Genomic DNA, 230,686 nt, shown 5'->3' on the forward strand with positions numbered 1-230,686 from the left:
GAATGAAGTCATTATGAAGAATAAGTGGGGATTGGGAATAAGCGGTGACTGCGAAGTCTTCCGATGTATCACCATTAACATCGGCGAAAATGTTTATAACGTAATACCCACCGATCTTATTATTTGCAAAAGGAGTAAACCCTTCGCATTCGTACCATATGGAATGAGGTTGTGCTTGATTTCCGTTGAAGGTCAGCGTTTGGTGTCCTGCCTTGTTAATGTCTGCATCCACGTGAGACATCTCAAAGCGATCTCCCTCTATTCTGTTGAAATCGGCTATCCAGTCCTTTTGGTCTGGCGTTGAGTCTCGGAACGACCTGTAAACAAAGGTGTCAGCACCTGCTCCCCCTGAAAGGGCATCAACAAACCCCTTGCCTTCAAGAATGTCGTCACCATCCCCCCCAAATAGAAGGTTATAATCATCGGTTCCAACAATATAATCGTTTCCCGACCCTCCGATTATATTTTCGATATTGATCAGGGTATCCTCAGCCATTCCATTTACATAAACAATAGATGGACTATCTGATGATAGCTTAACCGCAATGGGGAGAGATCTATCCGTGTACTCTGCAAAGTCAAGCCCCTCTCCTCCATCCAAGGTGTCTTGTCCTAGTCCTCCATTAAATTTATTTGTTTGTGTGTTTCCAGTGAGATGGTCATCACCAATTCCCCCTGTAATGTCATCTATATCTATCAGTACATCACGGGGCTCTGTTCCAACATATACGATGGACGGATCTAACCCGTCATGGAGCTTGACTGTTATGGGTTCCTTGAGCGCGGAGTAGTCAACGCGATCAATCCCACCATTGCCGTTGATAAAGTTTGCGCCATATTCTGGCGAGAAGACTTCGTCTTTGGCTGTGCCTGTTGTGAAAATAGCCTGCACAGATTTCCCTCCTGATCCAGTGTGGCTTTCGAGGCCGCTAACTGGTTTATCATTCCGGATGGACTGCAATGCTTACAAGTAAAAGTTGTTGTTCCTAGGGATACATTTTCTAATATGTATGCACCGAAAAAGGTTTTGGATAGGTTTTCCTGGTTCTTGTCTAGACGAATTCGGGCCTATCCGGTCTATAGACCACTTTATTAGCTCGTTCGTATGACTGGATAAATTGCATCAGATCACGCTTTCTGGCCATAGCCGCTGCAACCTGAACGGCTGTGATGGCGCCGCCGTATGATTTGTTTTCCTCAACCATTTGCTTGACGCGTTCCAGAAACACCTTCAAATTCAGAGCCTCGATTGCATCCGCGCAAAAGTTGATAAATCCGGAATAACGAACGGGTCTGCCGGGTTTGGGTGGATGGTAAGCTGATGTTGCAAACGACCCTGTGCGTCCGCCTCTCCGTTCTAGAATAGCAGCGCGATGGTATTCCTTGAATGGGGTGAAGACGACAGCTGTTTGGCTGTCGTGTTGGGTGACAACATCTTCGATAGCCCCGACGATGGACTGGGAAACCTTCTTGATGTGGCTGTCATTAATGTCCCCACCCAAGGCGATGCGCTCTATTTCATCAATATGTGCCGACGGGTTGGTACTGAACAGTGTGCCGCCTTCATGGTAAATGGATATCCATGATTCTTCCATAAACTGGCGCTCGTAGCTTGAAACACGGCTTTTCCAGTGTTCAGCCCAGTCAAAGCTGGTTGTATGATCTTCTGTGAACAGGGCTGGGTTACGGTTGAACTGCTCAACAACAAGTGCCGTCATTCGTAGCGTTGTTGGTATATTCTGGCCACGTATAATCACATGTTCTGTGACAGGACCAGACTTCAGAATCAACGATACTCGGTTGGAGCGGACTTGGAATATGGCATCCTCATCTCTGTGTTCACCAGAGAAGTCAAACCGGTGAACCGTGCTCTTTTCGCGGTAGAGCGTTATGCCGGAAATAACAGCAGCCATTGCTTCCTGTGTCTCTTTATGTTGCGGTGCTTTGCGGCAGGACTGTAGATACTTCTCTATACTTCAATGATCTTGGAAGGAAATTGGTAACTTGTCCATGCCCCACATTCATCGCGGGAGAAAGGCTTCATTGACGTCAGGTCAACCATCTTCTGGTGTGCATATGAAATCAGGAGGTGCGGTTGCCTTGGTTGCTGGGGCACGGGTTTATCTTGACGGGACACCGTCCTTGGCATTGTATCGAAGAGTGGAGGCGGTTTACGATCTGTGGAGAGAAGGGAAGGTCTCTACGATGATCCTGTCTGGCGGTGCTGTGGGGAGCTCTGTGCCGGAATCCGCTATCATGTCTTCCCTTTTAATTGAAAAAGGTTTACCGGTGCACCGGATTGTACAAGAAGACAAATCCAGAAACAGCCGTGAGAACATCCAGTTCAGCCTGCCTCTTTTGGCTGGCATGATGCCCCCCAAGGTTATTCTGGTAAGCGATGTCTGGCATATTCCCCGCTTATGGATGTTATTGCGTCTTCTGGGATATAGGCATAGGTGGAGAATTGGTTTCAAGCCATCAAAAAGCGACGCCACCAGACTGAGCTGGTGGCGTTCTGCTGTACGGGAACTTCCTGCGTTCTTTGCAGATTATTTATATGCGCTAAGGATTGGCCCTGTTACACGGAGCCAATTGCCTCAGGTTGGACCTTCTGCTCTGGAAGAAGACCGATCAAACCGGGAAACGCGGGAAACGGATGGGTAACCAGCCAAGTCGGGATGTCCCGGACCCAGGACGATAGTCGTCCTTTGTTTTCAAAACGATTCCGGAACTGAGATTCCTGAAGGAAATCGACCATCCGGGGGAGTATGCCGCCAAGAACATAAACCCCCCCCAAGGCTCCTGTTGTAAGCGCCAAGTTCCCGGCAAGGGTGCCCAGCATAGCGCACATAATTTCCAGGGCTTCACGGCAACATGGGTCTCTTTCTCCCAAGGCTCTGGCCGCAATCTCGGATGCAGACAGGTTCAAGGGCTCCAGACCATCCAGATCGCGTATTGCACGGAATAAGGATTCCAGGCCACTGCCGCACACTGTACTTTCACCTGACACATGAGAGCTGCGTTGGCGAAGATGGCAGATAATATCCCATTCCCTTTGGTTCGAGGCTGCCAATGTGACATGCCCCCCTTCTGAAGCAACGGGAATCCAGCCCCCCTTGTTGTCCGGCACCAGCGTAGCCGTGCCAAGGCCCGTGCCAGGCCCGATTGCAGCGATGGGATAACCAGTCCGGGCTGTTGCACCCTGACCTATCTGCACCAGGGAACTGGAGGGAAGTCGTGGGCAGGCCAATGCGTTTGCAACGAAATCATTGACGACATTGAGGGTTTTAACACCCAAGTCACGTCGCATGGCTTCGATAGAGAAATGCCATCCTAAATTGGTAAAGGCGGCATCATCACCCGTAATCGGACCTGCAACGCACAGCGCAACATGGGGGGGCAAGGGTACGCCTGTATCTCTCTGGAAGGTACGGACAATTTCGGTTGGGTTGGAGTATCCCTCGCACCGGTAGACCCGCTCTTCGGACCAGCTGTTGTCAGCGTGGGCAAAGGCAAGACGTACGTTTGTTCCACCAACATCGGCAATCAGGCCAACAATGGGTGCATCTGTGGTGCAAGCAGGATGTGAAGAGTTTTTCATGAGAATGAAGACCGGGCTACGGTTGAACCTATTGTCTCAACGCTCCGCGATCTCAATCCTTCCGAAAGCCACGGGGGCCGAAATGGATGTGTCCGGCGGAGCGGTTTCGCGCTTTTCATCGACGTCCGGCGCAGGGGGTGCACCTGCATTTGATCCGGGTGTAGTCGATGCGCGGCGACTGCCAAGGTATTCTGTCAGTCTATGACTCCGCCAGTTTTCTGCAAAGTCATTTGCATTCCTGCGACTATATCTCTCCCTGGCATGGATACTCTCCGTTTTTGTATTTCTCAGGCCAATGGCCTTCATCTGTGGGTAGGGGTATATCATACGTTTCACAGGAGATGGAAGCGCCAGGTGGCGTCTTGTCTCTTTATGCCATTGCCTTGTATTTGCACGTGACTGATTGTTCAGTTTGGACCATGCCCGGGTCAGAAGTCCGCCATAGCGTGTTGCGCGGACGGGGGTGGCTGAGTGATAACGTGTTGCTGCCTTGGCCCATGATCCGGTTTCGGTGTACAGGCGGGTCAGGAAATCAGCGGCATAGGCCACGTTTCGTGCGGGATCAAAGGCATCTTCAAGGGTTCTGAACGCGTCGGGATGATGCTTGAGGTTAATTTGCATACACCCGACATCAATATTGCGTACGCCCCTTGATTGCAGGGTACGCACTTCTCGTATGGCTTCGGCCTTTGTCCTGAAATATCTGCCGTTTCCCTCGGCCATAACGGTCCAGGGCCAGGCAATTTTTTCCTGCTTGGCTGTATCCCAGCGTCCGGATTCTACATGAGACAGGGCTGTCAGCATGTTCTGGGGTAAGCGCAGGCGTGTTTCATGGTATTCCGTATGAAGACGACACACATCAGAAGAGTTTTGTGCATAGTACCCACGTGATATAGCCCCTGCCGGAGAGGGGGAAGACGCCGAGGCTGCTCTGTCTGCTCCCGGCAGCAAGGTTATGAGAAGAACTGATAAACATAGGGTGCGCATGCTATATCTCTGGTTTGTGGGGATCAGATACCAGAGTCAACAGCAAGGTTCGTGCCACAGTTGGAGGGGGTGTGTCTAACGAAGTATAGTGTTGGGGACTTCTCAATTTTGGATACGCGTTATGTGTGATCTCTTTCTTTCTTGCCATCTTTGGTGATGCATGATGTCATTGTGCGTCGCAGCAACCCGTCTGTGGTGTAAAGCGGGGTGCTGCTGTAGTGGATGTTTTCTCCCTGAACTCAGGCCGCGATCTCATGTGTCGCGGCCTTTTTTTGTGTGGGAGAGCTTATGGCATGGTCGCAAGTGGCCAATCCTTTATCAGGGACTTGGTGCCTGTTTCATCTAGGATGTGGATCCATTCCGGTGATTGCTTCAGATCTGTTATGGCTTGATTGAATCGGTCTACGTCTTCCGTGCTGAAGAACGTTTTGGACAGGGCAAAGCCCAAGTCTACCCGCCCTATAGACAGAGGCAGTAGCTCAACCTCGTTGGCCAGCCCACTTTGTTCCAAGGTGTGAAGTCCCCGTATTGATGACAAAATTGCGCCATCAAGACGTTTGGCTGCGACCTTGCGTATGTTGTCTTCTTCGTTGTGGACCCGTTCCAGGATAAGATCTGTGACGGAGTGGAGAGTCGGGAATTCAAAGCCAGCAATAGCACCCAGCCGTTTTCCAGAGAGCTGGCTCAGATTCTCGAAGGGGAAGGCATCACCCTTATGAACGATGATGACATTGTATTCGGTCAGCAAAGGAATGGTGTAGTGGGCGAGCAGGCTGCGCTCAGGTGTCTTCATCGTGCTGCCGGCAATTTCTATGGCCCCCCTGTGTATGCTTTCATAAAGGCGGGAGAACGGAAGTTGCAAGGCTGTGGGATTATAACCCATTGTTTTCAGGATATGTGTCCCGGTAATGCCAAATACTCCGTCGGCTTGTCCGTTATGGACGCCACCAAGCGGAGCGTTGTCAGCCAGCCCAAACTGGACATCCCTGTTTTGTGCGTGAGCGGTAAAAGAAAGAAGTGCTATCCAAAGCCATGCGAAGACGGCTGTAGCGCGCGGCAACATGGCTGTCTCCATCGTGTTGGTTCCGGAGCCGTATTCTAGCTGATGTTGTGTGTACCCGCTACGCCGGGACGGCGCATGGCGGCGATCTTGTCTCTACTGGCACCTGTGCAGCAGATGTTCTTAGCAAGATCCAATCTTTTGCGCCGGTGCATTGTGGCCCAAGGCAAGGATCAGATCTTCCATGTGTCCGGCTATCGTGTGGAACGCTGGAATCTTTGCGTACGTATCTTCCTGCATATAGAGCGCTCTGTTGATCTCTATTTGTAAGGTATGAATGCCCTGTTTAGTCTGACTGTAGTGCCGGGTTGTATAGCCCCCGGCATAAGGTGCGTTACGGGCTGTATTCCATCCGGTTCCTGCCAGTGTACGGTGGGCTGTATCCGTGAACGTGCGATCGCATGTCTTGCCATGCCCATCCCCCAGGACAAACCCGACTTTTCTGTTTGGCCCGGACACAGCAATAGAGGGCATGGAATGGCAGTCCAGGAGCAGGCAGTGACCAAAAAGGGCGACCGTATCAGCGATCAGCTTCCGCAGCGCAGCATGGTATGGGCGATAGAAAAGCTGGATACGTTGTTCTGCTTCTTCAATTGGTAGTCTTGTCTTGTAGATGAGAGCCTTGTTGGCAACGATTCGTGCAATGGTTCCCAAGCCGGCGGCAACGCGAACAGATGTTGTGTTGATATGAGCGGGCAGGGGACCATCAAACATGTCGGGGTCCAGTTCATATGGCTCACGGTTGACGTCAATGTATGCACGCGGAAATGTGGCCCGGATCATCGGAGCTCCCAGCCGTGGTGCCGCTGCAAAGAGCTCGTGAACATAGAAATCCTCTGATTGGCGGATTTCGTGGGGATTCAGCTGTGATGTTGCGAGAAATGCGGGAGGGTAATAGTTTCCCGAGTGGGGAGATGCCAGAACGAGAGGCAGTGTTTGCACGTCAGGTTTAATGATTGCAAAGGGAGACGACGGGGGAGGCTGCCTGTCAGTCTCCAGGTTGGGGGTGCCTGTTGTGTGATCGCCCTGTTTTGCTTTCATAAGAGGAGGTTACACCAACAGGTCTTCCCTCGCCAAGATACCTGTTAAAGGGCTTTTGCAAGAGCAAAGCCCCGACATCTCAGTCGGGGTTTTGATGGTGGGCGCGGCAAGGATTGAACTTGCGACCCCTGCGATGTCAACACAGTGCTCTCCCACTGAGCTACGCGCCCTGCTCTGGGTATGTTGCGGTGCAACTTCTGTCACCAAAAGCGAGGAACGCGCTTATAAAGCCCCTTTTATCATCTGGCAAGGCATTTATCTGTCAAATGTTGCAAAGGGTTCCGGGAAAAAGACAAAGCCCCGACATTTCAGTCGAGGCCTTGATGGTGGGCGCGGCAAGGATTGAACTTGCGACCCCTGCGATGTCAACACAGTGCTCTCCCACTGAGCTACGCGCCCTTTATCTGCCCAGTTTCGGATCCTGTCAGGAAACCCTCAGGAGCAGAGGAGGACCTTATAGAAGGCCTTTTGCCGTCTTGCAAGTCCTTTATCTCTCAATTGCGTTCCTTTCAGCTGGAGACAAGTTCACCCCACAGGTCGTAGTCATCAGCGTGCTCAATCCGTGCCGTGACAATATCGCCGGCCTTCAGGTTTACTTCGCCGTTAAGAAAAACATTGCCGTCAATATCCGGTGCATCACCGGTGGATCGTCCAATGGCGCCATCTTCATCCACTTCATCGATGATAACCTGTTGCAGGCTTCCGATCTTGCGGGCCATGCGCTGTTCGGAAATCTGACGCTGGTGCTCCATAAACCGGGCCCAGCGCTCATCCTTGGTCTCTTCGTCCACAGGGTCGGGCAGGGCGTTGGCTACAGCGCCTTCGACAGGCTCGTACTTGAAGCAGCCAACCCGGTCAAGCTGGGCCTGTTCCAGCCATTCCAGCATATCCTCGAAGTCTTCTTCCGTTTCACCGGGAAAGCCGACAATGAACGTCGAGCGAATGGTCAGCTCGGGACAGATGTCGCGCCATGCCTTGATCCGGTCCAGAACCTTCCCGTTGTTGGCCGGACGCTTCATGGCCTTGAGGATTCCCGGGGAGGCATGCTGGAAGGGAATGTCCAGGTAGGGTAGTATTTTGCCTTGTGCCATCAGTGGGATGACATGATCAACCGATGGATAGGGGTAAACATAGTGCAGGCGCACCCATACCCCCATGTCTCCCAGCGCACTGGTCAGTTCCAGCAGGTTGCTTTTGCGGGTCTGCCCTTTCCAGTCAACGTCGGCATAGCGGGTGTCAACGCCATAAGCGCTGGTATCCTGTGAAATAACCATCAATTCCCGTACGCCCGCCTTGACCAGTTTTTCTGCTTCAGCCAGAACTCGGTTCATCGGTCGACTGACCAGGTCCCCGCGGATAGAGGGGATAATGCAGAAGGTACAGCGATTATTGCAGCCCTCCGAGATTTTCAGATAGGCATAGTGGCGGGGTGTCAGTCGGATACCCTCTGGTGGAACCAAGTCGACAAAAGGCTCATGCTGCGGGGGCACCGCGTCATGAACGGCGTTGATGACCGCTTCATACTGGTGGGGACCCGTAACAGACAGAACCCTTGGGTGAATAGTGCGGATGCCATTTTCGTCCTTTCCCATGCAGCCGGTGACAATAACCTTGCCATTCTCGGCCAGCGCATCGCCAATAGCCTCCAGGCTTTCGGCCTTTGCCGAATCCAGGAACCCACAGGTGTTGACAATGACCGCATCCGCTCCCTCGCTGGTTGGTGCCAGTTCGTAGCCTTCCGCACGCAGGCGTGTCATGATTCGTTCTGAATCAACCAATGCCTTCGGGCAGCCGAGGCTGACCAGTCCGATCCGTGGGGCAGGCTTGAGGATTTTGGCTGTGCCGGTCATACAGGTGTTCCATAAACAAGACCGGCTCGTATCATGCATCCTCCCGGTATGTCGGGAGAGGGCACGTATCCGGTCGGGACGGTATCAGGTGATGCCGTGAGGTACAGGGTTGTGCCCGGAATTTCAAGATCAGAACGTGTCTGTAGCAAAGGCTCCCGGGAAGCAGGATGGCTTTATGCCGGTCTGTTCCAGTAGTTCCTGGCAGGCTGTGGAGGCAAGCCAGGCGAATTCCCTCTCCCGTGGCCAGGTCAGGGCATCCCGTTCACAGAGCGATGAATCCACCCAGCCGGGGTGACAGTGCAAAAGGGCCGTTGCCGCTGGTTTCGCAAGAAATTTGTGAAAAAGGCTTTCGTAGCTTCGGCGTGTTGTAAACGGATACAGACCGCGAAAACTGTCATTCATGCGAAATCCCAGTGCTCTGGCCTTGGCTGCCATGCGGCGGCCAATAACGGACAGGTAGGCTTCTTTTGCCGGTGAACTGTTGTAGCGGTTCCATTCATGCAGCGGTGCCGCGCAGTTCCGGATCCACGGTCGTGTTCCGTAACGGCTTTTGACCTCACGCAGGAGCTCGTCGCAGATAACCGGCAGGCAGTGGATGTGCTGATGGCCGTCTATATAGTCAGGGCCTTGGCCCCAGGCATCTTCAAAGGCATCAAGCTGGGCCCGTATTTCAACGCGAATCGGCCCAGATTCCAGACGTCGGGTCAGGGCACGATGGGAGAGGGCATGCAGGGATTCCGGCACGGTTCCACAGAACGCTGTCAGACGCCACGGGCCGGTCAGGGTCAGGTGGAGGCCAACCTCGACGGGATAGCCTTTCGTCAATGCCTTCAGTGTTCGTGCCCGCTTGGGCCATTCAGGCATAACTGCCATGGCACTTGTCGCGGATACTCTGCCCCGTTCTATCAAGTTTTCTATGGCGTCACAGACACCGGGAGAGAGACCGTAGTCGTCCGCACAAATAATGATGGAGTGTTCTTCTTGCGCTTTGTGTCCTGTCTCGCTCATGATCATTCTCCGTCACCGCTCAGACATGATGAAGCGGAGACCTTGGTGCTTCTCGTTGTTCCGGGCACAATCAAGCCCGTATCCGCCGCGTTCTTTGATCCAAGATCCAAGGTGATGCCGTGCCTGATGTCCAGAGTGGTCCTGAAGAACAAACAGCATATCTCCTTTCCATTGTCATCCCTGTCTATAATGAATCAGAATCCCTGATCTCCCTGTCTCGTCGTCTGGCAGAGGTTCTGGAGCGTGCCGGATTGCTACGATATGAGATCATTATGGTGGATGATGGCAGTCGCGACAGCAGTTATGCCACGATCCGGGAGTTGGCACGTGCAGACAGCCGGGTGCGTGGTATTCGTCTGGCGCGTAATTTTGGCAAGGAAGCCGCCGTAGCAGCTGGCCTGCAGGCTGCGTGCGGTGACGCTGTTGTGCTGATGGACGCCGATCTGCAACATCCCCCCGAGTTGATACCGGAATTGCTTGTTTGCTGGAAAGCTGGTGCCCGTATGGTTACGGCGGTGCGGCGTTCCCGCGACACAGATCCGGCTTTGCGCCGCTTGGTATCCCGTCTTTTTTATCAGGTGTTCCGCTGTATTGCGAATGTTGAGATTCCCGAAGGAGCCGGCGATTTTCGACTGTTCGACCGGCGTGTTGTACAGGCCGTCAACAGTTTGCCCGAGCGCAACCGCTTTCTGAAGGGTATTACAGGGTGGGTTGGCTTTACGCAGGGTTTTATCCCTTTTGATCCAGAACCAAGGGCAGGTGGGTGCTCTACATTTTCTTTCTTCCGTCTTTTGCGCTACGCGGTTGATGGGTTGACGGCGTTCTCGGTTGTGCCATTGCGTGTCTGGTCCCTTCTGGGATTGGTACTGGCTGCCGGATCCATGCTCTACGGAAGCTGGCTCATTGTCCGTACGCTTGTTCAGGGGGTTGATGTGCCGGGATATACATCGTTGATGGTATCAATCCTGTTCCTGTCCGGAGTGCAGCTGACAGGTCTTGGGGTATTGGGGGAGTATATCGGGCGGATTTTCCGTGAAGTGAAGGGGCGCCCCCTGTTTCTGGTAGCCGAACAGACGGAAGCTGAACAAGAAGACGAGATTCCTGCAGGCAGAGGTGTAGCCCGGTGATGATGGATGGCGGATGCAATGTTGACACCCGTTGTGTTGCAACTGGTGTTCCGACCAAAAAGCAGGGGATGTGGGAGTACCGTCTCTCCATTCTTTTTTATTGGAGCATGGTTGCCTTTGTTGTCCTGACATTCCGGCGTCATGGAATCAGCAATGACGAGCTGGTGCAGCATACGTACGGCGATATGCTGTGGCGTTATTATGCGTCCGGCCTGACAGATACTTCCCTATTTTCCTATCGTAACCTGTATCTTTATGGGGGAGCGTTTGATCTTCCCGTGGTGGCTCTGCTGAAGCTGGTACCATCTGCCTCTATCTGGGACCTGCGTCACCTGCTGTCGGGGCTGGTTGGTGTGGTTGGCCTGGTTGGTACAGGCCGTCTGGCAACGTATCTATACGGACCACGTATGGGTTTGCTGGCAATCGTTCTTCTGGCCTTGTGCGGGATATGGTCGGGGGCCATGTTTACCCACACCAAGGATATTCCCTTTGCAACGGCAATGATTTGGGGCGTTTATACTCTGACGCGGATTGTATCCTGCTTGCCTCGGGTTCCCTTGTCGCTGGGTCTTGGTTTCGGTCTGTCTACAGGTTTGGCCTTGGGCTTGCGGGTTGGGGGGGGGCTGTTGGTCTGCTATGCAGCGTTGGTTATCCTTGTCCGCGGCGTTTCATATTCTGGTTTATGGAAGGGCAGGGCTCTGTTCTGGTTCCGGTCTGCTTGTTCCCTTTTTCCCGGAATGTGTCTTGCGTTTGTACTGATGGCTTTCTTCTGGCCGTGGTCAGTGCAGCAGTTCGATCATATTCCGCTTGCCATAAAAGCGTTTTCCAATTTTTCTTTCGAGATCGATACGATTCTATCCGGGATAGTCTATCAGGTCGATGATGTTCCACGCACCTACCTGCCGATTTACCTTCTGGTCAAGATGTCCGAACCTGTTTTGCTCGGCCTTGTTTGCGGTGTCCTGGTGTTTGCTGTCCGTTGGCGTACCTTGGTACAGGCGCGGCAATCCATTCTGTGGGTTCCTGTTGTGGCGGCTGCGGTGTGTCCCGTTCTTCTTGCCTTGATAACAAACCCGCCGCTGTATAACGGTGTTCGTCACTTCCTGTTTGTGGTTCCTCCCCTTGTCATTCTCTCTGCAGCTGGTTTGTATACTGTCTGTATCCGTGTTGCGGCTGTTTCGTCTGTTGCTGCAAGAAGGCTCTTTCTTGCTGTTTTCGGCGCTGTTTGTCTTCTGTCAGCGGTTCCGTTGGTCCTGATTCATCCCTATGGATATGTGGGTTACAATATTCTTGCCGGGGGGCTTTCCGGCGCTGTTGGGCGGTGGGAGATGGACTATTGGTCAAGCAGTGTGAAGGATGCTCTTGTCGGGCTGCAACAGTATGCTCTACCTCGTGATACAGGTGGAGAATACCGGGTTGCTGTTTGTGCTGAACTCGTGCAGGCCGATGCTGTTCTTGGGCCGGGATTTCGCGTTGTTGCCGATTGGCTGCAGGCTGATTTTTTTGTCTCGGCGACCCAGATGGGGTGTGATGCGGCCATGGACGGGGATGTTGTTGTTGAGGTGCGCCGTCTCGGGGTTCCTTTGGCTGTGGTCAAGGATCTGAGGCCTGTGCAGGATCGCCCGGCCGGGTATCCTGTGATTGTTCGGTGATCTGTGGTGTTGTCCTGGCGCCAGTTCATGCTGTTTGCTGTTGCTGGCGGCTTTGGTACTGTCGTGCACTATTGTGTTCTGGTCGGTTTGGTCGAACTCCTGTCTTTTGATCCTGTTTCTGGATCTGTTGCCGGTTTTCTGTGCGGTGCCCTGACGAATTATGGAGCCGGACGTGTCATTGTGTTCCGCAGTACCCGGCCCCATGTCGAGACATTGCCACGTTTTTTCATGGTAGCCGGGACCGGGTTTTTGTGGAACGGAGTGCTGATGACCGCTCTGTCAGGCTTCTTGCTCTGGCCCTATCTGGTTGCCCAGGTTGCGGTCACCGGCTTCCTCCTTGTATGGCACTATGTGCTTAACGCGCTTTGGACATTTCGCTGTTCCTGATTCTGGCTGATGCGTAGTTTACGCGCGGCTGCAACCATATTGAGCAGGGCAGGCTGTATGTCATCCCATGCTCTTGTTTTCAGGCCGCAGTCCGGATTGACCCACAGCTGTCGATCGTGCAGATACTGTCGTGCCATGGCAAGGCGTGCGACAATTTCATCGGTTCCCGGAATGCGTGGAGAGTGAATATCGTACACGCCCGGGCCAATGCTGTTTGGGTAGCGGTACGTCCTGAAAGTCTCAAGAAGGTCCATGCCCGATCGGGAGGCTTCTATTGATACAACATCGGCATCCATGGCCGCGATCGCTTCCATGATGTCGTTAAATTCTGAATAGCACATATGGGTATGTATTTGCGTATGGTCTGAAACGCCTGATGAGGTCAGGCGAAAGCACGCAACGGCCCATTCCAGATAGGCATTCCATTCTGTTTGTCGCAGTGGCAACCCTTCGCGCAGGGCAGCCTCATCGATCTGGATGATGCGGGCACCGGCCTTTTCCAGGTCAAGCACCTCGTCCCGCAGAGCCAGTGCCAACTGGCGGCAAGCCGTACTGCGGGGAATATCGTCCCGCACAAAGGACCAGTTCAGGATAGTGACCGGCCCTGTCAACATGCCCTTGACCGGGCGTGCTGTGACAGCCTGTGCGCACGACCACCATTTGACGGTCATGGATTCGGGGCGGGATATATCGCCATAAAGGATGGGAGGACGGACGCAACGCGAGCCATAAGACTGCACCCATCCGTGCCGCGTGAAGGCAAATCCTGACAGTTTCTCCCCGAAATATTGGACCATGTCATTGCGTTCAAACTCGCCGTGAACCAGAACATCCAGTCCCGTTTGTTCCTGCCAACGAACAACCCGCTCTGTTTCCTTCCTCAGGAAGATCTCGTAGTCTTCGGTCGTCAGTATTCCTTTGCTATGGGCTGACCGTGCCTGCCTGACCTTCCCGGTTTGAGGAAACGAGCCGATCGTCGTGGTTGGAAAGAGAGGGAGGGCAAGGTCTTTCTGTTGCTGTGATGCCCGCACAGCGTACGGACTTTTGCGTTTGGTCATGTGTGGCTTTATGCCGTTGACCCTGTCCTGGACGGTCTTGCAATGTATCTTGTCTGAAGTCTTGCGGGCACGGGTAGCCAGTGATGCAGCCTCCAGCTGACCACGTACGGATTCCCTGCCGCGGGCAAGGGCCGTTGCCAGAACCGCCAGTTCGTGGATCTTCTGGTCCGCAAAGGACAGCCAGCTTTTGATATCGCTGTCCAGATCAGTCTCCACGCTGATATCCAGTGGCACGTGGAGCAATGAGCAGGAAGGGGCGAGTTGAATGTGCTCTGCGCCTTTTTGTTTTACCACGGGCTCCAGCTGATCCAGTATGGCCTCCAGATCAGCGCGCCATACGTTGCGTCCGTCTATGACCCCCAAGGACAGGATCTGCTCACGCCTTGACCTGCGTATGACTTCAGGCAGCTGTTCCGGGGCGCGCACAAGATCCAGGTGCAGCCCAGCTACGGGGAGCTGTGTTGCCAGATCAAGATTATCCCCCAGTCCGCCAAACCATGTAGTTAACATGATGTTCAGATTGGGGAGTGCGCGTGCAAAGGCCTGATATGTTGTTTGCAATGCGGTTCGGGCTTCATTATCCAGATCGGTAACCAGGCAGGGTTCGTCGATCTGGATCCAGTCTGCTCCTTCAAGTGACAAGCGTGTCAGGAGGTCGATGTACACCAGCAGTAACGAATCAAGATTCCGAAGAGGGGAGACAATGGGGTCGGTGCTCTTTCCCAGTTTGAGGAATGTAACAGGCCCGAGAAGAACCGGTCGTGTTCTGTACCCCAGAAGGCGTGCTTCCCGATACTCGTTGACAGCCTTCAGACATGAAAGACGGAAGGATTGTCCGGGTGTGAATTCCGGAACCATGTAATGGTAGTTGGTATCAAACCACTTTGTCATATCTTGGGCTGGTATGCCGGCCCCTGTATAGGCCGGGTTGCAGGCATTGTGGCATTCCCTTCCTGCGGTGCCCCGTGTTCCGCGGGCCATGGCAAAGTATGTTGTCAGTCCCGGCGGGCCGCCTTGCCAGTCATATCGCTCCGGTATGGCACCAACCATGGCGCTGGTATCAAGGACATGGTCATACAGGGAAAAATCATTTGATGGCAGAATGGTCGCGCCTTGTTCAACCTGTCGCGCCCAATTTCTGGCCTTGAGCTTGGTTGCGGTGTGTACAAGTGCACTTTCCGCTATATTACCTTTCCAGAAGTCTTCCAGGGCAAACTTCAATTCCCTGTGCCGACCGATACGCGGCATGCCAAGGGTTGCTACAGAAAGAGAAGAAACAGTCACGGCTTGACCCCCATGGTGTTGGGGCAAGGTAGAGCGGACACGCAGAAAGGCGACTGGTACAGAGCGACCCGTACACCCTCAGGCGTACCACCGGGACACCCCGCCCGAGGACGTTATAAGTCGGGGCAGGTCTCCTGGCTTGCGAGTCCTCGTGGTCGTCTGGCCTTCCCGGAACGTGATAGTCCCAGTGACACGTAGCGACGGCCTACTCTTCGCCTACAGTTGCGGGGGCAGCTCCGGATTAGTTTGGAGAACGTACCGGATTCCCTCTTAGCTTCGGGCGTTGTCCCGAAGAACCTCGACCATGAGACGATAGGTGGGAGGTGATACAACTGTCAATAAGACATAAAGATATGTTTATGCTTTCTGGTTCGGAAGGAGGGGTGTTGTGCCGAGAACATCCTGTGCCTGGACTGTGCGCCATTGTCCGGATTCAAGATCACCGAGTGCAAGATGGCCGATCTGCACGCGTACCAAGCGCAGAGTCGGAAATCCCGTTGCGGCGGTCATTCGGCGGACCTGTCGGTTCTTTCCTTCGGTCAACGTCAGGCGTAGCCAGGCGGTGGGAACTGATTTGCGGTAACGTACCGGCGGGTTTCTTGGCGGCAGATCAAAATCTTCGGGCATCAATTCAACGGTGGCCGGTCGTGTTCGGTATATCCGGCTCCCCACCCTTATATCTGTTCCGGTGCGGAGCATGGTGAGAGCCTCTTCGTCCGGAATGCGCTCCACCTGTACCAAATAGATACGAGGGTGTGCATGGCTGGGTTCCAGCAACTGATGCACAAGCCGACGATCCGAGGATAGAATCAGCAAGCCTTCACTGTCCTGGTCCAACCGACCCGCTGCATATACCCCGGGGGGAAGGCCGAAATCAGCTAGTGTCCTTTGCCCTGATGCCTCGGGTGTAAACTGACTCAACACGCCATAGGGTTTATGAAAAGCAATTGTTTTTGAACGAGCGGGACGTGTCATGATGCGTCTTCAGAGGCAGGAATGCAGCGTGGGGAAAAAGACATATAACAGCATACACATGGCATGGATATGCCTTCGGACGTCTTGGCTCCATAAAGATCAGAACCCTTGATTGCGTAATTGTATGACCTGGGCTAGATTTCAGAGAATGAAAGAAATGTGTACATTGTTCTCTTGCCTGGTGTGTCTCTGCCGGTGCCTTGGCTTTTATGTCCCGGCCCTTGTCGTTCCGGTGTGTTGCTTGGTGGGTTTGGGAATGTATGTGCCGGGGGCTTTATAACAGAGCAGGGTGCACTATGGGTTTCGGAAATCCGACAACAGTGACTTTTGTCGCTTATCTCCTTCTAACGGTTGGCATCGGCTTTTTTGCATGGCGCTATACACGTAATCTCTCCGATTATATTCTTGGTGGGCGCAGTCTTGGGTCGTTTGTTACGGCCCTGTCGGCAGGCGCATCGGATATGAGCGGATGGCTTCTGATGGGCTTGCCGGGTGCTGTTTTTGCCTTTGGACTTTCAGAAAGCTGGATTGTTGTTGGGCTGGTGCTGGGGGCTTGGCTGAACTGGGGCGTTGTTGCCGGGCGGTTGCGTGTTTACACAGAGCTGACAGACAATGCCCTGACGTTGCCGGATTATTTCACAGCCCGCTTCGAGGATGACAGTCGTGTCCTGCGGGTAATTTCATCTGTACTTATCCTGTTATTTTTCACGATGTACTGTGCATCAGGCATGGTCGCCAGTGCCCGTTTGTTTGAAGGAACATTTGGGCTGTCGTACGAGGTGGCGCTCTGGGCCGGTGCTGTAGCAACCATCGTCTATGTGCTGGTTGGCGGTTTTCTGGCTGTCAGCTGGACGGATACCATTCAGGCATCCTTGATGATCATGGCGCTGCTGCTGGTTCCATTTGTTGTGGTCGGAGAGCTGGGTGGGTTGGAGAGTGCTGTTGACAAGGTTCTACAGGTCAATGCGCAAGCTACCGATATGTTTGGTAATATGACCGTCGTTGGCATTGCATCCCTGCTGGGCTGGGGATTGGGTTACATGGGGCAGCCCCACATTCTCGCCCGTTTTATGGCCGTTGACTCGGTTCGCTCCATTCCCAGGGCCCGGCTTATTGGTATGACCTGGATGATCCTGTGTCTGGTGGGTGCGGTACTGGTTGGCTTCTTCGGGTCGGCCTATTTTGCTGAACATACAGGCAGTTCCGGCCCTGTTACCGAGAACAGGGAGCGCGTTTTCATCCAGCTGTCACAGGTACTGTTCAATCCTTGGATAGCAGGTGTTTTGTTGTCTGCTATTCTGTCTGCCGTCATGAGCACCTTGTCCTGTCAGCTTCTGGTTTGTTCATCTGCCCTTACAGAGGATTTGTACAAGCCATTCGTGCGTAAAAACGCCAGCCAGGCAGAGCTGGTCTGGGTTGGGCGTGCCATGATCTTGGTTGTCGCCGTTGTGGCAATCTTGATTGCCCGTGATCCGCAAAGCCGTGTTCTGGGGCTGGTTGGTTATGCCTGGGCTGGTTTTGGTGCGGCTTTTGGTCCTGTTGTCCTCTTGTCCCTGTTGTGGCCCTCCATGACACGCTATGGCGCTCTGGCCGGGATGGTGACAGGGGCTGCGACCGTGATTGTGTGGAGCCATGGCGAATGGTTTGGTGCTGCTCCGGGTCCGTTGTTTGGCCTTTATGAACTGGTGCCCGGTTTTGCATTTTCTGCAGTGGCAGTTGTTGTCGGTACATACCTGTCTCCGGTTCCATCATTGGGCATGATTGGTGCTTTTGGATCCATGCGTGAGCAGGTTATGGCAGGGCAGGAGGCGCGTTAGCCTCTGGCCTTACTGTTTTATGATGCAGGTCATTTCTTTTGATTGAATATTATGCGGAGTATTTTGTATAAATAGGTTTTCGTGACGTATCCGGGGCAAGTGTGCTGTGTCTTGTTACAGGGGATTCTGGAAGGCTGTTTGTTTGGTCTTCTTTCTGTTCGTGCCTGTACAATCGGTTCGCTCTGCCCCTTCGCAGGGGTATACGAGGGTTCTGAATGCTGTTGAGGCTGGGGATGATACGGCTGTTCTGGACTCTGTCCTGACATTATCGGAGCAGGCCCCTGAATTGGGGCCGGACTTGGTTGCCTTGGTTGTACGTCTGGCACCATGGCTGGCAGCCCCGGTTGCCAGTGTTGCTGTTATGCGTACCTTACCCGAACAGCAGGCCCGCTTGGCTGCAGCCGTTCTGGCTGCTGCTCTTGCTGCCTCAGAAGGACGTCATGCTGCTGATATTCTGGCCGCAGTTCGTACAGCAGCTCCGCATGCGGATGTTCGTGTCCTCCAACGCATTGTTGCCCGTTTGGGGAAGGTGGAGGCTGGTTCATGGGGCACGGTCTATGCCCTGCGTGATGTTCCGGTGGACCAGCCAGATGATTACAAAGCCATGAAACATGGGATGGCAGCATTGCGCCGTGTCATGCTTGTCATAAGGCAGGCAACGCTGGATCCCTTACCAGACAGCATACAGAACATTCCGGATCCAAGCCGGATCATGGTGCGTGATCATGACCTTCGTCTCGGCAGTCTTATGGATGGTGACTCATCTCCATCACGTTCGTACGAGGGGTTTGAGCTTCTGTACAGGCTGTTTCTGTTTCCGCCGCCACATGTTCCTTCCCTCCTTTTGCCAAGCCCGTCATGAGACGCGTTTTGTTATGGTTTTTTTTTCTTTTTGCCATGCTGGTGCTGGTACCGGCACATGCTGGCATTGGTGACCTTGCGACCCATTCAGGGCTTCCCGCCATAACAACAGCCGCGAAAGAGGCAGATGAACGCCGGCGCCTTTACCAGCCTCCGGGGTGGGAGGGGCATGGTATGCACCTGGACCTTGGTATGCATGAGGCTGTTTTGTGGGACAGCAACCCGCAGTCCCGCTCATCTTCACAGGCTGACGGTATTAGCAGTCTTGTGACGTCGGTTGATGCCAGGGTCAGGGCAGGACCCGATGTCTGGCATCTGACAACAGGTGGCGAACTGGAGTATGTGCAGCCTGTGTCTGGTTTTTCCGGTGCGTGGTACAATGCAGGGGCCTATACATCCCTGACCGGACGGGCATGGGATCGTTCCTGGATGACCGGGGAACTGTCTGCCCGCCGTCGTCATGAGATGCCGGGGGATTCCTCCCGGTCACGTGTTGCGGCTGAGCCCATTGCCGTTGACATATACAAGGCGGAAGCGCGCGCTCTTATCCGCCACGTCCGTGCCTTCAGCATGGTGGGGGGTAGTGTGCAACGTGATGACTATCATGATGGCACCATGTTCGATGGCCGCTTGCTTGAACAGGATGACCGGGACCGGCATGACATTCGTACCTCTTATCGTGCCGGGTTTTCTCCGATTGACCAACTTGACCTTTTTGTCGGTGAGGACCGTCACTACTCAATTAATGACATGCGTCAGCCTTATGGCATGGAGTTCGGGTTTGGTGAAGCACGGCGCTTCATTGGTATCGGGATGGATATCAACGAGCGCCTGATTGCTGAAATCACCACGGGGCGGGCCTCGGTTCACTGGTTGTCCCCCAGTTTTCCGTCGGTAAACCGTTCTGTTCGGTCGGCATCCTTTGCCTTTGCGCCAACACCTCTGACAACCCTGTCCGGTTTGTATGAGCACAGGGTCCGTGAAGGTGCTGTTTATGGATGGGCCGGTGCCCTGTCCAAGGAGGCAAGGCTTGGGATCAGCCATGAGGTACTGCGCAATCTGGAGATTGGTCTGCGTGTATTCCGCCAGACGTCGGACTGGCAGGCTGCCCCGTGGCTGTCCTGGTTTGGCCGCGAAAGGCGCGATGTTCTGCAAAGTATTGAGGCCGAGGCGCGCTTTGCTTTTGGGCCACACTGGTATCTCAGCCTTCATGTCAGGGATGACGACCAGGCGTCATCCCTGCCGGAGTACAGCTATCAACGGCTCCGGTTGTCCACACGTCTGGGAGTACGTTTATAATGCGATGCTTTGTCGTGTTGTTTGCGCTGATGTTTCTCATTCCTGTTCATGTCACGGCAACCGACATGTTCCGCTTGGGGCCGGGCGATGTGGTGCGCGTAACGGTTTTTGGTGAAGAGAATCTTTCCGGGACATTCTCGCTGGATAGCGACGGGCGCCTGGCGATGCCTCTGCTCGGGCCTGTTATGCTGGGCGGGCTGAGCCTCAAGGAAGCGGAGGAAACGCTGGTCAGTTGCTTGGCAGATGGGTGGTTGCGTCAACCCAATGTGGCGCTTGAGGTCACAACCCATCGTCCATTCTACATTCTGGGAGAAGTACAAAAGCCGGGTGCCTATCCATGGGCCAGCGGGCTGTCTGTTATGGGAGCGGTTGCCTTGGGCGGTGGCTTTACCTACCGCGCGGACGAGGATGATATCAGCATTCGCCGTGATGATGCCAAAATCCGGCGAGTTTCCTTGACGGTGCCGGTTCAGCCCGGAGACATCATTCATGTTCACCAGAGATTTTTCTGATCATCCCCCGGGGTGGCATGTGTGGCTGCCATGCGTTCTGGTGGGTCTTGCCCTGTGGGTACCGCTTCCTTTTGGCAGTAATCGTCCCTGGGTTTGGCACTTGCCAGGAATCATCGCCGGTGCCTGCATGATGGCAGTTCTGGCACGCTGTGATGTTCCGGTGCGTTTGCAGCGTTCCTTATTTCTTTTTTCGGGCGTTCTGGTGTGGATGCTGCTGCAGGCCTTGCCGATCTGGCCTGGTGCTGTTGTGAGCTATCCTGTGACGGGTTCTCTGGTGCCGTTGGCCGTGCAGCCTGTGACGGCAGTTGAGCATGCACTGCGTCTGGCTTCCCTTGGTGGCGTTTTCTTTCTCGGGTTTGTCTTGGCCCGTGATACAGCTTATGGTGCCGTGTGGGTTCTGCGTGGTATGGCTGTAGGTGGTCTGATCTGGGCTCTTGTCTCCATTTTTCTTGAAATGCTGTCGCCGGGGCGGTTGTTGGTCCTGTGGGAGAAGGAAGCTTATATCGGGGTGCTGACGGGTCCGTTTATAAACCGTAATGCAGCGGCTTGTTTCTTTGGCTTGGTTTGTCTGGTGGTTTTAGGATCTGCTGATCGTATGTCGGGCCTGTACAGGTCTGTCATGGTTTCCATTCCCTTTGTTGCTGTGTTGATGGCAGGGAGCCGTGGCGGGTTTGCAGCCTTGGTTGTTGCCTTGGTGGTACTGGTCTGGTTGCGCCGACCACAGCATAAAGACAGCGCAAAAACCCTTTTCCTTTTCTTGATTCTGATCTTGGTGTCCGGGCGTGTTGTTACGGACCGCTGGCTTGCAACAGATCCCGATCACATTGACCGTTTCTATGTGTGGCATTGTCTTGTGCGCGGAATAGCGGATCAGTGGTGGTCTGGTGTCGGTGGGGGTGGGTTTGACCATGCCTTCACGGGCTGGCGCGATGTTGTAACGGTCCAGCATTGGGATCGGGCTCACAACATGTATCTGGAACTGGCAGTCGAGATCGGGATACCCGCTTTCCTAGTTCTGGCTTTTGTGGTTCTTGGCCAAGTGCGCATCTGTTGGCGTCAGGCCCGGGCTGTACGCACTGACCTGGCTCCGGCTGTTGGGATTTCGGCTCTTGCTCTGGCTGCTGTTCAGGGGCTGATTGATTTTGCACCCCAGATTCCAGCCAACAGTCTATGGGTTGCCCTGTTACTTGGTTTAGGGTGTGGAACGCAGGGTCATCGCTTCCGTAAAAGCCGCAGTGCCCGACAAGGCGCGACTGTACAGGGGCCAAGCTTTGCTCACGGGCAGGGATTGGGTCAATCCAGTGCGATCCCACCGCCATAGCATGGCAAGGTCGTTCAGTGCCATGTCCCGTACAGGATGTTCTTGCCTGTTCCACTGTGTTACGGTTTCTAACAGCCTTGGCAGCATAAGCTCACGTTCGTGGCGTCCGGTTCTGAACGCCATCGCCAAGGCATAGGTTGATGTGTCTGTATCCTTTGCCATGCTGGCGATGATGCTCAGGCGCAGGTATCCATAAGCATCGGCGGGCGAAAGGGCAAGCCACTGTTCCTGCTGTTGTTGTGCTTGATCCCACTGTCCAAGCAGGGTAAGGCCGGCCGCGCGCTGTCTCGCTGCCTCGGGGATATGGCCGGGCATAGTGGCCAGAAGGTGTGCCTGTGATTTTGATACAGGATGATTGCGGGACAGGTCCTCCATTAAGCTATATCCGGGCAGGACCAGGATCCACTCCACCATCATGACCGTTGACCCCAGCAGCAGTATCAGTCCATAGGCCATGGCAGGAAGGCAGTTCTTCCTAGTATGCATAGTATTCCTGATAGGCAGAATAATGCTGACAGTACCCGCCATAGCCATACGTTGCCTGTTTACGTAGGTCGATCATGGTCATAACAGCCATCAGGGGGACACCGGCACCGGAGGCATCGAGCAATTCCAGGGCTTGCTGGATTGCGTCGCTGGGTGTGCTTTCCCAGCGCATGGCAAACAGCATGGTTTGGCAGAAGCGCGCCATAACCCGTGCATCTGCAACCGGCATAACGGGGGGCGCATCAAGAAGTACGATGTCAAAGTTATCCTGCATATAGCGGAGCAGGGTCATAAAGCCCGGCCCCTCGAGCAGATCAGGTGCTACGGCCCCGGCAATGGCACCGGGTAAAAGGAACAGGCTGGTCTGTTGCAAGCGGATAATGCTGCTTTCCGGAGTCTGTGTGCCTGCCAGCACAGACATCAGATTTGGTGTTGAAGAATTATCCGGATCCACGGGGTTTCCCGTTGCCAGCGGCGTTAGTGCCGGGCGGCGCAGGTCGGCGTCAACAAGCAGAACTTTGCGCCCGCTGCGCGCAAGGACCTGACCAAGACGGTACACCAGCGTTGTTTTGCCCTCGCCGGGCAGGGTCGATGTTACCCCCAGTATTGATGGTCCGGGGGTATCACCGGCTGGCCATATCCGGGCGATCAGGGCTCGTAATTCCTCGGCTGTGTTGCCCGGTGGCATGGTATTGCGTGGTGCTGCGGTTTCGCGGGGCATCAGTCCGGCCAGGTGAAGGCCAAGCTTCTGTGGGATATCACGTGGGTGACGCAGCCTGCGATCAAGGCGTTCGACCAAAATGGCCAGGACGAGGCCGGGGAGGAGACCGACAAAGAAGGACGCAACAACCAGCGCACCGCGTGGTGTGCCGCCGGGTCGATCAGGAACCGGAGCGCTGGAGACAACCCGTGTATCCGGTATGTCGAGCCCAGCCTGGCTGCCGGTTTCCTTCATGCGCGTCAGAAACGTTTGGTACAGGGCACGACTGGTTTCGGCTTCCCGTTCCAGTTCCCTGAGCCGGATCATGGCTTCGCCTTCTGTCTGCCGCTGGTTTTCCAGGTCCCGAAGCTCTGCTGTCAGGCTGTGTTCGCGGATGCGGGCAATGGATGCTTCGTTTTCCATGCTGCGTAGAATGGTAATAGCCTCGCCGGTTATGCGTCGGCGCAGATCTTCTATTTGCGCCTTGGTATCGCGGATATAGGGGTGTTTCTCTCCATAGCGTGCATTGAGATCGGCCAGTGTGCGGCTGAGTTCTGCCTCTCGCGCTTTCAGATTCTGTACTGTGGGAGACAGCAGGACATCAGGCATGTTTTCCAGATCATCATGGTGTGCAGCCAGGCGCAGGCGTTCCAGGCGCGCTTCCGTACTGACCCGGGCTGTACGCGCCTGTACCAGTTGGTTGTTGAGATCTGTGCGCTGCTGTGCGGCCAATGAAATCTCCCCGTTCTGGCCAAGGCCATGTGTACTCCGGAATGCGGTGACTTTGGCGTCGGCGTCGTTGACAGCCTGACGCAGGGTTTCCAGACGATCATTGAGAAAGCCGGATACCGACATAACGGCTTCTGTCCTGGCTTGGCGTTGATGTTCCAGGTACAGCTCGACCAAGCGATTGGACAGCCGTGCTGATTTGCTTGGCTCTCGGGTGCTGACAGAAATGCCGATAACCAGGGCACGGTTCATCTGGTTGACAGATATTGCCTTGCGCACGGCATGCAGTGCTGGGGATGCACCTGCCGGTATGGGATCGGGTTCTGGTTTCAGCGCGGCCAATAATCCATCCAGCCATGCTGTTGATTCTGATGATGCGAGGGCTGGAACAAACTCTGGGTCATTTTCCAGATCTTCAGCCTTTATCAGGGCAGAGATAAGGGCCGGAGAACGCAGAACCTCGATTTCCCCAAGTATGGAGACAGGCTCGCGCGGCAAAGCAGGATTTACACCCGCAACACCTGTTACGTTTTCTGGCTGTCCCCGGTCCAGCATGATGACAGATGTTGCGGTGTAATGCCGTGGCATGACTGTGCTCGCTATCAGGGTGATCGTCATCAGACCAAATGCGGGCGACATGACAGTGCGCCACCGCCGCCACAGTAGCCTCAGGATGGTGTCGAATGCACCATCATCCCTGTGTTGTCCTGTCGCCTGAATACCGCGCACGCGTTACATCTCTGTGGTAGAAAATAGACGGATTTGTTATCACAATGATGGTGAGTGGTGAAGAATTGTGTGCCGGAATAACAGACAATGAATTCATATGGATGGACGAAACATGAACGTCACGGTTTGAACTTTCGCAAAAGATTTTTCCCGGATTCATTTCACGTTATGCGCGTTGTGTTTTTGCGCCATGGAGCCCTTCTTCCGCGGTCGATTCTTTTCCATGTCTGTAGTGGCTGTATTGTCTTTGGCTTGTCTGTCTTGGCTGTTGCTGTCTTTTCTCCAGAAGATCATGGGCGGTTTGCCCTTTTGCTGTCGGGAATGTGGGTGGGTGTTTCGATTCTAACCGCCGTGTTTCTGGATCCCTTCAGCCAGCGCGGGCGGTGCGGTCGCACGCATGGACGCATGTTACAGGCTATCTTCGGCTGGTTTGGTCTTTCTGCATTCCTGCCTGGTATCCTGATGGTTGGGTTTTCAGATACGCAGTGGTTTGCCCTGCCGGTTTCCGGTTTCTTTCTTTCCCCCGGTCTGGCGACTGTTTTTTTGCACCGCCGCCTTATGCAGGCTGGTATCTGCACAGGTCCAAAGGTGTGGATCTGGGTGGGGCTGTGTCCACTGGCCACCTGTATTCTTGTTCTGTCGGGTGATCTTACGCCGCATAACCTGGTCTTGGTTCTGTCAATAACGAGCATCGGATGTCTGGCCCATTTTTCGCCTTTGCGCGTGCGTGTGCTGAAGAGTGTATTGGCGTGGCATGTGCGCAAGGGGATTTGCCTGGTGCTCGCGTTGCCTGTTGCCTTGGTGGTGCAGCAAGGGCCTGTGCTGGTTGTTGCAGTTTTTCACGGTCCGGAAGGGGCTGGCGACTGGCGACGTGTTCAGCTTCTGATGATGCCTGTCCTGCAGGGCATGGCATTCCTTGGAGGGTATCTACAGCCACGCCTTGCCCGGCTGGTGCGTGAAGAACAGAAAAGATTGGCCAAGGCACGTGCGCTTGTCTTTGGAGTGAGCCTGTCTGGATTATCCTGTCTGTGGTGCATTGGTCTTTGTTTCGCCGGAGATGATCCAGGATCCTTGCGTGTCCTGTTGCCAGCCCATGGCATTGGCGTGGCAGATGGTGTTCTGGCTTGTACCTACCTGGTGGCTGCTTCACTGGCAGCTGCTGCGGGTATCTTTGTGCGTGCCAAGCAGGATAATGCACGGGTTTTTCTGGCAACCCTCTGTGCTGGCGGTATCTGCATGGCTGGTTTGCCGCTGTGTGCTCCTTATGGCATCGCTTGCCTCCTTGCTCTTCTGGCGTTGTCGTACGCTACAAACGCGGTGGTGTTGGCATGGCCATGGCGATAGTGTTGCTGATTGGCTTGGCGTACAGCAGCCTGTTGTTGTACGCGGCCTGCGGTGAAGGACACCGTTTCAGTGCAGCGTTGACAGGCTTGGCCATCAATTATGGTTTGCGTCGTCTTCTGTTTCTTGACCCGTGGCTGGGGCAGAGCGAGCTGGCTTGGTATGTTCTGATTGTAGTAGCGGATGCCTTTATTGTGCTTGTGTTCTTTCTGGGAACGGTGAGCGGCAGATCTGTTCCCGCAGATTGCGTAACAGATTATTTGGTCTTTGCCCTTCTTGCCTTGACCTTGGGGCTTGCTCTGCTGGATCCCCGCGTCCCATGGATGGTGCGTTTTGCGCACTGGAAAGAAGAGTACGGTTGTCTGATTTTTTATTTTCTGGTCCGGCAGTGTGGACCAGCAGCCGGAACACGTTACGGCTTGCCCCTGTTTCTGGTCATTGCGGGGCTTGTTTGGGGGGCATTCAGATGATGGACGGGCCGGGTATGCTGGATCTGGCCTGGATTGAATCCGGACGGTCCGTTCTGGCTCGTGGTGGTGCCGTTGGCGTGACGGGCGCTCATGGCCTGGGGAATCTGGAAGCCGGGTGGTTACGCCCGTATGCCTTTTTTGGCAATGGAACGGATATGGGCGTCTTTATGGCATTTTCCTGGGTTTTATGTCGCCCCCGTCCCGGCGGGGTGGTTGAGATTCTGGCACGCACAGGGTTGGCTGCTTTGTGTGCGGCCGGTACGGTTCTCACCATGGTGCGCTTTACATGGGTTGTGCTGGCTGGTGCCATGCTGGGCAGTATTCTGGGGCGGTTACGATCTGTCCTGGTTCGTGTACTGGTGCTGCTGCTGATCGGGATGGTATCTGTTCCCGGTCTTGAGGCTATGCAGGCTGTTGCGTTCCGGTGGGAACATACCCACAGCCTTGTGGGCCGGATCTTTGTAACGGGAACCTATCTGCAGCGTTGGCATGCGCAGGTGGCTTGGCTTGAGCATGTGCTCCATAATCCGGGTGTCCTCCTTGTTGGGTACGGGTTTGGAGCCAGCGGCTCTGCCATGACCAAGTTCGCCCCGGAACAGAGTCCGCATGCGGGAGAGGTCTACCATCACAGCCGGGCCATGGATCTTGTCGAAGACGGAGGAATGGCCCTGCTGGTTCTGGTGATGGCTATATTGGTATCAGCCAGTCGTGGCAAGGGGCGTGATGCCTTGGGGCAGGGCATGGTGTCCTTTGCCTGGTCGCTGATGCTTGCATCTGTGTTCCTGGGGGGTAAATCTGTTGTGTTGGCAGCCTTGTTCTGGAGTGCGCTGGGTTTGGCGGTCAACCGGCGGCGCTGCACGATTATGCCATGCGTCTGATGTTGGTTACGCAATCCCTGCGCCCCTTTGGATCTGGGCAGGATGTCGCTGTCTGGCGCTTGGTGCGGGCTTTGGCGTCACATCCAGCAGTACGCCTGACGGTTGTCACGGCTGTTGCCGACAAGACCACCCTGCCGCCGGGAATACGCTTGATTCGTTTACCCACTCTTCCGGTCTGGCATGGATCCTTACGATTTCTGACTTTCTTGCTTGTCTGGTGGATGGCCCGTCGCTGGCTGCGGCGGGGAATGGACTATGTCCTGCTCGACAGTCCCCTGTACGGCGGGGGAGATGCTGCTCTGGTCCATTTTCTGTCATCAAGCTGGTATCCACGTCTTGCTGTCATTTCTGGTCTTGCCGGATGTGTCCGCTATTCTCACGAGCGGTGGCGCCACTGGATCGCCATGACGCTGGAGCATTTTGTCCTTCACCCGTCCCGGGCTGTCTTTCTGTTCCCTGTGTCTACATCCTTGGCCCTTGATCTAGTCCGGAAGCACGGCATATCTCCGGACCGGATACACGTTGTGCCGAATGCATCGGATCCGTATTGCTTTGTTCCCGCAATATCTCCTCCCAAGGGATCAACACGCATTCTGTTTGTCGGTGGAGCTTGGCATCGCAAGCGTCTTGACCTCGCCATTATGGCTATCGTTCCGTTGGCAAATGATGTGGTTCTGGATGTTGTCGGGGCAGGTCCTGTATCGCGCTGGATGGCTTTCGCTGAACGTGCTGGTGTTGGGCATCGTGTTATTTTTCACGGATTACAGCGCGATGTTGTTCCGTTTTACCAGCAGGCTTCGGTTGTGCTGATCCCGTCGGATTATGAAACTGATGGCCTGGTTGGCTGGGAAGCCCTGTGCTGCGCAGTTCCCGTGGTGGCAACACCATCCGCTGCGGTTGGTGGTTGGCTTGTGAATGGCGTAACAGGAATAGTGGCAGAAACCGTTCCCGATATGACCCGTGCCGTGCAGCAGCTTCTTGCCAATCCGGATCGTTGTCGCCGTATGGGCCGCGTCGGGCGCTGGTTGGCTTGTCGTCGGGCACCGGATCGCGTTGTTACCCGTTTATTAGCCAGGATCAGGCTACACACGTGACACGTGTTCTAATTGCACGGGTTGGGGGTATGGGGGACAGCTTGGCCTTGTTGCCTGTTCTTCTGGCCTTGAAGAAAGATCGTCCGGATCTGGATATAACCGTCTTGTTATCGCCTATTGGAGAAACTGTCCTGAATCCGGTACTGGATCGTGTGCGCGTTGTCACCGTGCCACGGGCTTCCCTGTCCGGCATAGCGGGTTTGCGTTGTCTTCCCGCACTGGTGAAGCAGGTTGGGCGTCAGGATAAAGCGTTGTTGTCGTATGATGAAACAGCGGCGGTTCATGGTGTTGCGGCATGCGTTTCTCCATGCCGTATCGGCTTTGATTCTGGCATCAGCCGGGGAGAATACCTGCTGACACATCGCTTGCCATTTGATCCGCACCGCCCTGTTTATGACATGCTGTATGACCTGGCCCGTTTCATGGGGGGCGTGTGCCCTGTTATGCGTTTGGCCCGTTTGCCCGGACGTGTGGAGGGTACTACTGCCTATGGGGAGCTTCATGTACGAGCCGCCACGTCCTTGCAGGAATGGGATGGCATGCATCAGCTTGCCCCGTATCTGGAAGCTGTGACGGGATTCCATTGGCTTGTCCGTCGTGGTGTTGATGACAGGCGTCCCCTTGGTGACTTTCTGGCCGGGATAGCCGGTGCCCGTGCTGTGGTCAGTGTGCACAGTGGCCCGCTGCATCTGGCATCCGCGCTGGGTGTACCGGTTGTAGGGATTGCTGGCCCGACAGCACGGGCTTGGGATCCCCCCGGTGTTCCTGTCCTGCGTCTTGGGCCAAAGTGTCAGCCCTGTGGTTTGCCTGGTGCACCGGCAAGAGTTTGTTGGCGTGGTGATCATGCCTGTTTGTCGCAGCTCTTGCCCCGCATGGTCATGAAGTCCCTGTTACCGGTTTTGCATGCACAGCTCCAAGGTACGGTGTCGCCATGCACGTTTTGATGTTTCATGCCCGCTATCGCCTTGCGGGAGGCGAAGATGTTTCGGTTGAGCTTGATGCCACACGTCTGCGCTCTGCCGGTGTTCAGGTTACGCAGATGATTGCACCCGCCCTGGGGCGTTGTGGAACGGTGTGGCCCGGCGTATGGGGGCATCGTGTTGCCCGTATGCTGGAGCACGGTTCATTTGATCTGTTGCACGTCCAGAATTTCTTTCCGGCAGCGACAACGGCCGTACACCATGCTGCTTTTCATCGTGGCATTCCCGTTGTCCAGCATCTGCGTAATGCCCGTCTGCTGTGTCCATCTGCAACATTGTGGCGGGGTGAAGGCTTGTGTGTGGCTTGTCGCGCTTCCCCTGTTCCGGGGATTTATCATGGTTGCTGGCGTAACAGCCGAATGCAGACTTTGTTGTCTGCGTGCATGGTGCGTTGGCAGCGCAAGACTTGGGACCAAGTTTCTGCTTTTGTTACGCCCTCGGCTTTTTTGCGCGACATTCTGGCCCCGGTCCTTGATCACAGCAAAGCGGTTGTGGTGCTGAATAGTGCGCCGGATCTGGTGCCCTGTCCCCCTGCACAGCGCAGCGGAGTTGTGTATGCAGGGCGCTTGTCACCCGAGAAGGGGGTTGATGTTTTTCTTCAGGCTGTTCGGGCACTTGATCCCTCTGTCCCTGTTAGCATCTACGGGACCGGACCGATGGAGGCTGAGGTTCGGGCCTGTGACCGGATCAAGGTCTATGGGCATGTACCGCTTGAAGACATCTATCGTGCGATGGAGAAGGCGCAGGTTGTTGTGGTTCCCTCTCTCTGGCCGGAGCCTTTCGGGCGTGCGGCACTGGAAGGCATGGCTGCCGGTGCAGCTGTTGTTGCCTCGGCTGTCGGAGGGCTGCCCGAGGTTCTTGGTCCCACAGGTTTCCTTGTTCCACCCGGGGACCCAGATGCCTTGGGCGTGGCGATTCAGATGGCCTTGGTTGAGTATGCTGCCGTCGGGACTGATGGTTATCGACGTGCGCGATCCTTGTTCACCAGTATAGATCCGTTGCTGGAGGTTTATCGGCGCTGTATTGAACAGAGTTCCAGCAAGGCCAGCCAGCTGAACCGCGGGACAGTTTTGACATAGCGGGGTATCAGGCGTCTTGGTTCCATGGCCATCCGCCACAGCCATTCCAGCCCGAGTGGGTGTAAAAAGCGCGGTGCTTGGCGTACTGTGCCAGCCAGAAAATTGAATGCGGCACCAACCCCCAGGATCACCTTCGCATTCAGGTAAGGGTGATGGGCTGCAATCCATATGTCCTGTTTGGGCGTTCCCAGGCCAACCCACAACAGGTCGGCATTCATGGCATTCAGCTTTTGGATCAGCCCGAAATCCAAGCGTGACCCATCCGTAATATCCGGTGTCAGCATGCCGGCGACAGACAGGTTCGGGAAGGATGTGGCAAGCTTTTCCGCAACGCCCGGTGCTCCACCCAGAAAAGCATGTCTGAGCGGGGTCTGTGTTTTAAGAGAACACAGAATGTGCATGATATCCGGTCCATAGGCGCGCTGGGCGGAGGCATATCCCCGTGCGCGGGCGATCCAGACCAAGGGCATGCCATCGGGCAGGACCAGATCGGCCGCGTGCTCCAGTTGGCGTATGTCTTGTATGTCCCGCCCGGCAAGCAGGCTGTGTGCATCTCTGAACAGGACAAGAGCCGGATATTCTTGTTTGCCTTGTGCCCAGAGCACGATCTGCCGTGCGGCCTGATGCGGAGAGAGAAGTGACAGGGGGCACCCCAGAATGGACAGCTGTGTCCGTGGTGTGGAAACCGGCATAGGCAGCACGGCATGACTCTTGTTGAATTGTCTCGGAAACACGATACTGCGCAGATTATATTGATCCGGCAACAATTTTGCCCGACTGTAGTAGTGTTTCTGTTTCAGGGCATGAGATACAGATACCCGGAGCGGAGCGGGCAGGAGGTGTCATGACCGATAATGTGCAATCGGACGAGCGCGAGGCAGGAGAGATCTGTGTTGATCCGGTCCAGCCGCGGATCGTGCACTTCAAGCTTCAGGCTCCGCATCCCGGTGCGCCTTCTTCCGGGCAAGGTCAGGGTATGGATGGAGCGGGTACCGCAGGTGCGCAGTCCGTTGGTGGCAGTGTGGATGCACCAACGCCTGTTCGTCCGGCTCTCCTGCCTGATACCGGTTCTGCCCCTGAATTGTCTGCAGCGTCTGCCCTGTTATCCGATGAGCCGGAATCCCCGTTTGCTATACGGTTTGCCACCCTGATCAGTCTGGTGTGGACATCGGTTGGGGCTTGGTGGGGCAGTGGTGTTTTCGGTCCCGTTCCGGATCTGGGGCGTTTGCCGCCAATTGAGGTGGCGGCCTTGTCGGCTGTTTATGTTCTGCCTTTGATGTTTTTGTGGCTTCTGGTCGCTTTCTTCCGGCGTGGTGCGCAGATCCACCGCGAGGCACAGGTTCTGCGTGCCCAGTTGGCCTTGCTGACGTACCCGGCAGACCATGCGAAGAACCAGGTTGCGACGGTGGCCGGTGCTTTACGGGCGCAGGCCATAGAGTTGTCGGAAGCAACCTATGCCGCAGCAAGCCAGGCTTCTGTCCTGCGCGATATCCTGGGGCGCGAAACGCGCGAGCTGGCGCATATGATCCAGGACGTTGATACCCGAACAACTCCGGCGCTGGAGCGCGCAGCCAGCCAGGTCCGCCAAGTTTCGGAGCTGGTGGAGAAGGTCCGGGACGTCACGGCCACTCTGGATTCCTCCCTGTCACATCACTACGCGAGTTTGACTGAAGCTGCCCGCCAGGCCGACACCTCGGCGGAGGGATTGGCAGCGTCACTGGGGCGTCAGTGTGAGCAGTTGGCCGTTCTTGGTACAGATCTGGCCGAGCGCAACCGGGTTGTTGATGATCTGGTAACGCGTCAGGATGCGTTACTGGCTTCTGCCAAGGTCTCTGCAGATACCTTCAATCACGCTGCAACCACTCTGATGGTGGGTGCCGCCAAGGCAACGCACGGCCTGACCAAGCGGGCAGAGGCAATTGACAACGTTATCCTGACCATGACGGAGCGGGCGCGTTCCCTGGCTGACGCCACCGCTGTCGTAATACAGCAGATGAATGAGCTGGGTGATGGTGTGGACCGCAGGGCGGATGTCCTGCACAATCGCCAGCAGGACATTACCCGCAGTGCACATGCCGCTGCTCAGGAACTTGATGCAGCGGCTGCTACGGCGATTGGCGATTTCAATGCATTCCGTGATGTGACAACGGATGCTCTGGAGGGAGCCCACGCCGCTGCGGCGGCCATTCGTGATACGGCAGCTCATGCAGAAGGCGTGCGTCGCCTTTTGCATAACCAGGCCAAGGGATTGGAGGATGCCGCCCGTCGTATGGGAGAAGAGGTCCGCAATACGGGTGTAGCCTGTGACGAGCAGGGGCAGATGGTATCGCAGGCAACGGATCGGGCAACAGAGCGGATTCGTCACTTGGCTGATCTTCTCAGTCGCAGTGCTGTTGATATTACCCGGACAACAGCGCGTTCGGTTGTCGAGATCGAGACTGTGACCGAATCCATGAAGCAAAGTGGCGGCGCGGCCATAGATGCCTCGCGGGAAATCCAGGAAGCGACGCGTGCCGTTGCAGCTGAGTCTGATCATGCTGTCAGCCGTGTTCGGGCTGCGACCGATGGTATGGCAAGCGGGGTCAGTGCCCTTGCTGCTGCCGGGCAGGCATTTGGTGATGAAGCTGCCCGGATTGGCGAGGCTGCGAATGCCACAATTGTGACCATTCGCACGCTTGCTGCTGACTTGTCTGCTGAAACCCGCCGGTTTGGCGAGACGGCGGATGGTGCCCTGTTGCGTGCTGATGCCGTTCGTGGTGCCTTGGCTGCGGCCTTGGCCAGTTTTGAGGCCACCATCGATGGTGGTGTTGAAAGGGTGGAAACGGCTGGTGTTCGTCTGACCAGCGGAGCGAATGACTTTGCTGTCTCTGCCCGCACAACGATGGAGACCCTGAACGGAGCCGGGGGTACGTTACGGGCGCAGGTTGATGCCTTGAGCCGTGCAACCGATGAGGCGGCGGACAGGTTGCAGGGTGTCACCCGCTCACTGGGGGAGAGCGGTGATATTGTTGCCCGGATCAGCGCTACGGTGACTGAAAAAGCAAGTCGGGCCGGTGATGAGTTTGCGCGACGCGCAAGTGCGCTGGCCGCTGCAGCCGAGGAGGCCAAGGAGCGCGCCAGCGAGTTGATGGTTGTGCGTCAGGATGTTGATGTTCAGCGATTCCTGACCGAGACATCGTATGTGATTGAGCGCCTTCAGGCTACGGCGGTGGACATTACACGACTGTTTACGCCATCGGTGGAAGAAGATCTGTGGAAGCGTTTTTACAAGGGCGAGCAGAACGTTTTCCTCCACCATGCTGCCCGCACGATTACGCGTTCACAGGTTCAGGCCATCAAAAAGCTGTACTCCGAGAACCGCGAGTTTCGTCAGTACGCATCCCGTTATGTCACCGAGTTTGAGTCTCTTCTGAAGGGGGCAAGAAGTAATGATCGTGGTGATGTGCTGACGGCTGTCTTCACCAGTTCCGATATGGGGCGTCTTTATATCGTGCTGGCGCGTGCGATTGGTCGTATAGGTGGGGATTGATCAAGAGTGAACAGGGTCTGATGGACCCTGTTTTATATTTTGGGGATCTTCGGGCGATCAAGGTAGGGAAAGTCAGCGCACAGATGGTCCAACGTCACTTCCAAGGCTGATTTGCTCTCGATAATGATCAGAATGGTGTCATCACCGGCAATGGTCCCCAGGATTCTTGGGTGGTCGCTGTCCTTTCCTGATGAGGGCTGTACGTATTTCTGATCAAGGGCATAGGCAATGCTGTTTGCCTGTCCTGGGTGTGTGTGCAGGACGATAAGCCCAAGGGCCGAGACCTGTATGCCCTTGATGACAGGAAGGGTTCCATGAAAAACCTCAAGGCTTTTGTACTGCCCTGATACTTTTGCAATGTTCAGCTTCTTCAGCCGCCGTGAAAGGGTGGCTTGCGGAATCCTGTAGCCTCTTTTCTCCAAGATCTCCTGAATTTCACTTTGTTCATAGATGGAATGGCTTTGGATAATATTCAGAATATGCCCATCAAGGGCGGGTTCATGCGTCATGTTGCGGTCCTTTTTTGACTTTGCATTCATGTTTTTGGAATTATAGCCGAATTGCCCTTGACGCCGCAATGACCGCACTCCTATAGTCATAAAATGAATATATAATGAGTGATGCTCCGTTGTGAGTAAGGTGCTGTCTGCCGTTTTTATTGCTTTATCCCTTATTTCAGCATGTTCTGATGAGGACCAGTCTGAAGTAATGCGCTTCGCAACCTCTGCGGAATATCCACCTTTTGAATACAGGGAAGGTGATGAAATAAAGGGTTTTGACATTGATCTGGCCCGCGCTGTTGCTGCCAAGCTGGGCAAGACTGCTGTTTTTGAGGATATGCAGTTCAGTACTGTTCTAGCCGCGCTTCAAAGTGGAACTGTCGACGCGGCTATCTCGACCATCAGCATTACAGAGGAACGCAAGAAAAGTTTCGATTTCTCAAGAAGCTATTATACGGAAAGTCTGTCGGTTGTTTATCCTCTGCAAACGCCTGTTTCTTTTATTGAGGCCTTGAATAACAAGACGATTGCCTGCCAGCTGGGCTCGACTATGGAGATCTGGTTGAGAGAGCATGTGCCTGGTGCTGACATCGTGGCAATGGATAACAACAACCAGGCAATAGAAGCCTTGAAGGCCGGGCATGTTGATCTGGTTTTCATTGACAGTATCCAGGCGGTGGAATTTGCTACCAGAAACCCGGTTTTGGGATCTTCGGTGATCAGTCGCTCCGATACGGGCTATGGCATTGCCTTCCCAAAGGGGTCGCCCCTTCATGCGCGGGTTGATCAGGCGCTGACAGAGCTGGAAGAAAGCGGCGAGCTTGCGCGGCTGAAACAAAAATGGCTTGGGGATTCAGCATGGAAGAGCTGATGTCCCATGTCCTTTTTATCGGCAAGGGCGTTGCCCTGACCCTGCAACTGCTGTCAGGGGGGCTGTTGCTGGGTTTTTCACTGGCCGTTGCGATCAGCATCCTGAGGTTCAGGGGCTTCGGGGTTGTGGTGATTGACCGGTGGGTTTCCGTTCTTCGGGGGACACCACTTATCCTGCAGCTTGCTTTTGTCTACTTTGCTCTCCCGGGTGTCCTTGGGATCAAGTTCAGTGTGCTGACGGCTGGGATAGTGACCTTTGGCCTGAATGCATCCGCTTACATCGCCGAAATTTTGCGCTCGGGTATCGAGAGCCTGCCCCCCGGGCAGTTCGAGGCATCTCGCGCCTTGGAAGTCCCGACTTTCTACATGTGGAAAGATATTATTCTCCCTCAAGTTCTGCGCAATGTTTTCCCGGCCTTGGTGAACGAGGTCATTGCCCTGCTCAAGGAAACGGCGCTGATTGGTACGATCAGTGGCCTGGATATCATGCGGATGGCCCAGATTCTGGGGGCAGAGCGTTTCACCTACTTCCTGCCGCTGTGTATTGCGGGTGCCTATTACTACCTTCTGGTTCTCTTGATCGAGTATTTGGGCCGCAAGGTCGAGAAGAGAGGCTTTTATGCTCAGGCTTGAGACCGTATCGAAATCCTTCGGGAGTGCAGTGATTCTGGATTGTTTGGATCTGGACATTGAGAAAGGCAGTATTGTCGGCTTGGCAGGCCCGTCGGGTAGCGGGAAATCAACCTTGCTGCGTCTTCTCCAGAATCTGGAGAAGCCAGATTCCGGTGTCATTCACTGTAATGGCCGGACAGGATTCATGTTTCAGGATTTCCAGCTTTTTCCGCATATGACGGTTCTGGACAATGTTCTTTATGCACCACGGTTACGGGGAAAGGGGGCTGCGTGTCTTGAGCGTGCCTCCGTTCTGCTGGAACACTTGGGGCTCACGTCAAGGATTGCAGCGTATCCACGCCACTTGTCCGGTGGGCAGAAGCAAAGAGTTGCGTTGGCCCGTACCTTGATGATGGAGCCGGATATTGTGCTGTGCGACGAGCCGACGTCTGGTCTTGATGTGGCCTCGACATCCGGCGTGGCGGAGTTGCTTGGCTCTGTCCGGGATATGGGTGTGACCATGGTTATTGCATCCCACGACCTTGATTTTCTGACCCGTGTTGCCGACCGGGTTGTGCTTCTGAGAAACGGCAGGATTGCCGTGGATACCCTTACCTCCGATCTGGGTGACCTCGTTGGGTATCTGGAATCTTTTTATCAGGAACAGGAAGAATGAAAGACAATCCGGACAAAATCGTTCTGGCCTATTCGGGCGGCCTTGATACCTCTGTCATGATTCCGTGGCTGAAGGAGCATTACCCGAATGCCGAGATCACCGCTGTTACCGTCGATCTGGGGCAGGGGGAAGACTTGCAGGCCATCCGTGACAAAGCATTGCGGACAGGGGCTGACCATGCCGTTGTTGTGGATGTTCGCAAGGCGTTCGTAACGGATTATGTGTGGCCCCTTGTCAAGGCAGGTGCTTTGTACGAGGAGCAGTATGTCCTGGGGACTATTTCCCGCCCCCTGATTGCGCAAAAGCTGGTCGAGGTGGCCCGTTCCACCGGTGCATCGGCTATTGTGCATGGCGCGACCGGGAAGGGAAACGACCAAGTTCGGTTTGAGTACACCATTAATGCGCTGGCGCCGGACATCAAGGTCATTGCCCCCTGGAGGAGTTGGTCCATCACATCCCGCCAGGATGCCATTCGCTATGCCCGGGCACATGGTGTTGAGGTGTCGGTCAGCCCGTCATCGCCTTATTCCCGCGACCGGAACATCTGGTTTGTCTCTCATGAAGGGGGATGCCTGGAAAGGCTGGATACGGGGCAGCCCGATGACGTGTTGCTGATGACAGAGGTATTAGAGAAAGCGTCTGCTGATGCAGAGTTTCTTTCTCTTGAGTTTGTGCAGGGGGTGCCGGTTTCGCTGGATGGTGTTCCAATGGATCCCGTATCCCTTCTTTCTGCCTTGAACGTGCGTGCGGGCAGGCACGGCATCGGGGTCGCTGACATTATTGAAAGCCGCCTGGTTGGCATGAAGGTAAGGGGCATTTACGAATCACCTGCTGCTGCCGTTCTGTACAAGGCTCATCATATCCTGGAAACAGCCTGTCTTGACCGGGCCATGCTGCGCTTGAAGCAATCCATGAAGCCTGCCTATGCTGATCTGGTATACGAAGGGCAATGGTTCTCCCAAAGTCGGGAGGCACTGGATGCCTTTTTCAGTGAAACCCAGAAGAACGTGACAGGGACCGTCACCGTGCGCCTGTACAAGGGGAATGTTCAGTATGCGGGCTTGAAATCTCCCTGCAGTCTTTATAATGCGGACTTGGCTACGTTCGAGGAAGACAGCCTGTATAACCAGGCCGATGCGCAGGGGTTCATCAATCTTTTCTCCTTGCCGGCCAAGGTGTATGGAATGGTGCACCGGCAGTCCAGAACGCGGGAGGAGGTTCCGGTATGACCAACGCAGTCTGGGGTGGGCGTTTCCGCAAGCCGATGGACCCGAATGTTGCCCGTTTCAATGCATCCCTGCCGTTTGACTGCCGCCTGTATCGGTTTGATATCGAGGGCAGCCGGGTTCATGCGCGCATGTTGGCCCGGCAAGGGCTAATTACGCAGCAGGATGCTGACGACATAGATGCAGGTCTGGTTGAGATCCTTGTGGAACTGGAGCAAGGGGGAATTCCATCTGATTCCATGGCTGAAGACATTCACATGTTCATCGAGCAGCGCCTGATCGAAAAGACTGGTGATACCGGCAAGAAGCTGCATACCGGGCGGAGCCGTAATGATCAGGTTGCGCTGGATTTGCGCCTGTATGCCCGTGATGCCGGACAAAAGGTACAAGGATATCTACAGGCCGTACATGCAACCTTGTTGGAGCTTGAGAAGCGTCACATCAACGATGCCATGCCGGGGTATACGCACCTGCAGCAGGCCCAGCCTGTACCGTTGGGGCGGTGCTTCGGGGCGTGGGCTGCCATGTTCGGGCGTGATCTCGGGCGGTTGAAGGATTGGACAAGCCGGATGAACCAGTGCCCCCTTGGGGCAGGTGCCCTGGCTGGTAGTACCTTGCCGCTGGACCGTTCCTTTGTTGCATCCGAGCTTGGCTTTGATGGCGTTATTGAAAACACGATTGATGCCGTCAGCGACCGCGACTACATCATCGAGTTTCATGGCGTGGCTGCTCTCGTGATGATGCATCTGTCACGGCTTGCCGAAGACATGATTGTATGGGCCAGCACCGAGTTTGGTTTTGTTGTCCTGGATGATGCTTTTTCAACCGGATCATCCTTGATGCCCAACAAGAAAAATCCCGATGTTTTCGAGCTTGTTCGCGGAAAGAGCGGGCGGGTGTTCGGGAACCTTATGGGTATGCTGACGGTGATGAAGGCCCTGCCGCTGAGCTACAACAAGGATATGCAGGAAGACAAGGAAGGTTTGTTTGATACCGTCGATACCTTGGTCGCATGCCTTGGGATCATGCCGACCCTTCTGAAGTCTCTTACCTTCAGGACGGATGCAATGGGCCGCGCGGCAGAGTCAGGTTATCTGGATGCAACCCGCATTCTTGAGGACTTGGTGCGACAAGGCGTTCCCTTCCGTGATGCCCATCACCGCGTTGGTGCCTGGGTGGCTGAGGCAATGGACAAGGAATGCCCCTTGCGTGAGGTTATGGAAAAGAAGCAGATGACATCCTGATCATGGCAGGTATGAAACAGGTGGGCGGGCTTGCAGGCCCGCCCTTTTTTCGACCAGGTTTCAGGTGGCACTCGCCAGGATGGGATAGGTAAACAAGCTAAAGTGGATGAGGTTCAGGCCAAAGTGAGTGGCCACAGCAGACCGTAATCCCCCCGCACGCCATGCCAGGCCATAGCCAATGCCGGCGACAGTTGCCAAGCTGATCCAGACCATTCCACCGCGGTGGTAGGCAAGCCCGAACAAGAGCGCGGCAAGAACCAGAGCCAGTGTTTTTCCGTACCGTTTGTGGCCCCAGAGGCGTTCCATCCCTCCCTGTACAAAGCCTCTGAAGAAAGCCTCTTCGGCCATTGAAACCAGAAGAAGATTGTTCAGTGCCCACAGCCATCCCCATTCAGGCCATTTGGGTGCCCAGGTTATACTGTCGGTGATAAAGCCGAGGCCCAAGCATACGGATACCGTTCCAGCCAAGACCAAAGCTGTCTGTATCACGGGATGTTTTGTATGGGGTCCGGCAAGGCACCAAGGAAGAAACAGCATGAGCCAGAACCCGACCAGTGGCTTGTCCAGGTTCAGCCACAGGCTTGCCGGGGCGGCTCCCTCTGACAGCACATCAGCCGTGATGACTTCAAGGTTCTCGAATCCCGGTGCCCTGTGCAGGGCAAGGACCGTTGCTGTGAGTGTAAACAGGACGAAGCCGGCGGCCCGGATCCAGCGTTCCCGTTGAATCAATACAGCGCTAAGTCCCAGAAGAAGGACAGGAACCAGAGCTGGAAAGTCAAGGTGCCCGTTCAGGGCTGCTGCACCATAGCCCGCAATCAGCAGGGCATATGACAGCGGGCGGAAGCGGTCGGGTAGCCATAGCAACGCCGCACCGGCAAACAGAAAAAGCCATGGAATGAGGATCATCAAAAGATCGTGCCTTGCTGTGGTCTGGTGAACAAATACGTGGGAATCGAAATCTTTTACCATCAATGATTGACCCCGCAAGGGGGATTCTGTCCCGGTATTCTCACAGATGTCTTGAATGCAGCTGTGCCTTTGCTTCACCTTGCAGCGATGGCAGCAGAAAGGTGGTACTGTGATACGTTCTCCCGGTTATATCATGTTCCGGAATGTGGTGTTCCTGACGGTGGGGTTGGTCCTCGCGATGTTTGCCCTTGCCTGGTTCTCGGCGGTGGGTGGCCGTCATCAGGGATCACCGGAGCCAGAACAGGTTGTGCGGCTTTTTGATTCCGTTGCCTTTTCCGGGTTTGGGGAGCAGGGCCCGACGGGGCAGGGGCCTGTGCTTCGGCGCTGGACGGTCCCGGTTACTGTAGGTGTACGGGGTCAGCCGCTGGGGCGTGATGATGACGAGCGTCCCTGGACTATGGCGTTGCGGGAGTATGTCACAGCGTGGAACAGCGTTCGTGGTCTATCTCTTTCCGTGGTTAATTTGCCTGTTACAGAGGATTCTCGTCGCCTTCTGGAAGACCCGTCCGATGCCTCCTTGCGTATCCTGGTTCTGCCAGAGCAAGCCTTGGTCGATCTGGCGTTTCAGAATGTGATCCCGCGTACCCATGCGGCTGAACTGGCTGATCGTCGCCGTGGTTGTACCGTACTGGGCGCAGAAGGGCCTGCCTTGAGCAATGTTGTTCTGCTGGTTCGCGATGATGTGGGGCGTTCAGCGCGTGCCACATGTCTGGGGCATGGTTTGGCCAAGGCCCTAGGATTTGGGATTGATGCCCGCACGGCATCTGATGTATTCCGCAGTCGTCCTGACGGGCTTGGATTTCTTCCTGCCGGTCGCATGGTGGCAGAGCTGGTCTATGACCCCGCTTTTGTGCCCGGGCAGCCCCGGCATGATATTTTGCCGTTGATACCGGAATTATTGGAGCAACGAGGAATGATCGACCATGAGTGATATTCCGGCCGAGGCTGGATGGCGGGAACGCGGCAGGGCCTTGTTGCCAAAGGATGTAACGGCTGCACGGGGGGTGACGCCGGCCATTATCCTGGTGGAGCCCCAGCTTGGAGAAAATATTGGGACCTGTGCTCGCGCCATGGGGAATTGTGGCTTGGGTGATTTGCGTCTGGTGCGTCCCCGGCCTGATCATTTGACGGAACGGGCCCGGGCGGCGTCTTCCGGTGCCGATGCGGTTCTGGAGCAGGCCCGTATCTATGATTCGACCGAAGATGCCGTGGCTGACCTTGTACACGTTTATGCAACGACAGCGCGGCGGCGTGACATGATGAAGCGTCTTGTAACCCCGCGTCAGGCCGGGGCTGAGATGCGTCTGGCATTGGCAGCCCAGCCATCCCAGCCAGCCGGGATTTTATTTGGCCGGGAACGGACAGGGCTGGAGAACGACGATGTTGCACTGGCATCTGCTGTCATGGAAATCCCCCTTAATCCGTGGTTTTGTTCCCTGAACTTGGCCCAGGCAGTTTTGCTTGTCGGGTATGAATGGTTTACGGGCCTTGATGAAACCCCGTCCGAGCGCCCCCCTGAACGGCAGTCTTCCTTGGCGACACAAGAGGAACTGTCGGGTCTTTACCAGCATCTGGAGCGGGAGCTTGATGCCAGCGGCTTTTTACGCGTTCCCGAGAAGCGTCCGGGTATGGTGCGGAATATTCGTTCTATCTTTGCCCGCAATGGCCTGAGTTCGCAGGAAGTACGTACTCTGCATGGCATCGTGCGGGAGCTGCGCTGGGGGCGTCGTCCCGATCGTCCGCCCCGCAACAGCAACGGAAGCAACACTCCACCGGACTTTCATTCCGGGGCAGGTGATGCAGAGCCTGAATAGGGTCAGGTTGCAGCGCTGCTACTTTCTGAGGCGCCATAGCCGGCGCCCCCCTCGCTGGTCAGGCGGCCGAGCATGTAATCGCGCAGGATATTGGCGCCAAGCTGTTCCCATGGCGGCAGGATCAGGTTTTGCAGGGGAAGATCGGGCAGCATGCTGAACGAGTGGGAAAGCGGCATCTCGGCCTTGCCGATCAGGATCAGGGTGCGGGGCAGGGCCGGGGCTGCCGCTACAAGGCGTTCAACCAGCTGTGCATGGCGGTCCCGTACCCCGGTCAGAAGCAGGGGTTGGACGTTGCTTTGGCCCATTGCATCGATAATTTGCTCCAGCGTCATGTTGGCCATGGCCCGTATTGGCGCAAAGACAGGGCTTGAGAGCTTGCACAGCAGCGTCGGGTAGAGAAGCTCGACGTCAAAATACCAGATCCCCGGGCCTGTTTTGGGAACAGGCAGCATGGCCTGAAACATCAGGTCTTTCCAGACCGTGGACAGCATTTCCCTATGTGGCTGTGCAGCCGATACGGCGTGGACCGGAATCGCGTGATTACAGCGGTCTTCGCGGGCAATGCCCTGTACCTGTTGTGCTGGTTTGTCGGCCAAGGTTGTCGGTTCGCCGCCCTGGTGCAGCCAGGCAATACCATCGGTCCAGTGAACGCCATAGCAGTCTGCTGTCTGTGTCATGGAAGTACCCTGCCGCCCGGTTCTGCCTGCATAGAGCTGAAAGAGTACCATTTCCCCGGTTTGTCCTCATAGCGGGGTGTCAAGCCGTTGTCCGTCTGGTCACGGCTTGGCGCATGGGGGCATTGCTTGTTCTGCAGGTTTCCTTTCCCGCAGCCCGGATTAATATGCCCAAAAATAATCCGGGTATAGCATTCCATGCTGTACCCCTCTTTTTGAGTGTTCCACGGAGAGTATTCCATGAACCACACCGTTCAGGCTGTCAGTCCCACAGCTGTCAATGAGCAGATCCCTTGTGTGCCTTTGTCCTCATCCTACTCGACGCCTGATGTCTTGCCTCCGGACCTGCTCGCCCGGCAAAACGAGGACCTTGCATACAAGAAAGCGGTGAACAGTCTGTCGGGAAAAATGATCCAAGGGATCCTGGCGGGTATTTTTATCGGGGTCGGTGCGCTTTTCGCCACGGTTGTCATGTCGGGTGATCCGCATTCAGCCTTGCCCTACGGGGTTACCAAAATGCTGGGAGGCATCTGTTTTACCGTCGGGCTTTCCCTAGTTATGCTGGGGGGCGGTCAGTTGTTTACCAGTGATTGCCTGATAACCATGCCTGTTGCCAGCAGGCGTCTGAGTTTTGGGCATATGGTGCGTTCATGGACAGTGGTGTGGTGTTCCAACTTTGTCGGTGCTGTGGCCTTTGCCGGTCTGATCTTCCTTGGTGGACAGTACATGCAGGGGCATGGTGTTGTCGGTGCAAATGCTCTTTATATTGCATCTGCGAAGGCATCTCTGCCAGCCAGCCAAGCTTTTTTTCTGGGCATTCTGTGCAATATCATGGTGTGTATGGCTGTCTGGATGGCCAATGCAGGTCGTACAGTAGCTGACAAGATTATGGTGATTGTGTTGCCTATTGCCGGCTTTGTCGCCGCAGGGGGAGAGCACTGTGTAGCCAATATGTACTTTATTCCCATGGGGTTGATGATCGAGTACGGAGCTCCTGATTCCTTCTGGATGGATATCGGACAATTGGCCGTGGACAGCCGCCCCCACATTGATGTGGTTAGCGCCCTGCAGAATCTTGGTGTCGTGACATTTGCCAACATAATTGGTGGTGGTGTTTTTGTGGGTGGCGTATACTGGAAGCTGTTCAGATCAGCCCGGAACCGGTCTTGCGGCTGATTCATCATTTGACATCCCGATATCGATCGCGATAATGCCAGCCTCCATTTCCGAGAATGTGGGCATGGTTTTTGGTTTGGATGCCTTGCCCCGCCGCCCGTTTCGTATGTATCCGGGGCCGGACTATCGGGACAACAACGTATAGATTTTAAAAGGGCAACGACCTGTTATGTCGAAGCGTCATTCCGCAAAGTACAAGATAGACCGCCGCCTTGGCGTCAACCTCTGGGGCCGCGCCAAGTCTCCGATCAACAAGCGTGAGTATGGTCCGGGGCAGCATGGCCAGCGTCGCAAGAAGCCTTCGGATTATGGCACTCAGCTGATGGCCAAGCAAAAGCTGAAAGGCTACTACGGTAATATCAGCGAGAAGCAGTTCCGCAAGTATTACGCCGAAGCCGTGCGTCGCAAGGGAGATACCTCCGAAAACCTGATCGGTCTTCTGGAGCGTCGTCTGGATGCCGTTGTGTACCGTATGAAGTTTGTGCCGACCGTGTTTGCGTCGCGCCAGTTCATCAACCACGGCCATGTGCGCGTGAATGGCCGTCGGGTCAACATCCAGTCCTATATGGTCCGTGAAGGTGACGTTGTGTCCGTCCGTGACAAGTCCCGTGAAATGGCTTTGGTCATGGAAGCGGTCGCTTCATCTGAGCGTGATGTTCCTGAGTACATGGAAGTGGACGCCAAAGCGCTGAAGGGTACGTTTGTTCGTACGCCGAAGCTGGCTGATGTTCCTTACCCGGTGCAGATGGAGCCCAATCTGGTGGTCGAATTCTATAGCCGCTAAGGCATTCGACCCACTTGATGCAAAAAAGCCACCCGGAAGGGTGGCTTTTTTTTATGCGCGGGACCACAAGAAAACCGGGCGCTGCTGGTATTGCGGCAACCCGGTTCAATGTGAATCAGGAATTGATGGATATTCCCTTGTCCTGGAGCACCTTGACCAGTTCGCCGTTTGTTGCCATTTCGCGCACGATGTCACAGCCGCCGATGAATTCGCCCTTTATGTACAGCTGGGGAATGGTCGGCCAGTTGCTGAACTCCTTGATTCCCTGACGAAGTTCATCGCTATCCAGAACGTTGATTCCTTTAAAATCAACGCCGAAGTGATTGAGAACCTGAACGACAGCAGCGGAAAAACCGCACTGCGGAAAGTTTGGGGACCCTTTCATGAACAGAACGACGGCGTTCTCGTCGATGTCGCGCTGGATGTCCTTGAAAATCGGATGATCTGACATGATATCGTCCTTGTCTGGCGTGTTTGCGCCGTTTTCCAAACAGATGTGGTGTGAAGGATATGAGGTGATGCGGCGGTTCCGTCAACAGGGTAAACAATACGTTCCCCCTGTTTGGGTTGCCCGTATTAAAAAGGTTGATAGAACGTCACTGATTTCCCCCTGCTTGGGGCCGTAATCTGGTCGGAGTGAGAGGATTCGAACCTCCGGCCCCTGCCTCCCGAAGACAGTGCTCTACCAGGCTGAGCTACACTCCGTTACATTGCAGCGCCAAGGCGTGTGCTTATAACGTTCCCGAATTTCCCTGGCAAGAACAATTATCAGGGGGCGTGTCCCTCATTCTGCAAAAAAAAGCACCGCTTGAAGGCGGTGCTTTTAGAATGGTCGGAGTGAGAGGATTCGAACCTCCGGCCCCTGCCTCCCGAAGACAGTGCTCTACCAGGCTGAGCTACACTCCGCTATCCATGCACCCCTGAGGCTATCAAGGAAGGTGCTTGTAACCTTACCGGAACAGTGCAGCAAGGCCTCATCGTTTGCATGTTGCAGATTTCCCTTTACCAAGCCCGGCTGATACAAAAGCCAATAATATCGTGGAGTGCTTGATGCATAGGAGAGGGTGGGAAAATCTTCAGGGCGGCCTTTGCCTGGTCGCCGTATGTACGTGCCCGCTGTGCGGTAGCTTCCAGGGCACCATGGCGTTGCATCAATGCCATGGCCTGCTCCAGATCTCCGTCATGCTGCTGTAGCTCCCCGAGCGTCCGGCTCCAGAATGCACGTTCGTCACTGTTGGCCTGTTGCAGAGCCAAGATAACCGGCAGGGTAATTTTGCCCTCACGGAAATCATCGCCAACGGTTTTGCCCAGGCGCTCTTGGTCGGCGGAGTAATCCAGGCAATCGTCTACAATTTGGAATGCCAGCCCCAAGGCCATGCCATATGCGTAAAGAGCATTGGCCTCGGCATGTGTGCGTCCGGCAACCTCTGCGCCAACCTTGCATGCGGCTGCAAACAGTTCTGCCGTCTTGCCGCTGATGACCTCCAAATAAGATTCCTCGGTTGTGTCAATATCATTGGTGGTGATCAGCTGCTGTACTTCGCCTTCGGCAATGACGGCAGAGGCATGGGACAGGATGCCCAGGACGGGTAGGTTGCCAACTTCGACCATCAGCTCGAAGGCCCGGGAGAACAGAAAGTCCCCGACCAGAACGCTGGGCTTGTTACCAAAAAGGGCGTTGGCGCTGGCTTGGCCACGACGGAGGATGCTCTCGTCCACCACGTCATCATGCAGTAGCGTGGCTGTGTGGATGAACTCTACACAGGTTGCCAGGCGAATGTGGTCTTCTCCATCCTCATAGCCGCACAGACGCGCGCTTGCCAAGGTCAGCATCGGGCGCAGACGTTTGCCCCCGGCCGCAACAAGATGGCCTGCCAACTGGGGGATGAGGGCAACCGGGCTTTGCATGCGCTGGACAATTGTTTCGTTGACGCGTTTCATGTCATCGGCAACAAGGTCGCTCAGCACATCCAGTGCGTTGGTATCTACCGTCTGCGGACAGGCTATTGTTTCGGCGTTTGGTGGGTTGGTCACGGCCAATCCTGAATAATCTGGAGGAGTTACAGTGTGCGCCGGAGCATAGGATTTCAGCGCTGTTGCGGTCAAGGAGCAATGCCTCTGTGGTCATAAATGCTTTTTGTGCGGTCTGATGCCGGTGATGGTTTCCGGTCACTTTGTCAGGATATAAAACGGTAACCAGAATGATAAAGGCAATGGTGGAAGAGAATAAGTTGCTGGGAGGGCGTGTGCGCCTTCTTCAGCCTTTGGAGGGTTATCGTGTCGCGCTGGATCCTTTATTTCTGGCTGCGGCTGTTCCCGGGTCCGGCTGCGGGAAAGTTCTGGATGTAGGAATGGGAACAGGGGCGGCGGCCTTGTGTTTGTTGGCGCGTCTGCCGGTTGATTCCCTGTGTGGTGTTGAACTTGTTCCGTCCCATGCCGATCTGGCGCGACAGTCGGTTCTTGCCAACGGGTATGAGGACCGCTGCAGCGTCCTGTGCGCAGATTTGCGCAGCAGACCTGCCCCCGTTCCCGGATCGTCGTTCGATGTTGTAATTTCCAATCCCCCGTATCACGGACAGGGTACTTTTCCTTCCGATCCAGGGCGCGCGCATGCCCACATGGAGGATGTGCCCCTTCGGGACTGGATTATCTTTTGTCTGCGCTGCCTGAAGCCAGGTGGGTGGCTGGTCGTTGTGCATCGTATGGATCGTCTGGGGGAAATGCTGGCAACCTTGCAGGGGCGTGCTGGTGGAGTGGAGATCATTCCCTTGTGGCCCCGCGTTGGTCAGGAGGCAAAGAGGGTGTTGGTCCGTGCCCGCAAGGGGTCCGGTTCGCCGTTGCGTCTTTTGCCCGGTCTGGTCCTGCACCATGCTTCCGGTGACTTTACCGATGCGGCGCAGGCTGTCCTGCGTGATGCTCTTTCTGTGGATACGGCTATGGCCTTGTCGTAGTACGCGGGAAAGCGCGAATGGACCCCGTCTCAAAAGGGATTTGACCGTATGTGTCGGGGCAGGTAGTTTTCAGGTTCCTTTCAACCCTGTGGTATTGTACCCCCCGGAACCTTGTCGTATGCCCGCACTAGGCCCTTTGTCCAAATCCCCCAGTTTCCAGCAGCTTGTTCTTACCCTCCAGCAATTCTGGGCCGGTCACGGCTGCGCAATCCTTCAGCCCTATGACATGGAGGTGGGTGCGGGGACTTTTCACCCCGCAACAACCTTGAGGGCTCTGGGTCCAGACCCTTGGAATGCCGCATATGTTCAGCCTTCACGCCGTCCGACGGATGGGCGCTACGGCGAAAATCCCAACCGCTTGCAGCATTACTATCAGTTTCAGGTCATCATGAAGCCGTCCCCGGACAATATCCAGGAGCTTTACCTGGACTCTCTCCGGGCACTGGGCATTGATCCTATGAAACATGACATCCGGTTTGTCGAGGATGACTGGGAAAGCCCGACGCTCGGGGCTTGGGGCCTGGGGTGGGAAGTGTGGTGTGACGGGATGGAGGTGACCCAGTTTACCTACTTCCAGCAGGTTGGCGGCTTCGAGTGTAACCCGGTTCCGGCCGAGATTACGTACGGTCTGGAGCGCTTGGCGATGTACATCCAGGGGGTCGAGAACGTCTATGACCTGGATTTCAATGGAGCTGGCGTAACCTATGGCGACATTTTCCACCAGGCCGAGGTCGAATATTCAGCCCATAACTTTGAGTATGCCGATACCACCATGCTGTTAAATCACTTCCGTGACGCTGAAAAAGAGTGTCAGTCCCTGTTGGCTGTCGGGTTGCCGTTGCCGGCCTATGACCAGTGCATCAAGGCATCCCACCGCTTTAACCTTCTGGATGCGCGCGGGGTCATTTCTGTAACAGAACGGGCGGCCTACATTGGTCGCGTACGGGCTTTAGCCAAGGCGTGCTGCGAAGGGTGGCTGAAAGCGCGTGGTCATCTTGTTGCGGCGGAGGGCTGATATCATGGCGCAGTCCCTTTTGCTTGAGCTTCTGTCCGAGGAAATACCGGCCCGTATGCAGGCTACTGCGGCTGAGGCCCTGGAGCGTCTGGTTTGTGACGGGCTGCAGAAAGCGGGCTTCTCTGCTCCGGAGCCCCGGACATACGTGACACCACGCCGGTTGACGCTGGTTATTGATGGCCTGCTCGAGGCCACGCCGGATGTCTCGGAAGAGCGGCGCGGGCCGCGTGTTGATGCACCGGAAAAGGCGATACAGGGTTTTCTGGCGGCCAACGGTGTAACTCTGGATCAATGCGAGAAGCGTGAAACGCCCAAGGGAACGTTTTTGTTTGCTGTTGTTTGCAGCCGCGGGCGGCCTATGTCATCGGTCCTCAAAGAGGCTATTGAAGGAGCTTTGGCTTCTTTTCCGTGGCCAAAGTCGATGCGCTGGGGGACTGGGCCGCAGCGCTGGGTGCGTCCGCTGCATTCTATTCTGTGTCTCTTCGGGGCCGAGGTGGTTCCAGTCTCTTTTGCCGGTCTCGTTGCCGGTAACGTAACGCGGGGGCATCGCTTCCATGCGCCTGCCGTTTTTTCGGTTACAGGTCCTGCGGACTATTTTGAGAAACTGGCCGCCGCCAAGGTTGTTCTGGATCCGGCGCACCGCTCTGCCTTGATCGAGGCTGCGGCCACAGATCTGGCCAATCGTCACGGGGTTCGCCTGAAAGAGGATGCCGCCCTTTTGCGGGAAGTCACGGGGTTGGTTGAATGGTCTGTTGTGCTGAGCGGGGCTATCGAAGATGTCTTTATGGATCTGCCGGCCGAGGTTCTGACAACGTCCATGCGGGCACACCAGAAATATTTCTCCACTGTTCAGGATAATGGTTCGCTTGCTCCACGGTTTATTGTTGTCTCCAATATCGAAACAGAAGATGGAGGGCAGCAGATTATCGCTGGTAACGAGCGTGTTCTCCGCGCGCGGTTGTCAGATGCCCGTTTTTTCTGGGACCAGGATCGCAAGGTCCGTCTGGAGGCACGTGTTGATACGCTGCGGGAACGGATTTTTCATGCCCGTCTTGGCACAGAGTGGGAGAAGGTAGGGCGTATCCGTTCCTTGGCTGCAATGATTGCCGGGTATGTGGGGGTAGACTGCGCTCTTGTTGATCGTGCAGCTCTTCTGGCCAAAGCTGATCTGTCTACGGGTATGGTCGGTGAGTTTCCCGAGCTACAGGGTGTCATGGGGCGTTATTATGCCCGGGCTGACGGAGAGCCTGATGCTGTGGCTGATGCCGTTGCGGAGCATTACAGCCCGCAGGGTCCGTCGGATCGTTGCCCGTCAGCTCCGGTTTCGGTATGCATTGCCTTGTCGGACAAGATTGATACCTTGGCTGGCTTCTGGAGCATTGACGAGAAACCAACCGGATCAAAAGACCCGTTTGCCCTGCGCAGGGCAGCTCTCGGGGTTATTCGGCTTGTTCTGGAGAATGGCTTGCGCCTGCCGTTGCGTGCTGTATTCCTCAAGGCGCTGGATGCTTACAGTGTGCCGCGTGTTGCGTCGTCGGATGTCTTGGCCACAGATCTGATGGCGTTCTTTGCGGAACGATTAAAGGTTTTTCTCAGAGAGAAAGGCTTGCGGCATGACTTGGTGTCAGCGGTTCTCTCCCTTGGTCACGAGGATGATCTGGTCAGGCTTGTGAAGCGGGTGGAAGCCCTTTCCGGTTTGTTGCGTTCGGATGATGGTGCCAACCTGCTTGCTGCGTGGCGGCGTGCGATGAACATTGTCCGTATAGAAGATCGGAAAGACGGGCCGCACACCGGGCCTGTTGATGTTCGGTCCTTGGTTATGGATGAGGAAAAAGCCCTTGCTGCTGCGTTGTCGGTGACGGAACCTGAAATTCATCAGGCTCTGGATGACGAGGATTACCAGAAGGTGGCTGTCTTGGTTGCGGGATTGCGTGGACCGGTTGATGCTTTCTTTGAGAATGTGACGGTGAATGATTCTGATCCTGATTTACGCCGCAATCGGTTGCGACTTTTGTCAGCCGTCGGTGCGGTAACGGTTGGTCTTGCAGACTTGGCATTGGTCGAGGGAAGTGGCCCGGTTGCTGAGGCCGTGGTGTAGAGAAGTGGCCGGGCTTGTCCCGGCCATTTGTTCAAGGTGAAGCCCGGGTGTCATACCGGGTAGACAAGAAGTCAGACAGGACAAGGGGCGCAAGGATGTCCAAGTGGGTCTATGTGTTTGGTGGTGGACGGACCGAGGGACGTGCCGGCATGAAGGATCTGCTGGGCGGCAAGGGTGCCAATCTGGCCGAGATGGCTGTGATCGGGCTTCCGGTTCCTCCCGGTTTTACCATTACGACTGATGTGTGTACATTTTACTATGCCAATGGTCGCACGTATCCTGCTGGCCTGGATGATGCGATCGAGGCAGGGGTTGCCCATATTGCCTCGGTTATGGGGGTGTCTTTCGGGGACCGGAAGCAGCCGCTTCTGTTGTCGGTTCGGTCGGGGGCCCGTGCTTCCATGCCCGGCATGATGGATACCATTCTTAATCTTGGTCTGAATGACGATACGGTTCTTGGTCTGATTGAGACATCTGGCGATGCGCGTTTCGCATGGGACAGCTATCGCCGTTTTGTGCAGATGTATTCCGATGTCGTTCTGGGGATTGGACACCATTATTTCGAGGAGTTGCTGGAAGATCTCAAGGCTGATCGCGGGTATGTCCTTGATACCGATCTTCAGGCAGGAGACTGGAAGGAACTCTTGGGTTCCTATAAGGCATTGGTTATGCAGCGCTCTGGCGCGCCTTTTCCGGATGACCCGTACGATCAGCTACGCGGCGCAATCGGTGCCGTCTTCTCCAGCTGGATGAACCAGCGCGCCATAACGTACCGTCGTTTGCATGATATTCCGGAAGCGTGGGGAACGGCTGTCAATGTGCAGGCTATGGTGTTTGGCAACATGGGGAGTGACTGTGCGACCGGTGTTGCCTTTACGCGTGATCCCTCGACCGGTGACGATACGTTTTTCGGAGAATATCTGGTCAACGCCCAAGGAGAGGATGTCGTGGCTGGCATCCGGACGCCACAGCATCTGACAATTCGGGGAAAACAGGCCAATCAATCTGATCTTCCTGCCTTGGAAGAGCTTATGCCAGACGTATTTCGTCAGCTGGATGCGATACGCCGTATTCTGGAAAAGCATTATCGCGACATGCAGGATATTGAGTTTACAGTCCAGCGCGGGGTGCTGTGGATGCTGCAAACCCGCACAGGCAAGCGTACACCTGCTGCTGCCTTGAAGATTGCGGTTGATCTTGCACGTGAGGGGCTGATCACGCGTGAGGAAGCCGTTATGCGGGTTGATCCGGGGCAGGTTGACCAGCTTCTGCATCCGATGCTTGATCCACGGGCTGTCCGTGATGTTCTGACAACAGGCTTGCCGGCCAGTCCCGGGGCTGCTTCGGGTAAGCTGGTTTTTACCGCAGCCGATGCAGAGGCATGGGTTCGCCGGGGGGAGAAAGTTATTCTGGCGCGTGTTGAAACCAGCCCGGAAGATATAGGCGGTATGCATGTGGCCGAAGGTGTTCTGACATCCCGTGGGGGGATGACCAGTCATGCGGCTGTGGTTGCCCGTGGCATGGGGCGTCCCTGCGTTGCCGGGGCCGGAGCTGTGCGGATCAATATCACGGATCGTGTGATGACTGTGTTGGGACGTGAAATCCGGGAGGGAGATATCCTGACGCTGGATGGCTCGACCGGTCAGGTTATTTACGGAGCTGTTCCCATGGTTCGTCCGGATCTGGGGAAAGACTTTTCCCTTTTGATGGAGTGGGCGGACAGCATCCGCCGTATGGGCGTCCGTGCCAATGCGGAAACACCTGCTGACGCGCGCGTGGCTCGTAGTTTCGGGGCTGAAGGGATTGGCCTCTGTCGTACAGAACATATGTTCTTTGAGCCTGGACGCATTGTGCATGTACGTCAGATGATCCTGGCCCGGGATGAGGATGGCCGACGCCAGGCGCTGGATCTTCTGCGTCTGTACCAGAGGGCTGATTTTATCGAGATCTTCCGTATTATGCACGGGCTTCCGGTCACGATACGCTTGCTGGATCCACCTCTGCACGAGTTTTTGCCCCATACAGATGCCGATATTCAGGAGGTAGCTGACTCTGCGGGCGTTGACGTGCGTACTGTACGCCAGGCCATTGCCCAGATGGCTGAGTCCAATCCTATGTTGGGGCATCGCGGCTGTCGTCTGGGGATTACTTTCCCTGAAATTTATGCAATGCAGTGTCAGGCTATTTTTGAGGCTGCTATTGAGGTTTCTCCCAAGGATGCACCGTCCATGGTGGAAGTGATGATTCCCCTTGTTGCAACCCGTCGCGAACTGGAGCTGACAAAAGCGATTGTTGATCAAGCTGCCAAGGATGTCTTTGCCCGGTGTGGGAAGACGATTCCTTACAAGGTTGGCACCATGATAGAGCTGCCACGCGCAGCTCTACGTGCAGGTGATCTTGCTGATGATGCTGAATTCTTCAGTTTTGGAACCAATGATCTTACCCAGACTGCTCTGGGAATCTCGCGCGATGATGCAGCTCACTTCATGGATGCCTATCATCGTCATGGCGTTTATGCCAAGGATCCATTCGTATCGATTGACTGCGAAGGAGTGGGTGAGCTTGTCAAGATTGCAACAGTTCGTGGGCGTGCAGCTCATCCCGGGTTGAAGGTTGGTGTGTGTGGTGAACACGGCGGCGATCCGGATTCGATAGACTTTTTCGAGGGCATTGGACTTGACTACGTGTCGTGCTCTCCGTATCGCGTTTCCATCGCACGCTTGGCTGCAGCACGTTCAGCCTGTCGTCGTATAGGGAACGGGCATAAGGAGCTTGTAGACAGTACGGCGTGATGGGGTGATCATGACCAGAGGGTGTGCTGTGTTGTCTTGGCGGAATAGTCAAGCTGGCATACGTCCCGTTTGTCGCTTGGTTTCCGCTGTGTCACAGTGATTTCTGCGGGTGGGTATTGTACCTGCACCTTGGCGCGTGGCAGTAAAGCGGGCACCTGATATGACAAGTCTTTCCAGTCATAAAGGCACATTGGGTACAGAGGCATGGGTTACAGAACGCGGATTGCAGGATGCAGCGCGTGTTGTACCTGCGGTTTCTGATGCTGTTTTGGCCCATATTTCATCTGATGCGGTGGATGGATCTTCGGGTGTGTCGTCCTTCCGCGCTCGTTGGGATGGGCTGTTGTCGGTTGGTGTGACGGAGTATCCCGAACCGCATCTTCCGCAGGATCCGGTTTATCGGTTGGCTACGTCCATGTTTTTGTCCATGGCCTCGTCTGCCCTTGCCCGTCAGTTCCGTTTTCGTCCATCCCGTTGTGATGCTGCGATCCGTAGCCTGCATGGACGTGTTGTGCCTGATCTTATGGAGACCTCAGGCAGCGAGAGTGTTCAGGCTATACCTTCTGCAGCAAAGGATGCGCATTCCATTCTTATTCTGCGGCAGATGGCTGATACAGCAGCTGATGTCAATGATGCAGCCGTTGTTCTGGCGTCACTATCTCGTAACTCGCATATTACCAGCAGTTCGGGTGAAGCTATTTCCTCTGCTGCGACCGAACTGCTGGCCAGTGTCGAGGAAATTGCCCGCAACAGCGGCACTGCCTCGGGTGAGGCATCTGCCGCGGACGCCTTGGTCAGGGAAGGGGTCAGTGATGTCGAAAGAGCACGGAATGCGATCAGGGATATTGCGGGGGCCGTTGAGCAAACAGCCTTGAGTGTGAGTGATCTGTCGACGGCTTCCGAGCAGATCGGTGAAATTCTGGTTGTGATTGAGGCCATTGCAAGCCAGACGAATCTGCTTGCCCTGAATGCTACGATCGAGGCAGCCCGTGCCGGTGAGATGGGCAAGGGCTTTGCTGTCGTGGCAAACGAAGTGAAGACGCTTGCCAATCAGACAGCGCGGGCGACGGAAGATATTACCCGTCGTATTGATGCCTTGCGTGTTGGCATGACAACTATCCGTGAAACGATGGCGCGTTCGACGCGTGCTGTTGACATGGGGCGTTCTGCGATTGAGTCCATCCAGGAGAAAATGCACGCCGTATCGTCACAGGTGACAGAGGCAGCACGGCAAATGCAGGAGATCAATACAATACTGGGGCAGCAGAAGGAGGCAACTGGTGAAATTGCCCGCAGTATTACCGCCGTTGCAGAAATGTCGCGTGACAATGTAAGCTTGGTGACAAAGGTCGCAGACAGTATCCACTCCAGTAATGATGCTGTCAGCAAAAGCGCCAAGGAGTGGTTCGTCGAAGGATCAGCACAAGGATTGTGCGAAATGGCCCGCGTTGACCATATTCTTTTCAAGAAGCGGGTTGTTGATGTTTTGATGGGCAATGGGGAGTGGCAGCCCACAGACGTTCCGGATCACCATAGCTGTCGCCTGGGGCGTTGGTACGATGCCTTGAATGATCAAAGAATCAAGGCGCTTCCGGAGTATGCTGCCCTGGAGGGGCCTCACGCCGCTGTTCATGCTGAAGCCCGGAAAGCGCTTCAGGCGTGGTATTCCGGAGAGCGCGACAACGCTCTTGTGCACCTTGACGAACTGCATGAGGCAAGCCGGGCCGTCATTTCCCTTCTCAATGCCTTGTCACGCAAGCTGGATTAACCAGCCTTTGTTAACCTTGCCTCAGCGGTTGTCCGGAAGGCGCAGCCAAGCGGGAGGGCAGGGTTTCAGGCGCATGGTGTCGCAGCGTAAATCATCCGCCTGGATGGCATCCAAGCGTACAATGCCCATGGCAAGAAAGCCTGTTCCGGTCTCGTCAGTCGTGCTGCTGCGTATAGCGCCAACTACCTGACCATCAGGCAGAGTTATCGGGCTGTTGCTTTGTGGAATGGTCTTACCTTCCCCGCGCAGGGGGACAAGGCGTTTCTTTGTCAGGTGCTTCCACTTCATGCGGGCGGTTGTTTCCTGGCCAACGTAGCAGCCCTTGCGAAAATCAACACCGCCCAGTTCATCGAAGCCATATTCCAGCAAGAAGCCTTTCTCGGGTTCTATGTCCCGGCTACCATCAGGCAGGCCGTTGCGTATGCGGTTTTGCTCCCATGCGGCTTCGGTCATGTCAGTTGTGGTCAGCCCTGTCTCTGAAATGGCCTGGCGCGATGCAACGATGCGTATACCACCGGCTGGCAGGCGCGGGTCCATGCAGGCGATGCCATCCCCGAATGTGATTGTATCGCCTGCGTGGCTCAGGTTCTTCAGTGGCCCATGAAATGGTGGCAGGGTACCAAAGACGGCCAGGTCCGGTGCGGATTCCAGGATGACCTTGGCGCGAAGCCGATAGCGCAGGAGGCGTGTCCGCAGGTCTTCCAGTCGCTCCCGCTCTCCCTCCAGCAGCAGGGTGTTTCCAAGCTGGTAAATGAAGAAGTCATGCAGGAATTTTCCCTGTGGGGTCAGCAGGGCTGTCCACGCGCTGTGGTTCTCCGTAACCGTACGAATGTCGGCAGAAACCAGCCCCTGCAGGAAGGCGCGATGGTCATCGCCGGACAAGATCAGGGCGCCTCGGTGAGCAAGCTCATGAAACGGAGCAGTTTCTGGTGACATTCGTGGTCTCAGGCCTGTCAGTTCTGTGATTATGCCCCGATTATGTGGGCGGGCTTATGGAGTCAAGCAAGAGAAAAGTCCTGTCGGCCGTGTTTTTCAGTCGGTTGGTTGACCGGGGCTGGTAATCTGGTGTGCAACCTCTTATAAGCGAAAGCATTCGTTGGTCGCCCGGCTGTTTTCTTGGACATGCGCTTTTGCTTTCTTGATGGCACTGCTGATTACAGTGTTTTCTCCCCCGATCATCATGCTTTGGGTGGTGCGGAGAAAGCTTTGCACGGGCTGGCTGATGCCTTGTCAGCTCGTGGGCACGGGGTTTCTGTTGCCTGTCGTGTATCCCGGCGCGTTGAGTGCAACGGGATAGCCTACGTTCCTGTAGCCGAGGCGACGGATCTTGTTGCAGATGTTTCTGTTGCCTTCCGGGATCCGGGCTTGCTGGGGCAGGTGTCGGCGCGTCGGCAGTTGCTCTGGGTTACGGCATCACCTGAATATATGGCGCATCCGGCTGTGCAGGCGCGTATCCTGGCTACGAGGGCGGGCGTTCTGTTTTGTGGTGCTGCTCAGCATTGCCGTTGGAGTGGAGACGATCCCGCTTGGATTATGCCGGTTGGGGTTCGCTCCCCCTTCTTGGGCCGGGGTACGGGAGTGCCTGCCTCTATTGATCCTGTCGCGGTTGTTACCACGCATCCGCAGCGTGGGCTGGACCGCCTTCTGGATATTTGGTGTGACCAGATCAGGCCCCATGTTCCCGGGGCAAGGTTGTTGGTCGTGTCACGTCTCCTTGGATCCGGTCCGGATTATGTGCCTGTGGTTCTGATGCCCCTGTTTGAGCGCGTCAAGGCTTTGGCCAGTAAGGGCGTTGAAGTCTGTCTTCCGCCCGGCGATCTGGGTCTGTCCACCCTCTGGTCCCGTGCACGGTTGCATCTTTACCCTACGTGTGATGATGACATGTGCTGCTGGACACTGGCCGAAAGCCAGGCATGCGGCGTTCCTGCCGTTGCTGGTCCAGCTGGGGGGGCTGTTGACCGTGTAGAGAACGGTGTATCCGGGTATTGTGTCCCCGATGATGCGGCACTGGCTGGTGTGGCTGTGCAGATTTTACAGGATGATGGTGTGTTTTCTGGTTTGTCTGCAGCAGCAGGGGCGTCGTTCCGCCATCGATCATGGAATGATGCGGCTGTTTTTCTTGAGACTCTTGCCGCCGAGGTTTGTGTATGAGCCGTTTGTTGTTTGTCACCTCGACCCGGATCGGGGATGCGGTTCTGTCTTCCGGTCTTCTGGCTCATTTGGTTGGGGTCATGCCGGGGGTTCGTGTCACTGTTGCCTGTGGTCCTTTGGCGGCTCCACTGTTCTCGGGTTTGCCTGAGCTGGAACGCCTGATCATCATGGATAAACGCCGTTGGGGCGGGCATTGGCTGGATTTATGGCGACAGGTTGCCACAACCCGCTGGAATGTCGTGGTTGATCTGCGTCGTTCAGCCTTGGCATGGTGCCTTCCCGTTGCAGGGCGGCGACTGGTTCCCGGTCGTGATACCGCAGCGCTCCATCGGGTTCGGGCTGCCGGTGCTCTTGTCGGTTTGGTGGATGATCCCCCTTCGCCTGTTTTGTGGACTACAGGCGATGATGAGCAGGAAGCATGTCAGCTCATTCCTGATGGTTCACCGGTTCTGGCCGTCGGGCCAGCTGCAAACTGGCCTGCCAAGATCTGGCGTGCTGAGCGTTTCGCGGAACTTGTTGCGCGCCTGACCGCACCGGATGGCATCCTGCCGGGTGGGCGCGTTGCCCTTTTCGGTGCACCGGATGAACGCCACCAGGCAGAGCAGGTTGCCCGTACCCTTCCATCGGATCGTTGTCTTGATCTTGTTGGCCGTTTGTCTCTTCCTGTTGCGGCGGCCTGCCTCCGGCGCTGTTCTCTCTATGTTGGCAATGACAGCGCGCTGATGCATATGGCTGCTGCTGCCGGTATCCCGACACTTGGTCTCTTTGGTCCCAGTGACGAGTGCCTGTATGGTCCATGGGGGCCAAATGCGGCGTTTGTTCGTACGCCGGAAACCCTTCAGACCATCTATCCTCCCGGGTTTGACCATCGCAAAACGGGGACCCTGATGGATGGCCTTGCTGTCGAGAGTGTTTTTAATGCCGCCTGTCAGCTATGGAGGCGTACCCGGTCATGAAGGAATTGCCCCGGCTTTCAGCCTTGGTTGTCGTCCATAATGAGGAAGAGCGTCTGCCAGCGTGCCTGGAGCGCTTGACATTTGCTGACGAGATTGTGGTTGTTCTTGATCGGTGTACCGATCGTTCGGCTGATATTGCCCGTTCTGCCGGGGCCAGGATGATAGAGGGCGCCTGGCCGGTTGAAGGCGATCGTCGGAATGCGGGCATAGAAGCATGCCGTGGAGACTGGATTCTGGAAGTGGATGCAGACGAGCACGTATCGCCAGCCTTGGCTGCGGAGGTTCGTGCCGTCATTGCATCCTCCCTTTTCGACTGGCACGTTGTTCCCGTCGACAATTACATTGGCACACGCTTGGTCCGTCATGGGTGGGGATCCAGTTTCGGTAAGGCAGGGTGCCCGGCACTTTTCCGGCGTGGCGTGAAAATATGGGGCCGCCAGAGGGTTCACCCGGCTCTTCAGTGGTCTGGTACGCGCGGTCCGGCTCTGACAACTCCGCTGTTGCACTATGTTGATCGCAATATTTCCGATATGCTGCACCGTCTTGACCGGTATACTTCAGCGCGTGCTGTTGACCTGCGGGAGTCCGGCCAAGCAGGATCTCTGGCCGGGGCTATCCGCTCGGCACTATCGCGTTTTTTACGGGTCTATCTGTTCCGCAAGGGGTATCGTGAGGGGCGTATGGGGTTGGTTGTGGCCTTGTGTACGGCGCTGTATCCGCTGCTTTCGTACATAAAGGCCATGGAGGAAACGGAAGAGGTTTAAACGTCTCTTGCAGGAGGCGAGCCGTCCGTATGATGACAGGAGTTGTGTGCCACAGATGGTAAATCTTCGGATCCTGCAGGCTATGGCCGGTGCCCCGAATGGTGGAGCGGAGCTGTTTTTCGAGCGGCTTGTTCTGGCCCTTCATCGTGCCGGTGTCCAGCAGCACATACTCTTGCGTCCGGACAGCAACAGAATGGCCCGCCTGCGTGAGGGGGGGCTTGATCCGGTGGCTCTTGGCTTTGGCGGACGGTTTGATTTTTCTACACGCCGCGCTTTCCGTCGGGAAATTGAGAGATTCCAGCCAGCAGTTGTGCTGACCTGGATGAACAGGGCGACGTCTTTTTGTCCGTCCAGAACGCAGATCTCTGTTCCGTTCGTGCATGTTGGTCGCTTGGGTGGTTACTACGACCTGAAGCATTATCAGTCGTGTGATCATCTAGTGTGCAATACCCGTGATCTTGTTGACTATGTGACAAGTCACGGCTGGCCGGTAGAGCGAGCCCATTACCTACCCAATTTTGTTGATGAACGTACGGCGCCGCCGGTCAATCGTGCTGAATTTTATACCCCTGACCGTGTGCCTATTGTTTTTGCACTGGGGCGGCTGCACGAAAACAAGGGGTTTGATACCCTGATCCGTGCGTTTGCGCGTTTGTCAGACGTGTATCTGTGGATTGCCGGTGATGGGCCGGAGCGGGAACGCCTGGAAGCACTGGCTTATGAAGTCGGTGTACGCCCGCGTGTCCGTTTCTTGGGATGGCGCGATGATGCCCCGGCTTTTCATGCCTCGTGCGATCTGTTTATATGCCCTTCGCGCCACGAACCCTTGGGGAATGTTGTGCTGGAGGCCTGGGCGCAAGGTCGGCCTGTTCTTGCGGCGGCAAGTCAGGGACCGGCAGCACTGATCAAGCATGGCGTGAATGGGCTTTTAACCCCGGTGGATGATGTTGATGCGATGGCGGATGCTATTCGTCAGGCCTTGCGGGATCGTGATCTTCTGGCGCGTCTTGCCGAAGAGGGGCGGAAAAGCTTCACGGAAGAGTTTACCGAAAGTATTGTTGTCGGCAAGTACAGGGACTTTTTTGCCCGGGTGTCGGCCTGATGTGTGGCATAGCAGGTTTTTTTGCCGCCCATGGGGCGGTGCCGGAGGCTGGGCTGAGAGCTATGGCCGATGCCTTGGCTCACCGTGGTCCCGATGGTGTTCATGTGCATGTTGATGGCCCTGTCGGGTTAGTACACACTCGCTTGGCCATTATTGATCCTGCTGGTGGTGACCAGCCACTGTTCTGGCCCGGTGGCCGCATTCTGGTCGCCAATGGCGAGATTTACAATGATCCATCTGTCCGCAAGGATATGCCAGCTGCTCCTTTCCGTACGGGTTCGGACTGCGAGAGTCTTCTTGCCCTGTATGATCGCCAGGGTCTTTCATTTCCGGCGTCTTTGCGGGGCATGATTGCCTTTGCCTTGTATGATTCTGCGGAAGACATACTACTGCTTGGGCGGGATCCATTCGGGATCAAGCCATTATACGTGGTTGAGCATGCTGATGGCGTCGCCTTTGCGTCCGAGGCTCAGGCGCTGGTTGCGGGTGGTTTTGTGGCTCCGTCTCTGTGTGCAGATGCTGCTGGTGAGTTACTTAACCTTCAATTCACAACGGGAAGTCGGACGTTGTTTGACGGTATTCGTCGTCTGCTTCCCGGCGAGATGATCATGATCCGCAAGGGGCGTATTGTTGACAGCTGCCGTCAGCCCTTGCCATTACGCAGCAGCCAGCCTCCTCTTGAAACGGAAAGAGAAGCTCTTCGGGCTTTGGATCAGGCTTTGATGGACAGTGTTGCCGTGCACCAACGGTCTGATGTGCCTTATGGCATGTTTCTGTCCGGAGGTGTTGACAGTGCGGCTCTCCTGGCCTTGATGTCCCGTCTAAATGAGCGCCCGGTTCTGGCCTTTACGGCGGGTTTTCCGGAAACGGGTGTACACGATGAACGGGATCATGCGCGTTCTCTTGCCCAGGCTGTCGGGGCGGAGCATATCGAACTGTCGGTAACCGATCGGGATTTCTGGGACTGTTTGCCCCGGATTGTTGCCTGTATGGATGATCCGGCGACCGACTATGCCATTATCCCTGTTTGGTTGCTTGCCCGGGCAGCACGTCCCTATGTAACGGTTGTTCTGTCTGGTGAAGGAGGGGATGAGCTGTTTGCCGGTTATAGCCGTTACCGAGCAGCTTCACGGTCGTGGCCTTTTACCCGGGCGATGCGTCGTCGTGGACTGTTTGAAGGGTTGGGCGGAAATCTCGGTCGTTTCCCTTCATGGCGTACCGGCTACCAGGCATCCGAGGAAGATGCGGCTCGTACGGTTCATGACCGTCTGTTGCGTGCGCAGTATATTGATTGCGCGGATTGGCTTCCCAACGATCTTTTGACCAAGCTTGATCGTTGTTTGATGGCTCATGGTATGGAAGGACGCGTGCCGTTTCTGGATCCGGTCGTGGCCGAGGTCGCTGCCCGTCTTCCACGGTCCCTTAAAATACGTGGAGGGCAGGGGAAGTATATTTTGCGCCGTTGGCTGGAGAATGCCTTGCCTCAGGCCAATCCGTTTGCACCCAAAAAGGGGTTTACGGTGCCTGTCGGGGAGTGGATAGCGGCCCGTGGGCAGGAATTAGGGGCCTTGGTTGCCAGGGGAGAGTTGGCCAGCCGCGTGGCTGATCCTGCTGTTGTCCGCTCCTTGTTTATGGCACCTGGACGGCGGGAGCGTTTTGCCGCTTGGTCTTTGTTATTTCTGGACTTGTGGTATCGCCGCCACATTATGGGGCAGGCTGTGGATGGTGATGTTTTTCATGTTTTATCATCTCCCCCCTAGAGGCGTATAAGGAAGGTTATCTGGCCTGTAGACAACCTTGGGTATATATGCTACCTGTGGCTACTTACAGGCAACAATCAATCCTCCGGGTGTTGTGATGATCCATAACAGCGAACTCTTTGACCTTGTCCTGTCCGGCGGGACCGTCTGGATGCCGGGTGGCCCTGTCCTGACTGATATCGGTATCCGGGACGGGCGGATTGCGGCTTTTGGTTCCTTGGGGACCCGGGGGGAGCGTATTGTTGACCTAGATGGCCTGACCGTCTTGCCCGGTGTTATTGATAGTCAAGTTCATTTCCGTGAACCCGGACTGGAGCACAAGGAGGATCTGGAGACAGGAACCCGTGCCGCTGTCCTTGGCGGTGTAACCTCTGTCTTTGAAATGCCCAATACGCAGCCGGGTACCGTCAGTGCCGAAGACTTGGCTGACAAGTTGTTCAGGGCTGTGGGGCGTTCATGGTGCGATCATGCCTTCTACATTGGTGCGACGGCGGGCAACCTGCAGGACTTGGCAGAGCTGGAACGTATCCCCGGCTGTGCAGGGATCAAGGTTTTTATGGGCTCTTCAACAGGCTCCCTGCTGGTAGCTGATGATAACACCTTGGCCGATGTCTTGTCGCAAGGTTACCGTCGGATAGCTGTTCATTGCGAGGATGAGGAGCGTCTGAAAGAACGCAGGGGCATTGTTGGCGGCGGCGCCGATGTTGCCATGCACCCTGCGTGGCGTGACGAAGAAACTGCCCTTCTGGCAACAACTCGCCTGTTGAAACTTGCCAGAAAAGCACGCCGACTGGTTCACGTGTTGCATGTGACAACGGCAGCAGAAATACAGCTTCTGGCAACATGCAGGGATTTTGCCACCGTCGAAGTGACTCCCCAGCATCTGATGTTTGCCGGCCCCGGTGATTACGAGAGACTTGGAACGCGTCTACAGATGAACCCTCCGATCCGTGACGCAGCGCATCGCGAGGCCCTGTGGCAGGCTGTATCAGATGGTGTTGTCGATGTCATCGGGTCTGATCATGCGCCCCATACCCTGGAAGAAAAGGCACGCCCTTACCCCGACAGTCCATCTGGTATGACCGGTGTCCAGACACTGGTCCCGGTTATGCTGACCCATGTTGCCAGTGGCCGTTTGTCCCTTGCGCGGTTTGTGGATCTAACCAGTGCCGGGCCGGCGCGAGTCTTTGGAATAGCCGGGAAGGGACGGATTGCACTTGGCTATGATGCAGATCTGACGATTGTAGACTTGAAGCAGCGTTGGACGATCAGCGATTCCTGGATTGCCAGTCGCTGTGGATGGACGCCCTTTGACGGGTTTCACGCAGCGGGGCGTCCTGTTCATACGGTTGTACGTGGTGCTTTTGCCATGCGCGATACGATGGTCAGTGGCATTCCTGCCGGGAGCCCCGTTCGTTTCTGTGGTGTACCGGCGCGGTCTTCGGTTCCCGTTGCCTGATATCAGGGCGGGTTCAGGCCCATTTGCCAGAAGTTGCTTTCCAGCACGCAGGCGGTATTGAACGTTCTGACCAAGCTGGCCCAGCGTGGTGATGTTTCAGGCTGATCACCCAGTGCGTTATAGGCAACCCGGTCCAGAAGAGTACTGACCGCGTGGCATACATCCTGATATTCGGGACTGGCGTAGGTCCTTATCCAGTCTGCATAAGGATGCTGCGACAGCATAGCCTTGTTCTGTACTGCCAGTGCATTCCCGATGGCGCCATACCCGAAGACGCACGGAGCCAATGCCACCAGAAGGTCGAGAAGATCACCGCGTAGACCGCAATCCATGACAAAGCGGGTATAGGCGATATTGGCAACCTCTTCATCCGTCTTTTCCAGATCGGACAGGGTAATGCCCTCTGCCTCGCACGTTTGCACATGCAACGGCATTTCGTGTGTGGTCAGGGCATGAACAGTTGAAGCGCATTGGCGTATATCCTCGACGGTTTCAGCCTTGAATGCAGCCAAGGACCATGCCCGCGAGAAGTGAACCAGAAAGATGTAATCTTGCCTGAGATAGTGCAGGAAAGCCTTGCGGGGCAGAGTTCCATCGCCCAGTGCCTGAACAAAAGCATGCTGGGTATAAGCATCCCATGCCTGGCGTGACCGATCCACAAGGCTGTCAATCAGTGGGGGGGGAGCGACTTCAATTTTGGCAGGGTAATGCACGGTGTCGGATCCAATATTGACGTGTTCTCTTCAAGATGCAGCCGCTACGCTGCCTACGCCCTTGTCGCGGTGGGCAACGCGCTTGGCACCCAGCCACAAGCAGAGGGCAACCCAGCTTGTCACAACAGACAGTGACATCAGGTATTCAGGGTTTGACAGGCATTCAGCAGCCGTTTGATAAAATGGAATGCGCATAATGGTCAGGGCATGAGCAACCGGATTGGTGAGCATGATAATTTGCAGCCACAGCGGAGAACCTGTAACCGGAAACAGGGCTCCCGACAGAAGCCACAGTGGCATCAGAAAGATCATCATAATGGCGTGGAAGCCTGATGTTGATTTCATGGTCCATGCAATGGCAAAGCTGAGAGCGGCGTAGCCCAGTGCGGATAACACCATAGCCAGCAAGACCAGAAGCAGTCCGCTGGCGGTAATGGGGAGATCCAGAAACGGAACCGCCAGCAGCAAAATAACGCTTTGGAAAAGGGCAATGCTGGTTCCGCCACCAACCTTACCCAGCACAATTGCCATCCGTGGCACCGGCGCGGTTAACACCCCTTGAAGGAAGCCATGCTCCCGGTCCTCGATGACTGTAATGATCGAGAAGATCGAGGCAAACAGGATCAGCATCATCAGCACGCCGGGATAGAAGTATTCCACATAGCTGATCCCATCCATGCCTGGGGGGCGGAAGGAGGGAGAGAACCCGGTTCCAAGAAACAGCCAGAACAGAAGAGGTTGTCCCAGGCTTCCGACAACGCGGTGCGGTTGGCGTATGAAGCGGATGAACTCACGGTGAGCCAGATAAAAAGCGGGAAGAACCAGTGCGTTCATGGAACTTTCTCCAGGGTGGGGGAGCTGGTGTGCTCAACCACTTTCTTGCCGGTCACGTGTACGAAGACATCCTCAAGATCCGGCTGACGAACCCCGATCGACAGAACCTCGGCGTTGTAATGTTCCAGAATACCACTGATCAAGGATGCTGCTTTGTCGGCATTTGTATTGTCGATGCGCAGTTCATCGCCATAGCGCCATGATGTTTGCCCGAATTGCGAGGACAGGATGGTTGCAAAGGCTTGTGGGTCACGTGGGGTCATCACCACCATGGTTGCCCCGACCCGGGCTTTCAGCATATCCGGGCTGTCATGGGCCAGAAGCCTGCCATTGTGCATGATGGCCACGGTATCAGCATAATCAGCATCGGAGAAGACATGGCTGGTCATCAGGATTGTTATGTTTTCGTCCTGCTGCACGCGTTTGAGTGTGTTCAGGAAAGAGCGCCGGCTGGCTGGATCCAGCCCTGTTGTTGGTTCATCCAGCAAAAGAATGCGAGGGCGTGTCAACAAGCACTTTGCAAGCTCGACCTGCCGGGCCAGCCCACCGGAAAGGGTCTCTACCCTCTCATCCAGTCGATCGCCGAGGTCTGTCCATGCCAATGCTTGAGCACAGCGTGTCCTGTAGTCCTCTGTCCCCAAGCCATGCAGACGCGCATGCAGGCGAAGGTTCTCGGCAACGGACAATTGTTTGTCCAGTGCGGGGCTCTGGAAAACCACCCCTGTTATACGCCGGGCAGCCCCGGGATTGGCCAGTACGTCGGATCCGTCAATACGGATTGATCCCGAAGACGGCTGTGACAGCCCGCACAGCATGCGAAAAAGACTTGATTTTCCACTGCCGTTCGGGCCGGACAGAATGCACAGGGTGCCCATTTCAACGGTAAGATCCAGGTTGTCCAGCGCCATTCGCTGCGGCTGGCGTCGTGATCCCGGATAGGTATGACAGAGGTTGCGAACAACAATCATCCGTGTAGGTGTTCCGTACAATGTTGGGCGGCTGTCGCGGCAAGAGTACCCGTTATTTCATACTCGGTTTCGGGCCGCAACAGTGGGGTATCGCCATTTATCTTTGCTCTTGTGCCCTTGGCCCTGATCGGCCACCCTGATCGCCTTGTCCTGTATGTGGAGAGGGATGGAGTGTGAGAGCGCGTCAAGACCTGTTCAGTATTGGATATTTGGCTAGGCAGAGTGGCTGCAAGGTGCCAACAATCCGGTACTATGAGCAGATCGGTCTGATGCCTGTTCCGAATCGTACAGCTGGTAATCAGCGTGTTTACGGACCTGCGCATCTGGACCGTCTCAGCTTTATCAGGCACAGCCGCGAGCTTGGTTTTACCCTCGATGACATTCGCGAGCTTCTGCGTTTGTCCGATCATCCGGAAAAACCTTGCCATGAAGTGGATCGTATCGCCATGCGCCACCTGCACCGCGTGCGCGACCGCATTGCCAGGTTGCAGCGTTTGGAGCAAGAGCTGGAGCATATGTCCGAGCACCCGAATGGCCATACAGTCCGTGCCTGCCGTGTGATTGAAGTCCTTTCAGACCACAGTCACTGTCTGTCACCCAGTCATACCTCTTCAGAGGATCCGTCAGGGCTTGGGTAAGTGATCGACAGGACTTCCAGTGTACTGATGCCGGCAGGGGTACGAACGGTTACGGTGTCGCCGATGCCCGTTTTCATCAATGCCCTGGCAACGGGGGACTGCCAGCTGATTGAGCCGGTAGCCATGTCTGCTTCGTCCTTACCCAGAATGGTGACGGTTTTTTCTTCATCGCGTTCATTGACAAAGGTCACCGTGGCACCAAAAAAAACCTGCGACCGGTTTGTTTGCCGTGATGGATCGATTACTTCTGCGCAGTCTATCCGTTTCAGCAAGAAGCGGACCCGTCGGTCAATCTCCCGCAGGCGTTTCTTGTTATACAGATAGTCACCATTCTCTGACCGGTCGCCATTTTGTGCAGCCCGCCATACGGCCTCTACGGTCTTGGGTCTCTCAACGGTCCACAGGTGGCGGTACTCTTCTTTCAACGCCTTCAGGCCATGCGGGGTGATCAGGTTCCGTTCCGTTTTTCCGTCTGTGGCAGGTGTGTTTGCAGACCGGATCATGACCGGGGTTCCTTTTTGTTCGGCTTTGTCTTCCAGCCGGCTTTGGTCAGGGCATGGGCGAGCGCATTGTCAGTATTTTGACCCGTTGTGTTACCCTTGTCCTTTGAATGTGCCCGTGGTGTTTTCCGGGTTTCATCCATTCCGGGTGTCCGGGGCTGGTTACGTGGCTTGCCGGGTTCTTCATCCATCCGCCGTGTCAACGCGATACGCTTACGTTGCAGATCAACATCCAGAACCTTCACTTTCACGACGTCGCCGACCTTTACAACACTTCTTGGGTCTTTGACGAAGCGGTCGGACAAGGCAGAAATGTGGATCAGCCCGTCCTGGTGTACACCGATGTCCACAAAGGCCCCGAAGTTGGCAACGTTGGTAATGGTTCCTTCCAGAATCATGCCGGGCTCAAGATCAGCCACTTTCTCCACGCCATCACGGAACTGCGCTGTCCTGAATTCCGGTCGCGGGTCGCGTCCTGGTTTTTCCAGTTCCTTCAGAATGTCAATGACGGTCGGAGTACCAAAGCGATCGTTGGCAAAGGATTCCGGCCTCAAGGTGTGGAGCAGGGAAAGGTTGCCAATCACATGCGCGATGGTCGTTTTGGCAACGGTCAGTATGTTTTGCACAACGGAATAGGCTTCCGGGTGGACCGCCGATGCATCCAGGGGTTCGTCGCCATTGAAAATGCGGAGGAAGCCAGCGCACTGTTCAAAGGTCTTTGGCCCCAGCCCTGTTACTTTCAGCAAGGTCCGACGGTTCCTGAATGCACCGTTGCTGTCGCGGAAGGCGACAATATTCTCGGCCAGTCGTTCCGAGATGCCGGCCACACGACTGAGGAGAGGGACCGATGCTGTATTCAGGTCCACGCCAACGGCATTAACTGCATCTTCAACAACCACATCCAGCGCCCGGGCCAGTTCCGGCTGAGACAGATCATGCTGGTACTGGCCGACGCCGATACTTTTGGGGTCGATCTTGACCAGTTCTGCAAGGGGGTCCTGCAGGCGTCGTCCTATGGAGACCGCACCGCGGAGCGAAACATCAAGATCCGGCAGTTCCCGTGATGCCCAAGCCGAAGCAGAGTATACGCTGGCACCGGCCTCGCTCACCGTAACCTTGGTAACCCGCTGTTCCGGTAGCTGTCGGATCAGTTCAGCGGCCAATGCATCGGTTTCACGGCTTGCGGTGCCATTGCCAACTGCAATCAGCTGTACCTGATGTTTGATGACCAGGCGGCCCAGCATTGCCAACGCTTCATTCCATTGTTTGCGGGGCTCATGCGGGTAAATTGTTGTTGTTTCAAGTACTTTTCCGGTCTGGTCGATAACCGCGACCTTTACCCCTGTACGGTACCCGGGGTCCAGGGCCAGTGTTGCCCGCATACCTGCCGGGGCTGCCATCAATACATCCTTCAGGTTGGCAGCAAAGACCTGTATCGCTTCTTTTTCCGCTTTCTCACGCAGGCGTGCGGTTATGTCCGTTTCAATATGCCCGGACAGCTTGTTTTTCCATGTGGCCCGCACGGTCTCGACAAGCCACGGATCACCGGGGCGTCCCTTGTTGCCAATGCCGAAACGGCTGGCAATATAACGCAGGCATGTTTCACTGTCTCCTGTCTTCTCATCACTGTCTGGATGACGTAATGACAGGCGGAGAACACCTTCTGCCGCGCCCCTGAACATGGCCAGCGCACGGTGACCTGCTATGTGGCGTACGGGTTCGCGATGGTCAAAGTAATCGGTAAACTTGTTTCCTTGGTCATTTTTCCCTTTGATCACAGTGGAGAATAAAATCCCCTCAGACCACATCAACTCCCGCAGGGTTCCGACGAGTTCCGCGTGTTCAGCGAACCGCTCGATCAGGATGTGGCGTGCCCCTTCCAGCGCTTCTGCAGGGTTCGCAATTCCCTTGTCAGCATCAACAAAACTGCGGGCCTTGATTTCAGGATCGTGTCCCGGGTTTTCAAGAAGAGCATTGGCCAATGGCTCAAGCCCGGCTTCGCGGGCTGTGGTGGCTTTGGTACGGCGCTTGGGGCGATAGGGGAGGTAGATATCCTCCAGCTTGGCTTTTGTATTGGCACCGTCAATTCTGGTGCGCAGGTCAGCGGTCAGCTTGCCTTGGCTGTCGATGCTCTTGAGGATAGTGTCTCGCCTGTCCTCCAGATCACGCAAGTATCCCAGTCGCTCTTCCAGAAGGCGGAGCTGTGCATCGTCCAGCCCGCCTGTTGCTTCCTTGCGGTAGCGGGCAATAAAAGGAACGGTTGCTCCTGCGGCAAGAAGATCAATTGTAGCATTAACCTGAGATTCCCGACAGCCGAGATCCTGTGCAATCAAGGAGGCAATAGTCGACATGGGCGTAGTTGTCCGTTGTTCTGCTGTTTCCCGTTTGCCGGACCCTAGCCTGCTTTCATGGTGCAGAGAAGGGTCAGGGTATTCGCGCACATTATCTTTTGTGTATGAGTGTATCCATATCTGTCTGCCTGGATACAGTTTCTGTGGCGATGGAATGTATTTTTGACTGTCAATGAGAGTATGGACACCGTCTCATACAGGGTATCGGGCGGGGGCGTCATGTTTTTCTCCAGATATGACAATGATTTTATCCAGATGCTGTCGCGTGCAACGCTGGATGCACTGCCCGATGCCGTCATGATTGCTGACAGTGAAACCCTGACCATTCAGTTTGCCAACAAGCGCAGCATGGAGATTCTCGCTCCTTTGGAGAGGTGGTTGCCGGTTCCTCTCGGTAGCCTGGTCGGCACCAGTATTGATGCGTTTCATAAAAACCCCGGGCATCAGCGTACCTTGCTTGCAGACCCGGGGAATCTTCCACACCGGGCTATCGTATCTTTGGGTGCGCACAAGCTGGAACTGAAGCTTTCAGCTATTTACGATGGCAAGGGACGCTATGTTGCAGTGTGCCTGACGTGGTCTCTGGCGACCGAGCATCTGCGTGTGGAAGCAGAAAACAACGCGCGTTTGCAGATGCTGGATCTCATGCCCGTGAACATCATCCTCTGCAACAAGAATGGAATTATAACGTATACAAACAAAAGGAGTCGAGAGACCCTGAAGAAAATAGAACATCTTCTGCCCTGTAAGGCCGAGGAGGTTATCGGGAAGAGCTATGACATCTTCCACCGTCGCCCGGAATATCAAAGGCAGATTATAGAAAAGCTTGGTGACCGCCAGCATCGCGCGGTTGTCCACGTCGGGGACGAGGCGATGGATCTTCGCGTCAACCCGGTCAAGGATCATGCAGGGGCCGTGATCGGCACCATGGTGACGTGGTCGCTTGTCACCGAGCAAGAGCGTCTTGCCAACATGGTTATGGAGCTGGCCTCCAAGGTTAATACCATATCGACAGACCTGAAGGTTCAGGCGACGGAAGGGGCTGCTGCTGCGGAGGAAACATCCAACCAGGCGGCGTCTGTGATGGCGGCTGTGGAGCAGCTCAGCGTGTCCATCAATGAAATCAGTGCCCGTTTGTGTGATGCGGCCCGCATCAGCCATGAAACCAAGGAAGAAATGCGGCAGATGCTGGATCAAGTGTATGCCATGGATGAGGCATCGACACAGATTGATGCGGTTATTTCCATGATTGCTGCGATTGCCGCTCAAACAAAAGTCTTGGCGTTGAATGCTGCCATAGAGGCATCGCGTGCTGGTTTCGAGGGCAAGAAGTTTGCCGTTGTTGCGGAAGAGGTTCATTCCCTGGCGCACCAGGCAGCGGAATCTGCAGTCTCTGTTGGTGATCGCATTGGCCTCCTGAAGGATACAACAAAAGCATGCCAGGATATTGCCCATCATCTGATGGGGCAGGTTGAGAACCTGTCGGAGATCTCTGCGGCCATTGCGGCCTCTGTCGAGGAGCAGAGTGCGGCTACATCAGAAATCAGCGGTAACGTTGCGCATGTATGCACCGCGACCGATACCACCAGCAAAGCCTCCAGCTCTACACTGGCAGCGGCCAGGGAGCTGGATCAGCGCAGCGGGAAGCTGGAGGGGATTATCAAGGACCTGATGAATATGGACGAGCGCTGATTTCCTTCAGAACATGTCAAAAGCCGGAACAGGCACAGGTGCCGTTCTTGGTCCCGGTGCCTCTTTTTCCAGTGTTTGCAGCACGGCTCTGACTGATGTGGCCACCTTTTCCATCTGATCATTGGTGATGCAGTACGGTGGAAGAAGGTAGACCGTGTTGCCCAAGGGGCGGATGAGCATGCCGGCTTGCAGGAACAGTTCTCTCAATCGCGGTGCCAAGGATGATGCATAGCCGGGATCAGGGCATTCCAGATCAAAGGCTGCGATGGTCCCGGTAACCCGGAAGTGCCGCGTCAACGCGCTTTCAGCCACAATGTCTGCCAATGTGCTGCGGTGGAATGTTTCAATCTGGTGGCGCGCATCCTTGCAGGCATCTGTTATCAAAAGATCCAGCGATGCCAAGGCGGCAGCACATCCCAGCGGGTTTGCCGTAAAAGAGTGCCCGTGCAGGAAAGCGCGGTCTACGGACTCGTCCAGAAAAGCCTGGTAGACAGCATCACTGGTTACCGTGGCGGACAAGGGCATAAAGCCACCGGTCAAGCCTTTGGACAGGCATATGAAGTCGGGTGTAACCCCTGCCTTTACGCATGCAAACAGATCTCCGGTTCGTCCGAAACCTGTCATGACTTCATCAAAGACAACCATAATACCGTGATGGTGCAGGCGCTCTGTGACAGCACGCAGGAAGGCCGGGCGGTGCATACGCATGCCGCAGGCCCCTTGAACCAAAGGCTCGATCAGAGCCGCGACCGTTGTCTGTCCATACTGGTCAAGATGGGCTTCCAGTGCTTTCAGGGCACGCTCTTCCCCATTCTCGACCAGGTCATGACCCATGGAAGAATCATGGCAGGCAATCGGCATAATATCTACTGGCAACAGAAGTTGCTTCCAGGCCCGGAAGAAGTTTGACGAGGCCCCGGCTGACATGGCCCCAACGGTGTCGCCATGATATCCGCCCTCGAAAGCCAGGAACCGGGTCCGCTGCTTTTCTCCTTTGTTGGCCGCATGCTGGAAAGCCATTTTCATCGCGACTTCTACTGCGGTTGAGCCATTGTCAGAAAAGAAGACACGGGATAATGGGTCTGGTAGCAGTGTGGCAAGGCGGCTGGCCAGGCGTATGGCTGGCTCGTGCGTAAATCCCGCAAAAATCACGTGTTCCAGTGTGGCGGCTTGCTCTGCAACGGCGCGGGCTATGGCGGGATGTGCATGCCCATGCAGATTGACCCACCACGATGAAATCAGGTCCAGGATATGGCGCCCATCCGTTGTTGTCAGAACGGCCCCTGATGCGGACCGTACGGGTATGGCATCCGGGGCTGTCATGGCCTGGGTGAAAGGATGCCACAGATGAGCACGATCCAGGGCAATCAGACTGCTGGTTTCCATATTCATCATCATGGCTCCGCTTTATATCCAGGCCGAAAGGTCAAGGGTTTCTGCCGCGTGCCGGATGGATGTCTTGTCCAGTGGGGAGAGCACGGGAATATGGCCGATTACGGGAACCTGTCCAAGCCGCTTGATCGTGCTGATGTTGTCAGGATTGTCCGGCCCGCAGAACAGAACTCCTGCAACAGGGATATGGCGTACCTTGAGTGCTTCCAGGCTGAGCAGGGTATGGTTGATGGTTCCCAGTTCTGTCCGGGCGACGATGATAACGGGTATCCCCAATCTTTTCATGATATCGATCATCAGGACCCGATCGGTCAAGGGTACCATCAGGCCACCGGCACCCTCAACGATCAGGGGGCTTTCGGAGGGAAACCTGTTCTCCAGGTGTGCTGGTTCAATGATCTTCCCTTCAAGCCGTGCGGCCTGATCCGGCGACAGGGCAGCCCTGAAGGCGAAAGCTGGTGCCGGGAAATCATTTGGGTAATGGCCAGTCAGGCTGGCTACCGTTGCGGTGTCTCCGCCCGGTAGATCATCGGTGCCGGATTGCACCGGCTTCCAGTACAGGGCACCTGTTGCTTTGACCAGGCAGGCACAGGCAACGGTTTTCCCCACATCCGTATCGGTGCCGGTGACAAAAAAGCCGCGGAATGCCGTCTTCATGGCCGGCTCCATATAACAGTCAGGATTTCATAGGTCATGGTCAGGGGGTGCCCCTGCGTTATGCGCATCAGGTGACGCATCTGGGACACGGTCATGGGGGCAGCTTGTTGTGGTGCTGTACGGGCCCCGGTATGGCGCAGATGGTCAAGAAACTCGAACAGGTTTGCACAGTGCATCGGCACATCATGTGCGGAGATGCGCGCATGGGGCAAATGTATGGCCAATGTATCCCGGTTTGGCCCAAGGGGTGTGGGCGGTTGCATGCCGGCCTGACTGCACAGGGATCTCCACTCGACAAATGTTTGCGATCCGGGCAGGGTCATTGTCAGAATTCCTCCGGGACGCAATAAGCTGTAAAGCCGCCGTAAAGCCGAGGGACAATCATAGAACCACTGTGCTGTCATGTTCGACACCACAAGGTCGACTGATTGCGGGGGAAGGTCCGGCCATTCCCCATCCATGCACCGGCCATTCAGGTTTATGGCATGGGGCTGCATGCGACGCAGACAGGCTTGAACCATGGAAGGCGCAATATCCGTGGCATGCCAAAGGGCAGGGCGAAGGACCGGTGCAAGCTGTTTAGTCAGGAAACCGGTTCCACACCCAACTTCCAGAACAACAGGGCAGGAGGGCAGGTTAATAGCCTTCAGGCTTTCAGCAAGGGTTGTTGCAATGTGGCGCTGGATGGCGGCGGCGGCATCATAGGTTGTTGCTGCATCATTGAAACGCCGGGCAACCTTCTGTTTCCAGGCGATCGTGTTCATGACCGGATGATCCTGACAATAGCGTTGGCAACAATGTGTGGGTGGGTATGTAATAGCCTGTGTCCGCCCTCTTGGATGATCGCGGCGGAATCACCAAAGCATGCCCGGCTGTGTGCAACAGATACAAGAGGATCCCTGTCTCCAGCCAGCGCAAGGGCAGGCTGTGCCGGGCGTCTGTCTGCCTCAAGAAGGCGGGTCAACCCGGCAGACAAGGCTTTGTGGTTATAGGTTACGCTGTCATCCAGGAAACGGGAAGCCCCGATACTGGATAGAAAGGTTATGACCGTTGATGCTGTATCTTCATCCAGTTGTTTCCGCATGCGTTGGAGAATGCGTACAGGCACTCCCTCCGGGAAATCTGTCCCCGCACAGAACCGCGTGAATCCATTGACCGCTATCCATGGAATGCCGTTCAGGTCCGGATAACCCAATGCGTCCAGGCATCCAAGGGAATATCCCACAACAAGGTCAGGCCTGTGTCCGGACCATGGCTTCTGTTGGCCGAAATACCCTGCGTCGGGGCATTCTGTTTCCAGGTCGTTCGGTAGATTGGCCTGCACCCCTTTCCAGTCTTTAGCAGATCCGGCCCAGCCATGAAGCAGAAGAATGCGTGTCATGCGCCGCACCGTGCAAAGGCCTGAAAAGCGTCCAGCAGCCGATCAACTTGGTCATGGGTGTGTAGCGCCGACAGGGCAATCCGCAGGCGTCCCGTGCCGGGTGGAACGGTTGGTGGACGGATGGGAACCACCAGAAAGCCCCTGTCTTCCAGCACACTTGCTGCGGCCAGTGTGTCGTGGTCATTGCCGATGACGGCGGGAATAATCTGGGTATCGGAGTCCAGTGTATCAATCCCGATCTGTCTCAACCCTGATCGCAGTGTGTTGCCGATCTCCAGCAGGTAGCGGCGCTGGTTCTCAAGGGAAGGCAGGATTCTCAGCGCGGCCAGTGCTGCGGCCAGAACCGGTGGCGGCAGCGCGGTTGCATAGATAAACCCTCTACAATGGTTGATGAGCCACTCGCGCAGAAGGGGAGAGGTTGCAACAAACGCTCCATAGCCGCCCAGCGCCTTGCCAAAGGTACCCATCACAATGTCAACCTTGCCCTTGACGTCGGGGTCAGCACACAGTCCGGCTCCATCCGGCCCCAGAACGCCTGTGGCGTGTGCTTCGTCAACGTACAGGAGAGCGCCATGTTCCTGGGCCAGCTTTACCAGTTCCGGCAGGTTTGCACGGTCACCGTCCATACTGAACACGCTTTCCGTAATGATGATCCGTGTCTCGCTCTGGTGGCCGTATTGCTTCAGCAGATCAGAGAGATGATACAGGTCATTGTGACGAAATCTCAGCTGACGTACCCCGGCCAGCTTGAGACCATCGTGGATCGAGGCATGGGCCAGGCGATCCACCAAAACAAGCGGAGCGGTCTTTGTCGTGCCCTGATCCAGCAGGGCAGCAAGAACAGAGGCATTGGTCTGGAATCCTGATCCTGTCACCAAGGCAGAGCTTGTGCCCTTCAGCGTGGCCAGTTGGTCTTCCAGCATGTCATGCAAGGGCAGGGTGCCACAGATCAGGCGTGATGCCCCGGCGCCACACCCGTTCTCCTCCACCGCGTGGGTGACAGCCTCTATCAGGGCAGGATGGCGCGACAGGCCCAGATAGTCATTTGACGACATATTGACAAGGTTGCATCCGTTGCGCTTCACGGACATGCTATTTTCTGTCTCTGTGGTGCGCAGGGAACGGTATCGCCCCTGTTCTTTCAGGGCCTCCAGTGCATGCGCGATACGGGTATGCCAAGCAGGATCAATCATGGCTCTCAGGTATTCCCACGTGGTTTCGCCCTGTTGGTTGGCGTTGCGGTCAGGGGATCGTCAGGCCAGGGGTGGCGGGGATACCGTCCACGCATTTCTGCCCGTATGGCCGGGTAGCTCCCGGTCCAGAATCCCGGCAGGTCACGGGTTATCTGCAATGGTCGTCCGGCCGGGGACAGCAGATGAACCGTCAGGGGTATCATGCCTTCTCCTGTCGAGGGGTGTGTGCGGCATCCAAACAGCTGCTGGATCCGCACCGACAAGACCGGTGTCTCACCGCCTGTATAGTCCAGGGGGATTCGCTCCCCTGTTGGAACCGTGAAATGGGAGGGTGCGGTGTGCTCCAGTTGCTGGCGTTGTGTCCAGGACAACATGGCTGTCAGGGCAGACAGGAGATCAAGGCGCTTCAGATGTTCCAGCCGGGTAATTCCACTGGCAAACGGGACGAACCAGTCCGACAGGCTGTCCAGAAGCCCTGTATCTGTCATATCGGGCCAGTTGTCCTTGTCCTGTTGGGCCAGAAAGGTGACACGGGCACGGAATTGCTGGCTCTGTTTATCCCATGGTAGGCAATGCAGGCCTGTTTGACGGACGCCTTCAGCCATGACCAGTGCCGCTGTGTGCGAATCAAGGGCGTTGTTGACCTTCTCGCCAAGGACCAATGCACCCAATCGCTGTTGTACCCGGGACAGAACACTGCCAGTTCGTGAGTCCCAGCAGGTTATGGCCTGTTCTTCGATGGAATCAGCAAACAGGGATTCCAGATCCTGCCGCTCAAGGGGGGCGGCCAGGAAAATACGTCCGTTGGCTCCTCGGCCATCAAGGTCCATGACAACCAGGAAATCATGCACTGCAAGCGGGTCATCCGGGGGCAGGGCCGCGCTGCGCCCACCAGATAGCGTATAGGTACCTCGTGCCCTCTGTTTTCCAATCCGGTCAGGGAAGGCCAGTGCGGCCACCAGGCCAGCCTTGGTTATTCCGGATTCGTCTTTCAGGCCCAGTTTTTTTCGCCATCCGGATGCCAGGTCGCGAATACGCGACAGTGCGCGGTGATCGACTGACACGTCCTTGACCTTGCCCTGAAGCAGCTCCAGGCGATGCCGTAGATCGGCATTACGACAGGCGCGGGCGGGATCCCGTTCGGCAAGCACGGCTGCTATGGTGCAGGCCAGCCCACCCAGATCCAGAGGCTGAGCCGACAGGACCATATGGGACAAGCGTGGGTGCAGCGGTAAGGCTGCCATTGCCTTTCCGTGTTGTGTTATCCGTCCATCCTGATCAAGAGCCCCCATGGCCTGCAGAAGATCTTCGGCACGCGCCAGAGCCGGGGCCGGGGGAGCATCCAGCCACCGAAGCTGCTCTGCCCGTGCTCCCCAGACGGCAAGGTCCAGGCGCAGCGGTGTCAGGTCTGCTTCGGTAATTTCCGGCGGTGGGAAGGGTGCCAAGGCCCGATCTTCCGCTTCGCTCCACAGGCGGCATCCCAGGCCCGGTCCCAGTCGCCCGGCACGCCCCTGGCGCTGGGCAGCTTCAGCGGCACTGACCCGGGTGGTGACCAGATGTCCCATTCCGCTGCCGACGTCGAAGCGGGACCGGCGTGAAAGACCTGAGTCCACAACAATATGTATGCCATCGATAGTCAGGGATGTTTCTGCAACCGATGTTGCAAGCACGATTTTGCGACGTCCTGTGCCCGCCGGTGCAAGGGCACGGTCCTGCTCGTGAGGCGGCATGGCTCCATAAAGCGGGTGTACATCAATGTGACCAGGAAGATCCGCTGATGACAGGATATGTGCGGTACGACGTATTTCCTTCTCACCAGGAAGAAAGACGAGAATGGATCCCTGTTCTGCTGCCACAAGAGTCTGAATGGCTTCGGCGCAGGCATGCTCTGTGCCTATCCCGCGCCGTGGTGGCAGGAAACGGGTGGATACAGGAAAGCTGCGTCCTTCCGATGTTATGATGGGGGCATTGCCAAGAAGGGAAGACAACGGCCCACTGTCAAGGGTAGCTGACATGACAAGAAGACGCAGATCTTCACGCAGTGCTTCCGAGATGTCCAAGCATAGGGCAAGGCCAAGGTCAGCCTGCAGGGAGCGTTCATGAAATTCGTCAAAGATGATCAATCCGACACCGGTTAACCCCGGATCTTCCAGGATCATGCGGGTCAGAATGCCCTCGGTCACAACTTCGATCCGTGTACGACTTGATACGCAGCGGTCCTGACGAATACGGAAGCCGACGGTTTCGCCCGCTTTCTCACCCAGCATGGACGCCATGCGGGCGGCACTGGCCCGTGCGGCCAGGCGACGGGGTTCAAGCATGATGATCTTTTTGTCGGCTAGCCAAGGCTCAGTCAGCAGGGCCAAGGGTACGGATGTCGTTTTTCCGGCACCGGGTGGTGCCTGCAGGACCGCACGTCCTGTTTTCTCCAGTGCCGCCCGTAAGTCCGGAATAACAGCGCTGACAGGAAGGTGTGCAAAAACAGTATCGGGTACAGGGGTCTTCATGAGCCGCTGATTGCCACCTTTCCAGCCTGGCGGCAAGGATGAATTGCTCAGACTCTGGACATTAATCTGCCTGAACGAAGTGGGAAAAGGCATGAATGGGGGGCCATTTCTGTTGTATTTCATCTTGTTGTTTTGGGATGGTATGGTCCATCGTTCTTTGGGGTAATCCAATGGTCAATGCCAGAACAGGGGGTCTGCCATTGTGATGCAGGATGCTGATCTTGCGGACTTGTTGTGTACGCGTCTGTGCCATGATCTGGCCGGGCCTGTCGGGGCCGTTGTTGCTGGCATGGAGCTTATGGCAGATGAAGATGATCCACGGTTGGCCCGTGAAACAGTTGCCCTTCTGAAAGGATCGGCTGATGCGGTTTCAAGCCGGCTGCGATTCCTGCGCACGGTTTTTGGTATGTCGCTGGCAGGTGAGCGCGATCTTGCCGATTTAGCCACACTCTGTGACGAATGGATCCGGGCAACAAAAAGCGGCATCACCCTTCTCTGGGGTGATGACTTTGACAGGCAATCCACTCCTGGTTACGTCGGGCGCATGATTCTCTGCATGATCATGCTGGCGGCTGATCATCTTGTTCGTGGTGGGTCTATTTCTGTCCGTTCCGGGGGAGAGCACTCCGGTAGGGGTGTTGTGGTTGCGGCTACAGGGACACAGGTTACCCTTATCCCGGATCTTGACGATCTTTTGTCTGGCCAGCCCGTTGTTCCCGGACCACGCAATGCCCCGGTTGTCCTGCTTCATCAGCTTGCCATGCGGGCTGAGTGGCGCTTGTCCCATGCTTTTTCGAAGCGGGAAATAACCCTTTGCGCAACACCAATGCGTTTATAATGGCATAGCTTATAATCCTAGAGTTTTCTATTTGATGGCGCTGTGGCAATGGACAGCAAGAACCCTTCTGGTCCCGTTTTTTCCGTGTTACAAAAGCGTTCTGGGTGCCGGATTATCCGGTCAGGGAGGGGCGTTGTGCGCCGCACCGCCGGATATGGTGGTTTTTGACGGCTTCGTTCTCGGCGCTCTCGTGGAAGAGCATTGGGGAGATACCAATGGACGACCTGCTCAGTGAATTCCTGACCGAAACAGCGGAAAGCCTTGCCACGCTTGATATTGAGTTGGTGAATCTGGAGCAGAATCCCAACGACACGGGCATCTTGTCCAATATCTTTCGGTTGGTTCACACCATAAAAGGCACGTGCGGGTTCCTTGGATTGCCACGCCTTGAGTCGTTGGCCCACTCGGGGGAGAACGTTCTGGGCAAGTTCCGTGACGGTGAGCTGACCGTCACGGCCGAAGCTGTCACCCTTATTCTGGCTTCTATTGACCGAATCAAGGAACTTCTGGGACATCTGGAAGCCAACGAGACAGAACCCGAAGGAAATGACCGCGATCTGATCGACCAGCTGAACGCCATGGCCGAGGGGAATACCTCGGGCGGTGGTGCTTCGGCTGCTGCGGCTCCACCACCGCCTCCTCCTCCTGCGCCTGAAGCCCCCCCTGCTGCAGCGGAAGCATTTCCGGTGGCTGCGGAATTGCTGGCTGAGGTCCAGCAGGCTGTATCCCAAGGCAAGAAAGCAACCAGTCAGGCAGAGCTTGATGCCCAGATGGCTGCCGAGCGTGCCAAGGAGGCTGCGTCTGCCAAGCCTGCTCCGGCTGCTGAAGAGCCTGCTGCTGCCCCACCTGAGGCTGAGAAGCCTGCAGCGGCCAAGCCTCCTGCTGCGGCAAAAGAGCCACCGAAGGAATCGGCCAAGGCTGCTGCTCCCGCAGCTCCTGCAGGGGGTGGCGGCGGCGGTGGGGGTGAAAACTCTATCGCGGCGCAGTCTATCCGCGTCAACGTGGACCTGCTTGAAAATCTAATGACCTTGGTTTCCGAACTGGTTCTTACGCGCAACCAACTTTTGCAGATGATACGTGGCCGCGATGATAGCGAATTTGCGGCTCCGCTGCAGCGGCTGTCGCACATTACGTCTGATTTGCAGGAAGGCGTGATGAAGACCAGGATGCAGCCTATCGGTAATGCTTGGTCAAAGTTGCCTCGTATTGTTCGCGATCTGGGGATTGAAACCGGCAAGAAGATCGATCTTCAGATGTATGGTGCTGAAACAGAACTCGACCGCCAGGTTCTGGAGCTGATCAAGGATCCTTTGACCCACATGGTTCGCAACTCCGCAGACCATGGGCTGGAAGATACCGAAGGCCGTCGTAACGCCGGAAAGAGCGAAGTCGGGATTATCAAGCTGAATGCGTTCCACGAAGGTGGGCACATCATTATCGAGATTTCTGATGACGGTCGCGGGCTGAATATCAACCGTATCCGGGAGAAAGCCATTGCAAATGGCCTGGCTTCCGAAGCCGATCTTGACTCGATGAACGAACAGCAGATTGCGCAGTTTATCTTCAAGGCGGGATTCTCCACGGCCGAGAAGATTACCAGCGTGTCGGGCCGTGGTGTCGGTATGGACGTGGTTCGCACCAATATCGAAAAGATCGGCGGTACCATCGAGCTCAAGACCATCTATGGAAAGGGTACGACGTTCACCATCAAAATCCCGCTGACCCTTGCGATCGTCTCGGCCTTGATTGTGGAATGTGCGGCAGAACGGTTTGCCATTCCCCAGATCAGTGTGCTGGAACTGGTCCGGGTGACAGCAAATTCCGAAACCAAGATCGAGAAGATCAACCGGGCACCTGTGCTGCGGTTGCGTGATCGTTTGCTGCCCCTTGTCTCCTTGGGTAATCTGCTCAAGCTGCGTCAGGATGATATCCATGACCTTGCCGCGCGTTTGGCGGACGAGGACAACGACCTGAACGAAACATTTATCGTTGTCACGCAGGTGGGGACCTACACCTTCGGGATTATTGTCGACCGCGTGTTTGATACCGAGGAAATCGTTGTCAAGCCGGTTGCTCCCATTCTCCGTCATATTTCCATGTTCTCCGGGAATACGATCCTTGGGGACGGGTCTGTGATCATGATCCTGGATCCGAACGGTATTGCCACAGCAACCGGCGAAGTAACGATGAATTCCGCTGGTGGCGAGGGGGCATCTGCCTACGAGGGTACCCGTGTGGATGACATGACCAGCTTGCTTATCTTCCGCGCAGCGACAGCCGAATTGAAAGCTGTTCCCCTGGCGCTGGTTGCCAGGTTGGAAGAGATTGAGCTTGAAAAGGTCGAATACTCCTTTGGCAAGCCCGTTGTGCAGTATCGCGGGCAACTGATGCCATTGGTCACGGTTACCGATGGCATTGAGTTCCGGAAAGAAGGGCGCCAGCCTATTCTTGTCTTCTCGGATCGCGATCGTTCCATGGGCTTGATGGTGGACGAGATCGTCGACATTGTCGAGGATCGACTGAAAGTCGAGCTGAAGGCTGAAACCCAAGGCATCATTGGTACAGCCATTATTGGTGATCGTGCAACAGATGTGATCGATACCGGTTACTACCTGACACGGGCCTTTGGTGACTGGTTCGGCAAGCCGCAGCTTCCATCCAGTCAGGATCGTGTCGCTGGCGGTCCTTCAGTGTTGTTGGTTGATGACAGCCCGTTCTTCCGTAACCTTTTGACGCCACTTCTGTCGGTGTCGGGTTACGATGTCACAACAGTCGACAGCGCTGAAAAAGCGATGGCTGTCCTGAATTCAGGTGTACGCTTTGATGCGGTTGTCTCGGATATCGAAATGCCTGGCATGAATGGCTTTGAGTTTGCGGAAGCCTTGCGCAAGGATGAGCGGTTCGCGACAATCCCGCTGATTGCCCTGAGTTCGCGGGCAACAGAGCGTGACCTTGAGCGTGGCCGCGAAGTAGGATTTGACGATTATGTTGCCAAGTTTGACCGGGATGCCCTGATTAATACTTTGGGACAGATTCTTGGTGCGGCTGCGGCATAAGACAGGCAAGCTGTATTCAGGCAGAGAGTTGTTTCCTGCCATGGAATGGTGGTTTGTCAGAGTGCAAGGTCCGGCGCGGGTGCCGGCTGACAGGGAACCCTGCAAGGAGGGGCACGGAGAAGCATGAAATCGTGTCTGATCGTCGATGACTCCAAGGTTATCCGCATGGTAGCCAAGAAGATTCTTCAGGAAATGTCGTTTACGACCCTAGAGGCCGAGGACGGCCAAGGTGCCTTGGACATATGTCGCAAGGAGCTTCCTGATGCCATTCTTCTGGACTGGAACATGCCGGTTATGAGCGGTATCGACTTCCTGCGGGAGCTTCGGCGGCTTCCGGGGGGGCAAAAGCCTGTTGTTGTTTTTTGTACAACAGAAAACGACATTGCCCACATTCAGGAAGCCATAGAGGCCGGTGCCAACGAGTACATTATGAAGCCATTTGACAGTGAAATCCTGCAGGCCAAATTTTCCCAGGTTGGTCTTCTTGACTGACGCGTGGTGTCCTTGGGACTTTTGAAGGAGATGGGGTTTGGCCTTTGCGCAGGACACAGGAGGGTCGGGTTCTTCAGGCGGGGATGGGCCGTACCTCGTGATGGTTGTCGACGACTCTGCGGTCGTGCGTGGTCTTGAGACCCGCATGCTTGAGGCTGATCCGGAAATCAAGGTTGTTGCATCGGTTGGTAATGGTCAGGCTGCGCTGCAGGCCCTGGATCGTATCGATGTCGAGGTTGTTGTGCTGGACATCGAAATGCCGGTTATGGATGGCCTTACAGCACTTCCGAAAATTATTGAGAAGAAGCCTGGTATTCGTGTTCTGATGTCATCGACACTGACGCATAAGAACGCAGAAATCAGCATGAAAGCAATGGAGCTTGGTGCAACGGATTATATTCCGAAGCCCAGCTCTTCCAAGGAACTGACGGGGGCCGGTGACTTTCAGGAACTTCTGGTCAGCAAGGTCAAGGTTCTGGGTGCATCGGCGCGCCGGGGTACAGGTCTCCGGCGTACATTCGGGGCTGGTCCGGCGCCTTCTGCGGCTGCGCCCTCTGCACCGGCAGCGCCCGCAGTGGCCAAGCCAGCGGCGGCGGCCCCTGCTGCAGCACCGCGTGTCAGCCTGTTGTCTCCTACAGCGCCGATTCAGTTGCGCCAAGCATCGACCGAACGCCCTGATGTTATAGCTATTGGTAGTTCGACTGGGGGGCCGCAGGCCCTGTTTACGGTGTTGACAGCGCTGAAGGCAGCCGGGGGTGTGGAGCAACCCATCCTGATTACCCAGCATATGCCGCCAACATTTACGGCTATTCTGGCCGAGCACATTACCCGTATTGCCGGCCTTGCTGCAAAAGAGGCGACGCAGGGTGAGAAGATAAATGGTGGCATGATCTACATTGCCCCTGGTGACTGGCATATGTTGATCGACAGCAAGGGGGGAGAGCGCTACGTCCAGCTCGAACAAGGCGAGCCGGAAAACTTCTGTCGGCCTGCTGTCGACCCCATGTTTCGCTCCATTGTCAAGGCCTATGGCAAGAAGGTTCTTGCCTGTGTGCTCACCGGTATGGGGGCTGACGGTGCCAAGGGCGGGAAGGTGGTTGCCGAGGCCGGAGGCACTGTCATTGCGCAGGACGAGGCTTCCAGTGTTGTTTGGGGTATGCCGGGCGCAACGGCACAGACAGGTGTGTGTTCTGCTGTCCTTCCGATTGATGAGATCGGTTCCTACATCCAGAAATTCGCCACAAGGCGAGCATGAGCATGAAACCAGAAGACTTCGAATATCTCGCCAAACTCCTTAAGGACCGCTCCGGGCTTGTCCTGAATGCAGATAAATCGTATCTGCTGGAAAGTCGGCTGATGCCCATTGCCCGCAAGCGCGGATTCAAGGGGATTGAGGAGCTTACAGAAAAGCTGCGGGCTAATGATGAAGCCTTGGCTTCTGATGTGACCGAAGCCATGACAACAAATGAGTCCTTCTTTTTCAGGGACCAGAAGCCGTTTGATCAGTTCAAAGATATTGTGCTTCCGAATCTTTTGCGTACACGCGCAACCAAGAAGTCCTTTCGTATCTGGTGTGCTGCGGCATCTTCGGGGCAGGAACCATATTCCCTTTCCATGATTCTGAAGGAAGAGGCAGCAAAACTGGCAGGATGGAAAACAGAAATTATTGGCACAGACCTGTCCAAAGAAATTTTGGAAAAGGCAAAGACAGGCCTTTACAGCCAGTTTGAGGTCCAACGTGGCTTGCCCATCACTTTGCTCGTCAAATATTTCCACAAGCGTGATGACCAGTGGGAGATTGATGCGGGTATACGGGCAATGGTTAATTTCCGGGAATTCAACCTTCTGAGTGACCTCAGCTCGCTGGGAGGGTTTGATGTCGTCTTCTGTCGCAATGTCCTGATATATTTTGATCAGGCAACAAAGGGCCGTGTCCTTGAAGGCATCGCCAAGTTGATGTCTGACGATGGCGTTCTTTACTTGGGCGGTGCCGAGACTGTTCTGGGCATCACGGACAAGTTCAAGCCCGTTCCCAACCAGCGTGGTGCTTATGCCGTTGTCAAAGGGGCAGGCAATGTTCCGTGTCTTGGTGCAGAGCCTGCCAAGTAATGCACGGACTTATTCTTCGACCGATAGGCTATGTGTCGTAGTCTACCAGCGTTGCAACCGGAACATCCAGTCTATCTCGTCCCTTGAGAAAATTCAGTTCGATGATAGCGGCCAGTCCCACAACTTCAGCGCCGACCTTTCTTAACAGGTTTACAGCGGCGTTGGCCGTTCCCCCTGTCGCCAAGAGATCATCGAGAACAACGACACGCTGGCCAGGCTGTATGGCATCAGCCTGTATTTCGATGGTGTCAGTGCCATACTCCAGATCATAGGAATAACTGATTGTTGGCCCAGGCAACTTGTTGCGTTTGCGCACCATGACAAACCCGCATCCCAGCTTCAGTGCCAAGGGCGCTGCGGTCAGGAAACCACGCGACTCAATGCCGGCCAATACATCCGGCCTCCAAGCCCCGACAGCTTTGGCCAGCCGCCCCATGGTGACCTGCCAAGCATCGGGATCACGCAGCAAGGTCGATATATCGTAGAAGTTTATGCCCGGTTTGGGAAAGTCCGGGATTGATCGTATATGGCTCCGAATGTCGATGGGCATACTTTTTCCTTGGGTATTGGGTCTGAAGCATTCCAAGGGCACCCCACCTCTTCGGAGGTAGGCATTTCAAGCCGTTCTGAAGAGGAACCCAATGGTAGCTGATTGCCAAGGTAATAGAAAGGGTTGCGTTTAACGTCAACAAAATAAGGCATTTTTTAATGGATCAGTCTTGATCGGGAAACGTAGAAGTGCCACCCTGACCCGTGGTATACAGAAAGAAGAAAAGCAGGGACAGGTCCTTTATTTTTCTGTACTTTTTGTGCAAGTGCGAAATAGCGCATGGTGCGGCCAGCTCCGTAACAAGGCAGATAGGCAGGATGCAATGGCAGATATTCAGCTGACAGCCGAAGATGTACAAAATCTGTTGCGGGAGCCGTCCCCTGAGATCCGGGTGGATTTGGCGTCCAAGGTCGCCCGTCAGTTTGATGCGGTTGATCTTTCGGAATCCGAGCGTGAAATTGCCGAGGAGATTTTTCGTATCATGGTGCAGGATGCCGAGGTGCGTGTCCGTGAAGCGCTCGCGCTGAATCTCAAGGACAATTCGATGGTGCCGCGGGATGTTGCCCTGTCATTGGCCCGGGATGTAGACAGTGTGTCTTTGCCCCTGTTGCAGTTCTCCGAGGTACTGACCGCCGAAGATCTGGTTGAAATTGTCCGAAGTCAGAAAAGTCAGGATGTTCTCAAGGCTGTCGCCAAGCGCCGGGTTGTTGAGGCAAATGTTGCTGATGAACTGGTGAACCGGGGTGATGCAGACGTGGCAGCCACGTTGGCGGGAAATGCCGGTGCCGAGCTGACCGAAAAGTCCATGCTGAAAATTGTGGAGCGGTTTGGAGACCATGAAGTTGTGCATGGGCCATTGGCAACCCGTGCCTATTTGCCGGTAACGGTTACGGAGCGCTTGGTAAACCGTGTGTCGGAGGCACTGAAGGAGCATATTCTTCACCGCCATGAATTGCCCCCTGACCTCGCTGCCGATCTGGTGATGCAAACGCGGGAACGTGCGGTTATTTCACTGTCATCCGAATCATCGGAAGATGATGTAGAGCGTTTGGTACGGCAGATGTCAGATCATAAGCGTTTGACGCCGTCGATCGTTGTGCGCGCCATCTGCATGGGTGATCTGGTTTTCTTTGAATATGCGATGGCAGCCCGTTCCCGCCTTCCTGTTGTCAACGTACGTCGCTTGATCCATGATAGTGGTGCCTTGGGCCTGAAAGGTATTTTCCAGAAGTGCCGCATGCCGGAAAATATGTATCCTGCCGTTCGCGCTGCCATTGATGTCATTGCCGAAACAGACTTTGACGGCGAGGATGGAGATATTGAGCGTCACCAGCGCCGGGTTCTGGAAAGAATTCTGACCCAGTATGGTGATCTGGGTGTTGATCTTGAGAAGTCCGATCTTGAATACCTTCTGGCCAAGGTCGAAAAGCTGCCTCATCCCACGGGTGGCATTTCGTAGCCTTTGCCTCTGTATTTCTGTAGAAAAAAGCTCCCCGGATAATTGCCGGGGAGCTTTTTGTTATTTCATCAGGTCTCGCAAGTTTCTGGCAGAGGCCTCAAGACGAGTGCCCCTGCCAGTCTTCTTCCAGGATCAGAAGTTGATACGTCCGGTCAACATGCCATTATGCGATACATAACCGGCGCGCATTTCCGCATCGTAATCAGCACGTACTTCCCACACACCATCAGACGTCGTATAGCCCATGCCGGCACCGACAGTACCGCCCAGTTTCGACGGCTTGAGACCCGGTGTCTGGATGGTTGCGCCGGCTCCGGCATACTTGGCTGTAGCCGTGGCATCATCACCCAAGAATTCATACAGGGCCGCAGCCCGTAGTTCCGGCCGCAGCTCTGCCCCGGAGCGCATCGTATGATCATAGGCAACAACACCCCCCAAGCTTCCTTCCAGGATTTGGGTGGAGGGTGGGTTGATCGTCAGGTTTGACCCTTCAGCCCCGGTTTCCGTGTAGCTGGACGGGCTGTTGTAGCTGTAGAACATCCCGGCCTTCGGAGTCAGGGTTACCGCCCCCTTGTGCAGAGGCATGCCGACAGCAGTACTGGCCGAGTACTGGTGCGCATCGTATTCACCGTTTGCGGTACGGTTCAGGCCGCCAAAGGTGATCCGGCGCGATGTCTTGATGGTATTGTAGGCCCAGGCCAGTTGACCTTCGACAAAATACCGGCCCGGCTCGTAAGATCCGTACAAGGCAACCTGATAGGAGTTGATGTCGGTCTTGGATTGGCCGCTGTCCTTTCCTTTGACATCGGACTGAGCATAGCTGAGTGCCCCGCCCAGACGAAGCGTTTCCGTTACCTTGTTGTCCAACCCGATGGTGGCCCCATAGGTGTTGGTGCGGTTCCCGGCGACACCATTGCGGGCCTTCTGGGTGGCAATTCCGCCAGTCACTTTCATCCACGCCCCGTTGCGACGGGTATCATCACCGGCGGCGATACCGCTTTGCTGAAGGCCGGCGGTCTGGGCTTCCCCACGGGTTGCTGCCAAGCGTGTTGAGACAGCTCCGGCCGCTGCGCGCGAAGCGCCTGTAATGGCTTGGGTTGCGGCAACATTGCTGCTGGTGGTGCTTTGCTCGGCGGCCAGCTTGATATCGGCAGCATTACCCGATAGCACAACCTTTTCATAAGCTTGGCGCAGGTCACCGTCTCCGGTCTTTTCAGCGACAGCCAGACCGGAGGCAAACGCCTTGGCCACGGTTGCACTGGCTCCGCTTCTGGATACCAGATCTGCCGTTTTTGCACTGCTGGAAGATCCAATCAGGTAAGAGCCGTCGCTTTTGTTGGTCATCCTGTAATCAAGAATGTTGTTATAGGCATTGTTTTCGATCTTCAGGATGATTTCCTTCAGTTTGTCCTCGGTGACAGTGCCTTCAAACACGCGAATAGCTTTATTGACGACGCCGGAAACGTTAAGGGTTGTTTGGTCAAAGTCGAAGCTATTGGCCTTGATCCAAGCATTCGGGTTTTCTGCCGACAGATTGATCCTGGAGCCGTCTTTAGACTCAAACTTCCCGGCAACGTCCAGCTGATTATCCAGGTTCAGCGTGCTTCCGGCATCATTGGTATAGTCACGCTCAACTTTCATCGCGGCGTTGATGTTGTGGGTGCCTTGGTTGGTGTAGTTTCCTTTGACCGTTGTTGCGGCTTTGGTGTTGTGGATGCCTTCGTTGGTAACGTTATCGGAATACGTTACGGCGATGTTGTCTTCAAACACAGTGTTCCCGCGGATGAAAATGTCCCGCACGTAGTCGTAAGATGGTGCCCCTGCACCTTCTCTTTTGTGGGTACCGCCACTGTATTCAACCCGCCCCAGGCGTTTCCCGGCTTCACCCAGCCGGGTATTAAGGATCTTCGTTTCGCCAAGGTTAGCAGAGAACCGGAAGGTTCCATCCCCGTCGTTCTCGCCAACCACCTTTTTCAGGCCGGTTGCATCGCCGCGCATGTCAACTGTTATTCCCTTGGCAACGGTCCATATACCACCGCTGGCGTCTTCCGTGATTTCTAATGTTGCTTCGTCATCGGGGTTTGTTGGCTTGAACAGCGCATTCTTTGCATGGAATTGGGTGTAGGACAGGGTATTCCCCGTTACGATATCAATCCGAACATTACCAACCTGCTTGCTGGCCTCACCGATACTGCCCCCGGAGTTGTCTGCAGTGGCATTCTTGATATGAAAATTGCCGGCACCGTCATTTTCAACGCGCAGGCGCCCCTTCAGGGCATCAAATTTTTTCAGCTCATTATCTTTCAGCCAGATGTCCTTCTTTGATGCAACCTTCATCAAGTCCATTCGGCCTGTCAGGAAGATATCCTCTTCATTATAGATATCGCCTTTGGCCTTCCCGATAACACCAGTGTCACGGGTTTCCAGATGGAGCGTGCCGCCTGTGCGATAGGCGTCTGCACGGCCATATGCGGGGAATTTGTCGGCATCGTCCGCTACAGTTTTTGCAGCTTCTGCGGCCTGAATATCCCGGTGGGCGATGGCCTTGGCGATGGTTACGTTGGCTATGCGTTGCAGATATTCTGCTTCTTCTACAGGGGTAGCTTTTTTACTGTCCAGAGTTACGCCAAGGGTAACCAATTTGGACCGCAAGGCGGCGTTGGCCGTTTCCAAGGTCGTTTTTGCTGTATGCGCTGTTTGTATGGCATGGTGGTTGTTGATTGCGGCCTGAAGGTCATCAATTTCCGTCTGAAGGTCATCAATTCCTGCGCTGTCGCCTGGGGTGTACCCTGCAATAGCGGCAAGGTTTGCCGGTTTGTTGCCGCCTGCCAGGCCGTTTCCTTCAGCCACATTTATGATCGCGGTGGGTGATGCATTCCCGAGCTTGCTGAAAACATCAACAGTCCTCTTCTGCGCTTCCGCCGCTGTTTTCTGCGCTTCCAGAGTGTTGGATGGCGTTGCAACGGCTTCTTCGTCTCTTGTTTCGGCTGTTTCCAGAACCGCCCGCACATCTCCCAAGGTGGGTTGATCGCCCAGAGCAAGTCCAGCTGCTGCTACCTTGTCTTTGATATCTTGTTTTTTAGCCTCTATCGCCTTCAGGTCCCGATAGGCTTTGGTCAGGATCTCGAGGCGCGTGCTTGGTGTATCCGGCAAAGCCTGCCCATTATCCGTCCAGTTGTTATTGCCGCTGAGCCGTTTTATTTCAGCTTCAATCTGTGCCGTAGTCAAATCCGCAAGTTTGGTGGTGGTGGCCCCCGTCAGAACAGTCCCCCCGGTTTGCAATTCGGCCCCGGTCAGGCCAGTGGACAGAACTTCCACATCACCCCACGTTTCTTCTGTTGTGTCTGCCAGATCGGACAGGGCGTTGACCTTGTCATCCTGTGCATAGCCCTCAAGAGCAGAAAGCTGCATGGTATTGGTTTCTTGCAAAGCATTATCAACAGCCTTGAGCTTTGTATCAAGATCTGTTGCATCCAGATTGCCTTCCAGGGCTTTGGCTTTTTCCCACACGGTGTAGGCCGCTCGTTGCTCAGGAGTCCAACCGTTCCGGACGCTCTCGGCGACCGCAGTGGCTTCATCCCAGTCATTCTTTGCAACCTTTACAGCAGCAACAGCCTTTGCCTTGGCTGTGCCCAGTGTGCTCCGCAATGCGCTGAGTGTGGGGTCGCCTATGGCCAAGAGATTGTCGTCATCATCCTTTAGCCCTGCTGTGCCCAGAGCAGTTCTCAGTGCAGCGATATCGCTACTTATTGTTCCGATTGTCGTTCTGAGGGTTTTTGCGGTAGCGCCTTTTGTTTTTGCGTCAGCTTTGACCGTAGTAAACTCTCCGGTCAGGCCCGCCGTGTTGATCTTGCCAAGGGTGCCTTGAACGGCAGTCTTTTTGTTACTATCGCCCAGCAGAGCAGACACAGCCCGGGCGCGTGCCTCGACGCTACCATCTGTGAATCCTGTTCGCGGTGCCGTCAGGCCGTTGGTTATGGCTTCCGCTTCCGCTTTGATGACGTCAAGGGCAGGGGCATTCGCGCCAATCAGAGTGCCGAAGGTGACAGCGGTGCCCCCGGTTCGTACCCTCAACCCACTCAGGCCATCAATCCGGGCTTTCAGGTCTTGTACGTCTTGCGTCTTCAGGGCTTGTAGCGCGGTATTCCGTCTTTCGGCTGCTTGCGCAGTCCTAATTTCCCCTTCAAGGCGGGCAATGGCAGTATCAGGCGTTTCTCGCTGTCCCTGTATTGTCGTGTTTCGTGCTAGTAATGCATCCAGAACCGCAGCGTATCCCGCCGTGTCGGTTGGCACAGTGCTTTGTCCTGCCAAGTCCCTGTAGATTTTCTCCTGCGCCAGAAACTGTCTGTAGGTACCTGTCTGGCCTGTCAAACCTGCGGCAGTCCACAGATTGCTTGGGGCCGTTTCCCCCAGCTTCTGTTCCAGCCAAGCTTGTGTATCAGCTTGAGCTTTGTTTAATTCTTTGGTGGCCTTTAGGCTATTTTTAGCGCTCCTCTCTCCCTCAAGAGCAGGTTTTCCCTTCAGCGTTCCTCTATCAAAAGCCACGGGGTGTGCAACCAGAATGCCCGCATCAAAGTTTCTCGGGGTTGTGGCCACAGCATTGGCCAACTCGGGCAGCTTTTTCTGCCCCGCTGCACTTGCGGAGCCGGTGAAGGTCTGGGTGCTAGCTGTTCCTGACCATCCTGTATGGAAATCAAAGCCTTCTACCTGTGACGCAAGCCCCGGCAAAGGTGCAGTATTTGCTTTTTCCCCGACCACAGCATCGTAGCCCGCTGCGGTTATCCCTGCCTTTGCCAGCGCATTCTGTGCCTTGGTTGTTGCATCCGTCAGCTCACGCTTTTTGCCATCTATCCTGGCTTTAGTAACGCAGACTTCGATATTACCTGCCTTGTTTGGGTCAAAGGCTTCATCAGTGTCGCAGTTTGTCGCATACGCGATGCCGGGCAGGGAAAGGGCAGCGGCCAAAGCGGTGGTGGCCAGAAGGTTTGTACGGATTTCAGACATAACGGGGGAATAATCCTTGTGTATGAACGCCAGACAAAAACGGCACACGAACCGCGCACCATGACAGATCGCCAAGAGCAATCATTAAATATCCGGGCATTTATACGAAAATTATCTGATAAGATGAAATATATTTTATTATTTTTTTATAAAAAAGCGTGCACAAGCACGACCTGTGCTTCTCAGGATTACAGGCCCGTCTTGCGACGAAATAAAAAACAGGATGCGCTAGAACAAACGCTCACCACGCTGGATGGCCAGCGCCATGCGGAACGATGCGGCCATGCGTTCCGCGCGTATGCACAATTGTTCCGCCGGTTCAGGGCAGAACACATCAGTTGTGGTGGCGCGGAACAGGGCCAGCCACTGGGTAAAGTGATGATCCTGCAAATCAGGCAAAGCCAGATGCGCGGGCAGTGGGCGCCCGTCATAAGTGCGGGTGCCCAGCATCATGGAACACCAGAACTCCACCATCTTGTCCAAGTGTGGTTGCCAGTTGCCTTGGATTGTGCTCTCGAACACTGGCCCCAGATCAGGGTGTGCTTGTACGCGGTCGTAGAAAGCCAGAACCAAACGGCGCAGGGAATCCCGGTCGATCACCGCAGCCCGTTCCTGCGGGGTCCACGCGTGCCAGTGGGGGTGATCGACCGGTGCCATGGCGTTTATTCCGGCACGGCGGTTTGCAGTGCCAGGGCGTGTAACTCTCCGCCCATTTTGCCCTTCAGTGCCGCGTACACCATCTGGTGCTGTTGCACGCGGCTTTTGCCGGCAAACGCGCGGGATATAACCCGGGCAGCATAATGGTCACCATCTCCGGCCAGATCTTCAATCACCACGTCGGCGTCGGGAAAAGCCTCGCGGATCAGGGCTTCGATATCAGCGGCGTGCATGGCCATGGTCTATCGTGTCCTTTCGCTGTGTTGTGCTGCTTTCAGCCGGCCATGTAATCCGGCAGCCAAGCTTCGTGGGTATGGTGGAGATCTTTCACAGTGGGACCATGTTGATTGTTAACGATGATGCGATCACCGCCGGTGCGCCCGATCACGCGGGCTGAAACCCCGGCCCCGGCAGCCCTCGCCAGAATGGCGCGTGCGGGTTCACCATCGTCTGTCACCACAACATAACGGCCTTGATCTTCACCGAACAGGGCTGCATGCAGCGGGCCACCAAAGTCAAGCGTCAGCTCTGCCCCGATGCTTGATGCCATCGCCATTTCGGCAACTGCGGCCAACAGGCCTCCATCCGAGACATCGTGCACCGTACGGGTATGGCCACACTGAATCACCGAGCGCACAAAGTCACCGGTCTTGCGTTCATGGTGCAGGTCAACCGGCGGCGGGGCACCGTCTTCCCGGCCAAGGATTTCGCGCAGGTAAAGAGACTGCCCCAGCCAGCCCCGCCGTTCTCCCTGACCAACCAGGATAATCGTTTGCCCTGGTGCCTGGAATGGAATGGTTGCTGTTCGGTCCAGATCCTCGATCAGCCCGACACCGCCGATAGCTGGTGTTGGCAAGATCGCTTGGCCACTGGTTTCATTATACAGGGACACGTTACCCGAAACCACGGGGTAGTCCAGCGTGGTACAGGCTTGCGCAATACCCTGGCAGGCCCCGACGAACTGCCCCATGATGGCGGGTTTCTCCGGGTTGCCGAAGTTCATGTTGTCGGTAATGGCCAGAGGGCGTGCGCCAGATGCCGTCAAGTTCCGCCAGCTTTCGGCCACAGCCTGTTTCCCGCCTTCAACAGGGTCAGCCTTGACATAACGTGGCGTGCAGTCGGTTGTCATGGCGAGGGCGCGATTTGTGCCGTGCAATCTGACAACAGCCGCATCGCTACCCGGGCGAACCACGGTGTCGCCCATCACCATGTGGTCGTACTGTTCCCATATCCACCGGCGACTGGCCATGTCCGGGCAGGAGAGAAGCTTTGGCAGAACTCCTGTCCACGCATGTTCCGGTACGTCATCGGGGGGCAGCTCTGGCTGTGGTGGGGTAGGGACCCACGGACGATCATATTCCGGGCTGGCTTGGGCCAGGGGGTCAATCGGCAAGTCACCAACCACTTCGCCGTGCCACTTCAATACCATGCGCCCGCTATCGGTCAGGGTGCCAATAATAGCAAAATCCAGTTCCCATTTCTCGAAGATACGGCGGGCCATGTCTTCCTTGCCCGGAACCAGTACCATCAGCATACGTTCCTGGGATTCAGACAGCATCAGTTCGTAGGGAGTCATGCCGGGTTCACGCATGGGAACCTTGTCCAGTTCCAGCTCCACGCCCATGCCACCCTTGGAGGCCATCTCAAAGGAAGATGACGTGAGGCCGGCAGCCCCCATGTCCTGAATAGCCACAATTGCATCGGTGGCCATCAGCTCCATACAGGCTTCGATCAGGAGTTTTTCCGTGAACGGATCACCAACCTGTACAGTCGGTCGCTTTTCCTCGGCCCCTTCACCAAATTCAGCCGAGGCCATGGTGGCGCCATGGATGCCATCGCGCCCGGTTTTGGAGCCAACGTAGACAACTGGATTTCCCACCCCTGCTGCGGCAGAGTAGAAAATACGGTCTTGGCGGGCAACGCCAACCGTCATGGCATTGACCAGAATGTTACCGTTGTAAGACGGGTGGAAGTTAACCTCGCCGCCGACAGTGGGCACGCCAACACAGTTTCCGTACCCACCAATCCCCGCTACAACACCTGATATGAGGTGGCGTGTCAGGGGATGTTCCGGAGCACCGAAACGCAGGGCATTGAGATTGGCGACAGGACGGGCACCCATTGTGAACACATCCCGCAAAATGCCGCCGACGCCCGTTGCTGCCCCTTGGCAGGGTTCGATAAAGGACGGGTGATTATGGCTTTCCATCTTGAAGACAGCGGCCAAGCCTTCGCCGATATCAATGATGCCGGCATTCTCACCCGGGCCGCAGATCACCCACGGTGCTTTGGTTGGCAGTGTTTTCAGCCATTTCTTGGATGATTTGTAGGAACAGTGTTCCGACCACATGACCGAGAAGATCCCCAGCTCGGTCAGGTTGGGTTCCCGCCCCATGATCTCCAGAATCAGCGCATACTCGCCTTGGTTCAGGCCATGGCTTGCAATAACATCCGGGGTCAATGCGGTCATTGTGACAGGGTCTCCACCAGGGAATCAAACAATGGCTTGCCATCCACGCCGCCGAGTTTCTCGTCAGCTAGTCGTTCAGGATGGGGCATCATGCCAAGGACCGTTTTGCTTTCATTAAGGATGCCGGCAATGTTGTTACGGCTGCCGTTGATGTTTGCGCGCTCACCCACAACGCCATCAGCAGTGCAGTAACGGAAGGCGACCTGCCCATTGTCTTCAATTCGGGCAAGGGTTTGGTCATCTGTGAAAAAGTTTCCATCATGATGGGCAACCGGGATGCGAATGACTTGTGCCGGCGTGTACCGCCCCGTGAACGGGCTTTGGTTGTTTTCTGTTCTCAGAAAGACATCACGGCAGATAAAGGCCAGGTTGCGGTTGCGCATCAAGGCACCGGGGAGAAGGCCAGCTTCGGTCAGGATTTGGAATCCGTTACAGATCCCCAGAACACGGGTTCCCCGTGCGGCCAAGCGTTTGACTTCACGCATGACAGGGCTTTGTGCAGCCATGGCACCACAGCGCAGATAATCCCCGTACGAAAAGCCGCCGGGGATGGCAACAAGGTCAAGATGATCAGGAAGCTGGCTTTCACGGTGCCAGATCATGGCCGGAGCCTTGCCCGAACTTTTCTCCAGGGCGACAGCAAGGTCTCGGTCGCAGTTGGAGCCGGGAAATACAATAACGGCGGCTTTCATCGGATATCCTGCTATATGTCAGGAGACGGGGTGGTGTTCAGGTCACCCCGGTCAGGGGCGCACCTGATTCCGGCTTATGGCTCTATGGTGATTGTGTAATTTTCCATAACGGTATTTGCCAGCAAGTCCCGGCAGGCTTTTTCCACCAGTGCACGGGCTTCTGCTGGATCCGTTGCGCCGAGTTCCAGCTCGATATACTTGCCTTGGCGAACATTGTCGATACCGGCAAGCCCCAAGTTTCTCAGCGCCCCTTCAATAGCCTTGCCCTGTGGGTCCAGAACCCCGTTTTTCAGGGTGACGTGTACTTTTGCCTTCACGGATTTTAGTCCTTCCGCAGAAATATCGGGGAGAGTCTGTCCCTGCCTTATTGCATGGTTGCGGGGCCGGGCATGTCTCGTGGGCCACCTTCGGGCAGGATCCCGAGGCGGCGCGCCACTTCCTGATAGGCCTCTTCCACAGAACCCATGTCACGGCGGAAGCGGTCCTTGTCCAGTTTTTCGTTGGTCTTTACATCCCACAGACGGCAATTGTCGGGGCTGATTTCATCGGCCAGGATGATCTGTGGCTCGCCGCTCTCGTGATAAATCCGGCCAAATTCAAGCTTGAAGTCAACCAAGCGTAGCCCGACCCCAAGAAAAAGACCCGAGAGAAAGTCATTAATGCGCAGGCTGACGGAAAGAATTTCGTCAATGTCCTGAATCGTGGCCCAGCCAAAAGCGGTGATGTGCTCTTCGGAAACCATGGGATCCCCCAGCTCATCATTTTTGTAATAATACTCGACGATTGTGCGGGGGAGCAGCGTGCCTTCGGGAATGCTCAGCCGCTTGGAAAGGGAGCCGGCGGCGCTGTTACGAATAACAACTTCGATCGGTATGATTTCTGCGGCTCTGACCAGTTGCTCCCGCATGTTCAGGCGTCGGATAAAGTGTGTCGGGACCCCAATGTCACCCAGTTTCTGGAACAGGTATTCAGAAATCCGGTTGTTCAGAACACCCTTGCCGGTAATGGTACCCTTTTTCTGGTTATTGAAAGCGGTTGCATCATCTTTGAAGTACTGAACCAATGTTCCGGGCTCGGGACCCTCGAACAAGATCTTGGCTTTTCCTTCATAAATCTGTCTGCGACGTCCCATCGTGAGCGATTGTCCGTTCGTGGCTCCACCCTGCCGTACGGCAGGAGAGCGGAATAGGTACAAGGATGAAGCCGTCCGCCAAGAAGCAGGGCAGGCCGGGGTTCTTCCGGTTCGGAAGCGGTATAGCAGGCGCCATCGTTACCGACAATGGTGAACTGACAGTCTTCCGGGCCTTTGTCAGGGTGGGGTGCGTGGGGAAGGGCAGTGTGCCCGTGTGAGTATGAGTACGATGCACTACGTTATAATTCCTTTTTATATCATATAATTATCTTGTCCCATGAGCTTGTCCTTATGCATCGGGGTCTGTTGCAATAGGTTTTGTAGAGCTTCGGGATCTTTGGTGGGTAATGAATTGGGGATGGATATAAATCCCCGGGTTTTCTTGATTGACCAGATTCTCCTTTTACGGGGTCTTGGTCCGTGATCTCTGGCCGCAATGGGGGATATGTTCAGCATGGCTGAGGTTTTTCGTGATCGTGAGAAAGCATTTGAGGCCCAGTTCGGGCATGATCAGGATCTGGCGTTCCGGATTCGGGCCCGGGGTAATAAAATGCTGGGTCTGTGGGTAGCTGAAGCCTTGGGAATAGCCGGTGGTGGGGCCGAAGAGTACGCGCGCAACCTTGTTACGGTCGCTCTGGAGAAAGCCGGTGAGGAGGGTGTGATCAGGAAGATACTCACTGACTTTCAGGAGCGTGACGTGGATATGACGGAGGCACGTCTGAAAGTGAAGGTCGAGAAAATAATGACCGAGGCAAGGGATAGCATCTTGCATGATGGGTAGCGTCTTGTTTGCTTGTTGCTTGACAAAAAGCCCGGCGTAGTGCCGGGCTTTTTGGTGTGCCTTTGACTTCAGGCAATTTTTTCCCCGAAAACCCGGCGAAATATGGTGTCAACGTGGCGTGTGTGGTAGCCAAGGTCGAACAGTTTTGTCAGGTCTGCTTCCGGTATATGGGTGGTGATGTCCTTGTCCTGCTTGAGAATGGACAAAAGATCACCGTTTCCTTGCCAGACCTTCATGGCATTGCGTTGTACCAGTGCATAGGCATCTTCCCGGCTGACACCCGCCTGTGTAAGCGCCAGAAGGATCCTCTGGCTGAAGATAAGACCACCCATCTGGTTGAGATTGCGTTCGATAGCTTCGGGGTAAATGAGCAGGTTCCTGACAACGCTGGTCAACCGGGCCAAGGCAAAATCAAGGGTTATGGTAGCGTCCGGTGCAATCATCCTTTCAACGGATGAATGACTGATATCGCGTTCATGCCACAAGGCTACGTTTTCCATCGCGGGGATGACATAGCCACGTACCAGACGCGCCAGTCCTGTCAGGTTTTCTGTCAGGACCGGGTTGCGTTTATGGGGCATGGCAGAGCTGCCCTTTTGTCCTTCCGAGAAGAATTCTTCAGCCTCACGCAGTTCTGTCCTCTGGAGATGACGTATTTCGGTTGCAACCCGTTCGATGGAAGAAGCAATGACTCCCAAGGTCGCAAAGTATTCGGCATGCCGGTCACGGGGGATAACCTGGGTGGACAGAGGTTCAGGCTTCAGTCCCAGTTTCTCTGCGACGTATTCCTCAACAAAAGGATCAATGTTGGCAAAGGTCCCGACAGCCCCGGAAATAGCGCATGTTGCTATATTCTCCCGTGCCTGGAGCAATCTGGCGCGTGCTCTCTGGAACTCGGCGTGGAAGCCTGCAAACTTCAGCCCCATTGTGACAGGTTCTGCATGAATGCCATGGCTTCGCCCCATGCAAACCGTCAACCGGTGCTCCAGGGCGCGGGTCTTGAGGGCATCCAGAAGGGCATCGATATCTTTCAGAAGAATGTCTGATGCCTGTGCCAGCTGTACAGCCAGGCAGGTATCCAGAACATCGGAAGATGTCATGCCCTGGTGCACAAAGCGGGCATCCTCACCAATATGTTCGGCCAGCTCTGTGGTGAAGGCAATCACGTCGTGCTTTGTTGTTTGTTCTATGGCATCGATCCGTGCGATCCGTTCAGGCGTGTACGGTTTGTTGCCGTATGTGCGGACAGACTCAGCGGCTTTCTGTGGAATGATTCCCAGTTTTGCCTGAGCATCGCAAGCGTGAGACTCGATCTCAAACCAGATGCGAAACCGGTTGGCAGGTTCCCAGACAGAAACCATTTCGGGGCGGGAGTAACGGGGAATCAAGGCTTTTCTCCTGATAGGATTGGTGTATGGGGGCTTGGACCTGTATGAAGGGGACGGAAGAAGCATCCGGAAAATCCAGTCGGGGCGTATTCCTGTCAAGGAATTCCTGTGATCATGACTACCCGGGCGTTCCCCCGTCGGCGGAGTTGCCAAGTGGATAGCCCTTTTGGCAGTGTAGAAAAGGGTTGTAGCAGGGGAGCGTTGCGGTGCGTACCTTAAGGTTTATTGTCGTCTTCTTATGCATGTTTCTATGGTTTTTCTCTGGTCCAGTAATGGCCCAAGCCTTCAGGATGCCTTGGGAAGATGAAAAGGCAAAAGCACCCGTTATCAATCCGGACAAAATTCATGACGTGAAGGTGGTGAGGGATTCTCTGGAAATCATTCGCCTGCCGGCTGGAGGGAAGATTATTATTTCTTCGGCTCCGGAGGTTGCCAACCTTTACCTAAGAGATCCCGACATGTTGTTTATTGTCGGGCGTCTAAGGGGATCAACCAGTGTCGTCGTTGCTGATGAGGGGCTTGCTCCGGTTTGGAGCGGTTCAGTTATCGTCACAGACGTTGAAGAAGAGGAAGAATGATGGGTTACTTGGGGGGGGCGGAGACTGTCAGGTCCAAGGCGACGGTTTTGTCCCGGGTTATACGGGCTGCCTTGTGAGCCTTGCGCGCAATTGGAATTTTTTGGTCCATACACCAAGCAATCAGGGCAGAGCACAGCAGGGCTGCATCGTAGCTCTTGGATACCTGCCGTCCGCTTTGCATCTGAATGACGCCGCGCACATTGACCGGATCACTGTTGATAATTTCTATGCCAATAACAGTGCCGCTTTCATCTTCTTCATGGCGATCAGCCATGTCTATAGTCATGGCCTTGCATACTTCATCTTGTGTGAAAAGCAGCCTGCGAACCTCTGTTGGCATACTTACTGTCCCCCCCCCTGAGATAGCGCCCTTCATTAAGGCTGGTTGGGTATTCTGTTCCCGTATTCGTGGCGTTGCAAGAGCCGTGCTGCATACTGTGCCGGATTATCTCATTGTTTCGGTATGCTGATGGGTTGTCTTGCTTTACCCTGGACATGAGGGCCTTGAGTCGATTTGCAATCCATGATTGATCTCTTTCTGGTATACCTTGGCGTTATAATGTATGCATACATATTTGCTTTTGGGATAGAAAAGCTACTTGGGATGGCTATTTCATAGTCCTCTTGTATGGTGTGTGGCGCGGGTAATTGACCTTCTCTGCAAGGTTGTGCTTTATAAGTGCTATCGAGTTGTTGAGAGGTGTCTAACGTGAATAGTGAAAAAGATCCTGATCCGATCGACATCCATGTCGGTTCGCGGATGCAGCTGCGTCGTACCTTGATGGGCATGACGCAGGAACAATTGGCTAAAGCCATTGGTGTGTCATTTCAACAGGTTCAGAAATATGAACGAGGTCTGAATCGATTGAGTGCCAGTCGTCTTTTTGATGTGTGTCAGGCGCTTGGTGTTTCGATGCTCTACTTCTTCGAGGATATTACCGAAGAAGTGTTGCGTTCCCGTAAGCGCAACGCTGATGTTATTGATCCTGCTGCCCTTGGTGGGCGGGGTCGGCGACCGGTTGGCGACCTTATGAACAAGACAGAGAGTCTTGAGCTTGTCCGGTCTTATTGGCATATGCCGGCCAATCAGAGAGAGAAAATCAGGGCCTTGGTTGATACCTTGGCAAGAGCTAATCGGGAATGATTGAGACAGGCGCGGTTGAGAGACTCTTCCGCGCCTGCTGCTTGTTTTTTTGATTTTGTTTTGTCTTTGGGGCTTTGATCCGGTATCCCCATTCCTTATAGTTGGTTTTCGAAGCAGATTTACCCTATTGGTTGAGTTTCTGGGTGCATTCAATGCAGGTTCCTGCAGGGTGCCCTTCGGGGTTTGTGTCGGGGCTTCTTTCGCCGTCTTGTTTTGTATGCTTGCCTGGCAAAAGGAAGCGTGCAGTTGATTCTGTATCTGTGTAGTCCGGCTTTTGCCACAGGGGTTGCTCAAGCTGGTTTGGCGTAAGTTTTTGGGGGACTTGCCTGTGTTGACAGATCGTGAAGCTGAGGTGCTCACTTGGGTTGCGCGAGGAAAGAGTACCTGGGAGATCGGTCAGATTCTTAGGTTGGCCGAGAGAACGGTCCTCTATCACATAGAAAATGCGAAAAAGAAGATGGATGCCACAAGCCGGACTCATCTGGTTGTGAAGGCAATGATGGCCGATCTGATCGATCCTTGATCGGACAGGGGGCACATACTTGCGTGCTGAATGGCAGATGAGGAGCCCCCGCACCAAGTGTTTCGGAATATCGAGTTGCCGAGAGCGTCCTTCAGAGCCGAAGCTCCATGCGAGGCGAGAGAGGGGCGCTCACACCCGGTGCAGGGGCATGTGCCCTCGAACAGGAGAGCACGAATGCATACTACACCCTCATTGAATGGCATGCCCCTGTAAAAACACGCAACCCCATAATTTAACGATGATTTTTTCTGGATGATCCTTCCTGAAGCAGGGGGAATGCTTAACATTTTTTACTGGCAGTATCGATTCGTCAGAAACCCTCTGTCTGTATATGGGTCTTTGGTATTGTGTCTTTCCAGAAAACTTTTCAGGCTGTTTTTGCATCTGTTCTGGATGCATGCATTGGAATAACGCTCGCTTTCCTGTCTGTGGCACTTGCAAGCAGGGCGAGCAGTGTGGTTCCGGCAAGCCCGGTCACAATATGGGCGACAGGGCTGTTTCCCGCCGCGTAGGCCGGAATGGTCAGGAAGGGAGTGACGATAACGCCGGTACCAAAAACAAATAGAGAGTGACGGCCCATTCTTCTCAGGCAAACAGAATACGTGTGATCCAGCCATGGTCCCGAGGGGATCACCACGATGCTAAACCAAGCGAGGGCAAGAAAGTGAAGGATGCGCATAGGGTCTGGTAGGCTTTTGTCGATGGGATAAAGCCATGTTGCCAACGTTTGGGGTACGAAGGCGTCGTGCAGTTCCGGAAATTTCCAGCTCCAGGCAAGCAGGAAGCCGGTGCCGAGAATCAGCAGGGCCATGGTGCGGGTGCGTGAGGAGTGGGAGGACGGAAGAAAGCAATCACTGTATAACGCGCACAGACCGCCCAGACAAAAAAGAAACTGCCACCCAAGAGGGTTGAAAAAGAGGGGATTTGCAGCCGTTCCCGGAATAGAAAGTTCAAATAGCAGGGTTGAGGCATACAGGCATGCCGACAAGGCCCCGAGAACAAGCGGGCGGTAGACAAGAAGCGGTAGTGTAAGAGCCATGCCAAGCAGAAGAACAATATAGAGCGGCAGTGGATCAAGAAGCGGCAGGCAGTATTGCAGGGTTACAATGCCCCACCAGGCTTGTGTATCATTCAGCCAGACGGGCAGTTGGCTCCATTCCCCTTTATACGCCGATGATTGTGGCAGGAGCTGTAGGGCACAGGCATTGGCAACGAGCAATCCTGTCAGGAGAAGATACGTTCCGTAGAGCGTTATGGCCCGTTTCAGTATGCGCCTTGCCGCAATCCAATACCCTTTCTGCCGCAGAAGGTTCCCCCATGCCATGGCTGCAGAGTATCCAGCGAGAAAGACAAAGATTTCAGCAGCATCGCTCAATCCGAAGTTCCGGATTGTTATCAGGCCCAGAGGATTGTCCGGCAGGTGGTCCCAGAACATGAATACCAGCGCCAGGCCCCGGAAGAAATCAACCCTGGGATCGCGCCGTTTGGTTGTAGGCAGTGTGGGCGTGACAAGGCCCATGGTGGTATTCTTCTCTCATTTGTGGAAGCAGGCTCGGGCGCGGATGTATAGAAGTGAAACGTTGTCCTTTCAATCGGGATATTTTTCTGTTCAGGCCAATATGTAGACCGATATCTGTTATATGCTTTGTTCCATAGTGATGGTCTTCTGACCGGGGAAGAGTAAAGGGCATCGATTGTGGCTATTGTGCATACTGTTTTTATCAGTGGCGCCAGCCGTGGCATTGGCTTGGCAACAGCTTTGCGTTTCTGTGCCGAAGGATGGCGGGTTATAACCTGTGCCAGGGGGGCTGTGTCTGTGCCGCGTCCCGGGGAATGGAGCGAGCACCTCTGTGCCGATTTATCCTGCCCTGATTCTGTCGAGCGTTTGGTGGAGCAGGTGCATTCGGTCTTGGGTGGTGATCCGTTGCATGCCTTGGTCAATAACGCCGGGATCTCCCCAAAAACGCCTTTCCGTGAGCGTTTGGGGGTCCTGAATGGTGATCTCGATGGGTGGCGCTCTGTTTTCGAGCTTAACTTCTTCACCCCCCTGCGTTTGGCCCGGGGGTTCGCTGCTGATTTGCACCGGGGGCAGGGGGCAATCGTCAATATTACCTCGATTGCCGGGCATGCTGTGCATCCCTTTGCTGGTTCTGCCTACTCCACAAGCAAAAGTGCCTTGTCGGGCTTGACCCGGGAGATGGCGGCTGAAATGGCCCAATTGGGCATCCGGGTTAATGCTGTTGCCCCCGGAGAGATAAAAACAGAAATGGTGTCGAGCGAGTATGAGGCTCTGATTCCACGTATTCCGCTTGATCGTATGGGAACACCCGAGGATGTCGCCTCTTGTGTGTTTCGGCTTTGTTCGTCAGAGTTTGGTTATATAAATGGCAGCGAAATTTTTGTGACCGGCGGGCAGCACTTGTATTAAGTCTGCGCAGGCAAAAGGAGCTTTCGCATGCAGACCAATCCCATCATTCTGCCGTGGCGTGGTGTGACTCCGGCTCTTGACCCTACGGTTTTTGTTGCCCCGGGCGCTAGTGTGATTGGTGACGTGGTGATTGGTGCGGGATCTTCGGTTTGGTTCGGGGCTGTGGTGCGGGGGGATGTTCACCAGATCCGGATCGGGTGCCGCTCCAACATTCAGGACGGGACGGTTGTCCACGTCTCGCGCGGGAAGTCTGGTACCGCGATAGGGGATGATGTTCTGGTCGGTCACAACTGTATTATCCATGCCTGTACCTTGCAAAGTCGCTCCTTCATAGGCATGGGGGCCGTTGTTATGGATTTTGCCGTGGTGGAAAGCGGGGCTATGGTTGCTGCCGGTGCATTGGTACCCCAAGGGCGCAGGATACCGTCCGGAGAATTATGGGGAGGGAGTCCGGCCCGTAAAATGAGGGATCTGACGCCGGATGAGACAGACTTTATCGTCAGCCAGTGCGCGCATTACTCTGCACTGGGAAAAGAGTACCGGGAGATGATCGTCTCACTTTGAGAGACTCTCAGCCGGCACGGATGCGGACATACTGGCCCGGTGCGGGTTCAAGCGGTGTCATTGGGCCATGTTCGGGGTCTCGGGCCGGTATGTCTTCACCACTTTGTGGCTTGAGCCATGCCATCCAGTCCGTCCACCAGCTTCCTTTATGTTCCTTGGCTTTCTGCAGCCAGTCATCCGGTGTTTTGGCCTTCTGGCCATTGGTCCAGTATGCATATTTACCGGCTGCCGGGGGGTTTATAACGCCGGCAATGTGTCCTGATGCGCCCAATACAAAGCGTACCTTGCCCGTGAAAATATGTGTTGCGGCATAGGTCGCTTTCCATGGGGCGATGTGATCCTCGCGGCAGGACAGCATATAGACCGGGGTATCGATGCAGCGCAGGTTTATCGGTGTTCCCTTCAGGGTAATGCCGCCTGGTTTGATCAGGTTGTTTTCCCTGTACATGTTGTGCAGGTAGAAGCTGTGCATGGATGCCGGCATCCGGGTGGAATCGCTGTTCCAGTACAGAAGATCAAAAGGGAACGGTTCCTTGCCAAGCAGGTAGTTATTGACGACAAAAGACCAGATCAGCTCGTTGGAGCGCAGCATGTTAAAGCTGTTCGCCATGTCTGCGCCATCAAGATATCCTGTCCTTGACATCTTGCTGTCAAGAACCTCCAGCTGCTCGTCATCGATAAATACGCTGATCTCACCGGGATCAGAAAAATCGGTCAGGGCTGCCAGAAGGGTGGCAGAGGTTATGCACCTGTCCTGTCCGTTGGCTTTGAGCCATGCCAATGTACTGGCCAGCAGTGTGCCGCCAAGGCAATAGCCCAGGGCATGGATGGATTCCGTGTGTGTCTGGGCCTTGATTGCCTCTATTGCAGCCAGTGGGCCTTCGGTCATGTAATCTTCAAAAGACTTTGCCGCCAGATGTTCATCCGGATTGACCCACGAGATGACAAAGACACTGAAACCCTGATCAACACACCATTTGACGAGGCTGTTGTTCTCTCTCAGGTCAAGAATGTAGTACTTGTTTATCCAAGGCGGAATAATAAGAAGGGGTACATGTTTCACAGTTTCTGTTGATGGCGCGTACTGAATAAGCTGGATAAGGTCATTCTGGAAAATGACCTGTCCCGGGGTGGATGCAACATTCCGGCCGATATCGAAAGCATTCTCGTCGGTCATGGAAATCCGCAGCCGTCCGCGCCCGCGTTCAAGATCAGACAGAAGGTGTTCAAGTCCCTTGATCAGGTTCTCACCGCCAGTCTCAGCTGTAATACGCAGAACTTCGGGGTTGGTCAGAACGAAGTTGGAGGGAGCCATCGCGTCAACAAACTGGCGTGTGTAGAAGTCAACCTTGCGGGCTGACTGTTCATCAAGTCCTTCAACATCCTTGACGGTGCTGCGGATCCAGCGCGCTGTCAAAAGATACGACTGTTTTATGAAGTCGAAGAGCTCGTTATCTTGCCATGCCTCGTCACGGAAGCGTTTGTCGCTCTTGTCAGGCTCTACCACGGGAGGGGCTTTTTCACCCATCATGCGCAAGGCTGTGTTCTGCCAAAGATTGACGTAGTCCTGCCAAAGAGACACCTGAGCTTCGACAAGTCTGGCTGGGTCAGCCATCAGGCGGGTTGTCATTTCCAGGAACGCACCGGCGATATTAAGAGGGTCGAGCGTATCCGGTTCTGCATTTTCGGGATGACGCCGGATAAATTCCTGAATCAGGCGCTGACTGCGTTCTGCAATACTGGACAAGGCCCGGGATATGTCCGTGGGGTCCGGGATCTGGGCGTCCGGGCGCGCTGGATGATCAGGGATCTTGTCCGGCATGGGCGTTTTCTTTCCTGGGTCCTTGATCGTTCAGGTCTTGGTGATGGGGTACAAATCAGGCAGACGAGAGAGGATGGCCCAGAAATCAGGATCTGGGGAGGGAACAAGTAGATGCTATCATGAAGATAGTTTCTGTGAATTTCACTACCTTTCAGTAGATTGTTTTTCTTGGGAGTTATAATAAACCCGGGTGGGGTATGGAACGGGTTTCTCGCAAGGGGAGGATTCAAGACATGTTCAGGGCCTTCTATGTGCACCCTTCGGTCATTTCTCGGTTTCTTGCTGTGCTGATCTGCTGCTTGGAAGTGGTTATGCCTGCCAAGGCTGACGGGACGAATCCGGACCTTGTGCGTGATCAGGCTCATGGATCTGAAGGCCTGGTCTCTGCTCCATCTCATCCAGAGTATGTGCTGGATAGGAAGAGAGAGCAGCCTTTCGAGCAAAAGATTCTGAGCCGCTCTGCTGCTGCGTCTGATGTTTCTGTCGATACAGCACCTGCCCCTGCTGTACCAAAGCCGGTTGCTCCTGTGAAAGCGGAGTCTGTTGTTGATGACGTTGCTCCATCAGCAACGCCAAGTAATGGGGACAGAGCCTTCGTGGCAAAGCCTGTTGTTGATACGCAACCGGAATTTCCAGTTACCGTGCTTGTTGATTCGCAAGGCGTATCTGCTGTCTCTCCCGACAGGGTGAGTATTCCTGAAAGGGCAGCCCAAGAGTCCGGGAAAACCACGTTGGTAGCAACCATTGAATATCAGCCCGCATCTTTTTCTCTCGACCGTACAGACCATGACATTCTGCGCCAAGTAGCACGCCTCAGGCATCAGCGGGGGGCAGATGAGACCGTCCACGTGGTTGGTCACGCTGCATCTTATAGTACAGCCTTGCAACGAGCCCGCAGTGTGGTCAGCGTTCTACAGGCCCAAGGAATTCCTGCTACAGCTCTCTATGCATCGGCTATTGTCATAGGTGACAGGGAGGAGCATGAATCGGAGACTTCTTCGGATGAAGGGGGGCGTTATACCCGGATTTGGTTTGGTTATTGATATTCTATGTTTTTCCTTTTTTTGTTATGAATGTTCCCGAAAATTGCTTTGATCGTATTTTGATCACTGGAAAGCTGTTTTCTGAAAAACAACTATCGCTTCCGTTTGTGTGACGCGGTAAACAGTGCAGTATCAAGTGCGCAGTGTTTTTTCCGGAACGGGACATGGACCAGGAATTTCATCGTATAAAACGCCTTCCGCCCTATGTTTTTGCTGAAGTCAACGCGATGAAAGCAAAGGCTCGTGCTGCCGGGGAAGACATTATTGACCTTGGCATGGGGAATCCCGACCAACCGACGCCACCCCATATTGTTGAAAAACTGATCGAAGCTGCCACCAATCCAAGGGCGCACTGCTATTCCCAGTCGCGGGGTATACCTGGTCTGCGCAAGGCATTGGCGGGGTATTACCGTCGTCGGTTTGATGTCAGCCTTGATCCCGAAGATGAAGTGATTGTTACTATCGGCTCCAAGGAAGGGCTCGCTAATCTTGCCCAAGCCATAACCAGCCCGGGTGATGTTATCCTGTCCCCTGACCCCAGTTATCCCATTCATGCCTTCGGTTTCATCATTGCCGGTGCAGCTGTGCGGTCAATACCCGCCTGTCCCGATGAAGAGTTTTTGCGTGCCTTGGAGCGTGGAGTACGCCACAGTGTTCCCAAGCCGGTTGCTGTTATTGTCAACTTCCCGTCCAACCCGACGGCGATGGTTGCAACGCTTGATTTTTATAAGGATATCATCGCGTTTTGCCGTAAGCATGACATCTTTGTGCTGTCCGATATTGCCTACTGTGAAATTTATTTTGACAGGAATCCTCCCCCATCCATCTTGCAGGTTCCGGGTTCAAAGGACGTGGCGGTGGAATTTTCCTCTATGTCCAAGTCCTACAACATGGCCGGGTGGCGTATTGGGTTTGCCGCAGGGAATCCCAGGTTGATCAAAGCGTTGGCCCGCGTCAAAAGTTACCTGGACTATGGTGCCTTTACACCTATTCAGGTGGCTGCTACAGCAGCCCTGAATGGCCCTCAGGATTGCGTGGAACAGATCCGCACCATGTACCGCCAACGCCGTGACGTTCTGATCGAGGGTCTGCACCACGCAGGTTGGATGGTTCCCAGCCCGCCGGCTTCCATGTTTGCCTGGGCGCCCATTCCACCCGCTTTCAGTCACCTCGGGTCTGTCGAGTTTGCCAAGCTGCTGATGCAAGAGGCCAAGGTCGCGGTTGCCCCTGGCCTTGGTTTCGGAGAGCATGGCGATGGCTATGTCCGCATTGGCTTGGTTGAGAACAAACACCGGATCCGTCAGGCTGTTCGCAATATCAAGGGGTTCCTGCAGCGCCAGGGGGCGGGTGTAGTGTCGGAATCCGAGATCGGGCGCGTTATGGATCGTCCGGTTATATAAACTCCCCCTTAATTCCCAAGGAGCTTGTTTTCTCGTGCCCAATTCCCTGAAGGTTGCTGTTGTAGGTCTTGGTACGGTTGGTGCGGAAACGATCAGGGTCTTGCAGAGAAATGCCCCGGTTATCGCGGCCCGTTGTGGGCGCCCGATAGAGGTTGTTGCGGTCTCTGCCAGAACACCTGGTCGGGAACGTGGTTTTTCCATGGAAGGGATTACATGGTACGACGACCCTGTGGCGTTGGTTTCTGACCACCACGTTGATGTCGTCTGCGAGCTGGTTGGCGGCGAAGATGGTGTAGCTGGACAGGTGGTCAGGGCGGCCTTGGGGCGCGGGTATCACGTAGTTACGGCCAACAAGGCTTTGTTGGCCCACCATGGCGCTGAACTGGCTGCCCTTGCGGAAAAGAAGGGTGTTGCCTTGGGCTGGGAGGCTGCTGTTGCTGGTGGTATTCCTGTCGTCAAGGTCTTACGGGAGGGTCTGTCTGCCAACCAGATAAGCTGCGTTTATGGCATCTTGAACGGTACCTGCAATTATATCCTTACAAACATGCGCGAGACCGGACGGAATTTTGCGGATGTTCTACTGGATGCCCAGAAGCTGGGATATGCGGAAGCAGATCCGTCTTTTGATGTTGATGGTGTTGATACGGCTCATAAGTTGGCGATTCTCACCAGCCTTGCATTTGGTACGCGTACTGACTTTGATGCCATTTATGTCGAGGGTATTCGTTCGTTGACGGCTATGGATATCGCCTTTGCTGACGAGCTGGGATACCGAATCAAGCTGTTGGGAATTGCGCAGGCTACAGATCGTGGTATCGAGCAGAGGGTACATCCTTGCCTGGTTCGCAAGGATGCCCCCATTGCTGCCGTAGAGGGTGTTTTTAATGCCGTTGTCGCCGAGGGTCAGTTTGTCGGGCGTTCGGTCCTGGAGGGCCGGGGTGCCGGTGGTGGTCCGACCGCTTCCGCTGTGGTGGCTGATTTGATGGATATTGCGGCGGGGCGTGTTGGTCCTGTCTTTGGTGTTCCGGTGGCTGATCTTGTGCCTTTGCCGGAGTGGACCATGGAAGCCCGCAAGGGTGCTTATTATGTGCGTCTGATGGTCGAGGACCTGCCGGGTGTTTTTGCCGAGATTGCTGCGGCCTTGCGTGATGCCAAGGTTTCGATGGAAGCGGTTGTCCAGAGAGGTCGTGCGCCGGGTGAGGCGGTGCCGGTGGTCATGATCCTTCATGAGACGGTGGAAGCCGCCTTGAATGACGCGTTGCGCCGGATCCGTATCATTGCTGCTGTTGTTGAGCCTCCGCAGGTTATCCGTATTGAATCCTTCTGACATTCTTTTGCCGGAATTTTTACGGCATAGTTCTCTTTTGTTGATCACGACTGGGCGGAGCCGGTGTTATGGCTGATACATCACGTACACCGGTCCCCGGTCTGGAGCGGAACTTGGCACTGGAAATGTGCCGCGTTACCGAAGCGGCTGCTCTTTCAGCGTCCCGCTGGATGGGGCGTGGTAACGAAAAGGCTGCAGACCAAGCTGCTGTTGACGCCATGCGTCGTGCTCTCAATTCCATTCTGTTTGACGGAACCGTTGTGATTGGAGAGGGAGAGCGCGACGAAGCGCCCATGCTCTATATTGGAGAGAAAGTCGGGCAAGGGCAGGGGCCGAAAGTCGATATTGCATTGGATCCTCTTGAAGGGACCACGATCGTTGCAACCGGAGGAGCCAACGCGCTGGCTGTTGTTGCCTGTGCCGAACATGGGGGTTTTCTCAATGCTCCTGATGTTTACATGGACAAGATAGCGGTTGGTGCAGGTCTCCCGGGTGATCTCGTCGATCTTGATGCAACGCCACAGGATAATCTGGAAGCCTTGGCATCGGCCAGGAAGGCTGCAGTCTCGGATTTGGTTGTGTGTATTCTTGATCGACCGCGTCACAAGGACTTGATCAGGGCTGTGCGGGAAGCCGGGGCACGCATTACCCTGATCCCGGACGGAGATGTTTCGGGTGTGATCGCAACAGCAACGCCGGGTTCTGGCGTTGATATGTATATTGGCAGCGGTGGTGCTCCGGAAGGTGTCTTGGCTGCTGCGGCCTTGCGCTGTATTGGCGGCCAGATGCAGGGGCGACTTTTATTCCGGAACGATGATGAGCGTGCGCGTGCCGCCCGTTGGGGCATTACGGATCTTGATCGCAAATACGGTCTTGCCGATATGGCCAAGGGAGACGTTATGTTTGCCGCAACAGGGGTGACGGATGGTGCCATGTTGCGCGGTGTGCAGCGGTGGCATAACGGGGCGCGGACACATTCGTTGGTTATGCGTTCGCGTTCTGGAACGGTCCGTTGGGTTGATGCCTTGCATAATTTTGATCGCAAGGTAGGCTTCCTGCCTGTCGATATGTAGGACGCGCGAGAAAGAACATGGTTGCATTTCTGGATGTGGAGCGGTCATTGGCTGGCCGTCGGTGGTGTCTACGTGCCGGTGATGAGCGCCATGCTGAAACCATCAGCCAGCGTTTCGGGCTTCCTGGTATTGTTGGTCGCATGCTGGCTGCACGTGGTGTTGATGTGGATGCAGCGCCCTTGTTTCTCAATCCAACCTTGAAGGCTCTTTTGCCCGATCCTCTCCATCTGAAGGGCATGGCACAGGCTGTAGAGCGTTTGTGTTCTGCTATCAGGCAAGGGGAAACGGTTGCAGTATTTGGTGATTATGACGTGGACGGGGCTACCTCGTCCGCCTTGTTGCTGCGTTTCTTGCGGACGCTTGGCCTGAAGCCCGTTCTTTATATTCCCGATCGTATTGCCGAGGGATATGGACCCAACACTCCTGCCATGCTTGCACTCAAGGAGCGCGGTGTAGATCTGGTGATAACGGTTGATTGCGGAACAACAGCGTTTGAGCCGCTTCAGGCTGCAGCGACAGCGGGTCTTGATGTTATTGTGGTCGACCATCACGAGGCAGAGCCGACCTTGCCTGAGGCGGTGGCGGTGATTAACCCCAAGCGTCTGGATGATCCCAGCGAGCACAAGCATCTTGCTGCTGTTGGTGTGGTTTTTCTGTTGATTGTTGCCGTCAACCGTGCGCTGCGTCAGCAGGGTTGGTACAGCGATTCATCCTGGCCCGAGCCAGACCTGATGACATGGCTCGATATCGTTGCCCTTGGTACGGTTTGTGACGTTGTTCCCCTTGTCGGGGTCAACCGGGCCTTGGTCGCACGTGGGCTGGAGGTGATGGCGCGTCGCGGTAATGCCGGGCTGGCAGCTTTGGCTGATGTGGCCAAGATCACCGAAACTCCGACAGCTTTTCATCTGGGGTATCTTTTGGGGCCACGTGTCAATGCCGGTGGGCGTGTAGGACAAGCAGATCTGGGGGCCAAGCTCTTGGCGTGTGACGATCCGGTCGAGGCTGGTGTTCTGGCCTTGCGTCTGCACGAGTATAATGCAGAGCGTCAGGATATAGAGGCTGCTGTTTTATTTGAGGCCATCGAACAGGCAGAGAGTCGTGCAAACACGGATGATCCGCTGGTTATGGTAGCCGGAGAAAACTGGCATCCCGGCGTTATTGGTATTGTCGCGGGGCGTTTGAAGGAGCGCTATAACCTGCCTGTTTGCGTGGTTGCGCTTGATGGGGGAATGGCCAAGGGATCAGGGCGCTCTGTTGTTGGCTTGGACTTGGGACGGGCGGTTATTGCTGCCCGTGAAGCTGGCCTTTTGGAAGCCGGTGGGGGCCATGCCATGGCGGCGGGTTTTTCCCTGAAGGCCGAGCGCTTGGATCAATTCCGTCAGTTTCTGGCTGACAGGCTGTCCAGTCAGCTGAAAGAAGGGACCTTGTCGCCCGTTCTTGAGGTTGATGGTGCTGTGGATATTCGTGCGGCCACGCCTGATCTTTTACAGACCGTCGAGAAAGCCGGCCCGTTCGGAGCGGGTAATGAACCACCTAAATTTGTTGTGCCATCTGCCCGTATTGTTCGTGCAGATGTTGTCGGGCAAGGTCATGTGCGGATGACCCTGACCGGTGCATGCGGCGGGCGACTGAAGGCTATTGCTTTCCGCAGCATTGATACCGATCTTGGTGTTGCCCTGCTTAATGCTCAAGGGACAGCGTACCATCTGGCTGGGTCCCTGCGTCTGGATACGTGGCAGGGGCGGAATGAGTGCCAGCTGGTTGTCGAGGATGCGGCACCGGCCTGAGAAAGAGAAAGGGGAAGCGCGGTTACGCCTTCCCTTCCGATATGCGTTTGTGCGTTCAATCAAAGTGAACGCTCGATGATCTTTTTCTTGATATCCGCAATGGCTTTGGCCGGGTTCAAGCCTTTCGGGCACGTATTGGTACAGTTCATGATTGTGTGACAGCGATACAGCTTGAACGGATCTTCCAAGGCGTTCAGGCGTTTCCCTGTTGCCTCGTCACGGGAATCATTGATCCAGCGCGCGGCCTGCAGTAGCACGGCAGGCCCCAGATAGCGATCACCATTCCACCAGTAGCTGGGGCAGGACGTCGAGCAGCAGAAACACAGGATGCATTCCCACAGTCCATCAAGCTTCTCCCGGTCTTCTGGAGACTGGAGGCGCTCCCCGTTCGGGGGGAAGGGGGTGTCGGCCTGCATCCAAGGTTCTATGGAGGCATACTGGGCGTAGACGTGGGTCAGGTCCGGCACCAGATCCTTGACCACAGGCATGTGCGGCAACGGGTAGACTTTGACATCGCCCTTCACATCCCCGATTGGTTTCAGGCACGCCAGTGTATTTGTGCCGTCAATGTTCATGGCACACGACCCGCAAATACCTTCCCGGCAGGAACGACGAAGTGTCAGTGTCGAGTCAATCTCATTCTTGATTTTCAGTAGTGCATCCAGAACCATCGGGCCGCACGCATCAAGATCAATCTCGAAGGTGTCCAGTCTCGGGTTCTGCCCGCTGTCCGGATCATAGCGATAAATCCGGAAGGTTTTGACGTTCTTGGCACCAGCCGGGGCCTTGACGGTTTTTCCTTCGGTAACCCGGCTGTTGGCAGGAAGGTTGAATTCAACCATGGTGTTTTCCCTTTCAGCCAGCGCGCTCAGTAAACGCGCTTTTGCGGCTTGATATACTCAACCTCGTTCGACAGCGTGTAGGTATGCACTGGCCGATAGTCCAGGCGGACGGAATATTTCTCGTCAACATAAGCCAGCGTGTGCTTCATCCACGTCTGGTCATCGCGTTCCGGGTAATCTTCGTGGGCATGCGCCCCGCGTGATTCCTTACGGGCTTCGGCAGAAACCATTGTGGCATTGGCACAGGCCATAAGATTTTCAAGCTCCAGAGCCTCGATCAGGTCGGTGTTGAAAATCAGTGAGCGGTCGGTAATGCCCATATCCGGCATGGTGCCTGCAATTTTCTTCAGGTTGCCCACACCTTCCTGCAGGGATTTAGACGTGCGGTATACCGCCGCATCCATTTGCATGGCTTTTTGCATGTCAAGGCGAATATCAGACACGCGACGCGGCCCTTTGGCGTGACGAACGCGATCCAGACGGTCCAGCGCATTCTTTCCGGCATCGGCGGGTAGTGGCTTGTGTTTGGAGCCCGGCTTTATCAGCTCCGCTGCCCTGTGTGCTGCGGCGCGCCCAAAGACAACAAGGTCCAGCAAGGAGTTTGTACCAAGCCGGTTGGCTCCGTGAACGGAAACGCAGGCCGCCTCTCCGACAGCCATCAAGCCTCCGCACAGGTTATCCGGGCTTCCCGCTTTGGGGCGTACAACCTCGCCGGTGTAGATCGTCGGGATGCCACCCATATTGTAGTGTACGGTTGGAAGAACCGGGATCGGCTCACGCGTGGCGTCAACTCCGGCGAAAATTTTGGCAGTTTCTGTAATGCCTGGCAGGCGTGCATGCAGAACATCAGCACCCAGATGTTCCAGATGCAGGAAAATGTGGTCCTGCTCTTTTCCGACACCCCGTCTTTCGCGGATTTCCATGGTCATGGCGCGGGATACGACGTCGCGTGATGCCAGATCCTTCGCTGTTGGTGCATAACGCTCCATAAAACGGTCGCCACTGGAGTTTGTCAGATAGCCCCCCTCGCCACGGGCACCTTCTGTAATCAGACAGCCTGATCCATAAATGCCGGTGGGATGGAACTGGACAAACTCATGATCCTGAAGAGGCAGCCCGGCGCGGGCAACCATGCCATTGCCGTCCCCGGTACAGGTATGGGCGGATGTACAGGAGAAATAGGCGCGACCGTATCCCCCGGTTGCCAAGACCGTTTGGTGCGCCCGGAAGCGGTGGATGGCACCGGTTGCCATATCGAGTGCGACAACGCCCAGACATTCTCCACTGGATGGATCCATGATCAGGTCAAGGGCAAAATATTCAACAAAGAACTCTGCCTTGTGCTTCAGGCTTTGCTGGTACAGCGTATGCAGAATGGCGTGGCCAGTCCTGTCTGCGGCAGCACAGGCCCGTTGTACCGGGGCCTTGCCAAAGTCACGCATATGGCCACCGAAGGGACGCTGGTAGATCTTGCCTTCGGGGGTACGCGAAAAGGGGACCCCGAAGTGCTCCAGCTCGTGAACAGCCGGTATGGCCTCGCGGCACATGTATTCAATGGCATCCTGGTCGCCCAGCCAGTCTGACCCCTTGACCGTGTCGTACATATGCCATTCCCACTTGTCCTCGGCCATGTTGCCCAAGGCAGCGCCGATGCCACCTTGTGCGGCAACGGTATGGGACCGTGTAGGGAAAACCTTGGTGATGCAGGCCGTCTTCAGCCCGGCAGCCACCATGCCGAATGTGGCACGCAAACCAGCCCCGCCCGCGCCGACAACAACAACATCATACGTGTGGTCAATAAAGGTATATGCAGCCATCAGCCCCGGCCTCCCATTGCAATCATCAGCACCAAAACAACAGAAAAGATGCCGAACAGGACTGCAAGCAGTTTGGTGACAATAATTCCGGCAACCTTTGCCGCATTACAGTGGACGTAGTCTTCAATCACCACCTGGAGGCCCAGCTGGGCGTGGTGAAAAACGGCAACCAGAAGCGCAATCAGCAGCGTTGCGTTGAGCGGCGAAGACAGCCAGCCCCGCATTGCCGCATGATCGGCCCCTACGTGTGATGCCAGCGAGGCAACAAACCAGAACACGAGGGGGATCATGGCAACCGCCGTGACGCGTTGCTGCCACCAGTGGTGTGCGCCCTCGTGGGCAGATCCAAGCCCGCGGGCCCGGGAAAGTGGAGTGCGCAAGGTCATGGTATTCTCAACTCCCTGTCCGGCTCAGTGCATCATGCCTATGCCCCAGGCCAGGGCCGTCAGGGCAATAGAGGCAATGAGAACAACAATGCCGGAACCCCGTATTTCATGAATTTCGAAAAGCTTGCCGGCATCCCAGAACAGGTGCCGGATGCCGTTACATACGTGGTAAAACAGCGCAAAGCTCCACCCTGCAAGCAGAAGCTTGCCCAGCGGAGAACCAATCAGGGATGCGGCGCGGGCATAGGCATCAGGGCCTGATGCTGCAGCCCACAGCCAGTACATCAGCAGGGCGGTTCCTGCGATCAGGGCAACGCCGGTAATGCGATGGCTGATGGACATCGCCATGTGCAGCCTGAAGGCATAAATCTGGAGATGCGGGGATACTGGTCTGGTATCAGCTTTCATGGCCCAAGCCTCTTGCGGGGTTTCCCTGCCGGAGCGCAATACCCTGGATGCGCATGGTGCGGAAAATTTCTGGTTTACGGTGCGTCGGTGATGTAGCTCTTCGTCTCGTTTCTTGTCAATGATTGGAACAGTTTCCAAAGGGTTGTCCGGTATCGTGCCCCAGACACGGGGCTTCTGCAATCCAAAGCCCTGGTATCATCTGCCTTGCTGCGGTGTGAAAGCCCATTTCCATGACCTGAATGGCAGAAAGGCTGGAGAATTGGTGCCTTGGGCAGGGGGAGGCAAAGGGCTGTACAGACAACTTTGCTGTTGGCTCAAGGGTTGACATATACGCCCCAATGGACAGATTCGCCCCTTTGCTGTGTTGACCATTACCGGAGAGATCATGACCGTCAGCATCGATATGGGCCGGACGCAGACGGGAACCCCTGCTTTTCTTGATCTGGAAGAGCTGCTTGCAACACGTTTGCTGGTACAGGGAAACTCGGGATCGGGGAAGTCACACCTGTTGCGCCGTTTGGTGGAGCAGGCGGCCAGTCATGTCCAGCAGGTTATTATTGACCCTGAGGGTGATTTTGTAACCCTGTCCGAACGTTTTGGGCATGTTGTGGTGGATGCGGCCGAGCATTCCGAGAATGGTCTGCAGAAAGTGGCCGGGCGGGTCCGCGAACATCGCGTTTCTGTTGTCCTGACCTTGGAGCACCAGGAAACAGAACGGCAGCTGCGGTCGGCTGCAGCCTTCCTTGGGGGGCTGTTTGATTCAGATAGAACGTTCTGGTATCCAGCTTTGGTTGTTGTTGATGAAGCGCAGCTGTTTGCGCCATCTGCAGCGGGAGAAATATCGGATGAGGCCCGCAAGGTGTCTTTGGGGGCGATGACCAATTTGATGTGTAGGGGTCGGAAACGTGGCCTGGCCGGGATTATTGCAACCCAGCGCCTTGCCAAACTGGCCAAGAATGTTGCCGCCGAGGCTTCCAATTTTCTGATGGGGCGGACCTTCCTGGATATCGATATGGCGCGTGCCGCAGATTTGCTGGGGATGGAGCGGCGCCAGGCCGAGATGTTCCGTGATTTGCAGAGAGGGCAGTTTATTGCGCTTGGGCCGGCGCTTTCCCGTCGTCCCTTGCCCATTCGCATTGGTGCGGTCGAGACTTCGGGCCGCTCTTCCAGCCCGCGTCTTTTGTCTCCACCTCCTTCGCTGGGGGAGCAGGCCCGCGATTTGCTGATGGCTTCCGAAGGGCATGATACTCGGCATATGTCTTGTGCGCGTATTACCCCTGTGACGACGGAGCCTCCCCCTCCGATATCAGATATGCCGTTGGCGCGTGCCCAAGATGAGGGGCAAGAAATTCGGTCGTCTGTTTTTGCTGAAGCTGGAGAAGCTGACTCCCTTCTGGCCCCTTGCCCTGTTGCTGCACCTGCTCCGGTCCAGGCCGTCAAGCCTATCGCTGAAATTGGACAGAGCGCTTTTTACGACATGGTGCTCCGCGATCTGTTGTCTGATGACGATGCGCCCTATCGTTCAGTCGCCGTCCTGTATCAGGATTTCCTGGTCTGCTGTCGTAGTCATGGTGCCAGCGGTCGGGGCCTTGATCTTCCTGGCTTCCGGCGCCGTCTGGCTGTTGTGCGGGCCGGGTTGACCGAGCGTTGCATGCCGGAAGAGGATTGGAATCGTGTGATGGCGGCTGCAGATCTGATTCCCGAAGATTTACGGGCGTTGTTCCTGATGTTGGCCAAGGCCGCCTTTGAGAAGGGCCCTTGTCCATCCGATGCGGATATTGCCAAGGCCAGAGGCAGCCGGTCATCACGCCGTGCCCGTGGCTTGTTAAGTCATCTGGAGGAACAAGGCGTGATTGTCATTCGTGACGATGTGTACGGGAACCGGGCGATTGCACTGCCGGGTCTTGGTTGGGAAACTGCACCGGGGCATCCGGATGCTGTAGACGCTTAGGCAGCACCTGCCATCGTGTGAGATGACAGGTGCTACATTAGGCCTACTTCTTACGTGTTCCTGACTTTGCCGTTTTACTTTTGGCGGTAACTGTTTTTTTCTTTGTCTCTTTTTTTGCCTTTGCAGCTTTCTTGGTTTTGTCACTTGACCCACCTTCTTTCAGGCCAAGCGCTTTGGCAACGCCAGCCCCGTAGTCTGGATGCACTTTCTTGAAGAGGGCAATCTGGCGCTTTTGTATATCCTTTGGCACTCCATCCATATCTGCCGCAATGTTTTTGAAGAGCCTTTCTCTTTGCCCTTTGTCGAACAGCTCGAACAAGGCGCATGGCTGGCTGTAGTAATCTGTATCCTCACGATGGTTCCAATGATCCGCATCGCCTTCAATTTTCAGCGGCGGTTCGGCATGTTCCGGATGTTCATTCCAGCATCCGAAGCTATTCGGTTCATAGGTCACGCGCCCGGAGTTGATGTTGTCAACGCGCATGGGTCCATCCCGGTGGTAGATCCCATGTGCCGGGCAACGTGATGCATTGACCGGAATTTGATGGTGGTTGACACCCAGCCGATAGCGTTGTGTGTCCCCATAAGAGAAGAGCCGGCCCTGTAGCATCTTGTCCGGCGAGAACCCAATACCGGGCACAACATCAGCCGGGTTGAAGGCTGCTTGCTCCACTTCTGAAAAGTAATTTTCAGGATTGCGGTTCAGTTCCAGCTCGCCGACCTCGATCAGGGGATAATCTTTGTGAGGCCAGACTTTTGTCAGGTCAAAAGGATTGAATCGATATTTGGCCGCGTCTTTTTCCGGCATGATTTGTACACAGAAACGCCAGCGCGGGAATTTGCGGTTTGAAATGGCATCGTACAGGTCGCGTTGAGAGCTTTCGCGGTCCTGCCCGATCAGGGTGGCTGCTTCTGCGGGGTCCAGGTTCTGGATTCCTTGCCGTGATTTCAGATGGAATTTGACCCAGAAGCGTTGCTTTTTGGCATTGATGAAGCTGAACGTATGGCTGCCAAAGCCATGCATATGGCGATATGAACGGGGGATGCCTCGATCACTGAAATCTATGGTCAACTGGTGCAGGCTTTCCGGCAGATGGGAGAAAAAGTCCCACTTCCATGTGGCATTGCGCAGGTTGGTGTGTGGATCGCGCTTCACCACGTGATTGAGGTCGATAAACTTGAGCGGGTCGCGCAGGTAAAAAACAGGTGTGTTGTTGCCAACCAGATCCCAGTTTCCATCGTCAGTATAGAACTTGATGGCAAATCCACGGATATCACGTTCGGCATCGGCGGCACCGCGTTCTCCGGCAACGGTTGAGAAGCGTATGAACAAGTCGGTTTTCTTGCCAACTTTGGAAAAGATCTTTGCTTTGGTGTATTTGGTGATGTCCTTGGTAACGGTAAAGGTGCCATAGGCACCTGATCCCTTGGCATGCATTCTGCGCTCGGGGATAACTTCACGGTCGAAATGCGCCATCTTTTCCAGGAACCATACATCCTGCAACAGGAGTGGCCCCCGGGGTCCTGCTGTCATACTGTTCTGGTTGTTGGTAACTGGTGCGCCCGCTTTTGTGCGTAAGCGGCGATGTGACGTCGGTGTACTGGCCATGGATTCTTCCCCCGAAATCTAGAATGTGTTCTAGAGCGGTAGTGAGAATGAGCGAGGCCATGACCGATGCAAAGAGGCGACAACAGGCGAGAAAATTCATGGAACGTACAGCCATGACTTCTTTTTATGATACCGATAGTTATGAGATGTTACGTCATGCCGTCGTCAGGGCAAATTTTCTGTTCGGAGATATACCGGTTCGTTCTGATGCTGTGACCGCAACACAGTGCGGTACTTAAAAGATGTTCGTGATGTTTTGCGCGACGCAGTTTTGTTCTTCAGGAGTGTTCTTTGGGCATGTTTCCTCCTGCTCGTAGTGTCGTATCCGTACAGTCGCATGTAGCCTATGGCCATGTCGGCAATGCTGCGGCTGTCTTTCCCTTGCAGCGGATGGGATTTGAAGTGTGGCCGGTTCATACGTGTCAGCTGTCCAGCCGGCTTGGTTATCCCGATGTTCGTGGTGATATTTTTCGTCCGGCGCATGTCCGCGATGTTTTGTCTGGTTTGGACAGTAACGGCATTCTTGGGCAATGTTCTGCCATGGTATCGGGTTTTCTCGGACGTGCCGCACTGGGAAAGGTCATTGCAAAGGCCGTTTGTCGCATGCGTGATTGCAACCAAGAAAGCTTGTATGTCTGTGATCCTGTTATGGGAGATGACAATGCTTTCGGAACCGGGGTCTTGTATGCACCTGCGGATATCCCGGCCTTCTTTGCCGATTGTTTGGTACCAATGGCTGATGTTGTGGTTCCAAACCGTTTTGAGCTGGCTCTTCTTGCTGGCATGGATGTTCGTACAGTTGAAGATGCCTTGAAGGCAGCCAAGATTGTTATTGGACGGGGGCCCCGCCTTGTGGTCACGACCAGTCTTCCTTTGCCTGATCCTGGCGAGATTGGTTGTTTGGCTGTAACTGCTGAACAGGCTTGGTTGGTTCGTGTCGAACGTATTCCAGTCAAGGCCAGCATGCATGGAACCGGTGACATTTTCACCGCATTGCTGACCGGTGCCTTGTTACACGATGTGCCTGTTCCTCAGGCAATGTCACATGCGGCATCCTCGCTGCATGCCATTATTAAAGAGACCGTTCATCGGGAAGAGGTGGAGCCTCAACTGATCGTATGCCAAGAATATCTCCTGACACCCCCATACCTGTTTGATTCTGAAAGTCTTGTGTAGTATGCGCCTGTTTCAGGCTGACACAGCATCGGAGGTCTGAGAAGCGGCTGTTTCGCCGGCAATAGATGGATCGCGCAGTACATAGCCACGCCCCCAGACTGTTTCGATGTAATTATCTCCGTCTGATGCTACGGCAAGTTTTTTCCGTAGTTTGCAGATGAAAACATCGATAATTTTCAGCTCTGGTTCATCAATGCCATTGTAAAGATGGCTGAGAAATTGGTCCTTGGTGAGTGTCGTGCCCTTGCGGAGAGCCAGAAGCTCAAGAATACCGTATTCCTTGACCGTCAGGTGTACGGGGTTGCTGTCGATCGTGACGGTATGGGCGTCCAGGTTGACGCACAGCCGCCCTGTTCGCACAACGGATTGGGAGTGACCCTTTGAGCGTCGCACGATTGCCTGAATACGTGCGATCAGTTCTGAGCGGTCGAATGGCTTTGTCAAATAGTCATCGGCGCCGCTGCCAAGCCCACGGACTTTTCTGTCTGGTTCGTCAAGGCCGGACAGGATCAGGACTGGTGTTTCAATCCGCGCAGCCCGCAGCTGCCGGATGACGTCCATCCCGTCCATGTCCGGGAGGACCAAGTCGAGCAAGATGATGTCATAATCGTAGAGCTTGCCGATCTCTAGGCCATCTTCGCCCAAGTTGGTGGAGTCAACAACCCACTGCTCTTTGCGAAGCATGAGTTCGATACTCTGCCGGGTGGCTGTATCGTCTTCTACGACAAGAACGCGCATGGGGCACCCTCATGCTCTGCGCAGATGTCTTGATCCCTGTTCTTTGAATCCGGACATCCGATTAACCCGAGATTAACGATAGAGTGATTGATTGTTACGTGCAAGCACCAAGTGTCTGTGTGCCCGTAGTGTAACAGTACGCAGTGTCTTGTGATTCATGGCGGAAAGATCCTCGTATGCCCATACCGACAAGCAATCTGCTGACAGACATTGCTCGCTTGCCTGATTACAGACTTTTTGGTCGCGTGGTTGCTGTACAGGGGCTTCTGGTCGAAGTTGGAGGCATACAAACATCTGTCTCGGTCGGAGACCGTGTGATGCTCACAAGGCGGGATCAGCACATGGTGCCGGGAGAGATTGTCGGTTTTCGCGATGGTCGGGCACTGCTGATGCCTTTTGGGACCTTGGACGGGATAGGTTTGGGGGCTTGTGCCGAGGTGGTTGCTGCCGCTCCGGCTGTCTATCCGCATGAATCATGGCTGGGGCGTGTCATAACCGCCATGGCTGAGCCTGCAGACAGTTTGGGGCCTTTGTTGTCAGGACCTGTTGCCTATCCGGTTCGGGCCTCGCCGCCACCAGCTCATGCACGACAGAGAGTAGGGGGGAAGCTGGACCTTGGTATTCGGTGCCTGAACGCTTTCACAACGTGTTGCGTTGGCCAGCGTATGGGGATTTTTGCCGCATCAGGCGTCGGAAAATCTTCTGTCATGTCCATGATGGCCAAGTACTCATCGGCTGATGTGATTGTTTGTGGGCTTATAGGAGAGCGCGGGCGTGAGGCCCGGGAGTTCATAGAAGATGATCTGGGGCCTGAAGGTTTGGCCCGCTCTGTTGTTGTGATTGCCACGTCTGATGAGCCCCCCTTGATCCGGCGTCAGGCTGCTTATTTGACCATGGCGGTGGCAGAGTATTTCCGGGACAAGGGTGCCGAGGTCCTCTGTTTGATGGACAGTGTGACCCGTTTTGCCATGGCCCAGCGCGAGATCAGCCTTTCTGCGGGAGAGCCACCGGCCAGCAAGGGGTATACACCAACCGTTTTTGCCGAGTTGCCCAAGTTGCTGGAGCGTGCTGGCCCGGGAGGTCCCGGGCAGGGTAACATAACCGGCCTATTCACGGTTCTGGTCGAGGGGGATGATCACAACGAGCCCGTATCCGATGCTGTGCGCGGTATTCTGGATGGACATGTTGTGCTGGAGCGGTCCATCAGCGAGAGGGGTCGCTATCCCGCCATGAACATCCTGCGATCTGTTTCCCGGACCATGCCCGGCTGCAATACGGAATGGCAAAACCAGTTGATTTCACGTTGCCGCCGGATTGTGTCTGTTTATGAGGATATGAGTGAACTGATCCGTCTTGGTGCCTACAAAGATGGATCCAATGCGGAAGTGGACGAGGCGATAGCCCTGTATCCCCGTATAGAAGCCGTGCTGGGTCAGGGCAAGACTGAGTCCGCAACGCTGGATCAAACGTATGCCGCTCTGGCTGAGGCCGTTGGGTTCGAGATGGCAGCTGATAGCAGATAAAAGGGGAGTCTGTCGTGTCACGTACCCTGAAGGGTCTTGTACGCCTACGTAAGTGGGATGTTGATGAGAAACGTCGCTTTCTGGCGCGTCTGATCGCTTCGGAGGAGCAGCTTATCGCTTTGCTTCTTGCTCTGGAAGAGCAGGGGATCAAGGAGCGTCATGCAGCCGCGGCTGATCCCTTGGGTGCCGGCCTGACCTATGGCGGCTATGTGCGCTGGGCCAAGGAGCGCCGCGAGACACTTGAAAAAACTCTGAAAGACCTTCGTCGGCAGATCAGTGCTGCCCGTGATACGCTGGCCGAGGCATTCAAGGAACTGAAGACCAGTGAAATTGCCGAGGACAACCGTATCGGGCGTGAGACATCCATGCGTGAACGCCAAGAACGTGCCCTGCAAGATGACATCGGTCTTGAGATTTATCGCCGTCGTGGGGGGCGGACCAGTTTATTGACCCGTAAGTAACTCTGTGGTCGGGATTGCCAGTGTGGGACCGTGAGCATCCGGATCATTCAGCATAATAACGTGACGGCTCTTCAGGTTCAGGGCCTCCAGATCCTTGCGGAACAATGCGTCAAACCGGGTCTTCAGGGCTCCATTGGCCAATATGCGGTCCATCCCCGCTTCGAGGCGTTCTTTCAGCCTGTCCTCACCGACTGATACGTAAAGCCACATGGCAATCGGGGTTCGGACCAGTAGTGTTTGTTCGATCGCCAGGTCCGGGTATGTCTGCTTGTAGTGATCAAGTTCACGCATGACTTCGTAGACGCTACGGGACAAATAATCTACCCGACCTATAGACAGGAGATTGTACAGGCCATCCAGATCAGGCCACAGAGTCACGGGCAAATCATTACCTATGAAGATTTTGCTTATATGCCAGTTCCGGCCAGAGGCAACGGCGAAGGCAGCAAGATCATTCAGAGTTTTGACGCCGGAAAACTTGTTCTGCTCACCGGCCCGTATAATGGCAACCCGGTATCCCAGAAGACCCCGGTCCGCAACGTGACTGACCCGCATGAAGCGTTTGTCACTGATCGTACAGCTGGGGAGAAGGGCAACATTGATCAAGCCCCCCTTCTCAAGCTCTGTTTCCAGTCGTGTTCTATCCGAGACCCTGGATTCCAGAACCAATTTCCATGGACCAAAGTCCTGCTCTGTTGCCTGTAGGGCCATCCTCAGCACTTCTACAGACCAGGCAAAGCGGGGATCATCCGGATTTTCCGGGGCAGGCGTCCGCACTTCCATAGGCTCTTGCGCCAGGCAGAGGCCAGATACGGGAAGCAGGGCAACCATCAGCGCAACCATTGCCAACCTCAACATCCGCCATGCCTGACAGGGACTGATGGTCTGGAACATATGCGCTCACCCCTTGTCATGCGATAGAGTGTTGACCGGGTACTCTGGTATTCAGGAAGACCTCAGTAAGTATGGCAAATATACTTACGCAAAACCAGTATACTTGACCAAAATGTGTCACCGGGATCTTTGATCTTATCTCAGGTAGAATTGTATCGGAGAGACAAGCTCAAGAACAGAGCTTTCTGTTCCGGACGGAGGGGGAGGAAGAGGGCTTGCGCGCCTTACCAGATCCAGACCTTCCTGATCCAGAAGCGGGAAGCCCGATGATTCTTCCAGGCCCACGGACAAAACATCCCCCGTTCTGGCAATCCTGAACCGGATAACAACAGTACCTTCCTGATAGCGTGCTTTTGCAAGGCGGGGGTAATGTTTGTGGCGTTCAAGATGTGACAGGATCTGGCCATGCCAGAGCGACATTTTGGCCGCAGCAGAGCTGTCGGATTGTGTTGTGACGCTGGTGTTGGAAGAAGGTGCTTGTTGGCCTGGGGTATCCTGCGACTGGTCCCGTTGTACCGGGTTCTCTTCCGTAGTACGTAATGCAGCAGGCTTGGAATTGGTTTTGCGGCGGCGCGTTTCTGTCCTGGGGGCCGGCTTGGGGAGCGTTACGTCTGCTTCCTGAACGGGTTGCAGTTTTTGCTCTTGCTGGTGTGGTTCTTCTACCGCATGAGATGGTGGTGCAGAGGCTGACGGCGCAGGCAGCATGTCAACAAGCAAAGCTTGCCCTGTGACAAAGCCTGCTGTCGGCTCCGGTGTGATCCAGGTTTCCAGCGCGGCAGCCACAAGAAGGCAGTGAGCCAGAAGCACAGTACCAAAACAGCTCGCCCAGCGATTGAAGGATTCTGGCTCCCATGGCAAGGATGCTGTGTGCTTCCTCACGGATTTTGTCCTTCCTCCACTCCGGTCAGGGCAATTTTCAGATATCCATTGTCCCGCAGTACATTCATGACGGCCATGACTGTTCCGTAATTCACCGCCTTGTCTGCCATAAGAAAAATGCGCTGTTCACGGTTCTGACCGGTTTGGGCATCCAGTGCTGCGGGGAGCATGGCGGTGGACAGTGTCTCGTGCCCCAGAAGAAGGTTCCCGTCGCGGGTCACTGTCAGAAAGACGGGATTGTCTGGTCTGGGTGTTGGTATCGCGGTTGAGGAGGGCAGATCAACGGGTGTGTCAACGGTCGACAGGGGGGCGGCTACCATGAAGACGACCAAAAGCACCAGAACAACATCGATAAAGGGTGTCACGTTGATAGCGTGATTTTCCATCAGTTCATCGCGACTATTATGAACAGGGCCGGCCATGCCTTTTTACTCCGCAGCAGAGCGCGGGATTGCCACCCGGACGGGGGAGGATTGGTGGTTGCGTGGCTGATGAACATCGGGGGAGCTGTCCGAGCGCAGATCCAGCTCACGACTGACCAAACGCAGCATAGTTGCCGACATATTGCCAACAAGACCACGGTACGCCCCTATCGAACGAACCAGCAGATTATACAGGATAACCGCCGGGATTGCCGCTACCAGCCCCATTGCCGTTGCCAGTAAAGCCTCGGCGATACCTGGTGCCACGATCGCCAAGTTTGTTGTTTGTGCTTTTGAAATACCAATAAAGCTGTCCATGATCCCCCAGACAGTGCCGAACAGACCAATGAACGGGCTGTTCGAGCCTATGCTGGCCAGGACACCCAGGCCTGAGGCCATACGTCGCCCGGCATCGGCCTCAATCTGTTCAAGCCGTGAAGATGTCCTGTCTCTGATGCCGTCCTTACCGCTTTCTCCGGACAGGGTGATTTCAATAATGGCAGCTTCGATCATTGTGTGGCACAAGCCGGTATAGTCGCGGAGTGCGGTGCGTGCTTCTTCCGTTGTGCGGCATGCATCCAGTACATGGATGGCACGGGATAGGTCGCGCTTTGCCTTGCGTAATTCAAGGCTCTTTGCCCCCCAAATGGTCCATGTCATAACCGAGGCGAGAGCCAAGCATCCCATAACAGCTTTGACCACGCTGTCGGCAGCCATGAACATGCCGCCCAGCGAAAGATCATGAGGCAGTGCTGAAATGGCGGCTTCAACGGCTCCGGTGGCTTCAGCAGCAGCGGTTGTTGCTTCTGTGGCATCGGTCGCGGACGCTTGGGACAGAAGGGAAAACACACAGAAAAGCGCCACGGCCGACGGGATAGTCAGAAGGCGTATGGTGTCTGTCGAGAATACTTTTGCATTTATTTTATACATTTCAAAAAACCCTGTCCGCCCTGGCGGGGCATTCTGGAACAGCGCTGCCTTGATTCCCGCGCTGTCCGATTGTCCGGAGAGACAGGCACTTTATGGAAAGTGAGAGTCATCCGCAACAAGACTCGTGCCAGCATACACGTCCTGACGGAGATGGGTCCAGCCCATGATCGGGCTTTTTGGCCTGATTCTGCCAGTATGCCTTACTGTAACTATACTTTCTCCTATTCCCTTTGTGTTCCCGTTGTTCGCTCTTGGCGTGGAATATGAACCGGGTTAAGAAACCGGGACGGGACATAGCCTGACATGCCTTCCGGTGTGATAATGCGGGCCCAGTTACCACCGGTATCTGTCTCTGTTACCAGAACCATGGCACCGGCTGCAAGTTCTCCCGTTTTCTGGAAACCTGTCCCCGGTCCGCTGCGTATGGCCAAGCCCGCAGCCATGGTTTCATGCAGCCCCCCCGCTTTCAGGGACGGTGACGACGGGGATACAGAGTCAGTGTTTCCAGGCTTGTCTTTATCAGGCCCGACAAGGGGCGTCTCGGCATCACGGATTGTATTCCAGCTGACAACGGCTGTTACGGCGCCGGCCAGGTACAGTGGCGACAATTGAAGCAGACGGAAAGCGCCAACGCCGCTCCATCGATCCTTCAGTTGGCGGGCCGCCGACTGTGGGGAGGCAGGGACAAGACTATCCGCCATATACTGTTGCCCGACTGTTGTGGCAAATTGCCTGGCCTGCCGCGCGATATTATGGGCCATGTCCCTGTCCTGCCTGGCCAGGAAGGCGCGTGCCTGGTGCATAAGGGCCCGATAGTTACGATCCGCAGGCAGAACTCCTCCCCGTGCGGTTACCCAAAGGGCATGAATGGTATCAACTGCTCCAGATAGGCTCCACCAGCCCAAAAGCCAGTTCCGGATGGAAACCTGCAAGCCGGTTATATCGGCACAGCGGCGACAGTACAGACCCTCGATGCTGGAGTGCAGACTGCGTACCAATGTCCCACGAACCAGTGGAAAAATAACGTAACGCGGCTGTGCTGCAACGCGGCCACAGCGGTCGCACGTGGAGAGAGGAAGAAGGGGAGGGGGGGATGATGTGGACCATGTCCGTTTCCGTCGTTGGTCTTGCGGTTTTTCCTGTCTGGCTTGATTGGCTGAGGGTCTGGGGTCTGTACGTTCGGACTTCTGCTTGTCCCGTGCCCCTGTTCCTGCGGACGCTTGCCGTTTATACTGTGTTTGCTGTTTTTCGGCTGTATCAGTATTCCGGGACAGCGCATCGTATTGCGCCTTTTTCTCGGGGTTGGAGAGAATTTCATAGGCTGCGGTAATGGCATGAAATTTTTCGTGTGCATCCGGGCTGTTGTTCCGATCCGGATGCAGCGCCATGGCCAGCTGACGAAAAGCTGTTTTGACAGCGGCGCCATCCGATCCGGGATCAAGGCCCAGAACGTGGTAATATCCTTTGGGATCACCGGGGAGCTTGGCAGCCATTCCGTACGGTCTCCTCGTATCCTTTGAATCTGTACGGACTGTCTTTCACGTTCTGATCCTTAGTACAGGCATTACATGCATGTCAAATGATCTGCACGTCATGCTGTCCCCGTTTCCTTATACAATCAGACCCGGGCCTGGATCAGGGTGTCCGGGTATGGCATCAGCCGGTCCTGCGAAGGCTGTTGAGACATGAAACAGCAGGCTTCCGACCAGGTTCAGGGCTTGGGATGCATTGGTATGCAAGGCCAGCATGGTGGTTCTGATCTCTGTATCCAAGGGGATGTGCGTGCGGATCAGAAGGTCCAGACGGCGGTCCTTATACAGGTAAAGGCCATCGAATTGCATTGGGCCAAGGCGGGAAAGGTTGAGATTAAGCAGAAAACGGAACCGTTCTCCTTTTTTTGCTTTCGCTGCGTCCTTTTCACTTTCCTGCTCTCCGTCGCGCCTGCTGATAAGGGCAATCTTTTCAATACTGTTTCCATTCAGGAAGGGGAGATTCTGAAGTCTCCAGTCTCCTCCGCCATCTGTAGAGGGGCGTATCATTTCGCGCAGTTCTGCGGAAAGGGTACGGGCACTTTCACGCCCCAAGGATTGTTCAAGAACATCGCGCAGGGTTTCCCCCGGCCATGGGCGCATGCTCCCAACCGGGCGTGATAACTGGCTGAACGCCATAAGGGCGAGCAGCATGCGTCCGTCGCTGGTTGGAAGGTGGCGGAGCAAAGCCTTGATCCCTTCAGGTCCGTTGCTCTGCAGGGCCATGGCCAAGACCCGCTCCATCCCTGGCCAGCCAGGCGCGGATACGGGGCCGGTCTTCATGCTTTCAGCTGATGATATGATGTCTGGGCGAACGGATTGTGAGGTGACCTGCATAATATCCAGCGTAACAGGTGTACCAGCCGGAAGGGACAGGGGACGATCCATGGATAGCAGGCCCATGGGAGTGGCAATAATGGTATGCCCGGAATTGGTATGTGGGGCGATGATTCCGGTTATGGATCCAGGAGTGGGTATTGATGCTCCGGCAGGAACCGCGGATGGAGTGCCCTGCGGCACAGGTTGGGGGACGGAACCTTGCCCTGTCAGCGATCCGGTTTGAGAGGCAGGGACCGGAGAGTGTATGGATGACGGTGCGGGTGCTGCTCCGGCATTGTCGGACGCAATTGGGGTGAGGCGGACCAGAACACTTGTCCCTATTGGCCACGGAGGCAAGGGGGCTGAACTGCGATCAGGAGGAGCCGGGAAGAAACGATCCGGTGCGGCGATAACCTGTGCAGGTATGTGACTGGGCAATGATGTTTGCCATACGGCTGCAGCTGTTGGATTTACACCAGGTCCGGGAGGAGGGGATCCCAAAAGAGTATCAGGCTTGGGGGATAGCCATGGCACAGGGTTTACAGCCATGATGCGGAGCATGACAGCCTGTCCGGGTCGGGCTTCTGTTGTCTCCAGAACAAGACGTGTTCCCGCCGCAAGTGTAATCATGGCGGGCAGCTTGGCTTTTATTTGGCCATAGGGTGTATCAAGAAGAACGTCGTAACGCGATGGCTGTGGCGCGCGAACGACAACGGCCTCGATCTTTGTGCCAGCGGGCAGTGATGCCACCGGAGCAGGGGGAGAAAGAAGGGTTACAGAGCCTGAAACAGATGACGTCTGAGGCAAGGGTGGGCCTGATGGGGGAGGTGGGGGAACATTCGACATGTACGCCCCCTCCCAGTCTTTGCTTACCCTGCCAGCAGACGGTCGGCAATTGCCTCTACATCAACCGCAGCATCGGCCCCCGGGGAGCGCAGCAGAATGGATGTTTGGTTCCGGATTGCATCCCGGACACGCATGTCCCTCCGCACAATCCCAACCAAGGGCGGGCTTATTTTCAGAAACCCCTCGCAGGCCTTGCGCAGGGTTGCGTAGGTGCGTTCCCCTTCACGGACGGAATTGGCGGCGTTGATGACAACCCGGATATCCGCATTTGGACGCTCCATGGTCGTTACCTTGATAAAGGCGTAGGCATCGGTCAGCGATGTTGGTTCATCCGAGGTAATGACCAGAATGGTTCCGGCAGCCCGTGAAAGCTGGCGTATGCTTTTTTCTACCCCAGCCCCCAGATCGATAATTACTTTGTGGTATGCCGGGGCGGCCAGTTCAAGGTCTTCGGCCAGTACCTGCAGACGCGAGAGCGGAATATTCGCCAGCGAACCAGATCCGGAACGACCGGCGAGAACATCAAACCCCCCGCTTTGATAGGGCGTAAAGGCCTGGTTCAGGGTTACGCGTCCGGTGATAACACTGGCCAGGTCGTAACGCGGCATCAGCCCAAGCTGAATATCCACGTTGGCAAGCCCAAGATCTCCGTCAAAAAGCAGGGTCTTGCGTTTGCGCATGGCAAAGGCGTGCGACAATGTGATCGAGAACCATGTTTTACCGACCCCGCCCTTGCCGGATGCAATGGCAATAATATTGCTGCTGTGCCGGCCCGGAGCCGATGGTGCAAGAACGGGCGCCTGTCCGTAATCGGTTTGAAGAGTCATCCGCGGGCCTCACTCATGTCATTTCCTGTTTCTTGAATATCCGCCCCGGCGTGGATGGCGAACATTGGCCTGGTATCCTGATCCGGGTCGGGCAGGTCCACGGGATCCTCCTGCTCGTCCATCAGAGTTGGAGTATCTTGATTCCACGAGGTTTTCTTCTGTGGTGGTGTTGCAGGTCTACGGCTGGCCCAGTCATCAGGAGCAGCCGTCAGCGAGTTGTCTCCTGGCGGGACCAGAAGGCGTGCCATGGAGATTGGATTGATAGGGCACAATCCATTGGCAACATGTGGATTGATGCTGACATCGCAGAACATGAACTGCCCGGAATCGGCTGCAGCAAGAACGGCCCCCAGCCGTCGTGTCATGTCCAGACGGGTTGCCAGAATGCGTGTTGCTCCCACCGCTGCGAAGGCTTCAGCGACTTCCGTTGCTTCCACAGGGTCCCCCCCCGCCGCCAGAACCAGTACGGGTTCCACCTCTATGGCACGGGTCAGGCCACGCAGAAAACCCATGTCTTCCGGGCTGAACGGATTAAGGCCCGGGGTGTCAATGTAAACAAGGTCGCTACAGGCCGCAGCCTCTGCAACCATCGTTTCCAGGCTGGTTATGCCGCGTGCTTTCTTGAGTTCAACGCCCAGGATATTGGTAAAGGCAGATAATTGCTCCAAGGCACCGGCCCTGACAGAGTCCGCTGTTACAACAGAAACAGAGCGGCCTGCAATACGCGCCCGTGCGGCTAGTTTGGCTACCGTGATTGTTTTGCCGGTCCCCGGAGGACCAACCAGCATGACTGGTACTGGCGAGCGTTTTGCAGGCAATGCGGCAAAAGCAAACAGTTCATCCAGGGCGCCGGCCGTTGCCAGTGTGGGGTCATCGGTTCCAATGGCCTTTGCTGCGGCCACAATACGTTCTGAAAGGCGGGGCAGGACGCCGTGATAGGATAGGCATTCGCGGATTGTTTCGGTCAATACAGAGGGCGGTGTCCCCAAGGCAAGGTATTCGTTGATTTCCTCGTCCGGTGCGGTTTCCTCCAGTGCTGCGGTGATGCGTACACCCTCACCACCATTGGCTCTCTGGGTTGAAATGATGATGGCATCATCACCCAGCTCTGCCCGTATCATGGCCATACCTTCAGCCATCGAGGGTGCTGTATAATATTTCATCCGCATGGCATGCCTCCCCACTTGGAGGAGATATGTGCTTTATATGGGGAAACGCGGTCTGCCATCATACCTGCCCCAGTGTTTTGATACGAGCTTTGGGATGGATTTCGTTCTGACTCATCACCATGGTCATGGGACGGAAACGTTCGATGATTGATCGCACATAGGGCCTGATCATCGGACTTGTTAACAAGACCGGGGTTTCCCCCTGCATGGCAAAGCGTTCAAAGACCTGTCGCACACCGTTGATAAACTCGTGAAGCGTGGATGGTGGCATAGCCAGCTGGCGCTCTTCACCCTGACCGACCAACGCTTCAGCAAAGTTCTGTTCCCACTCTGGCGACATCGTGACCAAGGGGATAACCCCTTCTTCATCGGTGCAGGCATCGCACAGCTGGCGGGCCAGCCGCATGCGGACGTGCTCTGTCATCATTGTCAGATTCCGGCTGATTCCCGATGCCTCGGATATGCCTTCCAGAATAGTTGGCAAATCACGAATCGAAACCCGCTCCGCCAGAAGATTTTGCAGAATCCTCTGGATCCCGTTGATGTTGATCTGGTTGGGGACAATGTCGGCAATCAGTTTCTGATGATCCTTGTCCAGCTCATCAAGGAGCTTTTGCGTTTCGGCATAGGACAAAAGTTCCGCCATGTTATCGCGGACAACTTCGGTCAGGTGTGTGGTGATGACCGTTGCAGGATCAACAACCGTGTAGCCCCGGAACAGGGCTTCCTCGCGATTGGAGCTTTCAATCCACACAGCAGGCAGACCAAAGGTCGGCTCGCGTGTTTTTTCGCCGGGCAGCGTTATGTCTTCGCCACGCGGGTCCATGACCAGCAGCATGTTGGGGCGCAGATCACCGGTCCCAGCTTCGACTTCCTTGATAAAAAGCGCGTATTCATTGGCTGCAAGCTGCATGTTGTCCTGGATACGGACACTGGGCATGACAAATCCCATTTCTGTGGCCAGTGCGCGGCGCAGGGCCTTGATCTGGTCTGTCAGCCTTTGGTTACCCCCGGCAGAGATCATGGACAACAGTCCATACCCAAGCTCGAGACGAACCATATCAATCCGCAGGGCGCTTGAAATAGGCTCTTCTGCGACCGGTGCGGCCTCACGTTCGGCTTGGGCGGCCATCTCTGCCGCATGCATGGCGGCTTTGTGGTGGCGATGATCCGTAAACCATGCGGCTCCGCCGGTTATGCCTGCAAGAAGCAGAAAGGGCAGGGCCGGTGTGCCCGGAATAACAGCCAGAAGACCTGCAACAGCCGATGACATGCCCAATGCTTTTGGATACTGCGTAAACTGGCTTCCTAAAGCCACTTCGGTACTTTCGCTCAGCCCTGCCTTGGAAACCATCAAGCCGGCGGATACTGAAACAATCAGGGCCGGGATCTGGCTGATCAACCCATCCCCGACGGTCAGACGGGTATATGTGTCGGCAGCGACCGAAAAGCTCAGATTGTTCTGGGCCATGCCGATGATCATGCCACCCATGATGTTGACGGCCGTAATGATCAGGCCGGCAATCGCATCGCCTCTTACGAACTTCGAGGCACCATCCATGGCCCCGAAAAAGTCTGTTTCTTTTTGCAACTCACGACGGCGGGCGATGGCTTCGCGTTCATCAATGACCCCGGCAGACAAGTCCGCATCAATAGCCATTTGCTTGCCGGGCATGGCGTCCAGGGTAAACCGGGCCGTGACTTCAGCGATACGGGTTGATCCCTTGGTAATAACCATGAAGTTAACAAGAATAAGGATCAGGAAGACAATTACCCCGATGACGAAGTTTCCACCCATGATGAAGCCACCGAAGGCTTCTATGACATGACCGGCAGCATCGGTGCCCTGATGCCCGTATTGCAGGATCAAACGGGTTGATGCCAGATTCAGGGCCAAGCGAAGCAATGTTGTCATCAAGAGAATGACCGGGAAGCTGTTCAGCTCCATGGCCTTCTGGATGAAAATCACGGTCATCAGGACAAGAACAGACAGGGTCAGGGACAGAGCCAGGGCAATATCCAGAAGCCATGGTGGCAGCGGAATGATCAGGATGACCAGTGTTGCGGCAATACCAATAGCCAGGAACAAGTCACCACGCAGCGCCGCCCGTTTGAGGAACGCCGCCCCGCCGTTCATGGCACCGGACAAGCCCGCTGTTGCTGTCGCCTCTGTCGAAGAGGGATCAACGCGGTCTGCCGTTTGCAGGTGTGTTGCCTGTTCTGCCATGCGTTTGTCAGTTCCCGCGCAAAGAGTGTGTTGAACTGTTCTAGTTTCGAAAACCTGATGCTATTTCACAATCAGGCTGGAACATCGGCCTCCCCACCTGTTGGTGGCGGGACCGGAAGCCCTTGATCAGTGTACAGCCTGAGTTTGTTGCGAAGAGTCCGGATCGAGATCCCGAGAATATTGGCAGCGTGCGTCCTGTTCCCCAGCGTATGGCGCAGGGTATCGATGATCAGGTCCCGCTCAACATCAGCGACGGTCCGTCCTACCAAGGTTCCGATACTGCCGCCCGGGTTGGGTACATTCTCCCCGTCTTCCGTCAGAAGAATGGCGTCACGGTCAATTGTGTCGCCGCGTGCCAGAAGAACAGAGCGATGGATCGTGTTCTCAAGCTCGCGGACATTGCCCTTCCATATGTGCCGCTGTAAGGACTCCATCGCATTGGCCGCAATGGGGCGGGCCGGTACCTTGTTCAGGGACGCATACTTTTCTGCGAAATGCTTGGCGAGAATCTCGATATCCCGGGGGCGGTCACGGAGTGGTGGAAGAGACAGCGTCACGACGTTCAGGCGGAAGAACAGGTCTTCGCGGAATGTGCCCTTGCGTACTTCTTCCTGAAGGTTGCGGTTGGATGTTGCCAGAATGCGGACATCAACCTTGACGGATTGGTTGCCCCCGACGCGTGTCAGTTCCCGTTCCTGAAGAACGCGCAGCAGTTTGGCCTGAAGGCGGACGTCGATTTCCGATATTTCGTCCAGCAGCAAGGTACCGCCGGTGGCTTCCTCAAACTTGCCGATACGTCTGGCAATGGCACCGGTGAAGGCCCCCTTCTCGTGGCCAAAAAGCTCTGATTCAAGAAGATTTTCGGGAATAGCGGCGCAGTTGACAGCAACAAACACACGGTTTGCCCGTCGTGACTTCTGATGGATGTGTCGGGCAACCAGTTCCTTGCCTGTTCCGGACTCTCCGACGATCAGGATGCCGGCCTCGGAAGGAGCAACCTGATTGGCCAGGTCCATGATTTTTTGCATGGAGGGGTCACGGAATATAATGGTGTTGTCCTGCTGCACAACGGCGGCAAGGACAGCGGCAATCAATTCCGGATCAGGAGGAAGGGGGACGTATTCCTTTGCGCCGGCCCGTATTGCCTCCACGGCTGCCTTGGTATCGGTAGAAACGCCACAGGCAACGACGGGCACAGATATGCGTTCGGATTCAAGGCTGGCGACAAGAAGACGGATATCCAGCCCGATATCAACCATCATCAAATCAGCACCATGGCCACCACGCAGTTGGGTCAGCGCAGCGTGAATATCGTCGGCCTGACTGACCTTGGCGCCACGGCGCATGGCAATCTGGCTTGCCGCACCAATCTGTCCGCCCAAGGAGCCAACAATCAACAAACGCATTCGTACAATCCCCCACTACAAAACAGACACGACCCAAGGCTGCTACCGCACTATAGAACGGCAAATGTCAAAAAAATCTTATCCTCCTGCCGGTTGTCGGATCAGGTCGGCGTGTATGGGCAGCCGCTGACCAGGGGGCAGGATACTGTTGAAGTGCAGTTCCAGTTGCGATGGACTCTCCCTGCGTTCAATCGACAGGACTGTTGTCAGCCATATCTGGTGCACCAAGGCTTCTTCCTGACCATTTCGTTCCAGCCGTGACCCAAGGGGGCCAAGGATCATGTAGGCCATGACGGCACCGTAGAAAGTGGTCAGAAGGGCAATTGACATCCCCGGTCCTATTGCGGCCGGATTATCCAGATGCCCCAGCATTTGTACCAAGCCAATCAGGGTTCCGATCAGTCCCATGGCAGGGCTGGTCTCTGCTGCGCGCCGCAGGACGCAGACCGCTCGGTCACTGTGAACCCGGCTTGAGGCGATATCTGAAGAGAGAATACGTGCAATTTCATTTTCGGCTGTACCGTTCAGCACAAGCTGAAGCCCCTTGTGCAGAATCTGGTCGCGATGCAGGGAATTCAGAACAACGCCGCGTAGTCTCAGGATGCCATGGCGGTGTGTATATTCGGCGATACGAAGCATATCGAGCGCCACATCCTGTGGGGCGGGCATCTTGTATCCAGCCGATCGACCCAGTTCGCGTAGTGTTTGCCGTATATCAGCCCAACTGAAGCTGGTTGCTGTGATCAGTATGGTGCCACCCAACACAATTAACAGGCCCGACATGTCGACAAATGACAATGGCGAGCCGCTGGCTGCAATAGCCATCCCCGTAAGGGCAACAGCACCCAGTATGCCCGAGAGTGTTGCAACATCAACGCCCCGGGGTCGGCTTGTGTAGTCATCCGAGGAGTCCGGCAGGCTTTCCTGTATGTTACCGCTTTCGGCCATCAGGTCTGGTCCTTGATGCACATTGAGGGATGTATCAGGTACGGTCTGTCTTGATAATTTCTGTCATGGTAATGCCGAGCCTATCTTCGACGACGACAACCTCTCCACGAGCGACGAGGCGATTGTTGACATAGATGTCAATAGCTTCCCCGACTTTTCGGTCCAGTTCTACAACGGCTCCGCGCCCCAAGCGCAGCAGGTTGTTGACCTGCATGGATGACTTTCCGAGAACTGCGGACACTTGTACCGGGATATCGTAGACAGCCTCAAGATCAGCGGCCGAGCGTGGTTTATCCGGAAGTTCCTCGGCAATCTCCATATCGTCATCTTGTTGGCCGGTTTCATCTTCTTCCTCCGGCATTTCATCCAGTTCAAGATCATTGTCAGCCATGACAAGCGTTCCTCCCTGTTTACGCTTCGGGTTTCAGGTCTTCTGTCGGATCTGCATCCGCAGCTTGTTGTGTTATCTCGCTTGCTTTCATTATTTCAGCGTCTTCACCTGTATTTGTGTTTTCACTGATGATGGCCTCGGATTGCACGGGTTTTGGTTCGACCAAAGTGGCCTGTTCAGGGGCTTCGCTCATCATGTTCTCTTGTTCCGGATGAGTTTCTTGCTGTATGGAGACCGTTGTCACAGGCTTGTCCGGAGGCGTGTACCATTTGGCCGGATCAATATCGGGCCAAATGTCCTCGATTGTCTTGGTTATGGTATCGGCTTCCCCACTATGGGACAGGTGCCCGGGCTCCAAGGCTTGCCCCTGCTGGAACAGCGGAATATTCCGTTGCATCAGGGCATCTATTTCATCAAGCGCCTTGGCCATGTTTCGCTCTGCGCCACCATCGGCCCACTCAACCCGGGCATCAGTGGGAAGCATGACGGAATCACCCAGCAGAACCATACGTCCCTCGAAACCCGTTTTGCTGATTGTTTCAGTCAGACGTTTGCGGAGGAGATCCACCATTTTCGGGCTGGTATGGATCAGGATACGGGGTTGACCGATCAAATCTGGCAGCAGGAACTGCACAAGGCTGGTAATCTCCCGTATGGCATAATCGTCGGCTGTATGTGGCAGCAACTTCCGGCAAATCGTGTGTACAACCTGGATGGCTGCAGATGTGGCCGCATCAGCAAGAGGGTCTGTCTTGCTTGCAAGAGCAGTCATTGACTCTGCGCAGCGATTTAATGCCTCGGCTACAAATTGCTCCACGGATGCGGCCGCTTCCTGAAGGGCAGCAGCGTGGCCGGCGACATAGGCTTCTTCGCGGGCAAATTCGAGCTCTTCCTGACTGAAAACAACCGGGGGCGGCTCTTCTGGTTCTGGCGGCAGTTCCGGCTCTGGCTCTGGCGGAGGTTCGCTGATCAGGAGTTCGGAAAGAACAGGCTGTCGCTCCGAAGGTGTCGGTTCGTCGAAACGGACATCAAAGGTAAATTTGCGGACAGTCGGCGGGGCCATGAAGTACTCCGGGGATCAGGCAGGGAAAGGAATCAATAGACCAGTTCGTCGTCTTCCTTCCCTTCAGAGATGACAATCTGCCCGGAATTGGCCAGCTCCTTGGCCAGGACAACAATAATATTCTGCGCTTCGTCCACTTCGCGCAGACGGACAGGGCCCATGGCATCCATGTCATCACGCAGCATCTTGCCGGCGCGCTCGGACATATTCTTGAAGAACAGGTCTTTCAGACCATCCGAGGCCCCCTTCAGGGACAGGGCCAGCTTGTCCTTTTCCACATGGCGCAGCAAAGTTTGAACGCCGGCTGCATCCAGGCGGTTGAGATCCTCGAACGTGAACATGAGTTGCTTGATCTTTTCCGCACTTTCGCGGTTACGCTCTTCAAGGGCACCCATAAACCGGGCTTCAGTGTTGCGATCAAGGTTATTAAAGATGTCGGCCATCATTTCATGCGCATCGCGGCGTTGTGTCCGCGCCAGGTTCGACATGAATTCGGTCCGCAGTGTCTTTTCAACACCATCCAGAACTTCTTTCTGGATGGCTTCCATGTGCAGCATGCGCATGATGACTTCCAGCGCAAAGGGTTCGGGCAAAAGGCCCAGAACTCTGGCACCGTGATCCGCCTTGATCTTAGAAAGCACAACGGCAACGGTTTGCGGGTATTCGTTCTTCAGATAGTTTGCCAGCACCTGTTCGTTAACGTTACCAAGCTTGTCCCACATGGTACGCCCTGCGGGACCACGAATTTCCTCCATAATGGATTCCACGCGGTCTTTGGGCAGGGTTTTCATCAGCAGGCGTTCTGTCGTGTCAAACGAACCAACCAGCGACCCGGTGTTGGAGATGGCATCGGCAAATTCCACAAACAGGCGCTCGACAAGGGCCGCCGAGACGGTACCAAGGTTCGCCATGATCTGTGAAAGTTCCTTGATCTCGTCGTCATTCATCATTGAGAACAAGCGGGTTGAATGCTCGTCACCCAAGGACAGCAGAAAGATGGCCGCTTTCTGTGGTCCGGTCAGGCTTCTGTAATCTTCTTTCAGGCGCCCCACGGTGCCTTCTCCTCTGTCAGGTATGCATCAACAGGCCAGAACATGTGCATGCCCGGGCACAAGCCCAACCTCTATGCGGCCTCCTGGTACAGCCAGTTACGAATGATCGACACGGCCTCTTCCGGATGCTTGTCGACAATCTCCCCGATCTTGCGCAGGGATGATGCTTTTACGCGGCCCTCAACCTTGTCGATATCAATCAGCTCGTCAGAAATGTCCTCTTCCTCCGGAATGGGCGCTGGGCCGGACAGCTGCGCATTGGGCATTCCATCTGCGGTCAGCAGCTGGTTGTCTTCGCTTGCTGCCATGCCCTCGAAGGCCCGTGCCACCAAGGGACGCACTACCATCAGGATGATCAGGATCGCAACAATCGCAACACCAAAGCTTTCAGCCATACGCATGACTTCGGGTTTGGTGAAACCCATGAACATCCACGGCGCTTCCAGATCGGCCTCGTCCAAAGCCTGGAACTGCATGTTGACCAGCTCAACCTGATCGCCGCGCGCGGCATCGAAACCAATGGCCGAGCGTACAATAGCAGCCAGCTTGTCCATTTCTTCGGCGGGACGAGGCTGGAATTGCCTTTCTCCATTGTCCCCTGTGCTGTAAATGCCGTCAACAAGGACTGCGACAGACAACCGCCGGATTTGGGGGCCTTCCTTGACTTGGTTGGTAACCTTCCGGGAAATCTCGAAGTTTGTTGTTTCCTCGGTCCTGTTTTCCCGCGATGTGGCGGCAGGCCCACCGGAGGCCGTTTGTGCATTGGGCAAATTATTGGCAACGCTGACATTGCCAGGATCATTTTCCGATGATTCGTTGCTTTCCTGACGATTTACGGTAGATCTTGCTACCTGGGCTTCTGGATCGTAGATTTCTTGGTTGGTCACAACTTTGTCAAAATCGATATCGGCGCGGACTTCGGCCCGAATCTTGCCCAGCCCCACGACATTTTCCAGAAGCTGTTCCAGGGAGCGTGCGAGTCGTGCTTCTTCCCTGCGGCGCATCTCTTCCTGGGTATTGAGCTTGGCGACGCCTTCATCTTCCATACCCGGTGTCAGAAGGGTTCCCCGATCATCCACGATAGAGATCCGTGCTGGTTTCAGGCGCGGCACCGAGGCGGCGATCAGGCGCTGTACGGCATTGGCTTGTTCACGGGACAGGCGGCCACGATGCATTTTGATGAAGACGGCAGCAGATGGATCCTGCGTTTCGCGGGTAAATACCTCCCGCTTGGGCATGACGAGGTGTACGCGTGCCGCCTTGACTCCCTCTATAGCCATGATGGTCCGTGCCAGCTCACCTTCCAGTGCCCGCACTTGATTGACGTTCTGCATGAAGTTGGTGGCGCCCAGACTGTCCATTTGGTCGAATACTTCGTAACCAACGGCCCCGCCTGTTGCAGATGCTTTTTCGGCAAGTTGTACCCGAAGTTTAAGAACCTGGCTGGATGGTACCGCAATTTCAGTACCGTTGTTGCGGAGCTCAAAAGGGACTTTCTGGCTTTCCAGCTCGGAAATAATGGCTTTTGCATCGGCTGTAGACAAATCGCCAAACAGGCGTTCCATAGGCGGTGTGCCCAGACGTGTGGCAAAATAAACAAGAAAGCCAAGAAGGCCGATTGCGACGCCAGCCAAGGCAGCCAAGCGTGCCGGTCCCAGATTACGCATTTGCTGAACAAATGAGTCCACAGTCCGCTTCCCGCCAAGCCATATCCCGGTTTATGCCCGAGACTGTACGTTTCTGAAAACAAGGGCAAGATCACCCCTGCACCCGTACTCAGGAGGCTATGCTGTGACGGTGAACAACCGGTTAATACCGGGCAATTTTTGCCTGGCATGATGGCTTTCCGGACAAGAGAAACGGGGCTACAGGAAAGCTCCGTGACGCAAAAGCCCGGAGCTTTCCTGTAGTTACCAGCACAGACAATCTGCACACATAATATCAGTCAGGATCATCAGCGCTTGATGTTGACCAGTTCATCCAGCATCTGGTCGGTTGTGGTAATGATTTTTGATGCTGCTGAATAAGCTCTCTGTGTCGTGATCATCGTGGTGAATTCTTCCCCCAGATCAACGGTCGAAGCCTCCAGAGATGCACCGGATACAACGCCGGCTGTTCCGCTTCCCGCTTCGCGCAGGGTTGGCAGGCCGGACTGGCTTGTTTCCTGGAACACGTTGCCGGTTTGGCTGTTCATGCCATTTGGGTTCACAAACGTGGCCAGCGGGATCATGAAGATGGGAATGGTGACCCCGTTGTCAAACCGGGCTGTTACAACGCCATCTTCCCCGATTGTCAGACCGGCAAAGTTACCGAATTTGTTACCGTTTTGGGCAACCTTGTTCAGCTGATAGGCCCCGGCTTTTTGCTGCATGGCTTCGTTAGGGCTGTTGTAGTTGCCCAGAAACAGGGCAATACCGGGGCTGCCACCTGTTAGTGGCGTTGACCCATCCATATTCAGGGCCCCGTTGGCCCAACCAACACGAACCCGCAGGCGGGGGTCAACCGCTGTTGTTTCATCCGACCCGTGCAGCTCATTGATGGTACCATCCCCATTGAACTTGACCGCAGGCGGCTCACCCCCGGTGGGCTTGATCCACGACATGCTGGGGCCAAGGGCTGGTACGGTAAAGACAGTGCTCTGGAGAACGGATTTCTGGTTGTTGATGTCTTCCAGTGCCGATGCATCAACAGAAATTTCCTGACCGGGTATGGCCGAGAACTGGCGGAACATAATGCCGTTTTCCCCTGCCACCCGGATAGCCAAGTTGGCAGGAGGAGAGGGCGGAAACCGGCCAGAAGCATCATTCAGCGAAGCGGAGGATGCCGTATTGACAATTTTTCCAAGAATATCAAGGATCTGGCTCAATGATTTACCGGTGGTGTTAATGACGAACTCGTTGTTTGCAACACCGGGTGTTATATCGCTGTAGGCCCCGCTTGTAATATTTCCGGTGCCTGTCCCGATAACCAGGGACGACTGGATTTGTGCCCCGACGCTGGTTACCCAGTTCCCCGGGCCAAGGCGGGTGCTGAAGTAGGATTGCGCTGTCTGGGCAATCTGGTTGGCAACCGCATTGGCAGTGGCCAATCCGCTGACATCAACTTCTGTGGCGTTACTGGCTGGGCCAGGGTTACGCACTGTGAAAGTAATCCCGCCTATCTGTAGTGTATCGCCGTTAACGGGCAAAGTTGCCCCGATGGTGGTCGTATTGGCCGTGGTTCCGTTATCTCTGTACCCGCTGGTGGCGTTTGTTGTGCTGAAGCGGAATGTGTAGTTGTTCCCGCCTAGGGTCATTGTCATGGTTTTGCCATCAGCGGGGATATTGCTGAAATCAATCCGCCCTGCAGCGAAGTATACGCGCTTGGCGTCTGTCTGGTCATCCAAGGTCAGGTATGTGGTTCCTTCCGGCGGCATTGCCTCGTAGTCCCACTGGTTTTGTCCCCGCTTGATCCATGAAAAGTTCAGGTTATGGCTGTTCCCGAGGCTGTCAAAGATCGGGGCGTTTGTTTTCTCGGTAGCGCCAACCAAGGCGCCGGATGGCAGGTTTGCTGCGATGGACAAGATCGAGGTTGCCCGTGCAGTCCCCCCGATGCTGCTGAGATTCATAGGCTGCAAATTGACATTATCAATGGCGTTGTCGTTCATATAGTACGTTTCGCCAAGGTTGTTCTTATACGATTTCATATAGGTATTGCCGTCTTTGACAACGGTAGCTGCGCTTAACGATCCATCCCAGTTTTCCAAGGGCCATCCTTGCAGATAGTAACCGCCAACGTTTTGCAGGTATCCGTCTTTATCGATCTTGAAGGAGCCGGCCCGGGAATACCCGAAACCAGTTGAGTTCAGGGCCTGCTTTGACACGACAAAGAAGCCGGCACCAGATATGCCGACATCGGTTGAGGAGGTGGAGGATTGCAGAAGCCCCTGTATGTCAACCCCAGTGCGGGGGCGTGACTGCACACCGCCGGCGCTGTAGGAAGTTGACGAGACCTGACGGGTCACAAAGGTGGAAAAGTTTGTCTTTGTCCCCTTGTATCCGATCGTGTTGATGTTTGTGACGTTGTCGGCAATTGCCCCCATGGCCGTAGACTGGGCGGACAGGCCGGACACACCGGCAAACAGGGCTCCGTACAGCGACATTGGTTGAACTCCTTGCTTCTTGCTCCATCCCTTTTTGCCTCTGTTCGGGACGGAAGATCACTCTTTCTGCTTTCTGACTGCTCCGGGGCGGATACTGTGTCCGCTCATGTGGACAGTCTTTCTTTGTCCTGCACCTACACGCCTGCCGCTGCCAGGATGGCAGAAACCGGAATGGTTGATGTGCCCATCACGACCATTGGTGTGCCTCCGGCATTGCTGACTGCGGTTACGGTTCCAAAGGTTGTGGTGGCAATATTCTCCAGCAAGGTTTCTCCTTGCTTGGCTGTGACCCGTACAGAGTAGGGACCGTCTTCCAGAAGAACCCCCTCGTCATTGGTACCATCCCATTCCAGGGTATGGTTTCCGCTTCCGGTACGACCGTCCAGGGTCCGGACAACAAATCCGTCACTGTCCACAATGCTGATTGTTGTGTTGTCTGCCATTGACGGCAGTGTATACCCCAGTCTGGCCTTGCCATTTTGCAGGGTCAGCATATTGCTTCTGACTTCGACGCTTTTGCCCACGTAACCAAGGGCAGAATCCAAGGAGGCATTCTTGCCGTCCCATGTGGCAGAGATGGACAGGATCTTGGAAATTGGCACACCCGCCTTGTCCATGACCAGAAGCACCTCACCATCCTTGCTGGTGACGCCTGTGACCTTGCCAAAGGCCGTGGACCACGTTTCAACAGATCCCTTGTCGCTTGTGGCCGTGATGGCAAGGTTATAGGTTCCGTCGGGCAGCTGGTCGCCGTTGTCGTCTTTGCCATCCCAGCGGAAGTCGTGCATCCCGGCCGATGTTTCACCATTGAAGGAGCGGACAACGCGCCCGGTGGCGTCCTTGACCAGAATACCAACCTGTTTGGCCGCTTCCCGCAGGCCGTATGCAAACCGACCCTTTCCATCCTGAAGGGGAACCTGGTTGCTTTCTGCTTCCACATAATTACCGATATAGCTGACAGCTGTTGCGGCCAAGCTGGCATTCTGCGCAGCGACCAGTTTATCGAGTTTCTCGTTTTGTGACATTTGCTGTTCAACTTGTGCAAATTGAACCAGCTGCTGGGTAAATTCTGTTGAATCCATCGGCGACAGGGGATCCTGATGCTTCAGCTGACTGGTCAGAAGCGTCAGGAATGTGTTCAGGTCCTTGGCCAGCTTGTTCCGTGATACATTCTCTTTCCCACCATTCTCTTTGGTGAGCTGCTGGTAAAGAGCCTGATCATGGGCCGAAGCACTTACCGATGGCATGGTCTTTCTCTCCGTCCAGATCTAGATACGGACATCAACGCCGCCGCGGGCTGCGGCTGCTGTTCTGCGCAGGCTTTCGATGTCCGGTGCTTCTGCAAGGTCATCGTCTAGGGAGTGACGGTGAGGATCATAAGGGGTACCGGCTCCTTGGCGTCCGCCGTCATTCTGATCGGCTTGCCGTGGGTTTCCTTCACCACGCAGGGAGAAATTCAGGCTGCCGCTGTCTGTCTTCAGCCCTGAGTCCTGCAGGGCACGTTCCAAGTTGCGGGCATCTGCCTTGAGAAGGTCCAGCGCATCCCGGGTCTCCGCGACAACATGCGCGCTGACACGTCCTTCATGGACTTCCAGACGTATATCAACTTTTCCCAGCGTTTCGGGGCGCAGCTGTATGCGAATGGTATCACCGTTGATGGCCCCTTTGGTTATCTTGAGCCGGATCTGCTCGACCGGACTGGGGTCAGGTGTCTTGGGTGTTTGTGTCGGTCTGAAAGTAGACGTAGTTCTGGATGCTTCGCGCTGCTGCTGGGTTGTTGCACCAGTTGCTTGTGCGGATGTTGCCTTTGAGCCTGACGCGGCTTCGGCATTCTGTCCGGATGATGCGTCAAGGGTCGTGCGGAAGGAGGGTGTCGATGTACTGGTTGTTCCGGCTAGAGCTGAACCGCCGTTCTGGAGGCTGTTCCCTTGCGGAAGGTGTTGTGTTGTCTTGCCATTCTGGCCTGTTCCGTCGCCGTTGTTGCCATTCTGGCCGGTCGTTCCTTGATCTGATGCCTGTGATGCCAGTGTCCAGGATTCTCCCTTGGTGGACTGGCTGAAATCATGTCCTTGGTAGCGGGCTTGCCCATCGCGGGCTTCTGCCCGCACGGTTACTTTTATACCCCCCTCTACAGCACCTCCGACGGCAGCCTCGATGCCTTCGGACTGCGCGATATTGGCTGTCCGGAGATCTTGTGGCCGTATCTGGTTCTGCTTTGCCTCTTTTTGATCGGTGGGTTCTGTGGTTGCAGCCTGTAAATCAGCAACGGGGTTTATCGGTCCTTGGCGTACAGACCCATCAACCAGACCATTACCGGCCTGTTGTGGCCCGTTTAGTTTGACCTGCGCCCCTGCGTTCACACCCAGGGACTCATCACCCTCTGATGTGGCAACAAAGGACATTGCCTGTGTCTGCGAGACCAGCGGAACCAGTGCTTCCGTAGCCCTGTCCTTCCCTTCCGACCTATCCGAGGAGGAGGACTCAGTCTCACTCCTGCTGGTGTTGTTTTTGCGCTCGGTATGGGTAGAGCCTGTTGAGGCCCGTGCTTCATCCCGTTCTCCTGCCGTCCGTCGTGGCTCTGTACGTTGACGTACGCTCCGCTGGGATGGTTCAGGCCGCTCGGCGCGTTCAATGGTGCGTGTTACGGAGTGGGCCGCCGTCAGGGTATCGGCAGACTGGATCAATTTCTCACGCAGGGCATCCGTGCCATCCGTCAATGCACCCTTGGCCAGAAGAGCGGCAAAGTCCGGGGTCTCTCCATCAAGGGAAGGTGTGGCATCCGGGTTTGCCGGATTGCTTGACTGATTCGAAAGCGCTTTCGTTTTGACCGCTGACACATCCATTGTTGGCTATCCCTGACTTTGTTGTCCCATTTATCTGTCGTCCCGGGGCAGACAGGTGCTCCCACCACCAGTGCAGCAAATGGTGTGCCAGATCAGTTTTGGGCTGTCGCGGGGGCTTCTTTTATGTTTGGGCGGTTGTTGTGGTTCGCCTTGGCGTACGACGCGGTAAATATTGCCGCCTGATGGGGTATCTCCTGCCGACCTTGGAGGATACTGACTTCAGGCTTCCTGCAAGGTAAAACATCATTTGTTCTTTCTATGTTCTGGTTTGGTGGGTGAGAACAAGGGGGATGTGATGAAAAAATAAACTGTCAAGGTAGGAAACATGTGCCTTTGGTAAGGGATTCTCTTGCGTCCGGGCGTGAAGCAGATGAAACTGCCGCCTCGACCAGGATGTTGGTTTCGGAGGGCATGGTTTCCCGAAGAGGCCTGCCCCACCAAGGGTCGGGGGATGGATTGCTATTTGCCATTCGTTGTCTGAACGCAAGGAGATCTTGAGTTATGAACAAGAGCGAACTCGTCGACGCTGTATCCAATGAAGCCGGCCTCAGCAAAACAGATGCTGCCCGTGCTGTTGATGCACTTTTTAATGCTGTGACCTCTGCCCTGAAGAAGGGGGACGAGGTGCGTCTGGTTGGTTTCGGGACCTTTGCCGTGTCCAAGCGTGCGGCCCGTACCGGGAAAAATCCGCGCACAGGCGAAGAGATCAAGATTGCTGCCAGCAAGCAGCCAAAGTTCCGGCCGGGAAAGGCCCTCAAGGATTCGATCGCCTGAAGAACCCTTGGCAGATTACGGCCAACAGAAGACCCTCCTGCTTTTTCTGGCAGGGGGGTTCTTTATATCCTGATTCCGCTGGGTCAGAATATCAGGAGGGTACCTGTTCTGCCTCACGTCGCGCAGCATAGATGGCTTTTGCCCGGCTGCTGACGGCATAGGCTTTTAGAATAGCTGTAATGTGTACTTTTACAGTCGATTCGGCAACACAGAGAATTTCTGAAATCTCGCGATTGGAGTATCCCTCGATAACCAGCTCCAAGACCTCTGCTTGCCTTGGGGTCAGGGTTGTTGCCCTGCCTTGTTCCACGAGAGGTGTACTTGAGGAAAAATTGCCGTGATCCGGCTTGCTGTAACCGGCAAAGGGCCTTTGTCCATGTTCGGTAGAGGAGGAGGGCGTTGTCCGGTATGCTGACAGCACCAAGGGAGGAATATAAGTACCACCTGAAAGTATCAAGGTGAGGGCAGCTCTCATAACATCTTCTGGAAGGGATTTTGGCAGATATCCGACGGCACCAACGCGCAAGGACCCAAGCGCGGTTTCAGGGCGTTCATCCGCAGAAACAACGGCCACCGGGCTTGGCGCAGCATGGTTTATTGCTTGCTCCAGACTCCCGATGCCTGATGTGCCTGGCATTGTCAGGTCCATCAAAATCAGGTCAATATCAGGGTGAGCACCGAGATGTCCGAGCAGCTCTGTCATGTCGGCAGCCTGAAGAACAGAAGCGGTACAATCAACTTTTTCCAAGGTTATGCTGAGTGCCTTGCGAACCAAGGGGTGATCATCTGCGACAAGAAATTTCATTCAGTGCTGCTTTTCCTCTGACAGAAAATACGGGATGTGGCTCAGGCCTTGATCCTGCTGTATGTAGCGGTCGAAAATATTCATCAAGCAATGCCTCTACGTTTCATTATCTGTACACAGGCGTGTTATTGCTTGCTGCTTGGCATGGCATTGATTCCCGCCGTCAAGCCATCAAGAGAGAGTTTTGCGCTGACTGTTTGCTGGTTGGGCAGCGTATAGGTCAGTATCATCTTTTTCCCGGCTTTCATTTTCTCGACTGCATCAGTGGTCAGCAGAACGTCTGTCATACAGCCATCGGGGATACAGCGTGTATAGGGCAGATCGGCAGGATTCTTGTCATCAATAGTTACGCGCAGGGGAATAAGAAGGATAATCCCAAGTGGAGCAACAATCCGCATGGATAGATCAGGTGTGTTGCCCTGTGCTGTGATTTCTGCCACGAGGATGACCTTTTTGTCTTCATCCAGGGCTTTCTGGTGCAGGATGCATTGCTTTCCATCTTCCCGTGTCAGGCAATGCTGGGTCCAGGAACCGTACGCTTTCTCGGAAATTGGGTTCTTCGCATGTGCGTCTCCGGCGGAGGCTGGTGTCGCAAGATGGACCAAGGCACATGCAAGAATGCCCGTTCTAGTCAATTTTCTGTTCACGGCACGTTGCTTTCAAAAGAGCCCGTATACAAGGAACGGCATAGCAGGAGAGTGGGGGGTCTGGCAAGAAAAGTAGGTTTTATACGGCTGTGCTTGACGTCTTGTGGGTCGACAGGCATTCTCCGTGGCGAGGATTCCAAAGGTATAAGTGGTATAAAAGTTATTGTTGCAGGGTATAATTAATCTTGTTTTTGCAAAGGCATGAAGTGTGGTGCCAGAAGTACGAAGGTGGACGGTGGGCAGTGTTTCTTCGTCAGCCCGGACGGAGCAGATCGTGCAATGTGCTGAGATAGAGTGTCCGGATGCTTCCTTGGACTTTGTTGACCTGTTCTCCGAGCCTGTTTTCGTGTGCAAGCAGGGCACTGTTGTGCGTTATAACCAAGCGGCCTTGAGTCTTTTCGGTGGGAGTTTGTGTCTTGGGGGGTCTGTCGCCGATCTTCTGGGGATGGCTGTGGGTGATCCAGCCTGTGCTGGACTGTCTTCCCTTGTATCCCGGGGGCCCATCAATGTCGATGTTCATGGAGAGGAAGGAAAGCTGAGTGCGGAGCTTCAGGTTTATCCTCTTCCTGCCGGCTTTTCTGATGAGGACGTTCCTTTCCTTCTGATTTCCTTGCGGGTCAGTTCGCGCTTCAGGGTTGATGAGGCATCTTCTTGCCGTCCTTCCCGGCTTGCTGCTATTCTTGACGCCGTTGTTGACGGGATTCTGGTTGTTGATCCAAAAGGGATAGTTGTTTCCGCAAATCGTGCTGCATTGCTGTTGTTCAATCGACATTCCGATGAAATGCAGGGGCTGGGGATTTGCGCAATGATCCCCCAGTTTGCCGCAGGGCGTTGGGCATCCTGTGTCAACGCATCCTGGCTCGTCGGGCGAAGCCAGGAGATGTCGGGTCGTCACCGCGACGGCACGTTGTTTCCTTTGGAGGTTACGGTAACCCACCTTGATGAAGGGGAGGGGCCGATGTTCGCGGTTGTCCTGCGGGACATCACGGACCGTTGCCGCTCGGAGCAGGCGGAACTGCGTTATATGGAAGCCCTTGAGCGTCAGATCGAGATGCGTACGGGGGAGCTGCATAAGCTTCACCGGCGCACCGAAGGAATTTTGAACTCTGCCAGTGATGCCATCATGGGTATTGATATCAATGGACGTATAACCTTTGCCAATCCGGTTGCGGGCGCCCTGCTGGGATATCCGCCGCTGTCTCTTCCGGGGAAGCTGGCAGATGATGTTTTTATCCATGGTGACGGGGTCCGTTCCGGGCGTAGTGTATTGGTTCGCGCGGCTCTGCGGCGAAGGCTGTTTCATGAGCGTATGGAACTTACCCTGTGCAGACGGGATGGTTCTTCCTTTGTTGCCGAATATTCATCGCGTCCTCTTGAAGACGATACGGGTATGATCGGTGCAGTGGTTGTCCTGCGTGATATCACAGGGCGCAAGGTTGCCGAAGAGCGTCTGGGTGTTGCCGCCAAGGTTCTGGAAACAACGGCTGAGGCCATATTTGTGTGTGATTTGCAGGGGCGCATCCTTGTTGCAAATCCGGCAGCAGTGTCCCTGTCTGGTGTGTCGGACCATATACCTGTTGGTCTGTCGGTAACCGATATCGTGTTCGGTGGTGACAGTCGTGGTTGGCCGTCGCTTCTGGACGGTATGCAGGCTCAGGAGGGGCACTGTCGTCGCGAAATGTGGTCTGTTCGCTGTAGCGGGGAGCGTTTTGCCCTGCGTCTGACTGCTTCAGCGTTACGCTTGACCGATGGGCAGCTGCATCGTGTGGTCTTGGTTGCCAACGATATTACCCAGCGCAAGCAGGATGAAGAGAAGGTTCAGTATCAAGCCAATTACGATGTTCTTACGGCCTTGCCCAACCGGAATCTGTTCAATGATCGCTTGGAGCATATGCTGCGTGTGATCAGCCGTACAGAAGGGTCTATTGCCCTCATGTTTCTTGATCTGGACGGTTTCAAGTGCGTCAACGATGATTTCGGGCATGAGGTTGGCGATATTCTCCTTCAGGAAGTTGCCCGTCGCCTTGTCTCGTGCGTCAGGGACAGTGACACCGTGGCTCGCTTTGGCGGGGATGAATTTACAATTATTCTGGGGGTTGTAGATGGATGCGAGGGCGCGGCCCACGTTGCCCGTCGCATTTTACAGGTTCTCGCGGCTCCCTACAGTTTGTTGTGCGGGCAACAAAGCATCCGGATACAGGATATCTCGGCTTCGATAGGCATTGTTATTCTGTCTGGCTGTGTGAGTGAGGATTCCTGTCATTTGCTCAGGAAGGCGGATGCAGCCATGTATCATGCAAAACAGTCTGGCAAGAATGGCTTTGCATTCTGGGATGAGGTGACAGGGGAGACAACCTGTGCCCATACGGTTGGCTGTAGGGGCGCGTAGTACGCGGGTTCCCAAGCGTTGGGAAAGGCAGTTTTACTCGTATAGAAAACGATATCTGTCTGTTTGCCAGACGTGGTATGGAGTGTCTGTTTTTGCTGCGCGGTGATTGTACCAGTGCCGTGTGGTCAATATGGAGGGACGTGCTACAGGTCTTTTTGCCGGGGAATGCCTTGTTTATACGTGGGTTTTAAGGTCACATCCCTGCTCCTTTGGTTCAGGTAGACTTTCATTCTGGTCGGCAGGTTATCTTCGTTGCGTCTTTCCGGTAAGCCTTGGTGAATTTTGACCGGAGTCCGAGAGTCATGAGTACCCCTGACCATGCTGAGATGGCCAATGCAATCCGTTTTCTGGCTGCAGATGCGGTTCAGAAGGCTAATTCCGGGCACCCGGGCATGCCAATGGGAATGGCAGATGTCGCAACTGTTCTTTTTACCCGATTCCTGAAATTTGACAGCTCTGCCCCCTGTTGGGCTGACCGGGATCGTTTTGTCCTTTCGGCAGGTCATGGCTCGATGCTGCTGTACAGTCTTGGCTATTTGCTGGGCTATGAAGACGTAACCCTGGATCAGGTAAAGGCGTTCCGTCAGTTTGGTGCGATCACGGCAGGGCACCCGGAATACGGCCATGTGTCTCTGGCAGAAACAACGACCGGCCCCTTGGGGCAGGGGATTGCCAATGCCGTGGGTTTCGCCTTGGCTGAAAAAATGATGGCTGCACGCCATGGCCGGGATGTGGTTGATCACTGGACCTATGTGATTGCGGGCGATGGATGCCTTATGGAAGGCTTGTCGCAGGAAGCCATAACCATGGCCGGGCATTGGAAGCTCAACCGGCTGGTTGTACTGTGGGATGATAATGCCATCAGCATTGACGGGCAGGTGTCCTTGGCAACCTCAGAAGATCAGCACGCCCGTTTTCGTGCAGCAGGTTGGAATACGGTCGCTGTTGATGGTCATCATCCGGAAGCGGTTGCCGCTGCGATTGAGGGAGCCAAGAAATCCGATCGTCCGACCCTGATTGCCTGCAAGACAGTGATAGGATTTGGTGCTCCGACTTTGGCAGGTTCAGAAAAAACCCATGGAGCCCCCTTGGGTGATGTCGAGCTTGCGGGTGCCCGTGCCAAACTTGGCTGGAATTGTGATGCTTTCGATATTCCTGCCCCTGTCTTGTCAGCTTGGCGCAAAGCTGGTCAGCGTGGCAGGGCAGAGCGTCAGGCTTGGGATAATCGTGTTTCTTGCTTGCCCGGTGAACGTCGGGACACGTTTCTTGCAGCTCTGTCAGGGGCATTGCCAGAGGGCTGGGAGCAGGGCCTGATCGATCTGAAAGCCAAGGCAGTTACAGAAAAAACAAAGGTTGCAACCCGAAAAGCCAGCCAGATGGCACTGGATGCAATCGCCCCGTTTTTGCCCTCCTTGGTCGGGGGATCTGCCGATCTGACGCATTCTAATCTTACCCTGGCCAAGGGGATGATGTCGGTTCTCCCCGATGACGCCTCTGGCAACTATATTCACTATGGTGTCCGGGAACATGGCATGGCAGCGGTTATGAATGGCCTTGCCCTGCATGGTGGCTTCATTCCCTATGGCGGTACCTTCCTGGTTTTTGCGGATTATGCGCGTCCTGCGATCCGCATGGCAGCCCTTATGGGAATCCGGGTTGTCTATGTCATGACGCATGATTCCATCGGGCTGGGTGAAGATGGGCCGACCCATCAACCGGTGGAGCATCTGGTGTCCTTGCGTGCAATGCCCAATCTTTTGGTGTTCCGCCCTGCCGACATTGTTGAGACAGCGGAGTGTTGGCAGCTGGCCTTGGAAACCACAACCGGGCCAAGCCTTCTGGCATTGTCGCGTCAGAACCTTCCGTGTTTGCGTGACCGGGTCGATGAGAATCAGTCAGCGCGTGGCGCCTATGTTCTTGCCGAGGCAGCTGATGGGGTCCGTGACGTCACCCTGCTGGCTACCGGCTCGGAAGTTGAGATTGCCATGACGGCACGGGAAAGTCTGGCTGGTCGTGGAGTTCGGGCTGCCGTTGTATCAATGCCCTGCCAAGAATTGTTTGATGCCCAGACGGCAGAGTATCGTCGCTCTGTGCTGGGTGACGCTCCGCGCGTTGCTGTTGAAGCGGCAGCGACCTTGGGGTGGGAGCGTTATGTCGGGCTGGATGGCGCGATTGTCGGCATGAAGTCCTTTGGGGCGTCGGCACCGGCTGCGGATCTGTACCGTCACTTCGGTATTACAGCCGAGGCTGTTGCAGCAGAAGCCCTGCGTGTGATGGCCTGATCGTATTGGTGAATCGCGCTTTGTCGGTGCGGGTCACATAAACTGTTTATTAGAGGAGAGAGCTGAATGGCTTCCGTTACACTCCGCCAGCTTCTGGACCATGCAGCCGAATATTCTTATGGAATGCCAGCCTTCAATGTGAATAACCTTGAACAGGTTCTGGCCATCATGAAGGCTGCTGACAAAACCGATTCACCCGTTATTTTACAGGCCAGTCGCGGTGCCCGCAAATATGCGGGCGATGTCATGATCAAGCACATGATCCTGGCCGTGACCGAGATGTACCCCCACATACCGGTCTGTATGCATCAGGATCACGGTAACAGCCCTGCAACGTGTATGTCAGCGGTGATGAGTGGTTTTACATCGGTCATGATGGATGGATCGTTGGAAAGCGACGGCAAGACGCCCGCAAGCTATGACTATAATGTGCGTGTTACCAGGACCGTTGCAGAGATGGCGCATATGGTCGGTGTTTCTGTCGAGGGTGAGCTGGGCTGTCTGGGGTCACTGGAAACGGGAAAGGGGGACAAGGAAGACGGGCATGGGTTCGAAGGCACGCTTGATCATTCCCAGCTTCTGACAGATCCTGATCAAGCTGCTGATTTTGTTTCAAAAACAGGCGTTGATGCATTGGCTGTAGCTATTGGCACCAGTCATGGGGCTTATAAGTTCAGTCGTAAACCTACGGGCGATATCTTGGCCATGAACGTCATCAAGGCGATCCATGCCAAGCTTCCCCGGACTCATCTGGTTATGCACGGTGCTTCTTCTGTTCCGCAGGACTTGCAGGATATTATCAACGCGTATGGCGGTGATATGCCGCAGACCTTTGGTGTTCCTCTGGAAGAAATTGAGCAGGGGATCAAGTATGGTGTCCGCAAGATCAACATTGATACCGACAATCGTATGGCGATTACCGGGGCTATTCGCAAGGTGTTTGCGGAAAACCGGTCAGAGTTTGATCCACGCAGTTACATGAAACCAGCCATGGACGCCATGGAGAAGGTGTGTGTCAATCGCTTTGAACGTTTCGGGGCTGCCGGGCATGCGTCGCGAATCAAGGTCATTCCGTTGGCTGACATGGCCAAGCGCTATGCAGAAGCGGGTGCTTTGACCGAGGTTGCCTGATAGTCGGTGGTTATAAGAAGCGGTTTTAGATGTGTGAAAGGGTTGGCCTCCATGGCTGTCAAGATTGCCACCAGTATCCTGTCTGCTGACTTTGCCTGCCTTGGCGAGGAGGTGCGTGCCATTGATGCGGCGGGGGCGGATTATATCCATATTGATGTCATGGATGGCCACTTTGTTCCCAACATCACGATTGGTCCTGCTGTGGTAAAGGCTCTACGGCCGCATACCACCAAGACTTTTGATGTGCATCTTATGATTGATCCGGTTGATCCGTACATAGAGGCTTTTGCAGCTGCCGGGGCCGATATTATCACCGTGCATGCCGAGGTTGGTGGGCATCTGGACAGGACTTTGCAGCTGATCCGTTCCCTCGGCAAGAAAGTGGGAATCTCACTCAATCCGGCAACACCGGAGTCCGCTCTGGATTATATTCTTGATCGTTTGGATCTGATTCTGGTGATGTCCGTTAATCCTGGTTTTGGGGGCCAAGCATTTATTCCTTCACAGCTGGAGAAAATCCGCCGTATTCGCGCAAAGATCGGATCCCGCCCGATTGAGCTGGAAGTTGACGGGGGTATAACGTCGGCTGTGGCGCTGGAATGTGTCGAGGCCGGGGCTGATGTTCTGGTCGCCGGGAACGCCGTCTTTTCGGGTGGTTCCGGTCAGTACGCGGCCAATATCCGGGCCTTGAGGGCATAGATCCTGTATCATGACAGAAGGGTAGAGATAGAATCCCACCCTTCTGTCCATTGTGGGCTAGGCTGCGGCAGCCTTTGCTTTTATGCCCAAGTGTTCCCAGACTTCGACAAGGGCGCGGCACAGGTGATCGATGTGCTCATCCGTGTGTCGGGGTGTTGGTGTGAAGCGCAGCCTTTCCGTACCTTTGGGGACAGTTGGATAGTTGATGGGCTGCACGTAGATCCCGTGTTTCTCCAGAAGCTCGTCACTTGCCTGTTTACAGAGGGCGGGATCACCAACCATGACAGGCACGATGTGACTTTCCGAAGCCATAACCGGTATGTCCAATGACTGCAGGCGTTGCTTGAGTGTTCTGGCTCGCTCCTGATGGCATTCGCGGATGGTATTGTGTGTCCGCAGCCAGCGAATGCTGGCCAAGGCTCCTGCTGCAACAGCCGGGGGCAACGATGTTGTAAAAATGAAGCCGGCCCCAAAACTACGAACGAAGTCAACAATGTGTGACTTGGCCGTAATATACCCCCCTATGGTTCCTACGGCTTTCCCCATGGTGGCCTGTATGATATCGACCCTGTCACGAACGCCGTCGCGCTCTGCAACGCCTGATCCTTGTTCCCCGTACATTCCGACGGCATGGACTTCGTCCAGGAATGTCATGGCGTTATGATGCTCGGCCACATCTATGATTTTCTCGAGTGGGGCAATGTCGCCGTCCATGGAATACACGGACTCGAAAATAACTAGTTTGGGTGTGGTGCGGTCGTGCTGGGACAGCTGGCGATGCAGATCATCGTAATCGTTATGCTTCCAGATATGCTTCGGTGCGCGGGAATGCCGTATTCCCTCGATCATTGAATTGTGATTGTCCGAATCGGAGAACAGAACCATGCCCGGAATTTGTGACCCCAAGGTCATCAGGGTGGTCATGTTGGCAATATAGCCAGATGTGAACAGCAGGGCGGCTTCCTTGTTGTGCCAGTCGGCCAGCTCTTGTTCCAGAAGCACGTGGTAGTGGTTTGTACCGGATATGTTGCGTGTGCCCCCGGCGCCACCCCCGCAGCGGTCGATGGCATCCTTCATGGCCTCGCGCACCATTGGGCTGACTCCCATGGCCAGATAGTCATTGCTGCACCAGATGGTAATGTCCTGCACGGTTCCGTTACGGTGGCTCCGGGCTTTGGGGAAGGCGTCGACATAACGCTCCAGGTCGGCAAAAATTCGATAATTGCCGGATGAACGCAAACCATCCAGGCGGGACCTGAAGTAATCGTCGTAATTCATTCTCAATAATCCTCCGCCCGGACGAAGCGGGCCAGCTTTCGGGCAAACCAAGCCTGTTTATCACGCCTGTATCGCTTTGGGGCAAGGCAGAACAACAGCTTTGCCTACGAATACCATGATATCATCGTATTGTTGTGACGATGAATTTCCAAAATTCTGTGATTGTTGGTGTCACTGACCAGCAACCTGGACTCCCCATCACACCAGATTCCGGCTGGTTCTTCCAAGGGTTGGCACAGCATATCACGACATTCCAGTTTGCCGTGCTCAAACGTTGTCACGACCAGATTGGTTGTATCGATCATACGAATACAGTTGTTGTAGCTGTCGGCAACGTACATGCTCTTCCCATGGCCGCAGAGGCCCAATGGGTGTTGCAGGAGAGCCTGCTTGCCAGGCCCATCTTGTAAGCCAAAGTCAAACAATCCGTGCCCCGCAAGGGTTTCGACTGTATTCCGCGTAACAGAAAGACGCCGTATGGATGATGTTTCGCTGTCGGCGAAGTACAGCGCCTGTTCCTCTTCCCTCCAATGTAATCCGCTGGGTTGGGCCAGAAGTGCGTGCCTTGCGGCTCCATCCAGTAGATCCTCACCCCCGCTTCCTGCCATCTGACGGATCATCATGCGGTCAAGATCCAAGGCGAGGATTTGATGCGTGCCCGCGTTGGCAATCCACAGGGTCTGTTTGTGGATCTCCAGATCCCAGGGAGACGCCAGCGCGGTATGTGGTGCTTCGTGGGTGCCAAAGATCGGTGTGCCGCGTTGCCCATTGCCGCCCAGGGTTGAAGCATGCCCGCTTTTGAGATTGATACGGCGAACAGAGTGATTTCCTGTATCTGCAACAAAGATATCAGTTTTTGTGCAGACAAGACCCTGAGGGCTGTTGAAGCGGCATTCTTCCCTGTCTCCGTCCCGGTATCCCGGCTTGCCATTTCCGACCTGGAACAGCAGTGTTCCAGAATCATCCAGAACACTGATGCGGTGATGACCGGAATCAGCAACGGCCCATGCCGGGGTGCCAACGGCACGCGTACTGTTCGGGATTGGTTTGATCTTGCCGGGAAAGCGCAGATTTCCGCTGTGCTCCAATGGCGTCGAGAGGTGTCGTTTTGCTTCTGTCCCTTTATGGCCTTGTTGGTGTATCTCCGCAACAATGTCCCGTATGGCACTTTCCAGGCGTTCAGGGTCAGGTTCTCCCTCCAGACGTCCGATGATCTTTCCGTCAGGGCCAATGAATATCAGTGTTGGCCATGCCCTGACGGCATACTGATTCCACAGGATATGGTGGGGATCATGAAGCACAGGATGTGTCAGATCGTAACGCTGTACGGCACTGCGTACAGCGTTCGCATTTTCCTCGGCCATAAATTTGGGAGAGTGGACGCCAATGACAACAACATCATCGGGAAATGCATTTTCAATCTGTTTAAGCGTTGGCATGACCTGAATGCAATTGATGCAACAAAAGGTCCAGAAATCCAGAATAACCAGACGCCCCTTGAGATCTGACAGCAGCAGAGGTGACGGAGTATTGATCCAGACAAGGTCTTTGCCTTTCAGCTCAGGTGCATGGACGGGGCCGTACATGATTCCGGATACCTCGCGATATATGGGAAATGATAGCAGACAAGGCAGGTGATTTCGGTCTGTGTTGTACGAACGGGGGTTGAGGAATGCGTACATCCGGGTATGATGCCAGAGACAGTTTTGTGTACCTGATATAATCCGGGACTATGCAGGAGATTGTGCGTGTCATTCAAAGATATTCTCGTGATTGCAGATACGACACCCGGGTTTGCGCTGCGTCTGGATGTTGCCCTGAAGCTTGCTGTGCGTTTTGATGCCCATGTCACGGTGCTTTTTGTGCGTCAGTCCCCCTCTTTCCCGCCTTTTATTGAAGGGCAGGTTGCTGCTGATTTTCTGGAAGCCGTAGAAGCTTGTTCTATCGCCGCCCAAGGGGAGGCAAAAGCTGTTTTCGATGACAGGGCGTCCCGTTATGCCAAGGCATATTGGAAACAGCTTGAAGGTGATTTGGTCGACGAGGCTGTTCATCATGCCATGCATGCTGACTTGACTGTTGTTGGGCAATATAACCCCGATGATCCGGCAACAGACGCACAACGGAACCTTTCTGATCTTCTGCTTCTGGATTCCGGCGCACCTGTTCTGGTTCTGCCGGGATCGGTGCAGGTTGATACGCTTGGTGACCGGATTGTTGTAGGCTGGAACTCAAGCCGGGAGTCCTGTCGTGCTGTTCATGACGCGATGCCTCTGCTGAAGGCTGCGCAGCGTGTCGAAGTTATTGCGGTGGACGATACACGTCATGATGAGAAAATCCGCCAGGATGATGCACAGCTTACCATCATGCCCAATCTTTCCCATCATGGTGTGAAAGCCGACGGAAAAGTAGTTGGAGATGTATGCTATGACATCGGGCAGACCTTGCTGCAGTGTGCTCAGGCCGCCAATGCAGATTTGATCGTGACCGGAGCCTGGGGGCGTTCGCGTCTGCGCGAAATGGTTCTGGGTGGCGTGACCAGCCATTTGTTGCGTCATGCCGGAATTCCTATCCTGATGTCCCACTAGGATTGTGGTCCCGGATTCGGACAGGTTATTGATCCAAGGGATGATTCGTGGGCTTTGAATAGCGCCATGGTTGTTGTCGGGTGCCTTATAAAAAGGGCATCCGGCGGTTTTGGGTTCCGGAAGGCAGGGTCTTTCTTGACCCTGCTGTGCTCTCGCGTATTGTCCGCACCCGGGCTGGAAACACCCTGTTCCGGGTGTTTTCGTGTTGTCAGGAGAGAGTATGGACAGCGCCAAGGCCATAACATCGTATCGGAAGCACTGGGCCAGTCGGTTTGGGACAGCGCCGTTTCTTCCCACAAGTCGTACCGAAATGGATGCGCTGGGTTGGGACAGTTGCGATATCATCCTTGTGACCGGGGATGCTTATGTCGATCACCCCAGTTTCGGCATGGCGGTTATTGGGCGCACGTGGGAAGATCAAGGCTTTCGTGTTGGTATCATTGCCCAGCCGGACTGGACAAACCCGGATGCTTTCCGGGCTCTGGGTCGTCCCAACCTGTTTTTTGGGGTGACGGCCGGCAATATGGATTCGATGGTCAATCACTATACCTCGGACCGCCGCATCCGCCACAATGACAGTTATACGCCCAACGATGAAGGTGGGAAGCGTCCTGACCGGGCTGTGATCGTCTATTCACAGCGTTGCCGCGAAGCATGGCGGGACGTGCCGATCGTTATTGGCGGTATAGAAGCTTCGCTTCGCCGGATTGCTCATTATGACTATTGGTCAGACAAGGTGCGCCGGTCCGTTCTGATGGACAGCAAGGCTGACATCTTGTGCTATGGCAATGCCGAACGTGCCATTGTAGAGATTGCCCATCGTGCTGCCCGGGGTCAGCATCCGCGCACCATGACGGATATAAGGGGCGTTGCCGTCGTGCGTGACTCCGTTCCCGAGGGCTGGGTTGTGCTGGATGCCAGTACGATTGATTGCGCCAGCCGCCATGTGGGAGAGGGTGCGGAAGTGGCTGGTGGCGAGAGTGCTTTGCGTCGGGTGAATACGGCTGATCATCCTGCGGAGAGAACGGTTGTACGTCTTCCTTCGTTCGAATCCGTGGCAGATGACAAGGTGCTGTATGGTCACGCTTCGCGTATCCTGCATCTTGAAAGCAATCCCGGTAACGCCCGGGCTCTGGTCCAGCGTCACGGGGACAAGGAGGTTTGGCTGACACCTCCGCCTATCCCCTTGACGACGGCGGAAATGGATCATGTGTTTGGCTTGCCTTATGCCCGTGCCCCTCATCCGTCGTACGGTGATGCACGGATACCTGCTTGGGAGATGATCCGGTTTTCGGTCAATATTATGCGGGGATGTTTTGGTGGGTGTTCTTTTTGCTCCATTACGGAACACGAAGGCCGCATTATCCAAAGTCGGTCCGAGGCATCGGTCCTGAAAGAGATTGAATTAATCCGCGACAAGACCAAGGGTTTTACCGGTGTTATCTCCGATCTGGGTGGTCCTACGGCAAATATGTATCGTCTGGCCTGCAAGGATCAGGCTATCCAGGATGTGTGCCGTCGGCCATCCTGTGTGTATCCATCCATTTGCAGCAACCTGAACACAGATCACAGCAGTCTTGTCCAGCTATACCGCAAGGCCAGGGATATTGACGGGATCAAGAAAATCCTGATTGCGTCCGGTTTACGCTATGACCTTGCAGTCCGAAGTCCGGAATATGTGCGGGAACTTACTACGCATCATGTGGGCGGTTATCTGAAGATTGCGCCCGAGCATACCGAAGAAGGTCCCCTGTCCAAGATGATGAAGCCGGGGATCGGGACCTACGAAGCGTTTCGTACCCTGTTCGAGAAATACTCCCGCGAGACCGGGAAAGAGCAGTACCTTATCCCCTATTTTATTGCGGCTCATCCCGGCACAACGGATGAGGACATGATGAATCTGGCACTCTGGTTGAAACGCAATGGATTCAGGGCCGATCAGGTTCAGGCTTTTCTACCATCCCCCATGTCGCTGGCTGCGGCCATGTATCGCAGCGAGCGCAATCCGCTCAAGCCTGTGAAACGCGATGAGGGAGACATTGTGTATACGCCCCGGGGCTTGAGGCAGCGTCGTTTGCACAAGGCATTCCTGCGTTACCATGACCCGGAAAATTGGCCCATGCTGCGCGAGGCGTTACAGCGCATGGAGCGCGCAGATCTTATTGGAAATGGCAAGAAGCATCTTGTGCCGTCCTGGCAGCCTGCAGGGACCGGAAGACAGGGGGGGGAGGGAAAGCGTACCGGGCGCAAACACGGTACGCAGTCATTCTTTACCACGCACGCCGGGCAGGGGCGTCGTCCTGCGAACGCTTCCAAGACAGGAAGGGTGAGGGCACGCCACGTGCCCTCACCCTGAGTACCGAAGCCCGGGAAAGGAAAGGGGCTTGTGTGCAGGTCCCTTTCTTTTTACGAGCAGCCGCTGGTCGAGCCGCATGTTTCGCATTTCATGCAAGTACCATTGCGGACCAGTGTGAAGTTGCCGCACTCCGTGCAGCTGTCACCTTCGTATCCTTTCAGGCGTGCTTCCCGGATACGATTGCTGCGATCAGCTGAAGGAGTGCTGGGAAGCGTACTGCCATAGCTGTTCCCGCCGCCCTGTGCTGTTTTCAGAACATACAGGTTGGACAGGTCAGCCGTGCGAACGTACCCCTTGGAAACAGTGCGTTCGACCAGGTTTTCACCCCATTGGTCCAAGTCACCTTCTTCATGGCCGTCGCCAATGGCATCGGGAACCAGGTCCGCAGGTTCAACATGGGCCAGATCGGTGCGACCCAAGTAGCTAACTGCAACCTCCCGGAAGATATAGTCAAGAATGGAAGTGGCCATTTTGATGGCGTCATTTCCCTCCACTACGCCGGACGGTTCGAAGCGGACAAAGGTAAATGCCTCGACGAACTCTTCCAGCGGCACGCCATATTGCAGGCCGATTGAAATGGCGATGGCAAAGTTATTCATCAAGGACCTGAAAGCCGCTCCTTCCTTGTGCATGTCAATGAACAGCTCGCCGAGCGTCCCATCCTCATACTCTCCTGTTCGCAGGTACACCTTGTGGCCGCCAACGACGGCTTTCTGGGTATATCCCTTGCGCCGGTCGGGAAGGCGACGGCGCACAGCTGTCCTGATCAGACGCTCCGTGACCTTTTCGGCCACAAGGGCAGCCCGCTGCGGAGAGGGCGCCTTGACAACTGTTTCAACAAGATCAATGGCATTTTCGGTATCGTCGTCGGGATGGGTATCCAGTACAGCCTGCAAGGGCTGCGACAATTTGGATCCATCACGATAGAGTGCGTTGGCTTTGAGTCCCAGTGACCACGATAGTTCATAGACACGTCGGCATTCTGCCACGGTGGCATGGTTTGGCATGTTGACGGTCTTTGAAATGGCACCAGAAATGAATGGCTGGGCCGCAGCCATCATCTGGATATGACTTTCAGCGGATAGAAACCGGGTCCCGGTGCGGCCACATGGGTTTGCGCAGTCAAAGACCGGCAGGTGTTCCGGTTTTAGATGAGGTGCTCCCTCTATGGTCATGGAGCCACATACCCACGTGTTGGCACGTTCAATCTGTTCCTGGTTGAAGCCAAGAGCCTTCAGCATGTCAAATCCCGGGTCATCGGTTATGGTGTTGCTGAAACCGAGAACGGTGCGGCAGAAATCATCTCCCAGCGTCCACTTGTTGAAGACAAAACGGATATCAAATGCAGATTTGAGGGCTTGTTCCAGCTTGTCCAGAACCTCGGGTGTGAAACCAAGACGGGAGAGGGCTTCATGGTTGATATCCGGGGCCTTTTCCAAGGATCCATGACCAAGGGCATGGGATACAATGGCATCAATCTCGGCATAGCGGTATCCGAGAGAATGCAGTGCCAGAGGGACCATACGATTGATGATCCGGAAGTATCCGCCCCCGGCCAGCTTCTTGAACTTCACCAGCGAAAAGTCCGGCTCTATGCCGGTGGTGTCACAGTCCATGACCAGCCCGATTGTCCCGGTGGGTGCGATGACACTGACCTGGGCATTGCGGAATCCGTGTCGTTTTCCCATTGAAAGGGCATGATCCCAGGATTGTCGGGCCATCTCTGTCAACTGGATATCGGTGCAGGCTGCGGCATTGAGGGGGGGTGGCGCAACGCTGAGGTCCTCGTACCCTTCTGTATGTCCATGGGCTGCCCGATGATGATTGCGGATTACACGCATCATATGCGGGGCGTTGTCGGCATATCCAGCGAAAGCCCCCAGTTCACTGGCAATCTCGGCAGAGGTTGCATAGGCAGTTCCGGTCATCAAGGCTGTGATGGCGGCACACGTAGCCCGGCCTTCCTCGCTGTCATAGGGGATGCCATTGGCCATCAGGAAGCCACCCAGGTTGGCATATCCCAGCCCGAGGGTACGGAAGCGGAACGACTGCTCGGCGATACGTGCTGACGGGAACTGTGCCATCATGACCGATATTTCAAGCACCAGCGTCCACAGGCGGCAGGCATGGGCAAAGGTGGCGCTGTTGAAGGTGCCATCTTTTTCCCGGAACGCCATCAGGTTCAGGGATGCCAGATTACAGGCTGTATCATCCAGAAACATATATTCGGAGCAGGGGTTTGATGCATTGATCCGGCCGGATACGGGACAGGTATGCCACTCGTTGATGGTGGTATCGAACTGGACCCCGGGATCGGCACAGGACCAGGCAGCTTCGGCAATGCGGTCCCACAGGTCTCGGGCCGGAACAGTTTTTGCTATTGTACCATCTGTGCGCTGTCGCAGGGTCCAGTCCTTGTTCTCGCGAACAGCTTCCAGGAACACATTACTGATCCTGACGGTGTTGTTGGAATTCTGGCCGGAAACCGTGGCATAGGCTTCGGAGTCCCAGTCTGTGCTGTATTCCGGGAAGGTGATATCGACAAAGCCTTCGGCTGCCAGCTGAAGGGTGCGGTGGATCAACGCTTCGGGAACATCGGCCTTGCGTGCTTCCCGGATGACCTTCTTCAGAGAGGCATTGCGATCCGGGTCACAGCGGGCTTCGGGCTCCCCCGTTGCATTCCGGCATGCAGCCAGCAGGGCACGTGTGTAGCGACGGATACTGCGCGATCCTGCGACAAGGGCGGCGACCTTCTGCTCCTCCCGCATTTTCCAGTCAATAAAGGACTCAATATCTGGATGGTCGATGTCAACAATAACCATTTTGGCAGCCCGGCGTGTTGTTCCGCCGGATTTGATCGCTCCGGCGGCCCTGTCGCCAATTTTCAGGAAACTCATCAAGCCAGACGACCGCCCCCCACCAGCCAAGGGTTCATTCTCTCCACGCAGGGTCGAGAAATTGCTGCCGGTTCCGGAACCGTATTTGAACAGGCGTGCTTCACGGACCCACAGGTCCATGATACCGCCATCCCCCACCAGATTGTCATTGACCGACTGAATAAAGCAGGCATGAGGTTGGGGGTGTTCGTATGCCGATGTCGAACGTGTCAGCTTTCCGCTTTGGTAATCAACGTAGAAATGCCCTTGTCCCTTGCTGTCGATCCCATAGGCCCAGTGCAGTCCTGTATTGAACCACTGTGGGGAGTTCGGGGCACCAATTTGGCGGGCCAGCATGTGACGTGTCTCGTCATAGAAGGCTGCAGCATCCTGTTCTGTTGAGAAGTAACCGCCTTTCCACCCCCAATAAGCCCATGTACCAGCCATGCGGTCAAAAACCTGCCGGGCATCATGCTCTCCCCCGCTGCGTTCGGCTTCCGGAAGAGAAGCCATGGCATCAACATCGGCAATGCGTCTTTGCAGAAAAGAGGGTACGCCCTTTTCCCGTACTGGTTTTACCGTCTTGGGGACGCCACGCTGCCGAAAGTATTTTTGTGCCAGGATATCGGTTGCAACCTGGCTCCAGGCAGAGGGAACAACGATATCGGCATGTCGGAACACCATCGAGCCGTCCGGGTTGCGAATTTCACTGGATGCTGTGCGGAATTCTATTCCGGTGTAAGCATCTTGGCTTTTGGTTGTGAACAGACGGTTGATCTTCATGGCGCTCTCAGCCTTTTTTCCGCTGGTGACATGCGGTTCTGCATCGCAGGTCTTCCGGAGGGTGTCCGGTGGATGATTTTTCTGTGAGACGCGATGCAAGCACAATATGTAGTGCTTCATTCGCTTCAACAACACTACATTACGATTTATGGCTGTCGCGAACAAATCAATTATCTGACCTGGACGGCAAAAAAAATGTTGTTCTCCGTCCAGGTTATTCCAATGCCGTGCCGTGTTTGTATCTGTGCACGCTGGACGCTGCCGGGGGTTTGCCTCATAATAAGGGGAGTGGTACCCTGTGAAGCCCCCTTCACAGGGTCTCTCCTGTTGATTTGTGCCGGTTAATGCTGGTACACCCTAGTTTCCTGTTCTCGAAGGAGGCGTGCGAGGATGATCACCGGCACCTTGGTACATACCCTGCTCTGCGGTCGCCAGGTTGGCACTGATGAGTTTGGAAATCGTTACTACGAGGCCCGGAAGAACCCGCGGACGGGGGAGCGCCGCCGTCGTTGGGTGCTCTTCAAGGGAGAGATTGAGGCATCAAAGGTGCCGCCCCACTGGCATGCTTGGCTGCATTATACGACGGATGCCCCGATAGTGGTGTCTACGCATGCTTGGGAGAAACCCCATACCAAGAATATGACAGGTTCCTCTTCTGCCTATGTTCCTCCCGGTGATGACCGGGCAGGTGGCCGGCGTGCCCCTGCGACCGGCGACTATGAGCCGTGGCGTCCGGCCTGAATGTTCAGAAAGCGGCTGTTCTCCTGATGTCAGTACGTATGGCGTCTCTGGTAACTTATCGGGACACGCTTGTCGGCGGTGTCGTTCTTGCCTGCCTTGCATTTGCTTTGGGCGCAAATGCTTTGGGGCGGAGTCGTTCCGAAGTGGCTGAGGGATATCTGCTGCGGGCCTCTTTCCACAGCGCAGAGGGTTTGTCTGTCGGTGCGGATGTACGTCTTGCCGGTGTTTCCGTTGGTCGCGTTTCTGCCCAGTCTTTGGGTGAGGCCGGTCGTGCTGATATTGATATGATCATTGCCAATAGTGTTTCCATTCCCTTGGACAGCGCTGCAATGATCGAGACCGATGGTCTTCTGGGGGCAAAATATATTGAAATACAGCCTGGTGGCGACGACGATCTTCTGAAGGCAGGACAGACTTTCGGGTATACGCAGGATTCACTGGTTCTTGAGGACTTGCTGGGGCGTGTTCTGGAGATGGCACGCAATAGGCAGTCGAAACTTGTTCCGCCGTCCTGTCCCGTAACAAGGGATCCGGGCGTTTTACCAAGGCAGGATGTATCTCCGGATGATGAGCAGCACACACGGGCTACAACCCGGATGGACAAGCAGGAAGGCTGATGACACGTAATCCTATTGAAACCGTGATAGGCGCTCTTGTACTGGCCGTGGCTCTGCTCTTTCTGCTCTTCGCTTGGCAGAGTGCAGATCTTCGTCCCGTTTCCGGATACCCTGTGCACGTCCAGTTTAACAAGGTTGGTGGTCTTGCTGTTGGTGCGGATGTTCGTATCTCTGGCATCAAGGTGGGTAGTGTCAGCCGCCAGTTTCTTGATAATCAGACCTATCGGGCCATTGTGTCGCTCTCCATTATGCCCGGGGTTCAACTTCCGGAAGATACCGTTGCCAGTATTGCATCTGATGGCCTTCTGGGCGGCAAGTTTGTCCGACTGGAACCTGGTCAGAGTCGTTCCTTCCTGCAATCAGGCGGAACGATCGCGAACAGTCAGGATTTCCGGTCTGTGGAAGATATGGTGAGTGAACTGATTTTCCTTGCGACGAAGGAACCTGCTTCCACTGGTGCTATTCCGGTGCCCGACAAAGGGTCTGTACCAGAGTGATGGGGGCATTGGAAGCCCGGACTGAATTCTTGCTGCGCACCTTGTGTGTGTTGCTGGTTGTTGTCGCTGAGGTATTGGTTGTTACGCCGTCCGATGCTGCTGAAACAATCGAGCGGCGTATGGCTGTTTTGCGTTGGTTGGATAAAGCCGCTGCCAGAGTTCAGACCATGGAAGTTGAAGTGAACCGCACCTTCCAGATCCAAACGCTTCAGATTATCGCCCGTGCGTGCGTCGAACGCCCTCCTGAGGAGCCACCTGAAAGTGCTGTTTTTCTCGATGTGTGGGAAAATAAAGCCAATCAGCCAGCTGTCGAGGTCTTCCGTGGTTGGATGTATGCTTCCAGCCCTGGCTTGTCTGCTATGGAGCATCCTGTTTATGACATCTGGGTTCTGGACTGCAAGGAATAGTAAGAAGACCATATCTTAGTAGATATGGCTTCTGATCATCCATGCTGGTGCATGAGCCGGGAACGTTGCCTGAACCACGATAGCCGAAGCCAGCATAGACCGATATTCGTTTTTCGGCACTTGTCGTGCTCCAAACCGTGACAAATGGTCCGTTATGAACTGGGTGTCGAGAAGCGTGAAGCTACCTAGGCGCAGGCGTCCCACCAAATGGCACAGTGCTACTTTTGAAGCATCTGTTGCGCGTGAGAACATGCTTTCTCCAAAGAATGCGCCGCCCAGTGCCAAGCCATAAAGTCCACCAACCAATACGTCCTCCGTATTCCATGTTTCGATGGAATGGGCGAGCCCCATATCGTGCAGTTCATTGAAAAGGGACGCAATTTCTTTGTTAATCCACGTGTCAGGTCTGGTCGTTGTTGCTTCTGCGCATCCTTGTATGACCTCGGCAAACGCCTTGTTACAGGTTACGTGGAAGCGATCACTGCGCAGTGTTTTCCGCAATGATCGGGAAATATGGAAGTTTGTATCCAAGGGCAGTATGCCCCGTTCGTCCGGATCAATCCAGTATACCGTGGGATCACCCTGTGAGCGTGCCATTGGGAAAACGCCGTAGGCATAGGCTCTTAGCATAAGTTCTGGTGTGATGGGCGTCATTGATCCCCACAGCAAAGGGAAAACTCGGCCTGCTCAGGATAAGGTGCCTGTGTCAGATCGTCAGCGCATTTCCGTGATGCAGCCTGAAATGTGCCGTTCCTGAAAAGAGTGCCCATGGAAAAATCCCCCGTATGGAACGGGGGATGGAAGCAACCAACATTTCATTTGGAACGAGACAAGAATTCTTCAAGCCATCGAATATCATAGGCACCATTCTGGAAGTCATTGTCTTCCAGCAGTTGGCGATGCAGAGGAATTGTTGTATCGATACCACCGACAACAAATTCTCCCAAAGCACGACGCAGGCGCATCAGGCATTCGTTGCGACTGGTGCCATGGACAATCAGTTTTGCAATCATGCTGTCATAGTGAGGGGGAACCTTGGCCCCGGAAAACAGCCCGGAATCAACACGAACGCCCAACCCGCCGGGTTGGTGAAAGTCATTGATCTGGCCTGGGCAGGGCCGGAAAGTTTCCGGATCCTCGGCATTGATGCGGCATTCGATGGCATGCCCGGAAAATGTGATGTCAGATTGGCTGTAACCCAAGGGAGCGCCATTGGCGATGCGTAGTTGCTCGCGAACTAGGTCAAGGCCAGTGACGGCTTCGGTGACAGGGTGTTCCACCTGTAGCCTTGTGTTCATTTCGATGAAAAAGAATTCACCATTTTCATACAGGAACTCAATCGTTCCTGCATTTCTGTAACCCAAGCGCCGTATGGCGGCTGTTGCAATATCTCCGATGCGTTCGCGCTCTTCGCTGTTCAGGGCTGGAGAGGGCGCTTCCTCCAGAACTTTTTGGTGGCGACGTTGCAAGGAGCAGTCGCGTTCTCCCAAGTGAACGACGTTCCCGTGGTTGTCTGCCAGTATCTGGATTTCAATATGTCTGGGATTACCCAAGTATTTTTCCATATAGACTTCAGCATTGCCAAAAGCACTCAGCGCTTCAGCCCGGGCCGTAGACCAAGCTTCGGCCAGTTCATCACGCGAGTTGGCAACTTTCATGCCGCGCCCTCCCCCTCCGGCGCTGGCCTTGATCAGAACGGGGAAGCCTGTTGTATCAGCAACAGCATGGGCTTCTTCCAAGGTTTCAACAGCCCCCGGTGATCCAGGTACGACGGGCAAGCCAACATCTACGGCTGCTTTTTTGGCAGTAACCTTGTCGCCCATCAAACGGATATGGTCCGGGCTGGGGCCGATCCACGTAATGCCGTGTTCTTCCACCATGTGGGCAAAGTCGGCATTCTCCGACAGGAAACCATAACCGGGGTGAATGGCATCAGCACCGGTTATGACGGCCGCAGAGATGATCGCAACCTTGTTCAGGTAGCTGTCACGCGTGGCAGGCGGGCCAATGCACACGGATTCATCAGCCAATCTAACATGCATGGCCCCGGCGTCTGCTGTGGAGTGTGCAGCCACGGTCTTTATGCCCATCTCACGGCAGGCACGGTGAATCCGCAGGGCAATTTCACCACGATTGGCAATAAGCACTTTATCGAACATTGATGTTTCCGTCGCGCTGCTTATTCAATGATGGCCAAGGGTTCGCCGTGCTCGACAGGCTGTTTGTCGCTGACAAGAATCTGGACGACGCGCCCTGCGCAATGCGCTGTGACCGGGGTATAGGTCTTCATGGCCTCTATCAGCATCAGGGTCTGCCCTTGGCTGACAGTTTGTCCGACGGACACGAAGGGAGCCTCTCCCGCGCCTGGAGCCAAATAAGCTACCCCAACCATTTTTGAAACAACGGTACCCGGGTGCAGGGCTTGTGGTTCATCCGCAGTTGATCTGGTCGCTGGCGCTGCCAAGGGTGCTGCTGCCGGTGCTGCATGGGTGACAACGGTAGCCGCCTTGCCAACGCGGATACGCAGGGCCTCTGTTTCGTACTCAATCTCATGCAGGCCTGTATCATCCAGCAAAGAAGCAAGCTGGCGGATGGCTTCGCTGTCGATAGTGGTCTTGCTCATTTATTTCTCTTTCTGTTTCTGGTCGGTCAGCAGCGCATTCAGCGCATCCAGGGCCAAGATGTACCCGTGGCTTCCCAAGCCGCAGATCATTCCGTGGGCAGCCCGGGCAATCCAGGAGTTATGGCGAAAAGGTTCACGCCGGTGAATGTTTGTCAAATGCACCTCTATTGCGGGGATCTGGACCGAAAGAAGGGCATCCATCAACGCAATGGACGTATGTGTGTAGGCTGCGGCGTTTATCACAAGGCCACCGAAGGCCCCGGGTGCTTCCTGTACCCAGGAGACCAGTTCGCCTTCATGGTTGGACTGCCTGAAAGCCAACGTCATCCCCAGCCCTGCCGCATGCGTATGGCACATTGCCTCTATGTCAGCCAGTGTTTCATGGCCATAGAGGTCTGGTTGCCGTGTTCCCAGCATATTAAGGTTGGGTCCATTCAGGATCATAACCGATGTGCGCACGCGTCTTGACCTGCCGTACAGGGTGAAGGGAAATGACATAACGTGGCTTCTGCATAGCCCAAAGCGGACTTTCGGGCAACAGGGACCGTGATGTGTTGCCAAGAGAGGCCTGTCGGCCCATATTCCGTCTGTAGCCGGCCAATCAGCCCTTTGCCCCGTTAATTGTGGATTGCGTTTATGGAATTGATTGTCAATGGAGAACGTCACGCTGTGGCTCAGCGGGTGACTGTGCAAGAGTTTCTCGATTCTGTCGGATTGGACGCCCGCAAGGTCGCGGTTGAGCGTAACCGTGAGATTGTAATCCGTTCGGCTTATGGGCAAACACTCCTCGATGAGGGCGACAGGATTGAGATCGTTCATTTTATTGGAGGTGGCTGAGCCATGGCCGAGGCGCTGGTGTGTGAGCGTGCGGATACTTTCAGCATTGCGGGAAAGGTGTTCGCGTCCCGTTTGCTGGTCGGGACCGGTAAGTACAAGGATTTTGAGGAAACAGCGCTGGCCATAGAGGCATCAGGCGCCGAGATCGTTACAGTGGCCGTACGCCGGGTCAATATAGCAGATCCGGGGCAGCCGATGCTGGTCGATTATGTCAGCCCCAAGCGGTACACCTATCTGCCCAATACGGCAGGCTGCTTTACAGCCGATGATGCCGTACGGACGCTGCGCCTTGCGCGTGAGGCCGGGGGGTGGAATCTGGTGAAGCTGGAGGTGCTGGGGGATCAGAAAACGCTGTATCCGAACATGCCAGAAACCCTGAAGGCGACGGAAGAGCTTATTCGGGACGGCTTCCAAGTGATGGTATATTGCTCTGATGATCCCATACAGGCCCATATCCTTGAGGATATGGGGTGTGTCGCCATCATGCCTTTGGGTTCCCTTATCGGGTCAGGGCTTGGTATTCTGAATCCTGTCAATATCCGTCTTATCAAAGAGCAGGCCAAAGTTCCTGTGCTGGTTGATGCCGGCGTCGGAACAGCATCGGATGCAGCGGTTGCAATGGAACTGGGTTGCGATGGCGTTCTGATGAATACCGCTATTGCGGGGGCACGGAACCCTGTTCAGATGGCCTTGGCCATGAAGTTGGCTGTTGAGTCCGGTCGCTTGGCTTATCTGGCTGGTCGGATGCCCAAGAAACTTTATGCCGATCCATCATCGCCCTTGGCTGGGCTGATATGAACAGCAGGCCGGCAAAATATGCCGGCTTTCAGTGGGACAGGGAGGTCTGGAGAGACCTCCCGTTCTTTTTAGATCATTGATTTAGAAAGACTCTCTCTTCTGGCCCCTGTCTTGCTTCTGGGTCAATCGCTCTTACGGTGTGTGGCCGGCTTTGCAAGCGAGGGGTACCATGGCGATTTTCGGAGTTCTGAATACATCCGGTACAGCTATGAATGCGCACAGTGTTCATATGCACCAGATCAGTACGAATATCGCCAATCTGAATACGACGTCCTATAAAGATATCGAGACGCATTACCAGACCCTGAAGAACAGGGTAGGCCCTCTTGGTAATTTTTTCGGGGTTAAGACGGCTGAAATTCGTCGTGTGGAGGAGCAGGGGCTTGTAGCGCCTACGGCACGTTATTTGGACGTGGCAATCAATGGAGCCGGTTTTTTTGTGCTTAACACTGCGGTTGATGGGTCGGGAGAGCAAAAGTATACGCGTGACGGCTCGTTTACCGGCGAGGTTTATGTCCGGGGTGGGGACACAAATGGGGATGGCCTTCCTGACCAAGGGACGCACTTGGTAACCCGGAGTGGCGTTTACGTCATGGGTTACAAGGCTGCGGAGGACGGAACATTCTCCAGCGCCATGTCAGCGATTGACTATTCCAATGAAGCCATCGATCCTGGACGAGCAACATCCAAGGTTGAGTTGCGCGGGAATGTACCGGCAACGGAACTGCAGAAAATTACCTACCGTCTCAATGTTCCTGTTATTCAGCAAATTACGTCTCCAGAAGGTGTTCCGCAAACTGTAACACATGGGGTTCGTCTTGCTTTTACCCCACGGGATGCTGTTCCGGGGGGCTGGACCTTGGTGCCATCAGGCGATGCTGGCATCACAAGTGTGACCACGACGCCTAATGAAATTAAGTTTACAGGTGAAGGTAAACTTGATGTGGCTGCTTCAGGCGGGGGAATAACAACCCTGACAATCACATATGATGGAGGTCAAACGCAGGATGTTGCCGTTGATCTCAGGCAAATGACGCAGTTCAGTGGTGGTGATGACCTGGAGCTGCGTCAGCTGATACAGGATGGTTATACAGCCAGTGTCATGCGTGATGTTTACTTCAACAGCGAAGGGGTTATGCTGGGACGTTTTTCCAATGGCGTTGAGAAGCCCCTGTACAAGTTGCCAATTGCAACATTTCCAGCCCCCCAGAAGCTTGATCTCCAGAATAACAACATCTACGCAGCGACAGAAGAAGCAGGGAAACCCACAATCAAGTCTCTTAGCCCTGATGACAGAATATCAGAATTTGTCGGGAGTGCCTTGGAGTACTCAAATGTCAGACTTGAGGACCAGTTCAGTCGCATGATTATCACGCAGAGGGCCTATAGCAGTGCAGCCACAGTCTTCAGGACTGGTGATGAAATGGCAAAGACAACACGCGATATGTTCTAGGTCTTATAGGCGTGGATAATCTTATGTGTCTGTTCAGAATAAAATGAACACTCAAGGATAAAAATATCCTCACTTTTTTCCGTGGAAACATGGGGGAAATTATACTCTATTACTATCTGAATGTTGTGATAACTCCGTGCCTTGGTTGTCAACCATGTCGGCCATCGCGCGGGTAGTGGGGTGTGTTATCCAGGAGGCATATCGTGGGGGATTCTGGTAGGCGTGTTGATGCCCGTACCAAAAGCGGGGACAGGATGATTGTGTGGAAGGGAATCGTTGATCGTGGTTTTCACAGTATTCTCCGTCGGTTGGATCCCTTGTGGCATCGTGCCTTTACGTCCTTTGACCGGGTGCGTGAAGAAATTGAAATGGATCGGCATCGCCGCCAGATCCTTGGTCTTGACGAGCGTCTTTTGAGAGATGTCGGTTTGAGTGCTGCAGATGCCTGGAAGATTGCCCGCCGTCGCGATAACCGGGGCAAATAGCGAAACCGTGGGCTGATATTTTGCATTTCTATCTGGCTGTGACAGAGTTATCTTTCGCACCCTTGTTTTTACTTCTGTCGCAGAGCATTCGTTCATGTCAGAAAAACCGGCTCGTTATCCCCGGCGTCCCTTCTTTTCGTCCGGCCCGTGCGCCAAGCGACCGGGGTGGTCGCCTTCGGCTCTTGAGGGTGCCCTTCTTGGGCGTTCGCACCGCTCTGCTGCCGGACGTGCCAAGCTGGAAGAGGTTATTACCCGCCACCGGGATCTGTTGTACATCCCCGAAGATTGGCGGCTGGCGATTGTGCCAGCATCGGATACTGGTGCCGTCGAGATGGCAATGTGGAATCTCCTTGGTGCGCGCGGAGTTGATGTTCTGGCTTGGGAAGTCTTTGGGCGGATCTGGGCCGATGATGCACGTGATCAGCTACGTCTGCCTGATTTAAGAATTTATGATGCTGCCCCGGGCTATTTACCGGACTTGGCACAGGTAGATTGGTCCCGTGATGTTGTTTTTCCATGGAATGGCACAACATCGGGCGTTTGCATCCCCCATGCAGACTGGATCGCGGATGATCGCAAGGGGTTGGCGATTTGTGATGCAACGTCGGCTCTTTTTGCCATGGATGTGCCGTGGAAGAAACTGGACGTTGTAACATGGTCTTGGCAGAAGGCCTTGGGTGGTGAGGCAGCCCACGGCATGCTGGCTCTTGGTCCACGCGCTGTCGAGCGCCTCCATTCCTATACGCCGCCTTGGCCTTTGCCCAAGATTCTGCGTTTGACGACAGGAAGGCAGCTGAATGAGGCCCTTTTTACTGGTGAAACACTCAACACGCCTTCGCTTTTGTGTGTAGAGGATATTCTGGATGCCCTGAAGTGGGCGGAGGATCAGGGGGGGCTTCAGGCCTTGCAGAAGAAGTCCTCGCAAACGTTGGCTCTTGTTCGTGAATGGGTTGACAGGTCGCAATGGGCTGCTTTTCTGGCCGAGGATCCGGCAACCGTCTCTTGTTCCTCCATCTGCCTGAAAGTCGTTGCGCAGTGGTTTCTGGATCTTCAGCCTGAACGGCAAGTTGCCACGGCTCGTGCCATAACGGATTTGCTTGAAGCAGAAGGGGTTGGTTTCGATCTGGCATCCTATCGTGGCATCGTCCCCGGTATTCGTATATGGGCTGGTGCCACAGTTCTGACCGATGATGTGGCATGTCTTCTGCCGTGGCTGGACTGGGCAGTGGAGACTGTATCCAGAAACACAAAAAATAGTATGCAGGATATCCGTATTTGAGGTTGCTTGGTTCTGCGACAATAGGATAAAGAGTGTTACCGCCGGTCATGGGGTTCCCGTGGCCGGCGGAGCCTTGTGCGGCCTGTCTTATTGTCCGATAGAGCCCGTATTGCATGGTTTCAGTTTTTGTGTGTGGTCGTCGTTGTATGGCGTCCTCTCTGAAGCAAGGAAAGCTTCCATGAGCAATGTGGTTGTTATCGGTTCCCAGTGGGGGGATGAGGGCAAAGGCAAGGTTGTTGACTGGCTTGCTTCCCGGGCCGATGTCGTGGTCAGGTTTCAGGGTGGGCATAACGCCGGTCACACACTGGTTGTGAATGGAACGTCCTATAAGTTGAGTCTGTTGCCGTCGGGTGTCGTCCGCGGCACTCCGTCCGTGATTGGTAACGGCGTCGTTATCGACCCGTGGGCGTTGTCCCGCGAGATTGAGGTTTTGTCTGGCCAAGGCGTTACGGTTACGCCCGATGTTCTGATGATTGCCGATAATTGTGCCCTTATTTTGCCATTGCATGGTCATCTGGATCGTGCGCGTGAAGAGGCTGCCGGCAAGGGGAAAATCGGGACCACCGGGCGTGGTATCGGGCCTGCTTATGAAGACAAGGTAGCGCGCAGGGCAATCCGGGTTTGCGATCTTGCTGACCCCGATTCTCTGGATATGAAGATTGATCGCCTGCTGACGCATCATAATGCCTTGTTGAAGGGGTTGGGGGCGAAGACTCTGGATGCAGCTTCGATCCGGGCAGAGCTGGAAGAGATCGCCCCGCACATTCTGCCCTATGCGCGCCCTGTATGGCGCGAGCTGGCGGCTTATCGCAAGATGGGCAAGAGAATTTTGTTCGAAGGTGCCCAAGGGGCTCTTCTTGACGTTGATCACGGAACGTACCCCTTTGTAACGTCGTCAAATACGTTGGCAGGACAGGCTGCGGTTGGCTCGGGTATGGGGCCTGGCGGTATTGGATATGTTCTCGGGATTACAAAGGCTTATACGACCCGTGTAGGTGAGGGGCCATTTCCGACGGAATTATTTGACAACAAGGGTGAACGTCTTGGTGTTCGTGGGCATGAATTTGGTACAGTGACCGGGCGCAAGCGCCGTTGTGGTTGGTTTGATGCTGTTCTTGTGCGCCAGTCCGTGAAACTTGGTGGAATCGACGGCATTGCCCTGACCAAGCTTGATGTGCTTGACGGCTTTGATACCCTCAAGGTCTGCGTTGCTTACCGCCTTGATGGAAAAGAGATTGATTATTTTCCTTCGTCCATGAGTGAGCAGGCACGTGTTGAGCCTGTTTTCGAGGAGATGGAAGGATGGACCCAGAGCACGGAAGGCGCACGATCGTTTGCAGAGCTGCCGGCGACGGCTGTCAAGTATGTGCGCCGTATAGAGGAATTGATTGAAGCCCCTGTTGCTCTTCTTTCAACCAGCCCTGAGAGAGATGACACGATTCTGATGCACGATCCGTTCGAGGATTAATCCAGTACCTTCGTCTCTGTTTCAATGCGGCTCGGTTGACAGGACTGGGCCGTATTCTTTTTCAGTCATTTATCATTTAGAAAATTCTGGTAACCTGCATGAGAAAAGCTGATCACAAGTCAGTTTCTTGGCGGGGATGCGTAGGATGCCAAGCGGGGGTGATACAGCCGAAACTGTCGTTCTGCGGGATCGTTTTACAATTGATCCCTCTATGCCCCTGCAAGATCTCAATATGCCTCATGCTGATGCGTATCATGCCGAAGACCGCCGTGGGTCTGGTAAGCCGGTCTATGCGCTCGTATGTCGTACAGATCTTCCTGTGCGTATTGGAGCCATGCGCGCCCTGAAGGGGGTTCAGTCTCCTGGCCTCTTGCAATTACTGGAATGGGGTACGGTAGAGTGGCCTGCCTTGGGGCGCAAGGTGATGGTTGTTGTCTACGATCGTCCTTCCGGCGGTCGAGTTCTGCCGGCTCCCGGTCAGCGGTTCGATCCGATATCAGAGGTTAATTTCGTCAAGAAAGTCTTTCGCCCACTGTATCACGCCTTGAATGAAATATCCCAGCATGGGGTAACGCATCGGGCTATCCGGCTTGACAATATGTATTGGTTTGACAAGGAGAAAGAACGTCTGGTTCTGGGTGACTGCACGACATCACCACCGGGGTACGATAATCCGCCAGCTTATGAGCCTGTTGAATACGCTATGTGTATACCGGAGGGGAGAGGAAGCGGAACCCTGAAGGAAGACATGTATGCGTTGGGTATCACGTGTATTGGCCTGATGAATGGGCGTGATTACGTCTCCCAGCTGTCTGATGTTGACGTTGTCCTGTCAAAATTGGCGCATTCAACATATGCCAATTATGCGGGCGAGGGACGTGTGCCCATGAATTTCCTGGAAATTATAAAAGGGCTTGTTGCTGATGAGCAACGGGACCGCTGGGGGTTGGAAAGTGTGGACATGTGGTTGAACGGTCGACGTCTTACCCCTATACAGCCACAGCCAGCGCGGCGATCACAGAGACCTTTTAAATTCGAGGGAAAGGACTACACATCAGCCAGAGAGCTCGCCAATGCCATGGCCATGAACTGGGATGCCGCTTTGGCCCCTATTCTGGATGGTCGTCTGGAAATATGGTTACGGCGTGGGTTGGAAGTCATAGAGCTGGCCGATGTTGTTGCATTGGCTATCCGTATGAGCCAGGCCGTCCAGATAGAAGCCCGTCAGGTTAATGATCTGACTATTGCACGCGTCTTGATGTTGATGGACCCCCGTGCGCCAGTGCGTTATCGGGATATTCATGTGCATCCCGAGGGACTTGGGAATGCGTTGGCTGTGACTATTATGCAAAAGAAAGCTCTGCGGCCTTATGTAGAAATTATTGGCCGGGAATTGGTGAAGTACTGGGTTGAGGCCCAAGGGTATCATGATGCAGAGCTGGGGCATTTTGAAAGTCAGGCGAAGGAGCATGCCGGCAATCTGAGTACAACAATGATGGGGTATGGTATAGAGAGGTGCGCATATGAAATGAGTGATACTCTCCATTGCCTTAGTCCTCTTGTAGAAGCGGAGTACGTGAGTGAGATCAGGGAGCTGCTTCCAGCTCTGGATCGCGTTTCGTCCAAGGTTGATCCGAAGACACAGGTTGTTGATCGTCATATAGCGGCATATATCGCGGTGAAGTGGCAGCGTGACACCAAGGTGCAGTTTCGTGCCATGGCGGAACCAGATGTATACAGGGCAACGTTGGGTATGGTCAGTCTCTTAGCCGTTTTGCAGTGGCGCCTTGGCCCCCCTGCCTTGCATGGGCTATGTGGCTGGATTGGTGGGCAGTTGGGACCCATTATAAACAGCTATCACAGCCGTATTCGGCGTAAAGATTTGGAGGAGCAAATCCCCAACCTGGTTCGCAAAGGGAGCTTGCCAGAGCTTTATAATACCTTGGACAATCAGGAGGAACGACAAAAGGATGCAGAAGGATTTGCCTGGGCCAGGGCAGAGTACAGTTCTGCCGAACAGAAAATCCGTAGTTTTGAGCAGGGAAATCTTGTCAGGGATGAAAGGGGTTATGCACGGGGGCAGCAAATGGGCGCCCTGTTGTCTGTTGCTGTTGCGCTTTTAACTGTTACGACGCTTGTTTTCCTGAGGATGATATAATGGCAGGCGATCCCAAGAATGCGTCGGTTGCCAGGAAGAAGTCGGGTGGGAATATTATTACCCTTCTGCTTATCATTCCTCTTATTTTTATGTTTATGCCGACGTTCATATTTCTGACTATCGTCATGATGCCAAGCCTTGTGGCCTTTGTTGTTGACAGAAGCAAGCAACGCTATGGGGCCATAACAGTTGGGGGAATGAATTTTGCGGGCTGTTTCCCATGGCTGATGGATCTTTGGCTACGTGATCACTCGGTGCCGCATGTCCTTGATCTTTTAACCAATGTCTGGGCGCTGATTGTCATTTTTGGTAGTGCAGGGCTTGGATGGATTTTATCCTCTACCGCTCCGTTTCTGGCCTCAACAATTATGTCTGTGACCTCAACGCACAAAATTGCTGGACTGCAGGCACGTCAGAAGCAACTCTTGGAAGAGTGGGGGCCAGAAGTCTCCCGTGCAGATACAGGCGAAGATATTCTGGCGGCTGATACTCCTGTCACAGAGGAAGAGTAAGCATACATATATCAGACTATCTATGTTGCAAAAACAGACGTATTTTTCTGTTTATTGTTTATCTGGGCGGTCAAGATGGAGCTTCTGGTTAATGGCCCATGTTTTATAGGTATAGCTGTTCTTCTGGCTTGCTTGGTTGGTGTTTAGCGAGGACAATGGCCTTGGGTTCGACGGAATCGTACACCGCATCTTTCGTTTCTGCGACGTAAGAGAGTCAGACGCTCTTGCTGCTACGATGGTGGCTGCGTTGTATAGATCCACTTTCCCTCAAAAGCGCACTAGGCGGGGCTGTTTGCTCCGCCTCTTTTTTTACACAAGAGCTTGGAGAAGATGCGATGCCTTTGATGATGATCTGGGCTTCCGTTAACGGCTTCGTTGCAATTATCCTTGCGGCTTGGGCAAGCCATGGGGGCGTCATCGAAGGTTCTTATGAAAGCAGCTTGATCACGAAAGCATCATATTATCAGTTGGTTCATTCTACTGTTATCATGTGGGTTGCCATTCTGGCTGAAAGATCCATTTTATTTCGTATTGCGGGCCTCTTCTTTGGGTCGGGACAGATTTTGTTTTGTGGCTCTCTCTATCTGATCGCGTTCTTGGATGTTCCTGCCGATCATGGAGCGCCACTTGGTGGAATCAGCTTTATGGCAGGATGGGTGATGTGTGTTTTTGCGGGTGCCAAGCATGGTGCTCAAGGTAGGAAAATACTAGATAAGGTGGGCGAGGGGGCATATCGGAATGCGCAAGTTGATCTTGATCGTTGAAGATAATGAACTGAATATGCGGCTTTTTAATGACCTGTTGCAGGCCAGTGGATACGAAACCCTGCAAGCGAGAGATGGGCGGAATGTGACTGATCTGGTTCGTCGTAGTCAACCTGACCTTATACTTATGGATATTCAACTGCCGGAGATTTCCGGAATGGAGATAATCCGTGATCTTAAAAAAGACCCCGAGTTATGCTCAATACCCGTCATTGCCATAACGGCCTTCGCTATGTCCGATGATGAGCGCAGAATCCGGGAAAGTGGGTGCGATGGCTATATATCAAAGCCGATAGAGGTTTCTGGTTTTCTGGAGACGGTAAAGCGTGTTTTGGATAGGGCGCACTAAAAAACCGGCACCCTTTATTCTCGGGGATGCCGGCTTTTACGGAGCGAGCTCTCTTACTTCATCTTTGTTTCACGAAACAGGACATGCTTCCGCACAACTGGATCGTATTTGCGAAATTGAAGCTTTTCCGTGATATTGCGAGGATTCTTCTTGGCAATGTAGAAGTACCCGGTATCTGCGGTGCTCTCAAGCTTGATCTGAATAGTGGTCGGCTTCGCCATAACCCGAATTCCTGAACCCGAAATATTACCCGAGCCGCGAAGCATACAGATAATATTGAGAGAGTCAAGAGAAAGAGGTCGTGGACATAACAGGCATCCATCCGCACCGGCTTTGTCAGTGATAAGACAAGGGGGCAGGGGGCATCATGATTGCGGCCGTTATATCCTTGTATAAGGCACTGTTATTAATAATGTCTCTGGCAACAAGAATATCGCCATAACGTCCGCCATGACCTTCGGGTGGGCATAGGGAACGAAGAGACTCTCGTCCCTCATGATCTGTCAGACCAACTGTACGCCACCGCGACGCTATAGCGGCAGTAGCATCAATGTTACCGCCAACAGTTTGTAATGGTTGTATATTCCCAAATCTAAGGGTCGATGTGCACAGTGAGGGCATAACCCCAAGTTTATTAAGGGAGTATCCGGCAGGTGTATGGAGCCGGGACCATGTCAGTGTCAGCTCTCCATTGTTAGGAAGGCGGATTATCGTCTGTACCGTGCCTTTCCCGTATGTTGAGGTGCCAACAACAAGCGCTCTCCCTTTGTCTTGCAGTGCAGAACCCAGTATTTCTGCGGCCGATGCGGATCTTTCATCCAGCAGAACAACGATGGGGCGTCCGTCCATAATATCACGGCCGTTGGTGCTGTAGCTTTGCACGGATTCCGGGTGGCGCCCAAGGGTGGAGAGCAGACGCCCTGAAGAAATAAAGAGCCCCGCACATTCTACCGCTTGATCCAGAAGGCCACCTGGATTGCCGCGTAAATCAAGGATCAGTCCTCTTAACGAGCCTTTGTGTTTCCTTTTAGCCTCATGGATAAAGGCTGCCAATTTTTCAGCTGTATTTTGAATGAAGTAGCGAATGTGAATGATTGGAACAGCATCTTCAGCAAGCTGGGCATCTACGGTCTGAACGGCAGCCTGTCCCGGTTTGATATTGATGTCGCGGCTAAGGCCGTTTCTTTCGACTTTCAAGCGTACTGGTGATCTCACAAGACCACGAATATAGCGAGCAATATCTTCGTGATTGCCTTTTATATCCGACAGGTCTGTGTGCCCGATCCTTGTAATATGATCTCCTTTCAGGAGGCCGGATAGTTCCGCTGGCGTATCGGGCTGGACGTCGAGAACCAGCAAATGATCACTCATAATCTGATAGCGCATACCAATGCCGCCATAGCCGCTGCGATTGGCTCTTTGTTCAGCGGCTTCTTCCGGGCTGGCGTACCGTGAGAATGGGTCGAGATGTGAAAGGATAGCACCAAACAAGGCCCGGTAGAGAGGCTCTGGCTTTGTAATTTGGATATGAGGAGAGATTTGCCCTGCATGGGTGACAACGTTGACAACAAGATGCCCCCATGCAGTTGGGTCTTTTTGCATGGGCATGGCAAATGCACCGATTGGTGTATCTTTCTGGTGCAGATGGAGCCAGTTGTTCTCGGCACGTAGTTTCAGATCAGGGTCCATGGCTATGATACCATGGAGACCATCTTGAGCTATTGTACTGATCTCGGCTGGCTCTAGAGAACGTGCTGCAATCACGTCAAGGCCATAGGATATAACCCGGACCATGTCTTCTTGGTCATGCACCTCGGCAGGGGGCTGACCTTCCAAGGATACAGGTGACGCATAACAAGTCACCGAGATCCGGGTCAGCACCATGGCTATTCCCAGAATCCAAGCCAGCTTGCTGGGTGTCCGCGACCGACAGTGCATTGTGACTGGCATGGGGTAAATTTGTTCCAACTGTTCACCGGGGCGCCTGGTCATTCGGACTTTCACGTCAGTGCTGTCTGAAAACCAGCCGTTCTTATTATGATCGCAGAAGGAAACACCAAACAAGCGCAGACACCGCTATTTCCTCTTTCCCGGTTTCCTTTTTGTTGACGACGCTGGGTAGGCCACTTGTAAATCCCGTGGTGCTTGTCTGGACCCAATCTTGCGCCGATTGTTCTTGACAGGTTTTGGTCCCCGATGAGCGTGTGTATTGGTATTCTCACGTTGCAAGTCCTGATGGTCTCTGCCTTCGCGAACGATTCCAAAAATCAATGAGCCGGTCAGAGGGTCAGCTTTTGCAAGGGTGACCATAATCCGATCTCCCAAGGTGTACGACATCCTGCCGCTTTGTCCGGTCAGGCGATGTGCCCCTTCGTCGTAATGGTAAAAATCATCCTGCAGTGTGGATATCGGTATCAGGCCGTTGGCACCTGTTTCATCCAGCTCGACAAACAGTCCGAAACGATTGACGCTGGCAACACGTCCCGCAAAGCGGGCCCCTACCTTTGATGCCATGAAATGAGCCGTATACCGGTCTATGACATCACGTTCGGCCTGTGCAGCACGCCGCTCCGTAGACGAAATATGCTCGCCTGCCTGGGAAAAGGATGCAGCCTGTTCTTCCGGTAGATATTCGTTCCGTGTTCCCAGCCCAAGTCCTGATATCAGGGCCCTGTGTACCAAAAGATCCGCATAGCGTCGAATGGGGGAGGTAAAGTGTGCGTAATGACGCAAGCCCAAGCCAAAATGCCCTCGGTTCTCAGGCGTATAGATGGCCTGTGACTGGCTGCGCAGAACGACCGAGTGTACCAGATGCTCGTGGGCCGTATCTTTGACCCGTTCCAGAATATGATTGAAGTTGCGGGGTGTCAGGGCACCAGTCGCCAGATTCAGACCAATTGTACGCAAAAATGTACGCAGGTTTTCCAGACGTTCCATCGGGGGCTCGTCGTGCACCCTGTACATGCAGGGGGCCTCCAGCGATTCCAGTGTTTCTGCGGCACAAACATTTGCTGCAACCATCAACTCCTCAACCAGGCGATGGCTGTCGCTCTGGATGCGTGGCTGGATTGCGGTAACAGCCCCGGTGTCATCGACCAGGATCTTTCTCTCCGGGATCGTGATCTCCAGGGCACCGCGCTGTTCTCTGTATGAGCGAAGAACCTTGAAGCAACCGTACAAAGGTTTCAGAATATCTTCGGCAAGAGGCGACGTTGCTTCATCCATAATGCCATCGAACGCATTCTGAACTTGGGTATAGGTCAAACGGGCCCTGGATTTCATCAAGCCACGGACGAATGTATGCCTGATTTTCTTGCCTTTGGCATCGAACCACATGTGGACAGCCACACAGGGTCGCTCTTCATGCGGGCGGAGTGAGCACCATCCGTTCGAAAGAGCCTCTGGCAGCATGGGAACAACCCGGTCAGGAAAGTAGACCGAATTGCCGCGTTCATACGCTGTCTTGTCCAGCGGGGTACCGGGACGCACATAGTAAGACACGTCAGCAATGGCAACCAGTGCGTGCCATCCGCCATCCTCTGTTGGTTCTGCCCATACCGCGTCATCAAAGTCCCGAGCGTCTTCGCCGTCAATCGTTACCAAAGGAACAGACCGTAGATCTGTACGCTTTCCCAAGGGGGCTTTCCGGGCCTTGGCGGCTTGCTCCAGGGCATCTGCAGGGAATTCTACAGGGATACCATGGGCATGGATGGCAATCAGGCTGACAACCCCGGGGCTGTTCATGGTGCCAAGCCTTTCCAGAACCTTCGCCTGGCGTAGACCGGAACGCCGTCCGGAGAGAATCTCTGCCTCCACCAGCTCCCCCACATGGGCCCCGGCAGCGTCACCTCTGGCGATAACATAGCCTTGGCGGTCCCGGCGATCTGTGGGGCGCAAGAGCAACCCATTAACTCCCGCTCCCAGAATACCCAGAACGCGCGCTGGCGTTTCGACAAGCTTCTGGATGACATGGCCGTTGTAATTTCCGCTTCGTCCCGGTGTCAGCTTGCACAGTACGTGATCCCCGACCCCGACCGTTGGTAGGCCGCGGCGGGTTGCTGTGACAAAAACCCGGGGAGGCGATCCTTCCTGTTCCCACGTTAATGGGCGCCCTACCAGTTCCCCCCCGGAATCCGTCCCGGTTATCTGAACCGCGACCATCTGGGGCAGACGTTCCGGATACTTGGGGCGCTGTTTGTGGCGGTGCTGGATTTTACCCTCTTTCTCCAGCCCTTTGATGATTTGTTGTAGCAGCGGGCGCTGCTCTGCGGTCAGGTTGAAGGCCCGGGCCAGTTCGCGTTTACTGATCCGGCCCGGATTTCCCTGAATAAAGTCGAGCACATCCTTGCGGGTGGGAACAGGGACATGTTTTGGGTTCTTCTTTGCCAAAATCAGGGCCTCCTGCACTCAGGAGACATCATCGTCATTGGTTTTCTTCTTGCTGCGGGATCGTGGCGCAGGTTTGCTTGCCGTCTTCTCTTTTTTGTCAGCTGGCTTGGCGGCTGCCTTTTTGCTTTTTGTTTTGGCAGTGGTCGCTTTGCCAGTCTTTGGATTTTTTTCGGCCTTGGCCGCCAGCCATTCCAAGGCTTGCTCCAGCGTTACTGTTTCAGGATCGGTACCCTTCGGAATATTGGCTCGTACGCTTCCATGTTCCACATAGGGGCCATAGCGTCCTGAAAGGAGCTGCACGCTCTTTCCGTCATCGGGATGGGTGCCCAGTTCTTTGCCGGCTGCCTTGGGTGCGCGTGTCTTTGCCGATGCCAGAAGATCAACGGCACGGTTGATGCCAATATCCAAGACGTTGTCCTGGCGCAGGTTGACGTATTTGCCATCGTGCACAATGTACGGACCAAAGCGGCCAATGCCAGCCAAGATGGGCAGGCCGGTTTCAGGATGTTGACCAACCGTTCTCGGCAGGGAGAGGAGAGACAGCGCACGCTCCAGATCGATGGCCTGAGGATCTATGTCCTTTGGCAAACCGGCTCGTTTGGGTTTGGTTTTTACCTTGCCTTCCCCGGTTGCTTCCCCCAGCTGCACGTACCAGCCATATGGCCCTTTGCGTACCACAACGGCCAAGCCGGTTTCCAGGTCTGTCCCCAACTCGCGGTCTCCGGCACCTGCATCCTCGGTATTTCCGCCCAGGGGGCGGGTATAGCGACACTCGGGGTACGTCGAGCATCCTATGAAGGCCCCGGTCTTTCCAAGTTTCAGCGAAAGGCGCCCGGTTTGGCAGGACGGACAGAGACGTGGATCGGATCCGTCTTCCTTTTCCGGGAACAGATGCACGCCAAGGTCAGCGTCCAAGGCATCAAGTACCTCGCTGATTCTCAGGTTCTTGGTTCCGGATATCGCCTGTGTAAAATCCTGCCAGAAATTGCGGAGCACATCTTTCCAGTTCACTGCGCCAGCTGATATTTCATCCAGCTGATTTTCAAGAGTAGCTGTGAAATTATATTCCACATAGCGGCGGAAGAAGCTTTCAAGGAATGCCGTGACAATACGCCCCCGATCTTCGGGGATGAATTTGCGTTGCTCCAGCCTGACGTAGCTTCGATCCTGCAGGACGTGGAGAATCGAGGCATAGGTCGAGGGTCGCCCAATGCCCAGCTCTTCCATCTTCTTGACCAGACTGGCTTCAGAATAGCGGGGCGGAGGCTGGGTGAAGTGCTGATCGGTCCGGGCGTCAGACAGCGTTGTCGTTTCTCCCTCATGCAGGGGGGGGAGTATACGTTCCTTGTCCTCGTCATCCTGACCCGATACATCGTCCAGATCTTCGCGGTACAGGATCAAGAAGCCCTCGAAGACAACGGTTGACCCATTTGCGCGAAGTACTGTTTTCCGGTCCCGGGTCGACAGGTTCACGCCGGTTTGGTCAAGCAGGGCGCTTTCCATCTGACTGGCAACGGTACGTTTCCAGACAAGTTCGTAAAGTTTGAACTGATCATCATCTAGGGAATCGCGAACATCTGCCGGACGCAGAAAGACGTTGGTCGGGCGAATGGCCTCGTGCGCTTCCTGGGCATTCTTCTGTTTCGTCTTGTAAACCCGGGGCGTTGAAGGAAGCAGTTTGCTGCCCCATCCCTGTTCAATCAGGGTACGGATGTCATTGACAGCTTCCGGTGTTATGGAAACAGCATCTGTACGCATATAGGTGATCAGACCAACGGTTTCACCGCGGATAGTGACACCTTCATACAGCCTTTGTGCTGTCTGCATCGTCCGGGTGGCAGAAAAGTACAGTTTCCGTGCGGCTTCCTGTTGCAGTGTCGATGTTGTAAACGGCGGGGCAGGATGGCGTTTGGCCTGCTTGCGTTCCAGAGATGAAACGGTAAAGGTACCTGCCTTGACGGCAACAAGTGCTCTTTCGGCAGAAGATGCATCGGGCAGCGAGAACTTTTCAAGCTTCTGGCCATCCAGATGCGTCAGGCGTGCTGTAAAAGGCTTGTCCATGGCTGACCGCATGTCAGCTGTAATGGTCCAGTATTCTTCGGAACGGAACCGCTCAATCTCGGACTCACGCTCGCAGATCAGGCGCAGGGCAACAGATTGCACCCGGCCGGCAGAGCGTGATCCGGGCAGCTTTCGCCACAGCACGGGCGACAATGTAAACCCGACGAGATAGTCCAAGGCCCTTCTGGCCATATAGGCATCAACCAAAGGCTGATCTATGTCGCGAGGGTTATTGATAGCCTCTGTTACCGCAGTTTTGGTAATGGCATTGAAGGTGACACGCTTGACATCCACCCCCTTCAGGGCGCGCCGACGGGCCAGTTCCTCCAGCACATGCCAAGCAATTGCTTCCCCTTCACGATCCGGGTCAGAGGCCAGAAAAACGCGCTCGGCATTCTTGACCGCCTGAACAATCTCGCGAATGTGCTTTTCTGACCGACTGTCTGTATCCCAGTCCATTGCAAAGTCTTCATCCGGTCGGACAGATCCGTCTTTTGGCGGCAGGTCGCGCACATGGCCGAAGGATGCAAGAACGGTATAATCCTTGCCCAGATACTTGTTGATGGTTTTGGCCTTGGCCGGCGACTCGACAATGACAACGTTCATGGGATATCCGGGCACACTTCTTTCCTGATCACAGAGTGGTGTCGTCCCGCGATAATCCTTCTGTTCCAGAGAATTAAGCAAGCATTGACACGCGACCTCCGGGGTGCCGTTCAAGGCGCCCCGCCAACTCCAGCTCCAAGAGAACCATGGAGACAGCAGCCGGAGACAATTGGCATTGCCGGATGATTTCGTCAACAGTCACAGCAGCAGGTGACAGCAAACCGCCAACAATCTCTCTGGCCTCTGCCAAGGTACTTTCGTTGAAATGCGACGGTTTTCCCATGGAAAAACGGGTGTGTCCGGGTTCGCGGAACGGCGTGTGCCCGGCATTGCCCAACGCGAAAAGAATATCATCCGCGCTTCTGACCAGTGTTGCACCATCCCGTATCAGATTGTTGGGGCCTTCACTACGGGGGTCCAGGGGTGATCCCGGTACGGCAAAAACATCTCGCCCCTGTTCAGCGGCCATACGTGCTGTAATCAACGAGCCGGATCGGGCTGTTGCCTCCATCACGACCAAGCCTCGTGACAGGCCGGATATGATACGATTACGTCGTGGAAAATGGCGGGCTTGTGGCTCAGTCAGAGGAGGCATTTCAGAAACAATAGCACCTGTGGCCCGGATTTTATCATACAGATCCTTGTTCTCGGGTGGATAGATCACATCGGGGCCGCCAGCCATCACAGCAATGGTTCCTGTTTGTAGAGACCCTTCATGTGCGGACGTATCAATGCCGCGAGCTAGTCCAGATACAACGGTCATCCCTGCCTTCCCAAGATCCATGGCCAGCCGCCAAGCCAGTTGACGTGCGCTTGCTGATGCGTTTCGTGCTCCGACAATGGATACGCAGGGATTTTTCAGGACTGACTCATTGCCCATGATATAAATGCAGGGTGGTGCATCATCGATTGCAGACAAAAGAGCAGGATAGTTTGGTTCAATGGCACAAAGCAGCCGTGCACCCACTGTTTTGGCTGTCATCAGCTCATGCTCTGCTGTGCTGGTGGAGCATATCTTGATGGGTTTGCCCCGTCCTCCACGGCGAGCCAATTCCGGCAAGGCATTCAAAGCATCACGGGGTGTTCCAAATCGGTCAAGAAGTTTGAAAAATGTAATGGGGCCAACGTTCTCACTGCGGATCAAGCGAAGCCAGCTAATCTTGTCGGAGTGAGACAGGGTGGAGGCGGGGGGAGAGAAAAGAGTCGTCATCATGACGATATATTATCTATCCAAGGTTATATATCAAGGCGATGATTGACCTTCCAATACTCTTCCCCATTATTACCAAGCGTTAATGTTAATTTTTCTGCTCAGCAGGGGTGATATGCGTCCAGTCACAATTGTGTATACAGGTGGTACCATTGGAATGGAGCTTGGTGAGAGGGGGTGGCGTCCTGCTGCTTCCTTTGTCTCGCTCCTTGATCGTATGCTGCCGGGTTGTATGGATGGCAGGGATGTGGTGCTGGAATATGCCCCTGCTGTTGACAGTGCTCATGTTGATCCTGCTCTTTGGTACAAGATCGGTCGCGAGTGTGTACGTGCGACATCATCTGGCCATGGTGTCATTGTCGTGCATGGTACTGATACATTGTCCTGGACAGCCGCAAGCCTTGCCCTGCAACAGGTTGCATGTGGAGCACCTGTTGTTCTGACTGGTTCCATAATCCCTTTGGTTGTTCATGGCAGTGATGGTATCGGGAATCTGGAACAGGCACTTTCAGTTGCGCGGGACCCCGATGTCCATGGCGTTCTCGTTTGCTTTGGAGGCCGCATCATCCCTGCTGTACGCAGCCGTAAAATATCTACATCAACTCCTGATGCGTTTCGTGATGTTTTGTCCTTGGCGCATGCAGATGCTTCATGGTTAATCCCGAGCAACGATGGGATTCGTCTCGGTTCCCCACCGCTGTCACCAACTGTTATAGACATTGGTTTTGTTACCTGCCATCCGGGGCTCTCTGCCGGGTTCTTGGCTGGGCTGACGGCATGGAATCCAAGTGGATTGGTTCTGGAATGTTTTGGCAGCGGTACAGCTCCTTTTGTAGAGGGAGCCTTGCAACGGGTACTATCCGATCTGGTGCATCACGGAACATTGATCGTTGCTGTTAGTCAATGCGCGGACGGAGCCATCGATCTGGATCATTATGAGGCAGGTGCGGTGCTACGCGATGCAGGTGTCCTTGCAGGGCGTGGCCTGACACGGGAAACGGCTTTTGCCAAGCTACACCTTATCTTGTCTCATAGCCTGCGTGGCCAGAAAGCCGCCGATATGTTCCTTCGTGATTTTTGTGGAGAAACGCGGATCTGCTAGTTACTGTGCCTTTCTCAGCCTGATCTTTGACTCTGTGCCTTGAAGGAGCCGTCGTATGTTTTCATGATGGCGTACGAAGGCAAGAATGGCCAAGACGGCAAACGCCGCAGTATGGGCCGGGGAGGCCAAGAACCATGCTGAAACCGGGGCTGTACCCAAGGCCATCAAGGCAGAGAGAGAAGAGTAGCGAGTCAGAAGTGCCATCAGAAACCAGACGCTGCACGCTATGGCTCCGACAGGCCAAGCTGTCAGGAATAAAACGCCCAGCGTGGTGGCAACTCCTTTACCCCCCTTGAAGCGAAGCCAAATCGGGAAGTTATGCCCCAGAACGGCGGCACATCCGGCAACAAGGCTGCCAGATGCGTCAACCAGTATTCCGGCCAGCGCAGCTGCAATACCTCCTTTGCCCGCATCCATGACCAAGGTTGCCAGCGCCAGATCCTTGCGCCCTGTACGCAGGACATTGGTGGCGCCGATGTTTCCCGATCCAATGGATCGAAGGTCGTACCCAAACGGCTTCGTCAGCACAATACCGAACGGTATGCTGCCAAAAAGGTATCCAAAAACAGAGCATAGAAGCAGGGCAAGCTCTGCAGGCACCTCAGGTACCGTGAACATAAATTGTTTTCCCGTCAACAATGGTACGCAACACCCGCCCCTGTAAGAGGTGTCCGTCAAAAGGCGAGTTTCTGGAGCCTGAGCAAGACTTGTCTGCACTGTACTTCCAAGGCTTGTCTAGATCTACCACAATCAGATCGGCAGGGTACCCTGCCGCCAGCTTTCCGGCTTTGAGACCAAGTATGCGTGCTGGGTTGAGACTGAGAAGAGCAAGAGACCGCAATATGGGCATGCTCCCATCGTGGACCATACCCAGCGTCAGGGGTAAAAGCGTTTCCAGTCCAAGACCTCCGCAGGCGGCACGCGCGAAGGGAACATCTTTTGCGTCACTATTCTGCGGCGCATGGTCGGAAACGATGGCATCGATGGTGCCATCCATCAGGCCGGTAATGACAGCTTTTCTGTCACTTTCGGATCGTAGCGGGGGGCTTAGTTTCGCCGATGTGTTGTAGCCGGATATGGCCAGTTCATTCAGTGTAAAATAAGGAGGGGCTGTGTCGCATGTGACAGAAAGCCCCTTTGCTTTTGCCTGGCGTATGGCCTCGACACTGTCTGCTGTCGAGATCAGTGATGCATGATAGCGGGCACCGGTCATCGCGACAAGGCGCAGGTCTCGCTCGAGAAGGATGACTTCAGCCTCGGGTGGTATGCCGGAAAGGCCCATGCGAGTTGCCAGTTCTCCACTGGTCGCAACACCCTTTGCCAGTGAGGGGTCTTCCGGTCTCTGGATTAACAGAAGCCCGTACATGGACGTATACTGCATGATCCGCCTTAGCGTGCCTGCATTCGATACGGCGTGCTCTCCATCGGTAAAAGCGATGGCGCCCGCTGCAGACATAAGGCCATACTCAACCAGCTCTGTTCCTTTTGCCCCGGCTGTGGCCGTTGCATAGGGATAAATTTTCACGGCTGAATCTGTGCGTGCCTTGTTCAGGACAAAGGCAAGGGCTGCTTCGTTGTCAACCAGAGGATCCGTTCCGGGAAGGCCGGCGACTGAGGTTACGCCGCCCGATGCAGCCAGTAACCCAGTCGTGCGTAGTGTTTCCCTGTGCGCAAATCCCGGTTCGCGCAGATGGGTTCGCATGTCAACCAAACCAGGCGCAAGCGCCATGTTTCTGCAGTCAATTGTACTGTCTGCATGTATCGCGCCTGAGTGCTGCAAATGCGGCCCGCAATCAAGGATAAAAGACCCTTCAACCAGAAGGCCACCCGGAACATCCAGGTCAACGGATGGATCCAGAAGGCGGGCGTTGAAATAGTGCGTACGATGCATGGACGTTTCTGTTCCCGGGGTGGCTTACAAGCCATTATTCTCGGCATTGCGGATCAGGATATCCAGAATGGCCATACGGGCCGCAATGCTCATTTCAACCTGTTGGCGAATTAATGAACGATCAAGATCGTCAGCGACATCGGAATCAATTTCGATACCCCGATTGATGGGTCCCGGGTGCATGACAAGCGCATCGGGTTTGGCCAAGGCAAGTTTGTCGCGGTTCAGGCCAAAGAAGTGAGCGTATTCACGGGCAGAAGGAATGCAGGATTCACCAAGGCGCTCATTCTGTACGCGGAGCATCATGATAATGTCAGCATCCCGTATGCCTTCACGCATGTCGGTAAAGGGAGTTACGCCCATGCATTCAATATGCGAGGGCAGCAATGGGCGGGGCGCAACAACCCGGATATTAACCCCCATGGTGCTCAAAAGATGAATATTGGACCGCGCAACCCGGGAATGGGCGATGTCTCCACAAATGGCAACCTCCAATCCCGCAAGCCGCCCCTTGTTTCGCCGTATGGTCAGGGCATCGACAATGGCTTGCGTCGGATGCTCGTGCAGGCCGTCGCCAGCATTGACGACGGCACACTGTACATGCTTGGACAGTAGCTTTGCTGCGCCTGAATCATGGTGGCGAACAACCAGTATATCCAGCTTCATGGCGTTCAGGGTTACGGCCATATCAACAAGGGTCTCACCTTTGCAGATGGAGGATCCTGCCGATGTCATGTTAATGACGTTGGCCCCCATTTTGAGTCCGGCAAGCTCGAAAGAAGCCCGTGTGCGGGTTGATGCTTCCATGAACAGGTTGACCTGCGTCCGTCCTGTCAGGCGATTGGACTCATACCGGGGTTGGCGATTCCTGTCTGCATAACTATCCGCGAGATCGAGAAATTCTTCAATCTCGTGAGGGTACAACCCCTCCATACCAAGAAAATGCCTATGAGAGTATGCCGGATTTTTCATAAGGGCGGACTATGAAGTTAAAACATCATTCCGGCAAGGGGAGAATGGTGTGCGCTAGGGCTTTATGGCGGCCCTGCATGCCATGCAAGGAAGTCATATATCGATTGACGGTAGATTTATTTGTCTGCAAAAGCAATGGCATCAAGGAAACCTTGAAGAATCCAGGATGCGGCGTTTCTATCCACGGTTTTCGCCCTTTTTTTGCGGGACATGTCCAGCTCATCAATCATGACGCGTTCTACGGCTGCGGTTGACAAACGTTCATCCCAGAATGCGATTGGAAGCTGGGATATTGGCTGTTCCAGCGCTCTGATATTATCGGCAAACGTTCTTGTCGACTGGCAGCGACGTCCTTCTGTTCCATCCATTTCCACCGGAAGCCCAAGGACCAGGCCGGCTATTTCGTACTCTGCAACCAGCTCGGATAATAGGGTCATGTCCTTGGTGAATTTGGTTCGCCGGATTGTTGTGAGCGGAGTAGCGGTGATCAGCAAGGGGTCTGACAGGGCGATGCCTATGGTCTTGGTGCCAAGGTCCAGCCCGGCCAGCCTGCCGGCGGTGGGCAGGGCGTGTTTCATCTGCAAGGGCGAAAGACCTGTCACAGGAAGTGGTGCGGGGTTGTTGCAGTCAGTCATGACGAGTGATACCTTCCGGCGATTTTACGCGTGTACAGCCCCGGATCGGCGCGTACTGTGTGCCGACGGGGATGCTCCCAAGACACTTACTCCCGCCAGGAGACTTTTTTCAATGTCGCTCGACAAAGATATCGTCCGGAACGTTGCGTTCCTAGCCCGTATTGAGGTGCCCGAAGACAGGCTTGATCCTCTGGCCAGCCAGCTTTCCGGTATTCTTGACTGGGTTGAACAGCTTGCTGACGTCAATACCGAAGGAACAGAGCCTATGACCAGCGTGACGGATGCGGTTCTGCGCTGGCGGGAGGATATCGTCTCTGATGGCGGTATGTGTGACTCCATTCTGGCCAATGCGCCGGAAGCCATGGATGGTTTTTTTGCCGTGCCGAAGGTGGTGGAATAAATGTCTGTTCTTGACCTGACCCTGGCCCAGGCCCGTGACGCCCTGCGCTCTCGCACGTTTTCAGCTGTTGAGCTGGTTGATTCCTACATTAGTGTCATGGAGCAGAAGCGCCCGCTGAATGCCTTTATTACTGAAACAGCGGAGCAGGCGCGCCAACAGGCCGTGGAAGCTGATGCTGCCTTGGCAGCAGGAAGCGCAGGACCGATGACGGGCATTCCCGTTGGCCTCAAGGACCTGTTCTGTACAGAAGGTGTTCGCACTACTGCTGGAAGCCGAATGCTGGAAGGGTTCATTCCGCCTTATGAAAGCACGGTTTCGGCAAATCTGCGAAAGGCTGGTGCTGTTTCGTTGGGCAAGCTGAATCTGGATGAATTCGCTATGGGTGGATCCAACCAGACAAGCTGGTTCGGCCCGGTTCGTAACCCGTGGAAGCCACGTGGCCAGGATGTGGACTTGGTGCCCGGCGGATCGTCCGGTGGATCTGCTGCTGCTGTTGCGGCCCGTATGGTGCTGGCCGCAACGGGTACAGATACCGGTGGATCTATCCGGCAACCTGCTGCTTATTGTGGGATTACGGGTTTGAAGCCAACGTACGGGCGTTGTTCCCGGTATGGCACCATTGCCTTTGCAAGCTCCTTGGATCAGGCTGGCCCCATGACCCGCACGGTTCGCGATGCGGCAATTATGCTGGGCGCGATGGCTGGCTTTGATCCAAAAGATTCCACCAGCGCAAACATTCCGGTGCCTGATTTTGAGGCGGCCCTGACTGGTGATATCCGTGGTTTGAAGATTGGTATCCCGGCTGAATATCGTTCGGATGGCCTGGATCCCGAGGTTGCTTCCCTGTGGGACAAGGGGGTGTCGTGGCTGAAGGATGCGGGGGCCGACATTCATGACATAACCTTGCCGCACACCCGGTATGCTCTCGCAACGTATTATATCGTTGCGCCAGCCGAAGCCTCTTCGAACCTGGCTCGTTACGATGGTTTACGCTTCGGGATGAGGGTGGAAGGCAAGTCCCTAGACGAGATGTATGCTAAAACCAGGGCGGCAGGGTTCGGTGAAGAGGTGCAGCGGCGTATCCTGATGGGGACCTATGTCCTGTCTGCCGGGTATTATGATGCCTATTACCTTAAAGCCCAGAAAGTGCGGTCCTGCATTGCGCGGGATTTCCGCGATGCCTTCCGGTCGGTTGATGCGATCTTGACGCCAACCGCCCCGACCGCAGCTTTCGCGCTGGGTGCAAAAATGGATGATCCTATCGCAATGTATTTGAATGATATTTTTACAGTCCCTGCCTCATTGGCCGGTTTGCCCGGATTATCTGTGCCTGCGGGATTGAATGCATCGGGTCTGCCTCTTGGACTCCAGATCATCGGTCGTCCTTTTGATGAGGAGACTGTTCTGCGAGCCGGGGATGTTCTGGAAAAGGCCGCCAGTTTTCCGGGTGTTCCGGCTTTGGTAAAGGGATAAGGCGCGATGAGCTATCATATCAAAGGTGAAACCGGGGACTGGGAACTGGTTGTCGGGCTTGAGGTTCATGCCCAGGTTATCTCTCAATCCAAGTTGTTTTCGGGTGCCGCAACAACGTTCGGAGCCGAGCCGAACACGCAGGTTTCGTTTATTGATGCCGGCTTTCCCGGCATGCTGCCGGTTATCAACGGCGTGTGTGTGGAGCAAGCCGTTCGTACGGGTTTGGGGCTGAAAGCGCAGATTAATAAACGCAGTGTTTTTGCGCGCAAGAATTATTTTTATGCTGACCTGCCCCAAGGGTATCAGATCAGTCAGTATGATCAACCCATTGTTGGCGAAGGGCAGATCGTTCTGGATTTGCCCGATGGATCAAGCCGTACGGTTGGTATCGAGCGCCTGCATCTTGAGCAGGATGCAGGGAAATCCGTTCATGACCAGCACCCTGCAAAGTCTTTGATTGACCTGAATCGTTCCGGTGTTGCGCTTATGGAGATTGTTTCCAAGCCAGATATGCGTACGCCGGAAGAAGCCGGTGCATACTTGCGTAAGTTGCGCTCCATTCTGCGTTACCTTGAAACATGTGATGGCAATATGGAGGAAGGCTCCATGCGTTGCGATGTCAACGTATCGGTCCGCAAAGCCGGGGAGCCATATCGGACACGTTGTGAGATCAAGAACGTCAATTCCGTTCGCTTTGTCATGCAGGCCATTGAATATGAAGCCCGCCGCCATGTTGAAGTGTATGAAAGCGGTGGCCAGATTGTTCAGGAGACACGTCTGTTTGACTCCTCACGTGGTGAGACACGGTCGATGCGGTCCAAGGAACATGCGCATGATTATCGGTATTTCCCTGATCCGGATCTTTTGCCCCTGGAGTTTGATGATGCGTTTGTTGAGCGCATCAAGGCAACGTTGCCCGAGCTTCCTGATGATAAAAAAGCGCGGTTTGTATCCTCCTATGGCCTGACACCTTATGATGCAGGCGTTCTGGTTATGGAGAAGGAAACTGCTGCTTATTTTGAGGAGGCAGCGGAGGGACGTGACGGAAAGCAGGTTGCGAACTGGTTGATCACAACGCTTTTTGGTGGCCTGAACAAAAAGGGGCTTTCCATTTCACAAAGCCCGGTCAGTCCATCCCAGCTTGGTCAGTTGGTGGATCTGGTAAAAGACAACACTATATCCGGGCGGTTGGCGAAGGACGTTTTTGAGATCATGATGGAGGAGGGAAAAGATCCTGCTCTTATCGTGGAAGAGCGGGGTATGAAGCAGGTTACAGACAGCAGTGCGATTGAAGCTGCCTGTGATGCTGTTATTGCAGCTAATCCCGAGAAAGCTCGGGAAGTGCGGGATGGTAAAGAAAAGCTGGTTGCCTGGTTTATAGGGCAGGTTATGAAGGCAACTCAAGGCAAGGCCAATCCAGGTGTGCTGCAAGAAGTTCTCAAGAAAAAGTTGCTTGGTTAGAAAGCTGTGACTTTCTCTATGCGGGATAAAAAAAAGGCCCCGAGCTATTCGGGGCCTTTCAAATTATTGCGTATAAACCTTACCCGGCAGCAGGCTTGCTGGCCAAGGATCGATTATTCGCATGTTGATGAGCATCTCCGGCACGGTGACCCTTGACGCCATAGTACAGAATATAGGCGTAGCATACGAGCGGCACAAAGAACGCGGCCAGAAGCCCGACTTGATCAGCAACAAAGCCGTGGATCAGGGGCACAATAGCCCCACCGACAATGGCCATACACAGAATACCCGATGCTTTGCTAGTATGATGACCAAGCCCCCTGACCGACAGGGTAAAGATTGTTGGGAACATGATGGAGTTGAACAGGCCAACGGCTATCAAGGACCACATGGCAACATGGCCACCGGACAGGATAGCTGTAATGATCAACCCTATAGCAATGGTGCAGTTGAAGGACAGAAACGCTCCGGGATTCACATAGCGCATGATGGCTGCCCCAACAAAGCGTCCAACCATTGCGCCACCCCAGTACAGGGACAGGTAAAAACCAGCCTCGGCTTCTGGAAGGCCTGCGATCTCCGGCATTGCTAACAGATTAATCAAAAAGCTGCCGATTGCCACTTCTGCACCGACGTACATGAAGATACCGATGGTCCCCAAGACCAGATGACGATGGGACCAGATGCTGCCATGGTTTTTTGCATCAGTGCTCTTGTCCAGATCAATGACCGAGTTGGTATTTCTGATATCTGGCAACTTGATGAACATCAAAGCGAGCGCATTGGCGATCAGGATACCTGCCAGCCACATGTACGGGCCTTGCACAGAAGCGGCTTCTTTTGCCCGATATGCAGCCTGCTCTAGCTCTGACATGCCTGCCAGTTCGCTGGCTGACAAGACAACCGTACTCAGGATGAACAAGGATCCAAGGTACGGAGCAATTGTTGTGCCGACGGAATTAAATGCCTGAACGACAGCAAGGCGACTGGATGCTGTTTCCTGCTTGCCGAGAATGCTGACATAAGGGTTCATGCAAACTTGGATCAGGGTAATGCCAGAGGCCAAGATAAACAGCGCACCCAGAAAAAGCGGATAGGACCGTTCGCTGGCTGCAGGCCAAAAGGCCATACACCCGGCAGCCGTCACCAGAAACCCCACAACGAGGCCACGTTTGTAGCCGATCCGTTCAGCCAGCATGCCCGAAGGCAGGGACACGAAAAAATAAGCGGTAAAAAAGCAGAACTGGACCAGTGCGGCCTCGGCATAGCTGAGTGTAAAAACAGCCTTCAGATGAGGTACAAGCACGTCGTTCAGGCATGTAATCATACCAAGGAAAAAGAACGGTGCGGTCAACACGGCCAATGGGCCAAAATAGGAGCGATTTTGATGTGCAGTGGACATCGGAACAGCCTTTGTTCAGCGCTTCTGAAACAAACCGGTTCTTTTGCCGGTTTCCCCAAAACGGGGGTATGCGTGATGCCTTCAGATGCCTGAATTCTTTTGTCCTGACAACCCCCGATTTCCTTCTTTCTCCATAGGACAGGATAAGGCATCACCATGTTGCGGTTTGAATTCATGTCGCAATGCAAAATTGTGCGATGGTGCAAATACAAACCGTCCTTTGGCCTTTATCAATCTCAAGTTATTGTTTGATTGATAAAATCACGGGCTACGTCTTCCCAGCGTCGGATTGGCGCCAGCAACAGGCTTTGATGCATGCTCTGCCATAACGTGTCATCGGACAGCAGGCGGATTGTTGCGTCTGCGAAAGATCGAGGGTTGGCTGTCATTGTGACAAAGCCTGTGTTTTTGTCTGTTATTCTTTCAGGCAGTGCCCCTGTATCATTGACGATGGCTGGAACGCCACAGGCTTGAGACTCGGCAATGGCCAGGCAGAAGCTTTCTGGTACCGTTGAGGGGTAGCAGTGCACCCTCATTGACCTCAGGGCGGATGCCAGACTATTCCTCTGCAGGGGAGGGTTGAGGAAAACGCCCGCAGTATGTTGCGCTTTTTCAAGAACAGCCTGCGTTTCTTCTGAACCACCTTCCCGCTGGCTCATAATGCCCGGCCCCGTAAACAGGTGCAGCTCGGCTGAAGGAATGGCAGGAACAACATGCTGTTTCCACATATCGAGCAGGGGATCCAGTCCACGCAGGGGATTGGACAGGAAAACGGCACGTGGTCCGGGGGGGATAGTTATGTGGGGGGAGGGGTAAAATACGGGATCGACACCATGAGGTATAACAAGCCGCCGCCCTGGAACCCATGCCGGAAGGGTAGAGGCATGGAATTTTGACAAAAAGACCATGGCAGACTTGCGCCTGACAAGAGGCCACAGGTAGCGTGTCTTGAGAAGGTATTGGGCGGGATTATGGATCCAGAAAGCAACGTGCCTTGCCTTTGGAATAAGGCGCAGCACCGTATGTCCCCGGTTGGCAATGTACAAGTCGGCTGATTCCGGGTGGTTCCCGTCGATGGGTTCCCAGTTCACGCCATTATGTAGAAGTGAGGTATTGGAGTTTGTCAGACATGTTACATGGTGCCCCAGTCTGGCAAAGGCTTCGGCAAGCCAGATAACACAGCTTTCCGCTCCCCCAAGAGGTCTCTGCTCCAAGCATAATCCGTTAAAATGAACGCCATCATCAGCAATAATAATTCTCACCGGCCCGTAACTTTCATTGGTGTGCAATTGTTATGGATCTGCTAAGGGAGCATAATCGACCCGCATCCGTTTTTCCGGAAAAATATTGAGTGCAATGAAATTTGATCTTTTCGCCCGCTGGTTGCCTATCGTTCGTCGGCTCTCTCATCATGATGGGAGGGTCGGGTTATCCTATGATGACGGCCCTACTCCGGAAGCAACGCCGGGAATATTGAAGCTTTTGTCGGAGTATAATGCCGGTGCAACCTTTTTCCTGTCAGGGTGCCGCACCGTTCAGTACCCCGATCTTGTAGCAGACATTGTGCGGGCAGGGCATCCGGTTTATGCCCATGGGTGGGACCATATTCGTCTTGACCATGCCGGTCCTGAACGTCTGAAAGCCGACCTTCTCAGGGGAGAGGAGCTGCTGGCCCGTTTCCGTCCGACGCCAGATCCTTATCTCGTCCGTCTTCCTTATGCTGGTGGCTATCGTAATCCAAAAGTCCATCATACCATTCGCTCGTTCTGGCCTTCTGCCCAGGTTGCTCACTGGTCGTTGCATGTTGATGATCCCGGCTTGGCACGTATGTGCAAGACACCTGATGAGGTGCGCCTCGAAGGACAGAAGCGGATTGATGTTGCACTGGATACGGGCAGTCTGGAAGGGGCGGTGATGTTGCTGCACGATATGGCCTTTGATATAGACAGCTCCGTGCGTGCCGAAACGTCCTTAATTTTGACCGAGCAGTTTTTGGGGGGGCTTGCCAAAAGAGGGTTACGTGCCTGTCCTATGGATATATGTTCAGCGCCAAGCATCCTGGATCGTTTCCTCCTGCTATAATTGGCGATAGTCTTAACATGCCTCGAGAGGGGATCTTGTTGTGAGACAAAACAGCGCAGAGTATCCCCAAACCCCTGATCCCATTGTTCTTGTCTTGAATGTGGTCTGGGTTCTATTGGGTGGTTTTGTGATGTTCTTGGGCTGGGTTCTGGCCGCTTGTCTGATGGCCTTGACCATTGTCGGGATTCCGTGGGTCAGGTCTTCCCTGAATATTGCATTTTATTCGCTATGGCCTTTTGGCCGTATGGCTGTTGACCGCCAGGATTTATACGGGGAGCGTGATATCGGGACGGGGGTCTGGGGTCTTTTGGGTAATGTGCTGTGGTTTGTCCTTGCCGGTTGGTGGCTGGCGTTGGGCCATATATCGTCTGCCTTGGCTTGCGCTATTACTCTTGTTGGTTTGCCGCTGGCATGGGCGCATTTGAAGCTGGCGTGGATTTCCATCTTCCCTGTAGGAAAGGCCATTGTTGAGATCCCCAAAGGAATGGGACCGCGTTTGTAGTCAAGGAACGTGTTCCTTCGTCTGAGATCTGTACGCAAGGGAAAGAGCATCATACCGTGCGGGAAAGGGGCCTTTTTGGTTGATGCGGGAGGATCCGTACTTTATTCATTATTTCTATGGGGTTGGTAGTTTTGAAAGAAAAAGAAAGGTTTCTTGGTATGGCATTGTCGATGATCCGGAAGTTCATGCATATGGAGGCTGCCGGAGGGCTTTGCCTTGTCGGTGCGGCATGCATAGCCCTTCTTTTAGCCAACAGTGCGGGGGCACCCTTTTATCAAGACTTTCTGACGACAAAGCTTGCTGTGACCTTCAATGGAGCTGGTATAGACAAGCCTCTTCTTCTTTGGATCAATGATGGCCTTATGGCTGTCTTTTTTCTTTTGGTAGGTCTTGAAATCAAAAGAGAAGTCCTTGAGGGAGAATTATCATCCCGCAAGAAGGCGTTGATGCCCGGCATTGCTGCGCTTGGTGGTATGATAGGGCCTGCTCTCGTCTATATCGCTTTCAATATGGCGTGGCCTGACAGGTTGAATGGATGGGCTATTCCCGCAGCAACCGATATAGCATTTGCCTTGGGAGTTATGGCTCTGGCAGGGAAGAGAGTTCCGGCTACGCTCAAGATTTTTCTTTTGGCCTTGGCAGTCATGGATGATCTTGGAGCCATTATTATTATTGCATTTTTTTACACCAGCCACCTTTCCATGCTTTCTCTGGGGTTGGCTGTTATAGCAATCATGATTTTGTTCAGCCTGAACAAGGCGGGAATCAACCGAATAACTCCCTACGTTCTTGTTGGTATCTTTTTGTGGGTTTGTGTGTTGAAGTCCGGTGTTCACGCCACGTTGGCGGGGGTTGTTCTTGGACTGGCTATTCCTTTGCGTGGATCTGGCCAAGCTTCAGAGTCTCCCTTGAAGCATGTCGAGGAAGCGCTTCATCCATGGGTTGCCTTTGGAATTATGCCGATCTTTGCGTTCTCTAATGCAGGCGTTTCATTGGCTGGCGTTACATATGATGTTGTTTTCAGCACCATTACGCTTGGTATTGGTCTGGGGCTTTTCATTGGAAAGCAGGTTGGGGTTATGACCTTTACCTGGTTTGCATCGGTTCGTGGCATAGGCTCCTTGCCCAAAGGGGTGTCGTGGGCTCAGTTTTATGGGATGTCTGTTATTACGGGCATTGGTTTTACCATGAGCTTGTTTGTCGGTACGCTTGCCTTCCCTTCTGGCCTTCACGATGCTGAAATTCGTCTTGGTGTTCTGGGGGGGTCTTTGCTGTCAGCTCTTGTTGGATTGCTTATTCTTAAGAGGGCAACTCCTGTGGAGAAGGTCGAAGAGCTAGCCTAGCTGACACTTGTGCCTTGGTGCTGCGAGGGATTGTGGCACCAAGAGCTTGTGTAAAAGCGTTCAGTTCAAGGGTGATGATTATTATATCGATTACATGCGGATATATATTGAGTAATATTATTATAAATTGTTTTGTAATTTTGTGATTTTTGATCATTGTCTTATATTGACATCAGAATAAATTAGCATGGAGCGAGTTATGGATTCTGGGAAGAGCGATATGAATCCAACGCCTGACTCTGCAGAAGACAATGCCTTCTTTCCCTCTCCCTATTCTCTCGCGCAATTTACCTCTCAGATCTCCAATCTATCTGATGCAGAGTATCCAAGTGCATACAAGGGTGGGCGGTGGAAAGTATTGGTCATTGGCGCGGATGAGCGCTACCTGCTGCTTGATAATGGAACTTTTTTTTCTACGGGGAATCACCCGGTAGAAACCCTGCTTCCTATGTATCATCTTCATAAGGCCGGATTTGAATTCGATTTTGCTACCCTCTCTGGCTATCCGATAAAGTTCGAGTTATGGGCAATGCCTCGTCAGGATACGGAAGTGGTAGGGCTGTATAGAAAGTATAATGCTGCCATGAAGAGCCCAAGGCGGTTGGGGGATGTTGTGGAGACAGCTCTTGGTCAGCACTCTGATTACATAGGCGTTTTTATACCAGGTGGACATGGCGCCCTGATAGGTTTGCCCGACAGCTCTGAGATGAAGGCATTGTTGGAATGGGTTGCGGAGAAGAATAAATTCTTGATCTCTATTTGCCACGGACCTGCAGCTTTTTTGGCTGTTGGTGAAGATAGCCTTCTTTATAGGGGCAAAAAGATTGTTGCCTTCCCCGATGTAATGGATGCAAAAACACCGGAGGTCGGCTATATGCCGGGGCATTTGATATGGAAATTTGGTGAGAAACTGAAGCGGCTGGGCTTTGAAATACTCAATGACCAAATCTCCGGGCAAGTCCATAAGGATGGAAGAATCCTCACAGGCGATAGCCCGCTTGCCGGGAACGCATTGGGAAAGCTGGCTGCGCGGGAGCTCCTAGCCGAGGTGAATAGAAAGGACTGATCCTGTCAACGATTCTGCAGACTTTTGGGGCTATTTTTCTATTTTCTTGCGGGCCCAGAAAATACAGCTAAACGCCAAGGCAACGTAATTATTTTTTCCAGAAGAAGTGTGGTCAAAGTTTGCTCAAACGCAACGGGCGTTCTGTAAACTTCTTATAAATCAATGCTTTAGAGAACGAACATGGCGGAGCGGGAGGGATTCGAACCCTCGGCACGAGTTACCCCGTGCGACAGTTTAGCAAACTGCTGGTTTCAGCCACTCACCCACCGCTCCTTGAATTCACATGGCGCATGACGCTGAACACGGTGTTTTCTATCGAAATATAAACTAGAGGTCAACATGTTAAAGGAAGGTACCGAAAATTTTTCAGGATTCACGTGTTTCCAAGTCATGGAGATGACCTGATTCATTATCTTTAGGAGTAAAGCGTTGTTTCAGGAAGCGAATAGCATGACACAGTCCATACTCGTCAATACCGTGAGGCAGCCCTTGGCATGTGACGGTACCCACATCAACGCAGTTCTCCCGCAGAGCACGTTCAGCTAGTTCCATTGCCGGGTAGGGGACCACAGGATCTGCATCGCCATGAACGAGAAGTACGGGGGGGCGTGATGTCACTTCATTGGGAAGCACCTCCGCCCCAACTAGGGCCCCTGAGAAACCAACGACAGCAGCTAAAGACGTTCTTTGTCGCAGTGCAACATGCATAGCCATCATCGACCCTTGGGAAAATCCAACTAAGGCAATGCGCTCTAACGGAATCTTCTCCTTCTCGGTAATGCTATCCATAAAGTTCTGTAGGTAGGGAGCTGCTGTCCGTGCACCTTGCAGCAGACGGGTGTGGATAGGGGACATGGTTTCGGGCTCCCGCCGCATCATGTCCGGATCATAGGAAGCAAGACTGAACCATTGCCGACCTGAAGGAGACATTTCGCAAGGTTCAGGGGCATGCGGGGAGTAGAAGACCGTTCCGGGCAGGGCTTCTCCCATCTGTGGGGCAAGCCCGATAAGATCATGACCGTCAGCGCCATAGCCATGCAAGAAAATGACCGCTTGCCGGGTGTTGGAGTTGGCAGGGTGACGGTATTCTGGCCCGGAAAGAGACATGGAGTACATCCCTGTTTGTTATGCGCAGTTTTGCTATTCCGGTTTTTCTTTTGCTTTCTTTGCAATCCTGGCAGGCGTGCGCCGTTTTGCAAGTTTCTTGGTGGGCGCCGTCTCTTCAGATGTTTCTTGGGCCTCAGCAGAAGAGGGGGAACGGCGGCGCGTCGACTTCTTGGGGGTTTCTAATGTCGTCTCATTGCCTTCGTCTACTGCAGCGCTATGCTGTACTTGGTTCGCTTCGTCAGAGGCTGGAGTGGAGCGGCGGCGTGCTTTCCGACGAGGCACAGAGTCCTTCTTGGGTGCTTCATTGACCTCGGAAGGTTCTGCTGCAGATTCCGATCTCATATCTTCATGGCTGGTACCTTCCGGCTCAGCAAATGCTGATGCGCCCCGCTTTCTGGAGGGACGCTTGCGTGTACGGCGTGTGCTTACAGGGCGTTCCGCCTCAGGGGTGATTATCTCTTCCTTATGTTCAGCGAACGGCTTTTGTTCTTCTGCCAGTTCTGTCATGCCTGTACTTGGATCTACGTTCCTGTCCGATTTTTCTTCTCTCTCTTCGGGAGGGAAAGGAGCGGGTAACGGTGTGAGACCTGATGCCACCCGCAGGGCATTTTCTTCTGTACGTGTCAGTGGGGCAAGGAGGAAGGCGGGTGTTATCCCACCGAATGCAACGGCATTATCGGAAAAGGTCATCTCTGCAACTTCATAGGCAGGGTGTGTCTTGTCACGTCCACGCCCCTCATGTCGTCTATTGTCACGTGGGCGCCGCTCTCCACGGGCGTTGCCTGACCTCATGTCTTCTTGCTGCCTGCGCGGATTACTCTCATTCCGTACCTCGGGTAACAGAACGGCGGGATCTGCCCCTTCAATGGCAACGCGGGGTATTTCCTTGCCTGTCAGCTTTTCAATAGAGGCAACCAGCTTCGCATCCTCTTCTGTTGCTATGGTCCAGGCAACACCATCGCGTCCGGCACGACCTGTGCGGCCAATGCGGTGCACGTAGTCTTCGGCGTGGAGAGGGACATCAAAATTAAAAACGTGGGACACATCGGCAATGTCAATGCCCCTGGCCGCGACGTCGGAGCAGACCATCAGCCGGATTTCCCCTGCCTTGAAGGCTGCCAGTGTTGCAGTCCGTTCGGATTGGGCCATGTCCCCATGCAGTTGTGCGCAGTCAAAGCCGTGTTTCTTGAGCGAGCGATGCAAAATGGAAACATCGCGTTTGCGGTTACAAAAGATGAAGGCATTCCGGACATCTTCCACCTGAAGAATGCGCCGCAGGGTTTCCCGTTTTGCGCCGGATTGAACAACAAGCATCTTTTGAAGCACAGTTTCAGCAGCAGTCGCTTGGCGCGCGACCTTGACTTCCTTGGGATTGTTCAGGAACACGTTTGTCAGCCTGCGAATTTGGTCATCCATTGTTGCCGAGAAGAACAGGGTTTGCCGCAGGGGAGGCAACAGGGAAACAATGCGTTCAACATCGGGGATGAAGCCCATATCCAGCATGCGGTCGGCTTCATCGATAACTAGAATTTTTACATCGCGGAGGATGATCCGACCTCTTTCAAAGAGGTCGATAAGCCGACCAGGTGTTGCCACAAGAACATCGACGCCCCGGTCAAGAAGTTTTTCCTGCTCGGTAAAGCTTTCCCCGCCGATAAGAAGCGCCATTGAAAGGTTGTGATACTTCCCGTACAGGGTGAAGTTCTCAGCCACCTGGTTCGCCAGTTCCCGCGTGGGGGCAAGAATAAGGGACCGGGGCATGCGCGCCTTGGCACGTCCGTTGGCCAGAATATCGATCATGGGCAAGGTAAAGCTTGCCGTTTTGCCGGTTCCGGTCTGGGCAATGCCCATGACATCGCGCCCCATAAGAACCCAGGGGATGGCCTGTTCCTGGATGGGGGTAGGCGTTGAGTATCCTACTTCGGTAACGGCTTGGAGTGTTTCAGGGCTCAGGCCCAGATCGGCAAAATTCATGGAAGTCGCAGCACGGCCTGTACAGTTGGCGATGGAGCGGCAGTGGCATGGACACGCCCATGCCCGGTTCCATCATCATGGAGTTTGGGGGGCGATAATAGATAGTCCTCCGGCTCTGTCAATCATTGCTGCGGTTCCTTGTCATAACATATTTATCTTTGATTGCTAATGCTGCATCGCGCTATCTTCAATGGCTGTGAATGCCAACTAGGGAGGGTGGTGCAGTGAGGGCGCGGGTACAGGATTCTGTCCTGTTTGTAATTGATGTCCAGGAAGGTCGGTGCCCGATTGTTGATAATCCCCGCAAGGTTATCTTTAATTGTGCCCGATTGCTGAGGGGGGCATCCATGTTCGGGATTCCTGCCGTTGTGACCGAGCTGTGTCCCGATATTTTTGGGCCCGTCATGCCTGATTTGCGCGATCTTCTTTCGGATCATCGCCCTGTTGCCCGACGTGCTCTGTCCTGCTTGGCGGACCAAGATGAGCATTCTGTGGCAACACGGTTGGCAGGGAAGGCCGTACGATCCGTTATTGTTGGCGGCGTAGAGGCCCATGTTTCCGTTCTCCAGACCGTTCTGGACCTTTTGGCTGCGGATTATCGTGTGTTTGTGGTTTCTGATGCCTGCTCATCGCGTCATGCTGACGAAGAGCAGGTTGCCATGGCACGTATGCAAGCGCTGGGGTGTCAGATTATTACAACGGAAATGCTTCTTTTTGAATGGGTTGGTACAGAAGATAGCCCAGTCTTCCGTACTCTGATGGACAGCTTGATCCGGTAGGAAGAGAAGCAGGGGATTGTTGATGCCTTGTAATATAGCCAGTGGGCATTTGATCATCTGTTCAGGCGTGTCCACTTGAAGGTATTGCCAAGCGACGTTCGCTACGTACCACCCGCCATGCCAGCAGCAACACCAGCACGCCGCCGATCAGTGACAGCGTACACGCCGGCGTCAGCAGCGCAGTAACCGGCCAGCGTCTACCGATCAAGAACGTGTTGATCGCGGCGCCGATAACTGACCCCGACGCCAGCACCAGACCGGTATAGCCGAGCCACTGCGCCGGCAGTTCCAGCGCTGCAAAGTGGAACGACGCCAGCTGATAATAGCTGAACATGCAGATATTGAATAGTGCCACCAAGAGCGCACTGTGCCAACTATCGGGATCCTTTGTCATTTTTCCCAGGGTGCCGAAAAACGAAATCCGGGCAATCTGTTGCGGGCGTGTTTCCGGCAGCTGCCAGCCGGCATATCCCAACAGCAAGGCTGCCAGCAGTACGCTGAAGCTGCCACTGAACAGCGCGGCGATTGATGCCAGTAGATAAAGAGCCAGCCCAGATAATGCGGTGGGACGACGTCCGGTCACGTCTCACATCCGTCCCCACGCCCAGAGCGAAGGCGAAAAAGTAACAAGAGAGCGTTTGCGCCGCCATTTCGGCGCTCACCCGGAACCCGTCCGCAATGTGCGTCAGCGCCGGGCTGTAAATGGTTTCCACCACCTGGGGAAACATCATCATTGACGTCACCAACGTCAAAGTCAGTTTACGTTGCATAGCTGATCTTGTGGCCAAAAAAGACGGTGTAAGATATTATTTTTAGAATATTATTTTTTTGTGTTGCTATCTATCATAATGATATAAATCAATAAATTTATAAAGCATCAGACCATAGCCTCTCCTTGTTGCCAAGATGGCTTGTTGTTTGCTTTTTTCATGCCGCCGCTGCAATGCCATTTTAGAATGATTTTTTTATATTTTACTCCTTAAGATATAATCTTTGCTCGTCGAGATATCAGTTCTGTGTGTAGTATTTTGTTATTGTTTGTTTTACATTGACTTGATCTCCAGTCTGTCAGGATCTGTTCCTTGACCGTTTCCTTATGTTGCTGATTGCAGGTCCATGAAGCTGGTTTGATTTCTGATGTACCAAGATAAGTGAAGCTTGACATCTGTGGGTCAAGGAGATACGGTGCGCCCTCTTTCCAGACCAGAAAGTGTTTGAGGGTGTTGGAGTTATGCGCGTCCGGAATTCTCTTAAGTCGGCCAAGACTCGTGACAAGAACTGCCGTGTAGTTCGTCGCAAGGGCCGTGTGTACATTATCAACAAGAAGAATCCGCGCATGAAAGTGCGTCAAGGCTGATATCTTGTACGGTGTTACATTTTTATAGGTTCCTGTTTTGCTTGATCTCTTGGTAAGATTTGGCAGCCAGTATCCGTAGAAGGGCCACGCAAAAGCGTGGCTTTTTTATTGTCCGTGTCTACTCTACCCCAAAACAGGGTAGCCCTTCTCTGTTCAGGGCTACCCTGTTCGCTGCGGCCTATCGCTTACAGGTTGTCGCCAATCTCTGCTATGCGCAGGATATTTGTGCTGCCAGGGGTACCGAACGGGACGCCTGCAATGATGACGGCTTTGTCTCCAGCTTGTGCCAATTGGTCCCGTTCAGCAAGCCGGGTTGCCTTTTGCACCATGTCCCCGAAATCACGAACGCCTTCAGCGGTTACGGCGTGAATGCCCCAAACCAGAGCCAGTCGTCGGGCAACCCGGACATCAGGAGTCAGGCCCAGAATGGGTACGGGGGGCCGTTGACGAGCTTGCCGGAAGGCTGTAGAGCCAGACGAGGTAAACGTGACAATTGCTTTGGCTTCAACCGTTGATGCAACTTGGCTTGCTGCGGCACAAATGGCATCAGCGGCGGTATTTTCAGGTTTCAAGGGATGAGAGTTGATAATCTGGCGATATGTTTCATCATGTTCAACGCTGGCTATGATTTTGCTCATGATTGAGACAGCTTCTGCAGGGTATTGTCCTGCTGCGGTTTCCGCCGAAAGCATGACAGCATCGGCTCCGTCATAGACAGCTGTTGCTACATCGGACGCTTCAGCTCGGGTTGGCGTGGGGGCATTGATCATGCTTTCCAGCATCTGGGTTGCCACAACAACGGGCTTTCCCTGTTGGCGGCAGACAGACAGAATTTTCTTCTGCAGGATGGGAACCACTTCCGGTGGACACTCAACTCCCAGATCGCCGCGGGCAACCATAACGGCATCTGACAGGTTTACGATATCGTGTAGGGCGGTAATGGCTTGTGGCTTCTCCAGCTTGGAAATAATACCAACCTGATTACCTGTCAGGGCGCGTGCCTCCGCAACATCCTCTGCCCGCTGCACAAACGACAGGGCGACCCAGTCCACACCAAGAGAAAGGCCGAACATCAGGTCTTTCCTGTCTTTTTCGGTCAATGCAGAAATAGGGAGGACTTCACCGGGAACATTCAGGCCTTTGTTATTGGAGAGAGTGCCGCCGACAACAACAGTTGTCATAGCGTGATTCTCACCGCGCGCTATAACCCGTACCCTGATCTTGCCATCATCCATCAGGAGCTCGGTGCCGACCTTCAGTACCGCGAAAATTTCCGAGTGTGGCAGGCAGACACGGGTCTTGTCACCAGGGTTTTTATCCATGTCCAGACAAAAATTCTGGCCATTTTCAAGAGTAACCTTCCCTTGGGCAAAGGTTCCGACCCGTAGTTTCGGGCCTTGCAGGTCCATGATAATGGAGATCGGCCTTCCGGTTTTCTCTTCGGCGGCACGGATCATATTGTAACGGGTCCGGTGATCCTCGTGTGATCCATGGCTGAAATTCAGCCGGAAAACATCGGCACCTGTGCGTGCCAGCATTTCAATTTGTTCGGCCGTTGAGGACGAAGGGCCGAGGGTGGCAATGATTTTGGCGTGGCGTTCGCGTCTCATGGAGTTACTGTTCTTTTCATAGGGTGATGCAGGATTGATGAAGTCCCGGGTGATCATCTGAATTCTTTTATGAGGTCATGTTTTTAGCAGGACACAGACGCAAAAGCGACCTGTGATTTTCTGCCGGAGAGTGTGATGATGCCAAGGAGTTTTTCTTCAGGTTGTTCCTGTAACTTTATGTTTTGGTACACGGGATATGGTTACGTTTCTTGATACCGCCTCGCTGCTTGATGCCGATGAACCTGCTCCTTTCGAGATTTTTAATCCGGATGGGCGAGCTCCTGTGTTGTTCGTGGCAGATCACGCCAGCAACCGCATTCCACGCTGTCTTGGTGGGCTTGGATTGTCTGTTGCCGATCAGCAAAGACATATCGCCTGGGATATTGGGTCTGCTGATCTGACCATGTCCCTATCCCTTCTTTTGAATGCGCCCGCTGTCTTGTGTGGTTATTCGCGCTTGGTCATTGATTGTAACAGGTTGCCCGGAGACCCGGATTCCATTCCTGTGTCCTCTGACGGAACCGTTGTTCCCGGAAACTGCGATTTATCCGAGGCAGGGCAGGAAATCCGTACAACGGATATCTTCAATCCCTATCATCAGGCTGTGGCTGACACGCTGGCACACATGTGGCGCCGTTGTCCTAGTGTACCACCGGCCCTGCTTGCCATTCATTCCTTTACACCGCAGCTGCTGTCGATCAAGCATCCTCCCCGTCCTTGGCAGGTGGGGCTTTTGTGGAATCGTGACCCCCGGCTTGCGGTTCCACTGATGGATAGGCTGCGCGCATTACAAGGTGGCTTTTGCATCGGAGACAATCAACCTTACAGCGGGCGTGATATTGCCTTTACTGTTGATCGCCACGCAGCCTCTGCCGGTTTACCGCATGCGGGCATCGAAGTCCGACAGGATGAAATTGATACCAAGAATAAGGCGCATGTATGGGCTTGCCGCCTCGTTGAGGTTCTGGGGCCATTGGTCGGTCACCCTGATGTGCATAGGGTTTGTCATTATTAATGCTGCACGGGTGTCCTTTCTCTTGACCAAACCCGGATAGTTCGGAGTAAGACAGAGAAACTGTGAAACCCGTGGCCAAGCCCGGGGCCAGGGGCTTTTCCTGCCTCTGCTGCCCGTGCAAATTTGAGGTACATCTGCATATGGAAAGTATGGACAATTCTGCAGCCGAGCAGCTGCGTTCAATCGTTGAGCGCATTGAGCGGCTGGAAGAAGAAAAAACCAATATTGCCTCTGACATAAAGGACATTTATGGAGAGGCAAAATCAATGGGATACGATGTGAAGATCATACGAAAGGTTATCAGCTTGCGTAAAAAGCAGCCCCATGAGTTGGAAGAAGAAGAGCAGTTGCTGACACTCTATCGTATGGCTGTCGGGGTCTGAGCAAAGTATATAAGGGAACGTATCCTTCCCTGAAGAAAGGCTCCTATAGCTTTCTTCAGGGAAGAGAGACTTTTTTAAGCGGCTTCCATGGCGTGTCGCTTCGCCCGGAACTCGGACAGAAGGTGTTCCTGCTGCCGGCGTGCCTTGCGTACGTTATCTTCCAGTATGTGGCCGTATCCCCGCATGGTAAGCGGTAGTGAAGCCAACTTGACAGCGGTATCCAAGTTTTCGGTGCTCAGGTTGGAAGCTATTTCTGAAAGCAAGGTTTGGAAATCGGTGATCAGTTGTCGTTGCATCTTTCTTTCAGGTGTATAGCCAAAGGGGTCTATGCAGCTTCCCCTTATTATTCGCATCCGGGCCAGAACTCTCATGAAGGGCAAAATCCAGCCTCCGAAGGCTGATTTTTCAAGATGACCGGTTTCACGATTGCGGCGTGCAAGAAGGGGAGGTGCAAGATAGAATGTCAGCTTCAGTTTCCCTTCAAATTGAGCTTTCAGGTTAGACATGAAGCTGCTGTCGGTATACAGGCGGGCAACTTCGTATTCGTCCTTGTAGGACATCAGCTTGAATAAGGAGCGTGCTGCTGCAGCAGTCAGGGCCGTACTGTTGTTTCTCAGCTTTTCTTCAGCCTTGCGCAGTTCTTTGATGCTGGTTTCATAACGATTGGCCCAATGACGATCCTGCCAGCTTTCCAGAAATACAGAACGTCTGGATATAATATCATCCAGTTTTTCTGACAGGCTATGGTGCGCTGGTGCCTTATACGGAGAGGCTATGCTGGCAACCTTTTCTGGTGCTATGGCGGTATGACGCCCCCACATAAATGCCATACGATTGAATTCGGGCCTGATACCATTGAGTTCTATTGCTCTCATGATCGATTCCCGGGAAAGGGGAATAAGGCCCTTCTGCCAAGCATAGCCAATCAGGAACAAGTTGGTTGCCAGGCTGTCCCCCATCAGGGTTGTGGCCAGCTCTGATGCCTTGACAAAGGAGGCGCGCTCTCTGCCGACAGTGCGTTCAATCGTTTGAATAATGTCTGTTCCGGGGAAAACGGCATCGGGGTTACGAGTAAACTCCGCTGTCATGGTTTCCTCTGTATTGATGATAGCTGAGGTGTGCCCGAAACTCATTCTTAGAATTGCGTCATGACCTGCTGCTGTCAGGCCGTCGCATCCCAGCACAAGATGTGCTTTGCCCGGTGAGATACGCGCAGCGTGTACGTGATCAGGCGATTGAGCAATGCGCAGGTAGCTGATAACAGCTCCATTCTTTTGGGCGAGTCCAACCTGATCAAGAACCGAGGCTGTTTTGCCTTCCAGGTGGGCGGCCATGCCAAGTAACGCCGATATGGTAATAACCCCTGTTCCACCAATCCCTGTAATAACAACGTCATAGGAGCCGAGATCAATAGCGGGAATTGTGGGTTCGGGAGGGCATTCAAGGTGCGAGAGATATGCACTTCCTTGGTGTTGCCGTAGTTTCGCGCCTGTGACTGTAATGAACGAGGGGCAAAAGCCTTTGATGCACGAGAAGTCTTTGTTGCAGGAAGACTGATCGATCTTTCTTTTGCGTCCGAACTCTGTTTCCAGAGGTTCGATGGCAACGCAATTGGACTGTGAGCCACAGTCTCCGCATCCCTCACAGACAAGGTCATGAATAAAGACCCGTTTGTCAGGGTCAGGCATTTTGCCTCTTTTACGACGACGGCGTTTCTCGGCAGCACATGTTTGTTCATAAATCAGGACGCTGACGCCTGGTGATTGGCGCAGCTGGCGTTGTAGTTCATCCAGTGTGTCGCGGTGGTGAAGTGTTGTGTACGGCGGTAGGGATGGCATAACCTTTCGGAATACTTCGGGTGCATCGGAAACGATGGCAATCCGTTTGACGCCTTCGGCTGCAACCTGTGCTGCCAGGGACTGAACAGTCAGTGGGCCATCGAAGCGTTGCCCGCCCGTCATGGCAACGGCATCATTGAACAGGATGCGGTAGGTTATATTAACATTGGCTGCGATTGCCTGACGTATGGCCAGGATGCCTGAATGAAGATAGGTACCATCCCCCAGGTTGGCGAACACATGTTTCTCTTCAGTAAAGGGGGCTTGCCCAACCCAGGGAACGCCCTCTCCTCCCATCTGGGTAAATGTGCTGGTTGACCGATCCATCCATGTCACCATGTAATGGCAGCCAATGCCACCGATTGCCCGCGATCCTTCGGGTACCTTTGTTGACGTGTTGTGTGGGCAGCCGGCACAGAAGTGAGGAATTCTTTTAACCGTTATGGGTTCTTTTTGTTTGGCACGTTCAAGGAAGAGCAAGCGTTCCTTGATCGAGGCAAGAGGGTTTATGCTGGAAAGAATAGGGCCGAGGACAAGGGCAATCTGATCTGGTCCCAGTTCTCCTGTGGCTTGAAAAGCAGGCTCTCCGGCAAGGCTATATTTGCCAGTTATTCTTGGGGCGTTATGCCGCAGCTGATTGTACAGCAGCTCCTTGATCTGTGTTTCGATAACAGGACGCTTTTCCTCAATAACAACAAGATGTTCCAGCCCTCTTGCAAAAGAGAGGATGCCATCCGGTTCCAGAGGCCACGGCATGCCAACCTTGAAGAGCCTCAGCCCAAGGCTATGGGCTTCATTCTCCTTGATGCCCATGTCATCAAGAGCTTGCAGGGTATCCAGCCAGCTTTTTCCTACCGCAATAATGCCAATACGTGCTGCAGTGGAGGCAAAGGAAACAAAATTTATTCGATTGTAGCGGGCAAAGGCCACGGCTGCTGGAATCTTGTAGTTTATGAGGCGGTACTCTTGTTCCAGTGGTGAGTCTGGTACGCGGATGTGAAGACCGTCCTCGGGCATGTTTCCCTGTTCAGGATCTGAAAAAGCATAGCGCCCAAGATTAACTTCAACCGTTGATGAGCTATCCAGAACCTCGCTGACGCATTTCAGGGCAACCCAACATCCAGAATAGCGACTCATCTGAATAGCCATAACCCCATAGTCCAGGATATCCTGAACATTGGATGGATATAGAACCGGTATTTGCAGATCCATATAGGTATAATCGGTCTGGCTGGGGACGGTGGATGATTTGGCTGCATGATCGTCACCGGAGAACAGCACAACCCCGCCATGTCGACTTGTTCCTGCCATGTTTGCGTGACGGAAGACGTCGCCGGATCGGTCAACGCCTGGGCCTTTGCCATACCAGTATCCACAGACACCATCATACCGTTGTCCCGGGAACATGGCTCCTTGCTGGCTTCCCCACACGGCTGTTGCCGCAAGATCTTCGTTAAGCCCCGGCTGGAACACGATGTGGTGTTTCTCAAGGTGCCTCCGGGCTGCAAGTAGTGTTGTATCAAGAGTGCCGACCGGTGATCCTCGATATCCCGATATAAAGCCGGCTGTATCAAGTCCATTCCCGAGATCCAGAATGCGCCGTGTCATGGGTATGCGGGCCAAGGCCTGAATCCCCGACAGATAGATTCGTCCGGATGATGCAGCATACTTGTCTTCAAGAGTGACGCGATGATCAATCCCCATGTTTTCCTCCCTGGAACGGCCTTTCTTTTTTCAGGCCGTTCTTTTTCCGCAGTTGTTTTGATCTTGCGGTATATGGTTCCCGGCAAAAGGATAGGGGGAGCAGGAGAAAATACAATAGGACTGTCATGCTGACCTGATTATGGAATCTGATTTGATGAGGTCAACGAATTCGGCGCATATTTATGTTTTCTTCTGGTCCATAGAAGAACAAAGATTGTTTTGCTTGCGCCCAAGTATTGCAGGCGGGCAAGAATTATCTGTTACGATCGATAGAGCTGATCCAGAGTCGCTCTCCATCGCTCAAGGATAACGTGGCGTCTTATTTTCAGGGTGGGTGTCAGCATGGCATTGTCGATGGTGAAGGCTTCGGGGGCAATCACAAAGCGGCGCACGGTCTCTATGGTGGAGAGTTCCTTGTTGACCCTTTCAAGGGCGGCGCTGATACGTCGCAGTACTTCCGGTTCCTTGGTTAGTGCAGTCAGATCGGGAGGCACGCCCTTTTCTGCTGCAATAGCACTGATCAGCTCTTCACTTGGAACGACAAGGGCAACCAGATGCGGACGTTTGTCCCCGTAAACCATGGCCTGTGCAATTTCAGGCTCCAATGTCAGGAAACCTTCTATCCTTTGCGGAGATATGTTGTCCCCGCCGGAATTGACAATGATATCCTTTTTTCTGTCTGTGATGAAGATGTGCCCTTCCGGGTCGATATGCCCGATATCACCTGTATGAAGCCATCCATCAGGGTCAATAACCGCAGCCGTTGCTTCCGGGTTGTTCCAGTACCCCTGCATGACCATTTCGCCCCTGACGCAAATCTCCCCATCCTTTGCGATCTTTGCTTCAACGCCATTCAGGGCAGGGCCAACGCTTTCCATTTTTGGATTGTCCGGCGTATTGACTGAAATCAGGGGGCCTGCCTCGGTTTGGCCATATCCTTGAAGAATGCGGATCCCCAAGGCTGTGAAGAAGTATCCAACATCAGGGTTGAGAGGAGCGCCGCCTGATACAAAGGCCTTCAGGTGCCCGCCGAAGCCTGTTGCGACTTTCCGCCGTACAAGATGTGTACAGACTGCATTTATAAGGAATTCCAAGGGTCCAAGTCGTTTTTTATGACAATATCGCTTTGTGCCAAGGCTAAGGGTCTTGTGAAACAGCCAAGCCTTGAGTCCTGAACTTTTTTCCGCGGACCGCAGCATTTTTGTCCGCATCACTTCATAAATGCGCGGCACGGCGGCCATAAGGGTTGGCTTGGCTGCAGCCATATTGCGACCAAGCGCATCAATGCTTTCTGCGTAATAGATTTGCGCTCCGATTGAAACCGGAAAGAATTGACCTGCGCTGTGCTCATAGGCATGGCTGAGTGGAAGGAAGGACAGGAATCGTTCCTGCCCCAATCCCAGCTTGACCAGAACATCATGGGCGCCACGGCAATTGGCAAGAATGGAGGCATGGGACAGCATAACCCCCTTGGGTGCCCCACCGGTCCCCGATGTATAAATGATGCAGGCGGTGTCTGTACGTTGTGGTGGGGTAGGCAAGGGAAGGTGCTGTTTCTTGGCTCCCCTTGCAATCAGGTCGTCCCAGAAGAACAGCGAGACCCCCGGATTTTGCTTCAGGTCCCCCGCGTTGATCAGGATAACATGCGGCGGGTGTGCGATATGGGCCGCTGCGTGCAACAGAGGCCGCATCAGCCGACCGCTGGAAACAATAACGGCGCGGGCACCTGAATCGGTCAACACATGCCTGTGATCATTCGGTGTATTTGTTGTGTAGGCCGGAACAGAAATGGCACCGGCGGCCATGATGGCCAGATCGCCAAGGCACCATTCCGGGCGGTTTTCCGAGACCAACACAACACGGTCACCGGTTTTGATTCCAATCTCAGTCAGTCCATGGGCCAGGGATCGCACCGTTACGGCTGCTTCTTCCCAGCTTATCGGGCAGTAAGATCCCTTGACCACCCTCCATAGAAAGGGGGCAGGACCAAAGAATGCGGCCTGTTCGAAGAACATGGAAACCAGACTGGTTGTGGTTCCATAATTGACGGCACGTCCCCTCAAATGCCTTCTCCTGATGGGCCGGCCTTGTTGTCCGGTCTTGTGGAAATCCTCGAGTCTCGGCACACTGGGTGCCATAAACTGGGCGGCAGCACCACAACGGGCTTACAGTGTGTGAGGCTGTCGTCATCTTTTTGTTCTGCCCCATGGATCAACGTGGATCATAAGGAGATAATGGTATGTTGCCAATCATCAACCGTGACAGCGAGGGAACGGGTTCTGCAGCCCACAGCGGGGTACCGGAATGGGATCTGTCAGATTTGTACCCGGGCCGTGATTCAGCTGAATTGGCAGCGGATCTTAGTCAGGTTGACACGCAATCCAAACATTTTGAAGTTAGTTATCAGGGAAAAGTTGCTGCGCTCAGTGCGGCCCATTTTGGGGCCGCTATTGTTGAGTATGAAGCCTTGTGCGAGCGCCTGTACCGTATTTTGTCATATGCCCAGCTTCTGCATGCCGGTCATGTGACCGACCCTGAAACAGGACGGTTTGTTCAGGATATCAACGAGAAGGCAACCGAGGTTCAGACCAGAACACTTTTCTTTGTTCTGGAAATCAATCGCATGGATGATGCCGCGCTGGCTGCACGGTTGGCGGAAGATTCGGTGGTTGCGCGGTATGCTCCCTGGATCCGGGATGTTCGTCTGAGCAAGAATCACCAGCTTTCCGATGAACTGGAAAAGCTGTCGAGCGAGAAGGGGATTACAGGCGCCGGAGCATGGGTTCGTCTGTTCGATGAAACCATGGCGTCGCTGCGGTTTCCTGTTGATGGCAAGGACCTGACCATCACAGAAGCCACCCATCTACTGGGGGAAACCGATCCACAGCGCCGCAAGAGTGCTGCCAAAAGCATTGGGCAGGTTCTGGGTAATAATATTCGTCTGTTCGGTTTGATTACAAATACCCTGGCCAAGGACAAGGAAATTGATGACCGCTGGCGTGGTTACAAAAGCCCTATGGCTGCCCGTAATCTTGCCAATCAGGTTGAAGAGCCTGTTGTCGATGCCTTGGTTTCTGCTGTGCGGGATTCCTTTCCGCGTTTGTCGCATCGGTATTATGCGATGAAAGCCAAGTGGTTCGGTGTTGATATTCTGGATTACTGGGATCGCAATGCCCCGGTACCGGGGGATAGCAGCCGGACTTGGAGCTGGAAGAAAGCGGCGGACTTTGTTATTGCCGCTTACGGGCGTTTTTCTCCTGAACTGGCGGCTGTTGGACAGCGTTTCTTTGACAATGCGTGGATTGATGTGCCTGCACGTCCGGGCAAGGCATCTGGTGCCTTTGCTCATCCAACAGTTCCCAGCGTGCACCCCTATCTTCTTCTCAATTTTATGGGAAGAGGGCGTGATGTCATGACCTTGGCCCATGAGCTGGGACATGGTTGTCACCAGATCCTGGCCGGCCGTCAGGGATGCTTTATGTCCGACACGCCATTGACCTTGGCCGAGACAGCTTCTGTTTTCGGGGAAATGCTGACATTCCGCGCCATGCTGGATGCCGAGACTGATACAAGGCGTCGCCGTTTTCTGCTGATTGCCAAAGTGGAAGACATGTTGAATACCGTTGTGCGTCAGATAGCTTTCCACGAATTCGAGAGAAGAGTGCACAGCGAGCGTCGTTCAATAGGCGAGGTGTCGACAGACAGGATTGGCGAGATCTGGATGCAGACCCAGGCCGAGAGCTTGGGGCCAGCTTTCCGCTTTGATGCGGAATACCAGCATTACTGGGCCTACATTCCACACTTTGTCCATACGCCATTCTACGTCTACGCTTATGCGTTCGGTGATTGTCTGGTAAACAGTCTGTATCGTGTTTACGAACAGGGCATGCCGGGTTTTCAGGACAAATACCTGAACATGCTGTCCGCAGGAGGAACCCTGCGTCATCGAGAGCTGCTGGAACCTTTTGGTCTTGATGCGTCTGATCCTGGCTTCTGGGCAAAGGGATTGTCTGTGATTGAAGGCTTTATTGATGACCTTCAGGCCATGGATTGACCACAAGAAAGGCCGCTGTACGCAGCGGCCTTTTTGTTACCAAGGAAATGGTGTGGCGAAGACTAGAGTTCGATATCCTCATCCCGCGTATCCGCTTTTGGCTTGCTGCGGAGGAATGCAGGAATTTCTTCTTCCTGTTCCTTGCGGGTGTGGTGCTCGACTTTTTCCTCCGGCTCGTTGCCGTAGTCAACCTGCGGAACGGTGCCGCCGGCACGACGTGGAGCCAAGGCAATTTCCTTTTCCAGGTCAGCTTCGGAGCACATGCCAAGAATAACCGGATTGCGCGGCTTGATGGCCGTGGCATTCCAGTGTGTCTTGCTTCTGACTGACTCAATAGTCGGCTTTGTGGTGCCGATCAGTTTGCAGATCTGGGCATCAGACAGTTCAGGGTGATGCTTCAGGATCCAAGCAATGGCATCCGGGCGGTCATGCCGCTTTGACACAGGCGTATAACGTGCTCCCTTGGAGCGGGCCTGAGGGCGCGGAATATCAGATGCCGAAAGTTGCAGGCGCAGGGCATCGTCTTTCTCACAGCGGGCAATTTCGGCCCGTGTCAACTGACCATTGGCGATGGGGTCAAGACCGACGATCCCGCCAGCTACCTCACCGTCGGCAATGGCCTGGACTTCCAGTTCGTGCATTCCACAGAAGGCGGCAATTTGCTCGAACGAGAGGCATGTATTTTCTACCAGCCAGACGGCCGTTGCCTTCGGCATGAGAGGCAGCGCCATTGTGTTGTCCCTTTCGGATGTGTCTTTGAACGGTAAGCGTCGTGCTTCTTTACGGGAAATTGCAGCCCCGGACAAGGGGTGTGCCCCGCTGCAGGACGAATTAGGGGGAAATATGGAGTGTTTGGGGGTATTTGCCAAGACTGTATTATTTTGAATTGTTTGATAACACGATCTTCCCCTCATGGGTGCGTCTTTCCATGAGGCGGTGGGCATCTGCCGCTTGTTCCAACGGAAATGTGCTATGCAGCAGGGGACGGATGTCGCCCTTCAGAACCTGGGGCCACAGCTGCTGTCGAATCGCTTCTGCCATCCTGGATTTTGCGGTGGCGGACTGTGAACGCAGGGTAGAGCCACTCAGGGTCAGCCTTTTCAGCATGACGGGCATAAGGTCCAACTCAACTCTTGATCCCTCGAGAAAGGCAATGTTGATATGCCTTCCGTCCGGATTCATAAGACGGATATCTTTCTGGATCCGTTCGCCCCCGGCCATGTCCAGGATGACGTCCACGCCGCGTCCTGCTTTCTTGATAACTGCAGCGTAATCCTCCTTGCGCCAGTTGATTGCAAGATCTGCCCCCAGCCGGAGGCATGTAGCGCATTTGTCGTCTGACCCTGCTGTTGCATACACGATTGCCCCAATGGAGCGGGCAACCTGTATCGCTGTTGTTCCAATACCCGAGGCGCCCCCATGGATCAGAAAGACTTCACCGGGCTTAAGCTGTCCGCGTTCAAGGACATTATGGAATACTGTGAACAAGGCCTCTGGAAGAGCTGCTGCTTCTTCTGCCTTCAGTGTACCCGCTACGGGAAGGCACAGGGTGCTGTCTGCCACGGCATATTCGGCATATCCACCCCCGGCCACCAGTGCGGCTACGTCTGTACCGGGCAGGGGCCACGATACATCCGGTCCGGTCGCAACAACGGTGCCGGAGACTTCCAGTCCGGGGAGATCGCATGCATCCGGCGGAGGCGGATATTTTCCCTCCCGTTGCAGGATGTCCGGGCGATTGACCCCTGCGTAATCGACTTTCACCAAGACTTGCCCTGCATTGGGGGTCGGAATTGCACGCGTTACCAAGCGCAGAACATCAGGGCCACCGGGAGCGGAAATTTCTATGCAGCGCATGAGATCGGGCTGTGACATGAGAAAAGAGAGTCCTGATGAAAGTGGAAGGTTTGCGGTGCTGTCAGGGTCTGATACTTTCTTGTCCATGTGCGATACGGGGGGAGTAACCGTGATGGACATGGATGATCCTCTTTCACAAGCGGCCCTGATCTGTTTTCCTGATCTGGATGCCATGAGTATAGAGCAGTTGCAGGATTATATCACGACCCTTGAGGCAGAGGTTGTGCGTGTGCGTGGGGTTATCGGAAACAAGGTTTCAGCCAGGCAGGCTGCCGAGACCTTGTTCAGGTCCGGGGGGGCCTGACAATAGTCCGACTGAACAGGAAAAGGGGGAGGGGGTTATGCTCAAGGGTAAATCGGCGGTGGTGACGGGATCAACCAGCGGCATAGGGCTTGGAATCGCTTCAGCCTTGGCAGCGCAGGGTGTGCGTGTCATGCTCAACGGGCTTGGTGATGCTGCTGCCCTGGAAAGAACAAGGGGTGAGCTGGAGGGGCGCTATAAGGTGGATGTGCGTCTCTGTCCGGCTGACCTGTCCAAGCCAAACGAGTGTTCGCTTCTGGTCGATGAGGCAATCAAGGCCTTTGGAAGCGTTGATATCGTGGTCAACAATGCAGGAATACAGTTTGTCTCGGCTGTAGAGGCCTTTCCTGTCGAGAAGTGGGAGCAAATTCTCTCTGTCAATCTATCATCTGCCTTTCATATCATCCGGACGGCCTTGCCGGGCATGAAGAAAAACGGGTGGGGCCGTATCATCAATATTGCATCGGCGCATGGGCTGGTGGCTTCTGTCAACAAGGCGGCCTATGTGGCGTCCAAGCATGGTCTGGTCGGATTGACCAAGGTTGTGGCCCTGGAAAATGCCGAGGGCCATATTACCTGCAATGCTATTTGTCCGGGGTGGGTGCGTACGCCGTTGGTCGAGCCACAGATCGAGGCCCGTGCCAAGGCCATTGGTGGGACATTGGACGACGGTGTTCGTTCTCTTGTCGGGGAGAAGCAGCCTTCCATGAGGTTTTCTGCACCGGAAGATATCGGGGCTTTGGCTGCTTTCTTGTGTTCGGATGCTGCCCATAACATCACAGGAACGACTTTGTCGGTCGATGGGGGCTGGACGGCCCAGTGACCTGTCCACGCAATCTGTGGATAACTCTGTTGATTTATTCTTTTTCACTCTGAAATGACTTGTTTTCTACGCTATGCCTCAAAAATAGGCAACGGTGTCATCCCTGTTGGGAAGGTTGCCGTCGTTATTGAGTGCCATTGCCAGTTCTGTTGTCCGGGAAGCGAGGTGCGCCCATGCAGGATATTTTGAGGCAACTTGAAGACAAGCGGTTTGCTGCTTGTATGGGGGGTGGGCAGGAACGTGTTGATACTCAGCACAAGAAAGGCAAGTTAACAGCGCGGGAGCGGCTTGCAGTTCTTCTTGATGCGGGTTCTTTTGAAGAATGGGACATGTTCAAGGAACATCGGTGTACCAACTTCGGCATGGCCGAGGTAGATCCTGTTCCCGGTGATGGTGTTGTAACCGGATACGGGACGATCAATGGCCGTGTCGTCTTTGTGTTCAGTCAGGATTTTACGGTCTTTGGTGGTTCCCTATCGGAAACACATGCCGAGAAAATCTGCAAGATCATGGACCAGGCAATGCGCGTTGGTGCACCGGTTATCGGGCTGAATGACTCAGGGGGGGCACGTATTCAGGAAGGGGTGAATAGCCTTGCCGGATACGCTGACGTGTTTCAGCGCAATGTCTTGGCCTCCGGCGTTATTCCGCAGATTTCCGTCATCATGGGCCCATGTGCGGGTGGGGCTGTCTACTCGCCTGCGATGACTGATTTTATCGCCATGGTCCGGGGAACATCGTACATGTTTGTAACAGGTCCGGATGTTGTCAAGACGGTTACACATGAGACCGTGACAGCCGAAGATCTTGGGGGAGCTGTGATCCATACGGGACGGTCAGGGGTTGCAGACCTGGCGTTTGAAACAGATGTCGAGGCGTTGCTCGAAGTGCGACGGTTGATTGATTTCCTCCCATCAAGCAACCGTGTCAGGGCGCCGGAGCGTCCAACGCCGGACCCTGTGGACAGGGTTGAACCCTCGCTTGATACGCTTGTACCGGCCAATCCACATGCAGCCTATGATATGCGGGAGTTGATCACCAAAGTGGTGGACGAGGGTGATTTTTATGAGATTGCTCCTGATCATGCCCGCAACATCATGACAGGGTTTGGCCGTCTGGATGGACAACCTATTGGGTTGGTTGCCAATCAGCCGCTTGTATTGGCAGGATGTCTTGACATTGACAGTGCCTGCAAGGCCGCACGCTTTGTCCGTTTCTGTGATTCCTTTGATATTCCTTTGGTTACATTCGTTGATGTACCGGGTTTTTTACCCGGTACAACGCAGGAGCATGGGGGAATTATCAGGCACGGAGCCAAGCTGTTGTATGCCTATGCCGAGGCAACGGTTCCCAAGGTAACGGTCATTACCCGTAAGGCATATGGAGGAGCATATGATGTCATGGCATCCAAGCATCTGCGTGGCGATGTCAATTATGCTTGGCCGACAGCTGAAATTGCGGTGATGGGACCCAAGGGTGCCGTTGAAATTATTTTTCGTCATGAGCGTAATGATGATGAAAAAATACAGTCTCGCACAGACGAGTATCGTCGTGCGTTTGCCAACCCTTTCGTGGCCAGTGCTCGCGGTTTCATTGACGATATCATCATGCCACATGCAACACGGAAACGTTTGTGTCGATCACTCTCTATGCTGCGCGGAAAGAAAATAGAGAATCCATGGCGCAAGCACGGCAATATTCCGCTTTGAAATGGACATGCGGCGAATAGGAGGGGAAGCATGTTCAGAAAAATTCTGGTTGCAAACCGTGGTGAAGTTGCCTGCCGCATTATCCGCACTGCCCACAGAATGGGCATTGCAACCGTCGCTGTTTATTCAGAAGCTGATGCAGGTGCCCTTCATGTCGATATGGCTGATGAGGCGGTGTGCATTGGTCCTGCCCCGGCGCGGCAGAGCTATCTGCTGATTGATCGTATCGTCCGGGCTTGTCGTGATGTCGGAGCGGACGCTGTTCATCCCGGCTATGGCTTTCTTTCGGAGAACAGTGTTTTTCCTGAGGCTCTGCAAAAAGAAGGTATAGTTTTTATCGGTCCGCCGGTTGAGGCCATCCGTTTGATGGGAGACAAAATTCGATCCCGGGAGCTGGCCAGGAAAGCAGGGCTTTCTGTCATACCCGGTTATGACGGAGCGGTGTCAACAGAGGATCGAGCGGTTGGTATTGCAAATGATATTGGGCTCCCCGTCATGATCAAGGCCTCTGCCGGTGGGGGTGGCAAGGGGATGCGGATCGCACATACCGAAGCGGATGTCCGGGAGGGCTTTCGTCATGCCGCTTCTGAAGCCCGCTCTGCTTTTGGCGATGATCGTTTACTACTGGAAAAGTATATCAGCAATCCACGGCATATAGAGATCCAGATTCTCAGCGATGGTGAAACCTGTTTGCATGTTTATGAACGAGAATGCTCTATCCAGAGACGCCACCAGAAGATCATGGAAGAGGCACCCTCTCCTTTTCTGGATGGTCCCCTGCGACAGGCCATGGTTAATCAGGCTGTGGTGTTGGCTCGGTCTGTTGACTACCGCTCTGCAGGAACGGTTGAGTTTATTGTCGATGAACAACGGCAATTCTATTTTCTTGAGATGAATACCCGTCTTCAGGTCGAGCATCCGGTTACAGAATGTGTAACCGGCCTTGACTTGGTTGAGTGGATGATACGGATTGCAGCCGGGGAACGTCTGACCCTGTCCCAGGACGAGATTGTCCTGAAGGGATGGGCGATGGAAAGTCGTATCTATGCCGAAGATCCTGGGCGTGGATTCGTCCCTTCCAGTGGTCGTCTGGTTCGTTACCGTGAACCGGAGCCGGAGAACGGGGTCAGGGTTGACAGTGGTGTTTGTGAAGGGGGGGAGATTTCTGTCCACTATGATCCCTTGATTGCCAAGCTGGTGACATGGGGGCAGAACAGGGGCGCCGCTATTCGTGGTATGCAGACTGCACTCGGGGGTTTCTACATTCGGGGCATTACCAGCAATATCCCGCTCTTGTGCTCTATTGTACGTCACAAGACGTTCATGGCTGGTGCCTGTACCACAGGTTTCGTGGATGCACATGGGCAGGAGGTCGTGTCGATGGCTCCGTCTTCGGCCTACAGGGTTACGATGGCTTGTATCATGGCCGTTGTTCATCGTTTGCACACAGAAAGGGTATTTCTGTTTCCAACTCAAAATGGAAACGTGTCTAAACAGGCGACAAGCTACAGTGTTGTTGTTTGTTTTTCTGGTTCATGCGATCTGGAGGTCAAGCTTGAGCGTCAGTCGTGTGTTGAGGGGTTGAATGCGTGGTCCGTTTTCTGTGGGGGGCTTGCTCATCATGTTGTATCGGGATGGCAGATTCATGATCCCATATGGCATGGCACGGTGAATGGAAAAGGCGTTGTGGCGCAGGTGGAACGTAAAGGTACGTCTTTTCAGATGCATGTCGATGGCTTCTGTGCCGATATTATCGTTCTTGATCTGCATGTTGCTGCGCTGAATCGCATGATCCCCTCTCGTGCCAAGCCTGATCTTTCCAGATTTCTGCTGTCTCCAATGCCGGGATTCCTGATCAGCATTGATGTGTCCGAGGGGCAGACCATCAAGGCCGGGGAAAGATTGGCTGTTGTCGAAGCGATGAAGATGGAAAATGTCCTGCGTGCCGAACAGGATGCAACCGTTAAAAAGATTCATGTCGCCGCAGGTGGTTCTATTTCGGTTGATCAGGTGATTATGGAATTTTCATAACTGATACACATATGTGTACGTTAAGATCTACCCGGGCTTGAATTCAGCACAATATTTGCCGTTTCTTGACAATGTGTCGCGCACATCGGAATGACGCTGGTCAGGCGCACAAACAGCCTTTACAGTCAGGCAGTTCTGACTCGCAAACATCTGGTTCGGGCTGTGATGAAAACTCCGAATGAAAACCTTGACGATCTCGCCCTTTACTATCACCGCTCGCCGCGACCAGGAAAGATTGCCGTTGTTGCGACAAAGCCAATGGCAACCCAGCGTGATTTGGCCTTGGCCTATTCGCCGGGAGTTGCTGCGGCGTGTCGGGCAATCGTGGAGAATCCTGCTGCTGCCTATGATGTGACATCACGGGGCAATATGGTTGCTGTCGTGACCAATGGCACCGCTGTTCTGGGTTTGGGGGCAATTGGCCCGTTGGCTGCCAAGCCGGTGATGGAGGGCAAGGCGGCACTTTTCAAGAAATTTGCTGGTATCGATGCGTTTGACATAGAGATCAACGCTGAGACAGCCGACGATATGGTGCGCATTATTGCCGCGCTCGAACCAACTTTTGGTGCCGTTAATCTGGAAGACATCAAGGCTCCTGAATGCTTTGAGGTCGAGACCCGTTTGCGCGGCATGATGGGGATTCCCGTTTTCCATGACGATCAGCATGGTACGGCGATTGTGGTTGGTGCTGCCGTTCACAATGGGTTGCATTTGGTCGGGAAAAAGATCGAAGACATAAAGCTGGTATCGACTGGGGGTGGCGCTGCCGGTCTGGCCTGTCTTAATCTTCTGGTTGGTATGGGGTTGAAGCGTGAGAATGTCACGCTGTTCGACAAGTTTGGGCTGGTGTATGCGGATCGTGTAGAGGATATGAATCCTCATAAGTCGGTCTATGCCCGGTCTGATTTGCCACGTTCGACCACGTTAGGTCAGGCGATGGAAGGGGCTGATGTATTCCTTGGGCTTTCCGGTCCCGGTGTCCTTGCCAAGGACATGGTTGCAGGAATGGCGCCCCGGCCAATTGTCATGGCGCTGGCCAATCCCACACCCGAGATCATGCCCGATGAGGTAAAAGCGGTAAGGGATGATGCCATTATCGCGACAGGACGGTCGGATTATCCCAACCAGGTCAATAATGTTTTGTGCTTTCCTTTTATTTTCAGAGGGGCGCTGGACGTTGGGGCAACAGATGTCAACATGCCGATGCAAATTGCCTGTGTGGAAGCTATTGCAGAACTGGCACGCTCTGAAACGCATGATGTCGTGGCCAGCGCCTATGTTGGAGAGAAGCTGGGTTTCGGGGCTGAATACATCCTTCCAAAGCCGTTTGATCCCCGCCTGATACAGGTTATCGCCCCGGCAGTTGCACGGGCGGCCATGGAGACAGGCATTGCAACCCGCCCCATTGCTGATCTGGAGCGGTATCGGCAGGATCTTGGGCAGTATGTTTTTCGTTCTGGCCAGACAATGCGCCCGGTTATGGATCGGGCCCGGCAGGAATGTCGCCGTGTTGTTTATGCAGAAGGTGAGGATGATCGCGTTCTTCGTGCAGCTCAAGCCGCTCTGGATGAGCGTGTTGCGCGCCCTCTGTTAATCGGTCGTCGTTCAGCCATTTTAGATCAGATCGCCAATCTGGGTTTGCGGATGCGCCCGGACAAGGATATCGAAATTATCGAAATTATAAGGGATCCCCGCTATCACAACTTTTCAGATGCGTATTGGAGATTGATGCGTCGGAAAGGTGTTTCGCCTGAGCACGCCCGTATGTTGGTTCGTTCAAACTCCACCATTTTTGCGGCCATGATGGTGCGACGTAACGAAGCTGACGCCATGATCTGCGGGACGGCAGGGCGTTATGTCGAGCATTTGACAAATTTGCGCGATGTTCTGGGGTTGCGTGAAGGCGTTGCTGTCTGCGCATCCATGAATGCGGTTATTCTGGAGAAAGGTACTTTCTTCATTGCGGATACCAACGTTAATCATGATCCGACAGCGGAGGAACTCTGCGCCATTACCTTGATGGCTGCGGATGAGGTTCGTCGTTTTGGTATAGAGCCGAAAGTAGCATTGCTGTCACATTCGAATTTCGGGACTTCCAATAGCCCTTCAGCCCTGAAAATGCGCAAGGCATTGGACCTTGTTAACCAGGCAGCCCCTGATCTGGAGATAGAGGGGGAAATGCACGCCGATTCTGCTTTGTCTGAAAACATACGTGAACGTATATTCCCCGGCAGTCGTCTTAACGGGCAGGCAAACCTGCTGATTGCACCTTCTGTTGATGCGGCCAATATTTCCTTTAACATGATCAAGGTGTTGGGGGACGGATTGCCTTTGGGGCCAGTCTTGTTGGGGCTTGGACATCCTGCACACATCGTAACGCCATCGGTTACCGTACGCGGTTTGTTGAATATGACGGCACTTTCGGTTGTTGATGCTCAGATTTTTGCCGCCAAGAAACAGGAGTAGGCTCTAACAGGGCTTTTATGGACAGCGGGAGACAGCGCATAGCACAATAGCGCTAGGGCTTGTCGCATATCTGGGGGGTGTTGTCTGACTGTCACCGGTCAGTTCTGCCAGTAGCGTCTTGTCCCTTTTAGGGGGGGGTCTGTGCATGAATGCTGGTGAACAGGTGCTCCGGTCTGCACGGATCGTCGTTGTTGACGATACGCCGGCAAACGTTCTTTTGCTTCAGGCAATGCTGGAGGCAGATGGGTACGAGGCTGTCGAGGGGTTTACAGACCCTGTTGCTGCTCTTGACTCGATTTTGAAAGCACCGCCGGATCTGGTTCTTCTTGATATTCGCATGCCCTTTATGGATGGGCACCAAGTAATGGCGAGAATTACAAGCGAAATAAAAGAGTACCTTCCCATTATTGTTTTGACAGCACAAACCGACGAGGAAACGCGGATCAAGGCATTGGCTGGAGGGGCAAAGGACTTCTTGTCCAAGCCATTTGATCAGGCCGAGGTTCTGCACCGCATTCGGAATACGCTGGAAACCAAGCTGGTTTATAACGAGCGCCGTGAACATGCCTCTCTTCTGGAAGAGGTCGTAAGCGAGAGAACGCAGGAGCTGGCTCATATGGCCAGCCATGATTTGATCACCGGCCTTCCTAACCGTGCATCCATACGGCGTGACGTGGCCCGGATGGAAGGAAAGGGGAAAGGTCTTGTTATGCTGGTTGCCATTGAACGTCTGGGCAATGTCAGCGATGTCATGGGGCCTGCTGTTGGTGAAATGGTGTTACGATCCTGCGCAGAGGAATTGCGCGATCGCATGCCAAAAGATTCACTGATGGGGTACTGGGGTGGCTCTGATTTCTTTGTGTATGTTCCCGGTGGTGACATTGATATTTGCGTTCGCAAGGTTCTGGAATACTTCTCTCAGCCCCTTGTCTATGATGGGGTAGAAGTCGTTTTGGATGCTCGCATCGGCACGTGTGTCTATCCGGACGATGGTGTTGAGGCTGACCGTTTAGTCCAGCGTGCAGGGCTTGCAATGATTACGGGCCGTCGGCATGGTGTTGATCACTATCCGTTCAGCGTTGCCTTGGAAGAAGAAGCGGCAAAACGTCATGGCATTGAACGTGAGCTGAGAAGAGCTGTCGAGCGTAATCAGTTGCAACTCTACTATCAGCCGAAGCTTCGACTCAGTGATGGTGTTGCTATCGGGATGGAGGCATTGGTCCGCTGGATTCATCCCGAAATGGGGTTTGTCTCTCCGGGGCAGTTTATCCCTGTTGCGGAAGAGACGGGCGCAATTGTTCCGGTAGGTGAGTGGGTTCTGAAGCAGGCCATGATTGATTGCACGGCTTGGCGTAAGAAGGGTTATGATATCGTTGTTGCGGTTAACGTTTCCGGCCGTCAGTTTTCTGGCATTGATCTTCCAGGTCTTGTCGAACGCTTTCTGGGTGAAACAGGGCTTGATCCGATCGGCTTGGAAGTTGAAATTACAGAGTCTGCCCTTCTTCATGATCTGGAGCAGGCCAAGAATGTTCTTGATGCCATCCGTGAGCTTGGAATTTCCATTGCTTTGGACGATTTTGGTACGGGGTATTCTTCCTTGTCCTACCTACGCCAGCTTCCATTGACTACCCTGAAGGTGGACCAATCTTTTGTGCGCTATCTGGACCAGAATACTGATGATCAGGCCATGACGCGCACCATCGTCAAGATGGCGCACGGCCTTGGTCTAAAGGCCGTTGCCGAGGGGATTGAAAGCGAGTTTCACGCCAGCTTTCTGCGAGATATTGATTGTGAGATCGGCCAAGGCTACCTGTTTGCCAAGCCCATGCCAAGCTCGGCATTCACAGACTGGGTGAACGTAAAGCCTACACAAAAGTTTGCCGCCTCATGATTCGTGAGGCGTAACCCTCCACTCCCAATCGGTTCTTTCTGTGGTGTCCTTAATCTCGACACCGGCAGCCAGAAGTTCCTCTCTTATTTGGTCTGCACGCGCAAAATCCCTTAGCCTACGGGCTTCGGTACGTTCGACGATTTTTTGTATAATTGTATCTTCACTTATGGATGCTGACAGTGGGCGTACGGAGAGCGCATCCGGGTCAGTATCCAGCAGCTTTGTCCCAAGGACAAGATCGACCAGCGCAACCAGGCGAATGACTGCCTGTGGAGTCAGGGCTGGATCGTCCAGAATTTTTCCCAGTACAACCAGAACTTCCGGGGTATGGAGGTCACTGGAGAGCGCTTGGTCTACAGCAAGGATATAATTACGTTCCTCTTCTGTAGATTCATTCGTCAGTTGTTCAATCAGGAACGTGAACGGCCCCCCGCTCTGGAAGTGCGCATCATGCGTGATAGCCTTGGCCAGTTGCATGGTTCCATTGTCCACGTTTTCCTTGACCCGTGCTATCCGTAGTAACATCCGGCGCAGGTGTGCACGGGTTCCGGCAAGGGCCTCCCAAGAAAACTCAATACTCGAGCGGTACGACGCACTCAGCAAAAACAGCCTGTAAACAAGCGGATGAATGCCACGGTCAACAAGGCTCTGAAGCGTCAGAAAGTTGCCACTTGACTTTGACATCTTCTCGTCCCCGCCTTCGGCACGCAGAACAAGAAATTCATTGTGCATCCACCAGTTCGCACCTGGATGACTACACTGGCTGTAGCCTTGGTTCTGGGCAATTTCATTGCAGTGATGAACGCTACGGTGGTCAATGCCGCCCGTATGAATATCAAATGTCTTTCCCAGATACTTTGCCGCCATGACAGAGCATTCCAGATGCCACCCGGGCGCACCTGTCCCCCACGGAGACTGCCATTCCATCAATCGTTTTGCGTTGGTGGGACTTTTTCTCCAGACAGCGAAGTCTGAAAGGTTCTTTTTGCCACCATGAGCGACGCGCTTTCCGGCTTCCTGTCCCTCTAGATTGAGCAATCCCAAACGCCCATAGTCCGGGACTTTTGATGAATCAAAATACAGGCCGTCTTCCAGCATGTATGTTGTGCCATTCCGTTCCAGAACCTTGGCGAAAGCGATCATTTCCTGGATATGGTCTGTCGCTTTCGACCACAGTGATGGGGGCAGGATGTTGAGGCGTTGCAAATCGTTTTTGAAAGCAAGGGTGTAGTGTGCCGCAATGTCCCATACGGATTTCTGATCCCGGGTTGCGGCAGCTTCCATCTTGTCGTCGCCTTCATCGGCATCGGACGTCAGGTGGCCGACATCGGTGATATTGATGACGTGCGTCACGTCGTAGCCTTTCCAGGCCAAGGTACGGCGCAGGACATCAACAAAGACATAAGCCCTGAGGTTGCCAATATGAGCATAGTTGTAAACAGTTGGCCCGCAGGAGTAGACACGCACATGATCAGGGTCAATCGGCGTGAATTCGCGCAGTTCACGTCCAAGGGAATTAAAGAGCTGAAGTGTCTTCGAGATCATGGGGCAATCAATCATATGCATGGCTGTATCAAGGCATGCACCATGCCACGCCAGTACGCATTCGCCAAGATCCGGAATAGCCGGTAACGCGGCTTTTTGTTCTTCTGGCTTGCCATTCAACGCCATATCTGTTAGATGAAACTGCGAACTATTTTCACTGCCTTGATGTATTGAGCACATCGTTCTGCATGAGTTGTGCCGGTATTCTTTCAGGGCAGTCGCGCTTATCTTTTATGGACGGGAGCACCGTAATGTTCACTGCCCGCTCTTTGCCTGGTGCTGTTTCGTTTGCAGCGCTTCTTCTGTTTTCTTGTTCGTCCCTGGCTGGGGAAGTGAATGTCTATTCGGCTCGTCAGCCTTTCCTGATCGAGCCCATGCTTAAGGCATTTAGTGACAAG

197 protein-coding genes, 5 tRNA genes and 1 riboswitch (1 of these 203 cut by a window edge) are annotated in these 230,686 nt (G+C 54.5%); of the genes, 103 read left to right on the forward strand and 99 right to left on the reverse strand.

Annotation, left to right across the window (positions count from 1 at the left end; all coding sequences use genetic code 11):
- On the reverse strand, positions 1–892 hold an 892-nt coding region (locus HEQ72_RS00005; RefSeq protein WP_168022252.1), incomplete at its 3' end, for a calcium-binding protein.
- A gap of 160 nt (positions 893–1,052) precedes the next feature.
- A complete protein-coding gene (locus HEQ72_RS00010) occupies positions 1,053–1,913 on the reverse strand; it encodes a hypothetical protein (RefSeq protein WP_168022253.1) in 861 nt (286 codons plus the stop codon).
- Between the two features lie 163 nt (positions 1,914–2,076).
- On the opposite strand from HEQ72_RS00010, the gene HEQ72_RS00015 reads away from it, so the two are divergent.
- Positions 2,077–2,664, forward strand: a complete 588-nt coding sequence (locus HEQ72_RS00015; RefSeq protein ID WP_168022254.1) for a YdcF family protein — start codon at positions 2,077–2,079, stop codon at positions 2,662–2,664.
- On the opposite strand, the gene glk is transcribed toward HEQ72_RS00015, so the two are convergent.
- The 8 genes from glk to HEQ72_RS00055 all read right to left on the reverse strand — a co-directional run bounded on the left by glk (position 2,579) and on the right by HEQ72_RS00055 (position 9,547).
- Complete coding sequence (gene glk / locus HEQ72_RS00020; RefSeq protein ID WP_168020629.1) at positions 2,579–3,601, reverse strand: glucokinase; 1,023 nt, start codon at positions 3,599–3,601, stop codon at positions 2,579–2,581. The two genes, HEQ72_RS00015 and glk, sit on opposite strands and share 86 nt — an antisense overlap.
- Positions 3,602–3,637: 36 nt before the next feature.
- Positions 3,638–4,588: a transglycosylase SLT domain-containing protein gene (locus tag HEQ72_RS00025; protein WP_168020631.1), complete on the reverse strand. Its 951-nt coding sequence runs from the start codon at positions 4,586–4,588 to the stop codon at positions 3,638–3,640.
- 286 nt (positions 4,589–4,874) lie between these two features.
- A complete protein-coding gene (locus HEQ72_RS00030; RefSeq protein ID WP_168020633.1) occupies positions 4,875–5,651 on the reverse strand; it encodes a substrate-binding periplasmic protein in 777 nt (258 codons plus the stop codon).
- A 120-nt stretch (positions 5,652–5,771) separates the two neighbouring features.
- Entirely contained in the window at positions 5,772–6,689 is a 918-nt protein-coding gene (locus HEQ72_RS00035) for an N-formylglutamate amidohydrolase (RefSeq protein ID WP_168020634.1), read from the reverse strand.
- A 95-nt stretch (positions 6,690–6,784) separates the two neighbouring features.
- Positions 6,785–6,859 (reverse strand) — tRNA-Val (locus tag HEQ72_RS00040).
- Between the two features lie 154 nt (positions 6,860–7,013).
- Positions 7,014–7,088, reverse strand: a tRNA-Val gene (locus HEQ72_RS00045).
- 110 nt (positions 7,089–7,198) lie between these two features.
- Positions 7,199–8,539 (reverse strand): 30S ribosomal protein S12 methylthiotransferase RimO, encoded by a 1,341-nt coding sequence (rimO, locus tag HEQ72_RS00050; RefSeq protein ID WP_168020635.1) that lies wholly within the window; start codon positions 8,537–8,539, stop codon positions 7,199–7,201.
- A gap of 129 nt (positions 8,540–8,668) precedes the next feature.
- A complete protein-coding gene (locus tag HEQ72_RS00055) occupies positions 8,669–9,547 on the reverse strand; it encodes a ChbG/HpnK family deacetylase (protein ID WP_168020636.1) in 879 nt (292 codons plus the stop codon).
- Between the two features lie 119 nt (positions 9,548–9,666).
- Here HEQ72_RS00055 and HEQ72_RS00060 point away from each other — a divergent pair, with 119 nt between their 5' ends.
- From HEQ72_RS00060 to HEQ72_RS00070, 3 genes are read left to right on the forward strand one after another with little or no spacing between them, the layout of a single operon-like run.
- Positions 9,667–10,674 (forward strand): glycosyltransferase family 2 protein, encoded by a 1,008-nt coding sequence (locus tag HEQ72_RS00060; protein WP_168020637.1) that lies wholly within the window; start codon positions 9,667–9,669, stop codon positions 10,672–10,674.
- Entirely contained in the window at positions 10,674–12,326 is a 1,653-nt protein-coding gene (locus tag HEQ72_RS00065) for a hypothetical protein (RefSeq protein ID WP_168022255.1), read from the forward strand. The genes HEQ72_RS00060 and HEQ72_RS00065 overlap by 1 nt, the downstream gene beginning before the upstream one ends.
- A gap of 27 nt (positions 12,327–12,353) precedes the next feature.
- Positions 12,354–12,713, forward strand: coding sequence for a GtrA family protein (locus HEQ72_RS00070; protein WP_168020639.1), 360 nt, complete (start codon positions 12,354–12,356; stop codon positions 12,711–12,713).
- On the opposite strand, the gene metE is transcribed toward HEQ72_RS00070, so the two are convergent.
- Complete coding sequence (gene metE / locus HEQ72_RS00075) at positions 12,674–15,055, reverse strand: 5-methyltetrahydropteroyltriglutamate--homocysteine S-methyltransferase (protein WP_322099456.1); 2,382 nt, start codon at positions 15,053–15,055, stop codon at positions 12,674–12,676. The two genes, HEQ72_RS00070 and metE, sit on opposite strands and share 40 nt — an antisense overlap.
- Positions 15,056–15,161: 106 nt before the next feature.
- A riboswitch (cobalamin riboswitch) is annotated at positions 15,162–15,371 on the reverse strand.
- 41 nt (positions 15,372–15,412) lie between these two features.
- Positions 15,413–16,030 carry a pseudouridine synthase gene (locus HEQ72_RS00080; protein ID WP_168022256.1) on the reverse strand — a complete coding sequence of 206 codons (618 nt, stop codon included), beginning with the start codon at positions 16,028–16,030 and terminating at the stop codon, positions 15,413–15,415.
- Positions 16,031–16,326: 296 nt separating this feature from the next.
- On the opposite strand from HEQ72_RS00080, the gene putP reads away from it, so the two are divergent.
- The 5 genes from putP to HEQ72_RS00105 all read left to right on the forward strand — a co-directional run bounded on the left by putP (position 16,327) and on the right by HEQ72_RS00105 (position 21,840).
- Positions 16,327–17,847: a sodium/proline symporter PutP gene (putP, locus tag HEQ72_RS00085; protein ID WP_168022257.1), complete on the forward strand. Its 1,521-nt coding sequence runs from the start codon at positions 16,327–16,329 to the stop codon at positions 17,845–17,847.
- 142 nt (positions 17,848–17,989) lie between these two features.
- Positions 17,990–18,709 carry a hypothetical protein gene (locus tag HEQ72_RS00090; RefSeq protein ID WP_168022258.1) on the forward strand — a complete coding sequence of 240 codons (720 nt, stop codon included), beginning with the start codon at positions 17,990–17,992 and terminating at the stop codon, positions 18,707–18,709.
- Positions 18,710–18,717: 8 nt separating this feature from the next.
- Positions 18,718–20,007 (forward strand): outer membrane beta-barrel protein, encoded by a 1,290-nt coding sequence (locus tag HEQ72_RS00095; protein ID WP_168022259.1) that lies wholly within the window; start codon positions 18,718–18,720, stop codon positions 20,005–20,007.
- Positions 20,007–20,519, forward strand: coding sequence for a polysaccharide biosynthesis/export family protein (locus HEQ72_RS00100; RefSeq protein WP_168020646.1), 513 nt, complete (start codon positions 20,007–20,009; stop codon positions 20,517–20,519). The genes HEQ72_RS00095 and HEQ72_RS00100 overlap by 1 nt, the downstream gene beginning before the upstream one ends.
- A complete protein-coding gene (locus HEQ72_RS00105) occupies positions 20,497–21,840 on the forward strand; it encodes an O-antigen ligase family protein (RefSeq protein WP_168022260.1) in 1,344 nt (447 codons plus the stop codon). The genes HEQ72_RS00100 and HEQ72_RS00105 overlap by 23 nt, the downstream gene beginning before the upstream one ends.
- A 475-nt stretch (positions 21,841–22,315) precedes the next feature.
- On the opposite strand, the gene HEQ72_RS11655 is transcribed toward HEQ72_RS00105, so the two are convergent.
- A complete protein-coding gene (locus HEQ72_RS11655; RefSeq protein WP_168022261.1) occupies positions 22,316–24,484 on the reverse strand; it encodes a GumC family protein in 2,169 nt (722 codons plus the stop codon).
- 168 nt (positions 24,485–24,652) lie between these two features.
- On the opposite strand from HEQ72_RS11655, the gene HEQ72_RS00115 reads away from it, so the two are divergent.
- From HEQ72_RS00115 to HEQ72_RS00140, 6 genes are read left to right on the forward strand one after another with little or no spacing between them, the layout of a single operon-like run.
- Positions 24,653–25,828 carry a hypothetical protein gene (locus HEQ72_RS00115; protein WP_168020651.1) on the forward strand — a complete coding sequence of 392 codons (1,176 nt, stop codon included), beginning with the start codon at positions 24,653–24,655 and terminating at the stop codon, positions 25,826–25,828.
- Positions 25,819–26,295 carry a hypothetical protein gene (locus tag HEQ72_RS00120; protein ID WP_168022262.1) on the forward strand — a complete coding sequence of 159 codons (477 nt, stop codon included), beginning with the start codon at positions 25,819–25,821 and terminating at the stop codon, positions 26,293–26,295. The genes HEQ72_RS00115 and HEQ72_RS00120 overlap by 10 nt, the downstream gene beginning before the upstream one ends.
- On the forward strand, positions 26,292–27,173 hold the full coding sequence (locus tag HEQ72_RS00125; RefSeq protein ID WP_168022263.1) for a hypothetical protein: 882 nt from the start codon (positions 26,292–26,294) through the stop codon (positions 27,171–27,173). The genes HEQ72_RS00120 and HEQ72_RS00125 overlap by 4 nt, the downstream gene beginning before the upstream one ends.
- Positions 27,164–28,267 carry a glycosyltransferase family 4 protein gene (locus HEQ72_RS00130; RefSeq protein ID WP_168020655.1) on the forward strand — a complete coding sequence of 368 codons (1,104 nt, stop codon included), beginning with the start codon at positions 27,164–27,166 and terminating at the stop codon, positions 28,265–28,267. The genes HEQ72_RS00125 and HEQ72_RS00130 overlap by 10 nt, the downstream gene beginning before the upstream one ends.
- Positions 28,264–29,211 carry a glycosyltransferase family 9 protein gene (locus HEQ72_RS11660; RefSeq protein ID WP_168020657.1) on the forward strand — a complete coding sequence of 316 codons (948 nt, stop codon included), beginning with the start codon at positions 28,264–28,266 and terminating at the stop codon, positions 29,209–29,211. Before HEQ72_RS00130 ends, HEQ72_RS11660 begins: the two co-directional genes overlap by 4 nt.
- Positions 29,199–30,326: a glycosyltransferase gene (locus tag HEQ72_RS00140; RefSeq protein WP_168022264.1), complete on the forward strand. Its 1,128-nt coding sequence runs from the start codon at positions 29,199–29,201 to the stop codon at positions 30,324–30,326. Before HEQ72_RS11660 ends, HEQ72_RS00140 begins: the two co-directional genes overlap by 13 nt.
- Here HEQ72_RS00140 and HEQ72_RS00145 read toward each other — a convergent pair.
- The gene (locus HEQ72_RS00145; protein ID WP_245183211.1) at positions 30,257–31,018 is read right to left on the reverse strand and encodes a WecB/TagA/CpsF family glycosyltransferase; all 762 of its coding nucleotides are present in this window, start codon (positions 31,016–31,018) and stop codon (positions 30,257–30,259) included. The genes HEQ72_RS00140 and HEQ72_RS00145 overlap by 70 nt on opposite strands.
- Before the next feature lie 152 nt (positions 31,019–31,170).
- Here HEQ72_RS00145 and HEQ72_RS00150 point away from each other — a divergent pair, with 152 nt between their 5' ends.
- Complete coding sequence (locus HEQ72_RS00150; protein ID WP_168022265.1) at positions 31,171–33,855, forward strand: hypothetical protein; 2,685 nt, start codon at positions 31,171–31,173, stop codon at positions 33,853–33,855.
- A 32-nt stretch (positions 33,856–33,887) separates the two neighbouring features.
- Here HEQ72_RS00150 and HEQ72_RS00155 read toward each other — a convergent pair whose 3' ends face one another.
- Positions 33,888–34,364, reverse strand: coding sequence for an ArgR family transcriptional regulator (locus tag HEQ72_RS00155; RefSeq protein ID WP_168020665.1), 477 nt, complete (start codon positions 34,362–34,364; stop codon positions 33,888–33,890).
- A 199-nt stretch (positions 34,365–34,563) separates the two neighbouring features.
- Here HEQ72_RS00155 and HEQ72_RS00160 point away from each other — a divergent pair, with 199 nt between their 5' ends.
- The 5 genes from HEQ72_RS00160 to argH are packed head-to-tail and all read left to right on the forward strand — an operon-like array spanning position 34,564 to position 38,983.
- Positions 34,564–35,226 carry an ABC transporter substrate-binding protein gene (locus HEQ72_RS00160; protein WP_168020742.1) on the forward strand — a complete coding sequence of 221 codons (663 nt, stop codon included), beginning with the start codon at positions 34,564–34,566 and terminating at the stop codon, positions 35,224–35,226.
- The gene (locus HEQ72_RS00165) at positions 35,226–35,858 is read left to right on the forward strand and encodes an amino acid ABC transporter permease (RefSeq protein ID WP_209316148.1); all 633 of its coding nucleotides are present in this window, start codon (positions 35,226–35,228) and stop codon (positions 35,856–35,858) included. The genes HEQ72_RS00160 and HEQ72_RS00165 overlap by 1 nt, the downstream gene beginning before the upstream one ends.
- A complete protein-coding gene (locus HEQ72_RS00170; RefSeq protein WP_168020669.1) occupies positions 35,845–36,513 on the forward strand; it encodes an amino acid ABC transporter ATP-binding protein in 669 nt (222 codons plus the stop codon). Before HEQ72_RS00165 ends, HEQ72_RS00170 begins: the two co-directional genes overlap by 14 nt.
- Complete coding sequence (locus tag HEQ72_RS00175; RefSeq protein ID WP_168020671.1) at positions 36,510–37,742, forward strand: argininosuccinate synthase; 1,233 nt, start codon at positions 36,510–36,512, stop codon at positions 37,740–37,742. Before HEQ72_RS00170 ends, HEQ72_RS00175 begins: the two co-directional genes overlap by 4 nt.
- Positions 37,739–38,983: an argininosuccinate lyase gene (argH, locus tag HEQ72_RS00180; RefSeq protein WP_168022267.1), complete on the forward strand. Its 1,245-nt coding sequence runs from the start codon at positions 37,739–37,741 to the stop codon at positions 38,981–38,983. Before HEQ72_RS00175 ends, argH begins: the two co-directional genes overlap by 4 nt.
- Before the next feature lie 60 nt (positions 38,984–39,043).
- Here the strand turns inward: argH and HEQ72_RS00185 are convergent, their stop codons facing one another.
- Positions 39,044–39,889: a type II CAAX prenyl endopeptidase Rce1 family protein gene (locus tag HEQ72_RS00185; RefSeq protein WP_168022268.1), complete on the reverse strand. Its 846-nt coding sequence runs from the start codon at positions 39,887–39,889 to the stop codon at positions 39,044–39,046.
- A gap of 172 nt (positions 39,890–40,061) precedes the next feature.
- On the opposite strand from HEQ72_RS00185, the gene HEQ72_RS00190 reads away from it, so the two are divergent.
- Positions 40,062–40,883: a DUF2927 domain-containing protein gene (locus tag HEQ72_RS00190; RefSeq protein ID WP_168022269.1), complete on the forward strand. Its 822-nt coding sequence runs from the start codon at positions 40,062–40,064 to the stop codon at positions 40,881–40,883.
- Complete coding sequence (locus HEQ72_RS00195) at positions 40,876–41,766, forward strand: RNA methyltransferase (protein ID WP_168020679.1); 891 nt, start codon at positions 40,876–40,878, stop codon at positions 41,764–41,766. Before HEQ72_RS00190 ends, HEQ72_RS00195 begins: the two co-directional genes overlap by 8 nt.
- Before the next feature lie 2 nt (positions 41,767–41,768).
- Here the strand turns inward: HEQ72_RS00195 and HEQ72_RS00200 are convergent, their stop codons facing one another.
- Entirely contained in the window at positions 41,769–42,443 is a 675-nt protein-coding gene (locus tag HEQ72_RS00200) for a hypothetical protein (RefSeq protein ID WP_168020681.1), read from the reverse strand.
- 237 nt (positions 42,444–42,680) lie between these two features.
- Here HEQ72_RS00200 and HEQ72_RS00205 point away from each other — a divergent pair, with 237 nt between their 5' ends.
- A complete protein-coding gene (locus tag HEQ72_RS00205; protein ID WP_168022270.1) occupies positions 42,681–43,616 on the forward strand; it encodes a formate/nitrite transporter family protein in 936 nt (311 codons plus the stop codon).
- A 169-nt stretch (positions 43,617–43,785) separates the two neighbouring features.
- The gene (gene rpsD, locus HEQ72_RS00210) at positions 43,786–44,400 is read left to right on the forward strand and encodes a 30S ribosomal protein S4 (protein WP_168020685.1); all 615 of its coding nucleotides are present in this window, start codon (positions 43,786–43,788) and stop codon (positions 44,398–44,400) included.
- 115 nt (positions 44,401–44,515) lie between these two features.
- Here rpsD and grxD read toward each other — a convergent pair whose 3' ends face one another.
- From grxD to HEQ72_RS00230, 4 genes are all read right to left on the reverse strand, one after another.
- Positions 44,516–44,851, reverse strand: coding sequence for a Grx4 family monothiol glutaredoxin (gene grxD / locus HEQ72_RS00215; RefSeq protein WP_168022271.1), 336 nt, complete (start codon positions 44,849–44,851; stop codon positions 44,516–44,518).
- A 177-nt stretch (positions 44,852–45,028) separates the two neighbouring features.
- Positions 45,029–45,105: transfer RNA gene (locus tag HEQ72_RS00220), tRNA-Pro, on the reverse strand.
- Positions 45,106–45,229: 124 nt separating this feature from the next.
- A tRNA-Pro gene (locus HEQ72_RS00225) sits at positions 45,230–45,306 on the reverse strand.
- A gap of 96 nt (positions 45,307–45,402) precedes the next feature.
- Entirely contained in the window at positions 45,403–46,407 is a 1,005-nt protein-coding gene (locus HEQ72_RS00230; RefSeq protein ID WP_322099465.1) for a polyprenyl synthetase family protein, read from the reverse strand.
- A 194-nt stretch (positions 46,408–46,601) separates the two neighbouring features.
- On the opposite strand from HEQ72_RS00230, the gene HEQ72_RS00235 reads away from it, so the two are divergent.
- The 5 genes from HEQ72_RS00235 to HEQ72_RS00255 all read left to right on the forward strand — a co-directional run bounded on the left by HEQ72_RS00235 (position 46,602) and on the right by HEQ72_RS00255 (position 55,024).
- A complete protein-coding gene (locus tag HEQ72_RS00235; protein ID WP_168020689.1) occupies positions 46,602–47,351 on the forward strand; it encodes a tRNA1(Val) (adenine(37)-N6)-methyltransferase in 750 nt (249 codons plus the stop codon).
- A 136-nt stretch (positions 47,352–47,487) separates the two neighbouring features.
- Positions 47,488–48,366, forward strand: coding sequence for a glycine--tRNA ligase subunit alpha (locus HEQ72_RS00240; protein WP_168020744.1), 879 nt, complete (start codon positions 47,488–47,490; stop codon positions 48,364–48,366).
- A gap of 4 nt (positions 48,367–48,370) precedes the next feature.
- Entirely contained in the window at positions 48,371–50,464 is a 2,094-nt protein-coding gene (gene glyS, locus HEQ72_RS00245) for a glycine--tRNA ligase subunit beta (RefSeq protein ID WP_168022272.1), read from the forward strand.
- Between the two features lie 95 nt (positions 50,465–50,559).
- On the forward strand, positions 50,560–53,256 hold the full coding sequence (gene ppdK / locus HEQ72_RS00250) for a pyruvate, phosphate dikinase (protein ID WP_168022273.1): 2,697 nt from the start codon (positions 50,560–50,562) through the stop codon (positions 53,254–53,256).
- A 160-nt stretch (positions 53,257–53,416) separates the two neighbouring features.
- Positions 53,417–55,024 carry a methyl-accepting chemotaxis protein gene (locus HEQ72_RS00255; RefSeq protein WP_168022274.1) on the forward strand — a complete coding sequence of 536 codons (1,608 nt, stop codon included), beginning with the start codon at positions 53,417–53,419 and terminating at the stop codon, positions 55,022–55,024.
- 21 nt (positions 55,025–55,045) lie between these two features.
- Here HEQ72_RS00255 and HEQ72_RS00260 read toward each other — a convergent pair whose 3' ends face one another.
- Positions 55,046–55,960: a YgfZ/GcvT domain-containing protein gene (locus HEQ72_RS00260; protein WP_168020697.1), complete on the reverse strand. Its 915-nt coding sequence runs from the start codon at positions 55,958–55,960 to the stop codon at positions 55,046–55,048.
- 186 nt (positions 55,961–56,146) lie between these two features.
- Here HEQ72_RS00260 and HEQ72_RS00265 point away from each other — a divergent pair, with 186 nt between their 5' ends.
- From HEQ72_RS00265 to HEQ72_RS00290, 6 genes are all read left to right on the forward strand, one after another.
- A complete protein-coding gene (locus HEQ72_RS00265; protein ID WP_168022275.1) occupies positions 56,147–57,175 on the forward strand; it encodes a glycosyltransferase in 1,029 nt (342 codons plus the stop codon).
- A complete protein-coding gene (locus tag HEQ72_RS00270) occupies positions 57,172–58,131 on the forward strand; it encodes a glycosyltransferase family 9 protein (protein WP_168022276.1) in 960 nt (319 codons plus the stop codon). The genes HEQ72_RS00265 and HEQ72_RS00270 overlap by 4 nt, the downstream gene beginning before the upstream one ends.
- The gene (locus HEQ72_RS00275) at positions 58,128–58,895 is read left to right on the forward strand and encodes a glycosyltransferase family 2 protein (protein WP_168022277.1); all 768 of its coding nucleotides are present in this window, start codon (positions 58,128–58,130) and stop codon (positions 58,893–58,895) included. Before HEQ72_RS00270 ends, HEQ72_RS00275 begins: the two co-directional genes overlap by 4 nt.
- Before the next feature lie 55 nt (positions 58,896–58,950).
- Complete coding sequence (locus tag HEQ72_RS00280; protein ID WP_168022278.1) at positions 58,951–59,997, forward strand: glycosyltransferase; 1,047 nt, start codon at positions 58,951–58,953, stop codon at positions 59,995–59,997.
- Positions 59,997–61,757 (forward strand): asparagine synthase (glutamine-hydrolyzing), encoded by a 1,761-nt coding sequence (gene asnB / locus HEQ72_RS00285; protein ID WP_168022279.1) that lies wholly within the window; start codon positions 59,997–59,999, stop codon positions 61,755–61,757. The genes HEQ72_RS00280 and asnB overlap by 1 nt, the downstream gene beginning before the upstream one ends.
- A gap of 97 nt (positions 61,758–61,854) precedes the next feature.
- A complete protein-coding gene (locus HEQ72_RS00290) occupies positions 61,855–63,216 on the forward strand; it encodes a dihydroorotase (protein WP_168022280.1) in 1,362 nt (453 codons plus the stop codon).
- Positions 63,217–63,218: 2 nt separating this feature from the next.
- Here the strand turns inward: HEQ72_RS00290 and tenA are convergent, their stop codons facing one another.
- Genes tenA through HEQ72_RS00305 form a run of 3 tightly spaced genes read right to left on the reverse strand, consistent with a single transcriptional unit; the run spans position 63,219 to position 65,731 of the window.
- Positions 63,219–63,929, reverse strand: a complete 711-nt coding sequence (tenA, locus tag HEQ72_RS00295; RefSeq protein WP_209316149.1) for a thiaminase II — start codon at positions 63,927–63,929, stop codon at positions 63,219–63,221.
- A gap of 30 nt (positions 63,930–63,959) precedes the next feature.
- Complete coding sequence (locus tag HEQ72_RS00300) at positions 63,960–64,763, reverse strand: ABC transporter permease (RefSeq protein WP_168022281.1); 804 nt, start codon at positions 64,761–64,763, stop codon at positions 63,960–63,962.
- Positions 64,760–65,731, reverse strand: coding sequence for an ABC transporter ATP-binding protein (locus tag HEQ72_RS00305; RefSeq protein ID WP_168020712.1), 972 nt, complete (start codon positions 65,729–65,731; stop codon positions 64,760–64,762). The genes HEQ72_RS00300 and HEQ72_RS00305 overlap by 4 nt, the downstream gene beginning before the upstream one ends.
- A gap of 191 nt (positions 65,732–65,922) precedes the next feature.
- Here HEQ72_RS00305 and HEQ72_RS00310 point away from each other — a divergent pair, with 191 nt between their 5' ends.
- Entirely contained in the window at positions 65,923–66,369 is a 447-nt protein-coding gene (locus HEQ72_RS00310) for a MerR family transcriptional regulator (protein WP_168022496.1), read from the forward strand.
- On the opposite strand, the gene greB is transcribed toward HEQ72_RS00310, so the two are convergent.
- Together greB and HEQ72_RS00320 are read right to left on the reverse strand one after the other, a co-directional pair.
- The gene (gene greB, locus HEQ72_RS00315) at positions 66,333–66,872 is read right to left on the reverse strand and encodes a transcription elongation factor GreB (RefSeq protein ID WP_168022282.1); all 540 of its coding nucleotides are present in this window, start codon (positions 66,870–66,872) and stop codon (positions 66,333–66,335) included. The two genes, HEQ72_RS00310 and greB, sit on opposite strands and share 37 nt — an antisense overlap.
- Positions 66,869–69,220 carry a Tex family protein gene (locus HEQ72_RS00320; RefSeq protein ID WP_168022283.1) on the reverse strand — a complete coding sequence of 784 codons (2,352 nt, stop codon included), beginning with the start codon at positions 69,218–69,220 and terminating at the stop codon, positions 66,869–66,871. Before HEQ72_RS00320 ends, greB begins: the two co-directional genes overlap by 4 nt.
- Before the next feature lie 219 nt (positions 69,221–69,439).
- Between HEQ72_RS00320 and HEQ72_RS00325 the strand changes: the two genes are divergently transcribed.
- Positions 69,440–70,912 (forward strand): methyl-accepting chemotaxis protein, encoded by a 1,473-nt coding sequence (locus HEQ72_RS00325; RefSeq protein ID WP_168022284.1) that lies wholly within the window; start codon positions 69,440–69,442, stop codon positions 70,910–70,912.
- A gap of 6 nt (positions 70,913–70,918) precedes the next feature.
- Here HEQ72_RS00325 and HEQ72_RS00330 read toward each other — a convergent pair whose 3' ends face one another.
- Genes HEQ72_RS00330 through hrpB form a run of 6 tightly spaced genes read right to left on the reverse strand, consistent with a single transcriptional unit; the run spans position 70,919 to position 78,042 of the window.
- Positions 70,919–72,310: an adenosylmethionine--8-amino-7-oxononanoate transaminase gene (locus HEQ72_RS00330; RefSeq protein ID WP_245183206.1), complete on the reverse strand. Its 1,392-nt coding sequence runs from the start codon at positions 72,308–72,310 to the stop codon at positions 70,919–70,921.
- Positions 72,311–72,319: 9 nt separating this feature from the next.
- Positions 72,320–72,961, reverse strand: coding sequence for a dethiobiotin synthase (bioD, locus tag HEQ72_RS00335; protein WP_168020716.1), 642 nt, complete (start codon positions 72,959–72,961; stop codon positions 72,320–72,322).
- Positions 72,958–73,725 carry a methyltransferase domain-containing protein gene (locus HEQ72_RS00340; protein ID WP_168022285.1) on the reverse strand — a complete coding sequence of 256 codons (768 nt, stop codon included), beginning with the start codon at positions 73,723–73,725 and terminating at the stop codon, positions 72,958–72,960. The genes bioD and HEQ72_RS00340 overlap by 4 nt, the downstream gene beginning before the upstream one ends.
- A complete protein-coding gene (locus tag HEQ72_RS00345; protein WP_168022286.1) occupies positions 73,722–74,342 on the reverse strand; it encodes an alpha/beta fold hydrolase in 621 nt (206 codons plus the stop codon). Before HEQ72_RS00345 ends, HEQ72_RS00340 begins: the two co-directional genes overlap by 4 nt.
- Positions 74,339–75,535 carry an 8-amino-7-oxononanoate synthase gene (gene bioF / locus HEQ72_RS00350; RefSeq protein WP_168022287.1) on the reverse strand — a complete coding sequence of 399 codons (1,197 nt, stop codon included), beginning with the start codon at positions 75,533–75,535 and terminating at the stop codon, positions 74,339–74,341. The genes HEQ72_RS00345 and bioF overlap by 4 nt, the downstream gene beginning before the upstream one ends.
- 5 nt (positions 75,536–75,540) lie before the next feature.
- Positions 75,541–78,042: an ATP-dependent helicase HrpB gene (gene hrpB, locus HEQ72_RS00355; protein ID WP_168022288.1), complete on the reverse strand. Its 2,502-nt coding sequence runs from the start codon at positions 78,040–78,042 to the stop codon at positions 75,541–75,543.
- A gap of 205 nt (positions 78,043–78,247) precedes the next feature.
- Here hrpB and HEQ72_RS00360 point away from each other — a divergent pair, with 205 nt between their 5' ends.
- The 6 genes from HEQ72_RS00360 (at position 78,248) to HEQ72_RS00380 (ending at position 84,537) form a co-directional block, all read left to right on the forward strand.
- Complete coding sequence (locus HEQ72_RS00360) at positions 78,248–78,880, forward strand: histidine phosphotransferase family protein (RefSeq protein WP_245183214.1); 633 nt, start codon at positions 78,248–78,250, stop codon at positions 78,878–78,880.
- 34 nt (positions 78,881–78,914) lie between these two features.
- Positions 78,915–79,115, forward strand: coding sequence for a hypothetical protein (locus tag HEQ72_RS11215; protein WP_168020726.1), 201 nt, complete (start codon positions 78,915–78,917; stop codon positions 79,113–79,115).
- The gene (locus HEQ72_RS00365; RefSeq protein ID WP_168020728.1) at positions 79,096–81,936 is read left to right on the forward strand and encodes a chemotaxis protein CheW; all 2,841 of its coding nucleotides are present in this window, start codon (positions 79,096–79,098) and stop codon (positions 81,934–81,936) included. The genes HEQ72_RS11215 and HEQ72_RS00365 overlap by 20 nt, the downstream gene beginning before the upstream one ends.
- 123 nt (positions 81,937–82,059) lie before the next feature.
- Positions 82,060–82,428, forward strand: coding sequence for a response regulator (locus tag HEQ72_RS00370; protein ID WP_066136106.1), 369 nt, complete (start codon positions 82,060–82,062; stop codon positions 82,426–82,428).
- Between the two features lie 100 nt (positions 82,429–82,528).
- Positions 82,529–83,683: a protein-glutamate methylesterase/protein-glutamine glutaminase gene (locus HEQ72_RS00375; protein ID WP_168020748.1), complete on the forward strand. Its 1,155-nt coding sequence runs from the start codon at positions 82,529–82,531 to the stop codon at positions 83,681–83,683.
- Positions 83,684–83,685: 2 nt separating this feature from the next.
- Entirely contained in the window at positions 83,686–84,537 is an 852-nt protein-coding gene (locus tag HEQ72_RS00380; RefSeq protein ID WP_168022497.1) for a CheR family methyltransferase, read from the forward strand.
- Between the two features lie 28 nt (positions 84,538–84,565).
- On the opposite strand, the gene HEQ72_RS00385 is transcribed toward HEQ72_RS00380, so the two are convergent.
- Positions 84,566–85,087 carry an adenine phosphoribosyltransferase gene (locus HEQ72_RS00385; protein WP_209315423.1) on the reverse strand — a complete coding sequence of 174 codons (522 nt, stop codon included), beginning with the start codon at positions 85,085–85,087 and terminating at the stop codon, positions 84,566–84,568.
- A 322-nt stretch (positions 85,088–85,409) separates the two neighbouring features.
- Between HEQ72_RS00385 and HEQ72_RS00390 the strand changes: the two genes are divergently transcribed.
- Entirely contained in the window at positions 85,410–86,546 is a 1,137-nt protein-coding gene (locus HEQ72_RS00390) for a DUF2336 domain-containing protein (RefSeq protein ID WP_168020729.1), read from the forward strand.
- 132 nt (positions 86,547–86,678) lie between these two features.
- Here the strand turns inward: HEQ72_RS00390 and HEQ72_RS00395 are convergent, their stop codons facing one another.
- The 7 genes from HEQ72_RS00395 to purC all read right to left on the reverse strand — a co-directional run bounded on the left by HEQ72_RS00395 (position 86,679) and on the right by purC (position 96,501).
- Entirely contained in the window at positions 86,679–91,550 is a 4,872-nt protein-coding gene (locus HEQ72_RS00395; protein WP_168022289.1) for an autotransporter domain-containing protein, read from the reverse strand.
- Between the two features lie 228 nt (positions 91,551–91,778).
- The gene (locus HEQ72_RS00400; protein WP_168020731.1) at positions 91,779–92,207 is read right to left on the reverse strand and encodes a group III truncated hemoglobin; all 429 of its coding nucleotides are present in this window, start codon (positions 92,205–92,207) and stop codon (positions 91,779–91,781) included.
- 5 nt (positions 92,208–92,212) lie between these two features.
- Complete coding sequence (locus HEQ72_RS00405; RefSeq protein ID WP_066136098.1) at positions 92,213–92,446, reverse strand: BolA family protein; 234 nt, start codon at positions 92,444–92,446, stop codon at positions 92,213–92,215.
- A 35-nt stretch (positions 92,447–92,481) separates the two neighbouring features.
- Positions 92,482–94,677, reverse strand: a complete 2,196-nt coding sequence (gene purL / locus HEQ72_RS00410; protein ID WP_168022290.1) for a phosphoribosylformylglycinamidine synthase subunit PurL — start codon at positions 94,675–94,677, stop codon at positions 92,482–92,484.
- Positions 94,674–95,369 carry a phosphoribosylformylglycinamidine synthase subunit PurQ gene (purQ, locus tag HEQ72_RS00415; RefSeq protein ID WP_168022291.1) on the reverse strand — a complete coding sequence of 232 codons (696 nt, stop codon included), beginning with the start codon at positions 95,367–95,369 and terminating at the stop codon, positions 94,674–94,676. Before purQ ends, purL begins: the two co-directional genes overlap by 4 nt.
- A gap of 74 nt (positions 95,370–95,443) precedes the next feature.
- Complete coding sequence (purS, locus tag HEQ72_RS00420; protein ID WP_168020734.1) at positions 95,444–95,686, reverse strand: phosphoribosylformylglycinamidine synthase subunit PurS; 243 nt, start codon at positions 95,684–95,686, stop codon at positions 95,444–95,446.
- Positions 95,687–95,733: 47 nt separating this feature from the next.
- Positions 95,734–96,501, reverse strand: coding sequence for a phosphoribosylaminoimidazolesuccinocarboxamide synthase (gene purC / locus HEQ72_RS00425; protein WP_168022292.1), 768 nt, complete (start codon positions 96,499–96,501; stop codon positions 95,734–95,736).
- 65 nt (positions 96,502–96,566) lie between these two features.
- On the opposite strand from purC, the gene HEQ72_RS00430 reads away from it, so the two are divergent.
- Both HEQ72_RS00430 and HEQ72_RS00435 read left to right on the forward strand, forming a co-directional pair.
- Positions 96,567–96,719, forward strand: a complete 153-nt coding sequence (locus tag HEQ72_RS00430) for a hypothetical protein (RefSeq protein WP_168020736.1) — start codon at positions 96,567–96,569, stop codon at positions 96,717–96,719.
- A gap of 236 nt (positions 96,720–96,955) precedes the next feature.
- Positions 96,956–97,282 (forward strand): DUF1476 domain-containing protein, encoded by a 327-nt coding sequence (locus tag HEQ72_RS00435; RefSeq protein ID WP_168020737.1) that lies wholly within the window; start codon positions 96,956–96,958, stop codon positions 97,280–97,282.
- 68 nt (positions 97,283–97,350) lie between these two features.
- Here the strand turns inward: HEQ72_RS00435 and purB are convergent, their stop codons facing one another.
- Positions 97,351–98,670, reverse strand: a complete 1,320-nt coding sequence (gene purB, locus HEQ72_RS00440) for an adenylosuccinate lyase (protein WP_168020738.1) — start codon at positions 98,668–98,670, stop codon at positions 97,351–97,353.
- Between the two features lie 272 nt (positions 98,671–98,942).
- Between purB and HEQ72_RS00445 the strand changes: the two genes are divergently transcribed.
- Positions 98,943–99,248 (forward strand): pilus assembly protein N-terminal domain-containing protein, encoded by a 306-nt coding sequence (locus tag HEQ72_RS00445; protein WP_168022293.1) that lies wholly within the window; start codon positions 98,943–98,945, stop codon positions 99,246–99,248.
- Positions 99,249–99,252: 4 nt separating this feature from the next.
- Here HEQ72_RS00445 and HEQ72_RS00450 read toward each other — a convergent pair whose 3' ends face one another.
- Positions 99,253–99,588 (reverse strand): hypothetical protein, encoded by a 336-nt coding sequence (locus tag HEQ72_RS00450; protein ID WP_168020740.1) that lies wholly within the window; start codon positions 99,586–99,588, stop codon positions 99,253–99,255.
- A gap of 369 nt (positions 99,589–99,957) precedes the next feature.
- Between HEQ72_RS00450 and HEQ72_RS00455 the strand changes: the two genes are divergently transcribed.
- Both HEQ72_RS00455 and HEQ72_RS00460 read left to right on the forward strand, forming a co-directional pair.
- Complete coding sequence (locus HEQ72_RS00455; protein WP_167804778.1) at positions 99,958–100,392, forward strand: helix-turn-helix domain-containing protein; 435 nt, start codon at positions 99,958–99,960, stop codon at positions 100,390–100,392.
- A 328-nt stretch (positions 100,393–100,720) separates the two neighbouring features.
- Positions 100,721–100,915: a helix-turn-helix domain-containing protein gene (locus tag HEQ72_RS00460; protein ID WP_209315422.1), complete on the forward strand. Its 195-nt coding sequence runs from the start codon at positions 100,721–100,723 to the stop codon at positions 100,913–100,915.
- Positions 100,916–101,282: 367 nt separating this feature from the next.
- Here HEQ72_RS00460 and HEQ72_RS00465 read toward each other — a convergent pair whose 3' ends face one another.
- A complete protein-coding gene (locus tag HEQ72_RS00465) occupies positions 101,283–102,434 on the reverse strand; it encodes an OpgC family protein (protein WP_168019181.1) in 1,152 nt (383 codons plus the stop codon).
- 186 nt (positions 102,435–102,620) lie between these two features.
- Here HEQ72_RS00465 and HEQ72_RS00470 point away from each other — a divergent pair, with 186 nt between their 5' ends.
- Entirely contained in the window at positions 102,621–103,343 is a 723-nt protein-coding gene (locus HEQ72_RS00470) for an SDR family NAD(P)-dependent oxidoreductase (protein WP_168019276.1), read from the forward strand.
- Positions 103,344–103,370: 27 nt separating this feature from the next.
- The gene (locus HEQ72_RS00475) at positions 103,371–103,907 is read left to right on the forward strand and encodes a gamma carbonic anhydrase family protein (RefSeq protein WP_168019180.1); all 537 of its coding nucleotides are present in this window, start codon (positions 103,371–103,373) and stop codon (positions 103,905–103,907) included.
- 7 nt (positions 103,908–103,914) lie between these two features.
- Here the strand turns inward: HEQ72_RS00475 and HEQ72_RS00480 are convergent, their stop codons facing one another.
- Complete coding sequence (locus tag HEQ72_RS00480) at positions 103,915–105,729, reverse strand: PHA/PHB synthase family protein (RefSeq protein WP_168019179.1); 1,815 nt, start codon at positions 105,727–105,729, stop codon at positions 103,915–103,917.
- A 233-nt stretch (positions 105,730–105,962) separates the two neighbouring features.
- Between HEQ72_RS00480 and HEQ72_RS00485 the strand changes: the two genes are divergently transcribed.
- From HEQ72_RS00485 to recJ, 5 genes are all read left to right on the forward strand, one after another.
- Positions 105,963–106,772: a hypothetical protein gene (locus HEQ72_RS00485; protein WP_168022295.1), complete on the forward strand. Its 810-nt coding sequence runs from the start codon at positions 105,963–105,965 to the stop codon at positions 106,770–106,772.
- A 164-nt stretch (positions 106,773–106,936) separates the two neighbouring features.
- Positions 106,937–108,172, forward strand: a complete 1,236-nt coding sequence (locus HEQ72_RS00490; RefSeq protein WP_168022296.1) for an LL-diaminopimelate aminotransferase — start codon at positions 106,937–106,939, stop codon at positions 108,170–108,172.
- Positions 108,173–108,206: 34 nt separating this feature from the next.
- Entirely contained in the window at positions 108,207–109,499 is a 1,293-nt protein-coding gene (locus HEQ72_RS00495; protein ID WP_168019176.1) for a homoserine dehydrogenase, read from the forward strand.
- A 68-nt stretch (positions 109,500–109,567) separates the two neighbouring features.
- On the forward strand, positions 109,568–110,572 hold the full coding sequence (gene glpX, locus HEQ72_RS00500) for a class II fructose-bisphosphatase (protein ID WP_209315584.1): 1,005 nt from the start codon (positions 109,568–109,570) through the stop codon (positions 110,570–110,572).
- A gap of 17 nt (positions 110,573–110,589) precedes the next feature.
- Positions 110,590–112,359 (forward strand): single-stranded-DNA-specific exonuclease RecJ, encoded by a 1,770-nt coding sequence (gene recJ / locus HEQ72_RS00505; RefSeq protein ID WP_168022297.1) that lies wholly within the window; start codon positions 110,590–110,592, stop codon positions 112,357–112,359.
- A gap of 59 nt (positions 112,360–112,418) precedes the next feature.
- Here recJ and HEQ72_RS00510 read toward each other — a convergent pair whose 3' ends face one another.
- From HEQ72_RS00510 to sdhC, 4 genes are read right to left on the reverse strand one after another with little or no spacing between them, the layout of a single operon-like run.
- Positions 112,419–113,201, reverse strand: a complete 783-nt coding sequence (locus HEQ72_RS00510) for a succinate dehydrogenase iron-sulfur subunit (RefSeq protein ID WP_168022298.1) — start codon at positions 113,199–113,201, stop codon at positions 112,419–112,421.
- A gap of 26 nt (positions 113,202–113,227) precedes the next feature.
- Positions 113,228–115,018: a succinate dehydrogenase flavoprotein subunit gene (gene sdhA, locus HEQ72_RS00515; protein WP_168022299.1), complete on the reverse strand. Its 1,791-nt coding sequence runs from the start codon at positions 115,016–115,018 to the stop codon at positions 113,228–113,230.
- Entirely contained in the window at positions 115,018–115,404 is a 387-nt protein-coding gene (sdhD, locus tag HEQ72_RS00520) for a succinate dehydrogenase, hydrophobic membrane anchor protein (protein ID WP_168019170.1), read from the reverse strand. Before sdhD ends, sdhA begins: the two co-directional genes overlap by 1 nt.
- 24 nt (positions 115,405–115,428) lie before the next feature.
- Positions 115,429–115,812 (reverse strand): succinate dehydrogenase, cytochrome b556 subunit, encoded by a 384-nt coding sequence (sdhC, locus tag HEQ72_RS00525; protein WP_168019168.1) that lies wholly within the window; start codon positions 115,810–115,812, stop codon positions 115,429–115,431.
- A gap of 385 nt (positions 115,813–116,197) precedes the next feature.
- Between sdhC and HEQ72_RS00530 the strand changes: the two genes are divergently transcribed.
- A complete protein-coding gene (locus tag HEQ72_RS00530) occupies positions 116,198–117,763 on the forward strand; it encodes an ATP-binding protein (protein ID WP_168019166.1) in 1,566 nt (521 codons plus the stop codon).
- A gap of 43 nt (positions 117,764–117,806) precedes the next feature.
- Here the strand turns inward: HEQ72_RS00530 and HEQ72_RS00535 are convergent, their stop codons facing one another.
- Positions 117,807–119,372 (reverse strand): catalase, encoded by a 1,566-nt coding sequence (locus HEQ72_RS00535; protein WP_168022300.1) that lies wholly within the window; start codon positions 119,370–119,372, stop codon positions 117,807–117,809.
- A gap of 113 nt (positions 119,373–119,485) precedes the next feature.
- Here HEQ72_RS00535 and HEQ72_RS11550 point away from each other — a divergent pair, with 113 nt between their 5' ends.
- Positions 119,486–119,611 carry a hypothetical protein gene (locus HEQ72_RS11550; RefSeq protein WP_272487503.1) on the forward strand — a complete coding sequence of 42 codons (126 nt, stop codon included), beginning with the start codon at positions 119,486–119,488 and terminating at the stop codon, positions 119,609–119,611.
- A gap of 58 nt (positions 119,612–119,669) precedes the next feature.
- Positions 119,670–120,548, forward strand: coding sequence for a pyridoxal kinase (pdxY, locus tag HEQ72_RS00540; protein ID WP_168022301.1), 879 nt, complete (start codon positions 119,670–119,672; stop codon positions 120,546–120,548).
- A 12-nt stretch (positions 120,549–120,560) separates the two neighbouring features.
- On the opposite strand, the gene ctrA is transcribed toward pdxY, so the two are convergent.
- Entirely contained in the window at positions 120,561–121,286 is a 726-nt protein-coding gene (ctrA, locus tag HEQ72_RS00545; protein ID WP_168022302.1) for a response regulator transcription factor CtrA, read from the reverse strand.
- Between the two features lie 176 nt (positions 121,287–121,462).
- On the opposite strand from ctrA, the gene fliI reads away from it, so the two are divergent.
- Both fliI and HEQ72_RS00555 read left to right on the forward strand, forming a co-directional pair.
- Positions 121,463–122,809: a flagellar protein export ATPase FliI gene (gene fliI, locus HEQ72_RS00550; RefSeq protein ID WP_168019156.1), complete on the forward strand. Its 1,347-nt coding sequence runs from the start codon at positions 121,463–121,465 to the stop codon at positions 122,807–122,809.
- A 14-nt stretch (positions 122,810–122,823) separates the two neighbouring features.
- Positions 122,824–123,270: a hypothetical protein gene (locus tag HEQ72_RS00555; RefSeq protein WP_167804767.1), complete on the forward strand. Its 447-nt coding sequence runs from the start codon at positions 122,824–122,826 to the stop codon at positions 123,268–123,270.
- Here HEQ72_RS00555 and HEQ72_RS00560 read toward each other — a convergent pair.
- From HEQ72_RS00560 to HEQ72_RS00650, 18 genes are all read right to left on the reverse strand, one after another.
- Positions 123,253–124,164, reverse strand: coding sequence for an amino acid ABC transporter substrate-binding protein (locus HEQ72_RS00560; RefSeq protein WP_168019154.1), 912 nt, complete (start codon positions 124,162–124,164; stop codon positions 123,253–123,255). The two genes, HEQ72_RS00555 and HEQ72_RS00560, sit on opposite strands and share 18 nt — an antisense overlap.
- 135 nt (positions 124,165–124,299) lie before the next feature.
- A complete protein-coding gene (locus tag HEQ72_RS11665) occupies positions 124,300–125,043 on the reverse strand; it encodes an energy transducer TonB (RefSeq protein ID WP_168022303.1) in 744 nt (247 codons plus the stop codon).
- Complete coding sequence (exbD, locus tag HEQ72_RS00570) at positions 125,040–125,465, reverse strand: TonB system transport protein ExbD (protein WP_168019150.1); 426 nt, start codon at positions 125,463–125,465, stop codon at positions 125,040–125,042. Before exbD ends, HEQ72_RS11665 begins: the two co-directional genes overlap by 4 nt.
- 6 nt (positions 125,466–125,471) lie before the next feature.
- Positions 125,472–126,395, reverse strand: coding sequence for a tonB-system energizer ExbB (gene exbB / locus HEQ72_RS00575; protein ID WP_168022304.1), 924 nt, complete (start codon positions 126,393–126,395; stop codon positions 125,472–125,474).
- Between the two features lie 221 nt (positions 126,396–126,616).
- On the reverse strand, positions 126,617–127,888 hold the full coding sequence (locus HEQ72_RS00580) for a DnaJ domain-containing protein (RefSeq protein ID WP_168022305.1): 1,272 nt from the start codon (positions 127,886–127,888) through the stop codon (positions 126,617–126,619).
- 117 nt (positions 127,889–128,005) lie between these two features.
- On the reverse strand, positions 128,006–129,589 hold the full coding sequence (locus tag HEQ72_RS00585) for a hypothetical protein (protein WP_168019144.1): 1,584 nt from the start codon (positions 129,587–129,589) through the stop codon (positions 128,006–128,008).
- A 23-nt stretch (positions 129,590–129,612) separates the two neighbouring features.
- Positions 129,613–130,416 carry a MinD/ParA family protein gene (locus HEQ72_RS00590; protein WP_066136004.1) on the reverse strand — a complete coding sequence of 268 codons (804 nt, stop codon included), beginning with the start codon at positions 130,414–130,416 and terminating at the stop codon, positions 129,613–129,615.
- Positions 130,413–131,579, reverse strand: coding sequence for a GTP-binding protein (locus HEQ72_RS00595; protein WP_245183289.1), 1,167 nt, complete (start codon positions 131,577–131,579; stop codon positions 130,413–130,415). The genes HEQ72_RS00590 and HEQ72_RS00595 overlap by 4 nt, the downstream gene beginning before the upstream one ends.
- Positions 131,580–131,643: 64 nt before the next feature.
- A complete protein-coding gene (flhA, locus tag HEQ72_RS00600) occupies positions 131,644–133,722 on the reverse strand; it encodes a flagellar biosynthesis protein FlhA (RefSeq protein WP_209316160.1) in 2,079 nt (692 codons plus the stop codon).
- Between the two features lie 161 nt (positions 133,723–133,883).
- On the reverse strand, positions 133,884–135,218 hold the full coding sequence (locus tag HEQ72_RS00605; RefSeq protein ID WP_168022307.1) for a sigma-54-dependent transcriptional regulator: 1,335 nt from the start codon (positions 135,216–135,218) through the stop codon (positions 133,884–133,886).
- Between the two features lie 78 nt (positions 135,219–135,296).
- Entirely contained in the window at positions 135,297–136,166 is an 870-nt protein-coding gene (locus HEQ72_RS00610) for a motility protein A (protein WP_168019136.1), read from the reverse strand.
- Positions 136,167–136,200: 34 nt separating this feature from the next.
- Positions 136,201–136,557 carry a flagellar motor switch protein FliN gene (fliN, locus tag HEQ72_RS00615; RefSeq protein ID WP_168022308.1) on the reverse strand — a complete coding sequence of 119 codons (357 nt, stop codon included), beginning with the start codon at positions 136,555–136,557 and terminating at the stop codon, positions 136,201–136,203.
- A 19-nt stretch (positions 136,558–136,576) separates the two neighbouring features.
- Positions 136,577–137,620, reverse strand: coding sequence for a FliH/SctL family protein (locus HEQ72_RS00620; protein ID WP_168022309.1), 1,044 nt, complete (start codon positions 137,618–137,620; stop codon positions 136,577–136,579).
- Positions 137,621–137,652: 32 nt separating this feature from the next.
- A complete protein-coding gene (gene fliG, locus HEQ72_RS00625; protein WP_066135988.1) occupies positions 137,653–138,672 on the reverse strand; it encodes a flagellar motor switch protein FliG in 1,020 nt (339 codons plus the stop codon).
- Positions 138,673–138,743: 71 nt separating this feature from the next.
- Positions 138,744–140,360: a flagellar basal-body MS-ring/collar protein FliF gene (gene fliF / locus HEQ72_RS00630; RefSeq protein WP_168019130.1), complete on the reverse strand. Its 1,617-nt coding sequence runs from the start codon at positions 140,358–140,360 to the stop codon at positions 138,744–138,746.
- Positions 140,361–140,626: 266 nt separating this feature from the next.
- Positions 140,627–142,813, reverse strand: coding sequence for a flagellar hook-basal body complex protein (locus HEQ72_RS11320; RefSeq protein WP_245184041.1), 2,187 nt, complete (start codon positions 142,811–142,813; stop codon positions 140,627–140,629).
- Between the two features lie 134 nt (positions 142,814–142,947).
- Complete coding sequence (locus HEQ72_RS00645) at positions 142,948–144,060, reverse strand: FlgD immunoglobulin-like domain containing protein (RefSeq protein ID WP_168022310.1); 1,113 nt, start codon at positions 144,058–144,060, stop codon at positions 142,948–142,950.
- 21 nt (positions 144,061–144,081) lie between these two features.
- Entirely contained in the window at positions 144,082–145,656 is a 1,575-nt protein-coding gene (locus HEQ72_RS00650; protein ID WP_168022311.1) for a flagellar hook-length control protein FliK, read from the reverse strand.
- Between the two features lie 501 nt (positions 145,657–146,157).
- On the opposite strand from HEQ72_RS00650, the gene HEQ72_RS00655 reads away from it, so the two are divergent.
- Complete coding sequence (locus tag HEQ72_RS00655) at positions 146,158–146,430, forward strand: HU family DNA-binding protein (protein WP_066135973.1); 273 nt, start codon at positions 146,158–146,160, stop codon at positions 146,428–146,430.
- Positions 146,431–146,521: 91 nt separating this feature from the next.
- Here HEQ72_RS00655 and HEQ72_RS00660 read toward each other — a convergent pair whose 3' ends face one another.
- Positions 146,522–147,235 (reverse strand): response regulator, encoded by a 714-nt coding sequence (locus tag HEQ72_RS00660; protein ID WP_168019126.1) that lies wholly within the window; start codon positions 147,233–147,235, stop codon positions 146,522–146,524.
- A 125-nt stretch (positions 147,236–147,360) separates the two neighbouring features.
- The gene (locus HEQ72_RS00665; RefSeq protein ID WP_168019125.1) at positions 147,361–147,882 is read right to left on the reverse strand and encodes an invasion associated locus B family protein; all 522 of its coding nucleotides are present in this window, start codon (positions 147,880–147,882) and stop codon (positions 147,361–147,363) included.
- Positions 147,883–148,156: 274 nt separating this feature from the next.
- Here HEQ72_RS00665 and HEQ72_RS00670 point away from each other — a divergent pair, with 274 nt between their 5' ends.
- The 4 genes from HEQ72_RS00670 (at position 148,157) to rpe (ending at position 154,383) form a co-directional block, all read left to right on the forward strand.
- Positions 148,157–150,271 carry a bifunctional diguanylate cyclase/phosphodiesterase gene (locus tag HEQ72_RS00670; protein ID WP_168022312.1) on the forward strand — a complete coding sequence of 705 codons (2,115 nt, stop codon included), beginning with the start codon at positions 148,157–148,159 and terminating at the stop codon, positions 150,269–150,271.
- 302 nt (positions 150,272–150,573) lie between these two features.
- Entirely contained in the window at positions 150,574–152,553 is a 1,980-nt protein-coding gene (gene tkt, locus HEQ72_RS00675) for a transketolase (protein ID WP_168022313.1), read from the forward strand.
- 66 nt (positions 152,554–152,619) lie between these two features.
- Positions 152,620–153,684 (forward strand): class II fructose-bisphosphate aldolase, encoded by a 1,065-nt coding sequence (gene fba / locus HEQ72_RS00680; RefSeq protein ID WP_168022314.1) that lies wholly within the window; start codon positions 152,620–152,622, stop codon positions 153,682–153,684.
- A gap of 51 nt (positions 153,685–153,735) precedes the next feature.
- Positions 153,736–154,383: a ribulose-phosphate 3-epimerase gene (gene rpe, locus HEQ72_RS00685; protein ID WP_168019120.1), complete on the forward strand. Its 648-nt coding sequence runs from the start codon at positions 153,736–153,738 to the stop codon at positions 154,381–154,383.
- A 57-nt stretch (positions 154,384–154,440) separates the two neighbouring features.
- Here rpe and hemA read toward each other — a convergent pair whose 3' ends face one another.
- Entirely contained in the window at positions 154,441–155,661 is a 1,221-nt protein-coding gene (gene hemA, locus HEQ72_RS00690; RefSeq protein ID WP_168022315.1) for a 5-aminolevulinate synthase, read from the reverse strand.
- 104 nt (positions 155,662–155,765) lie between these two features.
- Positions 155,766–157,247 (reverse strand): thioredoxin-like domain-containing protein, encoded by a 1,482-nt coding sequence (locus tag HEQ72_RS00695; RefSeq protein WP_168022316.1) that lies wholly within the window; start codon positions 157,245–157,247, stop codon positions 155,766–155,768.
- A gap of 162 nt (positions 157,248–157,409) precedes the next feature.
- On the opposite strand from HEQ72_RS00695, the gene HEQ72_RS11670 reads away from it, so the two are divergent.
- Entirely contained in the window at positions 157,410–158,246 is an 837-nt protein-coding gene (locus tag HEQ72_RS11670) for a universal stress protein (protein ID WP_168019117.1), read from the forward strand.
- A gap of 220 nt (positions 158,247–158,466) precedes the next feature.
- Positions 158,467–160,602, forward strand: coding sequence for a YgiQ family radical SAM protein (locus tag HEQ72_RS00705; RefSeq protein ID WP_168022317.1), 2,136 nt, complete (start codon positions 158,467–158,469; stop codon positions 160,600–160,602).
- A 50-nt stretch (positions 160,603–160,652) separates the two neighbouring features.
- Here the strand turns inward: HEQ72_RS00705 and HEQ72_RS00710 are convergent, their stop codons facing one another.
- Positions 160,653–164,261, reverse strand: a complete 3,609-nt coding sequence (locus HEQ72_RS00710; protein ID WP_168022318.1) for a vitamin B12-dependent ribonucleotide reductase — start codon at positions 164,259–164,261, stop codon at positions 160,653–160,655.
- Positions 164,262–164,651: 390 nt separating this feature from the next.
- On the opposite strand from HEQ72_RS00710, the gene HEQ72_RS00715 reads away from it, so the two are divergent.
- The 4 genes from HEQ72_RS00715 to HEQ72_RS00730 are packed head-to-tail and all read left to right on the forward strand — an operon-like array spanning position 164,652 to position 166,523.
- Positions 164,652–165,002, forward strand: a complete 351-nt coding sequence (locus tag HEQ72_RS00715; RefSeq protein ID WP_168019113.1) for an NADH:ubiquinone oxidoreductase subunit NDUFA12 — start codon at positions 164,652–164,654, stop codon at positions 165,000–165,002.
- Entirely contained in the window at positions 164,987–165,619 is a 633-nt protein-coding gene (locus tag HEQ72_RS00720; protein ID WP_168019112.1) for an outer membrane lipid asymmetry maintenance protein MlaD, read from the forward strand. Before HEQ72_RS00715 ends, HEQ72_RS00720 begins: the two co-directional genes overlap by 16 nt.
- On the forward strand, positions 165,619–166,116 hold the full coding sequence (locus HEQ72_RS00725) for an MlaD family protein (RefSeq protein ID WP_168019111.1): 498 nt from the start codon (positions 165,619–165,621) through the stop codon (positions 166,114–166,116). The genes HEQ72_RS00720 and HEQ72_RS00725 overlap by 1 nt, the downstream gene beginning before the upstream one ends.
- Complete coding sequence (locus HEQ72_RS00730) at positions 166,116–166,523, forward strand: DUF2155 domain-containing protein (protein WP_168019274.1); 408 nt, start codon at positions 166,116–166,118, stop codon at positions 166,521–166,523. The genes HEQ72_RS00725 and HEQ72_RS00730 overlap by 1 nt, the downstream gene beginning before the upstream one ends.
- Positions 166,524–166,538: 15 nt before the next feature.
- On the opposite strand, the gene aat is transcribed toward HEQ72_RS00730, so the two are convergent.
- The 4 genes from aat to aroQ all read right to left on the reverse strand — a co-directional run bounded on the left by aat (position 166,539) and on the right by aroQ (position 169,644).
- Positions 166,539–167,177: a leucyl/phenylalanyl-tRNA--protein transferase gene (gene aat / locus HEQ72_RS00735; protein WP_168019110.1), complete on the reverse strand. Its 639-nt coding sequence runs from the start codon at positions 167,175–167,177 to the stop codon at positions 166,539–166,541.
- A gap of 161 nt (positions 167,178–167,338) precedes the next feature.
- Complete coding sequence (gene accC / locus HEQ72_RS00740; RefSeq protein ID WP_168022319.1) at positions 167,339–168,682, reverse strand: acetyl-CoA carboxylase biotin carboxylase subunit; 1,344 nt, start codon at positions 168,680–168,682, stop codon at positions 167,339–167,341.
- A 20-nt stretch (positions 168,683–168,702) separates the two neighbouring features.
- Positions 168,703–169,146: an acetyl-CoA carboxylase biotin carboxyl carrier protein gene (locus HEQ72_RS00745; RefSeq protein WP_168022320.1), complete on the reverse strand. Its 444-nt coding sequence runs from the start codon at positions 169,144–169,146 to the stop codon at positions 168,703–168,705.
- Positions 169,147–169,644, reverse strand: a complete 498-nt coding sequence (gene aroQ / locus HEQ72_RS00750; protein ID WP_168019107.1) for a type II 3-dehydroquinate dehydratase — start codon at positions 169,642–169,644, stop codon at positions 169,147–169,149.
- Positions 169,645–169,782: 138 nt separating this feature from the next.
- Between aroQ and thiS the strand changes: the two genes are divergently transcribed.
- The 10 genes from thiS (at position 169,783) to HEQ72_RS00800 (ending at position 179,249) form a co-directional block, all read left to right on the forward strand.
- Complete coding sequence (gene thiS, locus HEQ72_RS11780; RefSeq protein ID WP_168022321.1) at positions 169,783–169,983, forward strand: sulfur carrier protein ThiS; 201 nt, start codon at positions 169,783–169,785, stop codon at positions 169,981–169,983.
- A gap of 3 nt (positions 169,984–169,986) precedes the next feature.
- Entirely contained in the window at positions 169,987–170,781 is a 795-nt protein-coding gene (locus tag HEQ72_RS00760) for a bifunctional sulfur carrier protein/thiazole synthase protein (protein ID WP_168022322.1), read from the forward strand.
- A 169-nt stretch (positions 170,782–170,950) separates the two neighbouring features.
- Positions 170,951–172,234: a flagellar hook protein FlgE gene (locus tag HEQ72_RS00765; protein WP_168019105.1), complete on the forward strand. Its 1,284-nt coding sequence runs from the start codon at positions 170,951–170,953 to the stop codon at positions 172,232–172,234.
- 203 nt (positions 172,235–172,437) lie between these two features.
- Positions 172,438–172,719 carry a hypothetical protein gene (locus HEQ72_RS00770; protein ID WP_168019103.1) on the forward strand — a complete coding sequence of 94 codons (282 nt, stop codon included), beginning with the start codon at positions 172,438–172,440 and terminating at the stop codon, positions 172,717–172,719.
- A gap of 94 nt (positions 172,720–172,813) precedes the next feature.
- Positions 172,814–173,998 (forward strand): phosphoserine transaminase, encoded by a 1,185-nt coding sequence (locus tag HEQ72_RS00775; RefSeq protein ID WP_168019101.1) that lies wholly within the window; start codon positions 172,814–172,816, stop codon positions 173,996–173,998.
- A gap of 178 nt (positions 173,999–174,176) precedes the next feature.
- Positions 174,177–175,466, forward strand: a complete 1,290-nt coding sequence (locus tag HEQ72_RS00780; protein ID WP_168019099.1) for an adenylosuccinate synthase — start codon at positions 174,177–174,179, stop codon at positions 175,464–175,466.
- A gap of 145 nt (positions 175,467–175,611) precedes the next feature.
- Positions 175,612–177,624, forward strand: coding sequence for a protein kinase family protein (locus HEQ72_RS00785; protein ID WP_168022323.1), 2,013 nt, complete (start codon positions 175,612–175,614; stop codon positions 177,622–177,624).
- Positions 177,624–178,136 carry a hypothetical protein gene (locus HEQ72_RS00790; RefSeq protein ID WP_168022324.1) on the forward strand — a complete coding sequence of 171 codons (513 nt, stop codon included), beginning with the start codon at positions 177,624–177,626 and terminating at the stop codon, positions 178,134–178,136. The genes HEQ72_RS00785 and HEQ72_RS00790 overlap by 1 nt, the downstream gene beginning before the upstream one ends.
- A 335-nt stretch (positions 178,137–178,471) precedes the next feature.
- A complete protein-coding gene (locus tag HEQ72_RS00795; RefSeq protein ID WP_168019093.1) occupies positions 178,472–178,900 on the forward strand; it encodes a DUF423 domain-containing protein in 429 nt (142 codons plus the stop codon).
- A complete protein-coding gene (locus HEQ72_RS00800; protein ID WP_168019091.1) occupies positions 178,875–179,249 on the forward strand; it encodes a response regulator in 375 nt (124 codons plus the stop codon). Before HEQ72_RS00795 ends, HEQ72_RS00800 begins: the two co-directional genes overlap by 26 nt.
- 53 nt (positions 179,250–179,302) lie before the next feature.
- Here the strand turns inward: HEQ72_RS00800 and rpmG are convergent, their stop codons facing one another.
- The 5 genes from rpmG to dprA all read right to left on the reverse strand — a co-directional run bounded on the left by rpmG (position 179,303) and on the right by dprA (position 187,518).
- Positions 179,303–179,470, reverse strand: a complete 168-nt coding sequence (gene rpmG / locus HEQ72_RS00805) for a 50S ribosomal protein L33 (RefSeq protein WP_066135890.1) — start codon at positions 179,468–179,470, stop codon at positions 179,303–179,305.
- A gap of 115 nt (positions 179,471–179,585) precedes the next feature.
- Complete coding sequence (locus HEQ72_RS00810) at positions 179,586–181,199, reverse strand: S41 family peptidase (protein WP_209316150.1); 1,614 nt, start codon at positions 181,197–181,199, stop codon at positions 179,586–179,588.
- A gap of 126 nt (positions 181,200–181,325) precedes the next feature.
- Positions 181,326–183,638 (reverse strand): ribonuclease R, encoded by a 2,313-nt coding sequence (gene rnr, locus HEQ72_RS00815; protein ID WP_168022326.1) that lies wholly within the window; start codon positions 183,636–183,638, stop codon positions 181,326–181,328.
- A gap of 18 nt (positions 183,639–183,656) precedes the next feature.
- On the reverse strand, positions 183,657–186,305 hold the full coding sequence (gene topA / locus HEQ72_RS00820; RefSeq protein WP_168022327.1) for a type I DNA topoisomerase: 2,649 nt from the start codon (positions 186,303–186,305) through the stop codon (positions 183,657–183,659).
- Positions 186,306–186,378: 73 nt separating this feature from the next.
- Positions 186,379–187,518 carry a DNA-processing protein DprA gene (gene dprA / locus HEQ72_RS00825; protein WP_245183054.1) on the reverse strand — a complete coding sequence of 380 codons (1,140 nt, stop codon included), beginning with the start codon at positions 187,516–187,518 and terminating at the stop codon, positions 186,379–186,381.
- Positions 187,519–187,630: 112 nt separating this feature from the next.
- Here dprA and HEQ72_RS00830 point away from each other — a divergent pair, with 112 nt between their 5' ends.
- Positions 187,631–188,617, forward strand: a complete 987-nt coding sequence (locus HEQ72_RS00830) for an asparaginase (protein WP_168019083.1) — start codon at positions 187,631–187,633, stop codon at positions 188,615–188,617.
- Here HEQ72_RS00830 and plsY read toward each other — a convergent pair whose 3' ends face one another.
- The 4 genes from plsY to ruvX all read right to left on the reverse strand — a co-directional run bounded on the left by plsY (position 188,618) and on the right by ruvX (position 192,058).
- Positions 188,618–189,235 carry a glycerol-3-phosphate 1-O-acyltransferase PlsY gene (gene plsY / locus HEQ72_RS00835; protein ID WP_168022328.1) on the reverse strand — a complete coding sequence of 206 codons (618 nt, stop codon included), beginning with the start codon at positions 189,233–189,235 and terminating at the stop codon, positions 188,618–188,620. It abuts the gene before it with no gap.
- Positions 189,219–190,508 (reverse strand): dihydroorotase, encoded by a 1,290-nt coding sequence (gene pyrC, locus HEQ72_RS00840; RefSeq protein ID WP_168022329.1) that lies wholly within the window; start codon positions 190,506–190,508, stop codon positions 189,219–189,221. Before pyrC ends, plsY begins: the two co-directional genes overlap by 17 nt.
- Before the next feature lie 24 nt (positions 190,509–190,532).
- Positions 190,533–191,480 carry an aspartate carbamoyltransferase catalytic subunit gene (locus tag HEQ72_RS00845; RefSeq protein WP_168019077.1) on the reverse strand — a complete coding sequence of 316 codons (948 nt, stop codon included), beginning with the start codon at positions 191,478–191,480 and terminating at the stop codon, positions 190,533–190,535.
- A 116-nt stretch (positions 191,481–191,596) separates the two neighbouring features.
- Complete coding sequence (ruvX, locus tag HEQ72_RS00850; RefSeq protein ID WP_415877246.1) at positions 191,597–192,058, reverse strand: Holliday junction resolvase RuvX; 462 nt, start codon at positions 192,056–192,058, stop codon at positions 191,597–191,599.
- Positions 192,059–192,227: 169 nt separating this feature from the next.
- On the opposite strand from ruvX, the gene gatC reads away from it, so the two are divergent.
- The 3 genes from gatC to gatB are packed head-to-tail and all read left to right on the forward strand — an operon-like array spanning position 192,228 to position 195,449.
- Positions 192,228–192,515: an Asp-tRNA(Asn)/Glu-tRNA(Gln) amidotransferase subunit GatC gene (gatC, locus tag HEQ72_RS00855; protein WP_168019073.1), complete on the forward strand. Its 288-nt coding sequence runs from the start codon at positions 192,228–192,230 to the stop codon at positions 192,513–192,515.
- Positions 192,516–193,988 (forward strand): Asp-tRNA(Asn)/Glu-tRNA(Gln) amidotransferase subunit GatA, encoded by a 1,473-nt coding sequence (gene gatA / locus HEQ72_RS00860; protein ID WP_168022330.1) that lies wholly within the window; start codon positions 192,516–192,518, stop codon positions 193,986–193,988.
- 6 nt (positions 193,989–193,994) lie between these two features.
- The gene (gatB, locus tag HEQ72_RS00865) at positions 193,995–195,449 is read left to right on the forward strand and encodes an Asp-tRNA(Asn)/Glu-tRNA(Gln) amidotransferase subunit GatB (RefSeq protein WP_168022331.1); all 1,455 of its coding nucleotides are present in this window, start codon (positions 193,995–193,997) and stop codon (positions 195,447–195,449) included.
- Positions 195,450–195,528: 79 nt separating this feature from the next.
- Here gatB and HEQ72_RS00870 read toward each other — a convergent pair whose 3' ends face one another.
- Positions 195,529–196,851, reverse strand: a complete 1,323-nt coding sequence (locus HEQ72_RS00870) for a sugar MFS transporter (protein WP_168022332.1) — start codon at positions 196,849–196,851, stop codon at positions 195,529–195,531.
- Between the two features lie 236 nt (positions 196,852–197,087).
- On the reverse strand, positions 197,088–198,113 hold the full coding sequence (locus tag HEQ72_RS11330; protein WP_168022333.1) for a glycosyltransferase family 4 protein: 1,026 nt from the start codon (positions 198,111–198,113) through the stop codon (positions 197,088–197,090).
- Between the two features lie 94 nt (positions 198,114–198,207).
- On the opposite strand from HEQ72_RS11330, the gene HEQ72_RS00880 reads away from it, so the two are divergent.
- The 4 genes from HEQ72_RS00880 to hchA all read left to right on the forward strand — a co-directional run bounded on the left by HEQ72_RS00880 (position 198,208) and on the right by hchA (position 201,844).
- Complete coding sequence (locus HEQ72_RS00880) at positions 198,208–198,933, forward strand: polysaccharide deacetylase family protein (RefSeq protein ID WP_168019063.1); 726 nt, start codon at positions 198,208–198,210, stop codon at positions 198,931–198,933.
- A 40-nt stretch (positions 198,934–198,973) separates the two neighbouring features.
- The gene (locus tag HEQ72_RS00885; protein WP_168019061.1) at positions 198,974–199,435 is read left to right on the forward strand and encodes a YccF domain-containing protein; all 462 of its coding nucleotides are present in this window, start codon (positions 198,974–198,976) and stop codon (positions 199,433–199,435) included.
- A 158-nt stretch (positions 199,436–199,593) separates the two neighbouring features.
- A complete protein-coding gene (gene nhaA / locus HEQ72_RS00890; RefSeq protein WP_168019059.1) occupies positions 199,594–200,778 on the forward strand; it encodes a Na+/H+ antiporter NhaA in 1,185 nt (394 codons plus the stop codon).
- A 199-nt stretch (positions 200,779–200,977) separates the two neighbouring features.
- Complete coding sequence (gene hchA / locus HEQ72_RS00895) at positions 200,978–201,844, forward strand: glyoxalase III HchA (RefSeq protein WP_168022334.1); 867 nt, start codon at positions 200,978–200,980, stop codon at positions 201,842–201,844.
- 181 nt (positions 201,845–202,025) lie between these two features.
- Here the strand turns inward: hchA and HEQ72_RS00900 are convergent.
- The 3 genes from HEQ72_RS00900 to HEQ72_RS00910 form a co-directional block, all read right to left on the reverse strand.
- A tRNA-Ser gene (locus HEQ72_RS00900) sits at positions 202,026–202,117 on the reverse strand.
- Between the two features lie 93 nt (positions 202,118–202,210).
- Complete coding sequence (locus tag HEQ72_RS00905) at positions 202,211–202,951, reverse strand: alpha/beta hydrolase (RefSeq protein ID WP_168022335.1); 741 nt, start codon at positions 202,949–202,951, stop codon at positions 202,211–202,213.
- 33 nt (positions 202,952–202,984) lie between these two features.
- Positions 202,985–204,925, reverse strand: coding sequence for a DEAD/DEAH box helicase (locus HEQ72_RS00910; RefSeq protein WP_168022336.1), 1,941 nt, complete (start codon positions 204,923–204,925; stop codon positions 202,985–202,987).
- Positions 204,926–205,149: 224 nt separating this feature from the next.
- On the opposite strand from HEQ72_RS00910, the gene HEQ72_RS00915 reads away from it, so the two are divergent.
- Positions 205,150–205,704, forward strand: coding sequence for an isochorismatase family protein (locus HEQ72_RS00915; RefSeq protein WP_168019053.1), 555 nt, complete (start codon positions 205,150–205,152; stop codon positions 205,702–205,704).
- Positions 205,705–205,765: 61 nt separating this feature from the next.
- Here the strand turns inward: HEQ72_RS00915 and HEQ72_RS00920 are convergent, their stop codons facing one another.
- The gene (locus HEQ72_RS00920) at positions 205,766–206,287 is read right to left on the reverse strand and encodes a hypothetical protein (RefSeq protein ID WP_209316151.1); all 522 of its coding nucleotides are present in this window, start codon (positions 206,285–206,287) and stop codon (positions 205,766–205,768) included.
- A gap of 648 nt (positions 206,288–206,935) precedes the next feature.
- On the opposite strand from HEQ72_RS00920, the gene ykgO reads away from it, so the two are divergent.
- Entirely contained in the window at positions 206,936–207,061 is a 126-nt protein-coding gene (ykgO, locus tag HEQ72_RS00925) for a type B 50S ribosomal protein L36 (protein ID WP_081628433.1), read from the forward strand.
- Between the two features lie 185 nt (positions 207,062–207,246).
- On the opposite strand, the gene pyk is transcribed toward ykgO, so the two are convergent.
- On the reverse strand, positions 207,247–208,671 hold the full coding sequence (gene pyk, locus HEQ72_RS00930) for a pyruvate kinase (RefSeq protein WP_168022499.1): 1,425 nt from the start codon (positions 208,669–208,671) through the stop codon (positions 207,247–207,249).
- Positions 208,672–208,867: 196 nt separating this feature from the next.
- Between pyk and HEQ72_RS00935 the strand changes: the two genes are divergently transcribed.
- Positions 208,868–209,686 (forward strand): N-formylglutamate amidohydrolase, encoded by an 819-nt coding sequence (locus tag HEQ72_RS00935; RefSeq protein ID WP_168019051.1) that lies wholly within the window; start codon positions 208,868–208,870, stop codon positions 209,684–209,686.
- Positions 209,687–209,826: 140 nt separating this feature from the next.
- Positions 209,827–210,069, forward strand: a complete 243-nt coding sequence (locus HEQ72_RS00940; protein ID WP_066136850.1) for a DUF2312 domain-containing protein — start codon at positions 209,827–209,829, stop codon at positions 210,067–210,069.
- A gap of 74 nt (positions 210,070–210,143) precedes the next feature.
- Here HEQ72_RS00940 and HEQ72_RS00945 read toward each other — a convergent pair whose 3' ends face one another.
- Positions 210,144–213,611, reverse strand: coding sequence for an indolepyruvate ferredoxin oxidoreductase family protein (locus HEQ72_RS00945; RefSeq protein ID WP_168022337.1), 3,468 nt, complete (start codon positions 213,609–213,611; stop codon positions 210,144–210,146).
- A 260-nt stretch (positions 213,612–213,871) separates the two neighbouring features.
- The gene (locus HEQ72_RS00950; RefSeq protein WP_322099457.1) at positions 213,872–215,674 is read right to left on the reverse strand and encodes a long-chain fatty acid--CoA ligase; all 1,803 of its coding nucleotides are present in this window, start codon (positions 215,672–215,674) and stop codon (positions 213,872–213,874) included.
- Positions 215,675–215,850: 176 nt separating this feature from the next.
- Between HEQ72_RS00950 and HEQ72_RS00955 the strand changes: the two genes are divergently transcribed.
- Positions 215,851–217,665: a M3 family oligoendopeptidase gene (locus tag HEQ72_RS00955; protein ID WP_168022339.1), complete on the forward strand. Its 1,815-nt coding sequence runs from the start codon at positions 215,851–215,853 to the stop codon at positions 217,663–217,665.
- Between the two features lie 62 nt (positions 217,666–217,727).
- Here HEQ72_RS00955 and HEQ72_RS00960 read toward each other — a convergent pair whose 3' ends face one another.
- Complete coding sequence (locus HEQ72_RS00960) at positions 217,728–218,396, reverse strand: DUF1013 domain-containing protein (protein ID WP_168019009.1); 669 nt, start codon at positions 218,394–218,396, stop codon at positions 217,728–217,730.
- A gap of 145 nt (positions 218,397–218,541) precedes the next feature.
- Positions 218,542–219,540, reverse strand: a complete 999-nt coding sequence (locus HEQ72_RS00965) for an NAD(P)H-quinone oxidoreductase (RefSeq protein WP_168022340.1) — start codon at positions 219,538–219,540, stop codon at positions 218,542–218,544.
- Here HEQ72_RS00965 and HEQ72_RS00970 point away from each other — a divergent pair.
- From HEQ72_RS00970 to HEQ72_RS00995, 6 genes are all read left to right on the forward strand, one after another.
- Entirely contained in the window at positions 219,539–219,826 is a 288-nt protein-coding gene (locus tag HEQ72_RS00970) for a DUF1192 domain-containing protein (protein ID WP_245184042.1), read from the forward strand. The two genes, HEQ72_RS00965 and HEQ72_RS00970, sit on opposite strands and share 2 nt — an antisense overlap.
- 37 nt (positions 219,827–219,863) lie before the next feature.
- Positions 219,864–220,646 (forward strand): 3-hydroxybutyrate dehydrogenase, encoded by a 783-nt coding sequence (locus HEQ72_RS00975; RefSeq protein ID WP_168019007.1) that lies wholly within the window; start codon positions 219,864–219,866, stop codon positions 220,644–220,646.
- A gap of 173 nt (positions 220,647–220,819) precedes the next feature.
- Positions 220,820–222,355 carry an acyl-CoA carboxylase subunit beta gene (locus HEQ72_RS00980; protein WP_168019006.1) on the forward strand — a complete coding sequence of 512 codons (1,536 nt, stop codon included), beginning with the start codon at positions 220,820–220,822 and terminating at the stop codon, positions 222,353–222,355.
- 30 nt (positions 222,356–222,385) lie between these two features.
- On the forward strand, positions 222,386–224,386 hold the full coding sequence (locus tag HEQ72_RS00985) for an acetyl/propionyl/methylcrotonyl-CoA carboxylase subunit alpha (protein WP_168019005.1): 2,001 nt from the start codon (positions 222,386–222,388) through the stop codon (positions 224,384–224,386).
- Positions 224,387–224,551: 165 nt separating this feature from the next.
- The gene (locus HEQ72_RS00990) at positions 224,552–226,852 is read left to right on the forward strand and encodes an NADP-dependent malic enzyme (protein WP_168019004.1); all 2,301 of its coding nucleotides are present in this window, start codon (positions 224,552–224,554) and stop codon (positions 226,850–226,852) included.
- 145 nt (positions 226,853–226,997) lie between these two features.
- Positions 226,998–228,743, forward strand: a complete 1,746-nt coding sequence (locus HEQ72_RS00995; protein ID WP_168019002.1) for a putative bifunctional diguanylate cyclase/phosphodiesterase — start codon at positions 226,998–227,000, stop codon at positions 228,741–228,743.
- Here the strand turns inward: HEQ72_RS00995 and cysS are convergent.
- A complete protein-coding gene (gene cysS / locus HEQ72_RS01000; RefSeq protein ID WP_245184043.1) occupies positions 228,738–230,408 on the reverse strand; it encodes a cysteine--tRNA ligase in 1,671 nt (556 codons plus the stop codon). The two genes, HEQ72_RS00995 and cysS, sit on opposite strands and share 6 nt — an antisense overlap.
- Before the next feature lie 131 nt (positions 230,409–230,539).
- Here cysS and HEQ72_RS01005 point away from each other — a divergent pair, with 131 nt between their 5' ends.
- On the forward strand, positions 230,540–230,686 hold the 5' portion of the coding sequence (locus HEQ72_RS01005) for a Fe(3+) ABC transporter substrate-binding protein (protein ID WP_168022341.1). It continues 879 nt past the right edge of the window; the window shows 147 of its 1,026 coding nt (coding positions 1–147); it begins with the start codon at positions 230,540–230,542; its stop codon lies beyond the right edge, outside the window.

The sequence above is a fragment of the Haematospirillum sp. 15-248 genome, assembly GCF_012102665.1.
GTDB lineage: Bacteria > Pseudomonadota > Alphaproteobacteria > Rhodospirillales > Rhodospirillaceae > Haematospirillum.

What these genes read in the sequence shown, in the direction of transcription:
- HEQ72_RS00450 (WP_168020740.1), bottom strand. Translation starts at nt 99,588, where the DNA reads ATGCCAACAGAGGTTCGCAGGCTGCTTTTCACACAAGATGAAGTATGC.
- HEQ72_RS00145 (WP_245183211.1), bottom strand. Translation starts at nt 31,018, where the DNA reads ATGCCGGTTTCCACACCACGGACACAGCTGTCCATTCTGGGGTGCCCC.
- aat (WP_168019110.1), bottom strand. Translation starts at nt 167,177, where the DNA reads ATGACGCCCATCACACCAGAACTTATGCTAAGAGCCTATGCCTACGGC.
- ctrA (WP_168022302.1), bottom strand. Translation starts at nt 121,286, where the DNA reads ATGCGCGTTCTTGTCGTAGAAGACGATACAGCCACCCGGCAGAGTATC.
- HEQ72_RS00810 (WP_209316150.1), bottom strand. Translation starts at nt 181,199, where the DNA reads ATGCCAGTCACAATGCACTGTCGGTCGCGGACACCCAGCAAGCTGGCT.
- flhA (WP_209316160.1), bottom strand. Translation starts at nt 133,722, where the DNA reads ATGAACGGCGGGGCGGCGTTCCTCAAACGGGCGGCGCTGCGTGGTGAC.
- HEQ72_RS00870 (WP_168022332.1), bottom strand. Translation starts at nt 196,851, where the DNA reads ATGTCCACTGCACATCAAAATCGCTCCTATTTTGGCCCATTGGCCGTG.
- HEQ72_RS00785 (WP_168022323.1), top strand. Translation starts at nt 175,612, where the DNA reads ATGCCAAGCGGGGGTGATACAGCCGAAACTGTCGTTCTGCGGGATCGT.
- HEQ72_RS00025 (WP_168020631.1), bottom strand. Translation starts at nt 4,588, where the DNA reads ATGCGCACCCTATGTTTATCAGTTCTTCTCATAACCTTGCTGCCGGGA.
- HEQ72_RS00010 (WP_168022253.1), bottom strand. Translation starts at nt 1,913, where the DNA reads ATGGCTGCTGTTATTTCCGGCATAACGCTCTACCGCGAAAAGAGCACG.
- HEQ72_RS00395 (WP_168022289.1), bottom strand. Translation starts at nt 91,550, where the DNA reads ATGTCTGAAATCCGTACAAACCTTCTGGCCACCACCGCTTTGGCCGCT.
- HEQ72_RS00780 (WP_168019099.1), top strand. Translation starts at nt 174,177, where the DNA reads ATGAGCAATGTGGTTGTTATCGGTTCCCAGTGGGGGGATGAGGGCAAA.
- HEQ72_RS11320 (WP_245184041.1), bottom strand. Translation starts at nt 142,813, where the DNA reads ATGTCGCTGTACGGAGCCCTGTTTGCCGGTGTGTCCGGCCTGTCCGCC.
- HEQ72_RS00585 (WP_168019144.1), bottom strand. Translation starts at nt 129,589, where the DNA reads ATGTCGAATGTTCCCCCACCTCCCCCATCAGGCCCACCCTTGCCTCAG.
- HEQ72_RS00290 (WP_168022280.1), top strand. Translation starts at nt 61,855, where the DNA reads ATGATCCATAACAGCGAACTCTTTGACCTTGTCCTGTCCGGCGGGACC.
- HEQ72_RS00660 (WP_168019126.1), bottom strand. Translation starts at nt 147,235, where the DNA reads ATGAAATTTCTTGTCGCAGATGATCACCCCTTGGTTCGCAAGGCACTC.
- HEQ72_RS00070 (WP_168020639.1), top strand. Translation starts at nt 12,354, where the DNA reads ATGCTGTTTGCTGTTGCTGGCGGCTTTGGTACTGTCGTGCACTATTGT.
- HEQ72_RS00595 (WP_245183289.1), bottom strand. Translation starts at nt 131,579, where the DNA reads ATGAAATATTATACAGCACCCTCGATGGCTGAAGGTATGGCCATGATA.
- HEQ72_RS00830 (WP_168019083.1), top strand. Translation starts at nt 187,631, where the DNA reads ATGCGTCCAGTCACAATTGTGTATACAGGTGGTACCATTGGAATGGAG.
- HEQ72_RS00150 (WP_168022265.1), top strand. Translation starts at nt 31,171, where the DNA reads ATGACCGATAATGTGCAATCGGACGAGCGCGAGGCAGGAGAGATCTGT.
- HEQ72_RS00955 (WP_168022339.1), top strand. Translation starts at nt 215,851, where the DNA reads ATGTTGCCAATCATCAACCGTGACAGCGAGGGAACGGGTTCTGCAGCC.
- recJ (WP_168022297.1), top strand. Translation starts at nt 110,590, where the DNA reads ATGGTTGCATTTCTGGATGTGGAGCGGTCATTGGCTGGCCGTCGGTGG.
- HEQ72_RS00035 (WP_168020634.1), bottom strand. Translation starts at nt 6,689, where the DNA reads ATGAAAGCAAAACAGGGCGATCACACAACAGGCACCCCCAACCTGGAG.
- HEQ72_RS00275 (WP_168022277.1), top strand. Translation starts at nt 58,128, where the DNA reads ATGAAGGAATTGCCCCGGCTTTCAGCCTTGGTTGTCGTCCATAATGAG.
- greB (WP_168022282.1), bottom strand. Translation starts at nt 66,872, where the DNA reads ATGATCCGGTCTGCAAACACACCTGCCACAGACGGAAAAACGGAACGG.
- exbD (WP_168019150.1), bottom strand. Translation starts at nt 125,465, where the DNA reads ATGGCCGGCCCTGTTCATAATAGTCGCGATGAACTGATGGAAAATCAC.
- HEQ72_RS00200 (WP_168020681.1), bottom strand. Translation starts at nt 42,443, where the DNA reads ATGACACAGACAGCAGACTGCTATGGCGTTCACTGGACCGATGGTATT.
- HEQ72_RS00170 (WP_168020669.1), top strand. Translation starts at nt 35,845, where the DNA reads ATGCTCAGGCTTGAGACCGTATCGAAATCCTTCGGGAGTGCAGTGATT.
- pyk (WP_168022499.1), bottom strand. Translation starts at nt 208,671, where the DNA reads ATGAGACGCGAACGCCACGCCAAAATCATTGCCACCCTCGGCCCTTCG.
- HEQ72_RS00880 (WP_168019063.1), top strand. Translation starts at nt 198,208, where the DNA reads ATGAAATTTGATCTTTTCGCCCGCTGGTTGCCTATCGTTCGTCGGCTC.
- HEQ72_RS00620 (WP_168022309.1), bottom strand. Translation starts at nt 137,620, where the DNA reads ATGGCCCCGCCGACTGTCCGCAAATTTACCTTTGATGTCCGTTTCGAC.
- HEQ72_RS00940 (WP_066136850.1), top strand. Translation starts at nt 209,827, where the DNA reads ATGGAAAGTATGGACAATTCTGCAGCCGAGCAGCTGCGTTCAATCGTT.
- ppdK (WP_168022273.1), top strand. Translation starts at nt 50,560, where the DNA reads ATGTCCAAGTGGGTCTATGTGTTTGGTGGTGGACGGACCGAGGGACGT.
- HEQ72_RS00030 (WP_168020633.1), bottom strand. Translation starts at nt 5,651, where the DNA reads ATGTTGCCGCGCGCTACAGCCGTCTTCGCATGGCTTTGGATAGCACTT.
- HEQ72_RS00960 (WP_168019009.1), bottom strand. Translation starts at nt 218,396, where the DNA reads ATGGCGCTGCCTCTCATGCCGAAGGCAACGGCCGTCTGGCTGGTAGAA.
- HEQ72_RS00985 (WP_168019005.1), top strand. Translation starts at nt 222,386, where the DNA reads ATGTTCAGAAAAATTCTGGTTGCAAACCGTGGTGAAGTTGCCTGCCGC.
- HEQ72_RS00385 (WP_209315423.1), bottom strand. Translation starts at nt 85,087, where the DNA reads ATGCCCATCGACATTCGGAGCCATATACGATCAATCCCGGACTTTCCC.
- HEQ72_RS00965 (WP_168022340.1), bottom strand. Translation starts at nt 219,540, where the DNA reads ATGTCACAGCCCGATCTCATGCGCTGCATAGAAATTTCCGCTCCCGGT.
- hchA (WP_168022334.1), top strand. Translation starts at nt 200,978, where the DNA reads ATGGATTCTGGGAAGAGCGATATGAATCCAACGCCTGACTCTGCAGAA.
- bioF (WP_168022287.1), bottom strand. Translation starts at nt 75,535, where the DNA reads ATGATTGATCCTGCTTGGCATACCCGTATCGCGCATGCACTGGAGGCC.
- accC (WP_168022319.1), bottom strand. Translation starts at nt 168,682, where the DNA reads ATGTTCGATAAAGTGCTTATTGCCAATCGTGGTGAAATTGCCCTGCGG.
- HEQ72_RS00605 (WP_168022307.1), bottom strand. Translation starts at nt 135,218, where the DNA reads ATGCGTTTGTTGATTGTTGGCTCCTTGGGCGGACAGATTGGTGCGGCA.
- HEQ72_RS00360 (WP_245183214.1), top strand. Translation starts at nt 78,248, where the DNA reads ATGCAGGATGCTGATCTTGCGGACTTGTTGTGTACGCGTCTGTGCCAT.
- HEQ72_RS00345 (WP_168022286.1), bottom strand. Translation starts at nt 74,342, where the DNA reads ATGACACGCATTCTTCTGCTTCATGGCTGGGCCGGATCTGCTAAAGAC.
- HEQ72_RS00380 (WP_168022497.1), top strand. Translation starts at nt 83,686, where the DNA reads ATGAAACCAGAAGACTTCGAATATCTCGCCAAACTCCTTAAGGACCGC.
- asnB (WP_168022279.1), top strand. Translation starts at nt 59,997, where the DNA reads ATGTGTGGCATAGCAGGTTTTTTTGCCGCCCATGGGGCGGTGCCGGAG.
- HEQ72_RS00185 (WP_168022268.1), bottom strand. Translation starts at nt 39,889, where the DNA reads ATGATCCTCATTCCATGGCTTTTTCTGTTTGCCGGTGCGGCGTTGCTA.
- exbB (WP_168022304.1), bottom strand. Translation starts at nt 126,395, where the DNA reads ATGTATAAAATAAATGCAAAAGTATTCTCGACAGACACCATACGCCTT.
- HEQ72_RS00330 (WP_245183206.1), bottom strand. Translation starts at nt 72,310, where the DNA reads ATGATGATGAATATGGAAACCAGCAGTCTGATTGCCCTGGATCGTGCT.
- dprA (WP_245183054.1), bottom strand. Translation starts at nt 187,518, where the DNA reads ATGATGACGACTCTTTTCTCTCCCCCCGCCTCCACCCTGTCTCACTCC.
- pyrC (WP_168022329.1), bottom strand. Translation starts at nt 190,508, where the DNA reads ATGCATCGTACGCACTATTTCAACGCCCGCCTTCTGGATCCATCCGTT.
- HEQ72_RS00990 (WP_168019004.1), top strand. Translation starts at nt 224,552, where the DNA reads ATGAAAACTCCGAATGAAAACCTTGACGATCTCGCCCTTTACTATCAC.
- HEQ72_RS00645 (WP_168022310.1), bottom strand. Translation starts at nt 144,060, where the DNA reads ATGCCATCGGTAAGTGCTTCGGCCCATGATCAGGCTCTTTACCAGCAG.
- HEQ72_RS00175 (WP_168020671.1), top strand. Translation starts at nt 36,510, where the DNA reads ATGAAAGACAATCCGGACAAAATCGTTCTGGCCTATTCGGGCGGCCTT.
- HEQ72_RS00400 (WP_168020731.1), bottom strand. Translation starts at nt 92,207, where the DNA reads ATGGCACCGGTCGATCACCCCCACTGGCACGCGTGGACCCCGCAGGAA.
- gatA (WP_168022330.1), top strand. Translation starts at nt 192,516, where the DNA reads ATGTCTGTTCTTGACCTGACCCTGGCCCAGGCCCGTGACGCCCTGCGC.
- HEQ72_RS00535 (WP_168022300.1), bottom strand. Translation starts at nt 119,372, where the DNA reads ATGGCCAGTACACCGACGTCACATCGCCGCTTACGCACAAAAGCGGGC.
- tkt (WP_168022313.1), top strand. Translation starts at nt 150,574, where the DNA reads ATGAGTACCCCTGACCATGCTGAGATGGCCAATGCAATCCGTTTTCTG.
- HEQ72_RS00205 (WP_168022270.1), top strand. Translation starts at nt 42,681, where the DNA reads ATGAACCACACCGTTCAGGCTGTCAGTCCCACAGCTGTCAATGAGCAG.
- HEQ72_RS00195 (WP_168020679.1), top strand. Translation starts at nt 40,876, where the DNA reads ATGAGTGATATTCCGGCCGAGGCTGGATGGCGGGAACGCGGCAGGGCC.
- HEQ72_RS00935 (WP_168019051.1), top strand. Translation starts at nt 208,868, where the DNA reads ATGGTTACGTTTCTTGATACCGCCTCGCTGCTTGATGCCGATGAACCT.
- HEQ72_RS00590 (WP_066136004.1), bottom strand. Translation starts at nt 130,416, where the DNA reads ATGACTCTTCAAACCGATTACGGACAGGCGCCCGTTCTTGCACCATCG.
- HEQ72_RS00695 (WP_168022316.1), bottom strand. Translation starts at nt 157,247, where the DNA reads ATGTACGGCCCCGTCCATGCACCTGAGCTGAAAGGCAAAGACCTTGTC.
- sdhC (WP_168019168.1), bottom strand. Translation starts at nt 115,812, where the DNA reads ATGAAAGCTGATACCAGACCAGTATCCCCGCATCTCCAGATTTATGCC.
- HEQ72_RS00795 (WP_168019093.1), top strand. Translation starts at nt 178,472, where the DNA reads ATGCCTTTGATGATGATCTGGGCTTCCGTTAACGGCTTCGTTGCAATT.
- HEQ72_RS00235 (WP_168020689.1), top strand. Translation starts at nt 46,602, where the DNA reads ATGATAAAGGCAATGGTGGAAGAGAATAAGTTGCTGGGAGGGCGTGTG.
- HEQ72_RS00390 (WP_168020729.1), top strand. Translation starts at nt 85,410, where the DNA reads ATGGCAGATATTCAGCTGACAGCCGAAGATGTACAAAATCTGTTGCGG.
- plsY (WP_168022328.1), bottom strand. Translation starts at nt 189,235, where the DNA reads ATGTTCACGGTACCTGAGGTGCCTGCAGAGCTTGCCCTGCTTCTATGC.
- HEQ72_RS00430 (WP_168020736.1), top strand. Translation starts at nt 96,567, where the DNA reads ATGAAGCCGTCCGCCAAGAAGCAGGGCAGGCCGGGGTTCTTCCGGTTC.
- topA (WP_168022327.1), bottom strand. Translation starts at nt 186,305, where the DNA reads ATGAACGTTGTCATTGTCGAGTCGCCGGCCAAGGCCAAAACCATCAAC.
- HEQ72_RS00790 (WP_168022324.1), top strand. Translation starts at nt 177,624, where the DNA reads ATGGCAGGCGATCCCAAGAATGCGTCGGTTGCCAGGAAGAAGTCGGGT.
- HEQ72_RS00530 (WP_168019166.1), top strand. Translation starts at nt 116,198, where the DNA reads ATGACCGTCAGCATCGATATGGGCCGGACGCAGACGGGAACCCCTGCT.
- HEQ72_RS00490 (WP_168022296.1), top strand. Translation starts at nt 106,937, where the DNA reads ATGGACCAGGAATTTCATCGTATAAAACGCCTTCCGCCCTATGTTTTT.
- glpX (WP_209315584.1), top strand. Translation starts at nt 109,568, where the DNA reads ATGGCTGATACATCACGTACACCGGTCCCCGGTCTGGAGCGGAACTTG.
- HEQ72_RS00760 (WP_168022322.1), top strand. Translation starts at nt 169,987, where the DNA reads ATGGCCGAGGCGCTGGTGTGTGAGCGTGCGGATACTTTCAGCATTGCG.
- HEQ72_RS00910 (WP_168022336.1), bottom strand. Translation starts at nt 204,925, where the DNA reads ATGAATTTTGCCGATCTGGGCCTGAGCCCTGAAACACTCCAAGCCGTT.
- glyS (WP_168022272.1), top strand. Translation starts at nt 48,371, where the DNA reads ATGGCGCAGTCCCTTTTGCTTGAGCTTCTGTCCGAGGAAATACCGGCC.
- HEQ72_RS00970 (WP_245184042.1), top strand. Translation starts at nt 219,539, where the DNA reads ATGAGAAAAGAGAGTCCTGATGAAAGTGGAAGGTTTGCGGTGCTGTCA.
- HEQ72_RS00465 (WP_168019181.1), bottom strand. Translation starts at nt 102,434, where the DNA reads ATGGGCCTTGTCACGCCCACACTGCCTACAACCAAACGGCGCGATCCC.
- HEQ72_RS00995 (WP_168019002.1), top strand. Translation starts at nt 226,998, where the DNA reads ATGAATGCTGGTGAACAGGTGCTCCGGTCTGCACGGATCGTCGTTGTT.
- HEQ72_RS11550 (WP_272487503.1), top strand. Translation starts at nt 119,486, where the DNA reads ATGACTTCTTTTTATGATACCGATAGTTATGAGATGTTACGTCATGCC.
- HEQ72_RS00270 (WP_168022276.1), top strand. Translation starts at nt 57,172, where the DNA reads ATGAGCCGTTTGTTGTTTGTCACCTCGACCCGGATCGGGGATGCGGTT.
- glk (WP_168020629.1), bottom strand. Translation starts at nt 3,601, where the DNA reads ATGAAAAACTCTTCACATCCTGCTTGCACCACAGATGCACCCATTGTT.
- gatB (WP_168022331.1), top strand. Translation starts at nt 193,995, where the DNA reads ATGAGCTATCATATCAAAGGTGAAACCGGGGACTGGGAACTGGTTGTC.
- gatC (WP_168019073.1), top strand. Translation starts at nt 192,228, where the DNA reads ATGTCGCTCGACAAAGATATCGTCCGGAACGTTGCGTTCCTAGCCCGT.
- HEQ72_RS00405 (WP_066136098.1), bottom strand. Translation starts at nt 92,446, where the DNA reads ATGGCCATGCACGCCGCTGATATCGAAGCCCTGATCCGCGAGGCTTTT.
- HEQ72_RS00305 (WP_168020712.1), bottom strand. Translation starts at nt 65,731, where the DNA reads ATGATTGTTGTTCGCAACCTCTGTCATACCTATCCGGGATCACGACGC.
- HEQ72_RS00705 (WP_168022317.1), top strand. Translation starts at nt 158,467, where the DNA reads ATGGACAGCGCCAAGGCCATAACATCGTATCGGAAGCACTGGGCCAGT.
- HEQ72_RS00650 (WP_168022311.1), bottom strand. Translation starts at nt 145,656, where the DNA reads ATGGATGTGTCAGCGGTCAAAACGAAAGCGCTTTCGAATCAGTCAAGC.
- HEQ72_RS00375 (WP_168020748.1), top strand. Translation starts at nt 82,529, where the DNA reads ATGGTTGTCGACGACTCTGCGGTCGTGCGTGGTCTTGAGACCCGCATG.
- HEQ72_RS00745 (WP_168022320.1), bottom strand. Translation starts at nt 169,146, where the DNA reads ATGAGCAAGACCACTATCGACAGCGAAGCCATCCGCCAGCTTGCTTCT.
- HEQ72_RS00480 (WP_168019179.1), bottom strand. Translation starts at nt 105,729, where the DNA reads ATGCCGGACAAGATCCCTGATCATCCAGCGCGCCCGGACGCCCAGATC.
- HEQ72_RS00945 (WP_168022337.1), bottom strand. Translation starts at nt 213,611, where the DNA reads ATGGGGATTGATCATCGCGTCACTCTTGAAGACAAGTATGCTGCATCA.
- HEQ72_RS00845 (WP_168019077.1), bottom strand. Translation starts at nt 191,480, where the DNA reads ATGAAAAATCCGGCATACTCTCATAGGCATTTTCTTGGTATGGAGGGG.
- HEQ72_RS00100 (WP_168020646.1), top strand. Translation starts at nt 20,007, where the DNA reads ATGCGATGCTTTGTCGTGTTGTTTGCGCTGATGTTTCTCATTCCTGTT.
- HEQ72_RS00655 (WP_066135973.1), top strand. Translation starts at nt 146,158, where the DNA reads ATGAACAAGAGCGAACTCGTCGACGCTGTATCCAATGAAGCCGGCCTC.
- bioD (WP_168020716.1), bottom strand. Translation starts at nt 72,961, where the DNA reads ATGAAGACGGCATTCCGCGGCTTTTTTGTCACCGGCACCGATACGGAT.
- rpsD (WP_168020685.1), top strand. Translation starts at nt 43,786, where the DNA reads ATGTCGAAGCGTCATTCCGCAAAGTACAAGATAGACCGCCGCCTTGGC.
- HEQ72_RS00265 (WP_168022275.1), top strand. Translation starts at nt 56,147, where the DNA reads ATGCGCTTTTGCTTTCTTGATGGCACTGCTGATTACAGTGTTTTCTCC.
- rpmG (WP_066135890.1), bottom strand. Translation starts at nt 179,470, where the DNA reads ATGGCGAAGCCGACCACTATTCAGATCAAGCTTGAGAGCACCGCAGAT.
- HEQ72_RS00975 (WP_168019007.1), top strand. Translation starts at nt 219,864, where the DNA reads ATGCTCAAGGGTAAATCGGCGGTGGTGACGGGATCAACCAGCGGCATA.
- HEQ72_RS00485 (WP_168022295.1), top strand. Translation starts at nt 105,963, where the DNA reads ATGTTCAGGGCCTTCTATGTGCACCCTTCGGTCATTTCTCGGTTTCTT.
- fliI (WP_168019156.1), top strand. Translation starts at nt 121,463, where the DNA reads ATGCCCATACCGACAAGCAATCTGCTGACAGACATTGCTCGCTTGCCT.
- putP (WP_168022257.1), top strand. Translation starts at nt 16,327, where the DNA reads ATGGGTTTCGGAAATCCGACAACAGTGACTTTTGTCGCTTATCTCCTT.
- HEQ72_RS00800 (WP_168019091.1), top strand. Translation starts at nt 178,875, where the DNA reads ATGCGCAAGTTGATCTTGATCGTTGAAGATAATGAACTGAATATGCGG.
- HEQ72_RS00055 (WP_168020636.1), bottom strand. Translation starts at nt 9,547, where the DNA reads ATGAGCGAGACAGGACACAAAGCGCAAGAAGAACACTCCATCATTATT.
- HEQ72_RS00115 (WP_168020651.1), top strand. Translation starts at nt 24,653, where the DNA reads ATGCGCGTTGTGTTTTTGCGCCATGGAGCCCTTCTTCCGCGGTCGATT.
- sdhD (WP_168019170.1), bottom strand. Translation starts at nt 115,404, where the DNA reads ATGACCTTGCGCACTCCACTTTCCCGGGCCCGCGGGCTTGGATCTGCC.
- HEQ72_RS00610 (WP_168019136.1), bottom strand. Translation starts at nt 136,166, where the DNA reads ATGGCCGAAAGCGGTAACATACAGGAAAGCCTGCCGGACTCCTCGGAT.
- HEQ72_RS00320 (WP_168022283.1), bottom strand. Translation starts at nt 69,220, where the DNA reads ATGTCGACTATTGCCTCCTTGATTGCACAGGATCTCGGCTGTCGGGAA.
- fliN (WP_168022308.1), bottom strand. Translation starts at nt 136,557, where the DNA reads ATGGCTGACAATGATCTTGAACTGGATGAAATGCCGGAGGAAGAAGAT.
- HEQ72_RS00080 (WP_168022256.1), bottom strand. Translation starts at nt 16,030, where the DNA reads ATGACACGTCCCGCTCGTTCAAAAACAATTGCTTTTCATAAACCCTAT.
- HEQ72_RS00435 (WP_168020737.1), top strand. Translation starts at nt 96,956, where the DNA reads ATGGCTGAGGTTTTTCGTGATCGTGAGAAAGCATTTGAGGCCCAGTTC.
- hemA (WP_168022315.1), bottom strand. Translation starts at nt 155,661, where the DNA reads ATGAATTACGACGATTACTTCAGGTCCCGCCTGGATGGTTTGCGTTCA.
- purQ (WP_168022291.1), bottom strand. Translation starts at nt 95,369, where the DNA reads ATGAAAGCCGCCGTTATTGTATTTCCCGGCTCCAACTGCGACCGAGAC.
- HEQ72_RS00260 (WP_168020697.1), bottom strand. Translation starts at nt 55,960, where the DNA reads ATGTCACCAGAAACTGCTCCGTTTCATGAGCTTGCTCACCGAGGCGCC.
- HEQ72_RS00125 (WP_168022263.1), top strand. Translation starts at nt 26,292, where the DNA reads ATGATGGACGGGCCGGGTATGCTGGATCTGGCCTGGATTGAATCCGGA.
- HEQ72_RS00510 (WP_168022298.1), bottom strand. Translation starts at nt 113,201, where the DNA reads ATGGTTGAATTCAACCTTCCTGCCAACAGCCGGGTTACCGAAGGAAAA.
- purC (WP_168022292.1), bottom strand. Translation starts at nt 96,501, where the DNA reads ATGGGACGTCGCAGACAGATTTATGAAGGAAAAGCCAAGATCTTGTTC.
- HEQ72_RS00065 (WP_168022255.1), top strand. Translation starts at nt 10,674, where the DNA reads ATGATGGATGGCGGATGCAATGTTGACACCCGTTGTGTTGCAACTGGT.
- HEQ72_RS00280 (WP_168022278.1), top strand. Translation starts at nt 58,951, where the DNA reads ATGGTAAATCTTCGGATCCTGCAGGCTATGGCCGGTGCCCCGAATGGT.
- aroQ (WP_168019107.1), bottom strand. Translation starts at nt 169,644, where the DNA reads ATGTCATTTCCCTTCACCCTGTACGGCAGGTCAAGACGCGTGCGCACA.
- thiS (WP_168022321.1), top strand. Translation starts at nt 169,783, where the DNA reads ATGGAATTGATTGTCAATGGAGAACGTCACGCTGTGGCTCAGCGGGTG.
- ruvX (WP_415877246.1), bottom strand. Translation starts at nt 192,058, where the DNA reads ATGAAACACGCCCTGCCCACCGCCGGCAGGCTGGCCGGGCTGGACCTT.
- hrpB (WP_168022288.1), bottom strand. Translation starts at nt 78,042, where the DNA reads ATGAAGACCCCTGTACCCGATACTGTTTTTGCACACCTTCCTGTCAGC.
- HEQ72_RS00325 (WP_168022284.1), top strand. Translation starts at nt 69,440, where the DNA reads ATGTTTTTCTCCAGATATGACAATGATTTTATCCAGATGCTGTCGCGT.
- rpe (WP_168019120.1), top strand. Translation starts at nt 153,736, where the DNA reads ATGGCTGTCAAGATTGCCACCAGTATCCTGTCTGCTGACTTTGCCTGC.
- argH (WP_168022267.1), top strand. Translation starts at nt 37,739, where the DNA reads ATGACCAACGCAGTCTGGGGTGGGCGTTTCCGCAAGCCGATGGACCCG.
- rimO (WP_168020635.1), bottom strand. Translation starts at nt 8,539, where the DNA reads ATGACCGGCACAGCCAAAATCCTCAAGCCTGCCCCACGGATCGGACTG.
- HEQ72_RS00905 (WP_168022335.1), bottom strand. Translation starts at nt 202,951, where the DNA reads ATGTCTCTTTCCGGGCCAGAATACCGTCACCCTGCCAACTCCAACACC.
- HEQ72_RS00105 (WP_168022260.1), top strand. Translation starts at nt 20,497, where the DNA reads ATGTTCACCAGAGATTTTTCTGATCATCCCCCGGGGTGGCATGTGTGG.
- HEQ72_RS00445 (WP_168022293.1), top strand. Translation starts at nt 98,943, where the DNA reads ATGGCCCAAGCCTTCAGGATGCCTTGGGAAGATGAAAAGGCAAAAGCA.
- HEQ72_RS00365 (WP_168020728.1), top strand. Translation starts at nt 79,096, where the DNA reads ATGGACGACCTGCTCAGTGAATTCCTGACCGAAACAGCGGAAAGCCTT.
- nhaA (WP_168019059.1), top strand. Translation starts at nt 199,594, where the DNA reads ATGGCATTGTCGATGATCCGGAAGTTCATGCATATGGAGGCTGCCGGA.
- HEQ72_RS00140 (WP_168022264.1), top strand. Translation starts at nt 29,199, where the DNA reads ATGCACGTTTTGATGTTTCATGCCCGCTATCGCCTTGCGGGAGGCGAA.
- HEQ72_RS11215 (WP_168020726.1), top strand. Translation starts at nt 78,915, where the DNA reads ATGGCGCTGTGGCAATGGACAGCAAGAACCCTTCTGGTCCCGTTTTTT.
- HEQ72_RS00980 (WP_168019006.1), top strand. Translation starts at nt 220,820, where the DNA reads ATGCAGGATATTTTGAGGCAACTTGAAGACAAGCGGTTTGCTGCTTGT.
- HEQ72_RS00160 (WP_168020742.1), top strand. Translation starts at nt 34,564, where the DNA reads ATGCGCTTCGCAACCTCTGCGGAATATCCACCTTTTGAATACAGGGAA.
- HEQ72_RS00300 (WP_168022281.1), bottom strand. Translation starts at nt 64,763, where the DNA reads ATGAACGCACTGGTTCTTCCCGCTTTTTATCTGGCTCACCGTGAGTTC.
- sdhA (WP_168022299.1), bottom strand. Translation starts at nt 115,018, where the DNA reads ATGGCTGCATATACCTTTATTGACCACACGTATGATGTTGTTGTTGTC.
- HEQ72_RS00560 (WP_168019154.1), bottom strand. Translation starts at nt 124,164, where the DNA reads ATGTTCCAGACCATCAGTCCCTGTCAGGCATGGCGGATGTTGAGGTTG.
- grxD (WP_168022271.1), bottom strand. Translation starts at nt 44,851, where the DNA reads ATGTCAGATCATCCGATTTTCAAGGACATCCAGCGCGACATCGACGAG.
- HEQ72_RS00725 (WP_168019111.1), top strand. Translation starts at nt 165,619, where the DNA reads ATGACACGTAATCCTATTGAAACCGTGATAGGCGCTCTTGTACTGGCC.
- HEQ72_RS00475 (WP_168019180.1), top strand. Translation starts at nt 103,371, where the DNA reads ATGCAGACCAATCCCATCATTCTGCCGTGGCGTGGTGTGACTCCGGCT.
- HEQ72_RS00255 (WP_168022274.1), top strand. Translation starts at nt 53,417, where the DNA reads ATGACAAGTCTTTCCAGTCATAAAGGCACATTGGGTACAGAGGCATGG.
- fba (WP_168022314.1), top strand. Translation starts at nt 152,620, where the DNA reads ATGGCTTCCGTTACACTCCGCCAGCTTCTGGACCATGCAGCCGAATAT.
- HEQ72_RS00340 (WP_168022285.1), bottom strand. Translation starts at nt 73,725, where the DNA reads ATGAACACGATCGCCTGGAAACAGAAGGTTGCCCGGCGTTTCAATGAT.
- HEQ72_RS00165 (WP_209316148.1), top strand. Translation starts at nt 35,226, where the DNA reads ATGTCCCATGTCCTTTTTATCGGCAAGGGCGTTGCCCTGACCCTGCAA.
- HEQ72_RS00120 (WP_168022262.1), top strand. Translation starts at nt 25,819, where the DNA reads ATGGCGATAGTGTTGCTGATTGGCTTGGCGTACAGCAGCCTGTTGTTG.
- ykgO (WP_081628433.1), top strand. Translation starts at nt 206,936, where the DNA reads ATGCGCGTCCGGAATTCTCTTAAGTCGGCCAAGACTCGTGACAAGAAC.
- HEQ72_RS00775 (WP_168019101.1), top strand. Translation starts at nt 172,814, where the DNA reads ATGTCAGAAAAACCGGCTCGTTATCCCCGGCGTCCCTTCTTTTCGTCC.
- HEQ72_RS00765 (WP_168019105.1), top strand. Translation starts at nt 170,951, where the DNA reads ATGGCGATTTTCGGAGTTCTGAATACATCCGGTACAGCTATGAATGCG.
- purL (WP_168022290.1), bottom strand. Translation starts at nt 94,677, where the DNA reads ATGACCGCATTGACCCCGGATGTTATTGCAAGCCATGGCCTGAACCAA.
- HEQ72_RS00715 (WP_168019113.1), top strand. Translation starts at nt 164,652, where the DNA reads ATGATCACCGGCACCTTGGTACATACCCTGCTCTGCGGTCGCCAGGTT.
- HEQ72_RS00155 (WP_168020665.1), bottom strand. Translation starts at nt 34,364, where the DNA reads ATGACGCATGAACCCGCCCTTGATGGGCATATTCTGAATATTATCCAA.
- HEQ72_RS00730 (WP_168019274.1), top strand. Translation starts at nt 166,116, where the DNA reads ATGGGGGCATTGGAAGCCCGGACTGAATTCTTGCTGCGCACCTTGTGT.
- HEQ72_RS00015 (WP_168022254.1), top strand. Translation starts at nt 2,077, where the DNA reads ATGAAATCAGGAGGTGCGGTTGCCTTGGTTGCTGGGGCACGGGTTTAT.
- HEQ72_RS00580 (WP_168022305.1), bottom strand. Translation starts at nt 127,888, where the DNA reads ATGGCTGCCAAGCTCCCCGGTGATCCCAAAGGATATTACCACGTTCTG.
- HEQ72_RS00370 (WP_066136106.1), top strand. Translation starts at nt 82,060, where the DNA reads ATGAAATCGTGTCTGATCGTCGATGACTCCAAGGTTATCCGCATGGTA.
- HEQ72_RS00710 (WP_168022318.1), bottom strand. Translation starts at nt 164,261, where the DNA reads ATGAAGATCAACCGTCTGTTCACAACCAAAAGCCAAGATGCTTACACC.
- pdxY (WP_168022301.1), top strand. Translation starts at nt 119,670, where the DNA reads ATGTTTCCTCCTGCTCGTAGTGTCGTATCCGTACAGTCGCATGTAGCC.
- HEQ72_RS00130 (WP_168020655.1), top strand. Translation starts at nt 27,164, where the DNA reads ATGCGTCTGATGTTGGTTACGCAATCCCTGCGCCCCTTTGGATCTGGG.